The sequence below is a fragment of the Streptomyces halobius genome (assembly GCF_023277745.1).
GTDB lineage: Bacteria > Actinomycetota > Actinomycetes > Streptomycetales > Streptomycetaceae > Streptomyces > Streptomyces halobius.
Window position 1 is genome coordinate 5,513,061 of the sequence record NZ_CP086322.1, and the last position, 229,687, is coordinate 5,742,747.

At 70.3% G+C, this 229,687-nt stretch carries 195 protein-coding genes, 2 tRNA genes, 11 pseudogenes and 1 riboswitch (2 of these 209 only partly in view); of the genes and pseudogenes, 102 read left to right on the forward strand and 106 right to left on the reverse strand.

The features are described 5' to 3' along the window. Positions 1-81: the final stretch of a 50S ribosomal protein L17 gene (rplQ, locus tag K9S39_RS25110; RefSeq protein ID WP_248865573.1), read on the forward strand. It extends 393 nt beyond the left edge of the window; only the last 81 of its 474 coding nucleotides appear in the window; its start codon lies beyond the left edge, outside the window; it ends in the stop codon at positions 79-81. 82 nt (positions 82-163) lie between these two features. Beyond that, complete coding sequence (gene truA, locus K9S39_RS25115; protein ID WP_248865574.1) at positions 164-1,015, forward strand: tRNA pseudouridine(38-40) synthase TruA; 852 nt, start codon at positions 164-166, stop codon at positions 1,013-1,015. Positions 1,016-1,087: 72 nt separating this feature from the next. Here the strand turns inward: truA and K9S39_RS25120 are convergent, their stop codons facing one another. Further along, a complete protein-coding gene (locus K9S39_RS25120) occupies positions 1,088-1,924 on the reverse strand; it encodes a hypothetical protein (RefSeq protein WP_248865575.1) in 837 nt (278 codons plus the stop codon). Positions 1,925-2,027: 103 nt separating this feature from the next. Between K9S39_RS25120 and K9S39_RS25125 the strand changes: the two genes are divergently transcribed. The 4 genes from K9S39_RS25125 (at position 2,028) to glmM (ending at position 6,536) form a co-directional block, all read left to right on the forward strand. Next, complete coding sequence (locus tag K9S39_RS25125; protein WP_248865576.1) at positions 2,028-3,647, forward strand: ABC-F family ATP-binding cassette domain-containing protein; 1,620 nt, start codon at positions 2,028-2,030, stop codon at positions 3,645-3,647. 315 nt (positions 3,648-3,962) lie between these two features. Continuing rightward, on the forward strand, positions 3,963-4,406 hold the full coding sequence (gene rplM, locus K9S39_RS25130) for a 50S ribosomal protein L13 (RefSeq protein WP_248865577.1): 444 nt from the start codon (positions 3,963-3,965) through the stop codon (positions 4,404-4,406). A gap of 42 nt (positions 4,407-4,448) precedes the next feature. Beyond that, the gene (rpsI, locus tag K9S39_RS25135; protein WP_248865578.1) at positions 4,449-4,961 is read left to right on the forward strand and encodes a 30S ribosomal protein S9; all 513 of its coding nucleotides are present in this window, start codon (positions 4,449-4,451) and stop codon (positions 4,959-4,961) included. Positions 4,962-5,126: 165 nt separating this feature from the next. Then, complete coding sequence (gene glmM, locus K9S39_RS25140) at positions 5,127-6,536, forward strand: phosphoglucosamine mutase (protein ID WP_248865579.1); 1,410 nt, start codon at positions 5,127-5,129, stop codon at positions 6,534-6,536. Positions 6,537-6,656: 120 nt separating this feature from the next. Here the strand turns inward: glmM and coaA are convergent, their stop codons facing one another. Further along, positions 6,657-7,646, reverse strand: coding sequence for a type I pantothenate kinase (gene coaA, locus K9S39_RS25145; protein ID WP_248865580.1), 990 nt, complete (start codon positions 7,644-7,646; stop codon positions 6,657-6,659). Positions 7,647-7,882: 236 nt separating this feature from the next. On the opposite strand from coaA, the gene K9S39_RS25150 reads away from it, so the two are divergent. The 3 genes from K9S39_RS25150 to K9S39_RS25160 all read left to right on the forward strand — a co-directional run bounded on the left by K9S39_RS25150 (position 7,883) and on the right by K9S39_RS25160 (position 10,490). Further along, positions 7,883-8,155: a hypothetical protein gene (locus K9S39_RS25150; RefSeq protein ID WP_248865581.1), complete on the forward strand. Its 273-nt coding sequence runs from the start codon at positions 7,883-7,885 to the stop codon at positions 8,153-8,155. Positions 8,156-8,269: 114 nt separating this feature from the next. After that, positions 8,270-10,117 (forward strand): glutamine--fructose-6-phosphate transaminase (isomerizing), encoded by a 1,848-nt coding sequence (glmS, locus tag K9S39_RS25155; RefSeq protein ID WP_248865582.1) that lies wholly within the window; start codon positions 8,270-8,272, stop codon positions 10,115-10,117. 4 nt (positions 10,118-10,121) lie between these two features. After that, complete coding sequence (locus tag K9S39_RS25160) at positions 10,122-10,490, forward strand: holo-ACP synthase (protein WP_248865583.1); 369 nt, start codon at positions 10,122-10,124, stop codon at positions 10,488-10,490. Between the two features lie 99 nt (positions 10,491-10,589). Here the strand turns inward: K9S39_RS25160 and K9S39_RS25165 are convergent, their stop codons facing one another. Beyond that, a complete protein-coding gene (locus tag K9S39_RS25165) occupies positions 10,590-11,867 on the reverse strand; it encodes an IS701 family transposase (RefSeq protein WP_248862323.1) in 1,278 nt (425 codons plus the stop codon). A 166-nt stretch (positions 11,868-12,033) separates the two neighbouring features. Here K9S39_RS25165 and K9S39_RS25170 point away from each other — a divergent pair, with 166 nt between their 5' ends. The 5 genes from K9S39_RS25170 (at position 12,034) to K9S39_RS25190 (ending at position 17,377) form a co-directional block, all read left to right on the forward strand. Continuing rightward, positions 12,034-13,470 (forward strand): NAD(P)H-hydrate dehydratase, encoded by a 1,437-nt coding sequence (locus tag K9S39_RS25170; RefSeq protein ID WP_248865584.1) that lies wholly within the window; start codon positions 12,034-12,036, stop codon positions 13,468-13,470. A gap of 178 nt (positions 13,471-13,648) precedes the next feature. Further along, positions 13,649-14,845, forward strand: coding sequence for an alanine racemase (gene alr, locus K9S39_RS25175; protein ID WP_248865585.1), 1,197 nt, complete (start codon positions 13,649-13,651; stop codon positions 14,843-14,845). Then, positions 14,842-16,173: an alpha/beta fold hydrolase gene (locus K9S39_RS25180; RefSeq protein ID WP_248865586.1), complete on the forward strand. Its 1,332-nt coding sequence runs from the start codon at positions 14,842-14,844 to the stop codon at positions 16,171-16,173. Before alr ends, K9S39_RS25180 begins: the two co-directional genes overlap by 4 nt. Positions 16,174-16,329: 156 nt before the next feature. After that, complete coding sequence (tsaE, locus tag K9S39_RS25185) at positions 16,330-16,881, forward strand: tRNA (adenosine(37)-N6)-threonylcarbamoyltransferase complex ATPase subunit type 1 TsaE (protein WP_248865587.1); 552 nt, start codon at positions 16,330-16,332, stop codon at positions 16,879-16,881. 268 nt (positions 16,882-17,149) lie between these two features. Beyond that, a complete protein-coding gene (locus tag K9S39_RS25190) occupies positions 17,150-17,377 on the forward strand; it encodes a hypothetical protein (protein WP_248865588.1) in 228 nt (75 codons plus the stop codon). A 69-nt stretch (positions 17,378-17,446) separates the two neighbouring features. Here the strand turns inward: K9S39_RS25190 and K9S39_RS25195 are convergent, their stop codons facing one another. Next, positions 17,447-18,010, reverse strand: a complete 564-nt coding sequence (locus K9S39_RS25195; RefSeq protein WP_248865589.1) for a hypothetical protein — start codon at positions 18,008-18,010, stop codon at positions 17,447-17,449. Positions 18,011-18,147: 137 nt separating this feature from the next. Here K9S39_RS25195 and tsaB point away from each other — a divergent pair, with 137 nt between their 5' ends. From tsaB to K9S39_RS25215, 4 genes are all read left to right on the forward strand, one after another. Next, the gene (gene tsaB, locus K9S39_RS25200; protein WP_248865590.1) at positions 18,148-18,858 is read left to right on the forward strand and encodes a tRNA (adenosine(37)-N6)-threonylcarbamoyltransferase complex dimerization subunit type 1 TsaB; all 711 of its coding nucleotides are present in this window, start codon (positions 18,148-18,150) and stop codon (positions 18,856-18,858) included. Next, entirely contained in the window at positions 18,855-19,412 is a 558-nt protein-coding gene (gene rimI, locus K9S39_RS25205) for a ribosomal protein S18-alanine N-acetyltransferase (protein ID WP_406708012.1), read from the forward strand. Before tsaB ends, rimI begins: the two co-directional genes overlap by 4 nt. A 5-nt stretch (positions 19,413-19,417) precedes the next feature. After that, positions 19,418-20,548: a tRNA (adenosine(37)-N6)-threonylcarbamoyltransferase complex transferase subunit TsaD gene (tsaD, locus tag K9S39_RS25210; RefSeq protein WP_248865591.1), complete on the forward strand. Its 1,131-nt coding sequence runs from the start codon at positions 19,418-19,420 to the stop codon at positions 20,546-20,548. Positions 20,549-20,758: 210 nt separating this feature from the next. Further along, complete coding sequence (locus K9S39_RS25215) at positions 20,759-21,124, forward strand: hypothetical protein (RefSeq protein WP_248865592.1); 366 nt, start codon at positions 20,759-20,761, stop codon at positions 21,122-21,124. Positions 21,125-21,133: 9 nt separating this feature from the next. Here K9S39_RS25215 and K9S39_RS25220 read toward each other — a convergent pair whose 3' ends face one another. Both K9S39_RS25220 and K9S39_RS25225 read right to left on the reverse strand, forming a co-directional pair. Beyond that, a complete protein-coding gene (locus K9S39_RS25220) occupies positions 21,134-22,402 on the reverse strand; it encodes a class I SAM-dependent methyltransferase (protein WP_248865593.1) in 1,269 nt (422 codons plus the stop codon). A 133-nt stretch (positions 22,403-22,535) separates the two neighbouring features. Continuing rightward, positions 22,536-23,891, reverse strand: coding sequence for an FtsW/RodA/SpoVE family cell cycle protein (locus tag K9S39_RS25225; protein WP_248868953.1), 1,356 nt, complete (start codon positions 23,889-23,891; stop codon positions 22,536-22,538). Between the two features lie 439 nt (positions 23,892-24,330). On the opposite strand from K9S39_RS25225, the gene groES reads away from it, so the two are divergent. Further along, the gene (gene groES, locus K9S39_RS25230) at positions 24,331-24,639 is read left to right on the forward strand and encodes a co-chaperone GroES (protein WP_248865594.1); all 309 of its coding nucleotides are present in this window, start codon (positions 24,331-24,333) and stop codon (positions 24,637-24,639) included. A gap of 133 nt (positions 24,640-24,772) precedes the next feature. Further along, the gene (groL, locus tag K9S39_RS25235) at positions 24,773-26,398 is read left to right on the forward strand and encodes a chaperonin GroEL (protein WP_248868954.1); all 1,626 of its coding nucleotides are present in this window, start codon (positions 24,773-24,775) and stop codon (positions 26,396-26,398) included. A 69-nt stretch (positions 26,399-26,467) separates the two neighbouring features. Here the strand turns inward: groL and K9S39_RS25240 are convergent, their stop codons facing one another. The 4 genes from K9S39_RS25240 to K9S39_RS25255 form a co-directional block, all read right to left on the reverse strand. Beyond that, positions 26,468-26,617, reverse strand: a complete 150-nt coding sequence (locus K9S39_RS25240; protein ID WP_248865595.1) for an ester cyclase — start codon at positions 26,615-26,617, stop codon at positions 26,468-26,470. 82 nt (positions 26,618-26,699) lie between these two features. Next, positions 26,700-27,758 (reverse strand): hydroxyacid dehydrogenase, encoded by a 1,059-nt coding sequence (locus tag K9S39_RS25245; RefSeq protein WP_248868955.1) that lies wholly within the window; start codon positions 27,756-27,758, stop codon positions 26,700-26,702. A gap of 284 nt (positions 27,759-28,042) precedes the next feature. Further along, positions 28,043-28,816, reverse strand: coding sequence for an SDR family NAD(P)-dependent oxidoreductase (locus K9S39_RS25250; RefSeq protein ID WP_248865596.1), 774 nt, complete (start codon positions 28,814-28,816; stop codon positions 28,043-28,045). Positions 28,817-28,906: 90 nt separating this feature from the next. Beyond that, a complete protein-coding gene (locus K9S39_RS25255; RefSeq protein ID WP_248865597.1) occupies positions 28,907-29,572 on the reverse strand; it encodes an MOSC domain-containing protein in 666 nt (221 codons plus the stop codon). Between the two features lie 106 nt (positions 29,573-29,678). Between K9S39_RS25255 and K9S39_RS25260 the strand changes: the two genes are divergently transcribed. Beyond that, a complete protein-coding gene (locus K9S39_RS25260; protein ID WP_248865598.1) occupies positions 29,679-30,614 on the forward strand; it encodes a LysR family transcriptional regulator in 936 nt (311 codons plus the stop codon). A gap of 199 nt (positions 30,615-30,813) precedes the next feature. Here K9S39_RS25260 and K9S39_RS25265 read toward each other — a convergent pair whose 3' ends face one another. Continuing rightward, a complete protein-coding gene (locus K9S39_RS25265; RefSeq protein ID WP_248865599.1) occupies positions 30,814-31,146 on the reverse strand; it encodes a WhiB family transcriptional regulator in 333 nt (110 codons plus the stop codon). Between the two features lie 381 nt (positions 31,147-31,527). Between K9S39_RS25265 and K9S39_RS25270 the strand changes: the two genes are divergently transcribed. The 4 genes from K9S39_RS25270 (at position 31,528) to K9S39_RS25285 (ending at position 35,958) form a co-directional block, all read left to right on the forward strand. Next, a complete protein-coding gene (locus K9S39_RS25270; protein ID WP_003948568.1) occupies positions 31,528-32,139 on the forward strand; it encodes a response regulator transcription factor in 612 nt (203 codons plus the stop codon). Between the two features lie 361 nt (positions 32,140-32,500). Continuing rightward, a complete protein-coding gene (locus K9S39_RS25275; RefSeq protein ID WP_283112787.1) occupies positions 32,501-33,076 on the forward strand; it encodes a sigma-70 family RNA polymerase sigma factor in 576 nt (191 codons plus the stop codon). Between the two features lie 146 nt (positions 33,077-33,222). Further along, positions 33,223-34,725 carry an IMP dehydrogenase gene (gene guaB, locus K9S39_RS25280; RefSeq protein ID WP_248865601.1) on the forward strand — a complete coding sequence of 501 codons (1,503 nt, stop codon included), beginning with the start codon at positions 33,223-33,225 and terminating at the stop codon, positions 34,723-34,725. Between the two features lie 117 nt (positions 34,726-34,842). Beyond that, complete coding sequence (locus K9S39_RS25285) at positions 34,843-35,958, forward strand: GuaB3 family IMP dehydrogenase-related protein (protein WP_248865602.1); 1,116 nt, start codon at positions 34,843-34,845, stop codon at positions 35,956-35,958. Between the two features lie 236 nt (positions 35,959-36,194). Here K9S39_RS25285 and K9S39_RS25290 read toward each other — a convergent pair whose 3' ends face one another. Next, positions 36,195-37,442: a nucleotide sugar dehydrogenase gene (locus tag K9S39_RS25290; protein WP_248865603.1), complete on the reverse strand. Its 1,248-nt coding sequence runs from the start codon at positions 37,440-37,442 to the stop codon at positions 36,195-36,197. A gap of 193 nt (positions 37,443-37,635) precedes the next feature. Between K9S39_RS25290 and K9S39_RS25295 the strand changes: the two genes are divergently transcribed. Beyond that, a complete protein-coding gene (locus K9S39_RS25295) occupies positions 37,636-39,342 on the forward strand; it encodes a glycerol-3-phosphate dehydrogenase/oxidase (protein ID WP_248865604.1) in 1,707 nt (568 codons plus the stop codon). A 45-nt stretch (positions 39,343-39,387) separates the two neighbouring features. Here K9S39_RS25295 and K9S39_RS25300 read toward each other — a convergent pair whose 3' ends face one another. After that, the gene (locus K9S39_RS25300) at positions 39,388-40,704 is read right to left on the reverse strand and encodes a serine hydrolase domain-containing protein (protein ID WP_248865605.1); all 1,317 of its coding nucleotides are present in this window, start codon (positions 40,702-40,704) and stop codon (positions 39,388-39,390) included. A 190-nt stretch (positions 40,705-40,894) separates the two neighbouring features. On the opposite strand from K9S39_RS25300, the gene K9S39_RS25305 reads away from it, so the two are divergent. The 5 genes from K9S39_RS25305 (at position 40,895) to K9S39_RS25325 (ending at position 49,117) form a co-directional block, all read left to right on the forward strand. Further along, entirely contained in the window at positions 40,895-43,015 is a 2,121-nt protein-coding gene (locus K9S39_RS25305) for a serine/threonine protein kinase (RefSeq protein WP_248865606.1), read from the forward strand. A 300-nt stretch (positions 43,016-43,315) separates the two neighbouring features. After that, positions 43,316-45,736, forward strand: a complete 2,421-nt coding sequence (locus K9S39_RS25310) for a protein kinase family protein (protein ID WP_248868956.1) — start codon at positions 43,316-43,318, stop codon at positions 45,734-45,736. Positions 45,737-45,974: 238 nt separating this feature from the next. Next, entirely contained in the window at positions 45,975-47,129 is a 1,155-nt protein-coding gene (locus tag K9S39_RS25315) for an acyl-CoA dehydrogenase family protein (protein ID WP_248865607.1), read from the forward strand. Between the two features lie 7 nt (positions 47,130-47,136). Then, positions 47,137-48,189, forward strand: a complete 1,053-nt coding sequence (locus K9S39_RS25320; RefSeq protein WP_248868957.1) for an acyl-CoA dehydrogenase family protein — start codon at positions 47,137-47,139, stop codon at positions 48,187-48,189. A gap of 454 nt (positions 48,190-48,643) precedes the next feature. Beyond that, positions 48,644-49,117 carry an ATP-binding protein gene (locus tag K9S39_RS25325; RefSeq protein ID WP_248865608.1) on the forward strand — a complete coding sequence of 158 codons (474 nt, stop codon included), beginning with the start codon at positions 48,644-48,646 and terminating at the stop codon, positions 49,115-49,117. 265 nt (positions 49,118-49,382) lie between these two features. Here K9S39_RS25325 and K9S39_RS25330 read toward each other — a convergent pair whose 3' ends face one another. Continuing rightward, positions 49,383-50,309 carry a cyclase family protein gene (locus K9S39_RS25330; RefSeq protein WP_248865609.1) on the reverse strand — a complete coding sequence of 309 codons (927 nt, stop codon included), beginning with the start codon at positions 50,307-50,309 and terminating at the stop codon, positions 49,383-49,385. A 96-nt stretch (positions 50,310-50,405) separates the two neighbouring features. Here K9S39_RS25330 and K9S39_RS25335 point away from each other — a divergent pair, with 96 nt between their 5' ends. The 3 genes from K9S39_RS25335 to K9S39_RS25345 all read left to right on the forward strand — a co-directional run bounded on the left by K9S39_RS25335 (position 50,406) and on the right by K9S39_RS25345 (position 53,917). Beyond that, a complete protein-coding gene (locus K9S39_RS25335) occupies positions 50,406-51,278 on the forward strand; it encodes an SDR family oxidoreductase (protein ID WP_248865610.1) in 873 nt (290 codons plus the stop codon). 387 nt (positions 51,279-51,665) lie between these two features. Beyond that, on the forward strand, positions 51,666-52,829 hold the full coding sequence (locus K9S39_RS25340; protein ID WP_248865611.1) for an acyl-CoA dehydrogenase family protein: 1,164 nt from the start codon (positions 51,666-51,668) through the stop codon (positions 52,827-52,829). Continuing rightward, positions 52,829-53,917, forward strand: coding sequence for a Zn-dependent alcohol dehydrogenase (locus K9S39_RS25345; RefSeq protein WP_248865612.1), 1,089 nt, complete (start codon positions 52,829-52,831; stop codon positions 53,915-53,917). Before K9S39_RS25340 ends, K9S39_RS25345 begins: the two co-directional genes overlap by 1 nt. Before the next feature lie 283 nt (positions 53,918-54,200). On the opposite strand, the gene K9S39_RS25350 is transcribed toward K9S39_RS25345, so the two are convergent. Then, a complete protein-coding gene (locus tag K9S39_RS25350) occupies positions 54,201-54,836 on the reverse strand; it encodes a hypothetical protein (protein WP_248865613.1) in 636 nt (211 codons plus the stop codon). A 427-nt stretch (positions 54,837-55,263) separates the two neighbouring features. Here K9S39_RS25350 and K9S39_RS25355 point away from each other — a divergent pair, with 427 nt between their 5' ends. After that, positions 55,264-56,778 carry an FAD-dependent monooxygenase gene (locus K9S39_RS25355; RefSeq protein WP_248865614.1) on the forward strand — a complete coding sequence of 505 codons (1,515 nt, stop codon included), beginning with the start codon at positions 55,264-55,266 and terminating at the stop codon, positions 56,776-56,778. A 356-nt stretch (positions 56,779-57,134) separates the two neighbouring features. Here K9S39_RS25355 and K9S39_RS25360 read toward each other — a convergent pair whose 3' ends face one another. Further along, on the reverse strand, positions 57,135-57,758 hold the full coding sequence (locus tag K9S39_RS25360; protein WP_248868958.1) for a flavin reductase family protein: 624 nt from the start codon (positions 57,756-57,758) through the stop codon (positions 57,135-57,137). 317 nt (positions 57,759-58,075) lie between these two features. Between K9S39_RS25360 and K9S39_RS25365 the strand changes: the two genes are divergently transcribed. After that, positions 58,076-58,777 (forward strand): RNA polymerase sigma factor, encoded by a 702-nt coding sequence (locus K9S39_RS25365; RefSeq protein WP_248865615.1) that lies wholly within the window; start codon positions 58,076-58,078, stop codon positions 58,775-58,777. A gap of 524 nt (positions 58,778-59,301) precedes the next feature. On the opposite strand, the gene K9S39_RS25370 is transcribed toward K9S39_RS25365, so the two are convergent. Beyond that, entirely contained in the window at positions 59,302-60,312 is a 1,011-nt protein-coding gene (locus tag K9S39_RS25370) for an enoyl-CoA hydratase/isomerase family protein (RefSeq protein ID WP_248865616.1), read from the reverse strand. Between the two features lie 229 nt (positions 60,313-60,541). Continuing rightward, entirely contained in the window at positions 60,542-62,776 is a 2,235-nt protein-coding gene (locus K9S39_RS25375; protein ID WP_248865617.1) for an acetate--CoA ligase family protein, read from the reverse strand. Between the two features lie 241 nt (positions 62,777-63,017). Here K9S39_RS25375 and K9S39_RS25380 point away from each other — a divergent pair, with 241 nt between their 5' ends. Beyond that, positions 63,018-63,494 carry a Zn-ribbon domain-containing OB-fold protein gene (locus K9S39_RS25380; RefSeq protein ID WP_248865618.1) on the forward strand — a complete coding sequence of 159 codons (477 nt, stop codon included), beginning with the start codon at positions 63,018-63,020 and terminating at the stop codon, positions 63,492-63,494. Between the two features lie 41 nt (positions 63,495-63,535). Beyond that, positions 63,536-64,024: a GNAT family N-acetyltransferase gene (locus K9S39_RS25385; protein WP_248865619.1), complete on the forward strand. Its 489-nt coding sequence runs from the start codon at positions 63,536-63,538 to the stop codon at positions 64,022-64,024. Between the two features lie 41 nt (positions 64,025-64,065). Here K9S39_RS25385 and K9S39_RS25390 read toward each other — a convergent pair whose 3' ends face one another. From K9S39_RS25390 to K9S39_RS25400, 3 genes are all read right to left on the reverse strand, one after another. After that, entirely contained in the window at positions 64,066-64,860 is a 795-nt protein-coding gene (locus K9S39_RS25390; protein ID WP_248865620.1) for a pyridoxine/pyridoxamine 5'-phosphate oxidase, read from the reverse strand. A gap of 156 nt (positions 64,861-65,016) precedes the next feature. Beyond that, positions 65,017-66,378 (reverse strand): FAD-dependent monooxygenase, encoded by a 1,362-nt coding sequence (locus K9S39_RS25395; RefSeq protein ID WP_248865621.1) that lies wholly within the window; start codon positions 66,376-66,378, stop codon positions 65,017-65,019. 134 nt (positions 66,379-66,512) lie between these two features. Beyond that, positions 66,513-66,752 (reverse strand): DUF4267 domain-containing protein, encoded by a 240-nt coding sequence (locus tag K9S39_RS25400; RefSeq protein ID WP_248865622.1) that lies wholly within the window; start codon positions 66,750-66,752, stop codon positions 66,513-66,515. Positions 66,753-66,977: 225 nt separating this feature from the next. Here K9S39_RS25400 and K9S39_RS25405 point away from each other — a divergent pair, with 225 nt between their 5' ends. Then, entirely contained in the window at positions 66,978-67,577 is a 600-nt protein-coding gene (locus tag K9S39_RS25405) for a TetR/AcrR family transcriptional regulator (protein WP_248865623.1), read from the forward strand. Between the two features lie 68 nt (positions 67,578-67,645). Next, the gene (locus K9S39_RS25410) at positions 67,646-67,825 is read left to right on the forward strand and encodes a VOC family protein (protein ID WP_248865624.1); all 180 of its coding nucleotides are present in this window, start codon (positions 67,646-67,648) and stop codon (positions 67,823-67,825) included. A gap of 260 nt (positions 67,826-68,085) precedes the next feature. On the opposite strand, the gene K9S39_RS25415 is transcribed toward K9S39_RS25410, so the two are convergent. After that, positions 68,086-69,324 carry a thiolase C-terminal domain-containing protein gene (locus tag K9S39_RS25415; RefSeq protein WP_248868959.1) on the reverse strand — a complete coding sequence of 413 codons (1,239 nt, stop codon included), beginning with the start codon at positions 69,322-69,324 and terminating at the stop codon, positions 68,086-68,088. Positions 69,325-69,502: 178 nt separating this feature from the next. Between K9S39_RS25415 and K9S39_RS25420 the strand changes: the two genes are divergently transcribed. Next, on the forward strand, positions 69,503-71,011 hold the full coding sequence (locus K9S39_RS25420) for an acyl-CoA dehydrogenase family protein (RefSeq protein WP_248865625.1): 1,509 nt from the start codon (positions 69,503-69,505) through the stop codon (positions 71,009-71,011). Next, the gene (locus K9S39_RS25425) at positions 71,011-71,487 is read left to right on the forward strand and encodes a nitroreductase family deazaflavin-dependent oxidoreductase (protein WP_248865626.1); all 477 of its coding nucleotides are present in this window, start codon (positions 71,011-71,013) and stop codon (positions 71,485-71,487) included. Before K9S39_RS25420 ends, K9S39_RS25425 begins: the two co-directional genes overlap by 1 nt. Before the next feature lie 306 nt (positions 71,488-71,793). Here K9S39_RS25425 and K9S39_RS25430 read toward each other — a convergent pair whose 3' ends face one another. After that, positions 71,794-72,441, reverse strand: a complete 648-nt coding sequence (locus K9S39_RS25430; RefSeq protein ID WP_248865627.1) for a TetR family transcriptional regulator — start codon at positions 72,439-72,441, stop codon at positions 71,794-71,796. 1,231 nt (positions 72,442-73,672) lie between these two features. On the opposite strand from K9S39_RS25430, the gene K9S39_RS25435 reads away from it, so the two are divergent. Then, positions 73,673-76,318, forward strand: a complete 2,646-nt coding sequence (locus tag K9S39_RS25435) for an outer membrane protein assembly factor BamB family protein (RefSeq protein ID WP_248868960.1) — start codon at positions 73,673-73,675, stop codon at positions 76,316-76,318. A 51-nt stretch (positions 76,319-76,369) separates the two neighbouring features. Here the strand turns inward: K9S39_RS25435 and K9S39_RS25440 are convergent, their stop codons facing one another. Further along, positions 76,370-76,954 (reverse strand): hypothetical protein, encoded by a 585-nt coding sequence (locus K9S39_RS25440; RefSeq protein WP_406708013.1) that lies wholly within the window; start codon positions 76,952-76,954, stop codon positions 76,370-76,372. A gap of 235 nt (positions 76,955-77,189) precedes the next feature. On the opposite strand from K9S39_RS25440, the gene K9S39_RS25445 reads away from it, so the two are divergent. Next, complete coding sequence (locus K9S39_RS25445) at positions 77,190-77,735, forward strand: hypothetical protein (RefSeq protein WP_248865629.1); 546 nt, start codon at positions 77,190-77,192, stop codon at positions 77,733-77,735. A gap of 160 nt (positions 77,736-77,895) precedes the next feature. On the opposite strand, the gene K9S39_RS25450 is transcribed toward K9S39_RS25445, so the two are convergent. Genes K9S39_RS25450 through K9S39_RS25460 form a run of 3 tightly spaced genes read right to left on the reverse strand, consistent with a single transcriptional unit; the run spans position 77,896 to position 80,354 of the window. Next, entirely contained in the window at positions 77,896-78,669 is a 774-nt protein-coding gene (locus tag K9S39_RS25450; protein WP_248865630.1) for an enoyl-CoA hydratase/isomerase family protein, read from the reverse strand. After that, a complete protein-coding gene (locus tag K9S39_RS25455) occupies positions 78,666-79,148 on the reverse strand; it encodes a Zn-ribbon domain-containing OB-fold protein (protein ID WP_248865631.1) in 483 nt (160 codons plus the stop codon). The genes K9S39_RS25450 and K9S39_RS25455 overlap by 4 nt, the downstream gene beginning before the upstream one ends. Positions 79,149-79,202: 54 nt before the next feature. Then, on the reverse strand, positions 79,203-80,354 hold the full coding sequence (locus K9S39_RS25460) for a lipid-transfer protein (RefSeq protein WP_248865632.1): 1,152 nt from the start codon (positions 80,352-80,354) through the stop codon (positions 79,203-79,205). Between the two features lie 106 nt (positions 80,355-80,460). Between K9S39_RS25460 and K9S39_RS25465 the strand changes: the two genes are divergently transcribed. Then, positions 80,461-82,077, forward strand: a complete 1,617-nt coding sequence (locus tag K9S39_RS25465) for a FadD3 family acyl-CoA ligase (protein WP_248865633.1) — start codon at positions 80,461-80,463, stop codon at positions 82,075-82,077. A gap of 520 nt (positions 82,078-82,597) precedes the next feature. Here the strand turns inward: K9S39_RS25465 and K9S39_RS25470 are convergent. The 4 genes from K9S39_RS25470 to K9S39_RS25485 all read right to left on the reverse strand — a co-directional run bounded on the left by K9S39_RS25470 (position 82,598) and on the right by K9S39_RS25485 (position 88,224). Next, complete coding sequence (locus K9S39_RS25470) at positions 82,598-84,145, reverse strand: class I adenylate-forming enzyme family protein (protein WP_248865634.1); 1,548 nt, start codon at positions 84,143-84,145, stop codon at positions 82,598-82,600. Positions 84,146-84,311: 166 nt separating this feature from the next. Further along, complete coding sequence (locus K9S39_RS25475; protein WP_248865635.1) at positions 84,312-84,500, reverse strand: hypothetical protein; 189 nt, start codon at positions 84,498-84,500, stop codon at positions 84,312-84,314. A 269-nt stretch (positions 84,501-84,769) separates the two neighbouring features. Beyond that, on the reverse strand, positions 84,770-85,051 hold the full coding sequence (locus K9S39_RS25480; RefSeq protein ID WP_248865636.1) for a hypothetical protein: 282 nt from the start codon (positions 85,049-85,051) through the stop codon (positions 84,770-84,772). A 230-nt stretch (positions 85,052-85,281) separates the two neighbouring features. Then, positions 85,282-88,224 (reverse strand): AfsR/SARP family transcriptional regulator, encoded by a 2,943-nt coding sequence (locus K9S39_RS25485; protein WP_248865637.1) that lies wholly within the window; start codon positions 88,222-88,224, stop codon positions 85,282-85,284. Between the two features lie 330 nt (positions 88,225-88,554). On the opposite strand from K9S39_RS25485, the gene K9S39_RS25490 reads away from it, so the two are divergent. From K9S39_RS25490 to K9S39_RS25535, 10 genes are all read left to right on the forward strand, one after another. Continuing rightward, the gene (locus K9S39_RS25490; protein ID WP_248865638.1) at positions 88,555-89,820 is read left to right on the forward strand and encodes an amidohydrolase family protein; all 1,266 of its coding nucleotides are present in this window, start codon (positions 88,555-88,557) and stop codon (positions 89,818-89,820) included. Positions 89,821-89,887: 67 nt separating this feature from the next. Further along, entirely contained in the window at positions 89,888-91,138 is a 1,251-nt protein-coding gene (locus K9S39_RS25495; RefSeq protein WP_248865639.1) for a helix-turn-helix domain-containing protein, read from the forward strand. A 135-nt stretch (positions 91,139-91,273) separates the two neighbouring features. Next, the gene (locus K9S39_RS25500) at positions 91,274-91,516 is read left to right on the forward strand and encodes a hypothetical protein (protein WP_248865640.1); all 243 of its coding nucleotides are present in this window, start codon (positions 91,274-91,276) and stop codon (positions 91,514-91,516) included. Further along, positions 91,516-91,833, forward strand: coding sequence for a hypothetical protein (locus tag K9S39_RS25505; RefSeq protein ID WP_406708158.1), 318 nt, complete (start codon positions 91,516-91,518; stop codon positions 91,831-91,833). The genes K9S39_RS25500 and K9S39_RS25505 overlap by 1 nt, the downstream gene beginning before the upstream one ends. After that, complete coding sequence (locus K9S39_RS25510) at positions 91,830-92,093, forward strand: DUF7848 domain-containing protein (RefSeq protein WP_454895640.1); 264 nt, start codon at positions 91,830-91,832, stop codon at positions 92,091-92,093. Before K9S39_RS25505 ends, K9S39_RS25510 begins: the two co-directional genes overlap by 4 nt. A 125-nt stretch (positions 92,094-92,218) precedes the next feature. Beyond that, complete coding sequence (locus tag K9S39_RS25515; RefSeq protein WP_248865643.1) at positions 92,219-93,166, forward strand: LLM class F420-dependent oxidoreductase; 948 nt, start codon at positions 92,219-92,221, stop codon at positions 93,164-93,166. Positions 93,167-93,301: 135 nt separating this feature from the next. Next, on the forward strand, positions 93,302-94,099 hold the full coding sequence (locus tag K9S39_RS25520; RefSeq protein ID WP_248865644.1) for an SDR family NAD(P)-dependent oxidoreductase: 798 nt from the start codon (positions 93,302-93,304) through the stop codon (positions 94,097-94,099). 241 nt (positions 94,100-94,340) lie between these two features. Beyond that, positions 94,341-95,462, forward strand: a complete 1,122-nt coding sequence (locus K9S39_RS25525) for an LLM class flavin-dependent oxidoreductase (protein ID WP_248865645.1) — start codon at positions 94,341-94,343, stop codon at positions 95,460-95,462. Between the two features lie 95 nt (positions 95,463-95,557). Then, positions 95,558-97,297 (forward strand): N-acyl-D-amino-acid deacylase family protein, encoded by a 1,740-nt coding sequence (locus K9S39_RS25530; RefSeq protein WP_248865646.1) that lies wholly within the window; start codon positions 95,558-95,560, stop codon positions 97,295-97,297. Positions 97,298-97,381: 84 nt separating this feature from the next. Beyond that, positions 97,382-98,869, forward strand: a complete 1,488-nt coding sequence (locus K9S39_RS25535) for an aldehyde dehydrogenase family protein (RefSeq protein ID WP_406708159.1) — start codon at positions 97,382-97,384, stop codon at positions 98,867-98,869. Positions 98,870-99,069: 200 nt separating this feature from the next. Here K9S39_RS25535 and K9S39_RS25540 read toward each other — a convergent pair whose 3' ends face one another. Further along, complete coding sequence (locus tag K9S39_RS25540) at positions 99,070-100,638, reverse strand: CehA/McbA family metallohydrolase (RefSeq protein ID WP_248865647.1); 1,569 nt, start codon at positions 100,636-100,638, stop codon at positions 99,070-99,072. A 336-nt stretch (positions 100,639-100,974) separates the two neighbouring features. On the opposite strand from K9S39_RS25540, the gene K9S39_RS25545 reads away from it, so the two are divergent. From K9S39_RS25545 to K9S39_RS25555, 3 genes are all read left to right on the forward strand, one after another. Beyond that, on the forward strand, positions 100,975-101,799 hold the full coding sequence (locus K9S39_RS25545) for a TIGR03619 family F420-dependent LLM class oxidoreductase (protein ID WP_248865648.1): 825 nt from the start codon (positions 100,975-100,977) through the stop codon (positions 101,797-101,799). Positions 101,800-102,158: 359 nt separating this feature from the next. Beyond that, positions 102,159-102,566 (forward strand): VOC family protein, encoded by a 408-nt coding sequence (locus K9S39_RS25550; RefSeq protein WP_248865649.1) that lies wholly within the window; start codon positions 102,159-102,161, stop codon positions 102,564-102,566. 236 nt (positions 102,567-102,802) lie between these two features. Next, positions 102,803-105,478 (forward strand): bifunctional FO biosynthesis protein CofGH, encoded by a 2,676-nt coding sequence (locus tag K9S39_RS25555; protein WP_283112802.1) that lies wholly within the window; start codon positions 102,803-102,805, stop codon positions 105,476-105,478. A 263-nt stretch (positions 105,479-105,741) separates the two neighbouring features. Here the strand turns inward: K9S39_RS25555 and K9S39_RS25560 are convergent, their stop codons facing one another. Next, the gene (locus K9S39_RS25560; protein WP_248865650.1) at positions 105,742-105,996 is read right to left on the reverse strand and encodes a hypothetical protein; all 255 of its coding nucleotides are present in this window, start codon (positions 105,994-105,996) and stop codon (positions 105,742-105,744) included. A gap of 444 nt (positions 105,997-106,440) precedes the next feature. Between K9S39_RS25560 and K9S39_RS25565 the strand changes: the two genes are divergently transcribed. Further along, positions 106,441-107,562, forward strand: a complete 1,122-nt coding sequence (locus tag K9S39_RS25565) for an ADP-ribosylglycohydrolase family protein (protein WP_248865651.1) — start codon at positions 106,441-106,443, stop codon at positions 107,560-107,562. A 154-nt stretch (positions 107,563-107,716) separates the two neighbouring features. On the opposite strand, the gene K9S39_RS25570 is transcribed toward K9S39_RS25565, so the two are convergent. From K9S39_RS25570 to K9S39_RS25590, 5 genes and pseudogenes are all read right to left on the reverse strand, one after another. Then, positions 107,717-108,442 carry a DUF2690 domain-containing protein gene (locus tag K9S39_RS25570; protein WP_248865652.1) on the reverse strand — a complete coding sequence of 242 codons (726 nt, stop codon included), beginning with the start codon at positions 108,440-108,442 and terminating at the stop codon, positions 107,717-107,719. A 236-nt stretch (positions 108,443-108,678) separates the two neighbouring features. Then, positions 108,679-108,855 (reverse strand): annotated as a pseudogene (locus K9S39_RS25575) (PLP-dependent aminotransferase family protein); the annotation flags it as partial. A 184-nt stretch (positions 108,856-109,039) separates the two neighbouring features. Next, positions 109,040-109,249 carry a DUF397 domain-containing protein gene (locus tag K9S39_RS25580; protein WP_248865653.1) on the reverse strand — a complete coding sequence of 70 codons (210 nt, stop codon included), beginning with the start codon at positions 109,247-109,249 and terminating at the stop codon, positions 109,040-109,042. Between the two features lie 478 nt (positions 109,250-109,727). Then, complete coding sequence (locus K9S39_RS25585) at positions 109,728-110,594, reverse strand: helix-turn-helix domain-containing protein (RefSeq protein ID WP_248865654.1); 867 nt, start codon at positions 110,592-110,594, stop codon at positions 109,728-109,730. A gap of 372 nt (positions 110,595-110,966) precedes the next feature. Continuing rightward, positions 110,967-111,737 carry a GOLPH3/VPS74 family protein gene (locus K9S39_RS25590; protein WP_248865655.1) on the reverse strand — a complete coding sequence of 257 codons (771 nt, stop codon included), beginning with the start codon at positions 111,735-111,737 and terminating at the stop codon, positions 110,967-110,969. Positions 111,738-111,975: 238 nt separating this feature from the next. Between K9S39_RS25590 and K9S39_RS25595 the strand changes: the two genes are divergently transcribed. Further along, positions 111,976-114,645 carry a serine hydrolase gene (locus K9S39_RS25595; protein WP_248865656.1) on the forward strand — a complete coding sequence of 890 codons (2,670 nt, stop codon included), beginning with the start codon at positions 111,976-111,978 and terminating at the stop codon, positions 114,643-114,645. Between the two features lie 258 nt (positions 114,646-114,903). Beyond that, positions 114,904-116,340 (forward strand): glycosyltransferase family 39 protein, encoded by a 1,437-nt coding sequence (locus K9S39_RS25600; RefSeq protein ID WP_248865657.1) that lies wholly within the window; start codon positions 114,904-114,906, stop codon positions 116,338-116,340. A 488-nt stretch (positions 116,341-116,828) separates the two neighbouring features. Here the strand turns inward: K9S39_RS25600 and K9S39_RS25605 are convergent. Further along, positions 116,829-117,035, reverse strand: a pseudogene (locus K9S39_RS25605) (transcriptional regulator); the annotation flags it as partial. A gap of 82 nt (positions 117,036-117,117) precedes the next feature. Here K9S39_RS25605 and K9S39_RS25610 point away from each other — a divergent pair. Continuing rightward, entirely contained in the window at positions 117,118-117,324 is a 207-nt protein-coding gene (locus K9S39_RS25610) for an isocitrate lyase/phosphoenolpyruvate mutase family protein (RefSeq protein ID WP_248865658.1), read from the forward strand. Between the two features lie 151 nt (positions 117,325-117,475). Here K9S39_RS25610 and K9S39_RS25615 read toward each other — a convergent pair whose 3' ends face one another. Next, positions 117,476-117,802: a hypothetical protein gene (locus K9S39_RS25615; protein WP_248865659.1), complete on the reverse strand. Its 327-nt coding sequence runs from the start codon at positions 117,800-117,802 to the stop codon at positions 117,476-117,478. A gap of 382 nt (positions 117,803-118,184) precedes the next feature. On the opposite strand from K9S39_RS25615, the gene K9S39_RS25620 reads away from it, so the two are divergent. Together K9S39_RS25620 and K9S39_RS25625 are read left to right on the forward strand one after the other, a co-directional pair. Further along, complete coding sequence (locus tag K9S39_RS25620) at positions 118,185-118,937, forward strand: hypothetical protein (RefSeq protein ID WP_248865660.1); 753 nt, start codon at positions 118,185-118,187, stop codon at positions 118,935-118,937. Between the two features lie 25 nt (positions 118,938-118,962). Next, a complete protein-coding gene (locus tag K9S39_RS25625; RefSeq protein WP_248865661.1) occupies positions 118,963-120,306 on the forward strand; it encodes a sensor histidine kinase in 1,344 nt (447 codons plus the stop codon). Positions 120,307-120,362: 56 nt separating this feature from the next. Here K9S39_RS25625 and recQ read toward each other — a convergent pair whose 3' ends face one another. The 4 genes from recQ to K9S39_RS25640 form a co-directional block, all read right to left on the reverse strand. Further along, positions 120,363-122,384: a DNA helicase RecQ gene (recQ, locus tag K9S39_RS25630; RefSeq protein ID WP_248868963.1), complete on the reverse strand. Its 2,022-nt coding sequence runs from the start codon at positions 122,382-122,384 to the stop codon at positions 120,363-120,365. Positions 122,385-122,905: 521 nt separating this feature from the next. After that, complete coding sequence (locus tag K9S39_RS43070) at positions 122,906-123,181, reverse strand: IS3 family transposase (protein ID WP_406708160.1); 276 nt, start codon at positions 123,179-123,181, stop codon at positions 122,906-122,908. Between the two features lie 199 nt (positions 123,182-123,380). Continuing rightward, on the reverse strand, positions 123,381-124,100 hold the full coding sequence (locus tag K9S39_RS25635; protein WP_248865662.1) for a DUF4097 family beta strand repeat-containing protein: 720 nt from the start codon (positions 124,098-124,100) through the stop codon (positions 123,381-123,383). 67 nt (positions 124,101-124,167) lie between these two features. After that, a complete protein-coding gene (locus K9S39_RS25640; RefSeq protein ID WP_248865663.1) occupies positions 124,168-124,386 on the reverse strand; it encodes a hypothetical protein in 219 nt (72 codons plus the stop codon). Between the two features lie 1,366 nt (positions 124,387-125,752). Continuing rightward, positions 125,753-125,966: riboswitch (cyclic di-AMP (ydaO/yuaA leader) on the forward strand. 3 nt (positions 125,967-125,969) lie between these two features. Here K9S39_RS25640 and K9S39_RS25645 point away from each other — a divergent pair. Together K9S39_RS25645 and K9S39_RS25650 are read left to right on the forward strand one after the other, a co-directional pair. Next, complete coding sequence (locus K9S39_RS25645) at positions 125,970-127,151, forward strand: transglycosylase family protein (RefSeq protein WP_248865664.1); 1,182 nt, start codon at positions 125,970-125,972, stop codon at positions 127,149-127,151. A 310-nt stretch (positions 127,152-127,461) separates the two neighbouring features. Beyond that, positions 127,462-127,974, forward strand: coding sequence for a DinB family protein (locus tag K9S39_RS25650; RefSeq protein ID WP_248865665.1), 513 nt, complete (start codon positions 127,462-127,464; stop codon positions 127,972-127,974). A gap of 7 nt (positions 127,975-127,981) precedes the next feature. On the opposite strand, the pseudogene K9S39_RS43075 reads toward K9S39_RS25650, so the two are convergent. The 4 genes and pseudogenes from K9S39_RS43075 to K9S39_RS25665 form a co-directional block, all read right to left on the reverse strand. Continuing rightward, positions 127,982-128,149: pseudogene (locus K9S39_RS43075) on the reverse strand (IS630 family transposase); the annotation flags it as partial. A gap of 89 nt (positions 128,150-128,238) precedes the next feature. Then, positions 128,239-128,361: pseudogene (locus tag K9S39_RS43080) on the reverse strand (hypothetical protein); the annotation flags it as partial. Between the two features lie 53 nt (positions 128,362-128,414). Next, positions 128,415-128,784, reverse strand: a pseudogene (locus K9S39_RS43085) (VOC family protein). Positions 128,785-128,955: 171 nt separating this feature from the next. Further along, positions 128,956-129,393 carry a hypothetical protein gene (locus K9S39_RS25665; RefSeq protein ID WP_248865667.1) on the reverse strand — a complete coding sequence of 146 codons (438 nt, stop codon included), beginning with the start codon at positions 129,391-129,393 and terminating at the stop codon, positions 128,956-128,958. Positions 129,394-130,276: 883 nt separating this feature from the next. On the opposite strand from K9S39_RS25665, the gene K9S39_RS25670 reads away from it, so the two are divergent. Both K9S39_RS25670 and K9S39_RS25675 read left to right on the forward strand, forming a co-directional pair. Beyond that, positions 130,277-130,480: a hypothetical protein gene (locus K9S39_RS25670; protein WP_248865668.1), complete on the forward strand. Its 204-nt coding sequence runs from the start codon at positions 130,277-130,279 to the stop codon at positions 130,478-130,480. Continuing rightward, entirely contained in the window at positions 130,471-130,686 is a 216-nt protein-coding gene (locus K9S39_RS25675) for a hypothetical protein (RefSeq protein WP_248865669.1), read from the forward strand. Before K9S39_RS25670 ends, K9S39_RS25675 begins: the two co-directional genes overlap by 10 nt. 218 nt (positions 130,687-130,904) lie before the next feature. Here the strand turns inward: K9S39_RS25675 and K9S39_RS43090 are convergent, their stop codons facing one another. The 6 genes from K9S39_RS43090 to K9S39_RS25700 all read right to left on the reverse strand — a co-directional run bounded on the left by K9S39_RS43090 (position 130,905) and on the right by K9S39_RS25700 (position 137,311). After that, entirely contained in the window at positions 130,905-131,375 is a 471-nt protein-coding gene (locus K9S39_RS43090; RefSeq protein WP_406708161.1) for a chaplin family protein, read from the reverse strand. Between the two features lie 395 nt (positions 131,376-131,770). After that, positions 131,771-132,991, reverse strand: coding sequence for an FtsX-like permease family protein (locus K9S39_RS25680; RefSeq protein WP_248865670.1), 1,221 nt, complete (start codon positions 132,989-132,991; stop codon positions 131,771-131,773). Further along, positions 132,988-133,746, reverse strand: coding sequence for an ABC transporter ATP-binding protein (locus K9S39_RS25685; protein WP_248865671.1), 759 nt, complete (start codon positions 133,744-133,746; stop codon positions 132,988-132,990). Before K9S39_RS25685 ends, K9S39_RS25680 begins: the two co-directional genes overlap by 4 nt. 8 nt (positions 133,747-133,754) lie before the next feature. Further along, positions 133,755-135,479 (reverse strand): hypothetical protein, encoded by a 1,725-nt coding sequence (locus tag K9S39_RS25690; protein ID WP_248865672.1) that lies wholly within the window; start codon positions 135,477-135,479, stop codon positions 133,755-133,757. Between the two features lie 80 nt (positions 135,480-135,559). Next, positions 135,560-136,039, reverse strand: coding sequence for a hypothetical protein (locus K9S39_RS25695; protein WP_248865673.1), 480 nt, complete (start codon positions 136,037-136,039; stop codon positions 135,560-135,562). Between the two features lie 753 nt (positions 136,040-136,792). Next, complete coding sequence (locus K9S39_RS25700) at positions 136,793-137,311, reverse strand: hypothetical protein (RefSeq protein ID WP_248865674.1); 519 nt, start codon at positions 137,309-137,311, stop codon at positions 136,793-136,795. 138 nt (positions 137,312-137,449) lie between these two features. Here K9S39_RS25700 and K9S39_RS25705 point away from each other — a divergent pair, with 138 nt between their 5' ends. Next, entirely contained in the window at positions 137,450-137,836 is a 387-nt protein-coding gene (locus tag K9S39_RS25705) for a hypothetical protein (protein WP_248865675.1), read from the forward strand. A 96-nt stretch (positions 137,837-137,932) separates the two neighbouring features. On the opposite strand, the gene K9S39_RS25710 is transcribed toward K9S39_RS25705, so the two are convergent. After that, entirely contained in the window at positions 137,933-138,946 is a 1,014-nt protein-coding gene (locus tag K9S39_RS25710) for an alpha/beta hydrolase (RefSeq protein ID WP_248865676.1), read from the reverse strand. Positions 138,947-140,093: 1,147 nt separating this feature from the next. On the opposite strand from K9S39_RS25710, the gene K9S39_RS25720 reads away from it, so the two are divergent. The 5 genes and pseudogenes from K9S39_RS25720 (at position 140,094) to K9S39_RS25740 (ending at position 144,073) form a co-directional block, all read left to right on the forward strand. Beyond that, positions 140,094-140,552: a hypothetical protein gene (locus tag K9S39_RS25720; protein WP_248865677.1), complete on the forward strand. Its 459-nt coding sequence runs from the start codon at positions 140,094-140,096 to the stop codon at positions 140,550-140,552. Positions 140,553-141,193: 641 nt separating this feature from the next. Further along, positions 141,194-141,766: pseudogene (locus tag K9S39_RS25725) on the forward strand (TetR/AcrR family transcriptional regulator); the annotation flags it as partial. A gap of 240 nt (positions 141,767-142,006) precedes the next feature. After that, a complete protein-coding gene (locus K9S39_RS25730) occupies positions 142,007-142,405 on the forward strand; it encodes a (R)-mandelonitrile lyase (protein ID WP_248865679.1) in 399 nt (132 codons plus the stop codon). Between the two features lie 40 nt (positions 142,406-142,445). Continuing rightward, the gene (locus tag K9S39_RS25735; RefSeq protein WP_248865680.1) at positions 142,446-143,033 is read left to right on the forward strand and encodes a DUF4865 family protein; all 588 of its coding nucleotides are present in this window, start codon (positions 142,446-142,448) and stop codon (positions 143,031-143,033) included. A gap of 77 nt (positions 143,034-143,110) precedes the next feature. Beyond that, positions 143,111-144,073 (forward strand): phosphotriesterase family protein, encoded by a 963-nt coding sequence (locus tag K9S39_RS25740; protein WP_248868964.1) that lies wholly within the window; start codon positions 143,111-143,113, stop codon positions 144,071-144,073. Between the two features lie 220 nt (positions 144,074-144,293). On the opposite strand, the gene K9S39_RS43375 is transcribed toward K9S39_RS25740, so the two are convergent. The 6 genes and pseudogenes from K9S39_RS43375 to K9S39_RS25765 form a co-directional block, all read right to left on the reverse strand. Continuing rightward, positions 144,294-144,587 (reverse strand): PNPOx family protein, encoded by a 294-nt coding sequence (locus K9S39_RS43375; protein ID WP_248865681.1) that lies wholly within the window; start codon positions 144,585-144,587, stop codon positions 144,294-144,296. A 407-nt stretch (positions 144,588-144,994) separates the two neighbouring features. Further along, positions 144,995-145,123, reverse strand: a complete 129-nt coding sequence (locus K9S39_RS42160; RefSeq protein WP_283112810.1) for a hypothetical protein — start codon at positions 145,121-145,123, stop codon at positions 144,995-144,997. A 251-nt stretch (positions 145,124-145,374) separates the two neighbouring features. Continuing rightward, positions 145,375-145,803 carry a hypothetical protein gene (locus K9S39_RS25750; RefSeq protein WP_248865682.1) on the reverse strand — a complete coding sequence of 143 codons (429 nt, stop codon included), beginning with the start codon at positions 145,801-145,803 and terminating at the stop codon, positions 145,375-145,377. A gap of 477 nt (positions 145,804-146,280) precedes the next feature. Next, a tRNA-Arg gene (locus K9S39_RS25755) sits at positions 146,281-146,356 on the reverse strand. A gap of 430 nt (positions 146,357-146,786) precedes the next feature. Continuing rightward, positions 146,787-146,998: pseudogene (locus K9S39_RS25760) on the reverse strand (phosphotyrosine protein phosphatase); the annotation flags it as partial. 95 nt (positions 146,999-147,093) lie between these two features. Then, positions 147,094-150,657 (reverse strand): NACHT domain-containing protein, encoded by a 3,564-nt coding sequence (locus tag K9S39_RS25765; RefSeq protein ID WP_248865683.1) that lies wholly within the window; start codon positions 150,655-150,657, stop codon positions 147,094-147,096. A 617-nt stretch (positions 150,658-151,274) separates the two neighbouring features. Here K9S39_RS25765 and K9S39_RS25770 point away from each other — a divergent pair. From K9S39_RS25770 to K9S39_RS25780, 3 genes are all read left to right on the forward strand, one after another. Further along, complete coding sequence (locus tag K9S39_RS25770) at positions 151,275-152,093, forward strand: nuclease-related domain-containing protein (RefSeq protein ID WP_248865684.1); 819 nt, start codon at positions 151,275-151,277, stop codon at positions 152,091-152,093. 205 nt (positions 152,094-152,298) lie between these two features. Next, positions 152,299-156,798, forward strand: coding sequence for an AAA domain-containing protein (locus K9S39_RS25775; RefSeq protein ID WP_248865685.1), 4,500 nt, complete (start codon positions 152,299-152,301; stop codon positions 156,796-156,798). Between the two features lies 1 nt (position 156,799). Beyond that, complete coding sequence (locus K9S39_RS25780; protein ID WP_248865686.1) at positions 156,800-157,759, forward strand: hypothetical protein; 960 nt, start codon at positions 156,800-156,802, stop codon at positions 157,757-157,759. Positions 157,760-157,861: 102 nt separating this feature from the next. Here K9S39_RS25780 and K9S39_RS25785 read toward each other — a convergent pair whose 3' ends face one another. The 4 genes from K9S39_RS25785 to K9S39_RS25800 all read right to left on the reverse strand — a co-directional run bounded on the left by K9S39_RS25785 (position 157,862) and on the right by K9S39_RS25800 (position 163,155). Then, positions 157,862-159,244, reverse strand: a complete 1,383-nt coding sequence (locus tag K9S39_RS25785; protein ID WP_248865687.1) for a hypothetical protein — start codon at positions 159,242-159,244, stop codon at positions 157,862-157,864. 337 nt (positions 159,245-159,581) lie between these two features. Continuing rightward, entirely contained in the window at positions 159,582-161,222 is a 1,641-nt protein-coding gene (locus tag K9S39_RS25790) for a Shedu anti-phage system protein SduA domain-containing protein (protein WP_248865688.1), read from the reverse strand. Between the two features lie 383 nt (positions 161,223-161,605). Continuing rightward, positions 161,606-162,175, reverse strand: coding sequence for a peptide deformylase (locus K9S39_RS25795; RefSeq protein WP_248865689.1), 570 nt, complete (start codon positions 162,173-162,175; stop codon positions 161,606-161,608). Further along, positions 162,172-163,155: a helix-turn-helix domain-containing protein gene (locus tag K9S39_RS25800; RefSeq protein ID WP_248865690.1), complete on the reverse strand. Its 984-nt coding sequence runs from the start codon at positions 163,153-163,155 to the stop codon at positions 162,172-162,174. Before K9S39_RS25800 ends, K9S39_RS25795 begins: the two co-directional genes overlap by 4 nt. Before the next feature lie 145 nt (positions 163,156-163,300). Here K9S39_RS25800 and K9S39_RS25805 point away from each other — a divergent pair, with 145 nt between their 5' ends. From K9S39_RS25805 to K9S39_RS25825, 5 genes are read left to right on the forward strand one after another with little or no spacing between them, the layout of a single operon-like run. After that, positions 163,301-164,458, forward strand: coding sequence for a glycosyltransferase (locus K9S39_RS25805; RefSeq protein WP_248865691.1), 1,158 nt, complete (start codon positions 163,301-163,303; stop codon positions 164,456-164,458). Continuing rightward, positions 164,455-165,159, forward strand: a complete 705-nt coding sequence (locus tag K9S39_RS25810; protein ID WP_248865692.1) for a hypothetical protein — start codon at positions 164,455-164,457, stop codon at positions 165,157-165,159. The genes K9S39_RS25805 and K9S39_RS25810 overlap by 4 nt, the downstream gene beginning before the upstream one ends. Beyond that, positions 165,156-166,397 carry a glycosyltransferase gene (locus K9S39_RS25815; RefSeq protein ID WP_248865693.1) on the forward strand — a complete coding sequence of 414 codons (1,242 nt, stop codon included), beginning with the start codon at positions 165,156-165,158 and terminating at the stop codon, positions 166,395-166,397. Before K9S39_RS25810 ends, K9S39_RS25815 begins: the two co-directional genes overlap by 4 nt. Beyond that, the gene (locus tag K9S39_RS25820; protein ID WP_248865694.1) at positions 166,391-167,257 is read left to right on the forward strand and encodes a glycosyltransferase family 2 protein; all 867 of its coding nucleotides are present in this window, start codon (positions 166,391-166,393) and stop codon (positions 167,255-167,257) included. The genes K9S39_RS25815 and K9S39_RS25820 overlap by 7 nt, the downstream gene beginning before the upstream one ends. 48 nt (positions 167,258-167,305) lie before the next feature. Continuing rightward, the gene (locus K9S39_RS25825) at positions 167,306-167,830 is read left to right on the forward strand and encodes an AAA family ATPase (RefSeq protein ID WP_248865695.1); all 525 of its coding nucleotides are present in this window, start codon (positions 167,306-167,308) and stop codon (positions 167,828-167,830) included. 16 nt (positions 167,831-167,846) lie between these two features. On the opposite strand, the gene K9S39_RS25830 is transcribed toward K9S39_RS25825, so the two are convergent. The 4 genes from K9S39_RS25830 to K9S39_RS25845 form a co-directional block, all read right to left on the reverse strand. Further along, positions 167,847-169,520, reverse strand: coding sequence for a relaxase/mobilization nuclease domain-containing protein (locus tag K9S39_RS25830; protein ID WP_248865696.1), 1,674 nt, complete (start codon positions 169,518-169,520; stop codon positions 167,847-167,849). After that, positions 169,510-170,235 carry a MobC family plasmid mobilization relaxosome protein gene (locus K9S39_RS25835; RefSeq protein ID WP_248865697.1) on the reverse strand — a complete coding sequence of 242 codons (726 nt, stop codon included), beginning with the start codon at positions 170,233-170,235 and terminating at the stop codon, positions 169,510-169,512. The genes K9S39_RS25830 and K9S39_RS25835 overlap by 11 nt, the downstream gene beginning before the upstream one ends. 189 nt (positions 170,236-170,424) lie before the next feature. After that, positions 170,425-171,597, reverse strand: coding sequence for a DUF3631 domain-containing protein (locus K9S39_RS25840; protein WP_406708162.1), 1,173 nt, complete (start codon positions 171,595-171,597; stop codon positions 170,425-170,427). 628 nt (positions 171,598-172,225) lie between these two features. Continuing rightward, on the reverse strand, positions 172,226-172,456 hold the full coding sequence (locus K9S39_RS25845) for a helix-turn-helix transcriptional regulator (RefSeq protein WP_248865699.1): 231 nt from the start codon (positions 172,454-172,456) through the stop codon (positions 172,226-172,228). A 422-nt stretch (positions 172,457-172,878) separates the two neighbouring features. Between K9S39_RS25845 and K9S39_RS25850 the strand changes: the two genes are divergently transcribed. Both K9S39_RS25850 and K9S39_RS25855 read left to right on the forward strand, forming a co-directional pair. Further along, positions 172,879-173,181 (forward strand): helix-turn-helix domain-containing protein, encoded by a 303-nt coding sequence (locus K9S39_RS25850; RefSeq protein WP_248865700.1) that lies wholly within the window; start codon positions 172,879-172,881, stop codon positions 173,179-173,181. Then, positions 173,181-174,419 carry a tyrosine-type recombinase/integrase gene (locus tag K9S39_RS25855; RefSeq protein ID WP_248865701.1) on the forward strand — a complete coding sequence of 413 codons (1,239 nt, stop codon included), beginning with the start codon at positions 173,181-173,183 and terminating at the stop codon, positions 174,417-174,419. Before K9S39_RS25850 ends, K9S39_RS25855 begins: the two co-directional genes overlap by 1 nt. A gap of 75 nt (positions 174,420-174,494) precedes the next feature. Here K9S39_RS25855 and K9S39_RS25860 read toward each other — a convergent pair whose 3' ends face one another. The 3 genes from K9S39_RS25860 to K9S39_RS25870 all read right to left on the reverse strand — a co-directional run bounded on the left by K9S39_RS25860 (position 174,495) and on the right by K9S39_RS25870 (position 175,738). Beyond that, a complete protein-coding gene (locus K9S39_RS25860; RefSeq protein WP_248865702.1) occupies positions 174,495-174,848 on the reverse strand; it encodes a hypothetical protein in 354 nt (117 codons plus the stop codon). Positions 174,849-174,962: 114 nt separating this feature from the next. Next, positions 174,963-175,035 (reverse strand) — tRNA-Arg (locus K9S39_RS25865). A gap of 454 nt (positions 175,036-175,489) precedes the next feature. Further along, positions 175,490-175,738, reverse strand: a complete 249-nt coding sequence (locus K9S39_RS25870) for a hypothetical protein (RefSeq protein ID WP_248865703.1) — start codon at positions 175,736-175,738, stop codon at positions 175,490-175,492. A gap of 130 nt (positions 175,739-175,868) precedes the next feature. On the opposite strand from K9S39_RS25870, the pseudogene K9S39_RS43100 reads away from it, so the two are divergent. Further along, a pseudogene (locus tag K9S39_RS43100) lies at positions 175,869-176,136 on the forward strand (transposase); the annotation flags it as partial. Positions 176,137-176,239: 103 nt separating this feature from the next. Here the strand turns inward: K9S39_RS43100 and K9S39_RS25880 are convergent. Both K9S39_RS25880 and K9S39_RS25885 read right to left on the reverse strand, forming a co-directional pair. Then, on the reverse strand, positions 176,240-176,524 hold the full coding sequence (locus tag K9S39_RS25880; protein WP_248865704.1) for a putative quinol monooxygenase: 285 nt from the start codon (positions 176,522-176,524) through the stop codon (positions 176,240-176,242). A gap of 470 nt (positions 176,525-176,994) precedes the next feature. Next, positions 176,995-177,348 carry a diiron oxygenase gene (locus K9S39_RS25885; protein ID WP_248865705.1) on the reverse strand — a complete coding sequence of 118 codons (354 nt, stop codon included), beginning with the start codon at positions 177,346-177,348 and terminating at the stop codon, positions 176,995-176,997. A 428-nt stretch (positions 177,349-177,776) separates the two neighbouring features. On the opposite strand from K9S39_RS25885, the gene K9S39_RS25890 reads away from it, so the two are divergent. Then, complete coding sequence (locus K9S39_RS25890) at positions 177,777-178,619, forward strand: MOSC domain-containing protein (RefSeq protein ID WP_248865706.1); 843 nt, start codon at positions 177,777-177,779, stop codon at positions 178,617-178,619. Between the two features lie 189 nt (positions 178,620-178,808). On the opposite strand, the gene K9S39_RS25895 is transcribed toward K9S39_RS25890, so the two are convergent. Together K9S39_RS25895 and K9S39_RS25900 are read right to left on the reverse strand one after the other, a co-directional pair. Beyond that, entirely contained in the window at positions 178,809-179,078 is a 270-nt protein-coding gene (locus K9S39_RS25895) for a DUF4190 domain-containing protein (RefSeq protein WP_248868965.1), read from the reverse strand. Between the two features lie 80 nt (positions 179,079-179,158). Further along, complete coding sequence (locus K9S39_RS25900; RefSeq protein WP_248865707.1) at positions 179,159-179,323, reverse strand: hypothetical protein; 165 nt, start codon at positions 179,321-179,323, stop codon at positions 179,159-179,161. A 261-nt stretch (positions 179,324-179,584) separates the two neighbouring features. Between K9S39_RS25900 and K9S39_RS25905 the strand changes: the two genes are divergently transcribed. Next, entirely contained in the window at positions 179,585-180,223 is a 639-nt protein-coding gene (locus tag K9S39_RS25905; protein ID WP_248865708.1) for a TetR family transcriptional regulator, read from the forward strand. A gap of 212 nt (positions 180,224-180,435) precedes the next feature. Here the strand turns inward: K9S39_RS25905 and K9S39_RS25910 are convergent, their stop codons facing one another. Further along, positions 180,436-181,698: a M6 family metalloprotease domain-containing protein gene (locus tag K9S39_RS25910; protein ID WP_248865709.1), complete on the reverse strand. Its 1,263-nt coding sequence runs from the start codon at positions 181,696-181,698 to the stop codon at positions 180,436-180,438. A gap of 493 nt (positions 181,699-182,191) precedes the next feature. Between K9S39_RS25910 and K9S39_RS25915 the strand changes: the two genes are divergently transcribed. Continuing rightward, entirely contained in the window at positions 182,192-182,857 is a 666-nt protein-coding gene (locus K9S39_RS25915; RefSeq protein ID WP_248868966.1) for a TetR/AcrR family transcriptional regulator, read from the forward strand. Positions 182,858-183,107: 250 nt separating this feature from the next. Continuing rightward, a complete protein-coding gene (locus K9S39_RS25920; RefSeq protein ID WP_248865710.1) occupies positions 183,108-184,640 on the forward strand; it encodes an MFS transporter in 1,533 nt (510 codons plus the stop codon). Positions 184,641-184,763: 123 nt separating this feature from the next. Here the strand turns inward: K9S39_RS25920 and K9S39_RS25925 are convergent, their stop codons facing one another. Both K9S39_RS25925 and K9S39_RS25930 read right to left on the reverse strand, forming a co-directional pair. Further along, positions 184,764-185,261, reverse strand: a complete 498-nt coding sequence (locus K9S39_RS25925; RefSeq protein ID WP_248865711.1) for a MarR family winged helix-turn-helix transcriptional regulator — start codon at positions 185,259-185,261, stop codon at positions 184,764-184,766. Between the two features lie 308 nt (positions 185,262-185,569). After that, positions 185,570-186,619 (reverse strand): questin oxidase family protein, encoded by a 1,050-nt coding sequence (locus K9S39_RS25930; RefSeq protein ID WP_248865712.1) that lies wholly within the window; start codon positions 186,617-186,619, stop codon positions 185,570-185,572. Positions 186,620-187,182: 563 nt separating this feature from the next. Between K9S39_RS25930 and K9S39_RS25940 the strand changes: the two genes are divergently transcribed. After that, entirely contained in the window at positions 187,183-187,608 is a 426-nt protein-coding gene (locus K9S39_RS25940; RefSeq protein ID WP_248865713.1) for a pyridoxamine 5'-phosphate oxidase family protein, read from the forward strand. Between the two features lie 188 nt (positions 187,609-187,796). After that, a complete protein-coding gene (locus tag K9S39_RS25945; RefSeq protein WP_248865714.1) occupies positions 187,797-188,297 on the forward strand; it encodes a pyridoxamine 5'-phosphate oxidase family protein in 501 nt (166 codons plus the stop codon). A gap of 88 nt (positions 188,298-188,385) precedes the next feature. Here the strand turns inward: K9S39_RS25945 and K9S39_RS25950 are convergent, their stop codons facing one another. Further along, the gene (locus K9S39_RS25950; protein ID WP_248865715.1) at positions 188,386-188,952 is read right to left on the reverse strand and encodes a hypothetical protein; all 567 of its coding nucleotides are present in this window, start codon (positions 188,950-188,952) and stop codon (positions 188,386-188,388) included. Positions 188,953-189,566: 614 nt separating this feature from the next. Here K9S39_RS25950 and K9S39_RS25955 point away from each other — a divergent pair. From K9S39_RS25955 to K9S39_RS25965, 3 genes and pseudogenes are all read left to right on the forward strand, one after another. Further along, a complete protein-coding gene (locus K9S39_RS25955; RefSeq protein WP_248865716.1) occupies positions 189,567-190,568 on the forward strand; it encodes a sigma-70 family RNA polymerase sigma factor in 1,002 nt (333 codons plus the stop codon). Between the two features lie 313 nt (positions 190,569-190,881). Continuing rightward, positions 190,882-191,231 (forward strand): annotated as a pseudogene (locus tag K9S39_RS25960) (D-beta-D-heptose 1-phosphate adenosyltransferase); the annotation flags it as partial. Next, positions 191,228-191,611 (forward strand): annotated as a pseudogene (locus K9S39_RS25965) (PfkB family carbohydrate kinase); the annotation flags it as partial. The pseudogenes K9S39_RS25960 and K9S39_RS25965, both read left to right, overlap by 4 nt. A gap of 317 nt (positions 191,612-191,928) precedes the next feature. Here the strand turns inward: K9S39_RS25965 and K9S39_RS25970 are convergent. Beyond that, positions 191,929-193,275: a L,D-transpeptidase gene (locus K9S39_RS25970; protein ID WP_248865717.1), complete on the reverse strand. Its 1,347-nt coding sequence runs from the start codon at positions 193,273-193,275 to the stop codon at positions 191,929-191,931. Between the two features lie 977 nt (positions 193,276-194,252). Here K9S39_RS25970 and K9S39_RS25975 point away from each other — a divergent pair. Beyond that, the gene (locus K9S39_RS25975) at positions 194,253-194,513 is read left to right on the forward strand and encodes a hypothetical protein (RefSeq protein ID WP_248865718.1); all 261 of its coding nucleotides are present in this window, start codon (positions 194,253-194,255) and stop codon (positions 194,511-194,513) included. A gap of 168 nt (positions 194,514-194,681) precedes the next feature. On the opposite strand, the gene K9S39_RS25980 is transcribed toward K9S39_RS25975, so the two are convergent. Beyond that, positions 194,682-195,308 (reverse strand): Yip1 family protein, encoded by a 627-nt coding sequence (locus K9S39_RS25980; protein WP_248865719.1) that lies wholly within the window; start codon positions 195,306-195,308, stop codon positions 194,682-194,684. An 84-nt stretch (positions 195,309-195,392) separates the two neighbouring features. Here K9S39_RS25980 and K9S39_RS25985 point away from each other — a divergent pair, with 84 nt between their 5' ends. Further along, positions 195,393-196,109, forward strand: a complete 717-nt coding sequence (locus tag K9S39_RS25985) for a VIT1/CCC1 transporter family protein (protein ID WP_248865720.1) — start codon at positions 195,393-195,395, stop codon at positions 196,107-196,109. A 244-nt stretch (positions 196,110-196,353) separates the two neighbouring features. Here the strand turns inward: K9S39_RS25985 and K9S39_RS25990 are convergent, their stop codons facing one another. The 4 genes from K9S39_RS25990 to K9S39_RS26005 all read right to left on the reverse strand — a co-directional run bounded on the left by K9S39_RS25990 (position 196,354) and on the right by K9S39_RS26005 (position 201,286). Next, entirely contained in the window at positions 196,354-197,484 is a 1,131-nt protein-coding gene (locus K9S39_RS25990; protein ID WP_248865721.1) for a P1 family peptidase, read from the reverse strand. A 1-nt stretch (position 197,485) separates the two neighbouring features. Continuing rightward, positions 197,486-198,307: a L,D-transpeptidase family protein gene (locus K9S39_RS25995; protein WP_248865722.1), complete on the reverse strand. Its 822-nt coding sequence runs from the start codon at positions 198,305-198,307 to the stop codon at positions 197,486-197,488. A 463-nt stretch (positions 198,308-198,770) separates the two neighbouring features. Continuing rightward, the gene (locus K9S39_RS26000) at positions 198,771-199,934 is read right to left on the reverse strand and encodes a low temperature requirement protein A (RefSeq protein ID WP_248868967.1); all 1,164 of its coding nucleotides are present in this window, start codon (positions 199,932-199,934) and stop codon (positions 198,771-198,773) included. Between the two features lie 320 nt (positions 199,935-200,254). Further along, on the reverse strand, positions 200,255-201,286 hold the full coding sequence (locus K9S39_RS26005) for a methyltransferase (RefSeq protein WP_248865723.1): 1,032 nt from the start codon (positions 201,284-201,286) through the stop codon (positions 200,255-200,257). Between the two features lie 230 nt (positions 201,287-201,516). Here K9S39_RS26005 and K9S39_RS26010 point away from each other — a divergent pair. Further along, positions 201,517-202,485 (forward strand): annotated as a pseudogene (locus tag K9S39_RS26010) (PP2C family protein-serine/threonine phosphatase); the annotation flags it as partial. A 233-nt stretch (positions 202,486-202,718) separates the two neighbouring features. Here K9S39_RS26010 and K9S39_RS26015 read toward each other — a convergent pair. The 3 genes from K9S39_RS26015 to K9S39_RS26025 all read right to left on the reverse strand — a co-directional run bounded on the left by K9S39_RS26015 (position 202,719) and on the right by K9S39_RS26025 (position 205,806). Next, the gene (locus K9S39_RS26015) at positions 202,719-203,933 is read right to left on the reverse strand and encodes an NAD(P)/FAD-dependent oxidoreductase (RefSeq protein WP_248865724.1); all 1,215 of its coding nucleotides are present in this window, start codon (positions 203,931-203,933) and stop codon (positions 202,719-202,721) included. A 164-nt stretch (positions 203,934-204,097) separates the two neighbouring features. Continuing rightward, positions 204,098-205,021, reverse strand: a complete 924-nt coding sequence (locus K9S39_RS26020; RefSeq protein WP_248865725.1) for a sulfite exporter TauE/SafE family protein — start codon at positions 205,019-205,021, stop codon at positions 204,098-204,100. Beyond that, the gene (locus K9S39_RS26025; RefSeq protein ID WP_248865726.1) at positions 205,006-205,806 is read right to left on the reverse strand and encodes a GntR family transcriptional regulator; all 801 of its coding nucleotides are present in this window, start codon (positions 205,804-205,806) and stop codon (positions 205,006-205,008) included. The genes K9S39_RS26020 and K9S39_RS26025 overlap by 16 nt, the downstream gene beginning before the upstream one ends. Before the next feature lie 396 nt (positions 205,807-206,202). Here K9S39_RS26025 and K9S39_RS26030 point away from each other — a divergent pair, with 396 nt between their 5' ends. Next, complete coding sequence (locus K9S39_RS26030) at positions 206,203-207,678, forward strand: MBL fold metallo-hydrolase (RefSeq protein WP_248865727.1); 1,476 nt, start codon at positions 206,203-206,205, stop codon at positions 207,676-207,678. Between the two features lie 197 nt (positions 207,679-207,875). Continuing rightward, positions 207,876-208,400 carry an AMP-binding protein gene (locus K9S39_RS26035; protein ID WP_248865728.1) on the forward strand — a complete coding sequence of 175 codons (525 nt, stop codon included), beginning with the start codon at positions 207,876-207,878 and terminating at the stop codon, positions 208,398-208,400. Here K9S39_RS26035 and K9S39_RS26040 read toward each other — a convergent pair. From K9S39_RS26040 to K9S39_RS26085, 10 genes are all read right to left on the reverse strand, one after another. Then, positions 208,351-209,979 (reverse strand): ABC transporter ATP-binding protein, encoded by a 1,629-nt coding sequence (locus K9S39_RS26040; RefSeq protein ID WP_248868968.1) that lies wholly within the window; start codon positions 209,977-209,979, stop codon positions 208,351-208,353. The two genes, K9S39_RS26035 and K9S39_RS26040, sit on opposite strands and share 50 nt — an antisense overlap. Before the next feature lie 170 nt (positions 209,980-210,149). After that, on the reverse strand, positions 210,150-211,064 hold the full coding sequence (locus K9S39_RS26045) for an ABC transporter permease (protein ID WP_248868969.1): 915 nt from the start codon (positions 211,062-211,064) through the stop codon (positions 210,150-210,152). Between the two features lie 23 nt (positions 211,065-211,087). Next, positions 211,088-212,041, reverse strand: coding sequence for an ABC transporter permease (locus K9S39_RS26050; protein ID WP_248868970.1), 954 nt, complete (start codon positions 212,039-212,041; stop codon positions 211,088-211,090). A 56-nt stretch (positions 212,042-212,097) separates the two neighbouring features. Next, the gene (locus K9S39_RS26055) at positions 212,098-213,714 is read right to left on the reverse strand and encodes an ABC transporter substrate-binding protein (RefSeq protein WP_248865729.1); all 1,617 of its coding nucleotides are present in this window, start codon (positions 213,712-213,714) and stop codon (positions 212,098-212,100) included. A 30-nt stretch (positions 213,715-213,744) separates the two neighbouring features. Continuing rightward, positions 213,745-214,704, reverse strand: coding sequence for a class I SAM-dependent DNA methyltransferase (locus tag K9S39_RS26060; protein ID WP_248865730.1), 960 nt, complete (start codon positions 214,702-214,704; stop codon positions 213,745-213,747). 10 nt (positions 214,705-214,714) lie between these two features. Further along, positions 214,715-215,995: an MFS transporter gene (locus tag K9S39_RS26065; protein ID WP_248865731.1), complete on the reverse strand. Its 1,281-nt coding sequence runs from the start codon at positions 215,993-215,995 to the stop codon at positions 214,715-214,717. Next, positions 215,979-217,094: a mandelate racemase/muconate lactonizing enzyme family protein gene (locus tag K9S39_RS26070; protein ID WP_248865732.1), complete on the reverse strand. Its 1,116-nt coding sequence runs from the start codon at positions 217,092-217,094 to the stop codon at positions 215,979-215,981. Before K9S39_RS26070 ends, K9S39_RS26065 begins: the two co-directional genes overlap by 17 nt. After that, on the reverse strand, positions 217,091-218,218 hold the full coding sequence (locus K9S39_RS26075; RefSeq protein WP_248865733.1) for a PLP-dependent cysteine synthase family protein: 1,128 nt from the start codon (positions 218,216-218,218) through the stop codon (positions 217,091-217,093). Before K9S39_RS26075 ends, K9S39_RS26070 begins: the two co-directional genes overlap by 4 nt. Next, positions 218,215-219,102 (reverse strand): Rossmann-like domain-containing protein, encoded by an 888-nt coding sequence (locus K9S39_RS26080; protein ID WP_248865734.1) that lies wholly within the window; start codon positions 219,100-219,102, stop codon positions 218,215-218,217. Before K9S39_RS26080 ends, K9S39_RS26075 begins: the two co-directional genes overlap by 4 nt. After that, entirely contained in the window at positions 219,099-220,382 is a 1,284-nt protein-coding gene (locus tag K9S39_RS26085; protein ID WP_248865735.1) for an ATP-grasp domain-containing protein, read from the reverse strand. Before K9S39_RS26085 ends, K9S39_RS26080 begins: the two co-directional genes overlap by 4 nt. Positions 220,383-220,522: 140 nt before the next feature. Between K9S39_RS26085 and K9S39_RS26090 the strand changes: the two genes are divergently transcribed. Then, on the forward strand, positions 220,523-222,085 hold the full coding sequence (locus K9S39_RS26090) for an alpha/beta hydrolase (protein ID WP_248865736.1): 1,563 nt from the start codon (positions 220,523-220,525) through the stop codon (positions 222,083-222,085). Positions 222,086-222,097: 12 nt separating this feature from the next. Here the strand turns inward: K9S39_RS26090 and K9S39_RS26095 are convergent, their stop codons facing one another. Beyond that, a complete protein-coding gene (locus K9S39_RS26095) occupies positions 222,098-222,328 on the reverse strand; it encodes a hypothetical protein (RefSeq protein ID WP_248865737.1) in 231 nt (76 codons plus the stop codon). A 173-nt stretch (positions 222,329-222,501) separates the two neighbouring features. Here K9S39_RS26095 and K9S39_RS26100 point away from each other — a divergent pair, with 173 nt between their 5' ends. Continuing rightward, on the forward strand, positions 222,502-222,729 hold the full coding sequence (locus K9S39_RS26100; RefSeq protein ID WP_248865738.1) for a hypothetical protein: 228 nt from the start codon (positions 222,502-222,504) through the stop codon (positions 222,727-222,729). A gap of 39 nt (positions 222,730-222,768) precedes the next feature. Here K9S39_RS26100 and mscL read toward each other — a convergent pair whose 3' ends face one another. The 6 genes from mscL to K9S39_RS26130 form a co-directional block, all read right to left on the reverse strand. Next, the gene (gene mscL, locus K9S39_RS26105) at positions 222,769-223,272 is read right to left on the reverse strand and encodes a large conductance mechanosensitive channel protein MscL (protein WP_248865739.1); all 504 of its coding nucleotides are present in this window, start codon (positions 223,270-223,272) and stop codon (positions 222,769-222,771) included. A gap of 249 nt (positions 223,273-223,521) precedes the next feature. After that, complete coding sequence (locus tag K9S39_RS26110) at positions 223,522-223,908, reverse strand: hypothetical protein (RefSeq protein ID WP_248865740.1); 387 nt, start codon at positions 223,906-223,908, stop codon at positions 223,522-223,524. A gap of 213 nt (positions 223,909-224,121) precedes the next feature. Continuing rightward, complete coding sequence (locus K9S39_RS26115; protein WP_248865741.1) at positions 224,122-224,955, reverse strand: S-methyl-5'-thioadenosine phosphorylase; 834 nt, start codon at positions 224,953-224,955, stop codon at positions 224,122-224,124. A gap of 166 nt (positions 224,956-225,121) precedes the next feature. Beyond that, the gene (locus K9S39_RS26120; protein WP_248865742.1) at positions 225,122-225,457 is read right to left on the reverse strand and encodes an FmdB family zinc ribbon protein; all 336 of its coding nucleotides are present in this window, start codon (positions 225,455-225,457) and stop codon (positions 225,122-225,124) included. 85 nt (positions 225,458-225,542) lie between these two features. Further along, a complete protein-coding gene (locus K9S39_RS26125) occupies positions 225,543-226,898 on the reverse strand; it encodes an MFS transporter (protein ID WP_248865743.1) in 1,356 nt (451 codons plus the stop codon). 446 nt (positions 226,899-227,344) lie between these two features. Then, complete coding sequence (locus K9S39_RS26130; protein ID WP_248868971.1) at positions 227,345-228,967, reverse strand: potassium/proton antiporter; 1,623 nt, start codon at positions 228,965-228,967, stop codon at positions 227,345-227,347. A 210-nt stretch (positions 228,968-229,177) separates the two neighbouring features. Between K9S39_RS26130 and K9S39_RS26135 the strand changes: the two genes are divergently transcribed. Then, positions 229,178-229,687, forward strand: the 5' end (the start) of a protein-coding gene (locus tag K9S39_RS26135; RefSeq protein ID WP_248865744.1) for a penicillin acylase family protein. 2,226 nt of this gene lie beyond the right edge of the window; 510 of the gene's 2,736 nt are visible here — the first part of the coding sequence; the start codon lies at positions 229,178-229,180; its stop codon lies off the right edge, out of view.

The window sequence follows — 229,687 nt, forward strand, 5'->3', positions numbered from 1 at the left end:
GCGACCAAGCGTGCGGTGAAGGAGGCCGATGAGGCCGCCGGTGCCGAGGCCGCGGCTGACGAGGCCGAGAAGGACGCCTGAGGCACTGCCTGGCTGTGAGCGGGTCCGTCCCTTCGGGGGGCGGGCCCGCTTCGCGTTGTCGTGGGGCTGAGAGGATGGGGACGTGAGTGACGAGGTGGAGCCCGGGTACGTCCGGGTGCGGCTGAATCTTTCCTATGACGGGAAGGACTTCTCGGGCTGGGCGAAGCAGTCCGAACGACGCACCGTCCAGGGTGAGTTGGAAGACGCGCTGCGGACGGTGACCCGGTCGGGCGAGACGTATGAGCTCACCGTCGCGGGGCGGACGGACGCCGGGGTGCATGCCCGGGGGCAGGTCGCCCATGTGGATCTGCCTCGGGAGGTCTGGGGTGAGCACCGCGGGAAGCTGCTCAAGCGGCTTGCCGGGCGGCTGCCCAAGGACGTGCGGGTGTGGGCCCTCCTGGAGGCGCCGAGCGGCTTCAACGCCCGTTTCTCCGCGGTCTGGCGGCGCTACGCGTACCGGGTCACCGACAACCCGGGCGGTGTCGATCCGTTGCTGCGCGGCCATGTGCTGTGGCACGACTGGCCGCTCGACGTCGACGCCATGAACGCGGCGGCCCGGCCGCTGCTCGGGGAGCACGACTTCGCGGCGTACTGCAAGCGGCGGGAGGGCGCGACCACCATCCGTACGCTCCAGGAGCTGAGCCTGGCCCGGGGGGCGGACGGGATCATCACGGCGACCGTGCGGGCGGACGCGTTCTGCCACAACATGGTGCGGTCGCTGATCGGCGCCCTGCTGTTCGTCGGCGACGGGCACCGGCCGCCGGAGTGGCCCGGCAAGGTGCTGGCGGCCGGTGTGCGGGACTCGGCGGTGCATGTGGTGCGGCCGCACGGGCTGACGCTGGAGGAGGTCGGCTACCCGGCGGACGAGCTGTTGGGGGCGCGGAACAAGGAAGCGCGGAACAAGCGGACTCTGCCGGGTGGCGGCTGCTGCTGAGGCGGCGGGCGCGGCCCGGTGGCGCCGCCGGAGAGGCGGCGCCCGATCAGTGGCAGGCGCCCGGGACCGCGGCTATTGGCTCTGTGCCGCGGCGGCCTTCGCGGCCTGGTCCTTGCCGCGCTGCTGGATGCGGTGGAAGGCGTAGAAGCCGCCGTCCCGGCCGATCTGGCCCGCCTTGGACTTGGTGCTCTCGACTCGCTTGCCGTCGTCGTTGCCGGCGATGGTGAAGTAGGCGTAGCGGCCGACCGCGTTGGCGGTCGTCACGCAGCCCGTGCCCACGCAGAAGCTCGCGGGGACACCGCCGCCGGACAGCGGGGCGAGATTGCCTTTGTACTGGTCACGGACCTTGGCGGCCTGGGCCGGGGAGTCGAAGACGGCGACACCGACGGTGACCGACACACCGCCCTTCGAGTACGTGGCGCGCAGCAGCTGTGAGCAGCCGTTGTGCGACAGCAGGGAGCCGAGGGCGCCCTGGGCGGCGGCGGTGCAGTCCTTGGTGGTGGCGGTGTTGGTGCGCGAGTAGGTGCGCGCGCCGTTGGCCATGGTCTTGTCGGGGAAGAGTGTGGCGGGGGTGAGCGGCGCCCTGTCCTTCTCGGGGTCCGAGATGTAGTCCTGCGGGTTCGGCGGGGGCGGCACCGAGACGTCGGAGAAGGACGGCCTGGGCTCCGGCGCCTGGGTCGCGCCGGACCCGGTGGGCGAGGCGGTGGGGTTGCCGCCGCCGGAGTCGTTGCTGGTGACCACGGCTGCGGTGACGATGCCCGCCACCGCGACCGCCGCGAGCGCGCTGCCGCCGATCAGCATCCAGCGTTTGCGGCGGGCGGCCGCCTCGCTTTCTTGCGCGAGCGCGTCCCAGTCCGGCGTCCCAGATCCCCCAGGGCCGTCGAACGGCCCACCGTGCCCAAAGCTCATGCCGCGCATCCTAACGACCCCTGGGGGAGGGGGATGCGGCCGTCCGGTGGCGGCTTCGTAAACCGGTTGGAGTAATACGCGGCGGTCCGTGACAATCCACCCCATGGGACATCTTGAGGCCGGACACCTGGAGTACCACCTGCCGGACGGGAGGGTCCTGCTGGGGGATGTGTCCTTCCGGGTGGGGGAGGGCGCCTCGGCCGCGCTGGTGGGGGCCAACGGCGCGGGGAAGACGACCTTGCTGCGGCTGCTCGCGGGGGAGCTCCAGCCGCACGGCGGGGCGGTGACGGTCAGCGGGGGGCTGGGGGTGATGCCACAGTTCGTCGGATCGGTACGGGATGAGCGGACGGTGCGTGACCTGCTGGTCTCCGTCGCCCAGCCGCGGATCCGGGAGGCGGCCGCGGCGGTGGACGACGCCGAAGAGGCGATCATGACCGTGGACGACGAGGGCGCGCAGATGGCGTACGCGCAGGCGCTCAGCGACTGGGCCGAGGCGCGCGGGTACGAGGCCGAGACGGTCTGGGACATGTGCACCGTGGCGGCGCTGGGAGTGCCGTACGAGAAGGCTCAGTGGCGCAAGGTGCGCACGCTCTCCGGCGGCGAGCAGAAGCGTCTGGTGCTGGAGTCGCTGCTGCGCGGCACGGACGAGGTGCTGTTGCTGGACGAGCCGGACAACTATCTCGACGTCCCCGGCAAGCGCTGGCTGGAGGAGCAGCTGCGGGAGACGAAGAAGACGGTGCTGTTCGTCTCGCACGACCGGGAGCTGCTGGCGCGCGCCGCCGAGAAGATCGTCAGCGTCGAGCCGGGCCCGGCGGGCTCCGACGTCTGGGTGCACGGCGGGGGCTTCGGCACGTACCACGAGGCGCGCAAGGAGCGCTTCGCGCGCTTCGAGGAGCTGCGGCGGCGCTGGGACGAGAAGCACGCCCAGCTCAAGAAGCTGGTGGTGTCGCTGCGGCAGGCGGCGTCGGTCAGCCATGAGATGGCCTCGCGCTATGCGGCGGCGCAGACCCGGCTGCGGAAGTTCGAGGAGGCCGGGCCGCCGCCGGAGCCGCCGCGTGAGCAGGACATCACCATGCGGCTGCACGGCGGTCGTACCGGGGTCCGGGCGATCACCTGCGAGAACCTTGAGCTCACCGGCCTGATGCAGCCCTTCTCCCTGGAGATCTTCTACGGTGAGCGGGTCGCGGTCCTGGGCTCCAACGGCTCCGGCAAGTCCCATTTCCTGCGGCTGCTGGCGGGCGAGGAGGTCTCGCATACCGGCGGCTGGAAGCTGGGCGCCCGCGTCGTCCCCGGCCACTTCGCCCAGACACACGCGCATCCGGAGCTGATGGGCCGCACCCTGCTGGACATCCTGTGGACCGAGCACGCCAGGAACAAGGGCCAGGCGATGTCCGCGCTGCGCCGGTACGAGCTGGAGAAACAGGCCGAGCAGCGTTTCGAGCGGCTCTCCGGCGGCCAGCAGGCGCGCTTCCAGGTCCTGCTGCTGGAGCTGTCGGGTTCCACTTCCCTGCTGCTGGACGAGCCGACCGACAACCTCGACCTGGAGTCGGCGGAGGCGCTGCAGGAGGGGCTGGAGGCGTACGAGGGGACGGTGGTGGCGGTGACGCACGACCGGTGGTTCGCCAGGTCGTTCGACCGGTTCCTGGTGTTCGGGTCCGACGGGCGGGTGCGGGAGACCGCGGAGCCGGTGTGGGACGAGCGCCGCGTGGAGCGGGCGCGCTAGGCCCCTGTCGTCAATCTCCCGCCCGCCCCCCGGCGCCTGCGGCCGCCGGGGTCGTACGCCGGTTCGGGACGCGTTTTGACCAGGCCAGGGCCGGGCCGGTATTCTGCCAGTTCGTTATGCGTATTGGCTTGCTCTATCTCACGTGAGGGGGCCTTACGCCGGCCACCGGGCCGATAACCAGCGGCGGACGATCGGGTTGCGTCACCCGTAGTGCCGCCCTGCTGTGTGATCAGCCGTGGTGACCAGTACAGGACCCGTCCCCGAGGTCATGATGACCGAGGGGAGACCCCACTCTTAAGAAGCGAAGGCTAAGACGTGCGTACGTTCAGCCCCAAGCCCGGCGACGTCCAGCGCCAGTGGCACATCATTGACGCGCAGGACGTTGTCCTGGGCCGTCTGGCCAGCCAGGCCGCGTCCCTCCTGCGGGGCAAGCACAAGCCGGTGTACGCGCCGCACGTTGACACGGGTGACTTCGTCATCATCGTCAACGCCGACAAGGTGCACCTCTCCGGCAACAAGCGCAGCCAGAAGATGGCCTACCGCCACTCCGGCTTCCCGGGCGGTCTCCGTTCCGTCCGTTACGACGAGCTGCTCGCCAAGAACCCCGAGAAGGCCGTCGAGAAGGCCGTCAAGGGCATGCTCCCCAAGAACACTCTGGGCCGTCAGATGCTCTCGAAGCTGAAGGTCTACGCGGGCGCCGAGCACCCGCACGCTGCGCAGCAGCCGGTCCCGTTCGAGATCACCCAGGTCGCGCAGTAAGTCCGGCCACCCCCTAAGACGACAGAGAATCTGAGGAGCATCGTGGCTGAGACCACCCCCGAGACCCCGCTCGAAGAGGTTGAGGTCGAGCAGTACACCACCGAGACCGAGGTTCCGCTGGAGGGCGAGTACACCTCCGAGTCCCTCGCGTCCCGCTTCGGTGAGCCGCAGCCGGCCGCCGGCCTGGGCCGTCGCAAGAACGCCATCGCCCGCGTCCGGATCGTTCCGGGCTCCGGCAAGTGGAAGATCAACGGTCGCACCCTTGAGGAGTACTTCCCCAACAAGGTGCACCAGCAGGAAGTCAACGAGCCCTTCAAGGTGCTGGAGCTCGACAACCGCTACGACGTCATCGCCCGTATCGCCGGCGGCGGCATCTCCGGCCAGGCCGGTGCGCTGCGACTGGGCGTGGCCCGTGCGCTGAACGAGGCGGACGTGGAGAACAACCGCGGCGCCCTGAAGAAGGCCGGGTTCCTCAAGCGTGACGACCGTGCGGTCGAGCGCAAGAAGTCCGGACTCAAGAAGGCCCGCAAGGCGCCGCAGTACAGCAAGCGCTGATTCCGCGCGCTGCGCGCCGTGCAGCACTCGGCGAACGCCCCGGTGGCACTTTCCGTGCTGCCGGGGCGTTCGGCTATCCGGGACCCGGCGCGTATAACCGCGGGACATGCCGCGTATACCTGGACTTGAGGGCCCGTACCAAGCTCATCTACTCGGAGGACACCAGTGGGACGACTCTTCGGCACGGACGGTGTGCGCGGTGTCGCCAATGCCGATCTGACGGCGGAGCTCGCGCTCGGTCTGTCGGTCGCGGCGGCGCATGTGCTGATGGACACGCCGGGACGAAGCCCCGTTCTGCCGGGCTGGCGGTCGGGTGACGGGCGGGGCGGCACTTTCGAGGGGCACCGGCCGGTTGCCGTGGTCGGACGAGATCCGCGTGCGTCGGGGGAGTTCCTGGAGGCGGCGGTCGTCGCGGGGCTGGCCAGCGCCGGTGTGGACGTCCTGCGGGTGGGCGTGCTGCCGACGCCCGCGGTCGCGTACCTGACCGGTGCTCTCGGCGCCGACCTCGGGGTGATGCTCTCCGCCAGCCACAACCCGATGCCCGACAACGGCATCAAGTTCTTCGCCCGCGGCGGCCACAAGCTCCCCGACGAGCTGGAGGACCGCATCGAGCGGACCTATCACGCCCACAGCTCCGGTGAGCCGTGGGAGCGGCCGACCGGTGCCGGCGTGGGCCGGGTGACCGTCTACGACGAGGGCTTCGACAACTACGTCGCGCATCTGGTCGGTGTGCTGCCCAACCGCCTCGACGGGCTGAAGATCGTCATCGACGGTGCGCACGGCGCGGCGGCGCGGGTCTCGCCCGAGGCGTTCGCACGGGCCGGCGCCGAGATCATCACCATCGGCACCGAACCCGACGGCCTCAACATCAACGACGGCTGCGGCTCCACGCATCTGCGACAGCTGCGCGAGGCCGTCGTCGAGCACGGCGCCGACCTGGGCGTGGCGCACGACGGTGACGCGGACCGCTGTCTGGCCGTGGACCACGACGGCAACGAGATCGACGGCGACCAGATCCTGGCCGTCCTCGCCCTCGGCATGCGCGAGGCCGGTGCGCTGCGCAAGAACACCGTCGTCGCCACCGTCATGTCCAACCTGGGCTTCAAACTGGCCATGGAGCGCGAAGGCATCGAGCTGGCGCAGACCGCGGTCGGCGACCGCTACGTCCTGGAGGAGATGAAGGCCCACGGCTTCGCGCTGGGCGGCGAGCAGTCCGGGCACGTCATCGCGCTGGACCACGCCACGACCGGCGACGGCACGCTGACCGGCCTGATGCTGGCGGCCCGGGTCGCCGCGACCGGCCGGTCGCTGGCGGATCTGGCGGGCGTCATGGAGCGGCTGCCGCAGATCCTGATCAACGTCCGCGACGTCGACAAGTCTCGGGTCGCCAGCTCGCCCAGGCTGACCGCCGCGGTCACCGAGGCGGAGCAGGAGCTGGGCGCCACCGGCCGGGTGCTGCTGCGGCCGTCCGGCACCGAGCCGCTGGTACGGGTGATGGTGGAGGCCGCGGACGCCGAGCAGGCACGGGCGGTCGCCGAGCGGCTGGCCGATGCGGTGAAGTCGGCGCTCGGGTAGGGAGTTCGTGGCGGGTACGGGCGGGTGCGTGAGATGGTCACGCGCCCGCCCGTACGTGTGCCGGGCTACCGCGTCCGAAGCCGGGCCGGATGTCCCGACGTCCCGGAACCCGGCGGTCGTTCAGAGCTTGCGCAGTGACAGCCGCTGGACCTTGTGGTTCGGGCCCTTGCGCAGCACCAGGTTCGCCCGGCCGCGGGTCGGGGCGACATTCTGCTGGAGATTGGGCTTGTTGACGGTGCGCCACATCATCCGGGCGTAGTCCAGCGCATCCTCCTCGGAGACCTGGGTGTACTTGCGGAAGTACGAGAACGGGTTCTGGAAGGCCGTCGCGCGCAGCTTGCGGAACCGGCCCAGATACCACTGCTCGATGTCCTCGGCGCGTGCGTCGACGTAGACGGAGAAGTCGAAGAAGTCCGCGAGACCGAGGCGGGTACGGCCGTCCTTGCCGGGCAGCGCGGGCTGCAGCACGTTCAGGCCCTCGACGATGAGGATGTCCGGGCGGTGCACGGTCAGCCGCTCGCCGGGCACGATGTCGTAGATGAGGTGGGAGTAGACCGGGGCGGTGACCTCGGCCTTGCCGGACTTCACATCCGCGACGAAGCGGGTCAGCGCCCGGCGGTCGTAGGACTCGGGGAAGCCCTTGCGGGACATCAGGCCGCGCCGGTGCAGCTCGGCGTTGGGGAAGAGGAACCCGTCGGTGGTGACCAGCTCGACGCGCGGATGCTCCGGCCAGCGCGCCAGCAGCGCCTGCAGCAGCCGGGCGGTGGTGGACTTGCCGACGGCCACGCTGCCGGCGACGCCTATCACGAAGGGGGTGCCGGGCTGGGAGCCCTGGCCGCCGCCCGCGTCGCCCAGGAAGGTGTTCAGCGCCCCGCGCAGATTGCTGGTGGCGCCTACGTAGAGGTTGAGCAGCCGGGACAGCGGGAGATAGACGTCCCGTACCTCGTCGAGGTCGATGACATCGCCCAGGCCGCGCAGCCGTTCCACCTCTTCGGCGGTCAGCGGCAGCGGGGTCTTCTCGCGCAGCGCGCTCCACTGCTGCCGTGTCAGGTCGACGTACGGGGAGCTGTCGGCGCGGCGTCGCTGCTGCGGCTCTGTCGTCAGGGGCACTGGCCCATTGTGCGCGGGCCGGGCGGGCGGATCATGTCGGGGACGGTGTGGGGTCCGGCACACGCCGGGCGGGTTTCGCGGCGGGTTTACCGGCGCCGGTGGGCGGAAACGGGGGTGGCCGGGGCTCCGCCTCCAGGTCTGTCCGCACATATCTGTACCTGGCGGGTTGCGCCCGGTACGGTCGTCGGCGGGGGCGGCGCGCCGAGGGCGGGCCACAGAAGACATAGGGGGTGGGCGTGCGAGCGCGCCTGTTGGCAATGCTGCGACGGCGGGACAAGGGCCGGGGGACGGCGGCGCCGGACGGATTCGAGGCGTGGGTGCACGCCGAGCTGGCCGAGGAGCTGCCCGACGACGACCTCGGGGAGGACCTCGCCGACTTCCTGGAGCACTACGAGCGGGGCAGCCGGCCCGGTGTGGACGCGGACGAGGACGAGGAATTCGTGGAGACGGTGCGGGCGGCACTGGACCGGATAGAGCGGCGGCAACGGTCGACGGCGGAGCGGTGGTAGTGGCCGACTGCGGAGTGCCGTAACGGTCGATGGTGGAACGGTGACAGTGGCCGACGGAAGAGCGCGGCAACGGCCCACCGCGGCAATCGAAGGCCCCCGTCGTAGGCTGCCCTCATGTGCGGAATCGTGGGATATGTGGGCGGGCGGTCGGCCCTTGACGTCGTTCTGGCCGGGCTGAAGCGGCTGGAGTACCGCGGCTATGACTCGGCGGGGGTCGCCGTCTTGGCCGACGGTGGGCTGGCCGCCGCCAAGAAGGCGGGCAAACTCGCCAACCTGGAGAAGGAGCTGGCGGACCGTCCGCTGCCGACCGGCTCGACCGGGATCGGGCACACCCGGTGGGCCACCCATGGCGCGCCCAACGATGCCAACGCCCACCCGCACCTGGACAACGCCGGCCGGGTGTCCGTCGTCCACAACGGGATCATCGAGAACTTCGCCGCGCTGCGGACCGAACTCGCCGACCGCGGCCATACGTTGGCGTCCGAGACGGACACCGAGGTGGTCGCGCACCTGCTGGCCGAGTCGTACTCGTCGTGCGGTGAACTGCCGGAGGCGATGCGCCAGGTCTGCCGCCGGCTGGAGGGCGCGTTCACGCTGGTCGCGGTGCACTCCGACGCGCCGGACGTGGTCGTCGGCGCCCGCCGCAACTCGCCGCTGGTGGTGGGCATCGGCGAGGACGAGGCGTTCCTGGCCTCGGATGTGGCGGCGTTCATCGCGCACACCCGGGAGGCCGTCGAGCTGGGCCAGGACCAGGTCGTGGAGCTGCGCCGGGACGGGGCGACGGTCACCGACTTCGACGGCGCGCCCGCGCAGGTGCGGACGTACCACGTCGACTGGGACGCGTCGGCGGCCGAGAAGGGCGGCTACGACTACTTCATGCTCAAGGAGATCGCCGAGCAGCCGAAGGCCGTCGCGGATACGCTGCTGGGGCGGATCGACGCTTCCGGGGTGCTCTCCCTCGACGAGGTGCGGATCCCGCCCGAGGTGCTGCGGGAGGTCGACAAGGTCGTCATCGTGGCGTGCGGGACGGCCTACCACGCGGGCCTGATCGCCAAGTACGCGATCGAGCACTGGACGCGGATCCCCTGCGAGACCGAGCTGGCCAGCGAGTTCCGCTACCGCGACCCGATCATGGACCGGCGGACGCTGGTGATCGCCGTCAGCCAGTCCGGGGAGACCATGGACACCCTTATGGCGCTGCGGCACGCCCGTGAACAGGGCGCGAAGGTGCTCGCCATCTGCAACACGAACGGGTCGACCATTCCGCGGGAGTCGGACGCCGTGCTCTACACGCACGCCGGGCCCGAGGTCGCGGTGGCGTCGACCAAGGCGTTCCTCACCCAGCTGGTCGCCTGCTATCTGGTCGCGCTCTACCTCGGGCAGGTGCGGGGCACCAAGTGGGGCGACGAGATCCGCGCCGTGGTGAAGGAACTGGCGGCGATCGGAACCCAGGTCGAGCAGGTGCTGAGCACCATGGAGCCGGTACGGGAGCTGGCGCGCGGCCTCGCCGACCAGAACACCGTGCTGTTCCTGGGGCGGCATGTCGGCTACCCGGTGGCGCTCGAAGGCGCGCTGAAACTGAAGGAACTCGCGTATATGCACGCGGAGGGCTTCGCGGCCGGTGAGCTCAAGCACGGGCCGATCGCGCTGATCGAGGACGGGCTGCCGGTGGTGGTGGTCGTCCCGTCGCCGCGCGGGCGGTCCGTACTCCACGACAAGATCGTGTCGAACATCCAGGAGATCCGGGCCCGGGGCGCGCGCACGATCGTGATCGCGGAGGAGGGCGATGAGGCGGTGGTGCCCTACGCCGACCACCTCGTACGGATCCCGCGGACGCCGGTGCTGCTGCAGCCGCTGGTGTCCACGGTGCCGCTGCAGGTCTTCGCCTGCGAACTGGCCACCGCGCGCGGCAACGAGGTCGACCAGCCGCGCAACCTCGCCAAGTCCGTGACGGTGGAGTGAGCGAGTGATCATCGGGGTGGGCATCGACGTCGCCGAGATCGACCGGTTCGAGGCGGCACTGGAGCGGACGCCGGAGATGGCGCAGCGGCTGTTCATCGAGACGGAACTGGTGCTGCCGAGCGGCGAGCGCCGCGGCATCGCCTCGCTGGCGGCCCGGTTCGCCGCCAAGGAGGCCATCGCCAAGGCGCTCGGCGCGCCGGGCGGGCTGCACTGGACCGACGCCGAGGTGTACGTCGAGGACAGCGGCCAGCCGCGCCTGCGGGTCCGCGGCACGGTCGCGGCCCGTGCGGCGGAGCTGGGGGTGCGGTCGTGGCATGTGTCGCTCAGTCATGACGCGGGGGTGGCCTCGGCGGTGGTGATTGCGGAGGGCTAGTAGGGCTCCGTTAGGTCGGTGTGGGTCTTGGCGGGCGGCGTCTGCCTGATCGTCTGGGCAGGGGGCGGTGGCAGGTGGTGCAGGTGCCGGTCCAGCAGTTCAGCAGGGTCTGGAGGGCGTCCAGGACCTGGTAGAGCGTGAGGCCGGTGTGCGGGCTTTTGGGGAGAGCCGCTGTTCGGTGAGGAAGGCGTGGGCGGCGGTGACCAGGGTGACGTGGTGGTGCCAGCCGTTCCAGGAACGTCCCTCGAAGTGGTCCAGGCCCAGGCCGTGCTTGAGTTCCCGGTAGTCGTGCTCGATGCGCCAGCGGATCTTAGCCAGGCGGACCAGTTCGGCGAGCGGGGTGTCCTCGGGCAGGTTGGACAGCCAGTAGTCGGTCGGCGCTGCGGCGCCTTCGGGCCACTCGACCAGCAAGGTGACCTCGGGCAGGACACCGTCCCAAGAGCCGTGCCCGGCGACGGCGGCGGACTGGGTCAGACGACGGACCCGCACTCCGGCCGGCCGGACCCGCAGGGCCAGGAAGCGTGAACGCATTGGTCCGCGTGAGCCTTCACGCCAGGTAACGTCGGTGAAAGCCTGCCGTCCATGGCTGGTGGCGAGTGCGGCTACTGGGGGCGGCTTGTCGCGGTAGCGGGGCTGCGGTTTGCGGCCGTTGCCGGACCACGGCGGTGCGGTGGGCACCGCATCGTGCGGGTGGACGGTCACATCCGAGCGGATGGCGACGACGTACTTGATGCCGCGGCCCTCCAGGCCGTCGCGGAAGTCGGCGTTTTGGCCGTAGCCGGCGTCGGCCACCACCACCGGCGGCGCCAGGCCCCACCCGGCCAGCTCGTCCAGGATGTTCAGGGCCAGGCGCCACTTCTCCTGGTGCCCGATGTCCTCGGGGATCCCCGTCTTGTGCCGCCGGTCGGCGTCTGCGGCCCACTCTTCGGGCACGAACAGGCGCCACTGCAGCGGGCACGACGCGGTGTCGGTGACTGCGTGCATGCTCACCGCGACCTGGCAGTTGGCCTGCTTGCCCAGTGCACCGCAGTACTGGTGGGCGACCGCCACCGACATCCGGCCGTCCTTGGGGAACGACACGTCATCGACTGCCCAGGCATCCGGGCCGATCAGCGGCACCATCCGCTGCGCGATCCGTCGCCGCACCGGCACCGGATCCCAGGTGGACTGGTTCACGAACTGCTGCAGGTTCTGCTCGTTGCCGTCCGGCAGCCGCTCAGCCATCGGCTGGATCGACTTGCGCCGCCCGTCCAGCATCAATCCCCGCAGATAGCAGTCCCCCTTCGCCCGCTGATCCTTCCGCGGCACCGATGCGAACACATCCGCCACAAACGCTGATAACCCCGCCCGCAAACCCTGAACCTGCCGCACGTCCATCCGACCAACATGCTCCCCCCGAACTTGATCGGGAAGACCTAACGGAGCCCTACTAGGGCCTGTCGTCAAACTCCCGTCGTGCGCCCGAAGGGCGGGCCCCGCGGCGCGGTGGCGGGTCGGGGTACGGAACAGGTTTTGTCGGTTCTGGAGTGTGAGACTGGCTCGCATGAGGACTGCCTACAGCGTGGAGACCGTACGTGCCGCCGAGCGGGAGCTCATGGCCCGGTTGCCCGAGGGGACGCTGATGCGGCGGGCGGCGGCCGGACTGGCCGTCGCCTGCGGGGAGTTGCTGGGCCGGGTGTCCGGCACCCGGGTGACGCTGCTGGTGGGCAGCGGCGACAACGGCGGGGACGCGCTCTACGCGGGCGCCCGGCTGGCCCGCCGCGGCGCCGGTGTCGTCGCCGTACTGCTCTCGCCCGAGCGGGCGCACCAGGGCGGTCTCGCCGCGCTGCGGGCGGCCGGCGGACGGGTGTCGGCCGATCCGGGGCGGGACATCGCCGGGGCCGACCTGGTCGTGGACGGGATCGTGGGCATCGGCGGCCGCGGCGGGCTGCGCCCCGAGGCGGCCCGACTCCTGGGCCATGTACGGAAGTCGGCGCTGGTGGTGGCCGTCGATCTGCCGAGCGGTGTGGACGCGGACTCCGGCGAGGTCCACGGGGATGCCGTACGGGCCGCTGCGACGGTGACGTTCGGGACGTACAAACCGGGGCTGCTGATCGATCCGGCCCGGGAACGGGCGGGCGCCCTGCGGCTCGTGGACATTGGTCTCACGCTGCCCGAGGACGCCGATGTGGAGGCGCTGCAGCACGCGGATGTGGCGGACCTGCTGCCCCGGCCGGTGGCCGAGAGCGACAAGTACCGGCGCGGCGTGGTGGGTGTGGTGGCCGGTTCCGCGCGCTATCCGGGTGCGGCGGTGCTGGCGGTGGCGGGCGCGCTGCGCGGCGGCGCGGGGGCCGTACGATATGTCGGTCCCGCCGCCGACGCGGTGCTCACGCGGTTCCCGGAGACGCTGGTGCACGCGGGGCCCCCGGACAAGGCGGGCCGCGTCCAGGCATGGGTGATCGGGCCCGGCCTCGGCGACGACGAGGACGCGCTGAAGGGGCTGCTGGACGACGTACTGGCCGCGGAGGTGCCGGTGCTCGTGGACGCCGACGGGCTGCGCTTTCTGACTCCCCGGCAGGTCCGGGCGCGGGCCGCCGCCACCGTGCTGACCCCGCACGCGGGGGAGGCTGCCGCGCTGCTCGGCCACGCCCGTGCGGAGATCGAGGCGGCCCGGCTGCGCTCCGTACGCGAGCTGGCCGCGCGCTACGGCGCCACGGTGCTGCTCAAGGGCTCGACGACGCTGGTCGCGGATGCCGCCGGGCCCGTACGGGTCAACCCCACCGGGACCGGCTGGCTGGCGACCGCCGGCAGTGGCGATGTGCTCTCGGGGCTGACGGGTTCGCTGCTCGCCGCCGGGCTGGTGGCCCGTGACGCGGCGTCCGTCGGCGCGTATCTGCACGGCCTGGCGGCCCGGCGCGCGGCCGGACGGCCCGGGGCGCCGGTCCTGGCGTCGGAGGTGGCGGAGCATATGGGGGCGGCGTGGCGGGATGTGAGGGATTGAGGGGGTGTGCCGACGAGGCGTGGTCGGACGCCCAGAAGCATCGTGGCGCGCCGTGGGCTGTGGAATGTGCTGAGGAAGGCGACATCGTCCATGTCCGGGGCGCGGGACTGGTGTGTGAGTCCGGTTTCACGGGCCGTCCCCCCGGGGTGTCGCGGCCTCGCCTGAGACACTGAGGGGGATGAACGAGACAGCGAAGCGCGCCCAGGCCGTCATTGACCTCGCCGCCGTGCGGGTCAATGTGCGTGCGCTGAGGGCCCGCGCACCCCGGGCAGAGCTGATGGCCGTGGTCAAGTCCGACGGCTACGGGCACGGTGCGGTGCGCTGCGCGCGGGCCGCCCGTGAGGCCGGCGCGAGCTGGCTGGGCACGGCGCTTCCCGAGGAGGCCTTCGCGCTGCGCGCGGCCGGTGACACCGGCCGGCTGATGTGCTGGCTGTGGACCCCCGGCGGTCCCTGGCACCGGGCGATCTCGCAGGACATCGACATCTCGGTGAGCGGGCTGTGGTCGCTGCACGAGGTGACCGCCGTGGCGCGGGGCTTCGGCCGCCCCGCCCGCGTCCAGCTCAAGGCCGACACCGGCCTCGGCCGCAACGGCTGCCAGCCCGCCCACTGGCCGGAACTGATCGCCGCCGCCGCGGCCGCCGAGGCCGAGGGCACGATCAAGGTCACCGGTATCTGGTCGCACTTCGCCTGCGCCGACGAGCCCGGACATCCCTCCGTCCCGGCCCAGCTGGCCGCCTTCGAGAACGCGCTGGCCCTCTCCGCGGCGGCCGGGCTCCGCCCCGAGGTGCGGCACATCGCCAACACCCCGGCGCTGCTCACCCTCCCCGAGGCCCATTACGACCTGGTACGCGCGGGTATCGGCGTCTACGGCCTCTCGCCCAGCCCCGAGGTCGGCACGCCCCAGGAATTCGGGCTGCGGCCCGCGATGACGCTGGAAGCCTCGCTGGCCTCCGTCAAGCGCGCCCCGGGCGGCCATGGCGTCTCCTACGGGCACCAGTACACGACGCCCGGCGACACCTCTCTCGCGCTGGTCCCGCTCGGCTACGCCGACGGCATCCCCCGGCACGCCTCCGACAGCGGCCCGGTGCTGGTCGCCGGCAAGTGGCGGACGATCGCGGGACGGGTCGCCATGGACCAGTTCGTGGTCGATCTCGGCGGCGACACCGCGCACGCGGGAGATCGGGTGGTGCTCTTCGGCCCCGGCGACCGCGGCGAGCCGACCGCCGAGGACTGGGCCCGGGCGGCCGGAACCATCGGGTACGAAATCGTCACCCGGATCGGATCCCGGGTTCCGCGCGTCTATGTGGACAGTGAAAGGGAGAACCGCCGGGACGACGGGGACGGGGACACAGCACTCACGGGGGGCACGGCATGACTGAGGGCAACGAGGCCGCCGCGCGGGCGGTGGAGGCGGCCGCCGACGCGGCCGGCAACTGGGCCAAAGCCGGGCGGCACGCGGGCATCGCGGGCGCCGCGATCGGCGTGGTCGCGGCGGGCGCGGCGGCCGGTGTCGCCATAGAGCGGATGACCGTCGGCCGCGGGATGCGCCGCAAGGCCCGGCTGGCGCTGGACGCGGCGGGGCCTTACGGCACGCTGCGCGGCACGCCGGGCTCGGCGATCGCCGAGGACGGCACCGAGCTCTACTACGAGGTGGACGAGCCCGGCGCGGCGCCGGGCAGACCGGAGAAGGGCGAGCGGGCGGGCCAGGACGCCCCGGCCGACGGGAGCCGGGCCGACGCCCGGGGGAACAACGCCACCAAGGCCGCCCGCGCCGTCCAGGAAGCTCAGGGCGCCTTCCGTAAGCGGTTGCTGGCGGTGCTGGGGCGGCGGGCCGCCGCACCCACGGTCGTCTTCAGCCATGGTTACTGCCTCAGCCAGGACTCCTGGCACTTCCAGCGCGCGGCGCTGCGCGGCACGGTCCGCACCGTCCACTGGGACCAGCGCAGCCACGGCCGCTCCGCGCGCGGCCACGGCCAGATCGAGGGCACCGAACCGGTCACCATCGATCTGCTCGGCCGGGATCTGAAGGCGGTGCTGGACGCCGCCGTCCCGGAGGGCCCGATCGTGCTGGTCGGGCACTCCATGGGCGGGATGACGGTGATGGCGCTGGCCGACCAGTTCCCCGAGTTCGTGGCGGAGCGGGTGGTCGGGGTGGCCCTGATCGGCACCTCGGCGGGCCATCTGAGCGAGGTCGCGTTCGGGCTGCCGTCGCTCGGCGTCAAGGCGTTCCACCGGCTCGCGCCCGGCGTGCTCAAGGCGCTGGGGGCGCAGAGCGAGATCGTCGAGCGTGGGCGGCGGGCCACCGCCGATCTGTTCGCGGGGGTCATCAAGCGGTACTCGTTCGGGACGCCCAAGGACGTGGACCCGGGCGTCGCGCGGTTCGCCGAGCGGCTGATCGAGGCGACCCCGATCGATGTGGTCGCCGAGTTCTATCCGGCCTTCGCGGTGCATGACAAAACCGAGGCGCTGGTGGCGTACGACAAGGTGCCGTCGCTGGTGCTGGCGGGGGAGAAGGACCTGATCACCCCGGCCGACCACAGCCGGACGATCGCCGAGGTGCTGACCGGCGCCGAGCTGGTGTGTGTCCCGGACGCCGGCCATCTGGTGATGCTGGAGCGGCGGGAACTGGTCAATGAGCAGCTGGTGTCGCTGGTGGAGCGGGCCGGTGCTGCGGCGCGCGGGTCCCGGTCGGCACGGGCCTGAACGGGCGATCGCCGTCTCCTCGGGTGTCTCCTTGGGCCGTACCATTTGCGGCATGAGCGAGCGCAGCATGGGGGTCTCCCCGGTCGGAGACCGGGGGAGAGTCGTTGAGAGGTGGGCGCCGTGCGAATGCGAGGCCGAGCGAAGCGAGGTTTCGGCATGAGCACCACTGGCGCGACCGCACAGGTAACCGTCAAGACTCCGGAGCAGATGCAGGAGTTGGGCCGCAGACTGGCCGCCCTGCTGCGGCCCGGCGACCTGGTCCTGCTCACCGGTGAGCTGGGCGCGGGCAAGACGACGCTGGCCCGGGGCCTGGGCGAGGGGCTGGGCGTGCGCGGTGCCGTCACCTCCCCGACCTTCGTCATCGCCCGGGTGCACCCCTCCCTGACCGGCGGCCCGGCGCTGGTGCACGTCGACGCGTACCGCCTCGGCGGCGGCCTCGACGAGATGGAGGACCTGGACCTCGACGTCTCGCTGCCGGAGTCGGTGGTGGTCGTGGAGTGGGGCGACGGCAAGGTCGAGGAACTGTCCGAGGACCGGCTGCATGTGGTCATCGGCCGCGCCGTGGGCGTTGAGGCCCCGGGCGGCGTCCTGGAGAGCGGCCCGGAGGGCGGGCTGGACCAGTGCCCGGACGATGTGCGCGAGGTGACGGTCATCGGGCGCGGGCCGCGCTGGGCGGACGCCGGGCTGGCCGCTCTCGCCGGTTGCTGACGCCCGCGCGGGCTCCGCGCGGGCCCGAAGCCGGCGTCCGCAGGAGCCCCGCACTCCGATCCTGACGCCCGCAGGAGCCCTGCACTCCCGATCCTGACGCCCGTACGCGCTCCCGCACCTGCCGATCCGGCTGCCCGGCCCGTAGTTTCCGACAAGGCGTCGGTATGATGTTGCGCGTGTGGTGCCGGGCGTGGTCACATGGGTGGCAGAGACCACGGTTAGGCCAGCCTAACTTCTGTCGCTTGCCCCAGGAGCCCGGGAGGCGTCCATGTCGGCCCACCAGCCTTCCCCCACCCCGGCGGCCCGGCGCGCCGAGGACGACGCGCGCGAGCAGCCGCCGACCATGAATGAACTGCTGGCGGCGTGCGCCGCGGCCACCGCCGTCTCCACCCCGCCCGACGCCCCCGAGGAAACCCGCGCCGGCAAGCGCGCAGAGCCCGCGGACGAGCCCGAGGCAGGAGCCGCCCCGTCCACCCAGGGGCGCGACGCCGCGTAACCCGTGTGGGCGAAGGTGTCGTAGGGGTAGGGGCGGGCCCGAAAGCGGCGCCGCCCGGTACGACCACCCTCAGGAAACGACCACGACCTTCACACCGCGCACCGCGAACTCCCACATCGCCTTGCCGTCGTCCCGTGTCTCACGGATACCGCCGGTCCGCTTCGACGGATCCGGCTTCGGCGTGGAGCCGTCGACCGCCGCACTGAAACCGACCACCACTCCGTCGACACTCGCGAACCGCACCACATGCTCGATCGCCTTGCCGTCCGAGCCGGTGACACTCACCGAACGCGAGGTGACCGCGTACGTCCCCACCGGCGGGCTGACGGTGCTCGGCGCGACCCGGTACGAACGGACCGCCTTGCCATCCCCGCCGACCAGCCAGACCCGCTTGGCGCCCAGGGCGTATACCACCCGCTTGCCCTCGCCCGATCCCTCGGGGACCGCGGCCGGCCGCGGGGTCTTGTCCTTGCTGCCCTCCGCGGGGCCCTTGGGCGCGGAGTGGTGGCCGTCCTTACGGGCCGGTGCGAGCGTGTCCGGGGCGGATGCCGCGGCCTGGTAGCCGAGCACACCGACCGCGGCCAGGGCGGCCGCGGTGAGAGCGGTGACGATTGTGCTGCTCCTAGCGGGCACCGCTGTGCCACCTTTCCGTACGCTCCCCGGCCGCCGGCGGTCCTGTGCCCGGCCGCCCGGCTGCCTGACTGCTCTTGGTATTACCGGGACGGTAGCACCGGAACGGGGACCACCCGCGGCGCCGTAGGCTTAAGGGCGTGCTGCTGCTAGCTCTTGACACCGCCACCCCCGCCGTCACCGTCGCGCTCCATGACGGTTCCCGCGTCCTCGCCGAGTCCCGCGAGGTGGACGCCCGCCGGCACGGCGAGCTGCTGCTGCCCGCCGTCGACCGGGTGCTGGCCGAGGCCGGTCTGAAGCTCGACGCGGTCAGCGACATCGTGGTCGGCGTCGGCCCCGGCCCGTACACCGGCCTGCGGGTCGGGCTGGTCACCGCCGCGACCTTCGGCGCCGCGCTGGACGTCCCCGTCCACGGCCTCTGCTCCCTGGACGGCATCGCGTACGCCGCCGGTCTGGACGAGCCCTTCGTGGTGGCCACGGACGCCCGCCGCAAAGAGGTCTACTGGGCGCGCTATGCCCCCCGCCCGTCGCCCGACCACCACCCCGGCACGACGCGCTCCGCGCGGCCCCTTTCGATTACCCGGCTGACCGACCCCGCCGTCGACCGTCCCGCGGACATCGCCGATCAGGTGGCCGGTGTCCCCGCGGTGGGCGCGGGCGCGCTGCTGTACGACACGGTCTTCACCGGCGTACGGCGCGAGGGGCCCGAGCACCAGTCCGCGGCCGCGCTCGCCGCGCTGGCCGCCGAGAAGCTCGCGGCCGGCGAGGAGCTGCTGCCCGACCGGCCGCTGTATCTGCGCCGCCCGGACGCCCAGGTGCCGGCCAACTACAAGGTGGTCACTCCCAAGTGACCTCCCACCCGTCGCCCGACCGCCGCCCCTCAACGGCGCCGCTGCGCGGCGGCACCCCCCAACCCCCGGTGCTCCGCGAAATGCGCTGGTGGGACATCGCACCGGTGCTGGAGCTGGAGCGCGAGCTCTTTCCCGAGGACGCCTGGTCGGCCGGCATGTTCTGGTCGGAGCTGGCGCACGCGCGCGGACCGTTCGCCACCCGCCGCTATCTCGTCGCCGAGCTGGCCGGCCGGATCGTGGGCTACGGCGGGCTGGCCGCCATCGAGGGCACCGGCGACATCCAGACCATCGCGACCGCCCGCGACCAGCGGGGCACCGGCCTCGGCGCCCGGCTGCTGTCCGAACTCCTCGGCGCCGCCACCGACTTCGAGTGCCACGAGGTGCTGCTGGAGGTACGGGTCGACAACACCCGAGCGCAACGCCTCTACGAGCGCTTCGGCTTCGAGCCCATCGGTTTCCGCCGCGGCTACTACCAGCCCGGCAACGTCGACGCCCTGGTGATGCGGCGCACCACCGAGACCTCCTCCGAAGCACCCTCCGTACAAGGAACGTGAAAACCATGGCTGACGCACGCGGCGGACCGCTCGTCCTCGGCATCGAGACCTCCTGCGACGAGACCGGTGTCGGCATCGTCCACGGCCACACCCTGCTCGCCGACGCGGTCGCGTCCAGCGTCGACGAGCACGCCCGGTACGGCGGAGTGGTGCCCGAAGTGGCCTCGCGGGCACACCTGGAGGCGATGATCCCCACCATCCGGCGCGCGCTGAAGGAAGCCGGGGTCAGCGCGAGCGACCTGGACGGCATCGCGGTCACCGCCGGACCGGGCCTGGCGGGCGCGCTGCTGGTCGGTGTCTCGGCCGCCAAGGCGTACGCGTACGCGCTCGGCAAGCCCCTCTACGGCGTCAACCACCTCGCCTCGCACATCTGCGTCGACCAGCTGGAACACGGCGCGCTGCCGGAGCCGACGATGGCCCTGCTGGTGTCCGGCGGCCACTCCTCCCTCCTCCTGGCCCCGGACATCACCTCCGACGTCCGGCCGCTGGGCTCGACCATCGACGACGCGGCGGGCGAGGCGTTCGACAAGATCGCCCGGGTGCTGCAGCTCGGCTTCCCCGGCGGCCCGGTCATCGACCGCTACGCCCGCGAGGGCGACCCGGACGCGATCAGCTTCCCGCGCGGACTGACCGGCCCGCGCGACCCCGTCTACGACTTCTCCTTCTCCGGCCTGAAGACCGCGGTCGCGCGCTGGATCGAGGCCAAGCGGGCGGCCGGCGAGGATGTGCCGGTGGCGGACGTCTCGGCCTCCTTCCAGGAGGCGGTGGTCGACGTGCTGACCCGTAAGGCGGTCCGGGCCTGCAAGGACAGCGGCGTGGAGCATCTGATGATCGGCGGCGGGGTGGCAGCCAACTCCCGGCTGCGGGCGATGGCCGAGCGCCGCTGCGAGGACGCGGGTATCACCCTGCGCGTCCCCCGCCCCAAGCTGTGCACCGACAACGGGGCAATGGTCGCGGCACTGGGCGCGGAGATGGTGGCCCGCAACCGCCCGGCCTCCGACTGGGACCTGCCCGCGGACTCGTCCCTGCCGGTCACCGAACCCCATGTCCCCGGAGAGGGGCCGGCGGCCGGTTCCGGCCACCATCACGGCCATGACCACGTCCACGAGGTGAGCAAGGCGAACCTGTACTCCTGAACGGGGGCTTGTGCTCCAGACCGCGGACCTGCGCTCCTGAAGGCGGAACCTGCGCCCCTGACCGCGAACCCGTACTACTCCTGGACACGAACCCGTACGCCGGAAAGCTCCTCAGAGCCTTTGTCGCAGGGGCTCAACCGCTTCCCCGGGGCCCGTCCGAAGGTCTTACCCTGGTCGGAGCAGTGCGTAGGCATGGGGAGGCGGCAGACCGTGGACTGGTTCTGGTGGGTCTTCATCTTCTTCATGGCGGGCGGCTTCGCCAAGGTCGTCGACACCGCCCGCGACGCCCTCCGCACCCGCCACGAGCGCAGGATGGAGCGCCTGGAGACCGCCCGCCAGGAGCGCCAGGAACTGGCCGCCGCACACAAGCCGCCGAAGCCGGTGTGCGGCTGCACCCACCACCTCGCCAAGCACGACAAACGCGGCAAGTGCCATGAGCGGGTCGAGGTGGCGGTCGCCTGGGACGCGGACCACAAGCCGGTGCAGTACGAGGCCGGTCAGTGCACCTGCCAGCAGTACATCGGCCCGCAGCCGCTCTCCCAGGTCTACGCCGAGGATCTCACCGACCTGGCGTGAGCCCCCGGTTCACGCGCCGTCGGCCGGATGCCCCAGCAGCATCGTGGGGGCGCCGGCGACCCGGGTGAGGAAGATCGTGCACGAGTACGGGCCGCCGCCGAGCTTCAGCTTCCTGCGCAGCTCCTCCGGCTCGACCGGCGAACCGCGCTTCTTGATCACCGCGATGCCGACCTCGCGCTCGCGCAACAGCGCCCTCAGCTTCTTGACGTTGAACGGCAGCACGTCCGTGATCGCGTAGGCGGTGGCGTACGGCGTCTCCGTCAGCCGGTCCGCGGTGATGTACGCGATCGTCGGATCGATCAGCCGCCCGCCGACCTGCTGGGCGACATCCGCGACGAGATGGGCCCGGATCACGGCACCGTCCGGCTCGTAGAGCCACGCACCGACCGGCCCCGGCTCCGGGTCGGGCAGGCCCGCGCCGAGCAGCGAGTCCCCGGCGGGGAGCAGGGTGGCGCGGCGCGCGCCGGGTGCTGGACGTGGCGCGTCGCCGCCGTCGCGCGAGGCCCCCGCGAACCACACCACCGCCTCCTTCACCTCTCCGCCGTCGGAGATCCACTCCGTCTCGGCGTCGTCGGGCAGCGCGTCATGCGGCACACCGGGGGCGATCTTCAACGCCGCGTACGGAGCGGTACGGGCCGTCTCGACCGCCCACGACAGCGGCGGCGAATAAGCCTCCGGATCAAAAATCCGCCCACCCGTCGCCCGGACACCGCCCCTGGCCGAAGCGCTGCGCGCCACCCCTCTTGTCGGCACCTTGCTCCGCCGTGCCGGATCGACGAACACCGCATCGGACCCAGCGGTGTCCACCTCCATGACATCCGCGCAGCGCACCTCGATCAGCTCCGCCAGCCCCAGCGCCTCGGCGTTCGCCCGCGCGGCGGCGCAGGCCAGCGGGTCGCGGTCGACGGCGACTACGGAGATCCCGGCGCGCGCCAGCGCGATCGCATCACCGCCGATCCCGGAACAGAGATCCACCAGCGTCCGGACGCCCAGCGCGGCCATCCGGGCGGCGCGGTGCGCGGCGACCGTCGCCCGGGTGGACTGCTCGACGCCGTTGGGCGTGAAGTACATCCGCCGCGCGTCCGTCCCGAACTTCGCCACGGCCCGCTGCCGGAGGTGCGCTTGCGCGAGGGCCGCCGATACGAGGGGCGCGTCGTGGGCGGCTCGCAACCGGGTCGCGGTTGCGAGCTCGTCGGCCGGGTCGTAGTCGCGCAGCTCGGCCAGAAGGGTTTGCCCCTCCGGGGTGAGCAGGGCCTGAAAGGTGGCGAGGTCGGTCACGTGACCATTGTCCCCTCCACCTTCGGCTGTCCCGCCGTGGTGGCTTCTCGCCGTTGCTCCCCCACGCCGTTCAGGCACTCGGGGAGCAACGGCGACAAACCCCTGCGGGGGGTCGGCCGAAAACGTGCGGAGGTTACCGCGTCGGCTCGCGCCGCCGCTGGGCCGCATCGCTGATGCGCAGCAAAAGCGCCACCATCACCCAATTCGCCACCAACGACGACCCTCCTTTCGCAAGGAACGGCAACGCCTTGCCGGTGAGCGGGATCAGACCGGTCACCCCGCCGGTGACAACAAAGACCTGCAGCAGCAACGCCCCGACGAGCCCCACTGCCAGCAGCTTCCCGAACGGGTCGCGGGCAGTCAGCCCGACCCGGAGGCCGCGCTGGGCGAGCAGGGCGTACAGCAGCAGGATGGCCATCGTCCCGGCCAGGCCCAGCTCTTCGCCGACGGTGGTGAGGATGAAGTCGCTGTTGCCGGCGAAGCCGATCAGCTCCGGGTGGCCCTGTCCCAGGCCGCTGCCGCCGATGCCGCCGCTGCCGAAGCTGAACAGGGCCTGCCCCAGCTGATCGGACAGGCCCGCATCCCGGCCGTCGGGTGTGAACGCCGTCATCGGGTTCTGCCACGCCTCGATCCGCCCCTTGACATGCGGTTCGATGGAGCCGACGGTGATCGCGCCGACGGTGGCCATGGCCAGGCCGCAGAGCACCCAGCCGGTGCGTTCGGTGGCCATGTAGAGCATGATCACGAACACCCCGAAGAAGATCAGCGAGGTGCCCAGGTCGCGCTCGAAGACCAGCACCAGCAGGCTGATCACCCAGATCGTGAAGATCGGCGCGAGCTGGCGGCCGGGCGGCAGCTGGACGCCCAGGAAGCGGCGGCCGGTCAGCGCCAGCGCGTCGCGGTTGACCGTCAGATAGCCCGCGAAGAAGACCGCGATCGCGATCTTGACGAATTCGCCGGGCTGCAGCGACAGCGGGCCGATGAAGATCCAGCGTTTGGCGCCGAAGGTGTCGCCGGGGAAGAACGCCGGCGCCATCAGCATCACCAGCGCGACGGCCATCGTCAGATAGATGTAACGCTGTATCAGACGGTGGTCCCTGAGCACGAGCAGGACGACGATGCAGACCGCCACCCCGATGACCGTCCACACCAGCTGCCCGGAGGCGGCCGGCGCCATCTTCAGTCGTGGGGTGGCCACATAGGTGATGTCCAGGCGATGCAGCAGCACCAGGCCGATGCCGGTCAGCAGGGTGGCCAGCGGCAGGATCAGCGGGTCGGCGCGCGGCGCGGAGCGGCGGACGACCAGATGCGGGACCAGTGCCACGAAGAAGATGCTCGCCGCGAAGCGGGGCATGCCGTCGGGCAGCCGTCCGGTCATCGACAGGCCCGTGTAGACGTAGCCGAAGACGGTGATCAGGACGACCAGGGCGAGCAGCCATGCCTCGGTCCGGCGGCGGTTCGGCGCCTGGGCGAGCGCGGCGAACGTCATGGTGCGTTCGGCGTCGCTCTCCCGCTCCCCGGCCGCCGCCCGGGAAGCGTTCGTCAGTCCACGCACGGGATTCCTCCGCCTCGATCGTCGGAGCCGGGGCCCGTGTACGGGACGGTCCGGACATCGGCTCGGCAGTCGGGGAGGTAGACGTGGCAGCAGGGAGGAGGGTTGCCACGGAACCAGAAGGTGTGTCCGATTTGACATGGGAGCGAGGGCGTCCCGCGCGGGGGTCACACGCGGACCTCGGACGTCCCCCTCGCCACGTTGGCACTCCGCTTGACCGAGTGCTAACCACGTCATAGTCTCAGCGTTGGCACTCTCCACTGGGGAGTGCCAGACACACAGCGACGGGCAGGTCCGGCACCCGCGACGACGGATCCACCTGGTCGCCACCTCAGACAGTTAACCCCGTGAGATCTCCGAAGGGGGAGGTCGGATCGTGACGACCACCAGCTCCAAGGTTGCCATCAAGCCGCTTGAGGACCGCATCGTGGTCCAGCCGCTCGACGCCGAGCAGACCACGGCCTCGGGCCTGGTCATCCCGGACACCGCGAAGGAGAAGCCCCAGGAGGGCGCCGTCCTCGCCGTGGGCCCGGGCCGCTTCGAGAACGGCGAGCGCCTTCCGCTCGACGTCAAGGTCGGCGACGTGGTGCTCTACAGCAAGTACGGCGGCACCGAGGTGAAGTACAGCGGCGACGAGTACCTCGTTCTCTCGGCTCGTGACGTGCTCGCGATCATTGAGAAGTAAGGCACCCTGATTTGCCGTGATCTGCGCCCCTGGTTCCCGAGTCTGAACAACCCGGGGCAGGGGCGCAGTTCCGTTTGAGACAGCGGTCCCCACTGCGTGCCGAGGATCGCAATGAGAGGACTTGAAGCAACCCATGGCGAAGATCCTGAAGTTCGACGAGGACGCCCGGCGTGCCCTTGAGCGCGGCGTCAACAAGCTTGCCGACACGGTCAAGGTGACCATCGGCCCCAAGGGCCGCAATGTCGTCATCGACAAGAAGTTCGGCGCCCCGACCATCACCAACGACGGTGTCACCATCGCCCGTGAGGTCGAGATCGAGGACGCGTACGAGAACCTGGGCGCCCAGCTCGTGAAGGAGGTGGCGACCAAGACCAACGACATCGCGGGTGACGGCACCACCACCGCCACCGTGCTGGCCCAGGCGCTGGTCCGCGAGGGCCTGCGCAACGTCGCCGCGGGTGCCTCCCCGGCCGCCCTGAAGAAGGGCATCGACGCCGCGGTCAAGGCGATCTCCGACGAGCTGCTGGCGACCGCCCGCCCGATCGACGAGAAGTCCGACATCGCCGCCGTCGCCGGTCTGTCCGCTCAGGACAAGCAGGTCGGCGAGCTCATCGCCGAGGCGATGGACAAGGTCGGCAAGGACGGTGTCATCACCGTCGAGGAGTCCAACACCTTCGGTCTGGAGCTGGACTTCACCGAGGGCATGGCCTTCGACAAGGGCTACCTCTCGCCGTACATGGTCACCGACCAGGAGCGGATGGAGGCCGTCCTGGAGGACCCGTACATCCTCATCCACCAGGGCAAGATCTCCTCCATCCAGGACCTGCTGCCGCTGCTGGAGAAGGTCATCCAGGCGGGTGGCTCCAAGCCGCTGCTGATCATCGCCGAGGACGTCGAGGGCGAGGCCCTGTCGACCCTGGTCGTCAACAAGATCCGTGGCACGTTCAACGCCGTGGCCGTCAAGGCCCCCGGCTTCGGTGACCGCCGCAAGGCGATGCTCGGCGACATGGCCACCCTCACCGGTGCCACCGTCATCGCCGAGGAGGTCGGCCTCAAGCTCGACCAGGCCGGTATGGACGTGCTGGGCACCGCCCGCCGCGTGACCGTCACCAAGGACGACACCACCATCGTCGACGGCGGCGGCAAGGCCGAGGACACCGAGGCCCGCGTCGCGCAGATCAAGGCCGAGATCGAGACCACGGACTCCGACTGGGACCGCGAGAAGCTCCAGGAGCGCCTCGCCAAGCTCGCCGGCGGCGTCTGCGTGATCCGCGTGGGCGCGGCCACCGAGGTCGAGCTCAAGGAGAAGAAGCACCGTCTGGAGGACGCCATCTCCGCGACCCGCGCCGCGGTCGAGGAGGGCATCGTCTCCGGTGGTGGCTCCGCTCTGGTGCACGCCGTGAAGGTGCTGGACGGCAACCTCGGCAAGGAGGGCGACGAGGCCACCGGTGTCGCCGTCGTCCGCCGCGCCGCCGTCGAGCCGCTGCGCTGGATCGCGGAGAACGCCGGCCTTGAGGGCTACGTCGTGACCGCCAAGGTCGCCGAGCAGGACAAGGGCAACGGCTTCAACGCCGCCACCGGCGAGTACGTCGACCTGGTCAAGGCCGGCGTCATCGACCCGGTCAAGGTCACCCGCTCCGCCCTGGAGAACGCCGCCTCCATCGCCTCCCTGCTCCTCACGACCGAGACCCTGGTCGTCGAGAAGAAGGAAGAGGAAGCGGCCGCCGAGGCCGGTCACGGCCACGGCCACGCGCACTGACCTCACACGGCGTGTGAAGGCCCCTGTTCCCGCTGCTCAGCGGGGGGAACAGGGGCCTTTCGCGTACGGTCAGCCGGGCGCGCCGAGCTGTTGCGTGAGCCGGCTGGTGTCGTAGTGCCGCCGGGCTTCCTGGATCTTCCCGTCCCGGAAGCGGAAGACCGTGGTGCCGGTCGTGACGCACTTCTTGCCGGTCGGGGCGAGTCGACTGTCTGTGCGCATTTCATGACACCTCCCGAGAATGAGTGGCGCATGTCCGGCTTGGTGGCGATATATCGTCATTGTGAGGCCCGCCGTTGACGGGTCACGCCGAGTGACCCTGGGACCCCGGGTGCACCGGGTCCGCGAAGGGCAGGCCGGCCGCGAACCGGGCCACCTCGTCCAGCGCCCGGTCTGCCAGACGGTGGAGTTCGCCGCCCAGGGAGCCGGCGATGTGCGGGGTGAGCAGGACGTTCGGCAGGTCGTACAACGGGGAGCCGGGGGGCGGGAGTTCGGGCTCCGTCACATCCAGGACCGCGTGCAGTCGGCCCGTCAGCAGCTCGGGGAGCAGGGCCGTTTCGTCGACGAGGGAGCTGCGGGCGGTGTTGACGAGGGTCGCGCCGTCCGGCATCAGGGCCAGTTCGCGGGCGCCCAGCAGATGGCGGGTGGCGGGCAGCTCGGGGGCGTGCACGGTGACGATGTCGCTGTCCGCGCAGAGCGTGTCGAGGGGAACCGGTGTGGTGCCCAGCCGGGCCGCCTCGGCGGCGTCGACGTACGGGTCGTGCAGCAGAACGCGCAGATCGAAAGGGTGCAGCAGCTCGATGACGCGGCGGCCGATGCGGGAGGCGCCGACGACGCCGACGGTGCGGCCGTAGTTGCCGGCGCCGGACAGTTCACCATGCCAGTCGTGCCGGGCGCGCAGGGTGCGGTAGCGGTGGGCGGCGTGCAGCACGCGCTTGTTGGCGAAGAGGATCGCGGCGAGGGTGTATTCGGCGACGGGCAGCGCGTTCACGGAGGCGGCCGAGGCGACGGCGATGCCGCGTTGCCAGCAGGCTTCGGTGATGTGGTGTTTGACCGATCCGGCCGCGTGCACGACGGCACGCAGCCGGGGGGCCGCCGCCAGGACCGGTGCGGTGAGCGGCGGGGCACCCCAGCAGGTGAGCAGCACCTCGGCATCGGCGAGCGCGGCGGCCACCTCGGGCGTGGGCTCGGCCAACTCGTGTGCCACCAGCCGGGAGTCGGTACGGGTGAGGGCGGCGAGCCGGCTGTGGTGACGGGCGTCGAGGAGCCGGTCGGCGACGCCGGCCCCCATGGACAGCAGCAGCGAGGGCCGATCGGAGGGGACATCCGCAGGTCCGGGGGTGTTGTCAGTGGTCGGGTGCATGGTGGTGTCCATGCTCCTCTTCGTCACCCTCACACGAAAGCAGCGTCACTCGGCAGGACGGCACGACCACCCACTTATCTCTTCACCCACCCCAACGGGAGGATGCGGGTACCTCCCAGGCCCTCAAGACTGTGGGGGAGGGCCGCAGGACGGAGTCCGGAGGCCCGTCACCGCACCCGACAAACCCACGCCCGCCGCGTGGGGGGTACCTCCCACGCCTTCAGGCAGTGGGGAAGCAATGGCGAAACACCGCCCACGGCGGGAAAGCCAAACGTCGGCGCCCGTTATCGGGGCCCATACTTCCGCCCGGTCCGCGAGGTGAGGCCGCCCAACAGCCCGCGAGGAGCCAACTTCACCGCCCCCATCAGCGCCTTGTACCGCGGGTCCGGAATGGACAGCGACCTCCCCCGCGCCAGGTCCTTCATCGCCGCGTCCACCAACTTGTCCGCGTCCAGCCACATCCACCCGGGGATGTTGTCCGTCCCCATCCCGGCCCGCTGGTGGAACTCGGTCCGTACGAAGCCGGGGCACAGGGCCATCAGCCGCACCCCGCTGCCGGCCAGATCGCGCGCCGCCCCCTGCGTGAACTGCACCACCCACGCCTTGCTCGCGCCATACGTGCCGCGCGGCACGAACGCCGCCACCGACGCCACATTGATCACCGCCCCGCGTCGCCGGTCCCGCATCCCGCGTACCCCGGCGCTGGTCAGCCGCAGCACCGCCTCGCAGTGCACCTTCAGCATGGTCAGCTCGTCGGCCATCGGCACATCGAGGTATTCGCCCTTGTTGCCGAAGCCCGCGTTGTTCACCAGCAGATCCACCGGCCGCTTGGCGTCGGAGAGCCGCGCCTCGACGGCGGCGATACCGTCGTCGGCCGCCAGATCGGTGCTCAGCACCTCCGCCTCGATGCCGTGCCGGTCATGCAGTTCGGTGGCCTGCTCCCGCAGCCGCGTCTCGTCGCGCGCCACCAGCACCACGCTGTGGCCGTCGCTCGCGAGCCGCCGGGCGAACGCCGCCCCGATGCCCGCCGTCGCTCCCGTGATCAATGCAGTCGTCATACCGGGCAACGCTATCGGCCCCGGCAAGGCCGACGGCGCCCGCTGGCCGTCCAAACGCCGCCCCACCGGATTCCCGTGTCCCCCGCCCTCTCAACTGTCATGCTGCGCCACGTACTTGGCGGCTCTCGCCCGTTCTTCAGGGTGCAGCGCGTCCCCGGCCTCCAGCAGCCGCGGCAGCAGCTCCCGCTCCACGGTCAGGGCCCGGAACGCCAGCGCGACGCTCACCTCGTGGTCCGGGCGGTGCGCCAGCTCGATCGCGTCGCCGGCGCGGATCTCGCCCGGTTCCAGCACCCGCAGATACGCCCCGGGCATCCCCGCCGCCGTGAACCGCTTGATCCAGTCGTCCTCATCGAGCCAGCTCTGGAACAGCCGGCACGGGATCCGCGGCGAGGTCACCTCCAGCAGCAGCCGCGGGCCGATCTGCCAGCGCTCCCCGATCCGGGCGTTGTTGACATCGACGCCGCAGGTGGTGAGGTTCTCGCCGAAGACGCCGTTGGGCAGCGCGCGGCCCAGCTCCCGCTGCCAGAAGTCCAGGTCCTCCCGCGCGTAGGCGTACACCGCCTGGTCGTCCCCGCCGTGATGGCGGACGTCCTGCACCGCGTCACCCGCCAGCCCGCTCGCTCCGATGCCCCTGGGGCCGGGTGCGGCGACCGCCACCGAGCCGTCCACGGGCCGTTTGTCGATGCCCGTGCCGCCCTCGGCGGGAGTGAGCGCGGACGGCATGGGCCGCCCCAGATTCACGGTCAGCAGCCTCATGCGATGCCCCATAAGCACTCCAGGTACCCGTACAACAGCAAAGAGTAACCAAAGGCGACCGGCTCGACTTTCCCGAACTCTCCAAGCTCCGCTTATGCTCGGAAGCGTGATCGAGGCCCGTCATCTCCGTGTGCTGCGCGCCGTCTCCAGGACCGGCTCCTTCTCCGCCGCCGCGCGGGAGCTGGGCTGCACCCAGCCCGCCATCAGCCAGCAGATGAAGTCCCTGGAGCAGTCCGCGGGCACCCCGCTCCTGGTCCGTACGGGTCGTGAGATGCGGCTGACGCAGGCGGGCGAGGCGCTGGTCAGGCACGCCGTCGGCATCTTGGCCGGGCTCACCGCCGCCGAGGAGGAGGTCGCCGCGATCGCGGGCCTGCGGGCGGGCCGGGTGCGCCTGGTCTCGTTCCCCTCCGGCAGCTCGACGCTGGTGCCGACCACCCTGGCGAGGATGCGCGCGAAGCACCCGGGCACCCGGGTCTCGCTGGTCGAGGCGGAGCCGCCGCGCTCGGTCGAGATGCTGCGCAACGGCGACTGCGAGGTCGCGCTGGCCTTCCGCTACCCCGAGGTGCCCGGCGCGGACCCGGCGGCCGCCGCCGAGTGGGACGACCTGGTGGTCCGGCCGATCCTGTCGGACTGGCTGATCGGGCTGGTCCCGGACGGCCACCGGCTGGCGAAGGCCGGCACGGCGCGCTTCGCCGAACTCGCCGACGAGCCGTGGATCGCGGGTTGCCCGCGCTGTCGTACGCATCTTGTCGAGGTCTGCGAGAGCGCGGGCTTCACCCCGCGGATCGACTTCGCCACCGATGACTATCCGGCGGTGATCGGCCTGGTCGGCGCGGGGCTGGGCGTCGCCGCGCTGCCCGAGCTCGCGCTGGAGTCGGTACGTCCCAAGGGGGCGACGGCCGTACGGATGGAACCGCCGGTGCACCGGGAGATCGTCGCGCTCACACTGCCGGATCTGGCGCGGGTGCCCGCCGTCGAGGCGATGCTCGATCAGCTGGCGGAGGCGGCCCGTCGCTCGCGGGCGGGGGCACGCACGCACTGACGTGCGCAGGCGTGGGCGGTGGGAGCGCTCAAGCGCTCAAGAGGAGTTGGGTCGAAGGTGTTGCGCCGAAGGAGTGGCGGCGACGCTCAACGGGAGTGGTGCCGGGCGGGGCAGCGGGCCGGGCCCGGGCGTGCCCGGCGCGGCCCGGCCGGTTGCCGGCTCGACGCGGGGATTCCCGGAGGTCAGACGTTTCGGACGGTCAGCCGCGGGTGGCGCCGGCGTGGCTGGCGAGGGAGGTCGCGGGGATCAGCCGGTGGCGGGCCCGGCCCATCAGTTCCTCACGTTCGTCCTCGGTCAGGCCGCCCCAGACCCCGTAGGGCTCGCGGACAGCCAGGGCATGCGCCGCGCATTCGGCCCGGACGGGGCAGCGCATGCACACCTCCTTCGCCGATGTCTCACGCGCGCTGCGGGCCGCACCCCGCTCGCCCTCAGGATGAAAGAAGAGGGAGCTGTCCACGCCGCGGCAGGCGGCCAGCAGCTGCCAGTCCCAGAGGTCTGCGTTCGGGCCCGGGAGGCGGGAGAAATCTGCCATTGCTTGTCCCCTCGAAGCGATGCTGTGTCGGGCTCGGTGCTCAAGACCGTACATCTACTGTCTAAGTAGATGTAAATATGACTCATTGCGAATCTAGCGGCAGACGCCGGGAAAATGGAAGAAAGAGGGCCAAATAGGGCATAAGGTGCACGGGCGGAGGCCGTTCGTACCCGTGCGACGCCTGCGTATCCGGCTCCTTACGGAGCGTGCTGAAGTCGGTCGCCGAAGCCGTAACTCTTTCGAGTGACCGTCGTTGAGTGTGCGGAGGCGGTTGACAGAGGTAGCCGTCGGGCAGGTGTCCGAGGGCCGTCAATCGCACAGGTGACGATACGTACCAGCCTGGAGGCTCAAGGTGACGCGCATCAGCTGCGGAGGGCGGTCATGACATCCGTCCTCGTCTGCGACGACTCCCCGCTTGCCCGAGAGGCGCTCCGACGGGCGGTTGCGACCGTGCCCGGCGTCGAGCGTGTGACGACCGCGGCCAACGGCGAGGAAGTCCTCCGCCGCTGGGGGGCCGATCGCTCGGACCTGATTCTGATGGACGTGCGGATGCCCGGACTCGGCGGTGTCGAGACCGTGCGCCGGCTGCTGTCCGCCGACCCCGGCGCCCGGATCATCATGCTCACGGTGGCCGAGGACCTGGACGGCGTCGCGCTCGCGGTCGCCGCCGGCGCCCGCGGCTATCTGCACAAGGACGCCTCACGCGCCGAGCTGCGCGCGACGGTGACCCAGGCGCTCGCCGACCCGACGTGGCGGCTCGCCCCGCGCCGGCTGCGGTCCGCCGAGATGGGTGCCGCGCCGACGCTCACCGCGCGCGAGATCCAGGTGCTGGAGGGCATGAGTCACGGCCGCTCCAACGCCGAGATCGGACGTGAGCTGTTCCTCTCCGAGGACACCGTCAAGACGCACGCCCGGCGGCTCTTCAAGAAGCTCGGCGCCTCCGACCGCGCACACGCGGTGGCACTGGGTTTCCGCTGGGGGCTGGTCCGCTGAACCCGCTGTGCAACCGGGGTTACGGCGACGGCCCATCCGCTCGGGTGGCGAACGTCGTAACCCCGCCGCGTCGACGCTCGGCGCCGAAACCTCACGCGATACCGCATCCTTGAGGTGTGACTCCTCCCCGGCGGAGGCCGGGGCTTCTCACTCGGCCAGAAGAGACCTCATGACGGACAAGCCCTGCCCGGTGCCCTACGGCACGGATACAAGCTACCGGCGAGGGCTCGGGGCCGGTATGGGTACAACCCGAACGGGGGAGGCGTGGGACGTGAGTGCTAGCGCGACGGCGCGTAACGGTTCGGTGCACAACAACGGGGGTGGTGCCGTGGGCAGCTCCGCGCCAAGGCACCATGGACCGATGCGCGAGGACGGGAACCAGGAGATCGGTGATCTCGTCGCACGCGCCGTCGAGGGTGACCGCCAGGCCACGCACGATCTGCTGGCCCATGTGCACCCCCTCGCCCTGCGCTACTGCCGCACCCGGCTGTCCCGGCTGCCGGGTGACGCCAGACACTTCGTCGAGGACCTGGCGCAGGAGGTCTGTGTCGCGGTGCTCTGCGCGCTGCCGCGCTACCGCGACACCGGAAAGCCCTTCGAGGCGTTCGTCTTCGCCATCGCCGCCCACAAGGTCGCCGATCTGCAGCGGGCCGCGATGCGCGGTCCGGGCAGTACCGCCGTGCCGTCCGACGAGATGCCCGAGCAGCCGGACGACTCCCTCGGGCCCGAGGAGCGGGCGCTGCTCAGCAGCGACGCGGAGTGGGCCAAGAAGCTGCTGGCGAATCTGCCGGAGAACCAGCGTGAGCTGGTGCTGCTGCGGGTCGCGGTGGGGCTGACAGCGGAGGAGACCGGGCAGATGCTGGGAATGTCACCAGGCGCGGTGCGGGTCGCGCAGCACCGCGCGCTGAGCCGGCTCCGGGCACTCGCGGAGCAGTAGCCCCGCGGTGGCCGCCTCCGTGCACGGCGGGATGTCGCCGTAGAAAAGCACGAGTGATGAGGCCCTCATCGGTCGTGGAATGGGACACCCCTCCAGGCCGTTAGCATGGGAGTCCGCGCTGAGGCAAGAGCATTGGGGAAGGTGTCATGAGTGACAACGTCGACGGTATGCCCGCCAAATTCGCCATGCTCGGGCTGACATACGACGACGTCCTGCTGTTGCCCGGTGCGTCGGAGGTGCTGCCCAACGCCGTCAGCACCGCCTCCCGGGTCTCGCGGAACGTCACCGTCAACATCCCGCTGCTGTCCGCCGCGATGGACAAGGTCACCGAGGCGCGGATGGCCATCGCCATGGCGCGTCAGGGCGGCGCCGGTGTGCTGCACCGCAATCTCTCCATCGAGGACCAGGCCAACCAGGTCGATCTGGTCAAGCGCTCCGAGTCCGGCATGGTCACCGACCCGATCACGGTCCGCCCCGATGCCACGCTCGCCGAGGCCGACGCGCTGTGCGCCAAGTTCCGCATCAGCGGCGTCCCGGTCACCGACGACGCGGGCCGGCTGCTGGGCATCGTCACCAACCGCGATATGGCCTTCGAGATGGACCGGAGCCGGCAGGTCCGCGAGGTCATGACGCCGATGCCGCTGGTCACCGGCAAGGTCGGCATCTCCGGCGAGGACGCCATCGAGCTGCTGCGCCGCCACAAGATCGAGAAGCTGCCGCTGGTCGATGACGCGGGTGTGCTCAAGGGCCTGATCACGGTCAAGGACTTCGTCAAGGCGGAGAAGTACCCGAACGCCGCCAAGGACGCCGAGGGCCGGCTGGTCGTCGGCGCCGCGGTGGGCGTCGGCGACGCCGCGTACGAGCGGGCGCAGGCGCTGGTCGAGGCCGGTGCCGACTTCCTCGTCGTGGACAGCGCGCACGGCCACAGCCGCGGCATCCTCGACATGATCGCCAAGATCAAGTCCAACATCAGTGTGGATGTCGTCGGCGGCAACGTCGCCACCCGGGACGGTGCGCAGGCGCTGATCGACGCGGGCGCGGACGGCATCAAGGTCGGTGTCGGCCCCGGCTCCATCTGCACCACCCGCGTCGTCGCGGGCGTCGGTGTTCCGCAGGTCACCGCGATCCACGAGGCCGCGCAGGCCGCGAACGCGGCGGGGGTGCCGCTGATCGGTGACGGCGGGCTGCAGTTCTCCGGCGACATCGCCAAGGCCATCGCGGCCGGCGCGGACACCGTCATGCTGGGCTCGCTGCTGGCCGGCTGCGAGGAGTCGCCGGGCGAGATGGTCTTCATCAACGGCAAGCAGTTCAAGTCCTACCGCGGGATGGGCTCGCTGGGTGCGATGCAGTCCCGGGACCGGGGCAGGTCCTTCTCGAAGGACCGTTACTTCCAGGACAACGTCCTCTCCGAGGACAAGCTGGTCCCCGAGGGCATCGAGGGCCAGGTGCCCTACCGCGGCCCGCTGGCCTCGGTCGCCCACCAGCTCGTCGGCGGTCTGCGCGCCTCCATGGGCTACGTCGGCTCCGCCGACATCCCCGAGCTCAAGGAGAAGGGCCGGTTCGTCCGGATCACGGCGGCGGGGCTGAAGGAGTCGCACCCGCACGACGTCCAGATGGTTACCGAGGCGCCGAACTACGCGCGGCGCTAGCCGATGCTGGACACGCCCTAGCACGGCCCTACCGTGGAGCCCGCGACCGCACCCCGGCCGCGGGCTCCGGTGTGTCGGGGATACTGGAACCGCAGACGTAGAGGAAAGGCCACACACGTGACTGAGATCGAGATCGGACGCGGCAAGCGCGGCCGCCGGGCATACGCCTTCGACGACATCGCCGTCGTACCGAGTCGCCGCACCCGCGACCCGAAGGAGGTCTCGATCGCCTGGCAGATCGACGCCTACCGTTTCGAGCTGCCGTTCCTGGCCGCTCCGATGGACTCGGTGGTTTCGCCGCAGACCGCCATCCGCATCGGTGAGCTGGGCGGCCTGGGCGTCCTCAACCTGGAGGGTCTGTGGACCCGGTACGAGGACCCGGAGCCGCTGCTCGCGGAGATCGCGGAGCTGGACGACGCCTCCGCCACCAAGCGGCTGCAGGAGATCTACGCCGCGCCGATCAGGGAAGAGCTGATCGGGCAGCGGATCAAGGAGGTGCGCGACTCCGGTGTCGTCACCGCCGCCGCGCTGTCGCCGCAGCGGACCGCCCAGTTCTCCAAGGCGGTCGTGGACGCGGGCGTGGACATCTTCGTGATCCGCGGTACGACGGTGTCGGCCGAGCATGTGTCGGGCGCCGCCGAGCCGCTGAATCTGAAGCAGTTCATCTACGAGCTGGACGTTCCGGTGATCGTCGGCGGCTGCGCCACGTACACCGCGGCGCTGCACCTGATGCGGACCGGCGCGGCCGGTGTGCTGGTCGGCTTCGGCGGCGGCGCCGCGCACACCACGCGTAATGTGCTCGGAATCCAGGTGCCCATGGCGACGGCGGTCGCCGATGTCGCCGCGGCCCGCCGGGATTACATGGACGAGTCCGGCGGCCGCTACGTCCACGTCATCGCCGATGGCGGCGTCGGCTGGTCCGGCGACCTGCCGAAGGCGATCGCCTGTGGCGCGGACGCGGTCATGATGGGCTCGCCGCTCGCGCGCGCGACGGACGCGCCGGGCCGCGGCCACCACTGGGGCATGGAGGCGGTGCACGAGGACGTGCCGCGCGGCAAGCGGATGGACCTGGGTGCGGTCGGCACGACCGAGGAGATCCTGTGCGGTCCCTCGACCACGCCGGACGGGTCGATGAACTTCTTCGGGGCGCTGCGGCGGGCGATGGCGACCACCGGGTACTCGGAGCTGAAGGAGTTTCAGCGGGTTGAGGTGACTGTCGCGCCGCGACGTTGAGCCGAACGTTGCCGGGTGTTCCGCCGTGCCTCGTCTGTTGTCCTGTCCCCGCCTTCGGCGGGAGCGGGGGTGGTTGTGGGGTGGCCGCGTCGCGTGAGTGGGGGTGCGGTGCCGGGCCTCCGGACTTCGTCCTGCGGCCCACCACCTCCCGCCGGGTACGCGCCACCCCTGGATGGGGGAACGGAAAGAGCAGTAGGTGGCCCGGGGGGAGAGTGCGGCGGCCTGACGGCGTACGCCTACAGCCGGTGCGCCGCTCCCGTCGGCGTCGCCCCGCGAGTGTCGAGCAGCAGCTGCGCCTTCACCGCCAGTCCCTGCATGTCGTACGTCCGGTGGGACTGGAGCAGGACCGTCAGGTCCGCGTCGGCGGCCGCCTCGTAGAGGGAATCCGCGCGGGGGACCGGGCGGTCCAGGACGTGCCACTGGGGGACGAAGGGGTCGTGGTACGTGAGGTGGGCGCCGAGTTCCATGAGGCGGGAGGCGATTTCGCGGGCCGGTGAGCCCTCTTGGTCACCGATGTCCGGTTTGTAGGTGACGCCCAGGAGGAGCACGCGGGCGCCGCGGGCGGACTTGCCGTGTTCGTTGAGGAGCGTGGCGCAGCGCTGGATGACATAGCGCGGCATCCGGTCGTTGACCTCTTGCGCGAGCTCGACCATGCGGAGCGGGTAGCTCGGTGAACGGCCTTTGCGGGAAAGGTGTTTGGGGTCGATGGGGGCCGCGTGGCCGCCCATGCCGGGCCCGGGGCGGAATGCCTGGAAGCCGAAGGGCTTGGTCTCGGCGCAGCGGATGACGTCCCAGAGGTCGACGCCGATGTCATGGCAGAAGACCGCCATCTCGTTCATCAGGGCGATGTTGATGTGGCGGTAGTTGGTCTCCAGGAGCTTGGTGGTTTCGGCTTCGCGGGGGCCTTTGGCGCGTACGACCTTGTCGGTGAGGCGGCCGTAGAAGGTGGCGGCCGCTTCGGTGCAGGCGGGGGTGAGGCCGCCGATGACCTTGGGTGTGTTGCCGTAGCGGTGGGTGCGGTTGCCGGGGTCGTGGCGGCTGGGGGAGCAGGCGAGATGGAAGTCGCGTCCGGCGACGAGTCCCGAGCCTTCTTCGAGGAGGGGACGCAGGAACTCCTCGGTGGTGCCCGGATGGACGGTGGATTCGAGGATGACCGTGGTGTGCGGGCGCAGCTGGGCGGCCAGCGCGCGCGCCGCGTCGGCGAGGGTGGTCAGGTCCAGGGCGTGGTCCTCGCCGAGCGGTGTGTCGGCGCTGATGACGGCCGTACGGACCTTGCTGAGGGCGGCGGGGTTGGTGGTGGTGCGGAAGCCGGCGGCGCGCAGGCGGCGGATCTCGGTGGCGGACAGCGGCCCGTCGTTGCCCGAGGGGGCGGCGGCGCGTGGGTCGGGGTCGTAGCCGATGGTGCTGATGCCGGCGGTGGTGGCGGCCTGGGCGAGGGGGAGGCCCAGGTGTCCGAGTCCGATGACGGCGAGGTCTGCGGGCATGGCTTACTGCCGTCCTTCCCGAGCGATTCCGGATGGCGCATAAGTAGACTAAGCGGACATTTGACCCAGAATGGGGATTGGTCGATCAAGGTGGCGGGGTGTTGCCGTCCCGGGCGGAGGGTGGATACCGGCACGTAGCGCGGACAGAATCGACAGACGGCAGGTGTGGCCCCGATCACAGCGGGAGGCAGCGGTGAAGACAGCGACACTGGGACCGGCGCAGCGAACCGAGGCGCTCACCCGAATGGCGGAGTCGGAGCTGGACATTCTGGTGATCGGCGGCGGAGTCGTCGGCGCCGGTACGGCACTGGACGCGGCGACCCGTGGGCTGGCCACCGGACTGGTCGAGGCGCGCGACTGGGCCTCGGGCACGTCGAGCCGGTCCAGCAAGCTCATCCACGGCGGGCTGCGGTACCTGGAAATGCTGGACTTCGCGCTGGTACGGGAGGCGTTGAAGGAGCGCGGGCTGCTGCTGGGACGGCTGGCGCCGCATCTGGTGAAGCCGGTGCCGTTCCTCTACCCGTTGCAGCACAAGGGATGGGAGCGCTGGTACGCCGGCTCGGGCGTCGCGCTCTACGACGGGATGTCGGTGACGTCGGGGTACGGCCGGGGGCTGCCCGTACACCGGCATCTGTCGCACAAGCGCGCGCTGAGCGTGGCGCCCTGCCTCAAGAAAAACGCGCTGGTCGGCGGATTGCAGTACTACGACGCACAGATGGACGACGCGCGCTATGTGGCGACGATCGTGCGTACCGCCGCCGCCTACGGAGCGCAGGTCGCCAACCGGGCGCGGGTGGTGGGCTTTCTGCGCGAGGGCGAGCGGGTGGTCGGCGCGCGCGTGCAGGACGTCGAGACGGGCCATGAGTACGAGATCCGGGCCCGGCAGGTCGTCAATGCCACCGGCGTGTGGACCGATGACACCCAGGCGCTGATCGGCGAGCGCGGGCAGTTCCACGTCCGCGCGTCGAAGGGGATTCACCTGGTTGTCCCCAAGGACCGGATTCATTCGACGACCGGTCTGATCCTGCGCACGGAGAAGAGCGTCCTGTTCGTCATCCCCTGGGGGCGGCACTGGATCGTGGGGACGACGGACACCGACTGGGATCTGGACAAAGCCCATCCGGCGGCCTCCAGCGCCGATATCGACTATCTGCTGGAGCATGTGAACGCGGTACTCGCGGTGCCGCTGACCAGGGACGACGTGGAAGGCGTCTACGCCGGCCTGCGGCCGTTGCTGGCCGGTGAATCGGACGCGACCAGCAAGCTGTCGCGCGAGCACACCGTCGCGCATCCGGTGCCCGGCCTCGTCGTCGTCGCGGGCGGCAAGTACACCACGTACCGGGTGATGGCCAAGGATGCGGTGGACGAGGCGGTGCACGCGCTGGACCAGCGGGTCGCGGAATGCGTGACCGAGGACGTACCGCTGGTCGGGGCCGAGGGCTACAAAGCGCTGTGGAACGCGCGGGCCCGTATCGCGGCGCGCACCGGACTCCATGTGGCCCGTATCGAGCACCTCTTGAACCGCTATGGCGCGCTGACCGAGGAGCTGCTGGAGCTGGTGGTGACCGATCCTTCCCTGGGCGAACCACTCGCGGCCGCCGAGGACTATCTGCGGGCCGAGGTCGTCTACGCCTGCACACACGAGGGCGCCCGGCACCTCGACGATGTCCTGACCCGCCGGACCCGGATCTCGATCGAGACCTTCGACCGGGGCACCCGCAGCGCCCGGGAGGTGGCCGAGCTGATGGCGCCCGCGCTGGGCTGGGACAAGGACCAGATCGAGAAAGAGATCGCGCACTATCAGAAGCGGGTCGAGGCGGAGCGTGAATCGCAGCGGCAGCCGGACGATCTGACGGCGGACGCGGCCCGGCTGGGGGCGCCGGACATCGTGCCGTTGTGAGCCGTGCCGTTGTGAGCGGCGCTGTGGCAAGTCCGCCGGGTGCGCCTAGCGGCGGCGCCGTGCGGCGCAGAACTCCGCGGTCAGTACCGCCGTGCCGTGGCCCGGGTCGGTGAGGGCGTCGGTGTTCACCCGATAGCTGACGAGGTGCCGGCCGTCGGCGGTGCCCGCGCTCTGCACGTACGAGCCGTTGATGTCGCCGTTGTGGCCCCAGACCGTGACGCCGCAGGGCAGCTCTGTGGAGTACAGGCCGAGGCCGTACGTGCCGTCGGCGCGTTTCTCGCCGCGCAGCTGGGCCATCTGGCGCGGCGGCAGCAGCCTCCCGCCGAGCAGCGCGGAGAAGAACCGGTTGAGGTCGCCGAGAGTGGTGATCATCTCGCCCGCGGCACCGGCCCGGCTGGGGTCCAGGGAGGTGGCGTCCACCCGGCGGTCGCCGATCTGCGCATAGGCGCGGCCGTGCGGCTTGGGCAGCGTCGGATCGGTCCCGGGGAAGGAAGTGCTGTCGAGCCCGACGGGGATGCGGCGGCGTATCTCCGTGGCGTACGGGTGCCCGGTGACCGCCTCGATGACCAGGCCGAGCACGAGGTAGTTGGTGTTGGAGTAGGCAAAGGGGGCACTCCCCCGGCTACCGCTGGGGGCTCTTCCCCTGCCTTTGCGGCTCCTGCCTTCGGGGCTACGCGGGACCGCGCCCGGTGCGCCCCGTGCAGCCGACGGCGGATGGCTGAGGGCGATGCGCAGCAGCTCGGCCGGGGGGTGGCTGTCGTAGCGGTGGGCGTCGAAACCCGTGCCGGCCAGCTGGCGGGAGAGCCGGGGATCCTCGGTGTAGTTGAACAAACCACTCGTATGGTCCAGGAGCTGGCGGATCGTTACCTTCCGCAGATCGCCGCCGCCCTTCCCGGTTGTCGGCACGCCCGGCGGCAGATGCGCGGCCACGGTGTCGCTCAGCGACAGTTCTCCCTCCGCGACAAGCTGCAGGACGACGGTCGCGACCAGCGGTTTGGTGAGACTGCCGGCCCGGAAGTGGTCCGCCACGCCCATCCGGCGGCCGCTGCGCACATCCGCCACGCCCGCCGTCGAGAAGCGTGAGGCGCCGGAGCGGCCCTCGCGGGTGATCAGCGAGGCGGCGCCCGGCGCCCCGTCGTCGACCAGTTGGTGCAGCGCACGCGCCGTCGTGGCGGGCGTCCGCTCCGCCGTCCCCGCCGGGACCACCCGGATGACGTGGACCTGAGCCGTACAGGCCGTCAGGGCCAATGCGGTCAGAGCGGCCTGGACGGCGCGCACCGCACTCCGGCCGCGGGCGGCGGCCGACGACGGAGCCGGCCGGGCGGCACCGGCCGAGGCGGCACACGGCACGCACATCGTCATCGGGACTCCCGTTCGTCGGGGCCATCATGGCGGGTGTGCGGTCAGCCGTCCGGCCCGCCCCGGGCCTTCCCCATGGCTGTGGATGAGGGAGAATGAAGGCTCTGCCAGGGTGGGTTGTCCGAGTTGGGCCAGTTTGGTGATCGATACGATGTCACCGCTGCCAACTCGGCTGGATTGCCGAGGGGATTCAGTGGGCGACGAGGTCGAGATGGACGGCAAGGAGGGCAGGCTGCTCGCCGGCCGGTACCGGCTCGCCGATGTTCTCGGCCGGGGCGGCATGGGCACGGTCTGGCGGGCCGGCGACGAGGTCCTCGGCCGTACGGTCGCGGTCAAGGAACTGCGCTTCCCCGGCGGGGTCGAGGAGGACGAGAAGCGCCGTCTGATCACCCGCACCCTGCGCGAGGCGAAGGCCATCGCGCGGATCCGCAACAACGGCGCGGTGACCGTCTTCGACGTGGTCGACGAGGACGACCGGCCGTGGATCGTGATGGAACTCGTCGAGGGCCGCTCGCTCGCCGAGGTCGTCCGCGACGACGGCCCGCTCACCCCGCGCCGCGCCGCCGAGGTCGGCCTCGCCGTGCTGGACGTGCTGCGCGCCGCCCACACCGCCGGCATCCTGCACCGCGATGTGAAGCCGTCCAACGTCCTGATGTCGGAGGACGGCCGGGTCGTGCTGACCGACTTCGGCATCGCCCAGGTGGAGGGCGACCCCTCCGTGACCTCCACCGGCATGCTCGTCGGCGCGCCCTCCTACATCTCCCCGGAGCGGGCCCGCGGCCAGAAGCCCGGCCCGCCGGCCGACCTGTGGTCGCTGGGCGGCCTGCTGTACGCCTGCGTCGAGGGCGTACCGCCGTACGACAAGGGCTCGGCGATCGCGACGCTCACGGCGGTGATGACCGAGCCGGTCGAGCCGCCGAAGAGCGCCGGAGCGCTGGAGGAGGTCATCTACGGCCTGCTGGTGAAGGACCCGGCGGGCCGGCTGGACGACGCGGGCGCGCGGGCGCTGCTGCTGGACGTCATCCACGCGCCGGAGGACACCGGGCCGCAGGCCCCGGAGCCCGCCATGGACGAGACGCGGGCGATGGTGCTGCCGACGGCGCCGGAGAAGAAGCCCCTGCCCAAGGCCGCGAAGCCGAAGCCGGCGACGCCGAAGCGCAAGGCGAAGGCCAGGCCGGCGGCCGCCGTCGCCGCCGCACCCGCCGCGGCACCGACCGCCCCGGAGCGGGCCGAACGTCCGCAGACGACCGGACCGGGCCGTACGGGCTCCGGGGGCGCGAACGGCGCGGGCTCGGCCGGCCGGGACGCGGTCCCCCATAGCCCCAAGCGCGGTGGGGGTGCCCCCAGCGGTAGCCGGGGGAGTGCGCCCACTGCCGACGCTGCCGGCCGCCCGGCCCGCCCCGACCGTCCGGCGGCGCGCCCGTCAGGCCGTCCCGCATTCGACTCCGAAGCCGCCAAGGCGCGGATGCGCGCCGCCCTGCAGTCGGTACGCAACGCGGCCGCGGCCGCCGCGGCCCGCGGCGAGTCCAGACCCGGCGACGGGAACCGGCCGGTCCCGAGGGCCTCGGTGACCGATGTCGTCCCGCGCCGCACGCTCATCATCGCGGCCGTGGTCGTGGTACTGGCGATCCTGGGCACGATCCTGGCCCTCTCGCTCAGCGGCGACGAGGAAAAGGGCGGCAATCGGTCCGGCGCGGGCAGCAAGGCGTCCGCGAGCCACGACAAGCCCTCGGAGAACGCGGCCGACGCAAGCGAGAAGGCCGCGACGGGCGAGGACCGGCCGAAGGAGGACCCGAAGAATCCGGAGCCGTCCGCTCCGCCCACGCCCAGGCCCGGCCCGGCGGACGGCACGAAGCTGCCGGACGGATTCGCCGAGGTCTCCAACGGCCGGTTCCACTTCACCGTGGCGATGCCCAAAGGCTTCAAGCAGACCGGCACGTCGGGCCGGGGCTCCGGCGCCATATACAGCGCCTCGGGCCGCTTCCCGCGCGTACAGATCGACTACAGCGCCAAGCCCGGCACCGACGCGGCGGCGTCGTGGCGCAGCCTGGAGCCGCAGGTGCGCAGCACCAGCGACGACTACCACCGGATCGATATCAAGACCGTGGAGTGGCGGGGCTATCCGACCGTCGCGGACTGGTCGTTCACACGCAAGCAGAGCGGCGAGAAGGTGCGGATACTCAACCGTGGGTTCAAGGCCGACAACGAGCACGGCTACGCCATCATGATCACGTGCCTGGCGGACAAGTGGTCGGAGAAGGAATGCCGGCAGTTGCGCGAGACGGCGTTCAAGACGTTCACGGTGAAGGACTGAAGGAAGGATCGCACCGTTCGCGGTGGGGGCGGAAACGTTCGTGCTGGTCGGCTTGACCGGTTCGCGCTGGTGGGCCGAGGCGCGGGGAGGTGAGGCGGGCCGCGCGGGCACAACCGCCCCTCGCGGCACGTATCGTGAGCCTTCGATGCCATCGACGATATCGATGACGACATTGACGGTGACATCGAAGACCGTACGCATCCGCAATCGGCGGAAATGCGACCGGAAGTGACCGGAGAGGCCGGCTCGGCCGACCCGCTCCGGAGGAACGGCAGCCGGCGGGCGCTGCGGGGAGGCGTCGTGGACGAGTACGCGGGGAGAGTGCTCGCCGAGCGCTATCGCCTGCCGCTGCGGCCCTTGGGCGACGGGGATTTCGGTGCCGAGGACTTCGCCGAGACCCGCGCGTTCGACACCTACAGCGGGCAGGAGGTCGTACTCCGTCAGGTGCCGCTGCCGGAGGTCGTGGAGGCGGAGTTCGTCGACGGGGGTTTCGCCGGGCCGGGGCACCGGGGCGGTGGCGGTAACGGGTCGACGGGCGGGGCGGACCGTAGCCCCCGAGAACCCGCCGTACGGCACGCGTTGGAGGCCGCCACGGCGGCCGCCGGACTGCCCGACCACCCGCTGCTGGAGCAGGTCTTCGACGTCTTCGCGCAGGACGGCAGCCTGTGGATCGTCGGCGAACGTGTCGCCGCCCGCCCGCTGGCCGCGCTGGTCGCGGCGCGGTCCCTCTCCCCGCACCGTGCCGCGGAGATCGCCGCGGATGTGCTCACGGCGCTGCGCGCGCTGCATGCGCACGGCTGGATCCACCGCAATATCACCGACCGTACGGTCCTGATCTGCGACGACGGCCGGGCGATCCTGTCCGGTCTGGCGGTGGGCGCGGCCCAGGAGGCGCTGTGCGGGTACGGGTGGGTGCCGGGGGAGGCAACGGCCGTCGACGCGCCGGCCGTAGTCGCTCCGGCCGTTGACGGTCCGACCGTCGATGCTCCGGTTGTTGACGCGTCGGCTCCCGAGGCCGCTGCCGTTGAGGCGTCGGGCTCCGAAGTCGTGGCCCCCGAGGCTGTGGTTCTCACGAAGGGCGGGACGGGAGCGATCCCCGCGCCACGTCGCGAGCCCGAGCAGGACGACGGACCCACCCCCACGCTCGGCTCCACCCCCACGCCCGGACCCACCCCCACGCTCGGCTCCACCCCCCCGCCCGGACCCACCCCCATGCCCAGCCCCACCACCACGCACGCCACCGCGTACGGCCGTCCCACCCCCGGCCTCGCCGCAGAGCGCGCGCGGCAAGCGCGGCTGAACGTCATCGGCCCGGTAACCGAGCGCTGGGCGCCGGAGCAGGCCGGACGGGCGGACGAGAGTGGGCAGTTGGCTGCGCAGGCCGGTCCGGCCACCGACCTCTGGGCGCTCGGTGCGCTGCTGTACCGGAGCGTGCGGGGCCGCCCTCCCTACCCCGAGGAGAGCGCCGTCGAACTCGCGCGGCTGGTATGCGCGCAGCCGCCCGACTCCGCCGAGGAGTGCGGGACGCTCCGGCCCGTCGTCGAGTCGCTGCTCCGCCGGGACCCCGCCGACCGGCCGGCCTTCGAGGAGCTGAGTGACCGGCTGCGTACGCTGATCCGTACGGCGCCGGAGCCGGAACTCGGCAGCCGGCTGGTGACGATGCCGGCGTTGGGCGGGGGCACGGATCCGCGACGGTTGCCGATCCTGCGGCGGCGCGGCGAACTCGTCCGCAGGGGACGGCTCACGAATGGCCGGGGGCGGCCGCGAAGAGCCCACCGTGAGCGGCCTGCCGAAGCACAGCCCATGCCACAGCCGCCGGGCCTGTCGGCGTCACCGCCGGTCGCCCCCGCACCCCCACGGCAGCGGCCCCCCAAGCAGCCCAAGCCGCTGCGGCAGCCGGCGCCCCGGCCCCCGAAGCCGCTCCGCGAGCCCGTGGTCCGGCGGTCGCGGCCGGCAGGTGCGCCGCGCCAACAGGCGCGCGGGCCACGCCACCTCGGTCGGCTGCTGCTCGGCCTGATTTTGCTGCTCCTGGTGGGGGCGATGGCCTTCGCCATGCTGTTCCTGCCGAAGGCCGACGAGGGGGCCGAGGCCGGGCGGCACGGCGGCGCCCATACGGGTACCTCGGATTCAGCGGGACCATCGGGCTCGGCGGGCGTGGAACCCGGCGGCAGCCCCGCACCCTCCCCCGGCCAGGACGGCGGTCAGGACGGCGGCGGCGACGGCCAGGACAGCGGCTCGGCCGGCACCGGGGCGCCGCGGTCCTCCGCGCCCGCCAAGGGCTTCCAGGTGCGCAAGGACCCCGAGGGCTTTCGGATCGCCGTCCGCGACGGCTGGCAGCGGCGGGGCACGAACCAGCGGGGCCAGGTCCGCTACCTCGGCGGGGACTACGAGCTGGTGATCGTGCCCGGCCGCGACACCACCGCCCGCTTCGGCGCGGACCCGATGGCCTACCAGCAGAAGAAAGAGGCCGAGCTGGCGCCGTACCGCGCTTCCGACTGGTCGTCCGCCTCCGGCCTGCGCCGGATAGACGTCGGACAGACGGCGATGGCCGAGGGCACCTTCACCTGGCGCGACAGCAGCGGCCGCGAGGTCTACGTACGCAACCTCGCAATGATCCACAACGGGCGCTACCACCTCGTCCTCGTCATCGGCCCGGACGACGGCCGGCGCGAGGTGGACCACCTCTACGAGCAGGCGACCAGCTCCTACCGTCCCAACTAGCCGACTGCGGGTGCGTGTTGGTGACGATCTTCTGTGCCATGTGCATGACGCAGCCGGCTTTCCTCAACCGACTGAGCCCTTGCGTCTTGTCGGCCCAGGAGCTCCGGGCTAGCCTCAAACCCGAGTCGAACTGACGCGCCGTCAGGTACCTGTACGTGTATCTGGCTTGGTGATCAGTTGAGGCGGCGGACAGGCCACGGCCCGGCCACGGTACGGCTGAGGGGACAGGGAATGCGCCATGGACCTCACCTATACACCGGAAGAGGAGGACTTCCGGGCGCGGCTGCGCCAGTGGCTCGGCGAGGTGCTGCCCCTGTTGCCCGCGAAGCCCGCGGCGACCGACTGGCCGGGCCGCCGGGCGTACGACGCGGCCTGGCAGCGGATGCTGTACGACGCTGGATATGCGGGCCTGCACTGGCCGCGGGACGCCGGCGGGCAGGGTGTCACCCCGGCCCAGCACCTGATCTTCCTGGAGGAGACGGAACTGGCCGGCGCGCCCTACGTAGGGGCCAACTTCGTCGGGCTGCTGCACGCCGGGCCGACCATCGTCGCCGAGGGCACCCCGGAGCAGCGCGCCCGCTGGCTGCCGCCGATCCTGCGGGGCGACGAGATCTGGTGCCAGGGCTTCAGTGAACCGGACGCCGGGTCCGATCTCGCGGCGCTGCGCACGAGGGCGGTGCGCGACGGTGATACGTATGTGATCAGCGGCAGCAAGATCTGGACCTCGCACGCGGAGATCGCCGACTGGTGCGAGCTGCTGGTCCGCACCGATCCGGAAGCGCCCAAGCACCGCGGGATCAGCTGGCTCGCGATGCCGATGGACGCGCCGGGGGTGACGGTCCGGCCGCTGCGTACGCTCGCCGGCTCGGCGGAGTTCGCCGAGGTGTTCCTCGACGAGGTGCGGGTGCCGGCCGCCGACCGCGTCGGGGCGGAGAACGACGGCTGGCGGGTGACGAATGTGACGCTGGCCTTCGAGCGCGGCACCGCTTTCGTGGGGGAGGTGGTGGCCTGCCGCCGGGTGCTCGGCGCGCTCGCCCGTACCGCCCGCGACAACGGCCGCTGGGACGATGCCGTACTGCGCCGCAGACTCGGGCGGCTGAGCGCGGAGTTCACCGCACTGTGGCGGCTCACGCAGTGGAACGTCAGCGCGTCCCGGTCCGCAGGGGGTGCCCCGGGCGCCGGCGGCTCGGTCTTCAAGCTGCGGTATTCGCATGCCCGGCAGGAACTGTACGACGCGGCGGCCGAGGTGCTGGGCGCCGGCGCGCTGGACGCGGACCACACATGGGTCGCGGACCGGCTCTCCGCCCTCTCGTACACGATCGCGGCCGGTACGTCCCAGATCCAGCGGAACATCGTCGCCGAGCGGATCCTCGGCCTGCCGAAGGGGCGGTGACCGGGTGGTGGACTTCCAACCCGCCGATGAGCAAAGGGCGTTGCGGGACGGGGCGCGGGAGCTGCTGGCGGCGCGGTTCGGCCGGGACCGGCTGCGCGCGGCGGTCGACGATCCCACGCTGGACCGCGCGCTGTGGCGCGAGCTGGGCGATGCCGGATTCTTCGCGCTGCGGCTGCCGGAAGCGGTCGGCGGGGTCGGGCTGGGCCTGCCGGAAGCGGTGCTGGTCTTCGAGGAGACCGGCCGGGCGCTGCTGCCCGGACCGCTGGTCGCCTGTCAGCTGCTGGCCGGGCTGGTGGACGGCGTCGCGACCGGCGAGAAGATCGTCGGGCTGTGCGACGCGGTGACCGGGCCGGGGGGCGGGGCGGCCGGGCCGGTGCTGTGGGAACACCCCGCCGACTGCGATGAGTTGATCTCGGTGCAGGGGGCGGAGGCGTCGGTGGAGTCGGTGGGTGGGGCATTGGCGGGTGAGGCGTCGGTGGCAGAGACGGGCAGGGGGCGCGTCGCCATGGCGTACCGGAGCGTGGCCGCCCGGGTCTCCCGCGCCCCCTTCGCCTCCGTCGACCCGCTCACCCCGCTCGCCCGGGTCACCGACGTCCCGTGCACGGCGCCCCTGGCCCTGGACGTGCCCCGGCTGCGTCGCGAGGCCGCGCTGCTCACCGCCGCCCAGCAGCTGGGCAGCGCCGCCCGCACGGTCGACATGGCGGTCGCGTACGCCCGCGAGCGCGCACAGTTCGGCGCGCCCATCGGCTCCTTCCAGGCGATCAAGCATCTGTGCGCACAGATGCTCGTACGGGCCGAGACGGCCCGATGCGCTGTGTATGCGGCGTCGATTACTGGCTGTGCGCGCGAAGTGACCGGAGCGAAAATGCTCGCGGACCATGCCGCGGTGTGGAACGCCCGTGACTGTCTGCAGGTGCATGGTGGAATGGGGTTCACGTGGGAGGCCGATGTCCATCTGCATCTGAAGCGGGCCTGGTTGCGGGCCGAGCGCTGGGGCACGGCGTGCGATGCGGAAGAAGTGCTGGCCGCGGACCTGGTGGCGTGCGGTGGCGGGCTGTAGTCGCCGGGCAGGCCCGGAAACCAGCGATGTCAGACTCTGGCAACTCGTGTGCGAAATGCCAGGCGGCCCACACATAACCGGTCACAGCCTGTCGATATCGGGTTGTGTCCTAGGCGTGACTCGTCACAGGGGGGAGTCGGCGTTCCGCTCGGGTACGCTCCGTTGGGTGCGAGTGGTTCTGTGGCGCAGCGGTCGCGGTGCCGTCGGTATGACGGCTCCGGGCTACGGACTGCGCGTCGCTCGCCGCGGGCGTGGGCCCGGAATCCCCCCTTGTTCGACTCCCCGCAAAGTGCGTCGCACAGTATGCAGCACGCATACTCCCTTGCGCTGGAATATGCCCGAAGCGCTTGTTGGGGTGACTGAACGTCAACCATGCTGGGCTTCACCGGGGTCACGCATCGTGACTCCGTGGAGGCGCGAGGCGATGTTTCCGCCGGTTCGGATGGTGTGAGCGGTGCAGGTGCTTCAAGTGCAGTTGGAGGTACGGCCCGACCCCGCGGAGGTGGGGCGGGCCCGACGGTGGGCCCGGTCCCGGCTCGTGGGGTCCGGCATAGGGGTCGATGAGCCGCTGGCGGAGACATTGATCCTGCTGATTTCCGAACTCGTCACCAATGCCGTGGTGCACACCGGCTCGGAGGCCGAGCTGCGGATGTGCTTCTCCGGGGCGGGAGCCGTGGTGGGCACCGTGCGCGTCGAGGTGGTGGACGCCAGCGCCCGCCCGCCGCGCCAGCGGCACGCCGCCGGCGAGGACACCAACGGCCGTGGCCTGGAACTGGTCGACGGTCTCGCGGACCGCTGGGGCTGGCAGCAGGAAGGCGCCGGCAAGCGGATCTGGTGCGAGGTGGACCGCGGTCAGCCGGTGCTGATGGCGGCGGGGGCGGAACTTACGGCATATGAACCCCAATGCACTATGGCAAATCGGGCGTAATAGGACTTAGTCCAGACCAGGTGTTGACGTGGCGTGGGTCGTTGATCACCCTTGTGTGGAGCGATTCGCCGTGAGGGGACGTCGAGGTTCGTAGCGGGACCGGAATCCGGTCCGAGTCTCGACGAGTGCGGGTCGCGGCCGGGTGGCGGTCCGCGGTGCCGTGCTCGGGGCGCGCATGCGCGTGCACCGCCACCTGGTCGGCCGGAGGACGGCGACTGGCTCCCGTCAGGCGTGAGTGGCACCCGTGGGGCGTGACCGGCGCCCATCAGAGGATCGCCACCGGCGCCACTGGGGTGCCGGATCCGCCGACGAACGGCTCCGCCATCGCGGAGAGGAAGAACGTCCAGCGCCGCTCCGCCGCGCACACCTCCGACAGTTCCTCCAGATTCCAGTTCTGGCCCTGCAGCATGCCCATCTCGACCAGGTCCAGGGCGTGTACGGGCAGCCACAGGTTCCTGATCTCCGGCGGGAAGATCTCAAAGGTGAGGGTGTCGTTGGCGACCGCCGCGACATCGCGTGCGTGGAACCATTCCGGGGTGCGCAGGGAGAGGCCGGGGGAGGGGAACGCGTAGGACTGCCGGTCGCCCGCCAGGTAATGCCGCATCTGTCCGGTGCGCACGAGGACGACGTCCCCGGCTCGGACCCTGGCCCCCGCCAACTCCTCAGCCGTGTCGAGGTCTTCGGGTGTGACGACGTGCCCGCCCGGTAGCCGGTCGGTGCCGTGTGCGCGGGCCACGTCGAGCAGCAGGCCACGGGAGGCGATCGGGGTGGCCTTCTCGATGCCGAGGCGGGTGGCGCCGCCGTGTGCGGTGATGGAGTCGGCGGGGCGGTTGTTGTAGAGCCGCCCGGAGTGTGACACGTGGGTGAGGCCGTCCCAGTGGGTGGCCGCCTGGAGGCCCATGGTCACCACGTCGTCCGAGATGGCGACCGTACCGGGACCGAAGATCTCCTGGTTGACGGCGGTCATGGTGTGCAGCGGGTTGACCCGGCCGGGGATCGCGCCGGTCTGTACGCCGTCCTGTCGGAGCGGTAGCGCGAGCGGGACGCGGCGGCCGCTGCGGACGCATGCGGCGGCGTCCCGTACCACCCGGCGGGTGATGAGGTTGAGGGTCCCGATCTCGTCGTCGGCACCCCAACGCCCCCAGTTGTTGACGCGTTTGGCGATGTCGTGGAACTCCTGCGGCAGGGGCACGGTGCCTCCTCGGCCGGTTTCGGTTGCGGGTCTTGTGTTTGACCCGTGCCTGCCCAAAAATCTAACGGCTCGTCAGAAAACGGAAAGGGGTGCGGCATGGGGAACTTCTTGGCCGACAAGGTGGTCGCCGTCACGGGCGCGGGCCGCGGCATCGGGCGGGCCATCGCCCTGGCGGCCGCCGCCGAGGGCGCGAAGGTGGTCGTCAACGACTACGGCGTCTCGATCGACGGCGCCGAGCCCAGCAGCGAGGTCGCCGAGAGTGTGGTGAAGGAGATCGAGGCAGCGGGCGGGGCGGCGACGGCCGTGGCCGATGATGTGTCGACGATGGCCGGCGGGCAGCGGATCGTGGACACCGCGCTGGCGCAGTACGGGCGGATCGACGGTGTGGTGTGTGTGGCCGGGATTCTGCGCGAGCGGATGCTCTTCAACATGTCCGAGGAGGAGTGGGACCCCGTCATCGCCACCCACCTGAAGGGGACGTTCACGGTGTTCCGGGCGGCGGCCGCGGTAATGCGGCGGCAAGGCGCCGGGACGCTGATCGGTTTCACCAGCGGGAATCATCAGGGGTCGGTTTCCCAGGCCAACTACGCCGCCGCCAAGGGCGGGATCATCTCACTGGTGCGGAGCGCGGCGCTGGGCCTGCACAAGTACGGGGTGACCGCGAACGCGGTGGCACCCGTCGCGCGTACACGGATGTCGGCGAAGGTGCCGATGGAGCTGAAGGAGATCGGGGAGCCGGAGGACGTGGCGGCGTTCGTTCTCTACTTGCTGAGCGAGCGGGCGCGGGATGTGACGGGCCAGGTCTACACGGTGGCGGGGCCGAAGATCGCGGTGTGGGCCCAGCCGGGGGAGCTTCGCTCGGTTTACGCCGATGGGGGGTGGACGCCGGAGAAGATTGCCGATCTGCTGCCGGGGGCAGTGGGGTGCGATCCGATGCCCCTTCTGGGGCGTCCGCTGCGCTCGGCGTGAGCCGGCTTGTTGCTCGCCTGCGGTGGGCCGCGCCGTGTTTTCGGCCGTCCCGCCGTGGGGGGCGCCTGCGGCGAGCCTGTGCCGTTTTCGGCTGTCCCGCCGTGAGGGTTTCGCCTGCGGCGGGCTGGTTGCCGCTGCGCGGGGCTGTTCGGCAGCGGCGCCGGCCCTCCGGACTCCGTCCTGCGGTCCAGCACCTCCCGAAGGGGGTGGGGAAAAGGGTGGTGGGGGGTACACGTCGTCAGTCGTGTGCACCTTGTGGACGCGGACACAGGCACCCGACAGACGACATGTGCCGGCGAAACACCCCCATGGCGGGAGGCCGACAACGGCGCAGGCCCGCCGCAGGCGAGCCCAAGTCGGCCCGAGCCAAGCGCAGCGGAGGACCGTATGCACTTTGAGTTCGAGCGCGAAGACGCCGTCTTCCGCACCGAGGCCCGCACCTGGCTTGCGTCCCATCTCGTCGGACCCCACGCCGCGTCGGCGGGCCGACGCGGCGGCTCCCGCGCGTGGGAGCGGGAGCTCGGGGCCGGTGGGTGGATCGGGATCGGGTGGGACCGTACGCGCGGATCGTACGGAAACCGGGCGGCGAGCCTGACGCAACAGGTCGTATGGGCCGAGGAGTACGCGCGGGCGCGTGCACCTGGTCGGGTGGGGCATATCGGCGAGAACCTGCTGGCGCCGACGTTGATCGCGTACGGGGACGAGGCGCAGCAGCGGCGGTTTCTGCCGGGGGTCGCCCGGGGGGAGGAGCTGTGGTGTCAGGGCTACAGCGAGCCGGGCGCCGGGTCCGACCTCGCGGGGGTGCGTACTGCCGCGGTGCGGGACGGGAACACGTACCGGATCAGCGGGCAGAAGATGTGGACCTCGCTGGCCCGGGAGGCCGACTGGTGCCTTGTGCTCGCCCGGACCGATCCGGGCGAGCGACGGCACCGCGGGCTTTCGTTTCTGCTGGTGCCGATGGCGCAGCCGGGGCGGATCGAGGTGCGGCCGATCCGGCAGATGTCGGGGACGGCGGAGTTCAATGAGGTGTTCTTCGACGGGGCGGTGGCCCGGGATGTGGTGGGCGGGGAGGGCGCGGGCTGGCGGGTGGCGATGGGGCTGCTCGGATTGGAGCGGGGGGTGTCGACGCTCGTCCAGCAGATCGGGTTCGCGGCGGAGTTGGCGGACGTCGTCGAGACCGCGGTGCGGGGCGGTGCGGTACGGGATCCGGTGTTGCGCGAGCAACTCGTCCGGCAATGGGCCGAGTTGAAGGTGATGCGGTGGAATGCGCTGCGGACCCTGGGGGCGTCCGGTGACGCGGGGGCGCCGAGTGTCGCGAAGCTGCTGTGGGGCGGCTGGCATCAGCGGCTCGGGGAACTGGCGATGCGGGTGCGCGGGGCGGCGGCCGTACTGGGGCCCGATGACTGGACCGGCGACGCGCCGTACGAACTGGCCGCGCCGCAGCGGTCGTTCCTGTTCGGCCGGGCCGACACCATCTACGGCGGTTCGGACGAGATCCAGCGCAACATCATCGCCGAGCGTGTGCTCGGCCTGCCCAGAGTGGAGCGGTGATGAAAGGCGTCATGTTCGACGGCGAGCAGCCCCGGGTCGTGGACGATCTGGAGGTACGGGACCCGGGGCCGGGGGAAGTGCTGGTCGGGATCCGGGCCGCCGGGCTCTGCCACAGCGATCTGTCAGTGGTGGATGGGACGATTCCTTTCCCGGTGCCGGTGGTGCTGGGGCATGAGGGAGCGGGGGTGGTAGAGGCCGTAGGGGCCGGTGTTGCCCATGTGGCGCCCGGTGATCACGTCGCGTTGTCGACGCTGGCGAACTGCGGGACGTGCGCGGAGTGCGACCGTGGTCGGCCGACGATGTGCCGTAAGGCGATCGGAATGCCGGGGAAGCCGTTCCGGCGGGGCGGGGCTGAGCTGTTCAGTTTCGCATCGAACTCGGCCTTCGCGGAGCGCACGGTCGTCAAGGCGGTGCAGGCGGTGAAGATCGCCGAGGATATTCCGCTCACGTCGGCGGCGCTGATCGGATGCGGGGTGCTGACGGGCGTAGGGGCGGTGCTGAATCGGGCGACGGTGGACCGCGGGGACTCGGTGGTGGTGATCGGGGCCGGGGGTATCGGGCTCAATGTGCTCCAAGGGGCCCGGATCACCGGTGCGTTGACGATTGTCGCGGTGGATGCCAACCCGGCCAAAGAGGCGGTGGCGCGGCGGTTCGGGGCGACGCACTTCGTCGATGCGTCGGCGGTGGCGGACACCGTCAAGGCGGTGAAGGAGATCCTGCCGACCGGTGCGGACCATGCCTTCGAGTGTGTGGGCAGCACCCGGCTCATCCGGCAGGCGGTCGATCTGCTGGACCGGCACGGTCAGGCGGTGCTGCTGGGGGTGCCGCCGGTCGGCGCGGAGGCGTCCTTCCTGGTGTCGTCGATGTATCTGGACAAGTCGATCCTGGGCTGCCGTTACGGGTCGTCGCGGCCGCAGCGGGACATCGCGTTGTACGCCCGGCTGTATCAGGAAGGGAGGCTGCTGCTGGACGAGTTGGTGACCAGGACGTATCCGGTGGAGGACTTCGCCAAGGCGGCTGACGATGCGCTTCATGGGCGGGTGGCGCGGGGGGTGTTGACGTTCGGGCCTTCCGCTGCGATTGGCTGACTTCCCAGAGGTGGCCAATGGCCGGTTCTCCGCCGGCTATGCGATGACGCGCATGTGAATGCGGGCCCATCTGATGGCCGAGGTGGCAGCGAACGACTCGCACGAAGCGATCCGTTCATCGAGCGATATGCGGTGAGGATCGCGTCGGCCGCCTTTGACCGGATCAGCTCCATGGCGGTGGCGAGCCCGTCGTGATCTCCCAGGCGGACATGCGGGCGTAGTCCAGGCAGTTGGCAAGCAGCTGCTCGGGATTCACGTTGCCGGCCGTGCACACGTAGATGCGTTACGCCCCGTACGGCACCTTCGGTTCGCGTTCGAGCAGCTTGGCGATGCCTGCCTGCTGCGCCCGCACGATCCGTACGGAATCGGCCTGCGCGCGCTCCTGATCGGACTTCTTCCAGTTCGCGGGTTGCATGAACAGCATGTCGTGGCTGCCAGGGACAATCATGACGCCGCCGAAGAGCGGGTCACCGGCGACCCAGGCACCACCGTTCTCGGCACCCTTGGGCCAGCGGCGCACCGCCGAGGCATTGACGGCCCGCATGCGGGGCGTGCCCTGCCGGCCGCGACTGGAGACCTTGACCGTGTACACCGTGCCGAGGAGCAGCCACTGTGCCTCCTTCCTGTCCACTCGCGTGCGGTATTCGACCGGGTAGGAACTCAGAACCTTCTTGCACACGCCCAGGCGCAGCCCATTGGCGAGCCGGATCGCCAGGAAGAGGAGTACCCACAACCCGAAGGGAAGGGGCAGCACCAGGAAGAAGGAATTCGGCGCACCCAGCGCGTGCAACACGAACGGCAGCGCGAGCAGCGGGACGCCGATGGCGAGGCGTCCGGCGACATGTCGCTTCAGCAGTGTGGAGTTGTGCTTCAGGACCTGCTCGATATGAGGTGCCACCGGCTCATTCATCGGGTTCATGAAACCTTCATCCGAAAACGTCTCTTACCGCCGCAACCACGGAATCAGTCTCCGGCTCCATGTCCCCTGCACCGTCCTTGTCCGTGGAGGCGGACGGATCGGTGAAGAGGGTGGAGAACTTCTCGTTCCGCGGCTGCATCCGTAGACCCGTGTACCCGTGGGAGATCCTCCTGGGGCGACCGTATCGCCGTACGCGGCGCGCCACCGTTTCGCGAGGAGATTGCCCGGCCACAGCGGGCGACAAAAGGAAAAGGCAAGGAGAGCGTCCGCTCCTTGCCACTCTCAACGTATAGCGCACCGGGGGGCTTGCGGCAAGGCCCGGGTCGTGCCGCAGAATCGCCGACCGAAGCCAGGACCTGCGGAAATGGCCGACTGAAGCCAGAACCTGCGGGAATTCTGGGGTGCGAAGTGCGAAATGGGGGATTTCATGATCGACGTGATCGTTGCCGGCGGTGGACCGACCGGGTTGATGCTGGCCGGCGAGCTGCGGCTGCACGGTGTACGAACGGTCGTGCTGGAGAAGTCGGCCGAGCCGACCGGGCAGTCCCGAGGGCTCGGCCTGCATGTGCGCAGCGTCGAGGTGATGGATCAGCGCGGCCTGCTGGACCGGTTCCTCGCGGTCAGCGAGCGGTTCAAGGTTGGTGGTCCCTTCGCCGGCATCGCCACGCCGTGGCCGGACCGGCTGGACACGGCGCACCCGTACGGCCTGGCCACCCCGCAGCCGGTCACCGAGCGGCTGCTCAACGAGCGTGCCCTCGAACTCGGTGCCGAGATCCGGCGTGGCTGCGAGGTGGTCGGGCTGAGCCAGGACGAGGACGGGGTGACCGTCGAGCTGGCGAATGGGGGTACCCCTGCCCGTGGGGGCCTAGCCAGTGGGGGGACCCCCGGCAAGGGGGGCGTAGCCGCCGGGGACGGGGGAGGCACGCACCTGCGCTCGCGCTATCTCGTCGGGTGCGACGGCGGCCGCAGTGTGGTGCGCAAGCGGCTCGGCGTCGCTTTCCCCGGCGAGCCCGCCAAGGTCGAGACGCTGCTGGGCGAGATGGAGCTCACCGAGGATCCGGCGACGGTTGCCGCCATCGTCGCGGAAGTCCGCAAGACCCAACTGCGGTTCGGCGCCATTCCCGACGTGGACGGGAACGAGGGGGTGTACCGCCTCGTCGTGCCCGCCGACGGCGTGGCAGAGGACCGTGCGACCGCGCCGACCCTCGATGAGTTCAAGCAGCAGCTGCGGGCCTTCGCGGGCACCGACTTCGGCGCGCACTCGCCGCGCTGGCTCTCCCGGTTCGGCGACGCCACCCGGCAGGCCGAGCGCTACCGGGTCGGACGGGTGCTGCTGGCCGGCGACGCGGCGCACATCCACCCGCCGACCGGCGGGCAGGGGCTCAACCTCGGCGTGCAGGACGCGTTCAACCTCGGCTGGAAGATGGCCGCCGCGGTCAACGGCTGGGCGCCGGAGGGGCTGCTGGACAGCTACCACGCCGAACGGCACCCGGTGGGCGCCCGCGTGCTGGACAACACCCGTGCGCAGATCACGCTGCTGGGGACCGATCCGGGTGCGACCGCGCTGCGGGAGCTGTTCTCGAAGCTGATGGACTTCGAGGAGGCGAACCGGTACGTGACCGAGATGATCACTGCGGTGGGGGTCCGCTACGACTTCGGCGAGGGCCACGAACTGCTCGGCCGACGGCTGCGGGACGTGGGGCTGAAGCGGGGGCGCCTTTACGAGCTGATGCACGGCGGCCGCGGACTGCTGCTCGACCAGACCGGCCGGCTCTCGGTGGCGGGCTGGGCGGATCGAATCGACCACGTCGTCGACGTCAGTGAGGAACTGGACGTGCCCGCGGTGCTGCTGCGGCCGGACGGCCACGTGGCGTGGGTCGGTGAGGATCAGCAGGATCTGCTCAGTCGGCTGCCACAGTGGTTCGGCGCTGCCGTCAGCTGAGCGCGGGTCGGCTTGCTGGGTGCGGTGAAGTTCGGACGAGGCGATCGGACGAGGCAATCGGAGAAGTCGATCGGAGAAGTCGATCGGAGAAGGCAACGGCGATCATTGCTGGAAGGCTGGTCGGCGGCCGAGTGCAGCACCATGCCGTTTCGGTGTGTCGTCGGCTACTGCTACTGCTACTGCTACGGCGAGGTGCCCGGGCGCGGCAGGCCGCCAGTGACCGCGTGAACCACGCGGGGTCGTCGAGCCAGCGAAGGGCCCGGCACCGGGCTGCACCGCCGGCTCGGCATGCGCGAAGAGACCGGCGGGGCGGTGGGACGGAGGGACGACGGCCTCGTTGGTGGCGGAGCAGGCCTTTACACGGTGAAGTGTCCGAAGGCGCCCCGGTGGAAGAGGAGCGGGCCGCTCTCCGACGCGGCCGGGTCCGTCCCGAGGGCCTTCACCCGGCCGACCACGATGAGGTGGTCGCCTCCCGTATGCACCGCCTGGATCGTGCAGTCGACCCAGGCGGGGACGTCCGCCAGCCGTGGCGAACCGGTCGCCGGGGCCGCCGCGTACGAGACGCCGGCGAACTTGTCGCCGCCGCTGACCGCGAAGCCGCGGCACAGCTCGCCCTGCCCGGCGCCGAGGATGTTGACGCAGAAGGCCCCGGCGCGGGCGATCCGTGGCCAGGTGGTCGACGTACGCGCCACCATGAAGGTGACCAGGGGCGGATCGAGGGAGAGCGAGGCGAAGGACTGGCACGCGAAGCCGGCCGGGACGCTCGCGTTGTCCGATGCGGTGATGACGGTGACGCCGCTCGCGAAGTGCCCCAGGACGGCGCGGAATTCGTCCGGGTCCAACGGGGCGCGCTCGTTCTCGCGTACGGCCCACAGGGCGGGGCGTGGCAACGGGGCGGAGGGGGACGGGAGGTTGGGCGAGGCGGCGGCCGTGGTCGGCGCGCCGGCCGAGCGCAGATACCGCACCGCTGTGGCCGCCATTTCCGCGTGTCCCATCATGCGTGCATTAAAACTGATGGAACGTCAGGTAGGAAGCTCCGGGGGAAGGCCGAGTGGGGCGGGCGCCACTCGCAAGGGTGGTTTGGTCGGTATTGCCGGGCAAACCGGTGGCCGGATACGGGTGATTCAAGGGAGATTGGCGGGTCGATTCCTGATTGGCTGCCGAGTCCCCGGGTACCTTCCACCTCGGCCGCGCCGTAGCCAAGCACGTGGGGGAGTTCCGGTACATGGCCGATGCGACACCGTCAGCACGTGCGACACCCTCGACTTCCTCGGCATCCTCAACGCCCTCGACGTCCTTGTCCGGCGCGTCGCCCGGCTTCGATGAGGTCTTCTGCGGGCTGCTGCCCCGGCTCTACCGGCGCGCGGTGATGCTGGCCGGGTCGAGACAGTCCGCGGAGGATGTGGTGCATGAGGCGTACCTCAAACTCGCGGCCCGTCCGAAGCGCTTTCTCGCGCACCCGGAGCCGTACGCCTACGCCTTCACCACGGTGCTGAACGTCGCCCGCGATGCCTACCGGAAGGACCGGCGGCAGGTGCTGGTCGATGCGGTGGAGGGTGTCGAGGAGGCCGGCCCCGGTGGGGTGAGCGGTGGCGTCGCGGCGGCGGTGGCCGCGGTGGCGCTTGGGGTGTGGTGGCTGGTGCGGCCCGGACCGGTGGAGGTGAGGCCGACCGGGCCGCCGCCGACGGTGCCGGTGAAGGTCTACAACAGCGAGTCTGCCTGCCGTACGGGCCGCACCTTGGAGTGCGCGCTGCGGCTGGCCAAGGATCCGCATACCAAGTACGCAGCCCGCGACAACTCCGCAGGCCGGGTCTGGCACGGCGAGGTGCTGGCCGCCCGGTGTGTGGTCACTGACGGGCAGTTGGTCCGTGACGAGCAGGGCGTCACCTCCACCCGCTGGTATCTGGTCAGCCGCGCGGACGGTGTGGCGGGCTGGCTGCCGGGGGTGCGGACCCGTAATACGCGGGAGGTGCCGGTTTGCCCCGACGGGGTAAATTGATGCGGATCGCAGTCCCTTGTGTCATGTGGGGTGCGCGTGTTGCCCGTTGGGGCGAGCGTGTTGCCCATGTGGGGAGTGCGTATCCGCGCGACGCCGTGTGAATCCGTGTGAATCCGCTTGAAACCGTGTAATCCGCTTGACGCATCCGCTGAAGCGGCCGTACGAGACGGGAAGTCGGCGATGAAGGTACCTGCCAGGGTCAGGGGTGCCGTCTGGGCGGGAGCCCTCGCGGCCGGACTGCTGGGGGCCGCGGGCGCGGTCACGGGCGGGCCCGACGGGACGAGACCGGTGGGGACGGGCGGCGCCGGGACGCCCCCGGCGGGGAGAAACCCGGTGGCGACGCCGCCCATGGGGAGGAGCGCGGTCGGTACGGGCGCTTTCCGGACCGGCGGCTTCCGGACCGGCTCCTTCGGGGGCGGCGTGTTCGGGCCGGGCGCTTTCGGGTCGGGGGCTGCCGGTACGGGCGCTGCCGGTACGAGGAGTGCCGGGACGGGATGTCCCGACCGTCCCATGCCGACCGGGAGTTACCGTCCCCGGTAGGACGGGCTGCGTCGCTGCACGAAGGAGGCGATGCCTTCCTGTGCGTCCACGGTCGTCATATTGATCTCCTGGGCGGCGGCCTCGGCGGCGAAGCACGCCGTCCGGTCGGTATCAAGCGAGGCGTTGACCAGCTGTTTCGTGAGGGCCAGCGTACGAGTGGGACCGGCCGCCAGCCGTTCGGCCCACTCCCGGGCCGTCTTCGTCAACTCGCCGTCCGGGACGACCCGGTTGACCAGCCCGAGCCGCTCGGCCTCGGCGGCCGGTACGGCGTCACCGAAGAACATCAGCTCCTTGGCGCGCTGTGGGCCGATCAGCCGTGGCAGGAGGTAGGCGCCGCCGCCGTCCGGGACCAGTCCCCGGTGTACGAACACCTCGATGAACCGGGCCGATTCGGCGGCCAGCACCAGATCGCAGGCGAACGCGAGATGCGCTCCGAGTCCGGCGGCGGCGCCGTTGACGGCGGCGATCACCGGTTTCTCGCAGTCCAGCACTGCGGTGATCAGGCGCTGGGCGCCGCGCCGGATCAGCCGGGCCACATCACCGGCGAGCCGGTCGCTCGTCGGGCCCGACGCGTCCGATACGTCCGACGGGTTCGCCGAGTCCGTCGAGTTCGTCGCGCCGTTCGAGTTCGACGAGTCCGTCGAGTTGGTCGGGCCTGCGGACGGTGATCCGCGCAGATCGGCGCCGGCGCAGAAGCCCTTGCCGGTCGCGGTGATCACCACGGCTCGTACGTCCGGGGCGGCGGAAGCGTCCGCGAGCTGCTCAATCATGCGTTCGCGCAGGTCAGGGGTGATCGCGTGGAGCGCTTCCGGCCGGTTGAGGGTGAGCCACGAGACGCCGTTGTCAGTGGCATGGAGTACCAATGAATCGACGGGATCGACGGGGTCGGTGGCCACTGCGGTTCCGGTGGCTCCGGCAGTGTTGGCGGCTTCGGCGGCCTTGGCCGAAGGTGCCGGGTTGCCCGGGACGTTGGGGGAAACGGGGGAGGACGTCATGGGGGAGCGGCTCCAGAAGGTGTGGTCGGGGCGCGTGCGAGGAGCGGCGGGCTGGTTACGGCAGTTGCTGGCGGGCCGATTGCGGCGCGTACGGTCGGCATCGTGTGTACGGTCGGCACCGTGTGTACGGTCGGCGTCGTGGGGACGGTCGGCACCGTCCGTACGACCTGTACCGTCTGCGCGGCCCGCACCGTCCGTAGGACCCGCACCTCCGGCACCGCCCGCATGGTCAATGGCAGACGGCGAGCGCGTCCAGGGCCACGGCGCCCTGCCCGCGCGGCAGGATCACGAGTGGGTTGATGTCCAACTCGGCCAGGTCACTGCCCAGTTCGAGAGCCATCCGCTGTACCCGCAGGACGACTTCGATGAGCGCGTCGGTATCCGCGGGCGGCGCGCCGCGTACGCCCTCCAGGAGGGCACGACCGCGCAGTTCGCCGAGCATCGCGCGCGCCTGGTCCTCTCCGAAGGGTGGCACACCCACCGCGACGTCCCGCAGGACCTCCACGAGCACCCCGCCGAGCCCGACCGTCATTGTCGGCCCGAAGAGACTGTCGTGGGTGACGCCGACGACCATCTCCACACCCCGCTCGATCATCTGGCAGACCAGTACGCCGTCCAGCGGAACGTCCTCGTAGCGGGCGATGTCGATGAGTTCGCGGTAGGTGTCCCGGACCTGACTGGCGGAGGTCAGACCGACCTTGACCAGGCCGAGTTCGGTCTTGTGGGCCAGCTGCGGCCCGGATGCCTTCATGACCACCGGGTACCCCACCAGGCTCGCCGCCCGTACGGCCGCCGCGGCGCTGGTCACCAGCTGTTCGCGCGGTACGCGGATGCCGTAGGCGCGCAGCAGCTGCTTCGCCGCGTGCTCGCTGAGCTCTTGTCCCGGGCGCATCAGGCCCTGTGCCTTGCGTGCGGAGGGGGACAGCACGCGCGGGGCGTCGTCGAAGGGGGAGCGGTAGCCGGCGGCGAAGCGATGGTGATCGAGGTAGGCGCGGACGGCGGTGATGCAGTTGGCGAAGGTGCGGAAGGTGGCCACGCGCGAGGAGCCGAGGAGGGTGGTGCGGTAGGCGTCCTCGGTGCCGAGCGGCGACCCCCACACCACACACACCAGCTTGTCCGTCTGCTCCGCCGCGTCCACCAGATCCTGTGCGAGCTTGTCGCTCATGGGCGGAAACGGCCCGGTGATCGGGCAGACCAGCACCCCTACGGACGGGTCGGCCAGGATCGCATCGATGATCTTCCGGCCGCGCCAGTCGCCGACGGGATGCCCGCCGTTGTCGATCGGGTTGGCGACATTGAGGTAGTCCGGTATCCACTGGTGCAGTTCGGACTGCTTGGCCTGAGTGAGGGTGGGCAGCCGCAGGCCCGCCGCGGTCGCGAGGTCGGCGAAGTGGGCGCCGGTGCCACCGGAGATCGAGTAGACGGCGACGCCCTCGGCGGTGGGCTGCCCGGCGCGGGCCAGCAGCGCCGCGGTGTCCTGGAGCTCGTCGAGCCCGTTCACCCGGATCACGCCGAACTGTCGCATCGCCGCGTCCACGACTTCGTCCGCGCCGGTGAGCTTGCCGGTGTGCGAGCGGGCCGTCCGGGCGCCGGTCTCGGTGCGGCCGACCTTGACGGCGACGACGGGCACCTTGTGACGGGCGGCGCGATCGGCGGCGAGCAGAAAGCTGCGGCCGTCCTTGAGCCCCTCCACATACGCGGCGATGGCGCCGACCTCGGGGCGGGAGGCGAAGTAGGAGAGGAAGTCGGCGGTCTCCAAGTCGGCCTCGTTGCCGGTGGGTGCCCAGTGGGAGAGGCGGATGCCGAGTTCCTGGAGGGCGAAGAGGGGACGGCCCTGATGGCCGGACTGGGTGATCAGCGCGATGGCCGGGCCGTTCAGGTCGTCGCGGAACGTCTCGAAGGCGTTGAGGTTGGTGTTCGGGCCGAGCAGCCGGAGACCGGAGCGTTCGACGGCGTCGGCCAGCCGGGCCTGGGCGGTCGCCCCCTCCTCGCCGGTCTCGGCGAAGCCGGAGGCGAAGGCGACCGCGAACTTCGCCTTCGTCTCGGCGAGTTGCTCGATGACGGGGACGGGGTCGCCGACCAGCAGAACGGCGAGGTCGACGGGCTCCGGCAGATCGGCGACGGCGGTGTGGCAGGGCAGGCCGAAGACCCGCTCGCGCCCCGGGTTGACGGGATGGAGCCGGGCGCCGACGCGTTCCGCCCAGGTGATCAGCTGGCGGGTGATGCCGGTGTTGGGGCGGCCTTCGCTGTCCGAGGCGCCGATCACGGCCACGGATTCGGGCCGGAAGAAGCGGTCCAGATCAGGCACCGGAGCGTGCAGCGGACGGCCGCTGACGTCCCGGTCCCCGATACCGCCGCGTGGCTCGCTCAGGCCGTGGACGGCGTGTGGTGGCTGCTCCCCACAGGCCACGACGCGGGCCGGACGGGAGTGAGTGGTGAGGGTGCCATGAGTCGATCCAAGCATCGCAGACGCCCGCTCCTGTGTGACGGCTCTCGCTACATGACGTCTAGTCAGGTTACTGAACTGACGCCCCGTCAGGAATGGGGTGGCACGGTAAAGCTTCGGAGGGGTGGCGGTGCCGGGACCCGCCTCCTTGGGCCCCTTGTGTGCCCGCGCCTCGCCCGCTGGACTGGAGCGGTCTCGGAGGCTGACGCACCGTCAGTTAACGGCCTCCGTCGTGGCGGGCAGCGGGAGGGTGTGCGGAATGCGTGGAATGCAGATGATCGGGCTCGGTCGGGCCGGAAGTGCGGCGCGCTTCGATCTGCCGGAGGTGGATGCGTTCACCCGGCCGTACTGGGACGCGGCGGCCGAGGGGCGGTTGCTGCTGCGTCGTTGTCGGGCCGAGGGGTGTGGCGCGGCCCATCACTATCCGCGGGAGTTCTGCCCGTACTGCTGGAGCGAGGATGTCGAGTGGGAGCGGGCCTGCGGCCGCGCCGCCCTTTACACCTGGTCCGTCGTGCACCGTAATGACCTCCCGCCCTTCGGCGGCCGGGTGCCGTACATCGCGGCCGTGGTGGACCTCACCGAGGGCCCGCGGATGATGACCGAGATCACCGACTGCCCGGAGGTCGACCTGCGGATCGATATGCCGCTCAGGGTGCACTTCCGCACTCAAGGCGGGGCGGCGGACGGAGGGTTTGCGGACGGAGGTGTCGCAGTCCCCGTCTTCCGACCCGCGTAATTCGGGTGGCAGGCGGTATCCGCGCGCGGCATGCTGTGGTGGTGCTGATCCGAGAAGCGACCGCGGCCGACTGGCCCGCCATCTGGCCGTTCTTCCACGCCATCGTCGCGGCCGGCGAGACCTACACCTACCCGCGTGATATGGACGAGCCCGCGGCCCGTGAGTCGTGGCTGCTCCAGCCGCCCGGCCGTACGGTCGTCGCGGTGGACGACTCCGGGACAATGCTCGGCTCGGCCAAGATGAACCCCAACCACATGGGCGGCGCCTCGCATATCGCCAGCGCCAGTTTCATGGTCGACCCGCAGCACGGCGGACGCGGTGCCGGGCGGGCGCTGGGCGAGCATGTGCTGGCCTGGGCCCGCGCGGAGGGCTACCGGGCGATGCAGTTCAACGCCGTGGTCGAGACCAACACCGTTGCCGTCGAGCTCTGGAAGTCCCTCGGCTTCCAGATCATGACGACCCTCCCCGAGGGATTCCAGCACCCCACCAAGGGCTATGTCGGGCTGCACATCATGTATCAACAGCTCTGACATCCTCTGCCTCTTGGGAGGGGCGGCATCCATGTCCCGCCTTACGGCCAGAGCAGTTCCTGTTCCCAACCACCATCCACACAACGGTAGTTGAGGCGTACATGACGCCGCTGCGCATCGCCCTGGAAGAACTCGACCTCCTCGGCGCGCAGCACGTACAGCGTCCAGCTCGGAACGGAAGCGTCCGGCTCGCGCCGGGCTCGCTCCCACGCGGCCTCCGACGCCCGCGCCAGCTCCTCGGTGGAGCCCAGGACCTCGCTCTGCCGCCCGACCAGCGCCGCCGCCAGCGCGCCCGTGGAGCGGCGGTGCAGGTCGGCGGCGCTCTCTTCGGGTCCGGCCGCGGTGACCGTCCCACGGACACGGACCTGGCGGCCGACCGCCGGCCAGTAGAAGCCGAGCGCAGCCCGCGGCCGGGCTGCCAGCTCCCGGCCCTTGCGGCTGCCGCGGTGCGAGGCGAAGTGCCAGCCGCACTCGTCCGCGTCGTGCAGTATCACGGTCCGTACGGACGGGTCGCCGGCCGCGTCCGCCGTGGCCAGCATCATCGTGTGCGGCTCGGGGACACCGGCCTCGGCGGCCTCCCGCAACCACTGCCGGAACAGCGGCAGCGGCTCGTCCGGGGCCTTCGCCGGATCGAACGACGGCAGCTCGCTCTCCCAGACCCGCAGCCCGCGCAGCAGCTCCCGGAACGCGCGGGCGTCGTCGCCGGAGGGCTGGCTGCTGGAGGGCTGGCCGCCGGGGTGGTGTGGGGTGGGGGGCGCGGTGTGGTCGGCGGGAGCGGTGGGGGGCTCGTCCGGGGCGTCGTCGTGGCGGGCCTGGTGCGCGGGAAGATCGGTCATGTCAGGCAGCGTACGGCGGGGCCGAGGGGGCCGACGGGGCAGACAGGGCCGACGGAGGGCGGGGGCGGCAGGCTCGGTAGGTCGGCGCGGCGACAGCCGGGTTGGTGCGGCGGCTGAGGGTGGCATGGGGACCGGTGCTGCGGCGATGGCTGGGGCTCATGTGGTGCTCCGGGTAGCGGTGATGGAGGGGGCCGCGGCGAGGGGCGGGGCCGGCGCGACGGTCGGGGGTGCCGTCGGCACCGGATAGACCTTGAGCGCGATCGCGTTCGCGGCGCGCTGCACACCCTCGGCGATCTTCTTCGCGACCAGGTTCTTCCACGGCATATACGGCAGGATCCGCATCATCAGATGCCGGAACCGGATCGCCGGCCACGAACCCGCGGTCATCTCCTTGGCGAACTTCTCCGTCAGCCGGTGATTCACGGTGACATAGCCGCGCATCTCCTCCTCGTAACGGCCGAAGGCCCTCGCCGTATCACCGCCGGCCGCCGCGAGTTCCCCGGCCAGCACGTACGCGCCGACCAGCGCCATCCCCGTACCCTGCCCCGAAGCCGGCGAGGGGCAGTGCGCGGCATCGCCGAGCAGCACCACCCGCCCGCTCGACCAGCGGTCCATCTCGATCAGGTTCAGTCCGTCGAAGTAGAAATCGGGCGCTTCGCGGGCTGCTTCGAGCATCCGTGGGATCTCGCTCCAGCATCCGGTCGGGGGCGTCCCCGTGTCGTGGCCCATGAACGCGGCTCCTAGCAGGGAGAGTTGCTGCATGGCGTCCCGGTGGTCGTACGTCAGGCGCGGTGCACGAAAAGTCATCAAGCCCTTGGCCGCCGGGGCTCCGGCAGAGTGGTAGACGCAGACCAGTTTGCCCGGCAGTGCGTGATACAACTCCTCGCGGTCCAGGTCGAGATCGTTCGGCAGGGAGAACGCCGAGATATACCCGCCGAGGTGGCGTACGAACCGCTCCTCGGGGCCGAAGGCCAGTCGCCGGACGGTCGAATGCACGCCGTCCGCGCCGACGACTATGTCGAAGCGACGTGGGGAACTCCGTTCGAAGGTGACCTCGACGCTGTCGAGCTTGGAAGACGCGGTCGGGCTGCTGGTCGTGGTAGGGCCGGCGGTCGTGGCAGAGCTGGCGGTCGGGGTCGGGCTGATGGACGTGACCGAGTCGCCGAAGACGTACTCGACGTCGCCCCGGGTGCGCTCGGAGTGGATGCGGGCCAGTTCGCCGCGCATGATCTCGTCGTCGCGGCCGGTCCGGGCGCCGAGGATTTCGGCGGGGAGCGTGGCGATCCGCGTGCCGTCGCCGTTCACGTACGCGCCGGTCCGCATGTCCGTACTGGCGCGGTGAATGTCCTGCAGTATCCCCATCCGCTCGGCGACCTCGATCGCCGCGCCGCGGATGTCGACCTTGTAGCCGCCGGTCCGCAGCTCGGGCGCGCGCTCGACGACGGTTACCGCGAAGCCGTAGCGGTGCAGCCAGTGGGCGAGCGCGGGGCCGGCGATCCCGGCGCCGGAAATCAGCACGGTGCGGGGTGTGGGGGGGGTGCAGAGGGTGCGCGAATGCGAGCCGGTTGCGGGCATGGGGATTCCCTTCGGGCCGTGGAGCTCCTGGATTGATGTGCGCCGCCGACGACTATGCAAGCGTCATAAACGCATGTCTATGACGCTTGTATAGGAGGAAGGGCCGGGGGATGGGCGTTGGTGCGCAGTACGGCGAAGCCGGTCGCCGCGACGAGTGCGGCCGTCGCGACGTGGATGCCGTAGGCCGCTGTCGCCGAGCCGCTATGGCTGAGGATCACGATCGCGTCGCCGAGCGGGGTGAGGGGGAACGCGAGCATCACGTGCCCAGTGCCCGGCGCTGTCCGGTGGCCAGGGGGCAGGCCGATGAAGCCGGGCATGGCAGGCTCCTCGGCTCGACTGGCTCGACTGGCTCGACTGGCTCGACTGGCTCGGAAGGCTCGGAGGGCTCGGAGGACTCGCGTACTCGGGCAATAACTCCGGCGACAACTCGGGCGACTTGGCCCAGGAGTGGCGGAAGATTACTAAAAGTTCTAGCAAAGCTAGATGACAAAGCGACGCTAGCGTTGCCTCCGCTCGATTGCCTAGCAGAGCTAGAATTGGGTATGGCCGTCCAACAGCGTCGGGAGCGCCAGCGGGCGCAGCGGCATCAGTTGATCGTCAAGGCGGCGCGTGAGCTCGCCGAGACGGAGGGGTGGGGTGCGGTCACCACCCGCCGCCTCGCCGAGCGGATCGAGTACAGTCAGCCGGTCCTCTACAGTCACTTCGCGAGCAAGGGCGCGATCGTCAACGCCGTGGCGCTGGAGGGCTTCGCCGAACTGGCCGTCGCGGCCCGCGCCGCGCGCAAGGCAGCCGCGGCCGGCGGCCACACCGAGGCGCTGCTCGCCGTGGCCCGTGCGTACGCCGAGTTCGCCAGTGCCAACCCGGCTCTCTACGACGCGATGTTCACGCTCGCCACCGACCTGGACTTCGGGAGCGTTGAATCCCCCGAGCCGCTCAAGGCCGCCTTCGACGAACTCCTCGCGGTCTTCGGCCCGTTGGCCGGACCGGACGGCGACCCCGAGGCATTCACCGAGGTCGGCTGGAGTGCGCTGCACGGCCTGGTCACACTCGACCGCGCCGGCCGGCTCAGGGAGGGCCGCCAGGAGCAGCGGATCACCCTGCTCGTCAGCCGCCTCGCCGCCGCGACCCCGCCGGGCACTTAGTGCTCTGACCGGCAGGGTCTACCGGGTCGGGGTGGTCCGGCCAGGCGGCTGACCGGCAAGATCGACGGATGCCTTATCTCGGAATGGTGACTGTGGTCGTGCGTGACTACGACGAGGCCATCGCTTTCTATGTGGACGTCCCGGGTTTCGATCTACTGGAGGACACCCGTGTCGATGAGGACAAACGCTGGGTTGTCGTCGCTCCCCCGGGGCGAGGGAAACGGCGGTGCTCCTGGCCCGGGCCGTGACCGGTGGGCAGGAGGCTCGTATCGGCGACCAGACGGGCGGCCCTGTCGGCTGGTTCTTGAACACCGAGGCGTTCGAGCGTGACTACGAGCTCTTGCGGGCAGCCGGGGTCGTATCGGATCGATCTGAGTGCTCCCCAGGTGCGGTCGATGCCCTTGCGCCTGCGGACAACGCCCCCGGAGAATTCCCCGCCCCAGGGACTCGCCACCCAGGGGGAACCCCCATCCAGAATCCCCACCCAGGAGACCCCCAGGGGAATCCCCTACCCCCTCCCCAGCACCACCGTCCCCGACGAACAAAACCAGCCACCCGTGCCGGAGGCGACGGCCAGTTGCGGGAGGCGGCCGTCGGGCCGGTGGACCTGGCGGCCGGGACCAGCCTCGCCGCGAAGCTGGCGTACGGCCTCGACCAGCAGAAACAGGCCCCGCATGCCCGGGTGGCAGGCGGCCAGGCCACCGCCGTCGGTGTTCACCGGCAGCTCGCCGTCCCGCAGCAGTCGCCCCTTCTCGACGAACGCGCCGCCCTCGCCCTTCGCGCAGAATCCCAGGTCCTCCAGCGTCACCAGCGTCATATAGGTGAAGGCGTCATAGAGCTCGGCGAGGTCGATCTCCGACGGGCGGATCCCGGCGCGTTCGAAGGCGAGACGGCCGGAGACCGCGGCCGGTGAGACGGTGAAGTCGTCCCACTCCGACATGGTGGTGTGCGAGGCAGCGGTGCCCGTGCCGAGCATCCAGACGGGCGGTTTGACGAGGTCAGGTACGTAGTCCTGGGCGACGAGCAGGGCCGCGCAGCCGCCGTCGGAACGGATGCAGCAGTGCAGCTTGGTGAAGGGGTCGGCGATCATCGGGCCGGAGAGGACATCGTCGACGGTGATCGGATCGCGGTACATGGCGTCCGGGTTGGTCGCTGCGTTCGCCCGCGCCTGGACGGCTATCTGGGCCAACTGCTCCAGTGTGGTGCCGTATTGGTGCATATGCCGACGCGCGGCCATGGCGTATTTGGCTATCAGGGTATGCCCGTAGGGGGCTTCGAACTGCAGCGGTCCACGGGCGCCGAAGGAGAGGTTCGAGGTGCGGCGCTGCGCCTTGATGTCGGCACGGGCAGTGGATCCGTAGACGAGAAGGACGGCATTGGCATGGCCCGCCGCGATCGCGTCGGCGGCGTGCGCGGCCATCACCTCCCAGGTGGCGCCACCGACCGAGGTGGAATCGGTCCAGGTCGGACGCAGGCCCAGGTATTCGGCGACCTCGACGGGGGCGAGCGTGCCGAGGCCGGCTGAGGCGAAGCCGTCGATCACCGAACGGTCCAGCCCGGAGTCGGCGAGCGCCCGGCGGGCAGCCTGGGCGTGCAGGTCATAGGGGGTGGCCTCGTCCACCCGGCCGCAGTCGGACAGGGCGACTCCGGCGATGGCGACCTGGCGATTCCGGGGATGCCGCGGGGTTCGGAGAGTCCGGGTGGTTCGCGGATTCTGCGGATTCCGGGGGAGGCTCCCTGACGACATGGACATAAACCTGACGGTACATCAGTTCACCTTGGGCGGGCAGGGGGTGATCCATCCCTGCCCCTGGGAAAGTCACCCCTCCGTATCTACTATGACGGCCCGTCAGTTCTCCGCTTCGATCTGCTGGTGCCCATCGGGACGAGATGGGTGTTGACGTACGGCCGGGAGGAGCCCGCCGATGGATGCCGCGTTCACCGAGGAGCAGCACGAGATCCGCCGCACGCTGCGCGAACTGCTCCACAAACGCTGCGGACCGGACGACGTCAAGGCGGCGGTGCGCACCCCGCCGGGTCATGACGAGGCGCTGTGGCGGCAGCTCGCCCAGCAGCTCGGGTTGCCGGGCCTGGCGCTGCCCGCCGCGTACGGAGGGGTCGGCTGCGGGCCCACCGAGCTCGCCCTGGCCTGCGAGGAGGCCGGCCGCGCGCTGCTGCCCTCGCCGCTGATCGCCTCCGCCGCGCTCGCCGCGCCGCTCATCCTGGCGCTCGGCAGCGAGCGGCAGCGCGCCGAGCTGCTGCCGGCCATCGCCGCGGGAAAACTCACCGGAACGCTCGCCGTACCGGGCGGGCAGCTGGCCACCGCTCTGGCGCTGACCGGGCCGAATGACGGCGACTGGGCGGGCGGCGGCCGGTCGGGCGGGATCCAGGCGCGTCCGCACGACGGAAGGTGGCGGCTTTACGGGGAGGCCGGGCAGGTCCTGGACGGGCACACCGCCGGGGTACTGCTGGTGGCTGCGCATACCGGCGGGTTCGCCCGCAGTCGCACGTTGCTCTTCGTCGTACGGGGGGAGGAGGGGCGCGATGGGCGCCTGTGTACGCACGTCGGCGTAGGGGGTGGCCCACGGGACGGAGGAGGCGGAGTGCGGGGCAGGTCAGGGGGCAGCACGATGCCTGACGCGAGGCCCAACGCTAAGCCCGACACGAGGCCGAGCATGAAGCCCGACACGAGGCCGAGCATGAAGCCCGACACGAGACCGGACACGGAGCCCGACACGGGGCCGGACACGGAGCCCGACACGGGGCCGGACATGGAGCCCGACACCCCCGGTCTCCTCCGTACCCGGCAGACCGTGATGGACGAGACCCGGCCGCAGGCGCGCATCGAACTGCGCAATGTGCCAGCCGAGTTGCTCGGCTACGCGGACGGCGCAGGCACCGGCAGCGGTGACGTGGACCGTGGCGAGGGGGCCGTGGCGGCCGCGCTCGCCGCGATCGGGGTCACGGCGGCCGCGGCACTGGCCGCGGAGGCGGTCGGCGCGGCTGATGCGGCGCTGGCCCGGACCGTCGAATACGTCCGGGTGCGTGAGCAGTTCGGCCGCCCGATCGGCTCCTTTCAGGCGGTGCAGCACCGGCTCGCCGACCTGTATGTGGCGGTGCAGGCGGCCCGCTCGGCGGCGTACTACGCGGCCTGGTCGGCGGGCGGTGGTGGGGCCGGGCCGCGGCGCGGGGCCGAGCCGGGCGTCGCCGCGCTTGCGCTCGCGCAGGCGCTGGAGACGCAGCGCGCGGTAGCGGCCGAGGCGGTGCAGCTGCATGGTGGTATCGGCTTCACCTGGGAGCACGAAGCGCATCTCTATTTCAAGCGCGCGGCCTGCGACGAACTGCTGCTGGGCCCCGTGCACCGGCTGCGGGCGCGAGCCGCGGAGGAAGCCGGACTGTTCGATGTCGGGACGAGAGAGGCGGCCGGTGCCTGATGCCAACTGGTGAGCGGTGGGTGCAGAAGATCTCCTCGACCCGTACGTTCGCACGGATCGCACCGCATTTCATCCCTTCCTTGGACCGCGCCGTACATCGGCTGACCCGGGGAAGGGTGCTGCTCAGCGCTCGGATGCTGCCCGGTCTGATCCTTACGGCGACCGGTGCGAAGAGCGGCCGGCCGCGGCGTACGCCCCTGGCGTGCATACCGGAGGGTGACGGCAGCTGGTTGCTGGTCGGCAGCAATTTCGGCCGGCCGGGGCATCCGTCCTGGACCGGCAACCTGCTCAAGCACCCAGAGGCGGAGGTCAGTTGGCGGGGCCAGGACATTCCCGTACGGGCCCGGCTGCTCACCGGCGCGGAACGGGAGCGGGCATGGCGGGCGGCCCTGGAGTTCTGGCCGCCGTATGCCGCGTATCAGGCGCGGGTGGAGCGGGAGATCCGGCTGTTCCGTCTGGTGCGGCGGATGCCGTAGCGGCACGGCGCACGGTTGGCGCCGGCGTCTGTGCCCGCCGCGGACATTCGGCCCGTGTGCGTGGGCCGAGCATGCACATCGGGTGCGCGGGCTGAGGTGTGGGTGGGCCGAGCATGCACATCGGGTGCCGTTCGACCTCCTAGGGGCCGGACGGCACCCGCTGTGTGTGCAGCTGTGCAGTTATGGCAGGACGGATACAGGACGGATCGCGAACTGTCCCGGAAGCACCGGTGGTTCGGGGCGCGGCGCGCACGAACGCGGCGTCCCTGACGGCGGTTCGGCGGCACTGGTTCACCGCTCGCGCCGCTACTTCGTCGGCTTTTTGCCGGTGACGCCGAGGTGCACCAGCAGCGCCAGATTCGGCTTGAGCTCGGCCTGTTTGACGCCCCAGCTCTGGAAGCCCTTCTGGTGCCCGGCGACGGCCGCCAGCATCGCGACGATCGAGCCGGCCATGGCGGCCGCGTTCACGTCCTTGTCGACCTTGTTCCTGCTCTGGAGGTCCTGGATGCTTTCTGTAAGGGAGTTGGTGACCGCGTTGAGGATCTTCATGCGGATCTTGTAGAACCGCTTGTCGCCCTCGGCGGCGCCCAGATCGACGACGCGCAGAATCGCGTCGTTCTTGCGCCAGAAGGAGAGAAAGCCGTCGACGAGCTCCTCTGCCGCCTGCCAGCCGGACTTGCCCACCCAGGAGCGTCCGGCCACGAGATCGGTCAGATTTGCGCCTTCTTTGGCCATCTCCTCGGCGATTTCGAGGACGGCGCCCTCCACGTCCGGGAAGTACTGATAGAACGTGGCGGGTGAAGTCCCCGCTTTTCGGGCCACATCGATGACTTTTACGTCCCGGTAAGGGGACGAACTGAGCATTTCGCTGAGGCAGTCGAGCAGCTTCTGCCGCGTCGCCTGTCCGCGGCGGCCGGCAACTCTGCCGTCGACGGTTCGCACTTGTCCTGTCATGCCGTCAGCTTACCGAGGGGTGATCGGAGCGCGATTTGGCTGCCTGCAAATGGGGATGCGGGAGTTAGGGGGGCGCGGTCCCGGATATCGCCCGGGTAGCGGCCTCGCGTCCGGCTCCGGATTCGTGAGGCGCCGTTTGCTCCGATCCAGTGAATGGTCTTATCAACAGGCTGTGGACAACTTTGGTGGATAAGCGCGCGGCGGACAGTGTCCCCCTGCCGGTACCCGTCCGGCCCTTGCCCGGCCCATGCCCGGCCCCTGTCGGTGCGCCCAGCCGGGCCGCGGGCGGCGCCCGCCTGGCACCGGTCCGGGATGTGCGCACGCCGCCGTCGGTGTCGTCGGCCCACCGCCCGGTGTCATCGGCGAAGCGAAACGGAACCCCGGCGGTCCGTTCGTGGTCTTCACCGACAAGGAGATCGACATTGCCGGCGCCACGCGTGGTGTACGTACACCGAAATCGCCCTCTGCACCGCAGAATTGGGGCGAGCGTACGAGTGCGGACGCCGGTGCGCGCAGGCGCGGGGCGAGGGCCGACAACGGGGGATGGGATGACCGGTAGGGGCAGGGGATGGACGCATGACGGCCTGGCGGTGGTTGCGCCGTGCGGCGGCGTGCGGTTAGCGATGCGGGGCGGTAGGAGGGGGCCCCGGGAGATGACGCGCCCTGTACCGGTATCGTCCGCGGCCGGCTCCGCCATACGGAGCGTCCGGTGCGTCCGTCACGAGAGGCGCGTGCTGTCGTCCGATCACGTCCGGTGCGTCCGCTACCTGCGACGCGTGCTGTCGACGGGCCGCATCCGGTGCCGCGGCCACGTAACACGCGTGCTGTCGTCGGGCCACCGCATCCGGTGCGTCCGCCATCCGGGACGCGTCCCGCTGATCCACCGCGTCCGATACCGGCGATACCGTGTGCCCGCCAACGATCCGCAACTGGTCGGTAACCCCGCGTCGACGGTCCGTCAGACGGCGCATCGGAGCACGTCAGACGGGGGTGCATTACGCCAGGTAACGGCATCTGTGCGTACCGCGCGGCGTGATCCGTGACACGACGGGCAGGCCCCGGGTTCGCAACCGTCGGCCCGGCCAGGAACAATCAGCACGCGTACGGCCGTTTCGACAGTCCTCGCCGCAGGCGGGGGGACGCTGCACGGGGCAGTGGCTCTCGGCGGCTCGTGGCTATTGAGAGTCTCTTTTTCGCCCCACGGGGAGGTGGCAGGCAAGTGGTGGAGCAGCTGACGCAGCTGACGCAGCACGATCCCCGGCGGATCGGCCCGTTCGAGGTGCTCGGCCGTCTCGGGGCCGGCGGCATGGGACTGGTCTATCTGGCGCGCTCGGCGTCCGGTCGGCGGGTGGCCATCAAGACGGTGCGTACGGAGCTCGCCGAGGACCAGCTGTTCCGGGTCCGTTTCACCCGCGAGGTCGAGGCGGCGCGCGCGGTCAGCGGTTTCTACACCGCCGCGGTGGTGGACGCCGATCCGCGGGCGGCGGTGCCGTGGCTCGCGACGGCCTATGTGCCCGCGCCCTCCCTTGAGGAAATAGTCAATGAGTGCGGGCCGCTGCCGGCCCAGGCCGTGCGGTGGCTGGCGGCCGGGATCGCCGAGGCGCTGCAGTCCATCCACGGCGCGGGCCTGGTCCACCGCGACCTCAAGCCGTCGAACGTCCTGGTCGTCGAGGACGGCCCCCGGGTCATCGACTTCGGTATCGCCTCCGGGGTGTCCAACACCCGGCTGACCATGACCAATGTGGCGGTGGGCACGCCGGCCTATATGTCGCCCGAGCAGGCCCGCGACTCACGCAGTGTGACCGGCGCCAGCGATGTCTTCTCGCTCGGCTCGACGCTGGTCTTCGCCGCCACCGGGCATGCGCCCTTCCACGGTGCCAACCCCGTCGAGACGGTCTTCATGCTGCTGCGCGAGGGCCCGGATCTGTCGGGGCTGCCGGACGAACTGCGCCCCCTGATGGAGTCCTGTATGCAGATGGAGGCGGCCCACCGGCCGTCCCCCGCCGATCTGCAGTCCCAGCTCGCCCCGCATCTCTTCGGCTCCGGCAGCGATGACAGCGGTACGGCGTCGGCCTGGCTGCCGCCCGGTGCGGTGGCGCTGATCGAGGGCCGGCGCGGCGGCCGGGCCTCCGTCCCGAAGAGCGCCCAGCGCGGCGGCTCCGGCCGCAGCGCCGGCCGTGCGGCGCGGGCCGAGCCGGCGGCCCCGCCCGCGCCCCCGCAGCCGGCACAGCAGCCCCTCCAGTCGGCGCAGCAGCCTCCGCAGCCGGAGAGCGCACCCGTGGGTGCCGCCGAGCCCGCCCGGGCCGGTTGGCCGGGCCAGGTCGGTGCAGGCCCCGGTGCGCACCGCGGCGGCGATCCCCGGGGCGCGAACCCGGGACCGATGCCGCAGGCGGTGTCGCTCGGCCCGGACGCGAGCACCGCTCGGGTGGCCCCGGTCTCCGCTTCCCCGCCCGCCGCTTCGCCGTCCCCGGCCGCCGCGCTGGCCTCCGCGCCGCCGTCGGCGCCCGTGGAGGGCCCCGGCGGCCCCGTGCGGCTGGCCGGTTCGCCCGCCCCGATAGGGCCCGGCCCGCGCGCCGCGGACGCTCCGCCGCGCGGACAGGCGGGTGCCGCGACGAACTGGGTACGGCCGCCCGGAGGCGGCGCCGCGGCCGGTGTGCCGCACCAGGGCGGCCCCGCCAACGGCGCCCCGGGGGGCGACGGCCCCTCGCGGCCCGACGCGCCGCCCGAGGCGCCCGCCGCCGAGCCGGGCCGCTGGCGCCCCTGGCGGTTCCGGATGTCGAACGATGTGTGGGGCACCCCCGCCGTCGCCGGCGATCTGCTCTACGTCACCTCCTTCGAGGTGCACGCCCTCGACGTGGCCAGCGGGCGGCGCAGGTTCAAGACCCGCGACGTCGCCTGGGCGATGGCCGTCGCGGACGGGCGGATCCATGCCTCGGACGGCCCGAGCCTGTACGCCCTGGACGCGGTGGACGGCACCGAGCGCTGGCGGCTGAACACCGAGGGCTGGGTCTACGCCCTGACGGTCGATCGCGGCACCGTCGTCACCAGCACGCGCGGCGGTGGCGTCCAGGCGTGGGAGGCCGCCAACGGCGAGCTGCTGTGGCACATCGATCATGTCCAGACCGACTTCGAGACGGCCGAGGCCGGTCCCGTGGTGCACGACGGCACGGTGTTCGTCTGGGACGACGCACGGCTGAAGGCGCTGGAGGCGCGGACCGGCGCCGAGCGCTGGTCGTACCCGGTGGGCGACACGGCGTCCTGCGGCGGAGTGCCGATGCGGCTGCTCCCGGCGCCGGACGGCGTGGTCTATGTCGTGGCCGGCACCCGGGTGATGGCGATCGACATGGCGCGCGGCGATGTGCGCTGGCACTTCGAGGCGCCCGCGCTGTTCCTCAGCCCGCCGGCGTTCGCCCCCGGCCCGGCCGTCACCGGCGGCGGGGTCTATCTGGCGGACCACCTCGGCACGGTCTACGCGCTGGACGCGGCGGACGGCCGCGACCGCTGGCGGATCGCCACCGAGGCGCGGCAGTCCACCGAGCCGGTGCTGGTCACGCATGGCGCGGTCCATCTGGGCAGCGGCAAGGCGCTCTACACGCTGGACGCGGTGACCGGCACACCGCGCTGGCGGTTCCAGGCCGGTGCCGAGGTCGTGGGGGCACCCGTCGTCGCGGAGGGCCGGGTGCACTTCGGCTCCGCCGACCACTGCCTCTACACACTGGACGCGACGGGCGGGCAACTGCGCTGGAAGCTGGCGACCGGTGGCGAGATCACCGGGTCGCCGGTGGTGGTCGGCGGTGTGGTCTACGCGTGCAGCAAGGACCGCTGTGTGTACGCGCTGGACGCGGCGAAGGGCACGGGGCAGGTGCGGCGGTCGTAGGGGCGCCGGCCGTAGAACAGGTGAGGCTCTTGGCTGCCGTGAGGACCGGGGCTACTCCTGGTCGTCCCGGGGGCGCTGGGGCGGTGGCGGCTGCTCCCACTCCGGGGGCACCGGGTGGTCCGGGTCGAACGGTTCGGGCCGGGCCGGCCGGGGATGCTCGGGTGCCGCGTGGTCGTCGTCCTCCCTGTAGTGCCTGTACCCGTCGTCGTACACCCGGCTGTCGCGGCGATGGCGCGCGAGGTGGCCCCGTCCCGACATGATCAAGGCGCCGAACACCAGCAGCGCCCCGCCGCCCAGCGCGCTCGCGGCGCCCACCCCCAGACCTCGGTCGCCGGCGGTGAGCTCGCCCGCCTCCTGCCCCTGGCGGACCATCCACAAGACGGTGAAGCCGAGCACCACCAGGCCCGCGAGGGAGACCAGCAGCCGCGAGCGCAGCGCGACACCGATCAGGGCCACCAGGGCGGCGAAGGCCATGGGGAGGAAGAGGGAGCCGAAGAGCATGGCCTTGTTGTCGGTGATGGTGCCGAAGAGGTCCTCGATCCGGACATCACGCCCGTGGCGGCCGTCGTACCAGGGACGGAAGGGGCTCCAGACGGCGGCCGCCGCGCCCACGAGGGCGATCAGGGATCCGATCACGTTGCGCACCACAGGAGTCGCCTCGCTTCGAGTCGTCTGCCGTCCTCCTGTTCGACGCTACGCCTGACCGCCGACCCTCGCCAGACAAGAGCTCTGTGCCGGACAACAGCCCCGTAAACGGGGCTTCTCGCCCTGTGTATCCGGGGGCTGCACGGGTTGTCACCCCCGCTTGCTAGGGTGCCGTGCACGCGTCAATGGCGTGGCAGAGGCACTTCCACGGGGGATGGGCAGACGAATGAAGCAGCGCACGCGCACCGGCAGCGACACCCGCATCAAGACCCGTAAGGGCACCCGGGCGATCCTTGCAGCCGGGGCGGTGGTGGTCCTGGCCACCACGCTCAGCGGATGTCTGCTGCCCAGCACCAAGCCCCCGGTGGCGCCGCCGAGCCCCAGGAACACCTACGGCCTGGACGATCCGACGGGCTACCCGTCGGACACGTACTCGCCGTCGCCGTCGCCGACCCGGGAGACCTTCAACCCGGACGGCCGGGCGGACGTCCGCGGCAGCAGCTGCGACTTCTCCAACTCGCTGCGTCAGTTCACGTACACGGTCCGGGTCACCAACCCGTCCTTGTCCGAGAGCTACTCCTACGACATCGCCGTCAACTGGATGAAGGCCAAGCCGGCCGACGGCAAGGCGTACGGGCTGCATGAGCGCTCCATCGTGGTCCGCCCCGGCGACACCGAGACCTACACCGCCAAGTACACCGTGAACCAGTCCTCCATCGGGCGGTTCTGGTACACCTGCCGGATCACTCGGGCGCACAAGACCCGTTACTGACACACAAGACCGGCTACTGACAACTCCAGACCAGTCAATGGCGCACAAGACCCGTTGTTGACGCTCACGATCCGTTACTGGGCGGGCGACCGCCCGGCGTCCCGGCGCTGGTCCTGGCTTCGGTCCTGGCTTCGGTCCTGGCACGGGTCCGGGGGTCCCGTCACTGGTCCTGGCTCCCGTCCCGCTGCCGCTTCCGGGCGGCGAACAGCTCCGCCTGGCGCTCCGGTGGCAGATTGCCCAGCGCGATCAGCTGCGGGGCGTGCGCCAGCGCCTGCGTCCTGGCCGCCTCTTTGGTAGCCCAGAGAGCCCGTACGGTGCCCTGGACCGCCTCCGTGGGCTGCGCGGCGAGCACGGCCGCGCAGCGCAGCGCCGCCTCGGCCGCGGCACCGGGAGCGGTCAGCTCGGAGACCAGACCGATCTCGTGCGCGCGCCGTGCCCCCAGCCGCTCCGCCGTCCCCATGAGGGACATCCTGGCGACCTCCCCCAAGGGCATCCGCTGCGCCATGTAGATGGCCTCATATGCGCTGACCATCCCGTAGGTGGTGTGCGGGTCGAAGAACGTGGAGTTCTCGGAGGCGACGATGAACTCGGCCTCGCCCAGGAGGTAGAAGGCGCCGCCGCAGGCCATGCCGTCCACGGCGGCCACGACCGGTTTCCAGAGGTCGTTGGCCTTCGGGCCGATGCGGATCATCGGGTCGTCGAGGGAGTAGGGGGAGGCGGGCTGCGGGACGTCCACGGAGCGGTCGATGCCGGTGCAGAAGGCCCGGCCGCCGGCGCCGGTGACCACCGCGGCCCGTACGGCGTCGTCGAAGCGGAAATCGCGCCAGACGGCGGCGAGTTCGGCGGCGGTGCCGAGGTCGACGGCGTTGTGCCGCTCGGGCCGGTCGAGGGTGACCAGCGCGACCCCGTCCTGGATATCCGTACGGATCGTCACGGCCGCTCCAGGAGCCAGCGGGGAACGGTGACGCCCCCGGGCATGGTGTGGAACGTGACCTTCACCGGGGCGCCGATCCGCAGCCGTGCCGGGTCGACGGAGCGGAGAGGCGCGTCGGCGGAGGCGACGAGGTTGCCGACAAGGCGTATCCGCGGGGCCTCCGCCAGCTCCACGACGACCGCGTTGTACGGCGCCTGGGCGGCGTACGCGGGCAGCAGCGGCGGGTGCGGCACGACGTAGGACCAGATGCGGCCGCGGCCGCTCATCCGCTGCCAGCGGCTGTCGAAGGACTGGCAGTGCGGGCAGCAGGGCCGCGGCGGGAAGCGGGGCTCGTCGCAGCGGGAGCAGGTCTGGACGCGGAGTTCGCCCTGCGCCGCATAGGCCCAGAACGGCGCGCCGTCCTCGTCGGGGACGGGAACCAGCAGCTCGGCGCCGGTCTCGGGCCGATTGTCAGTGGCGGGTGCCACGATCGTAGCCATGGACTCACGAGAGCTTTCCCGCACGGACTCAGAATCACGATCGCTCATCCCGCATCAACTCCTCAGCAGCAGGGCCGAGGTGGGGACGCCCTCGCCCGCGGTGACCAGGCAGGTGGCGGCGTCCGGGACCTGCGCGGTGCTGGTGCCGCGCAGCTGCTTGACGCCTTCGGTGATGAGATTGAAACCGTGGACGTACGCCTCCGAGAGGCCGCCGCCACCGGTGTTGAGGGGCAGCCGACCGCCGGTCTCCAAGGCTCCGCCCTCGGTGAAGGCCGCGCCTTCGCCGCGCGCGCAGAAGCCATAGCCCTCCAGGGAGAGGAGGATGAGGGGGGTGAACGCGTCATAGATCTGTGCCACGTCGATGTCCTGCGGTCCGAGGTCGGCGCCCTTCCACAGGTGCCGGGCGGCGGTCCAGGCAGGGCCGGTGAGCGGGTCGTCGTTCCAGTAGTTGACCATTCCGTGGTGCTGGGCGGGCAGGCCCTGGGCGGCGGAGTGGATAAGGACGGGCCGGTGGCGGCAGTCGCGGGCGCGCTCGGCCGAGACCACCACACAGGCCAACGCACCGTCCGTCTCCAGGCAGTTGTCGAAGAGGCAGAGCGGTTCGCTGATCCAGCGGGCAGTCATATACATCTCGCGGGTCAGCGGGCGGTCGTACATGATCGCGGCCGGGTTCTGGTTGGCGCGGTTGCGGCAGGCGAGCGCGACGTTGAAGAGATGGTCGCGGGTGGCGCCGTACTCGTGCATATAGCGACGGGCCAGCATGCCGATCTCGTCGGCGGGGCGCAGCAGTCCGAAGGGCCGGGTCCACTGTCCTGGGGTGGGCAGCTGCATGTGGGTGTTCTTCCAGGGCCGGGGCCCCGAGCCGCGTTTGCGGGACCGCCAGGCGACCCCGACATTCGCCTGGCCGGTGGCGATGGCGGCCGCCAGATGGGCCACCGTCGCACAGGAACCGCCGCCGCCATAGCCGACCTTGGAGAAGTGGGTGACGTCCCCGGCGCCGATCGCCTTCGCTATCTCGACCTCGTCCGTCTCCTCCATGGTGTAGGAGGCGAAGGCGTCCACTTCCGAGGGGGCGATGCCCGCGTCGTCGAGCGCAGCGAGGATCGCCTGGCAGGCCAAGGTCTTTTCCGGTTCCGGGAGTTGTCTGGCAAAGGGAGTCTGTCCGATGCCGGCTATCGCCGTAGCGTCCTTGAGGGTCGCCCCCATCGCCACCTCCGTGGTGGGCCGTCGGTGCTGACAGCCGAGGAGGCTACCGCTAATCTGACGCCCAGTCAGCTATCAGTGGGTCGGCTCTTCGGCGGGAGGCAGTGCGATGCGCGGTGACCTGGATGCGCGGGCGGACCTGGAGTACGGCTCGATCCCCCGGCTGATGCGTACGGCCGCGCAGCGGTACGGCCCCAGGGAAGCCGTGGTCGACGGGCGTACCCGGCTGTCCTACGCCGAACTGGGCGAACGGGTGGAGCGAGCGGCGGCGGCCTGTGTGGCGTCCGGCGTCGCCCCCGGCGACCGCGTCGCCGTCTGGGCGCCCAACACCCTCGACTGGATCGTCTCCGCCCTCGGCGCCGTAACGGCCGGCGCGGTCCTCGTCCCCGTCAACACCCGCTTCAAGGGCGCCGAGGCCGCCGATGTCCTTCGCCGCACCCGCGCCAAGCTCCTCTTCATCACCGGCACCTTCCTCGGCACCTCCTATGTCGCCTCACTGCGCCGCGCCACCCAGGAAGGCGCCGGCCACGGCCCGCTGCCCGGCCTGCCGCACCTCGAACAGGTCGTGGTGCTTGCCGACGACGCCCCCGCCGACTTCGTCACCTGGAAGGACTTCCTGGCCACCGGAGAGGCGGTACCCGTTGAGACGGTCCACACCCGGGCCGGTGCCCTGCGCCCCGACGCCCCTTCGGACATCATCTTCACCTCCGGCACCACCGGCCACCCCAAGGGCGCCGTGATCACGCATGCCCAGACCCTGCGCGCCTACGACGTCTGGAGCGAACTGGCCGGCCTCCAGGAGGGCGACCGCTACCTCATCGTCAACCCGTTCTTCCACACCTTCGGCTACAAGGCCGGCATCATCGCCTGCCTCCTCCGCGGCGCCACGATGATTCCCCAGCCCGTCTTCAGCGTGGAGACCGCGCTCGCCCATATCGCCGCCGAGCGGATCTCGGTACTCCCCGGCCCGCCCACCCTCCACCGCCGGATTCTCGACCATCCCGCGCGCGCCCAGCATGACCTCTCCGCACTGCGCCTGGTGGTCACCGGCGCCGCCGTCGTCCCCCTGGAACTGGTCGAGCGGCTGCGCAGCGAGCTGGGTATAGCCACCGTCCTTACGGCATACGGCCTTTCGGAGAGCTCCGGAATCGTCACGATGTGCCGCCGCGACGACCCGCCCGAGGCCATCGCGTCGACCTCGGGCCGCGCCCTCCCCGGCACCGAGGTCCGCGTCGTGGACGCAGCGGGCCGTGCCATGCCCCCCGGCGACTCCGGCGAGGTCCTGGTCCGCGGCTACCACGTCATGTCCGGATACTTCGAGGACCCGGCCGGCACGGCCCGTGCGATCACCCCCGACGGCTGGCTGCGCACCGGCGACGTCGGCGTCCTCGACGAGGCGGGCAACCTCCGGATCACCGACCGCATCAAGGACATGTTCATCGTCGGCGGCTTCAACGCCTATCCGGCAGAAATTGAGCAACTCCTCAGCCGCCACCCGGACATCACCGATGTCGCCGTCATCGGCATACCCGACCCCCGCCTCGGCGAGGTCGGCAGAGCCTACGCGGTCCGGCGGCCGGGCTCCGCCCTTACCGCCGACGACCTCATAGCGTGGTCCCGCCGCGAAATGGCCAACTACAAGGTGCCGCGGGAGGTGACGTTCGTCAGTGAGCTGCCGCGCAATGCGAGCGGCAAGGTGGTGAAGATGCGCTTGCGCGCGTCTTGAGGCGGCTTGTTGCTCGTCGTGTTCGGCTGTCCCGCCGTGGGGGTTCGCCTGCGGCGGGCGTGTGCCCCACGTGGGCGGCTGTCCCGCCGTGGGGGGTTCGCCTGCGGCGGGCCTGCGCCCGACGTTTTCGGTTTCCCGCCGTGAGGGGTTCGCCTGCGGCGGGCGTGGGTTTTCGGGTGCGGTGACGGACCTCCGGACTCCGTCCTGCGGCCCGTCCCCTCCCGACGGTGGGTGGTAGGGGCAGGTGGGGGCCCATGTGGTCTGTCATGTGCCTGTGATCGCGTCCACAAGAGGCAGACGACCGACTACGTGTACCCCCACCGTCTTCTTCCCACCCCCTCGGGAGGTGCTGGACCGCAGGACGGAGTCCGGAGGTCCGGCGCCGCTGCCGAACAGCCCCGCGCAGCGGCAACAGCTCACCGCAGGTGCAACGGCGGGACAGCCAAGGATGTCGGCTCAGGCAAAGCGCAGCGGACGCCCACGGCGGGACAGCCGAAAACGGCGAGCAACCAAGCTCCGGCTACGCCCGGTACCGCGCCCGCAGGGCCTCTTTCAGCACCTTGTGCAGCGGGCCCCCGCGCGGCAGCTCGTCGGCGATCTCCAGTTGTTCCGGCAGCTTCTGCGTCATCAGCCCGGCCGCCCGAAGATGGCTGTTCAGGGCCGCCAGCGAGAGTTGCGCGGCCGCCGGATCGGCGAGCGTGACCACCGCGCAGAGCCGCTCCCCGCGCTCGCGGTCCGGCAGCCCGATCACCGCCGCCTCCGCCACCGCCGGATGCGTGCGCACCAGGTCCTCGATCTCCTGCGCCGAGATGTTCTCGCCCTTGCGGATGATGATGTCCTTCAGGCGTCCGGTGAGCACAAGATGCCCGTCCGGCCGCAGATATCCCAGGTCACCGGTGTGGAAGTACCCCTCGGCGTCGAACGCGTCCGTGGTCAGCGCCGGGTCGGTGTACCGGCGGAAGAGCATCGCGCCCTTGAGCGTCACCTCACCGGCCTCGCCCACCCCGGCCTCGCTGCCGTCCGGCCGGGCGATCCGCACCTCCGCTCCCACCACCGGCCTCCCCACCGTCCGCGACAGCTGCTCATCGCTGTCGTACGGCGTCCCCATCGCGATCATCGGGCACTCCGTCATCCCGTACCCGTGCACGATGGCGCACTCCAGCTCCCGCCCGGCCGCCGCGTACAGCTCCGGCGGCAGCGGCGCCCCGCCGCCGGACAGCAGCCGCAGCGACGGAATCAGCTTGCCGTGGCCCGCCCGACGTCGCGACTCGTCGAGAAACGCTTGGTAGAAGGCGGTGCTGCCACCGGCCATCGTCACCCCGCGACGTGCGTACGCATCAGCCGCCTCGGCAGCCGTGAAGGTCTCCAGAATCACCGCAGGAAATCCGCTCACCAGCATGGCGATGACATAGTCGGGCCCCGCGATATGCGCGTACGGAAACGCGATCGACCCGATGTCCTGCGCTGACATGCCCAGCGCGGTCGCCAGCCCCACCCCACCGGCGATCAGGGTCGCGTCCGTATGCTCGACGCCCTTGGGCGCGGCCGTCGTCCCGGACGTGTAGTAGATCCAACGGGTCCGCGCCGCCCCCCGCTCCCGCTCCGGCGTGAACTCCGGCAGCCCGGCCGGTTCGCCCACCGGCAGCCCGCCCCCCACGGAGATCACCCGCACCCCGTCCCCGGCCAGTTTCCGCACCATCGCGGTGTGGTCGAACCCCCGCCAGATGCCCGGCACGAGAACGTACTCGGTCGCCGACTCGCCGAGAATGAAACCGACTTCACGTTCCCGGTGGAGAGGAATCACCGGCGTCTGTACGGCACCGAGCCGGGCCAGTGCGATCGATGCGATGACCGTGTCGATCCGCGTCGGCAGCTGCCATGCCACCCGCGTCCCGCACCCGATCCCCAACTCCCGGAAGCCGGCGGCGACTCGCAGCGCCTCGTCCCGTACGCCGTCGAAAGTGACGGTCCGCCCGTCGCCGTCGAAGAACATCGGCGCGCCACGCGAGGCCGCCGCCCGGTACTCGACCAGTTCCCAGAGCGTGTGTATACGAGCGGACTCAAACACGGCGCACCCTCCTGGCTACGAGATGGCGTGACTGTAGCAGCTGTAGGTGACGCGCCGTCAGGAAGTGCGGGCCGACTCGCGCAGTGATGCACGAGGCGGCCCGGTCGTCGCCTGTACGCCTGCCTGCCCGTACGCCTCTAGGAGAGGGCGCGGCGTGTGCCTCCGTCTACCGTCGCTGGTCCCGGATGCCGGGGTCTTCGGAGAGGGCTCCGCTGATGGGGATGTGACGGTCCAGGACCGTGACGTCACTCCCGGAGTGTGGGGTGTGGCTCTCGGCCAGTGCCGGTGCTGCCGCGGTGCATGTCACCGCGATCGTCATGGCGGCGAGGGCAAGAGCCTGTTTTGCGCGGGTCATTCTGGGTCCTCCGTTAATGGGTGAGATTGCTGGTCTTGAGGAGACGCTAGTGACCGCAACGGCATAGGCTCGACGCCTGGCTGGAAAGCGCCGGAGCGCGGCCGAATGCTCGACTCGGCGTCGGCACACAACTCGGAGCGGTCACGCACCTCTCCAAGACTCCCGGACATGTTGCAGGGACCGGCCTCGATGGCTCCCCTCCATGCCATCGGGACCGGCCCCTGCGATCCCCCGAATCCCCCTGTGCAGCTTGTCTCTTGCGGCTGCTCCTACTTCGGCTCCGCGATCGGGGCAGGCTTCGGCTCCGCGATCAGGTCAGGCTTCGGCTCCATGATCGGGGCAGGCTCCGACTCCGCGATCGGGGCAGGCTTCGGCTCCGTGATCGGGTCAGGGTTATCCGTGGTGCTGGCGGCGCCGGACCCGCTCCCGTCCGCGGGCCCGCGCTTGGCGGTCCCCTTCTTGGGGAGGAGGGGTGCACCGATGGGCATGTGCTTGTCCATCGGCTTGATGATCTCGCGGTCACCCGCCGTCGGTGCCTGGTCGTTGCTCACGGTGATCAACTCCTGTGTGTGGGCGCTTTAGGAAGGCCCGGCCGGCGACTCCCCCGGGGCCGCCGGACGGGCGCTCCAGAGCCGCTCACCCTAATGGTGGGGCCTGGCTACCGAGCCGCTTGCCCCCCGAGGCGGCGGTTCGGCACTAGAGAGAGTGGCCCGCCGCGATGAACGATCGATAAACGTCGACAGTTAGCGTGTCCGCCTGCGGTTCCGGGCTGCCCGCACGCTCATACCACGCGCGCCGGGGCGAGCAGGGACTGCACTTCGCGCCCTTCCGGTGAACCCAGTCGTTCATAGATGGGCAGGGCCTCCTGCCAGCACACCCGCGCGCGGCCGGTGTGCCCGATGGTGTCGAGTGCGCGTCCCAGCAGTGTCAGGGCATTGGCGTGCCACCGTTCGCCGCCCACCGCCCGTAGAGCCTTGAGTGCCTGTTCGGCATGTTCGGCAGCCAGGGCCGGACGGTCGTCACCGAGCTCGATTTCGCCCAGCCTGAGGAATGTCATCCCTTCCCAGAATCGTTGTCGGTTGTCCTGGAAGATGACCAGTGCTTCGGTGAGTTGCTGGATGGCGTCTTGGTGACGTCCGGCGCGAGTGAGAGCCAGGCCGAGTGAGTACATGCCGTTGGCCAACCGTCGTGTGGCGCCGAGCCTCCGGTAGATGCCGATGCCCTCTTCGGCGAGCGCAATGGCGCTGTCCACCCGGCCGGTGCCCAGGTGCACGCGGGCCAGGTTGCACATTGCGCTTGCCTCGGACTGCTCATTGTGATCGTCACGGAAGGCTTTACGTGCCTGGCTCAGGTACAGCTCGGCGACGTCGTAGCGCTGCTGGATGCCGGCGATGATGCCCCGGTCGTTCGGAGCGTTGGACGACGAGAACGCATCCCCGGTCGCCAGCCCCAACAACATGGCCGACTGGGCGTGTGCGTCCGCCTCGTCGAGCCGCCCTGCCAGGGTGTGCACGTTGGTGAGAGAGGTGTGCAGCCGTGCCTCGGCCCGCTGGTCGTCGAATTCCCTGGCGGCGGCCAGCAGCGTCATATTGGCCTGCTCGTACTGATGTGAATCGGCGCTCGACTCGGCAAGGTCCAGCGTGAGCAGGAGCAGGTCGACGGCGCGGCGCAGCGTCGGCTTCGCAGCCGATTGCTGAGCACAGGCGAGAAGGCAGCGGGCCTCCCCGAACAGCCACTGCAGCGCCTCGGGACGGTCGGCGAACGACAGGCCCGGATAGCCGGTGGGTTCCATATGGTCGACGAGACGGTCACCCGGGCGTTCCAGCGCGTACATGTGCGCCGCCGTCGCCAGATAGAAGTCCAGCAGCCGTGACAGGGCGGCTTCCCGCTCGGACGGCGGGTGCTCGTCCCGTTCGGCACAGGCGCGTGCGTAGAGGCGTACGAGGTCGTGGAAGCGGTACCGGCCAGGAGCGGCCGACTCCAGCAGGGAGGCATCCACAAGCGACTCGATGAGTTCCTCGGCCGACATGATGTCCATATCGAGCAGCGCCGCAGCCGCCGCCAGCGAAATATCCGGCCCATCCGCCAGTCCCAGCAACCGGAAGGCCCGTGCCTGGTGCGGCTCCAGTTGGCCGTACCCCAGCTCGAAGGTCGCCTTGACGGCCAGGTCGCCGGCCCGCAGCTCGTCCAGACGACGACGTTCGTCGGCGAGTTTGCGGGCCAGGGTGGCGACGGTCCAGGTGCGGCGGGAGGCCAGGCGGGAGGCGGCGATGCGGATGGCCAACGGGAGGAAGCCGCAGGCGCCGACGACGGCCATGGCGGCCTGGCGTTCTGAGTTGACGCGTTCCTCGCCGACGATACGGGTGAAGAGGGCCAGCGCCTCTTCGGGGCTCATCACATCGAGGTCGATGAGGTGGGCACCCGCCAGGTCGATCATGCGGGCCCGGCTGGTGATGAGGGCGGCGCACCCCTCCGTGCCGGGCAGCAGCGACCGGACTTGGGCAGCGTCGCGGGCGTTGTCCAGGAGGGCCAGGACGCGTCGCCCGGCCAGGGCGGAACGGTAGAGGGCGGACCGCTCCTCCAGGCCGTCGGGGATGGCGGAGTCGGGTGTGCCCAGCGCTCGCAAGAAGGCGCCGAGGACGGCGACCGGTTCGGACGGGTTGTGGCCCGCGCCCTGCAGGTCGACGTAGAGCTGCCCGTCGGGGAAGTGCTCGCGTGCGGCATGTGCGACATGGACGGCGAGCGTGGTCTTTCCGACGCCACCTATGCCACTGAGTGCGGAGACGGCCATCACGCTGCCCTCGGCGGTGGCGAGTTGATCGCCGAGTTCGGAGACGAAGGCGGCGCGGCCGGTGAAGTCGGCGACGGTGGCCGGGAGCTGCTGTGGGCGTACCGCGACGGCGTCGGCCGCGTCCGCGTCGTCCCTGATGACGACCGGCGCGTCCAGGTCCGCGTCCGCCCGCAGAATCCGCTGCTGAAGATCGGAGAGCGAGGCGCACGGGTCCACGCCCAGTTCCTCGTCGAGCAGCCGGCGGGTGTCGGCGTAGACCGCGAGCGCCTCGGCCTGCCGGCCGCTGCGGTACAGGGCCAGCATCAGCAGTTCGCGCAGCCGCTCGCGCAGCGGGTGGGCGGCGGTGAGGGCGGTCAGTTCGGACACCGCCTCGGCATGACAGCCGAGCTCCAGGTCGAGTTCGAGGCGGGTCTCCATGAGGGAGAGCCGCCACTCTTCGAGCCGGGTGCGCTGGGTGTCCGCGTACGGACCGGCGAGGCCGGCCAGCGGTTCGCCGTCCCACAGTGCCAGCGTGGCGTCCAGGAGTTCCCGGGCGCGGCAGCGGTCGCCGGCGGCCTTGGCCTTCTCGGCCTCGGCCGCGAACTGCTCGGCGTGGTCGTGGTCGAGGTCCAGGGGCCGGCTGTCCGCCGAGCGGATCGCATAGCCGCCGGACTCGCTGACCAGGACGGCGGCGTCGTCGCCCAGCGCCTTGCGGAGCCGGGAGGCGTACGTCCGCAGGGCGGCGAGCGCGGCGTTCGGCGGTTCCTCGCCCCAGAGGGCGTCGACGAGTTCGGCGGCGGTGGCGGTGCGTCCGCCGCGCAGCAGCAGTGCGGCGAGCAGTGCCCGCTGCTGCGGGGATCCCGCAGCCAGCGGCGTATCGCCGCGCCAGGCCCGTACGGGGCCGAGCACGGAGAAGCGGAGGCGCTCCCGTCCCTGCCCCGGACCGTCGTCCATGTCTCCCCCTGCCCTGTGCCGTCGTGGTGCTTACGCATCGGTTCACGTTGGCTCACCGTGTGCAACGGTCAGTCTGCCTTGTCACCACCCCTTACGTCAGTAGGGGTCGGGAGCATGCACAAAGCCTCCCCGGCGGATCGGGGGGTGGGCAGGCCGGCGCACAAGGGGGCGCGGAAGGTTTGCTTCCATGCGCCCCTTGGCCGGGTATGTGCTTCCGTACGCCCCTTGGTGCGGTCCTTTGTGCGCCCCTTGGTGCGGCCCATGGGGCGGCCCGTCTCCCCGCCCCCAAGCTCCTGACGCAGCGTCAGTTCCGCGCTACCGTGCCATGCCATGGAGACCATGAAGACGGTGACGACCATGGAGACCTTCCCCGAGATCATCTCGGTGGACGACCACACGGTGGAACCCCCCAACGTCTGGCGGGACCGCCTCCCGTCGAAGTATCACGACACGGGCCCGCGCATCGTCCGGGCGCCGATAAAGGAAATGACCTTCGTGGGCGGTAAGTTCGCCCCGAAGATGGGTGCCGCGGGCGACGACGGGCCGATCGCCGACTGGTGGGTCTACGAAGACCTGCACCGTCCGCTGACCCGCCTCGACACGGCCGTCGGCTACTCCCGCGACGACATCAAGCTCGAAGGCATCACCTACGAGCAGATGCGCCCCGGCTCGTACTCCGTCCCCGAGCGGCTGGCCGACATGGACCTCAACCACGTCCAGTCCGCCCTGTGCTTCCCCACCTTCCCCCGCTTCTGCGGCCAGACCTTCACCGAGGCCAAGGACCGTGAGCTGGGACTGCTGGGCGTACGCGCGTACAACGACTGGATGGTGGAGGAGTGGTGCGGCCCGCAGGCGCAGGGCCGGCTGATCCCCCTCACCCTCGTCCCCCTCTGGGACGCGGAACTGGCCGCCACGGAGGTACGACGCAACGCGGCCCGGGGCGTACGGGCGGTCTGCTTCAGCGAAATTCCGCCACACCTGGGACTGCCGAGCATTCACACCGACTACTGGGACCCGTTCCTGCGCGCCTGCGACGAGACGGGCACGGTCGTGGCCATGCACATCGGCTCGTCGTCCAAGATGCCGTCGACATCCCCCGACGCCCCGCCCGCAGTCGGCTCCACCGTCACGTTCGCCAACTGCTGCTTTTCGATGGTCGACTGGCTGATGAGCGGCGCGTTCGACCGCTTCCAGAACCTGAAGATCATGTACGCGGAGGGCCAGATCGGCTGGATCCCGTACATCCTGGAACGCGCGAACGTCGTCTGGGAGGAGAACCGGGGCTGGGGCGGCGTGGCCGACAAGGTCCTCCGCCCACCGTCCGAACTCTTCGCCGAGCATGTGTACGGCTGCTTCTTCGACGACGCCTTCGGGCTGCGCAACCTCGACGCGATCGGCGTCGGCAATGTCCTGTACGAGACGGACTACCCGCACTCGGACTCCACCTGGCCCAAATCGAAAGAGGTCGGCCAGTCCCAGATGGGTCACCTGGATCCGGACGTGGTGGAGCGCATCGTGCGGGGGAACGCGATCGAGGTGTTGGGGCTTACGGGGGAGGGGGTCTGGGGGCCGGCGGTGGGAGGAGGGGCACCGTAACGGATCACGGGTCAGGGTCTGGCCCCGTACCCTGACAGTGACGAGCTGTCCAGAGAGGGGCAAGGCCGTGTCTTCAGATGCAACGCCGGACCCGTTCGCCGAGCCGGTGGCCTTCGGCCAGCGCATGCAGATCCTGCGGACGCGACGAGGCATGAGCCGCAGTGTCCTGGCCGGTCTACTCGGAAAGTCGCCAAGCTGGGTCAAGCAGGTCGAGGGCGGACGCCTGCAGATGCCCAAGCTGCCGGTTGTCCTGCGCATTGCGGAGGCACTCAGGGTTCGGGACCTCTCCGAGCTGACGGGCAATCAGTCGACGGCGATCGCACTCTTCACGGGGCCCGGACATGCCCGTCTCCCCCAAGTGCGCACTGCCATCAACGCATTCCCTTTGACCACGCAGCGAGAGGCTCCGCCCCTGGCGCACCTTCGGATTCGGCTCGCGCGCGCGTGGGCTGCCCGGCATTCCGCGCCGAATCACCGGGACGTCATCGGGGCGCTCCTGCCGGAGCTCATCCGGGACGCCCAGCTTGCCGTGCTGCAAGCCGACTCGGCTGCTGATCGGCGCGCGGCGCAAGGGCTGTTGTCCGAGGCGTACAGCCTGAGCCAGTTCTTCATCGCGTACCAGCCGGATGCGTCGCTGCTGTGGCGGGTCGTAGAGCGCGGCATGATTTCCGCACAGGAATCGGAGGACCCCCACACCATCGGCGTCGCTGCGTGGCTGGCGGCACAGGCGCACCGCGACAGCGGCCACGCACACTTCGACGCCGCCGACGCGGTGAATCTGGAGACGATCCGCTACCTGGAACCCTTCTTGCCGGATGCGAGCAACGACGTGCTCGCCATCGCCGGAGCGCTGCGATTCGAGGCGGGGTATACGGCGGCGCGTCGGGGGGACAAAGGAACCGCCTGGCGCTACTGGGACACGGCACGTGCTATGGCGGACCGGTTGCCCGCCGACTACTACCACCCCGTCACCTCATTCTCCCGGCCCGTTATGGGAGCGCACGCGGTCACTGTCGCGGTCGAGCTGCACGCGGGCGGGGAGAGCGTCCGGCAGGCGGCCGCGGCGGACACTACGACGATCCCTTCGCGACCCCGGCGGGCGCGCCACCGGATCGAGGAAGCGCGGGGATATCAACTCGACGGCCAGGGGGAGGTCGCGTTGGCCGCCCTCGACAAGGCTTACGAGGCTGCACCGGAAACCGTCCGCTACAACGGTTACGCCCGGCGCATCGTTCTGGAGGAGGCGGAGTCGAAGAACCCGTCCCAGCGTCGCCGTGCGAGCGAACTCGCCGTAAAGATCGGCATGTTGGCGGCATGAGGCAAGGGGCAGAAAGTGTGCCCCTTCCCCCTTCTCAGGGGCCCTACGGTCGGTCGTCAGATGACCCCCGGAGGCCCTGCGACCGTATGCACTGCGGGCCCCGGGGCATGGCCAACCTGAAGGAAGCAGGTCGACATGCCGCACTGGATCGCCCGCCTCTTCGAGTCGCTATTGCGCCTGTTACTGCCTGCGCCGGGCCGACACCGGGCAGTCGCAGCCACCGCACTCCCGATCGCCGAGCCCCGCGCCGCAGCGTCGGCCGGGAGGCTGATCCGTGTGCCGATGGTGCGGGGTGAGGACACGGTCATGGTGCGCCCGTATCTCGTCGCGTATGAGCGGGAGCAGGCTGCGCGACGGCGGGCGGAGGTGGCTGCATGATGCGCGAGCCAGAGGGCGCCACCCGGCTGCTCCCGTGGTCGACCGTGCGGGGTCGGCCGTGCTTCCTCGTCAGCGATGGCACCGGTTACGTATCCCGTCTCGCGGACAGCGTCGAGGCCGTCCGGCTCGGCATGGCGAACGAGCTGCTCGGCCACGCCGCCGACCTGCTCAAGGACCATAGGGCGACGGCCATCGAGCTGCACTTCCTCGCCCTCCGGTTGACCGAGTCCCTGCGGGACGTACTCCGCATCGCGGAGAGCCAGGGCGCACGTCTCGGTGGAGGTGCCCCGAAGCCACCGTCGGGGGAGGCCCGATGAGGGGCAGCAGCGGCCGCGTCGTTCGAGCCCGGTACCGCTTCGTCGATTGGACGCTGAAAGCGATGCCCGACATGCCCGTTCGCTACGTCGGCACATGCCTCTGCTGCGGAGAACGGTCCGCAGGCACCGACAATCCCGACGACGCACAGCTGTGGTGCCTCAAGCACGCGGGCGCCACCGGGGACACCGGATACGAGCTGTCGACTCACAGCTGCTTCGACGCGGCGCCGAGCGCGGCGAGTGGGGCCCCCGCCCGATGAACTCTACGAACGGTCGGTGCGGCGGTCTCGGTGCCCGTGCCGCGCAACCCTTGCCTGATGGTTCGTCAGGTACGACGATGACGGCATTCGTGCAGGGAGTGACGTAGCGTCGTTGGGGGCCGGGCATGGTGCGGATCTTGCCGCAGGGGCGGATGGCTTACGGGGTGCAGTTGCCCGTTCAGTCGCAGAGCAGCCTCTTCGCGGAAGCGTGGGAGGCGGAGGCGGGGCCGGTCGATCTCGTCGAGATCGCGCGGAGCGCGGACCACGCCGGGTTCGCGTACATCGCGTGCTGCGATCACGTGGCGATACCCCGGAGGCTCGCGGCGGCGATGGGCACGACCTGGTACGACCCCGTGGCCACGCTCTCGTACCTGGCGGGGGTCACCGAGCGGGTGAAGCTGCTCAGCCATGTCGCCATCGTCGGACTGCGGCATCCGCTCATCTCGGCCAAGCAGTACGCCACCCTCGACCATCTCTCCGGCGGACGGCTGATCCTCGGGGTCGGGGCGGGGCATGTGGCGGAGGAGTTCGAGGCGCTGGGGGCCGACTTCCGGGGGCGTGGGGCTGCGCTCGACGAGACCGTCGACGCGCTGAGGGCTGCTCTCGGGCCCGACGAGTACCCCGAGCATCACGGCGAGCGGTACCGGTTCAGAGGGCTCGGGCAGCGGCCCCGGCCCGCCCAGGACCGTGTCCCCCTATGGGTGGGCGGCTCCTCGCCCGCGGCCGTCCGCAGGGCTGCGACCAGGGGTGACGGCTGGCTGCCGCAGGGCGACCCGCGCGACCGATTGCCTGCGCAGATCGCGAAGCTGAAGCGGCTGAGGGAGGCGGCCGGCGTCGCGGAACCGATCGAGATCGGGGCCATTGCCGAGCCGTTGTATGTGGGTGAGCCCGGTTGGCCGGTCGGGCGGCGGACGCTCGTGGGGAAGGCGGACGTCATCGCCGAGTCCTTGCGGGAGTACGCGGCGATGGGCGTGGGGCAGATTCAGGTGCGGTTCCGGAGCCGGAGCCGGGACGAACTCGTCGATCAGATGGCGGCGTTCGGGGACGATGTCGCGCCGCTTCTGGATGGTTAGGCCGAGGGGTCGGTAGTCAGTGGCTCCAGTGGCTCCAGTGGCTCGGTAGCTCAGGGGGCCAGTGGCCGAGTGGCTCGGTGTGGTGAGGCGGTTTGCCGTCCGTTGGGCCGCACCTCACAACAGCAGGAGGCAGGCATGGGAAAGCTGGACGGGCGGGTCGTCATCGTCACGGGTGCGGCGCGTGGGCAGGGCGAGCAGGAGGCGCGGCTCTTTGTGGCGGAAGGGGCGCGGGTGGTGGTGGGGGATGTGCTGGACGGGCCGGGGGAGGCGCTGGCCAAGGATCTGGGGGAGGAGTGGGCCCGTTTCGTCCACCTGGATGTGAGTCGGGAGGACGAGTGGTCGGGGGCGGTCGCTGCCGCGAAGTCGACGTTCGGGAAGGTCGACGGGCTGGTCAACAACGCCGGGATCCTGCGGTTCAACGAACTGGTCAGCACGCCTCTGGAGGAGTTCCAGCAGGTGGTGCAGGTCAACCAGGTGGGCGCGTTCCTGGGGATGAAGGCCGTGACGCCCGAGCTGGAGGCGGCCGGCGGCGGGACGATCGTGAACACCGCTTCGTACACGGCGCTGACCGGGATGGCGTTCCTGACGTCGTACGCGGCGACCAAGGCGGCGATCGTCGGGATGACCCGGGTCGCGTCGATGGAGCTGGCGGGCAAGGGGATACGCGTCAACGCGATGTGCCCGGGGGCGGTCGATACGCCGATGACCAACCCTGACCGGGTGGCGGCGGACGGCGGGCCGAAAGCGGCTGACGAGACGGGCAGCGCGGCGCTGGACGAGTTCTACGGGAAGGTCATCCCGATGGGGCGGATCGGGCGGCCCGAGGAGGTTGCCAGGTTGGCGCTCTTTCTGTCGTGCGAGGACTCGTCGTACATCACGGGGCAGCCGTTCGTGATCGATGGGGGGTGGATGGCCGGGGTTTCGGTGTTCTGAGGGACTGTCGGTGTTTTGAGGGCCGGGGAGCCGGTTGGGGTCGGGGAGTCGTCTGACCGAAGGCTGACTACCTGACTAGCCGTCAGGTATTGACGATGCGGGTGGGCGGTGTCAGAGTCGGCCGTGTTCTGCGAGCTGACGTAGCGTCAGAAAGCTATTTTTTTGAGCACTGCGGAACAGGAGATGGGGCCGGAAGGCCTTCCCGGGGGGCGACCCCCGCACCCCGAAGGAGTGGACTCCCTTGGAATTCGGGCTCTTTGTGCAGGGATACGTACCGGCCGCGCGGGCGGTGACCGACCCCGAGGCCGAGCATCACGCGCTGATGGAGGAGACCGAGTACGTCATCCAGGCGGACAAATCCGGTTTCAAGTACGCCTGGGCCTCCGAGCACCACTTCCTGGAGGAGTACTCGCATCTGTCGGCGAACGACGTGTTCCTCGGTTACCTCGCGCATGCGACCGAGCGCATCCACCTGGGCTCGGGCATCTTCAACCCGCTGGCGCCCGTCAACCATCCGGTGAAGGTCGCCGAGAAGGTCGCCATGCTCGACCACCTCTCGGGCGGACGCTTCGAGTTCGGCTCCGGACGGGGTGCCGGCAGCCACGAGATCCTCGGCTTCATGCCGGGCGTGACCGATATGAACCACACCAAGGAGCTGTGGGAGGAGACCATCGCCGAGTTCCCCAAGATGTGGCTCCAGGACGAGTACCCCGGCTTCAAGGGCAAGCACTGGGAGCTGCCGCCGCGCAAGGTCCTGCCCAAGCCCTACGGCAAGTCGCATCCGGCGATGTGGTACGCCGCCGGGTCGCCGTCCTCGTACGCGATGGCCGGCAAGAAGGGGCTCGGCGTACTGGGCTTCAGCGTGCAGAAGGTCGCCGACATGGAGTGGGTCGTCGAGTCGTACAAGACGGCGGTGAAGGAGGCGGCGGCGGTCGGGGACTTCGTCAATGACAACGTGATGGTGACATCGACGGCGATCTGTGCGGAGACGCACAAGAAGGCGGTGGAGATCGCGGTCGGCGGCGGGCTCAACTACCTCCAGTCGCTGCTGTTCCGCTACCACGACACGTTCCCCCGGCCCGAGGGCATACCGGAGTGGCCGGAGCTGCTGCCCGAGTACACCGAGGAGATCATCGAGCTGCTGATCGCCGAGGAGCTGATGATCTGCGGCGACCCGGACGAGGTGCTTCGGCAGTGCAAGCGCTGGGAGCAGGCCGGTGCCGATCAGCTGTCGTTCGGGCTGCCGATCGGTGTGCCGTACGAGGACACGATGAACACGATCAAGCTGATCGGCGAGCACGTCATCCCGAAGATCGACACGGATCCGGTGCATCGGACGACCCGGTTCCGGGAGGGGGCGTGAGGGCGGCGCCTGCCCCCCCCCGGGGGGCAGACCCGGTTCGGTTGGCGTTGACGCCGTCTCCGTGACCAGCCCCAGGGAAGAAGGGACCCACGCACATGCTCGACCACCTGATCAAGGGCGCGACCGTCGTGGACGGTACGGGCGGGCCCTCGTACGTCGCCGACGTCGGCATACGGGACGGGCGGATCGCGGTGATCGCCGAGCCGGGGACGGGCGTCGAGCAGGCCCGTAGCAGCGAGGATGCCCAGGGGCTCGTCCTCGCGCCCGGCTTCGTCGATCCGCATACGCACTATGACGCCCAGCTGTTCTGGGACCCGTACGCCACCCCGTCGCTCAACCATGGCGTCACCACCGTCGCGGGCGGCAACTGCGGATTCACGCTCGCCCCGCTGCACCCCGACCGTCCCGAGGACGCCGACTACACCCGGCGGATGATGAGCAAGGTCGAGGGGATGTCGCTGGTCGCGCTGGAGGAGGGCGCCCCCTGGAACTGGCACTCGTTCGGTGACTATCTGGACGCGCTGGAGGGGCGTATCGCCGTCAACGCGGGCTTCATGGTGGGGCATTGCGCGCTGCGGCGGTATGTGATGGGCGCGGAGGCGATCGGGGGGCAACCTTCGCCGGGGCAGTTGGCGGAGATGCTGCGGCTGTTCCATGACGCGATGGACGCCGGCGCGTGGGGGCTGTCCACGACCCAGTCCGCCACCCACGGGGACGGTGACGGTCGGCCGGTCGCCTCGCGGCATGCGCGTCCCGACGAACTGCTCGCGCTCTCCCGCGCGGTCGCCGAACACGAGGGCACTCAGCTGGAGGCCATTGTCGCGGGCTGCCTCGACCGGTTCGACGACGATGAGATCGACCTGCTCGTGGACATGTCGGCGGCCGCCGGACGTCCGCTCAACTGGAACGTACTGACCATTGACGCGGCCGTGCCGGAACGGGTGCCGCGCCAGCTGCTGCCCAGCGAGCGGGCGCGTAAGGCCGGCGGCCGGATCGTCGCGCTGACCATGCCGATCCTGACCCCCATGAACATGTCGCTGGGCACCTTCTGCGCGTTGAACCTGATCCCCGGCTGGGGCGAGATCCTCGGTCTGCCGGTGCCCGAGCGGATTGCCGGGCTGCGTGACGCGGGGGTACGCGCCGAGATACTGCGGCGTGCGAACAGCGAGGAGGCTGGGGTCTTCCGGAGGCTGACGGACTTCGCGCGGTATGTGATCGGGGATACGTACTCGGCGGTCAATGAGGGGCTTTCGGGGCGGGTGGTCCGGGACATCGCGGCCGAGCGGGGGCAGGACGCCTTCCACTGCCTGGTCGAGATCTGCGCCAACGACGAGCTGCGGACGGTGCTGTGGCCGATGCCCACCGACAACGACCCGGCCAGCTGGGCACTGCGCCGGGAGACCTGGCAGCACGAGGACGTCATGCTGGGCGGCTCGGACGCGGGCGCGCATCTGGACCGGATGTGCGGCGCGCCGTACACCACCCGTTTCCTCGGGGACTGTCTGCGAGGGCGGAAGCTCGTCGGGCTGGAGAGGGCCGTACAGATGCTGACGGATGACCCGGCCCGGCTGTTCGGGCTGCGGGAGCGCGGCCGGGTCGCCGAGGGCCACCACGCCGACCTGGTGCTCTTCGACCCGGAGCGGATCGACGCCGGCGCCGCGACGCTGGTGCGCGACCTGCCTGGGGACAGTCCGCGGCTGGACTCGAAGGCGGTCGGGGTGGTGAGCGTACGGGTCAATGGGGTGGAGGCGATCCGGGGGGATGTGGTGACGGGCGCGGTGCCGGGGAGGGTGCTGCGGTCGGGGCGGGATACGGAGACGGTGAGGACGGGGTGAGTGGGGGGACGGGAGCGGGATGGTGAGTGGGGCGGTGGGCGGTTCGGCAGGTGGGGCGGTGAGGTCAAGGTGAGTGGGGGAGGGGTGGCCCCGGGGGCGCCGGGAGGCGGTCGAGTTCCCGGCGCTGAACGGCTGTTCATCGGTGGGGAATGGGTGGAGCCGGACGCCGGCCACTACGACGTCGTCAACCCTGCGACCGAGGAGGTCGTCGGACGGGCCCCGGAGGCGAGCCGGACGCAGGTGGAGGCGGCGGTGGGCGCTGCCCGCGACGCGTTCGAGGGCTGGTCGCGGACCACGCCCGAGGAGCGTTCGGTCATCCTGGACCGCGCGGCCGAGGTCATGCGCCGGGAGTCCGTCCGGTACGCGGAGCTGGCGCAGGCGGAGACCGGCGCGACGACCGGCACCGCGCGCGGGATGCAGGTCGGGGTGTCCGTCGCCCGCTTCAAGCGGTATGCGCGCGGTGCTCTGGAGCCGGTGGAGACCGGGCTGCCGCCGCAGGTCAATGAGGGTGGGCCGATGGGGAGGGCGGCCGTCATCGGGGCGCTGGCGGTGCGCCGCCCGGTGGGCGTCGTCACCTGCATCACCTCGTACAACAACCCCTGGGCGAACGCGGCGGGCAAGGTCGCGCCGGCGCTGGCGACGGGCAACACGGTCGTCGTCAAGCCCGCACCGCAGGATCCGCTGTCGGTGTACCGGATGGCCGAGGCGCTGGCCGAGGCCGGGGTGCCGCCGGGGGTGGTCAACGTCGTCACCGGTGCGCGGCCTGAGGTCGGTGAGGCGGCGGTGGCGGCGGATGGTGTGGACATGGTCAGCTTCACCGGTTCCACGGCCGTCGGGCAGAAGATCGCCGAGGAGTGCGGCCGGGGAATGAGGCGGCAGTTGATGGAGCTGGGCGGCAAGGGCGCGGCGCTGGTCTTCGACGACGCCGATCTGGCGGAGGCGGTGGCCGGTATCGGCACCACCTTCTCCTTCTACAGCGGGCAGATCTGCACCGCGCCGACTCGGGTACTGGCCCAGCGCGGCATCTATGACCGGCTGGTGGAGGGGCTCGCCGGGTACGCGGGCCGGCTGACGGTCGGGGATCCGCGCGAGCCCGGCACGGTCGTCGGCCCGGTGATCTCCGCGGCGCACCGGGACCGTGTCGAGGCGTACGTCGAACTGGCGACGAAGGAGGGCGCGCGGCTGGTCGCCGGGGGTGGGCGGCCGGAGCGGGAGCGCGGCTTCTATGTGGCGCCGACGCTGTTCGCGGACTGTGGGAACGAGATGCGGGTGGTGCGCGAGGAGATCTTCGGGCCGGTGGTGGTGGTCGTCCCCTTCGACGACGAGGAGGAGGGAATCGCGCTGGCCAACGACAGTGATTACGGGCTGCTGGACTACGTCTGGTCCGGCGATGTGGCCCGCGCGTTCCGGGTCGCGGGACGGCTGCGGGCGGGCGGGGTCGGTATCAATACGGTCGGCCGGAATATGGAGGCTCCGTTCGGCGGCTTCAAGCGCAGCGGGGTCGGGCGGGATGTGGGCTCCTATGCGCTGCATGCGTATAGCGAGTTGCAGGCGGTTGTCTGGGCGGGGTGAGGGGGCGGGCCGGTAGGGCCGGTAGTTCTGGTAGGACCGGTAGTTCTGGTAGGTCCGGTCGTTTTGGTAGTTCCCGGTGGTCCCAGTGGTCCCAGTGGTTCTGGTGGTTCCGGCACGGGCTCGTGACGGGTCTGGTGGTTCCGGCATGGGCTCGTGACGGTTCCGCGGATGCCCGTCCCCGTCCCCGCCCCGTAAGCGGCTCAATTCCGGCCGCCGCCCAGGAACACGGGGTTCGTCAGCGCCGCCATCGGCCCCGGGAGGCCCGGCGTGTCTGCTGGGTGGCGTACCTCGGCGCGTATGTAGGCGGCGTGGTCGGGCGTCGTCCGCCAGCTGACGGTGCCCGCGCCGGACGGCGGCAGCGGTGTCGTATACAGGGTGCCCTGATCGGTGACGAAGAAGACCGTGCAGCCCGGGGCACCGGAGATTTTCAGCCGGGCGGTGACCTTCGACGTACGGGGGACCTCCAGGCGCTCCCCGATACCGGCGTGTTCGCCGCGTACGCCGGTGACGGAGAAGGCGAGGTCGATCTTCGACGACTCGGCGATCCAGACCCGACCGGCCCGGATGCCGTCCTGGACGGCGCGCCGGGAGAGGTCGTCGGCCAGCACGACGGTCTGTGGGAGGCCGACCACGTCCGGGTCGCGATGGGCGTCGCTGTGGCCGACGGCCGGCAGCCAGGCCGCGCCGCCGCGGGTGTGCGCGACCAGGGTGTTGTCCCACTCCGCGAGGGTGACCTCGTCATCGGGTGTGTACGGGCCGTTCCACACCTCCACCGCATCGGCGTCGTCCAGCCCGAACTTCCAGTTGCAGCCGATGCAGGTGGCGTGCGGATGCGCCGGGATGACCAGGCCACCGGCCCGCCGGATGGCGCGTGCGTACTTGCCGAAGACGTTGTCGCGGGCCCGATAGCGCCAGTCGATGAAGACGCCGGGGTCGGTGCCCATCGCCACCACATGGCCGTTGCGTGTGGTGACCTCCTCGCCGGTGAGGACGAGCAGGTCATCGCCCCACAGGCCGTCCCAGGCGCGATGCGCGGACGTGGTGTTGTGCTCGGAGGTGGTGATGAAGTCCAGCCCGGCGGCGCGGGCCAGCGCCGCGATCTCGGCGGGGGTGCGCTTGCCGTCGGAGTACACGGAGTGCAGGTGGTTGTCGCCGCGGTACCAGGCGCGGCCGCGGCCCCGGGCGCGCTCGGGAGGGTAGACGGGCGCGGGGGTGTGTCCCGGAGGGCCGTAGCGGAGGGTGATGGTGACCTCGTACGTCAGCCCCTGGGGTGCGACGGTGTACGGGCCGAGGGCGATGTGCCAGGTGCCGGCGTTGACGGGGCCGGGGAGGTAGCCGGGGGTGGCGTCGTCGGCGCGCAGGAAGAACTCCGTACGCGCACCGCCCGACCAGCCACGGAAGCCGGCGCCGCCGAGCTCCGTGCCGCGCTCGTCGAAGATGCCGATGTCACAGGCGTTGCCGGGCGTGCCCTGAGGGACGGCGGGTTTGTCGTAGCGGTACGCGACGGCGATCTCCCGGACGCCGTGCGGGATTTTGACCGGAAGATAGACGAAGTCCGGTGCCCCTGCGGGAAGATGGCCGGTGACCGTGCGGGTCTGCTCGCTCCCGTCGGGGCGCCCGTCAGAGCGGACGCCGGAACCCTCGTCGGAGTCCCGTCGCCCGGAGCCTCCGGCTGCCGGTGCCGCGTCGGCGAAGCTCACAGCTCCGAGCGTAAGCGCGCCTGACGCGCCCGCGACCGCCGAAAGTCTCAGAATCTCGCGTCGGTCCATTCCTGCCCCTCAAAGCATCGGATGGATGAGCCGTCAGCTTCCCTGTCATTTCCCTGTCATCAAGCGCCGTCGTCATGGGCATCGCCGTGGGTATCGCCATGGGCGTCGTTCTGTGCGGTGGACACCGCAGCCATCATCGGCTGCGAATGCCGCCGCGCGATCGACCGACCGCTCGCGTACCGCCGATCGTCTTCTGGTGTCGCCGCATGTCGTCGGCATGCCGTCATGTGAAGACTGTTGTACGCGGGTGTGACACTCGGCGAAAGCCCTGTGGATAACCGTCCGGCGGTAAGGCAACATGCGGTCACCACACCCCTGACGCGGAGGTGCTCCAGCATGCGGATCGCGACCACGATCTTCCTGACAGACGAGACGATCCGGCCGGACCGGCTCGCCCGTGAGCTGGAACGACGCGGGTTCGACGGGCTCTATCTCCCCGAGCACACACACATCCCGACGAGCCGTGACACCCCGGCCCCGATGGGTGAGCCGCTGCCCCGCGAATACGGCCGCACCCTCGATCCGTTCGTCGCGCTCGGCCAGGCCGCCGCCGTCACCGAGCGACTCGGCCTGGGCACCGGTATCACGCTCGTCACCGAGCACGACCCGGTCGCCCTCGCCAAACGGATCGCGACGCTCGACCACCTCTCCGACGGACGCTTCACCTTCGGCGTCGGCTTCGGCTGGAACATCGAGGAGGCCGCCGACCACGGAGTGGACTGGTCGACGCGGCGCGAGCTGACCCGGGACCGGGTGGCGCTGATGCGGGCGCTGTGGGCCAAGGAACCGACGGCGTACAAGGGTGAGTTCGGGTCGGTACGGGCGTCCCTCGCCCATCCCAAGCCGGCGCACGGTGCGCCGCGCACCCTGATCGGCGGTGCCGCCGGGCCCAAGCTCTTCGGGCAGATCGCCGAGTACGCGGACGGCTGGCTGCCGATCGGTGGGCGCGGGCTGACCGAAACCGTTCCGGTGCTGCGGCAGGCATGGGCGGACGCCGGGCGTGCGGGTGAGCCGGAGGTGGTGCCGTACGCGGTCCGCCCGTCGCCCGGGAAACTGGCGCACTACCGGGAGCTGGGGCTCCAGGAGGTGGTGCTGCAATTGCCGCCGGCCGAGGAGGCGGAGGTACTGCGGACGCTGGATGATTACGCGCAGTATTTGTGACGGGGTGGGGTTTACGGGGTGTGGGGCGTGGGGCGGCGTGTAGTGGGCCCGGTGCGTGACGGGGTGGGGGACGTGGCCCCTTTGGGGCACAGCCGGTGGTCGTTTTGGTCACGGGCGGTGGCGTTTCGGGGCAGTACGGCGCAGCCACGGGGCGACGAGGCGTAGCCACAGGACGGCGGGGTGTAGGCACGGGCGGCGAGGCGTATCCATAGGCGGGGGCGTAGGGGAGCGCCTAGGTCCATCGGCGTACGGCCATCCGGCGTGGTTCGGTACCGCAGACCGATCCGCGCCGCTCGGGCCGGTCGTAGCGTCGGAAGGGACGGAAGAGCCGCAGATCAACGGTCCAAGGAGAACCCCCATTGCCTCGACTCGACCACACGATCGTGCACAGCACCGACCGTTTCGCCTCCGCGCGCTTCCTGGCCGAGCTGCTGGACGCTCCCGAACCCAAGGCGTACGGTCCGTTCGCCGCGCTCAAGCTGGACAACGGCGTGACACTCGACTTCGCGGAGGTTGTCGCAGACGGGAGGGAATTCGTCCCCACGCACTACGCGTTCCTGGTGACGGAGGACGAGTTCGACGCGATCCTGGCCCGTATCCAGGCGCGTGAGCTGCCCTATTGGGCCGACCCCCGGCACACCCAGCCGCAGGTGATCAACACTCAGGACGGCGGCCGAGGCTTGTACCTCGACGACCCCGACGGCCACAACCTGGAGTTCCTGACCCGGACGTACTCCGACGAACTCCTGGCCAGCCTGAACCGCTGACCCGTCAACGCTGACGCGACAGCGGTCGCGATGGCCGTCTCGACGGCCGTGGCGGTGGCGATGTCCGTGTCGCCGCGGCGGCGGTCAGGTCCGCCGAGCCTGACCGCTTCGGGAAACGCCCCGCCTTCGGGGGAACCCCGACTCCGGAGGGAACCTCCGTCTGGCGTGATCAGGCGCACACCGATCGCCGGTTCACCGGCGGCGGCGCTGTCGGTGGGCGCTCGTATCCTCGGAGGATGACTTCCAGCGCGCAGGGACCTGACCAGGGAACCGACCGAGGACCGGACCGAGGACCCGACGGGACGACGGCCGCGGCCGCGGACCGTCCGGCGCGGCCGACGGCGAACGCGATGCGACGATCGCTGCGCCGCGCGCGTGACGGTGTGGCGCTGGATGTCACCGAAGCCACGGTGCTGCTCCAGGCCCGTGGCGAGGACCTCGCGGACCTGTGCGCTTCGGCGTCCCGGGTGCGGGACGCGGGCCTGGAAGCCGCCGGGCGCCCCGGTGTCATCACGTACTCCAGGAGCGTCTTCATCCCGCTCACGCGCCTCTGCCGCGACAAGTGCCACTACTGCACCTTCGCCACCGTCCCCGGCAAGCTGCGCCGCGCCGGCCACGGGATGTTCATGTCGCCGGACGAGGTTCTGGCCATCGCCCGCCGCGGCGCCGAACTGGGCTGCAAGGAAGCGCTGATCACCCTGGGGGACCGCCCCGAGGACCGCTGGCCGGAAGCGCGGGAGTGGCTGGAGGCTGAGGGGTACGACGACACCATCGCGTACGTACGGGCGATGGCCATCCGCATCCTGGAGGAGACCGGGCTGCTGCCGCACCTCAACCCCGGCGCCATGACGTGGACGGACTTCCAGCGGCTCAAGCCGGTGGCCCCCTCGATGGGCATGATGCTGGAGACCACGGCGGAGCGGCTGTGGAGCGAGCCCGGTGGCCCGCACTATGGCTCCCCGGACAAGGAGCCCGCCGTGCGGCTGCGCGTCCTGGAGGACGCCGGCCGCAGTTCCGTTCCGTTCACCAGCGGGCTGCTGATCGGCATCGGGGAGAGCTACGAGGAGCGCGCGGAATCCCTCTTCGCCCTGCGCCGCATCTCCCGTGCCTACCACGGCGTCCAGGAACTCATCATGCAGAACTTCCGCGCCAAGCCGGACACGGCGATGCGCGGTATGCCGGACGCGGAGATGGACGAACTGGTCGCCACCGTCGCCGTCGCCCGGCACATCATGGGCCCCTCCGCCTGCCTCCAGGCGCCGCCCAACCTGGTGGACGAGGAATACGGGCGGCTCATCGGGGCCGGTATCGACGACTGGGGCGGCGTCTCTCCGGTCACGCCCGATCACGTCAACCCCGAGCGCCCGTGGCCGCAGATCGACGAGCTCGCCGAACGTTCCGCCGCCGCCGGCTTCCGGCTCAAGGAACGGCTCGCCGTCTACCCGGAGTTCGTCCAGCGCGGCGAGCCCTGGCTGGACCCCCGTCTGCTGCCGCACGTCCGGGCCCTGGCCGACCCGGAGACCGGCCTGGCCCGTGAGGACGCGGTGGTCGAGGGCCACCCGTGGCAGGAGCCCGACGAGGAATTCTCGGTGACCTCCTCCGGCCGTACGGACCTCCACCGCACCATCGACACCCAGGGACGTACGAGCGACCGCCGCGACGACTTCGACGAGGTCTACGGCGACTGGGGAGCGCTGCGCGAGGCCGCCGCCCCCGGGATGGTGCCGTCCCGCATCGACGCCGATGTACGCCAGGCACTCTCGCAGGCCGCCGACGACCCCACCGAACTCACCGACGACGAGGCGCTGGCCCTGCTGCACGCCGATGGGCCGGCCCTGGACGCGCTCTGCCGGATCGCCGACGATCTGCGCCGCGCCACCGTGGGCGACGACGTCACGTACATCGTCACCAGGAACATCAACTTCACCAACGTCTGCTACACGGGCTGCCGTTTCTGCGCCTTTGCACAGCGACGCACCGATGCCGACGCCTACACCCTCTCCCTCTCCCAGGTCGCCGACCGCGCCCAACAGGCTTGGGACGTGGGCGCGGTGGAGGTGTGCATGCAGGGCGGCATCCATCCGGACCTGCCCGGGACGGCCTATTTCGACATCGCCCGCGCCGTCAAGCAACGCGTTCCGGAGATGCACGTCCACGCCTTCTCTCCCATGGAGGTCGTCAACGGCGCGACGCGTACGGGACTGTCCATCCGTGAGTGGCTCACCGAGGCCAAGGCCGCCGGTCTGGAGACCATCCCCGGTACCGCCGCGGAGATCCTCGACGACGAGGTCCGCTGGATTCTCACCAAGGGCAAGCTGCCGACCGCCACCTGGGTGGAGGTCATCAAGACCGCCCATGAGCTGGGCATCCGCTCGTCCTCGACGATGATGTACGGCCATGTCGACCAGCCGCGGCACTGGCTCGGCCACCTGCGCCTGCTGGCGGAGATCCAGCGGTCCGCGCGGTCCAAGAACGTCGCCGGCTTCACGGAGTTCGTCACCCTCCCCTTCGTCCACACCAACGCCCCCGTCTACCTCGCCGGCATCGCCCGCCCCGGCCCCACCACCCGCGACAACCGTGCGGTGACGGCCATGGCCCGGTTGCTGCTCCACCCGCACATCACCAACATCCAGACCAGTTGGGTCAAGCTCGGCACGGAAGGCGCCGCCGAGATGCTGCGCTCAGGCGCCAACGACCTGGGCGGCACCCTGATGGAGGAGACCATCTCCCGTATGGCGGGCTCCAGTTACGGCTCATACCGCTCCATCCAGGGCCTGACCGCCATCGCCGAGACCGCCGGCCGCCCGGCCCGGCCCCGCACGACGACATACGGCCCGGTCACGGAGGAACGCCGGTCGGCGGCGCTGGCGTCGGACGGTCATCTGCCGGAGCTGCTGCCGGTGGTGGAGTAGGGGAGGGCGGCGGCGACGGCGGCCGCCGGCACGATTGCCCGAGGCCTGCACGCCTGGCCGGCCGCCGCTGTGCCGTTGGCCGGCCGCAGCCATGACCCTGGTCGACCGCCGACGGGTATACGCGCCTGACCATGAGCACACCGGCCGACGTCCTGGCCGACGCGACCGGGAACGGCGTCTGCCCGCGTCCCTGCCTGCGGCTCCTGCAGGGGCGCCTGGGGCCCCTGCCTGCGGCTCCCCGCCTGCGCCGCCCGGGTCGTGTCTCACTCCCCGCCGTACTCCGTCTCGTGTTGCAGGATGCATTGCTGCCACTGGGACAGGGCCTCCTCGCGGTCGCCCCCGGTGTCCTGGGCGGCGACGATCAGTGCGTCGGCGGCCATGGCGGCCAGCCGTACGGCGATATGGCAGACGTCGCGCTGGGAGAGCGGCCGGAGGAGCTCCACCGCGCCGTCGCTGTCGCCGGAGAGCGCGGAGGCGACGACCGCCATGGTGGTGCGATCCCACTCGTACTCGGACATGAGGGAAGCATGCCCAGCGGCAGGCACCGCCATTGTCGAACGGGTGAGTGTACGGGCGGCGAGGTGCGGAGGCAGCGCCGGCAGACCGGCGCCGGACGCCCGTCGGACCCGTACCCGATCAGAAGCCGTTCCAAGCCGACTCAAGCCGACCTAAGCTGTCTCAAGCCATCTCAAGCTGTCCCAAGTCGACTTAAGCCGCCGCAAGGCGTCTCAGCCTCATCGCAAAGTCTCGCCAAAGCTGCCTAGGAGTCGCCCCGAGACCACTTCGAAGTCGTCCCGAAGCCGCCGTGAAGTCGCCTCAAAGTCGCACGAAAGCCGTCTCGTGTCTGACTGTTCACAATATGATCCTGGCCCCAAGTCGATCGTTCCTGGTCGATTACAGTGCCGCCAGGGAGGCCGAGCGGAGCGAGGTTTCGGTGTGAGCGAGCGGAGCGGGGTATCGGCATGAGTGCAGTGGCAGGCACCACCGCCATCTGGGGCCGCGCCGAACAGCAGGACTTCCGCAGCCGGGTGCGTGGCTGTCTGCTCGGCGGCGCCATCGGCGACGCGCTCGGTGCGGGCATCGAGTTCGACTCGCTCGACGCGATCCGTGAGGCGCACGGCCAGGAAGGTGTGACGGACTTCGTCCCGGCCTACGGGCGGCGCGGCGCGGTCACCGACGACACCCAGATGACCCTGTTCACGGTGGACGGGCTGATACGTGCCCAGGTGCGCCGCGACACCGGTGCCTGGCATCCGCCCACCGACGTCCACCGCGCCTATCTGCGCTGGGCCGCCACCCAACGTGACTGGGGGCCGGACGAGCGCAAGAAGGACGACGGCTGGCTCGCCCGTGAGGAGTGGCTCTACTCCCGGCGGGCCCCCGGCCGGGCCTGCCTGAGCGGCCTCGGGGACGACAAGATGGGCACGCTGGAGAAGCCCAAGAACCCCGGCTCCAAGGGCTGTGGCGCCGTGATGCGCTCCGCGCCGTTCGGACTCCTCGTCGGCTGGGAGCCGCAGCTGGTCTTCCAACTGGCCGTCGAGTGTGCCGCGCAGACACACGGCCACCCCACCGGCTATCTCGCGGCCGGTGCGTTCGCGGTCATCAGCCATTCGCTGGCCCGCGGCGAGGGTCTCGACGGCGGCGTCCAGAAGGCCCTGGCGCACTTGGCCACCCGCCCCGGCCACGAGGAGACCATGGACTCCCTCAAGCGCGCGCTCGGCGCCGTACGCCAGGGCATGCCGACGCCCGCGCGGGTGGAGTCACTGGGCGAGGGCTGGACGGCCGAGGAGGCGCTGTCGATCGGTGTGTACTGCGCGCTGGTCGCCGAGGACGTCCGGCACGGCCTGCTCCTCGCCGTCAACCACGGCGGCGACAGCGACTCGACCGGCGCCGTCTGCGGCAATCTGCTGGGCACCCTGCACGGCGAGACGGCGCTGCCGCCGGAGTGGCTGGTCGAGCTGGAGGGCCGGGACACGATTCTGCAGCTCGCCGACGACTTCGCGCTGGAGATGACGCAGGGGCCCGCGCTGCACGGCCCGGCGGGCTCGGCGCCGGGCTGGCTCGTGCGCTATCCGCGGGCTTAGTGCGATCAAACCGCATCATTCGCGGCGCGTGCCGAAGTGCGGGGGCGAGGAACGCCACCGTCGACAGCCGCCGCCATCAGCCCGGCCCGGTGGGACCCACTGCACGCTCGTTCACCCAGCTTCGACAGTCAGTTACCGGCCTGCCGTCATGTCCTCAGTTCCACGCGGAACGCTCTGTGGCGACGAAGCAGTACTTCACCCAGGTGCCGGTGTGCCCGCGGACGCCGCCCGGCTCCGCGCACAACCGGACGCGGAAGGTCTCGCCGACGGTCGCCATGTCGGTGTACTTGTCATGGTTGATGTCGATGGACGCGCTGCGGGACGAGCCGCCCACCACGCTGATCGACACCACGTCGCCGGGCTCGCCGTTCAGGATCCGGCCCCACACGGCATCGCATTTCCTGCTGTAACGCAGCTGAATGCGGGCGATATTGCCCTCGCCCTCCGTGGGCTCCCAGGTGGCGACGTCCGCGGCGCACCCGTGGTTCTTCGGGCTCTGGCCGTCGCAGCCGGGTCCGGGGCAGGCGGGCGGCGGGGCCTCGAAGAGCTCGGGGATCTGGTCGGCCGCGACGGGGATGAGTGCACCGACGACGGCCACCACCAGGGCGTGCTTGGCGTGTACGCGCAGCCACCGGCCGATGCGGCGCAGTCGGTCCCCACCGCGGTGCAGGAGTGAGGCGTTGGAGGGCGGATCGGGCTCGTCGGGTGCATCGGCGGGATCCGACGGGTTGGGCAGAGGCGATGCGTCATGCGGCGGGTTGTGCGGAGTCGACGCGTCATTGGGCGGGTTGTGCGGGGGCGCTTCGTCATCGGGCGTGGTCTGCGGGTGAGGAGCCTCGTCCGGCGGGCTGGGCGCCGGGTCGTGCGTGCCACTGGTCATCCGGCCTCCTGGGCGGTCCATGCCGTAGACATGTGCCGTAGACCTCCCAGTTTCCGGGATGGCGTGGATCACCCGGAAGCGCATTTTCCGCCCTTGGGAGGCTTATGGGGCGCACGGTCATCCGCGCGCCCCTCTCATGCGCCTGCGCCCCGCCCCAGCGCCGTCGCCAGCCGGTGCAGACCCTCGCGGATCTCCGCGGGTGCGTCACGAAGGACAGACGGGCGGCCGCGGCATCCGGCGGCCCGGCGCTCGGCGGGCAGCGTGCGGCCCGTCGGGTTCTGGAACGTCGGCACGATGTAGAGCAGTTCGGGCCGCTCGCGCGCGGCGATCTCGTCGAGCGCGGCCGGGTCCAGGCCGTCGTCCTCGTCGGTCGGCACCGGTACCACCCGGGCGCCGGCGAACGAGATGACCTCGGGGCGTGCGGTGAGCGCCAGGATGTCGCGTACGGGCGAACTGCCGGTGTGCGCCGCTCGGGGCCCCCGTTCCGCGCGCGGACAGGGCCGAGCCCCCTCGGCCGGGACGGCGATCCAGTCGAGAGGGCTCGTATCTGTGGTGCGGCCACACGGGCCGCCGTTGGTTGTTCGGTTGCGGGTCAGGTCATGCCAGGTCGTATGCGCCGCGGGCGACATCCGACACAAAGCTGCTCCAGGAGGAGTCGTCGAACGTCAGGCGCGGACCGTCGGGGTCTTTGGAGTCGCGCACCGCGATGGCTGCGGTGGTGGGTACGGCGATCTCCACACAGGCGCCGTTGCCACCGGAGTAGGAGGACTTCGTCCAGGAGAATGCGGAATTGGGCTGAGTGGCCATGTTCACTCCGAATCACTCTGAGAGTTGCTGCGGATTTCGGTAATGCTGACGCTAGTCGCCAACATCACTGGCCACAGTGGTCGTTCACCCTTCCGAATGGCATATTCCTTGATCTCTTTTCAGGAGAGCGGGGCTTGGTGTACCGTGCCGCCCCGTCCTGTGGAGTCTTCAGTTCCGCGGCCTGGGGGCCTATTTTCGGCGCGTTCCTGAGTGAGCGCGCCTCGGCTCATTCTCGCCCCATTCCCGCGCCATTCCTCAATTCCGGGCAACTCGGGACGCCCATTCGCCTTTCATGACTCATTGATCCGTCAACTTCACCCGTGCCCTCATTTGTTGTGCCGTCGTGGATCTTCGTTGAGCCCTCATTGATCCGTCATTGAGTGCTCGCCGCGTCCACGGCTCCTCGGCCTTCAGCTCGGCTCATTGCGTCCTCGGCTCGGCCCCTTGCGACCTCGGTCCAGCTCATTGCGTCCGCAGCTCAGCCCATTGCGTCCGCATGCCGCTTCGACGCCGCGGCGATGAACTCCCGGCTCTGGTCCGCATTCAGTGCCTGGGCGCGCAAATGCTCGTACATGATCGTGTACTTGTGCACATCGTTGGTCTTCTCCAGATACAGATCGCTGGTGACGCCCTCGATGTAGACCACACTCGAATCCGAGGCATCGTCGAATTCCAGGATGGAAAACGTCCCCGACATCCCCGCATGCGCACCGGTGTCGTACGGCAGCACCTGAACCGTCACATGCGGCAGATGACTCATCTCGACGAGATGGTCCAGCTGCTCGCGCATGATCAGATGGCTGCCGACCACCCGCCGCAGCGCGGCCTCGTCCAGCACCACCCACAGCCGTAGCGGACGCTTGGGGTCATTGACCCGCTCCTGGCGGCGCATCCGCACCTGGATGCGCTTCTCCAGCGGCTCGGGCGCCAGCTCCGGAACGGTGCCGGGGATGACCGCCTCGGCATAGCCGGGCGTCTGCAGCAGTCCGGGCACGAGCAGGGACTCGTACACGCGCAGTGAGGCCGCCTCGGTCTCCAGGCCGATGTAGACGCTGTACGGGATGTCGCCGAACGCGTGCCACCAACCCTGCTGCCGGGAATCCTTGGCCATCTGCATCAGCGAATCGACTATGCGGTGATCTTCCACCTCGTAGACGCCGCACAGATCGCGGACATCGCGCTGGCTGATGCTGCGGCGGCCGTTCTCCAGCCGGCTGATCTTCGACTGGGAGACGAGCAGACGCTCGGCCACCTCTTCCGCCGTCATGCCTTTGAGCTCGCGGAGCCTGCGCAGCTCCTGGCCCAGCCGACGTCGCCTGACGGTGGGATTGACATTGGATGCCACGGGACGTGCACCTCCGGCTCCGTACTGCTGTCGATTCCTGTCCAGCAGGGTGCCACCCCAGGTCGACGCCGCGCAGTCAAACGCACACAGAAGGCGAGCGAGCATACGCGCGGGGTGGTGGGCCGGCCGTCGTCCACTACGGCCGGCCCACCACCCCGCGCTTTCCTGCTGCGGCTCCCGAAACGGGAATGTGGGGCCGGTGGCGCGGTCAGGCGGTGCGCCCGAGCGGTCCGGTCAGGCGGCGCGTCCCCGCCGCGGTCCGGTGAAGCCTGTGAAGCGGGATAAACGTGAGGTCCATGCGCACTCGCACACGCGCACGGACGAGGATGCGTGTGCGAGTGCGACTGCTGACCCGTGGTGCGCTGTCATACGTCAGCGGGCTCCTGCGCGGGCCATACTGCTCCGCCCGTGCCGCGTCTGGACCGGCACCCCGGCCGTGTCCGCCGTGCCCCGAGCCGCCGACTGCCGGACTCCCGGACCGGTGCCCGGTCCGCCCGCGGCCGCCCGTCGAGGCTGTGCCGCGACGCCGTTCTGCACATCCATGACGGCATGCGCGACCAGCCCGCCCATCGGGTCGTGCCGGATCAGATCCCGGAGACGGGAGCGCGATGACCGCCCCTCGTTCCCCGGGTAGAGGTGCTTGCCGAGTCCGACCGCGTGGGCCAGCGCGGCGAGCGCCGCGGTCCGTGGGTCCGGCGGTACGCCGGTGCGGATCGCGTTGTCGAGCCGGACCCTGATTTCCCGGCTGATCGCCGTCTCCGTCGCTTGGTAGCGCGTCGTCGGCAGCACCCCGCACATCTGGCCCGCGACGGCATGCACCATGCCGCACCGTTCCAGATGCGTGAGATACGTCTGGCGCAGCCCCAGCCGGGGCCCGCCGATCCAGTGGACCGCGCGCACCGGACTGCCGCGTCGTCGCAGCAGTTCGAGCGCGGAGTCCAGAGTCGGATCTCCTGTCGGCCGTGCCATCACCACGGCGATACGATCCCCGTCTGGGGCTATCCGTCCTGCCAGAGCCAGCTCTACTAGCTGTGCCCCGGCCAGGCCGAGGTCGAGCGACTGCGGCTGCGCTGTGGTGCCCGTGGCCGGGTCCAAAGCGAGCAGCAGAAGCTCCTCCGGAATTGTTCTGCGGCTCCTGCCCATCCATGCCTCCCCGCGTGGATGAATGACAGGGTGACCCCTCTCACATTCATCTGTCGAGAGTGCGTGGTGGTTTCGGTATGGAACCGGTAGGTATGTCGTTCTCGTCTTGCACGTCGGCGATACCTTCCGTGGGGCGTGGGGCGTGGTGGTTCGCGTGGCGGCGAGATGGCGTCACGCGTACACAGGACACTTGGGAACACTGGGTCATGCAGCAGTGCGACGTATGAAGGAGACATCGGTGGCGGGCGAGTCCCCCGACAAGTCGGACAAGAAGCAGTCGTCGGGGGAGACGGCGGGGGGCGAACGTGATCCGCGCCTGACCGTCTTCCGTGAAAATCCGGAGGAAACGGCCGAGGCGGAGAAGTCGGCGGGGACCGGGAAGTCGGCGGGGACCGGGAAGTCGGCGAAGGCTGGTAGGCCGGTGAAGCCGGAGAAGTCGGCCGAGGTGGAGAAGCCTGCCCGGGCGGAGAAGTCGGCCGAGGCGGATACGCCCGGGAAGTCGGAGAAAACGGAGAAATCGGCGGAGTCGAAGAAGGCCGGTGCTCCGGAGGGCGACGTTTCGGCGGACGCCACCTCGAAGGACGCCGTTGCGGAGGGTGCCTTTTCGAAGGGTGACGGTTCTGCTGCCGGGGTCGATGGGCGGTCCGGGGAGGAGTCCGAGGCACCCCAGGAGGACGCTCCGGACGGTGAGAGTGCCGATGGCGACTCCGGGGACGGTGACGACCGTCTGCGGACCGCTGTGGCCGCTTGGGTCGGTCGTGTGGACGGTGAGGGCGGCGAGGGGGACGCTCAGGGCGGCGGCCGGCGTGCGGAGGCGGACGCGGACGCGGACGCCGGCGAGAGTGCGCGTTCGGGTACGGACGGTGATGGTGGGGCGGAGGTGAAGGCCGAGGCTGAGCCGAAGACGGAGCCGGGGGCCGAGTCGAAGGCTGCGCCTGCCACTGACGGTGAGGCCGACGCCGACGAGCCACCGGTCGATAACGCGACGCGTGTGTTTGCCATCGGGAAGCTGAAGGGGGACATCGCGGCGGATCCGCCCGTCGACCAGCCCACCACGGCCTTCAAGATCACCCCGCCTGGCGAGGGCACGCCCAAGGGGGAGAGAGAGGGCGACGCTAAGAGCGAGAGCGACGCCAAGGGCAAGGACGAGGCCAAGGGCGACACCGGCAAGACCGGCGCCAAGGGCGACAGCAAGGGCGACGCCGAAAAGGACGCCGAGCAGGACGCCGGGAAGGACGCCAAGAAGGCCCCGGCCTCCGGCTCCTCCGCCGCCGCCGAGCGTGACACCGAGCGGACCAGCCAGTTCGTGGCGCTGAAGTCCGCCGACGACGGTGCTGCGGAGAGGTCGCTGGGCAAGACGGCGAGCCAGGTGCCCACACCCGGCGTGGCGCCGGCCCGTAGACCCGACAAGGCGCCCCGTACGCCGCTCCCCGCCGAGTCCGCGAAGCCGTCCGCGCCTGCAAAGTCCGGCACCCCGTCCGGCCCTCCGCCCACCGCCGCGTCCGCCACCGGGGAGACCGCCGCTGCTGGGGCCACCGCGCCCGACCGGACCGAGGAGCAGCCGCCGGCCGAGTCCGGCGCACTGCCCGAGTCCGAACGGACCCGGCAGGAGCCGCTGCCTCCGCTCGACCTGCTGGCGCAGCTCACCAACACCCCGCCGCCGCCCGAGACCCCGCTGCGGACGATCATCCGCCGGTTCAAGATCTGGACCCCGCTGGTGGTGCTGCTGGCGATCATCTTTGTGATCGTCCAGGCGGTGCGGCCGCTGCCCGCCCCGGAGCTCGCCGTCGGTTCGTCGACCGCGTTCACCTTCGAGGGCGGCAAGCTCGCCATGCCGTGGCCCGACCGGGGCCAGGCCGCTGCCGGGGTCGTCGGCGTCGGCAGCATGGGCACGTCCGGTGCGCAGAAGCCGGTGCCGACCGCGAGCGTCGCCAAGGTGATGACCGCGTATGTGATCCTCCGCGACCACCCGCTCAAGAAGGGCGCGAAGGGCGAGACGATCACCGTCGACGCGCAGGCCGAGGCGGATTCGAAGAAGAAGGACGAGTCGCGCGTCCCGCTCAAGAAGGATCAGCAGTTCACGCAGTACCAGATGCTGCAGATGCTGATGATCCCGTCGGGCAACAACGCGGCGCGCTTGCTCGCCCGTTGGGACGCCGGCTCCGAGGAGGCGTTCGTGAAGAAGATGAACGCCGCCGCCAAGAAGCTCGGGATGACCAAGACGACGTACACCGACCCCAGCGGCCTGGACAAGTCGACCGTGAGCACCGCCGTCGATCAGCTCAAGCTCGCCGAGGAGGTCATGAAGAACGACGCGTTCCGCGAGGTCGTACGCACCGAGAACGTGCAGATCGAGGGTCTGCCGGAGAAGATTTACAACAACAACAGCCTGCTCACGACGATGGCGGGCAAGGTCGCCGGCATCAAGACCGGTTCGAGCACGCCGGCCGGCGGCGCGTTCATGTGGGCCGGCTACCGCACCGTCGGCGGCAAGGACCAGCTGCTGCTCGGTGTGACGATGGATCAGCGTGCCAACAGCACGGACCCCAACGCGCATCTCTCGGTCGCCCTGGAGAACAGCGCGAAGGTGATCAATGCGGCCCGGGACGCGCTGGTCTCGGCCACCGTCGTGAAGAAGGGCCAGGTCGTCGGCTATGTCGACGACAGGCTCGGCGGCCGGACGCCGGTCGTGGCGACCAAGAACCTCACGGCGGTCGGCTGGGCCGGCATGAAGGCGGCCTTCTCCATCAGTGACGGCGGCAAGGCCGTTCCGCACGAGGCGAAGGCCGGCACCAAGGTCGGCGTGCTGACGGTCGGCAAGGGTGAGAGCGCGCGGAAGGTGCCGGTCGCGCTCCAGAAGGACCTGACCGATCCGACGTTCGGAGCCAGGCTGACGCGCCTCGGATGAGCGACGGCTCCGGGACGGCCACCCGCTCACCGTCCCGGAGCCCCCTCACCCGCGTTCCCTACGCGACCAGCGCGTCCCACGACCAGCAGTGCATCTGCACACGACCAGTGCATCCGCACCGGACCAGTGCATCCGCACCCGGCCAGTGCATCCCCTACGTGACCGTGACCGGAGTCCGTCATCGACGTTGCGCAAGCGCAGAAGACGACGACCGCGTCCTCCGTAACCGCCCGCGATGCGTGGGCGGTCCGGAGCGCCGTGGTGCTGGTGCCCTCGACGCTGATGCTGTTCCTGGGGGCATGGGGCATCCGCCGGCAGGACGCCATATGGCGGGACGAGGTCGTTACGTACGACATGGCGCACCGCGCTCTGGCCGACCTGTGGCCGACGCTGCTGCATGTCGATGTCGTCCACGGCCTGTACTACGCGCTGATGCACTGCTGGTTCGCCGTCTACGACGCCACGTTCGGCGGCGTCCTCGGTGACACGATCGGGCTGCGGCTGCCGTCGGTGGCCGCCATGACGGCCGCCGCGGCGGGTGTCGCTCTCCTGGGGCAGCGCCTGGTCGGTCGGCGGGCGGGGCTGTTCGCGGGCGTCGCGTTCGCGCTGATCCCCGTCGTGCAGCAGTACGCGCAGGAGGGGCGCTCCTACGCGATGGTCTGCGCGCTGGTCGTCTGGTCCACCTATCTGCTGGTGGTGGCCGCCGCACGTCCGCGCCGGAAACTGTGGGTCGGCTACGCGGCCCTGATGCTGTTCGCCTGTCTGCTGCACGAGTTCGCCGTGCTGGCGCTGCCCGCACACGGCGCCGCGGTGGTCGTGGCGCGCCTGCCGCGTCGCGTCCGGCGCTCCTGGGCCCTCGCCTCCGTCGGCGTCCTCGCCGGTCTCGCCCCGCTCGCGGTGTTCAGCACCCGGCAGTCGGCGCAGATCGGGTGGCTCATGTGGCCGGACCCCGTCCAGCTGCTGACGTTCACCGTGCTGGCGGTGCTGGGTGTCGCTGCCGCCCGGGTCCCGGTGCGCTCCCGGGGCCCGGTCGGCCTGCGCGCCATCGGTATCCCGCTGCTGCTCCTGCCCACCCTCCTCCTCTTCCTCCTCTCGTACGCCGAACCGGCCTATGTCGACCGTTACGTCCTGTACTACGTCACCGGATTCGCGCTGCTCGCGGGTGCCGCGCTGGCCCGTCTGCTGCGGCCGGCCGGTGAACGCGGCCAGACCCGTGGCCGACGGCTGCGGCGGACGGCGGCGGTGGCGCTGGTCGTGGCGGCGCTGCTGCCCGTCAACGTCCATCTGCGCAGCCCGGACAGCCGCGTTGACGACGCCTCGGCGGTCGCCCGGGCGGTACGCGAGGTGGCCGAGCCCGGCGACGGACTGCTGTTCATGCCGTCCCGGCGCCGGATCTGGAGGGCGGCGCATCCGCGGGACTTCCGCGGACTGACCGATCTCGCCCTGGCCAGGAGCCCGGTGGAATCGCACTCCCTCTACGGGACGGAGCGGTCCGGTGATGCGATCCGGGACCGGATGCTCACCGCCCGCAGGATCATCGTCGCCGGCGACCCGGACGGCCAGCCGGCCGATGACAACGACCAGGAAATCGCCAAACGGGCCACCCTGTGGGACTCGTTCGAGTCCTGCACCAGCCGCGAGGTCCGGGGCGCCCGGATCACGGTGTACGCGCGGCCGGGGGAGTGCGGGGGGTAGGGGGCTGCGGCGCGGCACACCACGTCCAGGGCGGCGTCCGGATCCGCCGCGTAACTGTGCGCGAACCACGGCATAGTGGCCTCCACCACGGCCCAGCGGCCGTCGTCCAGCCGCCCACATCGACCGCCGCCGCGCTGGGCAACGGCGCGAGGGCGAGCAGCCGGGCGGCGAAGGCGGGGACGTCGGGCGCGTACGGGTCGTCCGCGAGCGGCGCGGGGTCCAGGCGGTCGGGGACGGCGTAGCGGGTAACCCGATCCGGCGGAAGGCGACTTGGCGGGGGAGTCCGGGCAGCCGGTTGTCCGGCGGCTCCAGGAGGCCCAGGGGCAGCGGGCCGGCGATCCGGTCGGCGGTGTGCGGCCCGCCGTACCAGTGGACCGCCCGGCCGGCCAGTGCCCGCACGGTGTCCGGGCCGGTGAGCACCGCCGTCTCCAGCCCGCGCCGAGCGGCGGCTCGGCCAGCAGCACGGCGGTTCCCCGCTTCGCGCCCTCTCAGAGCAGCCCCGCCGCAGCGCCGTCGAGGCCGAGCAGATGGTGGAGCGCGGTGGCGCCGTCCGGGGTGAGGCGTACGGCCCGGCCGCTGCCGAGGCGCCGGACCCAGTGGCGGTTCAGCAGCCGGGCGCAGAGGCGGGCGCCGGCCGTGCCCGCGAGATGCGGCCGCCGTTCGGTCCAGTCGAGGCAGCCACGGGCCTGCGGACGGCATCTTCGTGCCGGGCGTCGTCGCGGACGAGGACATATCGGCGCTGTCAGCGCGGTACCCGCCCCGCTGAACATCCTCTTCGTGCCGGATCGGCACACCGTCGGCCGTCTCGCGGAGCTCGGCGTGCGCCGTATCAGCACCGGTTCGCTGCTGTTCCGTACGGCTCTGCGCGCCACTCTCGCGGTGGCGGAGTCCGTCCGTACGGGCCGGCAGCCGAGCGCCGGACCCGGCACGGAAGCCGGCGTTCCGGGGTACGCGGAGGTGCAGCGGATGGCGGTGGAGGGGTAGGCGGGACGGAGGAGTGCAGAAGGGGGAGGTGTAGAAGGAGCGGGGCGCGGCAAGGTGGCCTGTGCCGTCCCGACTCGGGGATACGGGTCCCGGGGGCACTCAGAGGCTCCCGGCTCCAGGAATTGCGGCTTCGCGGCCCGGTCTTCGCGTTTCAGGCGCGCTGCGTCCGTCCGCCCTGTCGCGAAGCGGTCGACGGGCCCGCCATCGCCTGCATGCCCTGACGTCGGCGATGCACGGCGAGGCCCGCGCCCGCGGCGCCCAGCGCGCCGCCACCGCCGATGAGCCCGGCCGCGGGCAGATGACCGGCCTTTTCGGCCAGTCCGGCGAGCCCGTTCTCCGGCAGCATGATCGACGTCCGGCCACCCGCGGGGGCGGTCGAGTCGGCGGCGAAGGCGGCGCCGGCGGGAAGCAGCAGGACGGCCAGCGCGCCGGTTGCGACGGCGGCGGTACGGATCACGGAGCGGCGCTGGGCGCTCATGGGTTCTCCTCTGACGAACTGTCCGACGGCTGTCTGACGAAGAAGACGCTACGGAGCGTCCTTAACGGCGACCCATAGGTTGTGTAACAGTCGGCAAGATCTCTGCGGTCAGTCGTGTGACGAAACGGGGGCGTGCGGCGCGTAGTCTCTCTGCCACCCTGGCTGGCTCGATCAAGCTACGCCCCTATATGTGCGCAATGTGTACCGCGCCGTGTGCGATACGTACCGCACTGTGAGCGATGCGTACCGGGGCGTGTGCATGTGATGCGGACAGGGTGTGCGCCTACATGCGCTGTGTATCGGAATGTGCGCAATGTGTATATCGGGTGTGTATCGGGTGTATCGGTGCCTGTCGGGCGACGCGCGGGAAGGTGGTGGCGGCATGCGGCGCTGGTGGCGGGCGCGCCGGGGCCTGGCCTCCCTTGCCGCGCCGGCCGTGCTCGTGTCGCTGTTGGCCGGTTGCGCGAGCATGGAGGGGCTGCAGAGCGACGGGCGGGCCAGGAGGGTGAAGGCACCGGTCCCGCTGTGGCCGGATTACTCGCCCGCCCCGCCCGGCCGCGACGAGAACCCGGCCGCCCTCAAGGCCGTCCCGGGCGTGCCGCGGATCCCGAGCGGCGATATGACGGCGGCGGACGCGCTCACCGTCCTCGACGCGGACTTCGAGGCCGAGGGCCGCACCCCGCCCGCCCCCGAGTCCGTACGCCGTCCCGTCCTGCACGACCTCACCGACGACGGCAAGCCCGACCTGATCACCGTCGTCGATCTCGATCCCCGCAACAGCGAACTGCGCGTCTACAGCGTCCGTAAGCAGCGGGTGACCCGGGTGCTGGCGCTGCGTGCCGTGCTCGCCGGCGTGGAGCTGGCGGCCGGGCATCTCGCCATCCGTGAGCCCACCGAGGACCGGCGCTATGTCGCCGTCACCGACTATGTCTGGGACGGCGACTCGATGGACCTGTGGGACCTCACCCTCGACGAGGCCGACAAGTCACACTCGTCGGGCACGGGCTCGCCGTCGCCAGGGGGCTCGCCCGACAGCCCGCCGCCACCCGGCGGCACAGCGTCGCCTGGTGGCTTTCCGTCACCCGGCAGCGCACCGTCACCCAGTGGCTCGCCACCCCTCGGAGGCGGCTCATGAGGCGCCTGGCCCTTGGAGGTGGCTCATGAGACGCCCGGCCCCCTGGAGGTGGCTCACGCGACGTCTGACGCTCTCGCTCCGCTGGAAGTTCGCGCTGACCGTGATGGCGGTGTGCTGCGCGGTTGCCGCCGTCCTCGGCGTGCTCGTTCACAACGTGGTGGCGCGGCAGACCGTCGGTCACGTCCGCGAACATGTCCGCACGGACCTCGACACCGCGCTGGACCTCTTCGAGTACGGCACCTCGCGCGCGGACATCAACTCCGTCCTCGATCCGCCCGAACTCCCCGAGCCACTGAGCGAGTTGGTGCGCTCCGGCGAACGCGGCACGATGGTCGGGACGTATCGGGGACAGCTCGTCATGTGGGCGGCGGCACCCGCGGACAACCGGGTGCTGGCCGTCTGGACTCCGTACAGCGGCACCCGGCGCTCCCTGGAGATGCTCGATACGGCCATCCTCGGCTCGGCGGTGCTCGCCGCCACCGCCGTCGCGCTCGCCGGGCTGTTCCTCGCCCAGCGCATCAGCCGCCGCCTGGGCACCACCGCGGCCGTCGCCCGCCGGATCACCGCCGGCGATCTGGACGCCCGGGTCGGCGTCGGGACGGGGCGGAAGCCGGGCGCGGGGCCCGCGGGCCAGGACGAGGTGACGGCGGTGGCCGCGGCCCTGGACTCGATGGCCGGTTCCCTGCAGAGCCGCCTCCAGGCCGAGCAGCGCTTCACCGCCGACGTCGCCCATGAACTGCGCACCCCGCTCACCGGCATCCTCGCCTCGGCCGATCTGCTCCCGGAGGGCCGCCCCAAGGAGATGATCAACGACCGGCTGCGGGCGCTGCACCGGCTCACCGAGGATCTGCTGGAGATCTCCCGGCTGGACTCCGGCACCGAGCACGCCGACGTCGACTCGTACGAACTGGGCGCGCTGGTGGAACGCACCGTACGCGCCACCGGGCTCGACACCGAGGTGCATATCGCCACCGACCCGGCCACCGGCGCGCCCGCCGACACGGTGGTCGAGACGGACCGGCGCCGCCTTGACCGCATCATCGCCAACCTGGTGATCAACGCGCACCGGCACGGAGCGCCCCCGGTCGTGGTCACGGTGGACGCGCCGCCCGGCGGCACCCCGACCATCGAGGTACGCGACCACGGGCCGGGCTACCCCGACGAACTACTGCACCACGGCCCGCAGCGCTTCCGCACCGATGCCCCCGGCCGCGGCAGGGGCCACGGCCTCGGCCTGACCATCGCGGTCGGCCAGGCCGCCGTCCTCGGCATCGATCTGACCTTCGGCAACGCCCCCGACGGCGGCGCCCGGGCGACCCTTCACCTGCCGGCCCAGCCCCCGCGGCGCCCCACCGCCGCCCACCGCTGACCGACGACGGGCGTCCCACTGCTCCCCCTTCCCGTCTCACCAGCCATTGCCGTCTCTCACCAGTCGATATCGTCCGGCTCAATGTCATCCGGCGGCTCCGGAGCACGCTGATCGTCCTCAACCGCCCCCATCACCATCGCCGCCGGCGCTCCTGCTCCCACACCGGCTTCCGCTCCTGCGCCTGCTCCCGCTTCCGCGTCCCCCTCCCGACCCGCCAGCACATCCAGGATCTGCTGCCCGTACTTCGCGAGCTTGTTCTCGCCGACCCCGTTGACCGTCCCCAGCGCGGCCGTGGTCGCCGGCCGGGCCGTGGCGATCTCGCGCAGCGTCGCGTCATGGAAGATCACATACGCGGGGACGCCCTGCTCCTTGGCCGTACGGCCCCGCCAGGCCCGCAGCGCCTCGAACACCGGCAGCGCTTCCTCGGACAGATCCACCGGCGCCTGCTTGCCCTTCGCCGTCCGCGCGCCCTTCGCCGCCTTCGCGGCCTTCTCCGGCTCCCGCCGCATCGGCACCTCGCGCCGGCCGCGCAGTACATCGCCGCTCGCCGCCGTGAGTACCAGCGTGCCGTAATCACCCTCGACGGCCAGCAGCCCCTGCGCGAGCAACTGCCGTACCACACCCCGCCATTCGGCCTCCCGCAGATCATCGCCGATCCCGAAGACACTCAGCCCGTCATGATCGAACTGAATCACCTTGGCGGTCTTCCGGCCCATCAAAATGTCGATGATCTGGCCCGCCCCGAACTTCTGCCCCCGCTCGCGCTGCAACCGCACCACCGTCGACAGCAGCTTCTGTGCGGCGACCGTGCCATCCCACGTCCGCGGCGGCGTCAGGCACGTATCGCAGTTGCCGCACGCCTCGCTCTCGCTCTTCTGCCCGAAGTACGCCAGCAGCCGCACCCGACGGCACTGCACCGTCTCGCACAGCGCGAGCATGGCGTCCAGATGGGCGGACAACCGCCGCCGATGCGCGTCGTCCCCCTCCGACCCGTCGATCATCTTCCGCTGCTGCACCACATCCTGCAGCCCATAGGCCAGCCAGGCCGTCGACGGCAGCCCGTCCCGCCCGGCACGCCCCGTCTCCTGGTAGTAACCCTCCACCGACTTCGGCAGGTCCAGATGCGCTACGAACCGCACATCCGGCTTGTCGATCCCCATCCCGAACGCGATCGTGGCGACCATGACCAGGCCGTCCTCCCGCAGGAACCGGGCCTGGTGCGCGGCGCGCGTACGGGCGTCGAGGCCGGCGTGATACGGCAGCGCGTCGATCCCGTTCTGCACCAGGAACTGGGCGGTCTTCTCCACCGACGCACGCGAGAGGCAGTACACGATCCCCGCGTCCCCGGCGTGCTCGCCGCGCAGCAGTTCCAGCAACTGCTTCTTCGGCTCGCTCTTGGCCGCGATCCGGTACTGGATGTTGGGGCGGTCGAAGCTCGCCACGAAATGCCGGGCGTCCGCCATCCGCAGCCGTGAGGTGATCTCATCATGCGTGGCCTCGGTCGCGGTGGCGGTCAGCGCGATCCGCGGCACATCGGGCCAGCGCTCGTGCAGCATCGACAGCGCCAGATAGTCCGGCCGGAAGTCATGGCCCCACTGGGCGACACAGTGCGCCTCATCGATCGCGAAGAGTGCGACCTTCCCCCGGTCCAGCAGGCTCAGCGTCTGCTCCACCCGCAGCCGCTCGGGCGCCAGATACAGCAGATCCAGCTCCCCGGCGAGAAACTCGGCCTCCACCAGCCGCCGCTCCTCGAAATCCTGCGTGGAGTTGAGGAACCCGGCTCGCACACCCAGCGCCCGCAACGCGTCGACCTGGTCCTGCATCAGCGCGATGAGCGGCGAGATCACCACACCCACGCCACTGCGCACCAAGGCCGGGATCTGATAGCAGAGCGACTTACCACCACCGGTCGGCATCAGGACGACCGCGTCCCCGCCCCCTATGACGTGCTCGATGATCTCCTGCTGACTGCCGCGGAACGCGTCGTACCCGAACACCCGGCGCAGCACCTGCACCGCCTCGCCCACACCGCCCGACGCGCTCTCCGTCCCGGTACCGCGCCCCGGCCCCAGACCCATGTCCGCGCTCACGTACGTGCCCACGTCTGTGCCCACGTCCGCGCCCACAGCCACTTCCATGTCTTCCATGTCTTCCACGTCCGCCTCAGCCATCCCTGAAGCGTACGAGCTACCGCCCGGTCGCCGTGCGGCCTGTGGATAACTCGCTGCTGGACCTCATCACCGGGCCTCATCGTTGGTCTCGTCACCGGACTCGTCACTGAGGAAGGCCCAAGCCGTCGAGGGCGAGGCGGGCGGTCTTGAAGTCGGAGGGTTTGGTACCGGTGTGGCCTCGACTCGGGAGTGGCCGGATAGATCAACGGTTCCTTGGGGGAATTTCACAGCGAGGTCATGCTCCTCGCGCGGCCCCGCTCCGCCACACCACGTCGACCGCCGGCGTCGCTTCCGTGTACGCGCTGGGACACCGCCGACCGTCTGCCGGTCCTATCCGGTTCCGTTCGCCGACCAGCCGCATGCCGCATCAGCTCGCGCCGCCATGCTTCCCGACCGGGCGATCGAGCGGATTCGCACCGTGTCCACCATCAGCTTTGGACAACTGCCTGCATCCGGGGTGGCCTTCGGGTCGCACCGGGCGAGGCCTTTGCGGCGGGGCTGACTCCGGCGAGTTCGGCCTCGCGCATCAGCCGCTCGACCCGCTTCCGGTCCACGGCCACATCCTCGTGATGAAGGACGGCGTGCACGCGCGGCGAGCCGTAGATCCCGCTGGGGTCGGCGTGGATCCGTCGGATCTTCTCGGTCAGCTCCCCCTCGCGGCCGCGCCGCTCGACGGTTCCGGCTTTGCACGACGCCGGCGGCAGTAGGTAGAGGGACGATCTGCGGTTCCCCGAGTGCGGGCTCGTTCCCCAGCTGCGGGTGCTCGTCCAGGAGCGTCATCACCTGGTCGGGTCGTGCGAGCTGAGCGGCGAACGAGCCAAGGCCGTCCGCGGTACCTCGTGAACGATGCCGTGTCGGGAGTGCGGGGGTGGCGGCCGGCCTCCCCGCCGGGGTGCGGGGACGTCAGTCGGCGGGCAGCACGCTGACGTTGCCGCCGCCGCTGCTGGCCTTGATCTTGTGGGGGGACGCGGAGTCGTTCTGCACGCTCACCTTGCGGTTGCCGCCGCCGGTCTCGGCATTCACGTCGTACGAGCCCTTGGGCAGCCGGACTGTGGTGTTACCGCCGCCCGTGTCCGCCTCCACCTTGTCGGGCGCCGCCGTGAGGGCGACGGTGACGTCGCCGCCGCCGACGCGGGCGGTCACCGTCCTGGCGGTGGAGTCCGTTATCCGCACCGATCCGCCGTCGGACTTGGCGTAGGTGGCGCCGGAGAGGCCGCGGACGGTGATCTCGCCGCCCCCGAGCGTCAGGTGGGTGGCAGTGGCCGCGGGCACCTCGACGCGGTACTTCACCACGCACTTGTCGGCGCCGGCGCCGCACCCCGGGTTCTTCAGCAGCAGCTCACCGCCCTTGACCGAGTGCTCGGTCGGCGGCTGGTCGTCGCTGTACTCGTACTTCTCGGTCACCTTGATGACGTCCCCCGTGCCGGGAATGACTTCGATGGCTCCCGCGTGGTCGTCCACGCGCAGCGAGGTGGCCTTCTCCTTGACCTCGTACGACTGCTCGCCTCTCTTGATGGGCGTCGCCGAGCAGGCGCTGGTCAGCAGTGCCGTGGCGGCGACCGCGCACAGCGCGGCCTGCTGCGCTCCGCCTGCGGTACGAAGGGAGTGCTGCTTGGTCTTCATGGGGTTGCTGTTCCTCTGCTGTACTGGGAAGGGCGGTGTGGGGTGGAAGCGGTCCGGCGCGGTGGGCTCAGATCCCGCGCGCCCTCAGGTGTCGGGGAGAGCCGCCCGCGAACGCGGAGACGTGCTTGTAGCGGCCTTTCACCTCGGCGACCCAGAAGTGGTCGGCGATGATGACCGGCGGCACCGGCTGGACCCGGCGGGGGAGCCGGAAGGCCAGGTGCACGTCCTCCGCGTCGCTCGGCACCTTGCCCCAGGTCGCCGGTATGGAACCCCCGTCGGAGTCCAAGCGTATACGGGAGGTCTTTGTCAACCAGCGTGGGATTACCGGACTTGTCTGTACCGCGCTCCACTGCGTTGGGGTCGTTCTTCATGGCTACCGCGTCTGGGCTGTCCAGCTTCTCGAAGTCCTCCAAGAGGAGTTCATCACCTGGTTGAACCTCGCGGTTTCCAACGTGGGTTCCGATGCCTCCTGCACAGTGGTGGCGGTGAACCCGACCCCGGTGAGTCCGAGGGCCGCAGTGGCCACGCCCATGCCCACCCCGCACGCCGGTTCGCGAATCTGACGGCTTGCGATGTCTTCCCATTGCCGCTTTCCCTTCGGTCGGTTGTGGGGGCAGGAGCACGAAAGCCGCTCTCGGTCGGAAGATGCCGAATTCCGCCTCCGGATGCCCTAGCCCACTGAATGACACCAGCCGCCCCCGTCTACAACCGATATTGATGAGTTCAAGCAGCAGGCCGCCGCCCGACGCGACGCGCGACGAAACCCCTCCAAGGGCTTCGGCGTGCCACGGCCGGTCCTGCGACTAAGCGTGGGGACTTCCTCATTCAGGTGTACGCGGATGCCGGTGCGCTGCCACTCGGGCTTCAGCAGCGTGCCCGGCTCTCCGGGACACCGCCGTACCGTGTCCGGCTTCCCGGTGTTCTGGTATTCCTCGTGTTCTGGTATTCCTCGAAGCCTGGCCGCAGCACTCCAAGGTTCATGCACAGGATCATCGTGCGCGTCACGCCTCCTGTGAAACGACCTTCCAGGAGCCTGGCGTCCTCCCGGGCCCTGGGTGCCCCGGGCGCTACGGGGGCCATGTCTATGTGCGCCTCCCGGCGGGCCTCGCGAGAAGGCGCCAGGGCGAGGCGGTCGACGCCACGTCGAGCCCGGGCGAGAGTGCGGGCTCCGCACCGACGGGGGCGGGCACCACCTTCCGTACCGCGACCGTGACATTCGGCAGCGGACTTCGCGGCCGGGCTGCGGAGTGGTGGCGCCGAACCGCTGATGTTCCCGACTGGCTGGTGTTCCCGACTGATGGCCAGTCATGTCAGATTAAAGAGCCCTTATCGCGCCCGCAGTGGCAAATGGGACTCAATTACTGAATCGGGCATATCGGCCTCAGTGATGCACTTCACAATGAGGATCGGGGCCCTGTCGGCGTCGCGCGTCCGGGATGTCCGCTTCCCGTCAACTCCGTTGTTCTTTTCCCTTCTTGGGTATCGATCTGCAAGATCTCGTATCGCTCTGTGGCAAAGATCCGCAGCGCAGTGTGACGCCATGTCCGAATGAATGCATCCAATCGATCTTCGTTGTATTGCAGGCATCTTGTCCCGGTGAAATCGATGTGTTTACTTTTGGCCCTCCGCAGAATCCAATGACGCGGGAATCCAACACCGGAGCGCCGAATCCTGCCGCCGGTGGGGGAAAACAACGACATCACGGCAGGAGCGGGGGAACCAGGTAAGGCGCCGGGCTGTGCCCACCCGTACGGTCCGGCTTGGGGTGAAGACGCGCCGCAGCGCTCCACGCTGCTTCCCACGCGCGGCCGGGCAACTCCTGTCCGAACCCGACAGCTCACCTCGCAGGCGTAGGAGAGGAAGATTTCTATGTCTGCACGTGGGCGTCATCGCCGATACAAGCCCAACCGCATTTCGCGCGCCTACCTCACCATCACCGCCGGCGGTGCCGGCATAGCCCTCCCCCTGATCGGGGCCGGCGCGGCGCACGCCGCTTCCGTCGATACCTGGGACAAGGTCGCCGAGTGCGAGAGCAGCGGTGACTGGACAATCAACACCGGCAATGGCTTCTACGGTGGTCTGCAGTTCACCCAGAGCACGTGGCAGGAGTTCGGCGGCGGGGAGCACGCCCCTCGGGCCGACCTCGCCTCCAAGGACCAGCAGATCACCACCGCGGAGAAGGTGCTCAAGGTCCAGGGCCCCGGCGCCTGGCCGGTGTGCGGGCCCAAGGCCGGTCTGACCCGTGGCGGCGGCGCGCCCGACATCTCTCCGGACGACCAGAAGGAGTCTGCTCCGGCCAAGGCCGCTCCCAAGGCCGAGCGCAAGGCCGCTCCCAAGGCCGAGCGCAAGGCCGAGCGCAAGCCTGCTGCGGGCAGCGGCAAGCACCGCAAGCCCGACTCGTACACGGTCGCCTCCGGCGACACCCTGTACAAGATCGCCCATGACCATGACGTCGAGGGTGGCTGGGAGACGGTCTACGACGACAACCGTGAGGCCGTCGGCCAGAACCCGAACCTGATCCACCCGGGTCTGGAACTCTCCCTCCACGGGGATGCGGCTCCCGCGCCGGAGCGGAAGGCCCCGAAGCATGCCACGGCCGCCCCGAAGCCCGCGCCGGCCCCGGAGAAGAAGGCTCAGCAGTCGTCCTCCGGGTACACCGCCCCGGTTCACTCGGCCATCGGCACCCCCTACCACAAGCCCGGCAGCGCCTGGTCCAGCGGTTACCACACGGGCGTCGACTTCCCCGTTTCCTCCGGCACCGCCGTGAAGGCCATCGGTGCGGGCGAGGTCGTTTCCGCCGGTTGGGGTGGCGCCTACGGCAACCAGGTCGTCATCCGCCACCACGACGGCAAGTACAGCCAGTACGCGCACCTGTCGAACATGAGCGTCCGGGCCGGCCAGTCGGTCTCCGGTGGCCAGCAGATCGGCTACTCCGGCTCGACGGGCAACGCCTTCGGCCCGCACCTGCACTTCGAGATCCGCACCGGCCCCGGCTACGGCTCGGACGTTGACCCCCTCGCCTACCTCCGGGCGCACGGCGTCACCATCTGAATTCCGCCTGGCATCACCTGAGGTGCCCGTCCCCTCGTAGAACCGTTATGTCCTGCTCTCGGACACAGGGGTGCCGTCACCGCCCCCTGACCAAGAGTTCACCAAGGGGAGCATCCAGACCCCGCCCTCGCCGGTCGACGGAGGCTACGAGCGCGTTCGCATCGAACGATCCCGCCGACGCCGGGCGCTGTAACCGGGGGACAGTTCGCCCCTGGTTGCAGCGTCCCAACCTAATGCCGCATCAGGCAACGTTCGCCCTGCGGTGCGTCCCTGCCTGTCGACGGGTTTGGTCGCCGGCGATAATCGACCGGTGAGCACCGTCGAACGCCCTATGCCGCCCCTGAACGCCGACGAGCGCACCACGCTCGAAAGCTGGCTTGACTTTCACCGCGCCACCCTCGCCATGAAGTGCGAAGGCCTGGACGACGAGCAGGCCGCCGACGCGTCCGTGCCACCATCCGGCTGCACGCTGACCGGCCTCGTCCAGCACATGGCGGAGGTGGAGCGGAACTGGTTCCGCCGAGTGTTCGCCGGAGAACAGGCCCCGCCCATCTACGACCCGCAGGCCGACCCCCGTGGCCCCGACGGCGGCTTCGAACTGGCCGAGGGCGCCACCTTGCGCGACGCCCTCGCCACCTGGCGCGCGGAGGTCACCCGCGCCCGCGAGCGCTGCGCCGACCGTGCTCTGGCCGACACCGGTCGCTTCATGGAGCAAGCCGTCAGCCTCCGCTGGATCTACGTCCACATGATCGAGGAGTACGCCCGCCACAACGGCCACGCCGACCTGCTCCGGGAACGCATCGACGGGACCACCGGCGTATAGCGCCGGATCAGGCGGCGTTGGCCCTGTCGACCACGGCTCGTAGGCGTTGGTCGTCGGCGTGGTGGTTTCGCCAGATGATGTAGCGGCGGATCATGCTGCCCTGTTCCTTGTGGCTGGCGTGGTCGGTTCCGTCGAGGGTGACGTAGCGCAGGGCGGTGAACTGGGCCTCGATGCGGGACGACGTGAGGCTCGCTGTCCTCGGGTGTCCTCGCCGTCGGCACTGAAGTGGTGGATCACATCCCGGACCCGGTCCGCGCTGGTGAACGTCACCTCGGCGATCTTCGCCACTGCCATCCCCTGCGCGGACAGCAGCACCATCCGGGCCCGCCGGCAGGTCACCACCGACCCCGGTGCCGCGGCGGATGATCCGCAGCCGCCGCCCCTCATCCTCGTCGATCTCCCGCACCTGCACGCGTTCCGCCATCCGGGCCCCGTGTCCGTCAGCCGTGACTGGTGTCGATGACGCAGAAGCGGTTGCCCTCGGGATCGGCGAGCACGACGACGTCGGCGTCCTCCGGATAAAAGTCCCGGTCGATGTGTTCAGCGCCCAGGGAAAACAGTCGCGCCACTTCGGCTTCCTGATCGGCGGCATCGCAGGCATAGAGTCGAGGTGGATTCTCGGGTGTTCCTGCACCGGTGTCGTACTCAGGTCGAGGGCCAGTGCGGCACCGGCGCCGTCGGTCGGCACCGGTACCGCCCCGTCGTCCCTCACCTCACCATCGCGAGGGACGTAGCCCGGGGCCCGACTACAGAACTCCGCCGCACGCCGTACATCAGCGGCCCCATCACGATCGTTCCGATGCTCAGCATCCGCCGCTTCCGACAGACGCCGACAGACCCACGGCGTGAACCACATTTTTCCCCAACTACGAGGCGAACGTGGCCTGATACGGCACCAGGTACTGCACCAGGTACTGCACTTCGTCAAGTGCCCGCCGCGCCCGGGACTACGGCCCAGAAAGCGGTGATGGTCCTTGGGGGTTATCCGCAGCGTCCGCTGGTCCACTTGTGGGAGTCCACTTTGTACGTGCCCTGTAGATAGCCGCTCTTCCCCTGGCGGGTGCAGCCGACCCGGTTGCGGTAGTTCGTCTTCAGGTAGTACACGACCCCGGTGTAGCGAGACGACGTGCCCCGGTTCCATACGTAGTGGACGTTCCTGGTCTTGGCCCAGGAACAGCGGATGTTACCTCCGGACCAGTTGGGATCGGCCACGTTCCAGTTGCAGCGCTGCCAGCTCTTGTTCCAGAAGCACACGTCCCCGCTCGGACACGAGACCTGGATCCGGGCGCCGGACTCGGTGGTCACTGCGACGGTGTTGGAGGCAGCTGGTGTGGCGGCAGCCGTGGCGGGGACGGCGGCGGCTGAGCCGAGCAGGATGGTTGCGGAGGCGAGAACTGCGGTGCGTCTGCCAATGGCCATGGAAGGAAACTCCCGTGTGGTGTGTTGTCCGCCCGACGCCCGTGGGGACGGTCTCAGCAGATGAGCACAGAGAGATGCTCAGCGAGGGGCAGTGTGGCCAGATGACCGTAGGAACCATGTGGCTTGGCGTGAACCGGGTGATTGCGCCAAAAACGGAAGCAGGTCGGGAGAGCGCCTTCCCATCTGTCCTGCGCTTGCTCTCCTACACCGACCTACCGGACCACACCAGTGCATAACGCGACAGCCACTACCAACAACGCGGACACCACCCGTAACTCACATTGCGTTCCAGCTTTGCTGGTGACAGCGTCGCTGGTTTTGGGCCGGGCCTCCAGGAGGGTTGGAGGTTCCCCGGCATGCCATGCCCGCTGATCGCAAACGCCCGGTCACGGTGCGGCCGTGCGGCCGTGTCTGCCTGGACGCCTACCCGCTGACGGTGCGGGGCGGTGGGGCGGTATCGGCCCCTGGATTCCGTACATCGGCATCGACGGCCAGTGGCGCAATGCCTCGGTCTGCGGCTCCCGGGCGGACTGTTCGTGCGGTGAGCTGTGCGAGGTGTACCTGCCCGGACCGGTCTGCGACATCGTGCGGGTCGATGTGGACGGCGAGACCCTGACCCGCCCGGAGTCAGTCGCCGACGTGATCGGCGACTACCGGGTGGACGCCCCCGGCCGGCTGGTGCGCACCGACGGCGGATGCTGGTTGGAATGCCAGGACATGGCCGCCCCGCCCGGCACCCCGGGCACGTTCACGGTCACGTACCGGACCGGGCTGCCCCCTCGACGAGACGGCCGTCGCCGCCGTATCGGAGCTGACCTGTCACCACATCAAGGGCTGCGGCGGCGCCTCCTGTGGCTGCAAGGTCAACCGCAACGTGTCGCGGGTGACGCGGCAGGGCTTCGAGGTGGAGATGGCCGACCCCACGGTCGTCTACAGCGAGGGCCGGACCGGGCTCCCGATCTGCGACGCCCGGCTGGCGACGGTCAACCCGCACCGCCTCGCCTCCGCGAGCACGGCGTACACCCCGGACTTCCGCCGCCCCCCGCGTCACGACCTCGCCGTGAAGGAGCCCCGACGATGCCGCTGAACCGGCTTGCCCTCCACGACCTCACCGAGGCCGTGCTCGGCTGCGTGTGTGCCGCTCTCCAGGCCACGGCCGAGGAGTTCGACGGTCGGCCCGGCTGCCGTGCGGAGAAGCCGACCGTGCTGGCCGCCGGCCGTTTCTTCGATCAGCGGCTCGACTCCTCCGGCCGGGCGGTGGTCGGGCTGGTTGTTGCCGGTGGAGCACAGTGACCGAGTCGGATGGCACGCAGGGCCTGTCGTTCGCGGTGGCCCGCTACCGCCTGTCCTCACCCGCTCGCTTGTGAAGGTCCTGGAGCGCGGCGGCCGAGCGACCGGTCGCCGTCAGCCACTCACCCACCGCCGGGTCGGCCACCGACAGGCCCGCAAGCACCGGTGCCCTCACCACTCATCACTCCTGCCGGTGGACGCAGCGCGCCATAGCACGGACATCACGCGCCGTTGACAACGGGAACGATTAGGGGAGTCAAGACTGACGGCCCCTCGTGTTCGGCTTCATCGAGAGCGGTGTTGATGGCTTCCGTGGTATCGCAGGTGAGGCCGCTGTTGCCGCAGTGGTTGCGGGGCAGGTCCAGCGGTAGTTGGCCTGTGTTCCCGGCCAGGGCTCCGCTGCCGGCAACCGTGGCACCCGACGCCTGCGGGCTGCCCTGGTTGGCGCAGCTGTTGCCGAACGTGGCGTTGCCACGCCGATAAGGGCGTGCGCCGGCGCCACCGGAGCCAGCACCGCCCCCGTCGCCGCAGCCACGAAGACCATCCGCTGACGCACACGCCGCGTACGCAGCGCCGACACCCAACCCCGAACCCTGCCCGCATCCGCCGACTGGCGGGCCATGAACGCTGTACCCACGGCCTTCTCCCGAACTTGCCTGCCGCTGCCCTGACGCGGCTACCACGGCCGCCACCTGAACACACCGGACAGAGCCGAAGAACCACGCACTCTGCAGCAACTACCCACCTGCCCTGACGAAACGGACATCAGGCCTCTTGAGGGCTACTGATCTTGTAGGAGCGATGCCGTGTGGGTGAGTCCACTGGCGGCGCGGCATCCGTCTCTGACCGCGGCCGCGAAGATTGACGGCCCGACAACCGCTGAGCGGGCATTCGAGGGATCGGAAACTGCGGCCGATACCCAGATCCTGGCCAGGAGACCACCCAGGCCTTCGCCTCGCTGCCCGGACGGATCGGCTCCGCGCTCTCCTCCATCGGATCCCGGATCGCCAACGCGTTGTCGAACGCGGTCGGCGCCGCCAGGCGCGCAGTGCCCCCTCCGCACACCGAATTGGCGTGCGGGCGGGGGTCACCAGTCGCGGAGTGCGTGGGTGGGGGCGATGGTGGTGGCCGTGAGGAGGGGTTTGAGGGAGCCGAGGAGGACGGCGGTGGTGGGGAGGAGGAAGGTGAGCAGGGCTACCCAGGGGCTGGGAAGGGTGAGGGTGGTGGGGAGTTGGTCTGCGAAGGTGTCCTGGTGGGCGAGGGCCCAGGTGCCCAGGCTGCCGGCGATGGTGCCGAGGACGGTGGCCGCGGCGCCGGCGGCCAGGCCGGTGGCGGTGATCTCTGAGGCGAAGGCGGTGAAGACCTCGCGGCGGGTGCGGCCCGTGGCGCGGAGCAGGCCGATCTCGTGGACGCGTTCACGCAGCAGGGTGCTGCCCATGCCGATGCCCGCGACAGCGGCGGCGGCGGTCAGGAGGACGAGCATGCCCAGGGAGCCCCAGCGGAAAAACTTCAGCAGGGCGGGTAGTTCGCGGACCCGATCTGCCACCGAGTAGGCGAAGAAGTGCTGATCGTGGAGTTTCTCCAGGATGCCGGGGACGGCGTCGGGGTGGTCGGTCACGACGGTGGCCTTGGCGTAGCCACGGGTGCTCAGGTAGCGGTCGGCGTCGATGCCTTCGCGGGCGGCGGCCCATTTCGCGATCAGAGCGTTGTCCGCGTATGCGGCGTTCGGGCCGTCGATCTGCCAGGACGGGTCGTACAGGCCGACCACGGTGACGGTGTCCGCGGCGCCGGTGCCCTCGTTCTCCCCGGTGCGCTTGGTGTAGCCGATCGAGACGGTCTTTCCCAGGAGGCCGGTCAGGTCTTGGCCGTCACCGGTGGAGGGCAGGACCACCTCGTGCCCGCGCAGCGGGAAGACCCGCTCTCGCGCCTTACCGGTCAGGGGCGGTAGCAGGGAGGATCGTGCCGAGGTGGCATAGAGCAGGAACGGTGGCAGATCGTTGTCCTCGCCGCTGTCGAAGGACGTCTGCAGGACCGGCTCCACCTGGCGCACGTGGGGCAGGCCGGAGACCGCCGACAAGTTGCGCGGAGTGAGCTTCTTGATCTGCGAGTCGTCGTTGCGCGCCTCCAGGTCGATCTGTTGGAGGCTCGTACCGGTCTGCAGACTCTCTTCGGCCGCCAGTTCGGCGCCGTGCGCGACGGTGGCGGCGCTCAGCGCGATCATGCCGCACAGGACCAGGGTCAGGACGGAGGCGCCGGAACGGCGCGCGAACCGCCTGGCGTTCAGGAAGCCGTAGTAGAGCTGGTTCACGGGTGGGTCTCCTGAGAGGCGGGTGCCGGATCGTCCTGAGAGGGGTCGTGCGGGTCGTCCTGGGGTTCCTGGGGCGCCTCATGGTTTCCGGGGCGCAGCACGCCGTCGGCCATGCGAAGGGTGCGATCGGCGCGCGCCGCGACGTCCGAGCTGTGCGTGACCAGCAGGACGGCGCAACCCTGTTCGGTGGCCTGTCGGGCCAGAACGTCGAGGACCTCGCTCTCGGTGCCGGCGTCGAGGTTGCCGGTGGGCTCGTCGGCCAGGAGCAGGCCCGGGCCGTTGACCAGAGCCCGGGCGATGGCCACGCGTTGCTGCTCACCTGCGGAGAGCTCATGCGGGCGGTGGCGCAGCCGGTGGCCCAGGCCCACGCCCTCCAGCAGTCTCCGGGCGTCTTCGGCACCGGCTCGCATTCCGCCGCGGTGTGCCACGGTGACGTTTTCCAGGGCTGTGAATTGCGGCAGCAGGTTGAACGACTGGAAGACGAATCCGATGCGGTCCCGGCGCAGCGCCGAGGCAGCGGTGTCGTTGAGGGCCGAGGTGTCCTGGCCGGCGATGTGGATGGTGCCCGAGTCCGGGGTGGTCAGGAGGCCGAGCGCCATCAGCAGGCTGGTCTTGCCGCTGCCGGAGCGGCCGGCCAGTGCCACGGTCTCGCCCGGGGCGATCTCCAGGGAGGCGTCGCGTACGGCGCTGACGGTGCCGCGGGGGCCGCGGTGGCTCAGGCACACGGCGCGGGCTTGTACGGCGGGTGTCGTCATCGGGGACCTCACGAGGTGCCGTCGGTGGGGGTGTCGTTGGGCTCCGCGGCTTCCAGCAGGGCGGAGATGCGGTATCCGGCGCGAGTGCCGGGGACGCCGCACTCGCTGTCCTGCGCGCTGTCGCGGTAGAAGGTGTCGGCGCCGGGGCAGGTGCGTCGCTGCTCGAGCAGGGGGATGAGACGGTCGGCCGTTTTCGGATCGGGCACCCAGCCGAGCGTCGCGGCGGCGTCGAGCGCCTCTGCGCTCTCCCGGACGGTGCCGGTGCGCAGCGACTTTTCGGCCTCGTGTATCAGCTCGTCCGGGGACGGGCGGTTACCGGGGTACCGGTCGAGCTGGTGGGCGCGTTCCAGGCCGTTGATGAGCAGGGCGCGGGCGTAGCGGCGCTCACGGCTGTCGGCCTTCCATGTGTGGACCGTGACGGCGGGCACCTTCTCGTCCAGGAGCCCCAGGGCCTCGGTGAAGCGGCTCCACTGCAAGACGTTGGTCTCGTCGACGGTGCGGGGCGTGGCGGCCTTGACCGCGGCCACCACGGTGCGGCGGTCCCGTTCCGTCACCTTGCCGCCCGCGTTTTGCGTCAGCAGCAGCCAGGCGCCGCGCAGCAGCGGGTCGTACTTGGCGAGGACGGTCGACCGCATGTCGGCCAGCGCGGTGCTCAGTGTCCGGTCCTTCTGCGGCAGGCCGGCTACCGACCGCAGTCGCATCACCTCGTAGGAGGAGGACAGCGAACCGTGCCGCTCCTGTACGGATGACAGCAGCCCGCCGGGAAGCTGGTGGGAGCGGGTCCGCCGGGCCATCTCCGCCAGTTCGTCGTCTCCGTCCAGGATCTGCCACGCGCGGGCGATCAACGAGGTGACCTGAGGGTCGCTCGTCGTGTTCGTGCGTGGAGACAACACGTGGCGCAGCGCGTCGGCGCGGTCGGACAGGTCGAGGTGCGTCTCGTCGGCGAGCAGTGCGACGTAGGCAGCCTCGATCAGGCGCTCGTCGTCCGCCTGGCCCTTGCCGGACCGGTTGTCCCACCACTCGGTGGCCTGACGCTCGATGTCGACGGGCGGAGTCATGCCGACGGCCTTGGCGATATGCGCGATGTGGTAGAGCTGCACGGGGCGGGCGGGGACGTCACGGGCGACGCCGCGCAGCCACCGGGAGATCTTTTCCCTTTCGGCGGGGGAGATTTCGGAGCCGAACTGGTCGAGGGTGTCGAGCGCCGCCGAGGTGTCGGTGAGCCGTGTGGAGATGTCGTCGGGTTCGTCGCCGGAGTCCTGGAAATAGCCACCGTCGCGCAGTGCTTTCCGTACCGTATGGGCGTCGTCCGCGGTGTGGATTTTCGCTCCGGTGGCGCGCTCGACCTCAGAGAGTCGCACGCGAGAGGTGAGCGGTTTCCTCTTCAGCTCGTCGGCGAAAGCGGCGCGCACAGCTTCCGGCTTCATGTCCAGCTTCGGGGCCTTGCCGGATATGGCGCGTAGGGTGCTCAGACCGTACGCGGATTCGTACAGCCCTGGCTTTCCAGAGGTGCCGCGGGACGCCGCGAACAGCCCGTCGTCACCCCGCAGATCCTCGATCTGCTCAGATAGTCGGCGTTGTTGTGCCGTGAGATCACCTTTGGTGTCGTGGCCTCCGGGGAAGGGAATGACGTTCCCCAGCAGACGCCATCCGACGAAAAAAGCGATCAGTACCACGACAACAACGACGGTAACGACAGTCCGGCGTCGGTTGCCCAGCTTCTTGCTGCCCATTCACATCTCCCGCGTAGGCTCTTGCGCGTGGCCGATCACGGGGCCGGGACTGCTCGGTCCCGGCCCCGTGACCTGTCGGTTCAGCCCGCGCAGGCCGAAGCGGTGCCCTTGATACCCAGCGACTTGTGGTAGGTCGAGGCGTACGAGCAGGTCTCGATACCCCAGACCAGCGAGAGGTAACCGGACCGGGCCTGGCCGGACAGGTCCGAGATCCACTTGTTGGTGTTCTTCCACGTGAAGGAGTGCGTGGAAGCACTGCCGGAGCCGGAGACCCCGGCGGAGCCGGCGGATATGGAGACCGAGCCGCCCTTGCCGGTCACCTTGGCCTCATTCTTGATCCACGTCATGGACTTCTTGGCCGACCCCTTGTACGCCTTGGCGGAGGTCTTCCAGTCGCATGCCTTCATCCAGAGGTTGCACTCCCAGCTGTTCGCCTCAAGGCTCACGCCGCCCCCGATCTTCCGCTTCCCCGAGGTGTCGCTAATGGCGTGCGAGGGGACTGCGCCCGCGGCCACCGCGACGAGTGCGGCAGCGCTGACGGCAACCATCTTGGTCTTCATTAAATTCTCCCCGATTGGATATTCAGTTGAAGCTTGAAATGGTCATTGCCCTGGGGCGTGAAGTGGTCGTTAGCCCCCGGGTGGTGCATGACGATACGTGACCCTTATGGCAATGGCTGGCGGGTGTCGCGTCGGGGGAGAGAGTCGCTGACCGGATGTGCGGCGCATGAGGCCGCAGGTTTCAAGGTGTCAGAAAACAGCTTTCCGGCTTTTGTGGCAGGCGAGTTGGGGGCGCTGCGGAGTGCGCGTGGCGTGCCGGGGAAGTCACGCGAAGTGCCGTTATTGGATTGTTGCCGGGGCTGTAATTTCGCGCCCGAGAGGGAGAGAAGCCCGAGGGGGAAACCGGGTGGAACGCGCGAAACGGTCATTCTTCGAGAGTGAAGGCCGCGATCGGGATGCCGGGTTGCCCAGGCCGCAATCGAGGGCTGCAGGGGCAGCTCTTGCCGAGTTCGGGTCCCGGCGATGTGGTGGCGGGCGCCCTGGGCGGCGAGGAAGGTGCGGGCAAGCATCGTGCAGGCGACGCCGCGGTGCCAGGGGCCACTTGCGGCCCTGGTACTGGTCCAAGCCGACGAGCGGCTTGTGGTGCGTGGAGCGGCGGCAGCCCTTCCATCAGAACCGCGGACACCTCTCGCGGCTTCGGGCGCGCAAACGGATGCCCGAGCCCGTCCAGAAGGGCTGCTGACTCCTCTGACCAAGAAGCGACTTGTTCCCCCGTCACATCAGCCGGCATGACCGCTCGGCGACACAAAAAGATCAACAGTCACTGATCTGCCGATGTAGTACGAGCACCCTGGGCTGCACGAACAGCCGAGAGCCGTAGGCAACTTCGGGGTCGGTAGTCTCGACCAGGACGCCGCTGGTTTTGGGGCGGGCCGACGCCGACAGGAGCTGGCTCGACCGGCGCCCCCCCCGCACGAGGACATCCGTCTCCAGGCAACCGACCTCGCACAGATCGCGGCATGGCTGATAGCCGACGGCTTCGAGCCCGACGACCCGGGCCACACGGTCGAAGTCGTCGCCCCCACCCGGATCCGCGGCGACCGCGAGTACCAACAGGACGTCGGGCAGACCGGTGACCACCTGCGCGACCTGGCGGAGACCGGCCTGGACTACACCGCCGTCGGCTCCACAATCCTGCTCATGCCGGAGGAGCACTGTGCCCGGGTCGGTGCGCTGACCGACCCCGACTTCCCGGCCGGGCTCCACGTCGTCGGCGACGGCACCAACCTCGCTACCCGGTGGCGTCACCGCGACCACGACATGCCGCACCATCGTTCACTCCCTCAAGACCCAGGGGCTCAAAGTCGCGGAGGACGGCGACGGCGAGAGCGTGGCCGTGCAGTTGTTCCCGTCAGGGGTGTGACCCATGGCCCGTCGAGGATCCGCCGCACGGCGCAGCGTCGACAATCCATGGTCGACGTGCTCAAGGAGTTGGACCGCCATACGCGCACCATGCCGAACCGGCGCCGTCGGCGTCCCGCGCCCGAGGCGGAGCCCGTCGTCGAGGTAGGCCAGGCTGAGCCGCCGGGCGGGGTGCGGGCCGCCGTGGTCGTCACCGGGGAGGACAGCCGCGCCACGTGGACGCTTCCGGCCCCGCTGGACGCACCGCCCGTCGTCACCGCGCTCGTTGAGGGGGACGGGCTGCTCCTGGCGGTACTTGAGGACGCGACCCCGGAGGCGGTGACGGTGCGGGCGTGGACGCTCGTGCCGAGCCGGGCCCCGGCCGGGCCGGGCATCGCTGTCCACCTGACCGCCTCGCCGGGTGGTGGAGCCCGCCGCGCTGTCCTGTCCTGGTGACAACACGCGAGGCGGCCGATTCTCCCCACGGGAGGCTGGATTACACGACGCGCCGCCCTCTGCACCACAGTGGGTAGAGGGCGGCTTGCGTTTGCTTCAGTGAGGCATTCTCGCCCCATTTGGTGGTGAGGGGCGTGGAAGCTGGGCATCGATCTCGGCACGCTCGCCGCCTGTCCCGGCCGGTGCTTGGTGCTCGTCCAGTCGGCTCGCGAGCCACATCTCAACCCTGTCCAGAGCGGCCGTGGCCATGGAGGTGGGGTGTGAGGTGAAGCCGTGCATCGACTCCGGGAAAACTCGGAGATCAACGTCGTTGCCAGCTGCAGACAACCGGGCTGCGAAAGCGAGGTTGTCCTCTAGCAAGATGTCCAGCGTGCCGACAACCAGCAGGGTCGGCGGCAGGCCACGAAGGTTTCCATAGAGGGGAGATACGTCAGCATCAGTTCGATCTGGCACGTGCCCGGCGTACGCCTGGATGAACCATTCGTCGGCATACAGCCGACCACCAGGAGACTGCCCGCTGAGGTCGTATGCGCCGAACTGCAACACGGCGCCGACGACCGGGTGGACGAGGTCCCGGTCCCGCAGCCGAAGCAGCGTCGTCGTGGCCAGCGTGGCTCCGGCTGACGCGCCACCGATCAACATCCGCTCCGTGCCGAACACGTTGCGGCCTTCCTCTATCAGCCAGAGGGCAGCCGTCTCGCAGTCGTCGGGCGCGGCCGGCCAGGGGTGCTCGGGCGCCAGCCGATACTCGACGCTCACCACAGTGACCCCCAGCGCATCGGCCAGACGAGCATTACGGGCGTCGCTTCGGATTGCCGAGTCCATGTAGAAGCCCCCGCCGTGAATGTCGAGGTAGGTGGCCCGAGATCCGCCAGAGCTGGGTCGTGTGACTCTCACCGGGACCTGCCCCTTGCCAGCACGGGCAATGCGCTCGACGGCGCGCGAGTCAGCGGGTCTGGCAGGCAGGCTGCTACGGGCCTCTTTCAGCTCTTCATAGTTGGTCGGCCCCTGCTGACCACCTGCCGTCTGTTTAGCAGCAGCGAACGCTCGGCTCTCCTCAACATGAACAACCGATCCCTCGTCGATGAGATTCTCAAGCCCGAACTTCAAAATGCTCCCTCTGAGCGCGAGATGCCACCGGTGTCGGTGGGTAGGCGGGTTGGCGGACTTGGTGCCGGCGGCGACGAATCAGCGGCCTGACCTGCGGGTTCGCGGTGTGTCGCTGCTGGGTGCGGGTCCTGGCAGGGAAGGGGCGGAGTCGACCAAGACCGCCTGTTCCCGCCCAAGGACCCCGCGTTGATCACCCATCATGCCAGCCTCGACGTGCCCGCAGAAACCCTGATGACCCTGTGTCGATGGCTGGCCAGGCATCGTGCCGGACCGGTTCCCGACCGCGGCAGCGGGCCGCCACGGCGCGCGTGCAAGCCATCTTGGTCGCCGCGGTGGTTCAAGGGAGGCACCAGGTTGCGCGTGCTGGCCGCCGACGCCGGCATCTCGATCGCTGACGGCCTACTGTTACCTGCGCGAGGCGATCGACGTGATCGCCGCCCACGCACCCACGCTGCCCGAGGTGCTGGAGCGAGCCAAAACCGAGGACTGGCCGTTCGTGTGCCTCGACGGCACGCTGATCCAGACCACGAAGATCGCACACCCGTGAGGAGCGACGGCTCCCAGGCCCAGTTGGACGCGATCGAGCGCGTGAGCGCGGCGGTCTGCCGCGTCCACCACTGGGGCGCCCGCTCCGTCATCGGACACCTGGAGTGGAAGCCCGGGAAGATCGACCCCAAGGGCTTCACGATGCCGGACATGAGGGACCGGATCGCCTCCCGCCTCGGCCAGCGCAAGCCCCGCGCGCTCCCGAACCCCTTCCGGCCGAAGTCTCCCTGTCCCGGCTCATCGCCGCGGCGCGCAGCAATCCGCCGGCGAAGGGCCAGCCCGTCACCTACAGGGGCAACAAGACGTATGAAGCCGCCCTCGTCGACGAGGGCCTGCTGGCCAAGACGTACCTCGACGGCCACTTCGGCACGACGACCCTCACGGCAACGAGCCACTGGCAGGAGCGTTGCGGCCTCCACGGCCGGAAACCGGGCCAGCCCGCGGACGGCATCCCGGCTGGGACTCCCTCACCTCCCTCGGCAACAAGCACGGTTTCGACGCAATCGACTGACCGAAAGGACACTCACGAGCCACACCCAGCGTCCCAGGCCCTCCCGATCCTACGAGTGTCCGGAATCAACCCACCTACAACGACCCTGACATGGCGAACAAGCCCGTTGAGCAGAAGGTGACCGCCTCGTCCGCCACCGCCTACCTCGGATCGACCAATCTCCTCGGCCTCCTCGCCGCGGTACAGGACAACGCCCGGCTGCTGGAGATGGATGCCGGACGCCCTGAGCCCGTTCGTCCTCGCGATCGTCCCGACGCTCGTCACCTTCGCGGCCGGTTGGAAGGCGAAGCACATCCCCACGCACCTCGGACGGCTCGAACGGCACCCGACCGGAGGCTGGGCGTGGGGGCGACCGGCATCCCGGCTCTCGACACGGCGCCGGTCTGGGGCGGTGCGATCACCCTCCTGGCCGGCGTCACCGCCGTCGTCTGGCGGGGCCTGCGAGGGACGCTACGCCTCGCCCGCCGGGCCGAGGAGTTCACGGACGACTGGGCCGGTGAGGAGGAGCGCCCGAGGGCGTCCGGGCCCCCGGAGCCATGGCATGCGTGAGCGCCATCGAAGATCGTCTCGGGCGCGTCGAGGACGAGCTCTCCCCGAACAGCGGCGGCTCCCCTGCGGGACGCCGTCGACCTTGCGAACCGGCGCCCCGTCCGACTCTGCCCGGAGCCGGACGAGCACGGCACACCCGACCTGCCCGAGCCACCCGACCCGGCGACGGCGCCGCCGCCGACCTCATGGCAGGAAGCCTGCCCCACGACGCCGGGGGCGGGCTTCCCACCGGGCCCCGTCGACCTCCTCCCCTGGTCGGCGGGGCCTCCCCATGCGCTGTGTCCGGCCCCAGCGCTAGGCGACGGCGTCCCCTCAACCAGGCTGTTCGCTGAGCTCGGTGTGGACAACGGCGCCCCGAGACGCCTGGACCCCCTGGGTGTCCGGGGCCGGCGCTGTGCGGTGGAGCAGATCCTTGTGCCACTCGATGGCGGGGGATCGCCCCGGTGGCGATCCGGCGGGGGATCGCCCCGGTGGCGGTCAGGCCGCCCCCTTGAGGCCGGGGCCGAAGTGCTCCTCCAGGACGGACGGCCGGCGGGGCCGGGGCTTGCCGCCGGGTCGCGCTTGCCGGGTCGTGGCCGCCTAGCCCGTGGATCGCCCTGACCTTCCGTGGCGCACCGCGCTTGATCTCTGTAACTACTAGTATGTACGGTGCCCTTATGAGCACTCAGGAACGACTCGTCGAGAGCACCCAGGAGCTCCTGTGGGAGCGGGGATACGTCGGCACCAGCCCCAAGGCGATCCTGGAGCGCGCGGGCGTCGGCCAGGGCAGCATGTACCACCACTTCGCGGGCAAGTCGGATCTCGCGCTGGCGGCGATCCGGCGCACCGCGGAGAGCATGAAGGAGACCGCGGAGACCTGTCTGTCCGGCCCGGGGACGGCGTACGACCGGGTCGCGGCCTATCTCCTGCGTGAGCGGCGGGTGTTGCGCGGCTGCCCCATCGGCCGGATGACGCAGGATCGCGATGTCGTACAGAGCCCGGAGCTGCGGCGGCCGCTGGACGAGATGTTCGGGTGGCTCCAGGGCCGGATCACCGAGGTGCTCGCCGAGGGGCAGCGGCGCGGCGAACTGGCTCCGGCGCTGGATCCGGAGGCCACCGCCGCGACCGTCGCCGCGGTCGTCCAGGGCGGCTATGTGCTCGCCCGCGCGGCCGATGACACCGCGCCGTTCGACGCGGCGGTACGCGGGGCGCTGTCGCTGCTGGCGGCGCAGGCCGCGTCCGGTACGTCCACCGCGCCCGGTGCGACGTGGCACGCGCCCGGTGCGTCAACCTCGCACGGTACGTCGACCGCGCCCACCCCGGATGCCGCGCCCGGTAGGTCGACCCCGCCCGCCCCGGATGCCGCGCCTGCCCCAGATGGCACCGACTGACCATCACCCGGCCGATCGCCAGCCATTCACCCGACCACTCGGGGCTCCCGAAGACACCGCGCAATTAGAGGAGTTCACGCCCGCATGCACATCACCCGGGAACGCCCCGCGAGCCAGGCGGGCCCCGCGGCCCACTTCACCGGCACCGTATGGCTCGACGAGATCGCCGCGCCGCCCTCGCCCTCCCGCCTCCGGATGTTCAGCGTCCATTTCGCCCCCGGCGCGCACACTGCCCGGCATACGCATCCACACGGCCAGATCCTGCATGTCACCGAGGGTGCCGGACTGGTGCAGCGCGCGGGCGGCGCCGTCGAGCCGATACACGCCGGAGACACGGTCTGGATCGCGCCAGGTGAGCGGCACTGGCACGGCGCGGCGCCGGACACCTTCATGACCCACCTGGCCACGGTCGAGGCCGCCGCCGACGGCACCACGACCGAGTGGGAGGAGTTGGTCGGCGCGGAGGAGTACCCCGGCACGTAACGAGCACCGCACCAGCCCTTCCCCTCCCACGGAGCCCACCATGCACGCCATGCAATACGCGATCCCCCTGCCCGCCGACTACGACATGGAGATCATCCGGAACCGTGTGAAGTCCAAGGGGCATCTCCTGGACGATTTCGAAGGGCTCGGCCTCAAGGCGTACGGCATCCGCGAGCGCGGGGTCGACGGCTCGCCGGTCAATCAGTACGCGCCCTTCTACCTCTGGGCCGATCCGGAAGCCATGAACCGCTTCCTCACCGGCGATGGATTCCGAGGCGTGATCCGCGATTTCGGGCGGCCGGCCATCCAGCACTGGCAGGGCCTGTTCCACCGGCCGGGCCCGGCCTCCAGTGGCGTCCCCCGGGCCTTCTCCCGGCGGACGGAAACGCTCCCCGACAGCGCCGACCCGGCCGCCGTCATCGCTCACGCGCTCACCGCGCACGAGGAGTTGGCCACGACAGACGGGGTGCACTCCACCACGCTGGCCCTCGACCCGCGGCACTGGGAACTCGTCCACTTCACTCTCTGGGCCGATGCCGTTCCCGAGTCCGAGGCGGGCGACCGCTATCAGGTGCTGCATCTGTCCGCCCCGGGAGCCCACCGGCTGGGCGCAGGACGGCAGTGGTGACAGCCGCCCCCGCCGTCGGCACCCCCGGCCCCGCCATCAGTACGTCCGGCCCTGCCATCGGCGCCCCCGGATCCGCCATCGGAGCATCCGGCCCCGCCACCCATCCCACCGGCCCCGCCATCCGTACCGTCCTCGGCGATATCGCCCCCGCCGACCTCGGCATCTGCGACGCACACGACCATCTGTTCCTCCGCAGCCCCCAACTCCCGGGCCAGGAGCTCGACGAGGCCGGGCCCGCGGCCGCCGAGCTGGCCGCGTTCCGCGCGGCCGGCGGCGCGGCGGTGGTCCAGTGGACGCCCTACGGCATGGGCCGCGGCATCGCCGAACTGCCCCGGCTGGCACGGGAGTCCGGGATAGGGATCGTCACCGCTACCGGCCTGCACCAGGCCGCGCACTACGCTCCCGAGGCGCTGGAGCGGGTCCACGCGGATCTTGCCGGGCTGTTCGTGGCCGAGCTGACCGAGGGGATCGGCGGCAGCGGCGGGCCCCGGGCTGGGATGATCAAGGTCGCCGGGGGTTTCCACAGCCTGGACGGGCATGCCCGGCACACCATGGCCGCGGCCGCCGAGGCGCACCATGCCACCGGCGCCGTCATCGGCGTCCACCTGGAGCTGGGCACCGGGGCCCTGGACGTCCTCGACCTGCTCTGCGGGGAGTTGGGCATCCCACCAGGCCGGGTGATCCTCGGGCACCTCAACCGTTCGCCGGACCTGACCGTGCACCGGCTGGCCGCCGAGGCGGGCGCGTATCTGGCCTTCGACGGGCCGTCCCGCGCCCATCACGCGACGGACTGGCGGCTGCCCGACGCGCTGGCCGCGCTCGCCGATGCGGGACACGGCGACCGGATCCTGCTCGGCGGCGACACCACCGCGGCCGGTGCGCGGTCGGTGAACGGCGGCCCCGGTATGCCGCACCTTCTGCGCCGCCTGGGCCCACGGCTCGCACACGCCCTGGGCAAGGATCTGGTGACACGGATTCTGACCGCCAACCCGGCGCGCGCCTTCGCGGCGGACTGGCGGTGGGCGGCAACGGGGAGCTGAAGTCCGACGCCGCCCCGGTGCCGTTGAGAAGGTGGCGGCGTGCACGAGGTGACGTGCGCAGGGTGACAGCGTGCGCGCGGAGTGGCGGGGTGCCCCGGATGACGGCCGGTCACAGCACGCCCGGTTACAAGGCGATCCGGCCACAAGGCGCCACGACCGCAAGGCAATCCGGTCACAAGGCGCCACGACCGCAAGGCGCTCCGGTCGCAAAACGCCCCGGTCACAAAGTCACGGAGATCCCCACATGCGGCCGCCGCCCCCGGCGCAGCAGCGCGCCTCCCGTGTCCATCAGCCGGAACCGCAGCCCGTATTTGCCGGCCATCGCCATACGGACGCGGCCGAGCCCGGCGGCGCCCTCCAGGAACCGGGCGGTGCCCTCGACGGTCCGCGCGCCCTCTGCGATCCGGCCGCGCACATCGCACGGGGTGACTGTCACCCGCGTGTCGCTGCGCAGCCGCTTCACCTTCCAGCTGTCGTCCCGCGTCCACACCAACAGCTCGTCCTCTTCGGCCACCGCCCATACAGCCCGTGCTCCGCCTGGGCGGCGGACATCGTTTGATCGGCACCCCGAAAGGAGCTTCCCGTGGCAGTCGAACTGATCAGTGATGAAGACGGCCCCAAGTACACCAAGCGGGTTCCGGACTACCCGAAGCCGGACCCCGAGCCGCTGTGCTGGAGGCACCACAGCAACGTGTGCGGCTGCGCGCTGGAGGAGCAGGACACCACCCCGGACGCGGGCGAGCAGTACCGGTTCTCGACCGAGCGATCGTTCCCACTCGACCGACCTGGCCCGGTGGGCGGGCTTCTCTGCTCGCCGGCTTCACGGTCCGGCTCATTTCGCCGAAACACGTCCCGAAGGAAGATCACTGCCACACCAGGGGACCCCCGCCGATCTCCCCCAGTCGGCGGGGTCTCAATGCGTCAGGCTGCCTTCGTCCACGCGGCCGAGGAGCGGGCTGCCTCCGTCCACAGCGTGAGGAGACGGATGTACTCCTCGGTCCGCCGGGCGCCGACGGGCTCCTTCATGAGGCGGCGGATCTCCGCGTTCACCTCGTCCGGCGCAGGTAAGGGCGCGCCGGGCCGCACGGTCGGGAGGGGGTAGTCATGACGCCAACGGTACGGGCGTGCACTGACATTGGCCCCAGCCTGGGCCTCCTCCCATGTCTGGCCCGTGACGCATTCGAGGAGAAGGTCAGTGCCTGTGCCCGCGAACGCGACGGGCTGCGCCTCACCCCCGCCGAGGCCGGGCCGCCCTGTCAGTCCCTACCCTCACTGCTGTCGGACCGGCAGTGGGAGCAGGTTCAACGCCATTGACCGCGGCTCGCGTTGGTCCGATCGTCAAGCGTCGCGGGGGACAGCCCGGTTCGGCCGGGGGCGATAACGAACTCACTCCCGGTCGACCGCCAGTCCACCGGCAGCCCTGCGGCCTTCCGCGCGCGCCGATACGTCAACGCCCACCCCATGTCACGTTCGGCCTGCCCGTCTGCGCCGATCCATGCGCGCCACCACAACCAGCCGTACGGATACCGCCGGCCCTCCGCGAGCGGCGGCGCGAAGCCGTGCGTCGCGGTGCTGCTGAGCGTCGCTATCATCTCGGCAGTCGGTTGGATGTCACCGAGCGCGATCAGGTCCCTCCGGATACCCTCCTTCACGCTCTGCACGAACGCCCTGCCGATGAACGCGACAACCACGGCGAGGATGACGCCGAGGATCGTCCAGCCCTCGCTCACGACGCATCCCGTATGCCCGAGTCCGGCCGCAGGCGGGGGCGCCGCGGCCCGTCCGGAGGCTCAGCGCTCGCGCTGCGGGAGGCGAGGTCGCAGAACCGGGCCAGCATCAACTGGAACTCCCTCACCGCCGCCGTCGCCTCGTCGTACGCGGCATCCGAGGCGACTTCCGGTCGGGCGTGCTCTCCCCCTCGTGCACAGTGCGTCGAACGCCTGTCTACTTGACCGCCGCTCCCGCCACAACGATCACACGAGCATCCGACGTCGCGTTCCTCCGGGGGGACGGCTTCCCGTGCCGACTGCGGCCCTTCGCCAGTGCCGGCCGGTCCCACTCGGCGGGCTTCTGCTCGACCGGCTGCGGCTCGCTGACCATCGGCCCCAGTCGCGACCACCAACCCGCTGGCCGCCCTGGTCCATAACGACGATGGCCCCGAATCCAGTCGTGGGTTCGGGGCCATTCCGATGCCCTGAGGCATCGCATGGTGCCCCAGGCAGGATTCGAACCTGCGACTTACGCTTTAGGAGAGCGTCGCTCTATCCCCTGAGCTACTGAGGCGGGCGGCTGCGCCGGCATCAGTGTAGCGGCCCGGACGCGGGTCGTGGCGAGGGGGGCGAGGGGCGCGGAGGGGGGATTGTGGACTCCATGTGGACTGTGATCATGAAAGCGCCCCTCCGTTCGAACGTCGGAGGGGCGCCTGATCAGGCACTTTGATGATTCGTTCGAATCTGCGACACCCGCCTGAGCACTTTCTTAGGAGTTTTCCCTGGGTGGGGCTGTGACCTGCGCAAACTACCGAAGAAGAGCGGTTGAGCTGCGGAAACACGCTTTGTCGGTTCTCGCGTGTTCGCAGCGCTTCTCGGCCTCATGTGTGCTGTATGTGTTCCGGAAGGCATCGTGGGTCCGCACCCCGAACCACACTGGTAAGAGCCGCCGTTGTCGGCTTGCACTTGCGCAACCGATCCGGTCGTTGCCGCGCGTAAGGCGCTTACGCTGTGGCCTCTGGTTTCGCTGGCGCGATCCCGGTGATCAGGTCCACGACCATCGTCTTGATCTGGTCGCGGATGGGACATATGGCCTCGAAGCCCTGGTCGGCGGGGTCATCCAGCTTCCAGTCAGGTAACGCTTGCTGGTGAAGGTGTCGCCGCAACCCATCGTGACGCACACGTCGGATTCCCTCACCGCGTCAACGGTGAGGATCATGATTGGTGGACTCCGTGTGACCGCCGCTCCATTTCCAGCGGTGGTCGCCTTCGCCCGACACGTCGCGCGTGGTTTTGTTCCTGACTCAACCCTCAGGACCGAGGGCGCACACCGTCGTCACACCCCGGACAGTCCTCGGTGTCGAGGGCCTGGACCGTCCGGCAGTGGTTGCAACTCCAGTGCGTCGGGGCAGGCGTGGCTTGATGCGCGTCCTTCGGACGGACCGACAGGTCGGCGTCCTGGCGCAGCGCCTCCACGATCGAACCGTTGGGGTCGAGACGCGGTACGGCAGAGATCAGCATTCTCGCCGCCACTCGGTGGTCTGCCGACTCCGAGGAAGCAGCCCGTGCCAGGAGCGAAGGGCGCCGATCGCCTGAGGTCATGAGGGCGACGGCGTGGAATAGGGCCGCCCGGTGGCGAGGCCAATGGGTCATGTCCCTGTCGAACAGCTCCTGACCGTCCCACGGAACGCGACCTCCCTCCAGGTTGATCAGCACGTTCGCCGCCGACCACGCCATCCACGATGAGTCCGCTTCCAGGCACGCCAGCAACGCCATCTGCTGGGCGTCCGTGAGGACCTGCCCGACGTCGGGGATGGGCGAGGGCTTGACCAGAGGCGGTGTGCCCACGACGAGCCATTCGTCCAGCAGGGCATCGGGCGCGGTGATCTGCTGGAGGTGATGAGCCTGGGTGGCCACGGCCGCCTTGTCGATGCCGTACGCGTCAGCCATCGCGTCGAGCCACGCCCGGCGTTCCGCCGCGCTGTCGTGGGCGAAGGCGTGGTCGATCTCGTTCGCCGGGGAATCGGAGTATCCGGTCGCCGCGAGAAGGTCGCCGAGGGCGGTGAGCGACCAGAAGTCCCCGCCTGTGGACTCCGGGCACGGGCCGTGGAGTGACACGAGGTCCGAGAGGAGAGCCGCTCTGTCGTCCCGGGCGCCGGATGCCCAGTCTCGCAGCTGGGCGGCGATGTTCCCCCAACGCCGACTCGTGTCGAATCCCGCGCGTGCGAGTACGGCGTAGATCCTCTCGGCGACGTACCCAGGCGCGTGCATCGCGAGGGCGAACACGTACTCACCCGCGTCGTCGGGAAGCTCTCCCAGGTGCTCGGCCGCGCCTAGGGCGACCTGCTCGAGCCCTGGTGTGAGGCGGCCGCCACCGACCATCTCCCAACTGCGTCGCCCTTTCTGCACCATCTCGGAGTCCTGCGGCAGGGGAAGCGCCAGCACCGCGCGGAGCGCGTCGATCTCCGCTCCACCCAAGGGGGCCGCGTCCGTGCGGGCGTCCGTCAGCGCGCAGAGGGCCCGGGCGATCGACTCGGCGGTGTCATCGAGCTCGGACAGTTCTACAAGGTCCACTCGCCGACGCCGCGATGTCGAGGGCAGGGCCAGCAGACACGCGGCCTCCACGAAGGGCCAGGGCCCCGCGTCACGCGTCTTGTCCCACAGCGCCGGGAAGAACTCCGGGGGTTTGCCAGGGCCGCGCGGGAGTACCGGCTCGCCCGCGAGCGCGCCAAGAGCACCGTCCGTGAGCTGGTCCAGGGCCCGTTCCAGTTCGCCGTCGGAAAGAGTCACGACACCGCGCGCCGCGAGGTCAGCCACCATGAGGGTGGCCGCCCGCTGTGTCTCGCCGACGTCGAGCAGAGCCTCAGCCGTACGGGAATCGAGTCCGGCGGCGAGTGCGATAGCCCCGTCGGAGTCCGTGTGTACGAGGGCGTGGCGCAGCCAGTCCCGCAGTTCCTCGGCCCCGCACGACCGTGCCCACATGGCCGTTGCGATCTCAGCGAAGACCTTGCTGCGGGTGGTGAGTTCGCCCGCGCCGTTCACCACGAACACGGCGACGTGCTCGTCCCAGAACCGGAGCACGTGCTCCGCCACCTCGCCGGCTGCGGCGGGCGGCATGGCCCATCGCAGTGGGTCCCTCAGCATGCCGGTCAGTGACTCGAGGGCGCGTCCCGCTGGAGGCGTCGCCTCGCCGTCGAGGAGCCGTCCGAGCGTGGCGAATCCGTCGAGGAGCATGCCCGTCGTCAGGGCGGGTGCCCAAGGCCGGGCTGGGGCGAGCGTCCCCCGTAGCCCCTCCCACCGGTGCACGGACTGTTCCACCGCGCGGTGCAACAACGCCGCACGCCCTTTGGGAAGGTCGGCGTCCGGCGCGTTCGCGCAGACGAGGGCGAGCAGAGCGGCGAGCAGCGGCACCGCGAGCAGATGCGCGTGCTCCTTCTTCGCATCCTTGATCCAGGCGCGTCGCGTTGCAAGGAAGGCCGCTTGGTCCGGCCCGGGAATCCGTGCTTTGGCACAGGCGACGAGGATGCTGTCGACCGTTGCGTCGAGATCCTGTGGAGGCGCGAGCTCGACCCGGGGCAGGCCGAGCCGCGCCGCGGCCCCTTGCCCGTTCGTTCGTGTCGTGACCACGAACCCGCAGGAGGGGTGCAGAGACGCGAGAATCCCTTCGAGTTGTTGCGCGACCCACGGCGCGCGCGCCCCGCATTCGTCCAGCCCGTCGCAGAGGAGGAGCACGCGCCCTTGACCGATTTCCTCATGGAGGTACGCGGCGAGCGGTCCCCGGTCCGCGTCCTGCACGGTGTCCGCTACGGCGTCATTGACCAGGCCGTCGAGGGTCAGACATCGCGGCTGTCCCTTCAGCAGACGCGGCAGCGACACGGGGATCGGGGCGGGGGCGTCGGCGTGGCTGGCGCAGTGGGCCGCGATCTCGCGTACCGCCACCGACTTGCCTGAGCCCGGTTGCCCCACGATGAGCATGCGGCGCCAGCGCCTCAGGTATTGGAGGAGGAAGGAGGAGGTGCGCTCGCCCTCCACGTCGATCTGGAGGCCGCCGATGAGATCGTCGACGACGAGGGGCGGGAGGTCATCGGCGAGCAGGCTGAGGTCGATCCGTCCGGTCTCCGCTGTAAGCCGGGTGCGGTACGAGTCGACGGCGTTCCGACGGGAGGCCAGACGCATCGCCACCGGACCCCCCTGGTCGGGGAGCACGGTCACCCCCGAGGCGGTCAGGGCGGCAACCCAGTCCTCGGCGGAACTCCCGAGCGCCTCGCCCGCCTGCCGATGGAAGAAGTCGGCCAGGGCGCTCACGGCACGGTGTCCCTGCGCGTTCGCCACGACGAGGTCCATCAGGGCAGCCAGGAAGTCACGGTGCGGTGCCGGTCCGGTCGAGCCGGGTAGGTGGAGAACACGCGCCCGGTCGAGGACGAGCCCGCGGACCCGTGACGGAAGCCGGTCGGTGAGGAGAGCGAGGGCCCTGGACTCGTCACCAGTCTCCATGCGCAGGCCCGCACGGTGGCGTCGCAGAGCCCGGTCGAGGTTCTTTACCGGCCCGACGAGTTCCTCGCCGGCGATGACCAGAAGATCGTCGGGGCCGAGCGTCGGAACCTGTCCCACCCAGCCCGTCAGCGTCTCTTCCAGCGGACGCCCTCGGCCGATCTTCCGCTTCGCGGACACGTAGGCGCGGCGCCCGTCGGAGAAGGTGACACGGATGTCGTCGGTCGGGTCGCTGGTCTCGAAGTCCAGCCGGACGGGCCACACCCCTGCTGCAACGTCAAGCCCCGACACCGGGCGGCCACGGAGCCCGTATACGGCCAAGTGCGCGGCCAGCTCGCACCGGAAGACACTGCCGACTTCCCCAGCCTGCCCCGCCCTGCTCACACCGACCGCACTCCGCCCGACCGATCCACACCGCTTGCTCCTGACCTCCGGCGGAGCACCGCCCCATGGTAAGACGTCACACCGAGAGTCGGGGCGAGACAAGGGCGGTTCGGGTTCGCGCGCCTGAGCCCTCGTGGTCTCCGTCCTGTGAAAGTCCGGGCGCGATCAGCGTCCGCCCGGACCGGTACCGCGACGCACAGGCCATGGCCAGCGTCCCGCAGCCGGGGCTTCCGCCCGCCGTCCTACCGGCCTGGCCGGCATCAGCACGAAGCACATCAGAGCCTCCATCAGAACCGGGGCGGTTCACCCTGCGGGTGGCGGAGGGCTGTGTCTTGCCACTTGTGCAGCGATTGGGGGCAGGAGGGTGCTGACCTGGGGATTCGCAGGGAAATGTGCGTTGACCTGGGAAAACTCCTCTCGGTAGTTCTCACGGGTCAACGCCGTTTCCCGGGCTCATGCGCCCTGGATGTGCCCTCGCCCTGTCTGCAGAACCGGCTGGGAAGCGCCCGATCTCGGCCACCAGCCTGCTCGGCGCAGACGTGAGGCTGTCTTGCTCGCTGTTTCTGATCCTGGTCACATGGTCATTGGCCTTTGACGGGACGCGAAACGGGGGGCGCGTGAGCGACTTACAGGTCTCCGCATGGAAGCGTTACGGACATGACCGTCTCTACGTGAACCAGTCGGACGGCAAGAAGGTCGCATGGCTCGACCGTCGCACGGGGCATCTGAAGCTTCTGGTTGAGGAACAGCGGGGCGCGGTACTTGACGTCCTTGCTCCCTATCTCACTGCTCCTTCTTTGCCTGTGGCGCACAAGGTACTGCGTTCTGAGGATGACCTTGCGGGGAACCGCCCGGGAGACGCGCTGCAGGTGAAGGTGGACGAGCTGACGCCCGGCCTCTGGCGGTGGGCGTTGGCCAGGCTGTCCGGTCGGAGCCTGGAGGTGGACAACTGGCGCACAGGACTGGCCGGCGAGCGCCGGGTGGGAGCGGAGCTGGAGAGGCTGGTGCGGCGTGGCTGGCGAGTACTGCATTCCATACCCCTGGCGGGTGATGTTGACATCGACCACGTCCTGATCGGTCCGGGCGGAGCCTTTTGCATCAACACGAAGTGCCACCGCGGGGCGCGCATTTGGGTGGGCGACGACTCTGTTCGCATAGGCGGCCAGTCGTACCCCTACGTGCGGAAGAGCCGAGCTGAGGCGCGGCGGGCCTCAGCTGCGCTGACGCGTGCGTGTGGCTTTCCCGTCGAGGTTCAGCCGGCGCTTGCCTTCGTCGCAGTGGCAGACCTGAAGGTCGTGCCGTCACTCCGGGACGTGCGCGTCCTCCAAGAGCGCGACATCGCGGCGTTCAAGCACCTCAAGGCTGGCTGGCGATCGGACAAGGTCGAGTTGGTGTACACGGCGGCTCGTGATCGCCACACGTGGGTTCGCTCCTGACGGTTGGCTGGGTTACGGCCAACTTTCGCGGAATGTGGCTTGTTCACGTCATTACTTGCCGGTCCCTGTTGAAGGTGCCGCTTCTCTCTCACATCCTGGAAGGCTTTCCGTCGAGCCATGATCTGGGGGATTAGTGTCTCTTTACCCTGCACTCCGTGCGAACAATCCGGAGGCGGTTCACCACACGCGCCAACTTATCGAATACATGCGCGAAATCGTCCGGGGTTCGTACAAGCCGGTGCGGGACTGGCAGAAGTATCCGGAGGTTCTCTGGCTCTCTGGCTTGCCCGACGACAGGCTCCGGCGGCACCCGGACGGCGACCGGACGCTGCTCAAGGTGGCACACCGTCCGCCACGCCCAGCTCCTGTCCTGCCCGAGGTGCTGGCGGGGTGGGTCGATCCCGAGGCTGCAGCCACCGCGACGCCCGAAGCGCCACCGCTGGCCGAGTCGGGACCGGGTCAGGGCTGGCAGGAAGACGGGAACGGAGACCTATTCGAGGTCTCCGAGATCAACCGAGAGGAAGCGCACGACGTGCTGCGCGCCTACACGCGATGGCTCGATGCGTGGCGCAAGTGGTCGGAAAAAGAGCGCGTCGACCGGCCGTACCGTGAACTCCATCAGCAGCTTTACCGAATGGCGACCAGGATTCAGCAGGACGGCGAGGAATACGAGGCGGTACTCGGCGCCGGATTCCTGACCATCGGAGCCACACGTCCGTCGGCGCGTATCGCCCGGCATATTCTGACGGCGCCGCTGATACTCACCGTGAATTCCACGAATATGTCCATCACCGTCGCTCTCGCACCCGGCGACCCCGCGCGGCTGGAGGACAGCGAGTTCCTTGACGCTGACGAGGGCTACAGCACCCGCCTGCTGAGCCTGCTGCGGGACCGTGTCGACGCGGAAGGATTCCATCCGCTGTCCCGTGACTCCCAGGACGTGCTCGGTGACTGGTCGGAGAGGGCGTTCGGCACCGATCGCGCGGTGGCGTTCCACCGTGGCTGGGGCCGCCCGCCCGCCGACGCGACACTGCCGGTGCCCACGCTTGGGTTCGCGCCGGCGATCATTCTCCGTCAGCGGGGACAGGGCGCCCTCGTGAACTTCTACGACGGCATCGCGAACCGCCTCGCCCAGCCCGGTGCTATCGCCCCACTGGGCCTGGCTCAGTTGCTGTACCAGTTGGAAGCCGAGGACCGCAGGTCGTGGGGTACGGCGGGGGGCCGCGACGTGCCGCCCGCCCTCGGCCCAGACCCGCTGTTCCCGCTGCTGTCGAACGAAGCGCAGCGGGAGGTACTGAGGCGCCTTCAGACCGATACCGGCGTCGTCGTTCAGGGACCGCCCGGCACGGGAAAGACGCACACCATCGCCAACCTCGTGTGTGCCTTGCTGGCGGACGGCAAGCGGGTGCTCGTGACGAGTGAGAAGGGCCAGGCGCTGAAGGTCCTGCGGCAGCAACTGCCCTCCGAGCTGCGCAGCCTGTGCGTCCTCCAGGGCGACCGACGCCAGGACGGCAGCGACGACCTTGAACAGTCCGTGCGCGCGCTCTCCCAACTCAGTGCCACTCAGTCGACGGAGCGTCTCGACGTAAGGATCAAGAGCCATGAGGCGCTGCGCTCGGAACTGTCGGACACCCACGCGCGGCTCCGTGACGAACTCCGCGCCCTTCGTGAGGCGGAGTGGTACGAACACCTCGATGTGGCCACCGGTTACGAGGGGCGGCTCGCGGAGATCGTGGAGACCGTCGCTGCCGGTGCACCGAATTACGACTGGATGCCCGTCCTGCCCGCCTCGGCGCCGAGAGAACCTTCGCTGAGCCAGGACGAGGCCCAGCGCCTGCTGGGTCTGGTGTCCCGGCACGGGGCCGGAGTGTTGGACGAGCATGCCGCCCGCTGCCCGGACCCCGCGGACTTCGTCGCACCCGTGCTGTTCGAAGAGGCGGTCAATGCCCTGGACACCGCTGTGCGCTCCTGCGCCGAAGCGTCGTCCGACACGCTTGCCCTCGAACTCGCGAATCAGGGCCGCGATCTGATCGCGACATTGGTAGAACTGCTGGACGCGGCGGAACACGCACTTCAGAGCGAGGGGCTGCCAGGCGAGCCGGCCGCTTGGCAGCCCGACCAATGGACCACTCGTGCCCTGCGGGACGGGATGGCCGGCCAACGACAGCAGTTGTGGGACGCAGTGCGCCGGTCAGCCGCCCGCGCCGAGGAAGTGCAGAGCGTGCTTCAGCACATCCCCTTCGCCGTGCTCGACGTACCTGACGTGGCGCTCGCCGAGGAATCACGTCTCATCGCTGCTGGGAGGGACCTCGAGCAGTTCCTGCGAGCCGGCGGAAAGCTGCGCAAGCTGGCTCCGAAGGCGGTGCAGAAGGAAGCTCAAGTCCTTCTCCGGGACTGCCGAGTGGACGGGCGAGTGCCCAGTACGCCGGATGAGATCTCCGCACTGGTGGCTCACCTCGCGGCGCGCCAGTGTGTCCGGCAGCTGAACGAGCGCTGGCAGAGCGTCGGCGTGCCCGCGGCCGAGGGTTCCACGGAGGTGGCTCTGTCGGAGCTGCTGGACCGGGTGCCGACGCTCCGCGCGGTGGACGGGTTCACCCACTCCGTGCGTATGTTGCACGACGTTCTGCTCAAGGCCCGGATCAAGGCCACGGTGCGGACGGCACAGCAGTGGGACGACGTCCGTACGTCGGCGAACGGTGCCGAACGGCTGCTCCGTGCCCGTGAGGCGGAGGAGGAGCTGCGGTCCTTCGCCGAGCAACTACCGCGGCCCGATGCCCAAGGAGTGGCCGAACTGGCGGAGGTGCACCGGGCCGTCACCGCCCGTGATCCGCGGGCGTACTCGTGCGCGATCGACTCACTGACCGAGGCGTTCCATCGTGAGGCCGATCGCCGGGAGGCCCGCAAACTCCTGGACCGACTGTCCGAGGATCACCCCGAACTGGCCCGGCGTTTCGCCGAGTCCCCGACCGAGGCGGCTTGGGAGACCCGCCTGGTGAACCTGGACGGAGCCTGGGCCTGGCGGCGAGCGCGCACCTTTCAAGACACGATGCTGAAACCCGGCAGGGAAGCAAAACTGGAAGGGGAACTGGAAGCGGTCGAGGCACAGTTGAGGAACTCGGTCACCCAACTGGCGGCCGACAGAGCGCTGTACCACTGCCTGGACCGGATGACGGCCGGACAGAAACAGGCACTGAGTGCCTACGCGTCGGCCACGGCGAACGCAGGCAAGGGAATGACGGCACTCGGCAAGCGGCACCTGAAGGCCGCCCGTTCCGCGATGCGTGACGCGCGTGCCGCGGTCCCGGCATGGGTCATGCCGATTAAACAGGTGGCCGAAATGATCGACCCCGAGCCGGACGCCTTCGACGTCGTCATTGTGGACGAGGCGAGCCAGGTCGGTCTGGACGGACTGATGCTGTTGTGGCTCGCTCCGAGAATCATCGTCGTGGGTGACGACAAGCAGTGTGCCCCGTTCTACACAGGTGGCAAGCACGAGCGGTTCAACGAACTCCTCGACTCGCTCCTGCCCCATCTCACCGACTGGCAGCGCGACGGGCTCAGCCCCAAGTCCAACCTCTACGACCTGCTGTCCGCGCGCTTCAGTGAGACGATCCGGCTCACCGAGCACTTCCGGTGCATGCCGGAGATCATCAAGTGGTCCTCGGCCCAGTTCTATCCCGACAACGAACTCGTGCCGCTGCGGCAGTACGGAGCGGACCGGCTGCGGCCCCTCGAAGTCGTCCATGTCCATGAAGGCCACTGCGAGGGACGGCGAGAGACCCTGGTCAACAGGCCCGAAGCCGAACGCATCGTCGCCAAGTTGCAGGAACTCGCGGAGGACGAGGCATACGCGCAACGGAGTTTCGGAGTCATCGTGCTCCGTTCTGGTCACCAGACAAGGCTGTTGGAGAATCTCATCGACACGCGGATCGACTCCACGATCCAGGAGCGGCACAACATACGTGTCGGCACGGCCGAACAATTCCAGGGAGACGAACGGGACGTCATCCTGCTCTCGCTGGTCGTTGACGCCGACAACACCCGGGCTCTGACCGGCCAGGGTGACGGAAGGCGGTTCAACGTGGCCGCCAGCCGGGCCCGCGACCAGATGTGGCTGTTCACCTCCGTCACACCGGACCAGCTGCGCAGCAGGGACCTGCGTCACTCCCTGCTCACCTATATGCAGGCGCCGCCGGAACTCCAGGGCGCCTCTCCCGGCCTTTCCGCCGTTTCACCCGACGAGCGGTGCGAGCCGTTCGACTCTCTGTTTGAGCAGCGAGTCTTCCGTAGGATCAAGGAAAGCGGCTACCACGTCGTCCCCCAGTGGAAGGTCAGCGGCAAACGCATCGACCTCGTCGTCGTCGGAGAGACGGGCCGCCTCGCCGTGGAGTGCGACGGCAGCCCGTATCACTCCACTCCTGACCAGATCCGTGACGATTACGAGCGAGAGCGGGAACTGCGCCGGGCCGGCTGGCAGTTCTGGCGCGTACGCAGCAGCGAGTTCGCCCTGTCTCCGGAGAATTCGCTGGCTCCGTTGTGGAAGCGCCTCGACGCTTTGGGCATCCGGCCCGGAGCCATCGATGAGGTCCAGGGCGACTCGGGGAGCACATGGGCCCCGGTCGACGTGGACGATACAGACCTCACCACCGATGAACTCGACGCCATGCTCGATGAGGATGCGTCCGTCTCTCTCGAAGGAGCCTGATGTGAACGAGATCTTCGACGACAGCACGCTGACGGAGATCGCCCACCTGATCTGCGGGGACGAGACGCAGCTGCTCTACCGAAGGGGGCACGAGATAGCCGCGTTCTTCCAGCGGGCGGGCTGGGACGACGTTCCGGAGTACGACGGCACGCCGAGGCACAAGTGGGCCCGGGAACTCCTCAAAGAGCGGCAGGAGGACGGCGTGGATGACGCCGAGCGCGCAATCCTGCGCCTGGCGAACCGCCTTGAGTACTACAACCAGCAGCAGGAGTACCACGTCACACTGAAGCGGCTCAACGAGATACTCGTGCTCGACGGACGCCGGATCGGCGACGACGGAGGTCAGCCGGTCCTCGTCCGCTGTGAAGCCGGTTTCGAGGACGAAGCACGGCAGCTGCCGCGTGTCGAGCTGAAGGTCTCCGTGACGGAGGTGGTGAGCGACCCGGAACTCGCCGTCACCGTTCAACTCCGGCTGGACGAGGCACGCACCTGCTACGAGCACGGCGCCTACACGTCGGCGGTCATCATGCTGGGCAGCCTCCTGGAGGGGGTGCTCGCGCATGCCGCGCAGGTCCGCGCCGCAGGCGTACGCATGCCAAAGCCGTTGCGGAACATGGGGCTGAATGATTTCGTGGACTTCGCCTACGAGAACAAATGGATCGAGCACGATGCCAAACTGGCCTCGGAGCTTGTCCGGCACTACAGGAATCTCGTCCATCCCCTTGCGGAGAAACGGACCGGACACAGTCCGAACCGCGACACGCTCGACATGTGCTGGCCGGTGGTGAACGCTACGCTGAACGATCTCGCGGCTACGGCTACAGCGCCCCCTGTTCCGTCTTCTCCTCGTGCACCCGCAGATCGAGGTCGTGGCCGCAACCCCATTGCGTCCGCACAACGCCCCACGCCGGCCTCTGTCGCTCGCCGCCGTCCGGGCGGGGGAACATCAACGGGTACTTGAGCTGTGGGTACGCTTGATCCAGCGTGGGCGGAGAAAGCGCGGAGTCTCTGACGATGGCTCCTCCGCCCGTGCAGAACACAGAACAGTGAGCCTGCAGGCAGGTTAGGTTGAGGCGACCTCAACGCTCGTGCTCTTTCTCAACCGCAGTAGACGCATGGCCAGGACAGTTCCGTCCTCTCGGACCGAGACAGGTCCTCCCCAGTTTGGATCCCAGGTCTGTTCTGGCCAGGTGCCGCGCCTTGCGTAGATTTCGCTGCGGTACTCCTCGGCCTTCCCAGCGGATAGGAGCGCGAAGAGATCGGCTGCGACTCCGGAGAACGCCTCTACGCGCTTGTTGTTCAGCCGGAAGACGTGGTCCGTTCCGACGAAGGGGATGCCGAGCAACCTGTAAGCAGCGTCCTGGACACTTCCTGATGCAGCGTGTGCGATACCGGTGTCGTAGCGCCGACTCCCCTGGTCGGTGGTGAGGTAGCGAGCGGTTGTGGCGCCATCGCCTGCGAAGGCAGCTGATCCGGCGGTCACTGTCCGAGCCACGACGTGCTGGAACCACGCCGAGTCCTGGGACTGGACATGGAAACCGGGCTCGGACTGGGGAATGCCATCACCGTGGCTGGGAAGGTGGATGCCCGGCACGATGTTCCCATTTTCGGCGGGGCTGTCCAGACTCCGCAGAGGATGCTCGGGCGAGCCATATAGCCAGCCGCTCTCTCCACGTGCATGCAGGACATGGACTGTGACCGGTCCTTGCGAAGGCAACTCTGTACTGAAGACAAGGCACGGCGTTTCGTTCCACGCACCGATATGCATGGCCTCAACATGCGCTGAGCGCGCCGCGAGTTGGGTGTGTGAAGGCTTGGGGCCGCCATGGTTCCCTGTGGCCGCAATCGGGAAGACACGTGATGGCTCACCCGGCTTCCAGACTTCGGCGAAGAAGTCGGGCCGGTACCGGTAACCGGCCGACCCCTTGGACCACCCGGCGCGTATGACTACCTCAGCGCTAACGAAAGACACGAAACGATCTGGATAGCGGCGCCCGAGGGCGTGCCGTGCCAGGGCAAGGGCGAAGCCCTGTCCCAACTCCCGCGACTGCAGACGTTTGTAGTCCCGGGCTATCCCCTTGGCTTCGGCGGACAACTGTATGTAGTTGTTCGCCACGGCATCGAGCGCCTGGCTGTACTTGAGGCTTCCCCAATGCTCGGCGAGACCGCGCCCAGCGCCTTGTCGAGAGAGGGACAGAGCCTGGGCGAGGTCGTGCAGTACGTGCCACGGAGCCAGCTCTACCGACTGACCGAGTTCCGCCCTCGGCAGGGCTTCCAGGCCGGCCTTCCGCCGGAGCGGAGTACCTTTCTCTGCACGCTTCTTGTCGTCCCTTGCCACGGCCGTCTCAACGCTGCCTACCAGCGCCACATCCGACTGAATGGCGACGTTTGACAGCTGTGCGAGATCCTGTAACACGCCGCTCGTGGCCCTCGAGTTCGGCTTCAATCTGCACGCCCCCAAATGTTCATACGTCTTGTGCACGTCAACTCGTAAGCTATGTGCCGAGTACGGGGCGCACGCAAGTGTGCACGTCTGCATAACGAGGCACACGGGCCTGGAACATTGCTTCTTGTCGGTCCAAAGGCTGAGTTTGCGGGCGCTGCAGATGCCACTTGGGGATCCAATGGCGGGAGGTGATGGCTGACCTGCGGCTTTGCCGCGAAAATCCCTGCGGACCAGAGAAAACTGCGATCGGCAGTTCTCACTGGTCCGCAGGGTTTTTTCGGTGTGTTGTGCCTTGGGTGTGCCCCGCCAAGCCGAGACTTCGGATGCAGCGACGCGTCTAACGCTCCGGACCTGTCAGGTCGAGGGTCCTCTGCGCATTCTCGATCAGACGGTCATAGGTGGTAAGACTGACTCGGTTCCAGTGGGAGTTATAGGTGCGAATCGTCTCATCGACCTCCGACGAAGCGACGCCGGTGACAAATCTGCTGTGACCGATCACTACGGTCATCGAAGCGCGTCGGCAGTCGATGTCAAAGTCGACCAGGATCTGGGAACGCCGTTCGTCAAGCTCACGCAGATAGTTCATGGCCTGGCCCACGGCCTCGTTGACCTTAGGCCCGACGATGAGATGGTTGCGCTGGGCCTTGACCAGATCTTTGATGTGCGCCCTCTTCAGCTCCACGCCATGCAAGGTGCCGTCGGGACGCAACAACGACAGATCGAGCTGGTCACGCGGGGTGAGGTTACGCCGGGACGTTCCTGGGAGGAATTCTCCGCCGAAGATCCAGGTCATTTGCTGGATGATCTTCTGCAAGTCAGCCTCGCTAGTCGTGAGGTCATCAACCGCAGCCCGAAGCTCATCCAGGTCCGCCTGACGTCGCGCACGCTGCACCAGGCCAGCGAGTAACTGAGCCTCACTGAGTCCACCGAGTGATTCGGCGATTGCAGGATCCGCCTCCAGCGTGACCAGAAGTTCGCGGATCGCAGCAGCAGGACGATCACTAACGGGGTGAACTCTGATGCTGATTCGGGGAGCATCCTTGAAAAGGCCCGTGCTGTCCGTTGGCACAGGCGCACCGCTCAACTGACGGAGTCGGAGGATCGGCGTACGCACGTCCCACACGATCTTATGGTCACCGAAGCTCCCCCCTTCCCGCTTGCCAGTGACCACCCAGCGTTCTACAGGCCGATCTGGTTCGATGGCGAACTCACCGAGATAGAGGCACTCAGCACGTCGCGCCAGGAAGACCCTCACTGGTACGCCGCGTTGTCGATGGGCAAGTACAGACCGGTTCTCCAAGGAGACCGAGTCTCCCCATTGGCCTTGTCCAGGCGTCAGAAGCACCGACCCCTCCCAGCGCGGCGCGAGTTCGCCATCACTGTTGCAGTCGACGAACAGGAACGCATTCGGCGTCCTACTGCTGGCGCCGGCCCTGAGCCTTGGGTTCCCGCCATATACGTCATGCACCTCAGAACGCTTCACAACCGCTCCGGGTGGAATGTTCCATGCAGCAGGTAAGTCCCCTGGTGGCTGCACCTGATCGGCCAGCTGGAGCAGATTGCGCCACTGCCCATCCGTCAGATCGAGCGCGACCATCTTGTTTTTCCTGCCAGCCGAACGCGCCGTTTTCACCACCCAGTCAAGGCCCGCCGCCCGCAACACCTCAGCCGACACTGGAGTGGACAGCATGAGCCTTTCGAACTCAAAAGCAACCTTTAGCTCCGTAGGGACCGGGGCATCACCGTCCTCTTGCAATTCCAGCCTCAAACGGAGAAACGGACTGGCATGCACCGCAGTCGTGTTGATGACCGCTCCCATGGCGACAACGCCGCCACCCCGCCCGCCGCGCCATAGAAGGACAGCGTCGCCCACCTCGGCATCAAAATCAGTGATTGCAGAGAGGGACGAGTCCCACTCCTCCAGCTTTCGCTCGTACGTCCATGACCTGCTCTCGGCCAACATCAGCCAGTACTTCACGCCCTCATCCCCTTACGCGCTCCTCGCGCCATCACCGTGTCGAAGGCAGAGCCTGGTTCACACCGCTTGGCCAGGGTGATTCTCGTCAGTTCCGGCCTAGTCGGACTGAGGATGGGGAGGTGGTTGGACATCACGGCGGGAGCCGGTGGTTGCCCGACCGCTTGAACGGGATCACGCTCTTCCTTGTTGACGACCATGGCCCTGAGGCTACGACCGCCCTCTGACAGAGAGGCTCTCAACGAGGGGCGCGAGTAGGCGCATTCGGGTCAGGTCAGACATATCTACTACACCACCGTGCTTCCTGGAGAGCAGCGGAGGTCCCCGATTCGGCTCAGCGATCGCCATGACCGGCCAGACCTGCCCTCAGCTGTCGAGGTGGCTGGTCATGTGCGGTCGTATACCCACGCCCGGCCGGTCTGCCGGTACTCCTCCACCGGGATCGGCTCGATTCCGGGCAGCATCCGGGCGGTGTACAGCAGTCCGTCGAGGTGATCGATCTCGTGGTGGATGAGGCGGGCGAGGCCGCGTTCGTACACGGTGGTCGCGGTCTCGCCGGCCAGAGCCGTGGTCTCCACCGTGATCTTCAGGGGCCGCCGGACGAAGCCACGTACATCGAAGAAGCTCAGGCAGCCCTCGTACTGTTCGTCTCTCTCGTCGGAGCTGGTGGTGATCCGTGGATTGAGCAGGATGATGGCGGGTGCGTCGCCGGGCGGCTGGACGACGGCGGCGGCCCGTCCGATGCCGATCTGAGGGGCGGCGAGGCCCATGCCCTTGGCGAAGGGGTGGACCTGGCCGATCCGCTCCATGGCGGCGAACAGTTCGTCCACGATGCGTTCGGCCTCGTCGCGCTCGGTGGGCATGTCGAAAGCGCGGGCCGGTTCGGCGAGGATGCCGGCGCCACGCTGGACGACGCCGAGGTCTCGCATGCGCTGGCTGGGACGCACGTCAATCACCTGAACTCCTCTTGATCCATGTCACGTTCGGTCCGTGCTCGAAACCGCCATTCCAGACGGTACCGAGCATGCAGGGCGGGTGCGGTCGTGATCCAAGTGAATTGCCGTAGGTCGCCGTCGTCGCTGCGGACGGGAGGGGTGCGGAGAGGGGAGGCTTCGGCGGTCATTGATGTCTCGGTGCCCCAGACCACCGGGTCGAGGGTGGCGGGAAAGACCAGCTGGACTTCCAACTGCTCGGTGGGCAGACGGACGGCCCGTTGGAACCAGTTGCCCCACTTGTTGTCGCCGACGGTGTAGGCGTACTCAATCCACACGGACTCGCCTGGGTAGAGCGGGAAGCGACCGTGCTCGTTGTCGAACAGCAGCCAGACTTCCTTGAAGGCATCGCGGTCGTGCTTGGCCTGCCAACGCATAGTCTCGCCCCGGCAGGTGGGCGTGAGGTCGAGTTCATCCCACGTCAGCGGGTGTGCCCGGTAGTGCGCATTGGACCGCTCGGGGTCGCCGGGGTAGCGGTCGACGGAGATGCGGATCAGGTAGCGGGTCACCGGATCGTCTCCGGTGTTCCGCAGCAGCCGTCGCATGGTGAGCCGGTAGGAGCGGCCGTCATAGTGGAGTTGCGCAGCGTCGTGTTCAACGACGAGGGCGGAGCCGGTGGCGTACGGCTGCTCGGGCCGGCGCGGGGCCAGCGGGGCTGAGGGAGGGCGCCGGGCCTTGGCCTCTCTGGCTTTGGCCTGCTCGTAGTCGCGCCAGCGTCGCCAGATTGCCTTCCCGGCGTTCAGGGCTTCGTCGGCGAGCCGGGCAAATTCCTCGCTGGGCTTATGACGGCCGGATTCCAAGTGGCTGACGTACGACGGGTCGAACCCCATGGCCCGCGCTAATGCCCGTTTCGACATGCCGCGTACTTCCCGCCAGCGTGCCAGCTCGGCGGCGAAGTTCTCGGCTGCCTGCTCGACGGTGATCTCCTCGTCCTGCGTGTCCATCGAAGCCCCGCCCCGCGTCCTCGTTGGTGAGCATGAATGAACCGTGAGTGATGCCAGTTCATCATCCCGTCACGGCCAGCGTCGCCGTTTTCCTTCCCTCAGCGGCCCGGATCGACCCCCGGGCAGATAAGGGAGGCGACGCATCATGCGCGTGCTGTACCTGCTCAACATCTCCAACCCTGACCGGCTGTCTGCGGATTCGGGCTGGATCTTCGCGGACCTGCTCGCCCCGGCCCTGGCGGACGCCGGGGCCGAGGTGACCGTCGCGGCCCCGGCTGCGGCCGGGGATACCCGCTGCGGCTTCCACCAGACGAAGGTGCCCGGGACGAAGTACCGGGCTCGGTTCTCCGCGGACATCGACGAACTGGTGGCGCTCATCCGCACCGAGAAGCCGGACGCCGTGGTGGCCAACCAGATAGAGGAGGCCCCAGCGATCCGCACGGCCCTGCTGGAGGCCGGGTCGGATGCCGTGCTGGCCGGCTACTGCCACTACCTGCCGTTCTCCTTTACCGGCGGCGGTCAGCTCCTGCTCGATCCGTCGTTGAACGACGCAGGGCTGGGCCGACCGGTGCTGCTGGCGTTCGCCGCCGGGCTGGCGGCCTGCGACCGGGTGATGGTCCATTCCTCCACGGCCGCCTCGTGGACCTCGGCCGCCGCAGCCCGCATGACCGTTGATCTCGGCGACCGGCTGCGGGTGGTGCCCGCTCCGCGTGACGAGCGTCTGGTCCGCGACCCATCGAGCCTGCGTAACCGGCCCGAGGCCGGGGCAATCGGCATCTACAACCACCGGCTGTACGCGCACTACGGGACCGAGCAGTTCGTGAACCTGGCCCGGGAACTCAGCGCCTCGGGCACGGTCCGGCTTCGGGTCATGGACCTGTTCGGCAACCGTCGGGCCGCCCGTACGGGCCTGGATGACAGCCCCGAGCGGATGCGCGACCAACTCGCCGCCCTGCCGCACGTCCAGGTCGTCTCCGACCGGGGTGACCGCGTCCGCTACAAGAACCTGCTGGCCGAAGCCCGCTTCGGCATCGCCCCCTTCCGCCCCGGCTGCCCCTGGTCCATGAGCGTGATCGACTGCCAGGGCATGGGCCTGCCGGTCATCGCCCCGCGCCTGGGCTGGCTCGCCGAACACATCGACCCCGAGCTCTGCTTTACCACCCCGGCCGAGGTCGTCGCCCTGGCCAAGCGCCTGGCCACGGATGACGAGTTCCACGCCGTACACGCCAAGCGGGCCCACGCCTCCACCGCCGACTTCGCCCCCGCCCTGGTCGCCGCCCGCTACCTGGAGGCCCTCTCGTGACCGACTTCGACGCGGTGTTCCTCTCCTACGACGAGCCGATGGCCAACGCCCTCCACGCACGCCTGCAGCGCACACTCGGCGGCTCGGTCAAGCGTCTGCACGGTGTGCAGGGGATGCGTCGGGCCTACCGGCTGTGCGCCGAGGTCGTGGATCGCGAGGAGTTCTTCCTCGCCGATGGGGACTTCGCCATTGATGCCGACTTTGATCCGGCAGCCGTCGTCCCCTTGGACGACATGACCTCAATGCGGGTGTGGCGAGCGGTCAATCCGGTCAACGGCCTCAGCTACGGATACGGCGGGTTGAAGCTGGTCCGCCGTACTGCATTGCGTGCGATGGGCCAGGCCGTCGACGTGCTCGCCGCCATGCCCGGACGCATCGAGTTCGCCGAGCAGAGCGCGGGGGTCACACGCTTCAACCAGAGCCCCTTCCATGCCTGGAAGGCCGGTTTCCGTGAGTGCGCGATGCTTGCCCGCGGCAGCGAGTACGGGATGACCGACGGCGACGCCCGCCAGCGGGTGGAAGCATGGACGACGAGCCGAGACGGGGAGTTCGCCACGTACGCCGCAGCTGGTGCCCGCGACGGCGTCGCTTTCGCCCGCGAGGCTGCCCACGACCTGCAGCGGTTCGACGGACTCAACGATCCATCCTGGCTGCGGCAGCGGTTCGCCGTCGCCCATGGTGAGCAGGCGGTCTCCGGATGACCGACCGTCCCCTGGTGCTCATCGAGCCGTACGCGGACCGCCCGGGCGGCCACCACCAGCGCACGCTGGTGGCCCTCGCCCAGGCCCGGCCCGGCAGCCTCGTCATCGCCCCACACGGAATCACCCGCGAGGCGGTCACGGCTTTGCGCGAGGCCGACGCCCGGCTGGTGACGGCCCCGGCCGGGCTCCGGGCGGCCTGGCTGCTGGCTGCTTCCCGCCTCGTGGCCCGGCTCTCCACAGCCGGGCAGCGGGCCTTCCGCTCGCGCCTCTGGCTCCGCTTGCTGCGGCGGCTGCCGCACCAGATCACTCTGGTTGCCAGGTGTCTGACCGAGGCGTCCGCGCTGCGGACCGCCCGCCGTCTGGAGCCCGGCGCCGACGCGGTGATAATTCTGACCGCGAGCGAGGCCCTACACGGGGCGGCCGCCCTCCTGGGCGGTCAGCCGCATCTGCGGTTCGTGCACGAAGCGGTCACCAGCGAGGACGCTGTCGTTCGGCTGCTTGGTCGCCTTGCCCGCCGAGGTGAGGACCGGGTGATCGCGGTGTACCCGACACAGGCTGTCGGCGATCAGTTCGCCGCGGCCTTCCCCAGGCTGCCCGGGGTGGTGCGGGCCTTCGCGGTCGACGACAGCTGCCGCCTCACCGACGCCGAACGCGAAGGCGGCCGCATCGCCTTCGACATCATCCCCACCGTCGAAGCCGTGGTGTGCCTGGTGGGCGGCTGGTGGTCGTACAAGGACATCGCCACCGTCGACGCCGCCCTCGGCCGCCTGAAAGAACCGCTGCACCTCGTTGTCGCAGGTGCCCCACTCGACGAGGCCGTACTGGAGCGTTGGCGGGCCTTGCCCAACCTCCGGCTGCACACCGTGCCCGGCCCCATCACGGAAAGCATGCTGCGTCTGGTGTACGCCGCCGCCGACGCTGCCCTGGTCGCCCGGCATCCCGGAGTCGGCAAGGAATCCGGGCTCGTGATGGATGCCGCCCGCCTCGGCGTCCCTCTGATCGTCTCCGACCACGACCCGGCCCTCACCGCCTGCCTTCGCGGCCAGCCCTGGGCTCTGGCCTTCCCCGCCGGCGACCCGGACGGCCTCGCCGACGCCCTGCACACCGTGATCCGTCAGCCGCCCGAGCGCCCCGGTGCCGAAGTGCCCCGGCTGCTGGGGATGTGGACGGCTGCCGAACAGGCCGACTTCCTCACCCGCACCTTCGCCTCCCTGTGTACGAAGGAGTCCCGATGCTGAGCACACCTCCCGCCCTGATCTCCGTCATCGGACCTGTCGAGGTGCCTCTGCTGGCCGCCTGGGTCCGCCACTACCGGTGGCTGGGCATCGAGCGGTTCCTGATCGCCTTCCACTTCCCGGAGCACGTGCCCGACCGGCATGGGCACGAGCTCCAAGCCGCCTGCCGCGAGCTGGGCGTCATCCCGACCGGCAGCAGCACTGGGCCGTGGCACGAGCACACGAACACCGAGCTTCGCGACACTCTCCGCCAGGCGGCCGGTCCGGGCTGGCACCTGCTCGCCGACGCCGACGAGTTTCAGCAGTACCCCGCTCCTCTCCCGGAGGTCATCGCCCAGGCTGAGAAGTCCGGGCGACGCGTGATCGGCGGCCTGATGCTCGACCGCGTCGCCGCCAGCGGACACCTGACCGGCTGGAGGCCCGAAGGCGGTCTCGATCTCGCCTATCCCCTCGGCGGCCACCTCACTCACCGGCTGCTGCGCGGCGACCCCAGAAAGATCGTCCTCGCCCGGCACGACGTCACCGTCTCCTCCGGAAACCACCGTGCGCCGGGCCACCGCCCAGACGCCGACCGCATCTGCGCGGTGCACCACTTCAAGTGGCGCTCAGGCGTCCTGGACGATCTCCGTCGCCGGGTCCAGCACTTCTCATCCGGCACCTGGAAAGAACAGAGCCCGGCCGTGCGCGACGAGGCCAGCCGACTGCTGGCCCACGTCGGGCAACGTGGCGGCGTGATCAACATCAGCGACCCGCGGCTCGCCTTCCGCCGGGTGAACCTGGACCGGATGCCCTTCGGTTGGCCCGCCGAGGCCCGCAGCATCTTCACCAGCTGGCGGCCTCACGTGCCCACCGGCCAGGATTAGAGACAACGCCCGCGTTCGCGCGCTCGTCGCGGAAAGGATGATCGCCCCGTGCCCCTCGCCGTTCTCCTGGCCGGCATCACCGGCTCCGGGAAGACCACCGTCGCCCAGGCCCTGGTCGACCACGGCTACATCCGGTTGTCCGTGGACGAGGAGGTGCACCGCCTCCACGGCCGGTACGGCGTGGACTACCCCGAGCACACCTACTTCGAGCGCGAACGCCCCGTCGTGGAGGCGATCCGGGAGCGCTTCGCCAAAGAGCTGGCGGCCGGGCGCGACGTCGTCTTGGACCATGGTCTGTGGCGCCGCGGCGAGCGCGCCACCTGGGAGCAGGCCGCCCGCGAAGCGGGCGGCCACCCCATCGTGATCTACCTCCCCGCCGATCGTGAGGAACTGTTGCGACGCCTCGCCGAACGCAACCAACGCGAGGATGCCAACGCTCTCACCGTCACGCCCGAAGCTCTCGACGACTTCTTCGCCCGCTTCGACCCTCCGGCCGACGGCGAAGAAGTGATCGTTTACACCGGAGATCTGGGCAAGCTCGTGGCCACGCTGTCCGCGGCCAGGCAGAACTGAAGCAGGCCCGTGACCGCTATCGGCGTCGACCGCGCTCCGCAAGCCGTTCGCTCACCGTCGTAGGCGCGGGCTGTGGTGCCTGCACGCTGGGCGTGGTGCTGCGGGTGCTTCGCGTGCGTGCTGCCTGTGCGCGCCTGTTCGGCTGGGCGGTGATGCGCCAGTTCAGGACCTCGGCGGGACGCTCGGCGGTGTCGAGTTCCCGGCGACCGGCCACTTCGGTCAGGAGCTGGCGGGGGTTGTGGCCGGCGGTTTCGGTGCGGGCGAGGGTGGTGGTCAGGGCAGGCCAGGCAGGGTCGGCGAGGATGCGGTCTGCGTGGTCGGGGATGGCTTGTCGCACGGTGGCCTTGAATCGTTCGGCGGTCTGGGGGCGTGGGGCGCGGCGGGTGAGATCCTCCAGGACAGGCTGGGCGGCCTGCTGGTAGCTGGCCTGCAGGTGGAGAAAGGCTTGCTCGGCTGCTGCTGCCTGCTGCTCGTGGCCGCGCTGGGCGTGCCATGTGGCGGCGGCGCGGACCAAGTGGACGGCGGCGAAGACGAGGGCGATGGCGAGTCCGCCGGGAATGTTGGGGGAGTAGGCCAGATCCTTGGCGGCTTGGCGCAGCTCGGTGGCGGCCTGGTGGTCGGCCCGGATGACCGAGCGACGGGCGCGGTTGAACGCCTTTGCTGCCGCTTGCAGTTCGGCCTGGTGCGGCTCGGGTGTGGCGCGGGCCAAGTTGTGGAGGGTGTCGCCGAAGGCGTCCAAGTGGCCCTGGGCCACAGCTTCGTCGTCCGAGTCGAGAAGCGTGCGGGCCGTGCGTACGGCGGATTCGGTGCGGCGCCACGCGTCGGCCGGGTCGGCCGCCGGTTGCGGGCGGTCGGCCACGTCCTGGGTGGGGAGGCGTTCGGTCAGGCGGTTGTAGGACAGGTCGGGGGCGAGTTTGGAGCCGCCGTACCAGATGGCGTCGCCGGGGGCGGCCAAGCTGTAGCCGTCCACTTCGCCGGTCTTGGCGCTGACGCGCGGCTTGACCTGGATGCCGAGCGAGGTCAGGACGGTGAAGTAGTCGTCGATGCTGCGTACGGCGGCGGCAACCGCGTACGCCTGCTCGCGCAGCCACTCCCGCGCGGTCACCTCCTGGCCCTGGCGCTCGGCCTTGGCTCGCTCCGCGCCAGTGGGCGTCCTGGGAGCGGTCAGGTCGCCGGACTTGAGGCGGCGCAGCCCAAACTCGGCCTCGATCTTGCGGCACTCCTTCTGCGCCCGCCAGCCATCGCGGTTCGTACGGGGACGACGGCCGTCGGCGCGGACGGTGGTGGCCAGGATGTGGATGTGGTCATCGGCGTGTCGCACGGCGATCCACCGGCAGGCTTGCTCGTCGCCTTCGGGTGCGATGCCGGTGGCGGCGACGACGCGGCGGGCGACCTCAGCCCACTCGGCGTCGGTCAGGTAGCGGTCACCGGGCGCGGTGCGTACCGGGCAGTGCCACACGTGTTGCGGTGGCTTCTTGCCGAGTTCGCGGGTGCGCAGGTCGACGTGGTGGTCGAGGCGCTTGGCGAGCTGGGTGTAGGTGGCGGTGGGGTCGCGGCCGGGGTCGGGGGCGCCGGCCATATCCCAGGCCGCGACGATGTGGGGGTCGGTGTGCTCGTCGCGGCGTCCCTTGCCGAAGAGGTAGTTGATCAGGCCGCGGGTGTCGGAGCCGGTGGAGACGTCAGGCACCATGAGCGGCCCCTTCCTCTACGAGTTCGTCCATCAGCTGGTAGCTGCGCTGGACGGCCTGGGCGACGCGGTCGAGGACGGTCTCGGCCTGATTGGGGATGGTGCCGCTGTTGATGGCCATGGTGATCTGGTTGAGGTTGGTGCCGATCCGGTTCAGCGCGACGACGTGCGCCTCGACGGCCTCCACCAGTGGGCGGACGGGATCGTCCTCCGGGCTGCCGGTCAGGACCGTGTGGCCGAGGGCGGCGGCGAGGGCGGCGTCGCCGACGAACCCGGCGAACTTCTGACGGCGCCGCTTGGCCTCCTCGGAGATGATGCGGACTGCGGTCGGGGTGAAGCGGATGGTCTTGTCTTGGTCGCGCTTCTCGGTGGTGCGCTTGCGGTTCATGAGCGCGGGCAGCGTGGGGGCGTCCGGCTCACGCCACGAGGGCTTCTCGACGGGCGTTCGGTCATCGGCGGGCGGGGTGACGGAGTCGGTGGCGGGCTGCTCGGCGCTCTCGGCGCAGGGCGCGGTGCTGGGCTCGTCCTTCCCCTCCCCAGGCTCGGGTGCCCGCTGGCGCCCGGCCCTCTCTGCCTCCGCCGCCCCTGGGGCGGGGGCAAGCGCGGACGAAGCCTCGTTAGAGGCTCGTTCGCTCCAGCTTGCTGCTGTTCGGAAGGCCCGGCTGAGCAGTCCCCTCCGCTGGCGGGGTGTCTTGGTGTTGGTGTCGTCAGTGTGCATGGTGGTGCTCCAGTGGCAAGGGGAGTGGGGCGGTGTCACGTCCGTTGCATCCGTCCCATGCCTGGTCAGCACAGGTACGGACACAAGCCCAGGTACGGAGAAGAGCGTCCCGGCGAGAGAGTCCGTCCCCGCGCTGACCTGCGCGGGGACGGTTGCGACGCATTGCTACGGACTACGCCCCTCGTGGGATCAGAGAGTTCGCTTCGGCCCCGCGGGACCGCCGGGCGGGCCGACGGGCAGCGAACCCGCCGGGGCGGCAGGCGGCTTGCCCTGCGCCGGACGGGCAGGCGCGCCGCCGTGTGTGGGCTCGGGTGTCGCCTCGGTGAGGTCGGGGCAGTGGCGGGCCCAGGCGTCCAGGAACCGGTTGCGCATGTACGCCTTGGCCTGCCTGCCGCCCGCGAAGCGGTAGTTGGCCGGGCCGATGCCGAAGTCCCGCAACAGGAAGCCAAGGTGGTGGGCGTTCAATCCCTTGTTGCCGTGCTCCGCCCACGGGGCATCAGCGTCCTGGATCAGCGCGGCGACCAGGTCCTGGCTGGACAGGGCCTCGGGATTGTGCGCCCGCTCGAAGATGCGGTGGATGTCGCGCAGCAGCCGTACCTTCACGTTGGTCTGCTCGTCCTGGACCGCCTCGAAGCGGGTCATGGCCACGCACGCGGCACGGGCCCGGGCGGGCCAGTGACCGCCGGCCAGGTCGGCGTTGATGACCAGCGGCTCCCAGGTATCCGCCGCCCGGTCCTCCACCGGCATCTGCGGCACCATACGGGCCGCCGTGTTCCGCAGCGGCCCCAGCCAGGCGGCCAGCCGGTCACGCAGCGCGTTGAGTTCAGGTGCCGCGTACCGCGAGCGGAACGGGGCGACCTTCTCGCCGGGCTTGCGTTTTTGCATCCGCAGCACGACCGCCCGGTCCGTGATGGTGTCGGGCAGGTCACCGATCCCCGCGATCGCGGCCATCGCGAAGGTGGGGAACGGGGTGGGCTTGTGTTCCGGACCGGAGATCCGCCAGGCGGGCCGGTTGCGCTGGTGGCCCGCGTTCAGCAGGCCGCGCAGGATCTCGCTGTCGCCACTTGCCTTGGGGCCGAAGATGGTGTCCGCCTCGTCCACCAGCAAGGTGGGCGGGATCTTGCCGATGGTGCGGAAGATGACCGCCGGAGAGGTGTTCACCGTCATCATCGGGTCGTGGACGGTCTCGTAGAGCACGTCCAGCACGCGGGATTTGCCGCACCCCTTGGTCGCACTGATCACCGCCAGGCGTGGCGCGTGCTGCAGAGCGGTCTGGATGTGTGTGGCCGCCACCCACAGCGTGACCGCGGTGAGCGCCTCCTCGCTGGGCAGCACCACGTACTTGCCGATCGCGGCTCGCAACTCATCCAGCAGCACTGCCCCGTCACCGGCCGCCACGGCTTCGGCACCCTCACGGTCCCCAGTGCCCGATCCGTCATCGGGGACCGTAACGCCGGGATGCACGGGACCGTCGGTCCCCAACGGCGTGTGGGCGGCACGGTTCCCATTACGGTCCCCTGGTGCAACGTGCGCATCCTGGGGACCGGTCCCCATTTCCACGCCGCTGACCTGCGCGTTTCCAGCAGGCGGGGAGATCGGGACCGTAGCTTGCGGGGACCTGGAATCGGGCACTTCGCGGGGACGGTCCCCAGCCGCCGCATCAGCGGCACGCCGGTCCCCGCGTGCGGCCTCGTTGGCCGAAGTCTCAGCAGCCTTCGCTACAGGCGACGGTGAGTCCGCCTGGTTCTCGCGGCGCCAGGGGATGCCCTGGCCGGGGACGGCGGCGGTGGGCCAGATAGTGGGGGATGTGTTCGTAGTGGTGGTGGACGTAGAGTCCTCCATAGACGTTCCTCTCCGGTGAGGGGCAGGACGGGCAAGGTCCCGCCCCTCACCAGCTCGTTCGTTCAGGGATGGGCGATCAGTTGGGGAATCTGAGGCCCTTGGCGGTGGCTCGCCGGGGGCCTCTCTGCTGCCCGCGTCAGATGCCGGATCAAGCCGTGAGGTCGTACGAGGTCTGGGCGTTCAGCCACGCATCCACCTCCTGCCAGCGGTAGCGCAGGTGCCGGCCGACCTTCAGGACGTTCGGCCCGGTGCGGCGGTAGTGCCACTGGTAGAGGGTCTTCACCGGTACGCCGAGGTAGATGGCGACATCCTCCGGCGTGGCCAGTGGCGCACGGCCCGCACCTCCGGCATCAGCTGCGGGGCGGGGGTTTCGGGGCATGGGACTCCTTCACGGGAATGGCGGGATGGACAAGACAGCCACAGGTTGTCTGCGGCGTCCAGCGGCATTGTGCGGAAATTCCACGGCCGCACCAAACGGCACTTCGCCGAGTGGGACCAAAACCATAGGGCCGAATCCCCGGTTGCCGAAATCACGCAGAAAAGCGAGGGGTCTCCGTCCGGTTTCTTCCGGATCATCTCCGCCGTACGGGGTATTCCATCCTGAGCCGAAGTGCCAGGTCGAAATCATCACGAGCCCCCAGGTCAGAGGCCATCGGACGCACCCTCGCTTTCGAGGCGCGGGACCATACCATGGAAATCCGGCTTCGCCGAGCCGCCCGAATGACCGGCGTCAGCAAGTTTTCCAGGATGCTTGAGTAACCCCTTGCCGTGGCCGGTCTTTTTGAGTTACAGCTATCCGTCATGGCTACCCGACCCATAGAAATAGGCCCCGCCGGAATTCGGACCGCGCGCAATATCGAGCGCCTGCGTCTGCTGCACGGACTCACCCAGCACCGCCTCGCTGAGCGCTGCGCCGCCCTCGGCCGCCCGATGACCAACACCACCCTCAGCCGCACCGAACGTGCCCGCCGCCGCTGCGACGTCGATGACCTCGTTGCCATCGCGGCCGCCCTCGGTGTCTCACCTGTCGCCCTGCTCCAGCCACTACCTGCCCAAGAGGACTCTGCGGCGAGCAAGCCCAACTCCGTTCGGAAGGAGGGCTGATGGCGCGCGTCTGGATCGAGGACCGCGTCGGGCACGCGGCGTACAAGCGGGCCGTGGCGCAGGCCAAGCAGGTAGGCCGCACTCCTCCCGGCCGCTACCGCGTGCGCTGGTACGGCCCCGACGGCAAGCCGAAGATGAAGACCCTGGCCCGCAAGGTCGACGCCGAGGCTGAGCGGACGAGGGTGGAGTCCCGCCTCTCCGATGGCACATATCGCGACCCGGCAGCCGCGCGCGTGAAGTTCGCCGAGGTCGCGGAGTCCTGGCTCACTGCGCAGGTTCACCTCAAGCGTTCAACCCGCAACCGCTATCGAGGCGTTCTCGACGTCCACGTGATTCCTCGCTGGGGCACCACGTCACTGGATCGCATCCACTTCGAGGACGTGGCCGAATGGCTGGCGGAGATGCTGTCGGGCCAGGCAGCAGGGGGCAGGAAGCTCAGCCCGCGCTCGGTGCGCAAGGCGTACGTCGTCCTCAGCCGTGTACTCGGCTTCGCGATCAAGTCCCGTCGCCTGGCAGCCAACCCGGCTGTCGGTGTGCCGCTGCCCAAGGCAGTGCCGGCGGATCACGTCTACCTCGACGACATGCAGGCCGAGGCGCTGGCCAACGCCGCCGGGGCGTACCGGGTGTTCATCCTGCTGCTTGCCTACACCGGGCTGCGCTGGGGCGAGGCATCCGCACTGAAGGTGGGCCGCGTCGACCTCGACGCCTGCCGTGCGCACATCGTCGAGGCGTACGTCGAGGACAACGGCAAGCTCTACCTCGACAGCCCCAAGAACCACGAGCGCCGGTCCGTGCCGATCCCACGGTTCCTCGCTGAGGAGCTGAAGGCCCACGTCGAGAGGCGGGATGACGGTGAGCTACTGTTCACCGCTCCTCAGGGCGGGCCACTGCGGGCGCGCAACTTCCGCCAGCGGTTCTTCGTCCCGGCGGTCGCGAAGGCGGGCCTCGACCACCTCAAGCTCACCCCGCACAAGCTGCGGCACACGGCCGCCTCGCTCGCCATCGCCAGCGGCGCGGACGTCAACGTCGTGCAGACCATGCTCGGCCACAAGTCCGCGACCCTGACGCTGGACACCTACGGTCATCTCTTCCCGGACCGGCTCGACGAGGTCTCGAAGAAGATGCACAAGCGCCGCGCCAAGCAACTGGCTAAGGCGAAGGCCAAGCTGGAGAAGGCGGAGAAGAAGGCGCGTGAGGCCGCAGACACGGTGGCTGCCCTGGAGGGCGTTGCAGTGTGATGTGTGCCTGGTCCGTGCTGAGGTTCGTCAGGTGCTGCCCGCCAGACCGGCGGGGCGCACCTCGCGTCGGGGGGCTCAGTCGTTCCCCGGTGCCCGGTTCATGTGCGGCCGCATGAAGGCATCCACTGCCTCGGCGGCATCACGCATCGCCAGCCGGCTGATCTCTTCGGGGACCTCGCGGTCGTCGTAGACGAAGAGACGCCCGTCCACGAGCTGGGTCTTCGGTTGCCAGCCGAGGCGGCGACCCGCCTCGCGGGCGGCACGCCGTACGTCCTTGAGGTCGCCCATGTCTTCGAGGTCACTGCTGCCCAGGATCAGCTGTCCGTGGTAGCCCTGGTAGCCGGGCTTGAGCGAAGCCTTCATCAGGTTCTCCAGGCGGTCGACCAGGTTGTTGTGGCGGCGCTTGGCCAGTTCGTCCTTCGCGGGCATCGCGGTACAGCTCCCCACCCTCGGCGCACACCTCATGTGTGCTGAATCCGTGCCGGAAGCCAAAGGCCCTGTCGCCCTAGTGGGCGACAGGGCCTTTGACCTGCTGCTTTAGCGTGCCCCCGGCAGGATTCGAACCTGCGACACCCGCTTTAGGAGAGCGGTGCTCTATCCCCTGAGCTACGGAGGCGGGGATCTGTCGGAAATGGTGTCTGAAATCTTCTGGGCAACGCCAGGAGGCATCAGAGCTGATTCCCGTGGATCCAGGGTGCGCGACCGGGGCCTCGCACCCGGCACAGTGTAGCGGGTGGCCTTCCCTGGAGGGGGATGATCCCTGCAGGGGAGGCTTTCACGGCTCAGAGAGGCGCTGTCGTCGCTCTGACTGGTCAGGAGGCGGGGGGCTGGGGGTTCGCGAGGTTGAGTCGGTGATCCAGGCGAAGCCGAGGTAGATCGGCAGCGTTGCCTCCGCGCCGTACGGCGGGACGCGCCCCAGGTGGTGTCTCTTCGATCAGGTAGCTCGTTGTTCTGGTCATGATGAGTCGGGGGAACTGACTGACGATGAGTGGGCTGTGCTGGAGCCGTTGTTGCCGGTGAGCAACACCGGTGCGGTCGGTGGCGAGATCACCGGCAGGTGATCAACGGGATCATTCACCGGTCAGCACCGGGGTGCAGTGGCGTGAGCTGGCCGACCGCTTTGCCCGTGGCAGACAGTCCACAAGCGGCACATGCTGTGGTCGGCCGACGGCACCTGGGATTTGCTCCTCCGGCATGTCCAGGCTGTCGCCGATGCCGATGCCGATGCCGATGCCGATGCCGATGCCGATGCCGAGGGCGAGGGCGACATCGACTGGGACAGCAACGTCGACTCCACCGGCGCCCGGGCTCACCAGCACGCCGCAGGTGTCCCAGGGACCCGCCGCCCGCGTCGCCGGGCTCCTCAAAAGAGGCCCCGCGAAGATCGGTTCAGCAGCCGTCGGCGGCGGTGAGCCTGTGCGACCTGCTGGAGGAGGCGGTGCAGCAGGCGAAGGGCTCGGCCGGTCCCGCGGCGGGCTGACCTGCAAGATCCACGTCGCCGCGGAGGGCCACTGCCGCCACTGTCTTTGCTGATCACGCCGGGGCAGCGGGCGGACTGCACCCAGTTCGAGCCAGTCATGGACAAGATCCGGTGCCCCGCACAGGACTCGGGCGTCCACGCCGCACGCCGGACAGCGTGAGCGCCGACAAGGCGTACAGCAACCGCAAGATCCGCGCCTACCTCCGCAAACGTGGCATCCGGCACGTGATGCCGCAGGGCTGTCACCACTCGCTATGACAAGCGCGGATCTGTCTATCCCGGCACCGTCACCGCCGCCGCTCTCCTCATCTGGCTCCGATCACGAGTGAAGGGGCATGGCCTACGGGGCCTCGACACCGGCTATCCGGTATTTGCTCACCTCGGCGTCGCGGATCTGAGCTGTCTGCTCGGGGTCCGGGCCCACACCACGGAAGCGTTCGAGATCTTCGTCCGTCTCCCAGCGTTCGTGCACATTGATCCGGTTCGGCTCGATCGGGTCGGCCGACAGGGCGAAATCAAGGCACCCGCGGGCGGCCCGGGCATGCTCGATGACCTTCGAGCATCCGGCCAGGTACGCGTCACGGGCAGCAGCATCCACGTACAACTTCCCGGCAATGATGATCACGGCACTCCTCTCGTTGCAGCTACTCGCCTGATAGTGATGTGCAGCGTGACCGCCTTTCAGCATGGCCACTGCGGAGATAGACCGCAGCGGCACACCAGACTCATCGGTCACGCCCAGCACCACGAGCAGGCATCACAGCGGCGCGAGCCACCTGATCGAAGAGGTACGCCCCAGGTGGTGGGCAGGCTGAGCCGGGAGAACCGACGATGACGCCTTCGTGGATGAGCCGCGCGCGGTGCCGGCAGTGCGGCGTCGCAGATGTCCTCCACGGCACGGAGCAGGCCCTCCGGCCACAGCAGTAGACGACCGTCCCCGTGGGAAGGCCGCTCAACTCCCGGGGCAAGTCGGGCAGTCCCATGAAGTCCTGCGGTACGAAGGTGACCATGCCGCCGCAGAGTGACCGGATCTCGTCCTGGAAGGTGGATACGGTGAATCCGGTTTCGTGCAGGCCATAGCTCATGGACCGGTAGTCAGGTGCCAACGTATTCGAGGAGGCTGCTGAAATAGGCGTGGTGCTTGCCCTCGTCCTCGGCATGGTCGGCGACCAGCTCACGCACGGAAACGGGAAGGCGCTCATCACGCGGGATCTCGGCGAGCATGTTGGAGATCAGGGTCTCGCTCACCACCGCGAACACCAGCTCGTCGATGCCGCGGAGATCCGGGTCGATACGGCGGTGGATGCGGTCCAGACTCTCCACGAACTGCGGCGTCTCCGGCATATGGGTCGGCACGCCGGTACGCCGCTCCACCTGCTTGAGCGTGTCGTAGGTGAACTGGGCATGCCATGTCTCATCAGTGGTGATCTTGAAGGCGTCCTCCTTCATCTTCTCGGGAAGATGAAGCCCCGCACGGCCTCTGCTGATCTGCGAACTGATCGGAATGCCGCTCCGAACCGAGCCAGGTCTTGTCGGGCGGCGTCGAACAGAGGCACAGAATTCCTCGAATTATCGGTGAGTTGATTTGCCGTCGGCACGGGCGGAAACCGGCCGAATGCGGGCCGCCGGCGACTTGCCTCGAAGATCTTTGGCCAGCCTTCCGGCCATGTCGACCGGCATTTATTTGCCGGTCGATTCACGAGTGCCAGGTGTCGCTCGGAAGCTTTTGGCGAGGACCGGCAATTATTTGCCGGTGGTCTGAATTGGGTGCCCTCGGAAGCGTGGCCTCGGAAGGGTGCGGTAGATTCATGGCTCGTGACGAGAGGAACCGCCGCTGCCCGGACGGCTCCTGCGCGGAGGGGAAGAGTGGAAGACGTGTGGACAGCGCAAGCGCGGAGCCGCGCATGATCGGCTCGATCACGCAGATCTGGCGCTATCCCGTGAAGTCCATGGGCGGCGAGCTCCTGTCCGCCGCCGACGTGTCCGAGCGGGGCATCGCGGGGGACCGCCTGCTCGCGGTACTCGATGTGACCGCGGGCAAAATCCTGTCCGCGAAGAAGGAGAGCCGGCTCCTGTCGGCCTCGGCGCGCATCCGCGATCGGGACGACGTCCGGGTGACCCTGCCGGAACACGGCGAGTTCGAGGCGGACGACCCCCGTCTGCACAGCGCGCTGTCCGCATGGCTGGGGCGGGAGTGCCGCCTGGTGAGGCCCGTCCCCGGTGTGAGCGCCGTCTTCGAGAAGCGGGACGCCGACGACGAGAACCTCGTCAAGGACCTGACGACCCGGCCGGGCCTGTTCTTCGACACCAAGTCCACACTGCACGTGCTGACCACGTCCAGCCTTGAATCCGCCCGTCGGCTCTACCCGGAGGGCGACTGGGACGTCCGCAGGTTCCGCCCCAACATCCTCGTGGAAACAGAGGACGAGGGGTTCCCCGAGGAGTCATGGCCCGGCACGACCATCGCCCTCGGCGCGGCCTCGGCCTGGGTGCGCAAGGCGACGCCACGCTGCGCCATGACGGGCAGGGCGCAGGCGAGTCTGCCGCAGGACCGGGAGATCCACCGCACGCTGGCGCGCCGACACGGCAACGTCCTCGGTGTCCTGGCACACCCGGCGGGCGACGCCTGCCTGCGCATCGGCGACCTCGTGAGCCGACAGCCCGCTGCCGCGGATGCTCGGGTCGGTGCCTTACTGCCAACGGACCCGTTCCGGGATTGAGCCGTTCCGGGATCGACCGGTTCCCAGATTCCGCATCCACTTCTCACCTCTCCGCCGGCTGCCCCTGGGGTGGCATCGAGCTCCGGACGCGCGCTCGTCTGGCCTGGTGAGGGTGAGGGGAGTGACAGGAAAGCGGGGGTGTGGGGGGATTGTTGGGTGTGCGTGTGGGGTGCGCCTGGGGCGGTCGCGTCAGCCGCCGACGTGCCAGCTGACCGTGCCGTCCGTGATGACGAGCATGGCGAGGATGATCAGGTCCGTTGCGCCGAGGGCGATGCCCAGGAGGGCGCGGCCGCGGCGGTTGGTGCGGCGGGCCAGGGCCACGGCGCCGAGGACCAGTGCGCAGGGGCCCAGAACGATGTTGAGGACCAGGGTGCCCAGCAGTCCGAGGACGAAGGAGGCCACGGCCATTCCATCGGCGTGGGCGCGGGCCACGCGCGACGTCTGCGTCATCTGAGCCATGCCGCTCGCCTCGTTCGTTTCAGCCGTGTTCGCTGGCTTTGTCTGCTTCCGCGGCATCGGCATGGCTTCGCTCAGGCCGGTCATCGGGAGACCTCCTCGGCGTTGTGGCGGCGTTCACGGATGGCGAAGACGAGCAGCCAGCCGGCGATGGCGGCTGCGGCGACGAGAGTGACGGGGAGGGGAAGGTGTGCCGCGGTGCCCAGCATGATCCCCATGAGGAGGAGGGCGGCGACGAGGAAGAGCATGATCTGCCTTTCCGGTTCGACGGACGGACGGTGTCTCGGGGTTGGCGGTGTCTTGGGGTTGGCGGTGTCTTAGGGGTGGTGACTCGGGGTTGGCGGTGACTGGGCCGGACGGTGGCTGGGCCGGCGAACGGTCCGGAACGGTTCGGCGAACAGTCCCGGACGGTCCGGAGAACATTTCAGAGGACAGTTGTTCACTGACATCCTCAGTCTACGGCCGCCCGCGGGTGGAAGTGTTCAGAGAACGGTTGTTTACTGGATGATATGAGTCACACCCTTGGAGTCCGGCAGGCCCAGAAGCAGAAAACCCGCCAGGCGCTGCTCGACGCGGCGCTCGGCCTGTTGGCGGAGCAGAGCCTGAGCAGCCTCGGACTGCGGGAGGTGACGCGGGTGGTCGGCATCGCCCCGACCGCGTTCTACCGGCACTTCCGGGACATGGGTGAGCTGGGCGTCGCCCTCGTCGAGGAGGCGCTGGGAAGTCTGCATGCGATGGTGCGCGCGATCCTCGCCGAACAGGCCGCGGCCGAGGAGCGGATCGACCGTACCGTCGCGGTTGTTGAGCGGCATGTGCGCGAACATCCCGCGCACATACGGTTCGTGGCGCGCGAACGGCACGGCGGGGTACGGGCCGTACGTCAGGCCATCGCGGATGAGCTGGACCGGTTCGCCGAGGAGGCGGCGGCGTCGCTCAGGACCGAGCCGGCGTCGGAGGGTTGGAGTGATGACGATGTGCGAATGCTGGCGGAGCTGTATGTGGACCGCCTGGTGACGACGGCCGCGGCGGTGCTCGACGCCGAGGACGGCCCTCCGGGCGAGGCCGAGCGGGTGGTACGGGTGGCCCGGCGCCAGCTGCGGCTGATCAGCATCGGGCAGCGGTATTGGCGGGAGGCCGGGGGCGAGTAGCTGGGCGCGAAGCCTGGCGCGTGAGTGACGGAGCCCGGGGCGAGTAACGCGGTGGGATGCCGGGGCGAGTGGCGGAGTGCAGGCCTGGGGCGAGTGGCCGAGCGGAGCCCCGGGGCAGAGTGGTGGAGCGGACGCCGGGGGTGAGTCGACGGGGCCGAGCCAGCGGGAACGAGTAACCGGGTGGGCGAGGTCGACGTGGACGACCGCGCTGATCACGACCGCGCCGGGGATATGCGCACCCGGTACGTGCCGTCCGGCCGCTCCTCCAGGACGGTGACGGAAGCCCCGCTCTCCCGGTCGGTGTAGGTGGCCCCGGGGCGGAAGGTGGCGTCGGTCAGTCCCGCGTCGACGTACTTGTCCCGGGTGAAGCAGCCGCGGCTGCGCGGAGTGGCGTCCACGACGCGTAGCGGGCCGTGGCCCGTGGGGATGTCGGTGGCGACCTGGTAGACCAGCACGCCTGGGCGGCAGACCGCCGGGTCGAGCGGGCCCCGGGTGCGGGCCTCGACGACGAAGGCGGTGTGGGTGCCGGTCGGAATGACGACGATCTTGGTGCCGTCGGGTGCGGCGGCCGGGCTGAGGGTGTGTTCGGCGGCCCGCCCGCCCCGTAGTGCGCAGCGCACCTGATGGGCGGCGAGCCAGCCGAGCTTCCACTTGTGCCAGCCGAGGAAGTCGTTGCTCGGCCCCCAGTCCTCGTCCATCGGATCCCAGTGGCCGACCAGCGTCGGGGCGTCGCGCCTGTGGGCGTAATAGAGGTCGGGGAGGCCGAAGGAATGGGCGTTCTCGTGGTTGAGAACGCGAAAGGCGCTCTTCCCGGCCTGCCGGCTCCAGATGAAGGACACGTTCCGGAACGGCACCCCGTCCGCGGTCCGCAGTCCCATGTCGCCACCGCTGAAGGTGACCGACAGCACCGTACGGGTGGCCGCCGGGCCCGCGTTGGGCGTGGCCAGGACGTTGATGACGTCGAACCCGCGGAAGTCGACCGAGGGGTCGGCGGCGCGGACGATCTCCTCGGCGAGGGCGTAATAGCCGGTGGGGGAGGCCGGGTCGAAGGTGGCGCCGCGGGCGATGCCGTACTCGGAGACGGGCCGCGGCATGCGTATCCACTTCAGAAGGGGCGTGGGGCGGTAGTCGAGCCGGCCGTACGAGCTGGCGCGGAAGTAGTCCGTCACGGCCGGGAAGAACTCGGCGAAGCGGGCGCGCGGGGTGATGGGGGCGCGGGCGTCCGGGAAGTCGATGAAGAGCGTGAGTGCCTTCACGGTGCCGTATGAGCGGGCGTAGCCGGCGGGGGTGGTCGCGGATTCGGAGACGTTGTCCCGGATGCCGCCGAGGGCGCACGGCCCGCTCGGGGGCGTGCCGACCGCCGGGCGGGTGGCCGAGGGGGGAGACGGCGAGTCCATCGCCATGGTGGCGGCAGCGGCTGCCGTGGCCACAGCGCTTGCGGCAAGGGCCGCGGATATCTTCTGGCTCCGCCTCATGTCGATCACCCTGTGTCGCCGGGTGCTCGACCGCGCGCGGGGTTACGTCATCTGGAGCACCACGGAGTTACGTCATCTGGAGCGCGAGCACGGTCGTCCGGAACGGTGGAGGGGCTGGTGGTGTGGCGACGGGCGGGTGAGGTGTGGCGCGGGTCACGTCGAGGGATGAAATATCCGGGGACGGGGTCCCCGTTTAACCAGACGTCCGAAGAAGCGGGGAGGGCTTCCCCGGTTCGTTCGCCGGACCGTGACGCCGGCGACCAGTGATCGCCGATCAGGGATGAACGGGGTGAACGATGGCCGGTGACGATCGGCGATCGATGACCGGCAACGGTCGGCGAGGAGAGGAGTGAACGCCGCCATGACCGCGACCGACTGTGCGACCGGCGGCCGAGCGATGGGACGTCATGCGACTGACCGTCATGCGACTGCCCCTCCTGTGACTGCCCCTCCTGTGACTGCCCCTCATGCGGCTGACCGTCGTACGAAGCCGCTGCAGTCCCAGCAATGCCAGCAGCCCCAGCATTCCCATCAGTCCCCGCAGCCCCGACTGCGGGCCGATGCCCTGCGCAACCGGGAACGGATCATCGCGGCCGCCCGCCAGGCGATGGTCGAGTTCGGGGCCGAGGTCCCGCTCGACGAAATCGCTCGACGCGCGGGTGTCGGAAATGCGACGCTCTATCGTCACTTCGCGGATCGCCTGGAGCTGATCCACCACGTCACACTCTCCGTCATGTCCCGTACCGCGGACCGCGCGGAGAGCGCCCTTGCCGAGGAGGCCGATGCCTTCCACGCGCTGAGGCGCTTTGCCCACGATGCGGTGGAGGAGAGAATCGGGGCGCTGTGCCCGCTGCTCTCCGACGATATCGATCCGGCGCATCCCGAAGTGCTCGCGGCGCGTGAACGTCTGGAGGCGGCCGTCGAGGCCCTCATGGGGGCCGCGCGCGACAGCGGCCGGCTGCGCACCGACATCGCCGTCGGTGACCTGATGGTCGCGCTCACCCAGCTCACGCGCCCGCTGCCGAGCAGTGGCTGCGTGGACTTCGACAGGTTTGTGCACAGGCATCTGCAGCTGTTCCTGGACGGCCTGCTGGCGCCTGCGCGCTCCGAACTGCCTGGCGCCGCCGCCACGTTGGACGACCTGAGGCGCCGTCCGTGACCCAGGCTCACCGGCCCGCGACGTCTACAAGACGCACAACGTCCACAGCACGTACAACATACGCAACAACCGCGACGTAACGCATGTAACACCCGCAACGCAAAAATCAGTTGCAACACCTGAAACATCTGCAATACCTAGATCTCATGCCCAGACCTCTCGGCTCATAGATCTGTCGACGATCTTCCACGCACACGTCACACCTCACACTCCCGTTATTCGCTCACCGCACCGCTAGGTGGACCCCTCCATGCCTGAAACAGTCACGACCGCCGATCCCCGGCGCTGGAAAGCGCTGATATTCATCGCCCTCGCGCAGCTGATGGTCGTTCTTGACGCGACGATCGTGAACATCGCGCTGCCGTCCGCCCAGGCGGATCTCGGCATCTCCGATGCCAACAGACAGTGGGTCATCACTGCTTACGCCCTGGCCTTCGGTGGTCTGCTGCTCTTCGGCGGACGCGTCGCCGACCTGTGGGGGCGCAAGCGGACCTTCGTCACCGGGCTCGTCGGTTTCGCGGTCGCCTCCGCGCTCGGCGGGGCCGCGGCGAACGAGGGGATGCTGCTGGGCGCGCGTGCGCTGCAGGGTGTCTTCGGTGCGCTGCTGGCGCCGGCCGCGCTGTCGCTGCTCGCGGTGACATTCACCGAGGCCAAGGAGCGCGCCAAGGCGTTCGGCATCTTCGGTGCGATCGCCGGTGGTGGTGGCGCCGTGGGGCTGATCCTCGGCGGTGTGCTGACCGAGTACATGGACTGGCGCTGGACCTTCTTCGTCAACATCCCGTTCGCCGCGGTCGCCGCGACCGGCGCCGTCCTGGTCATCCGTGAGCCCGCGGAGAGCCGTAACCCCTCCCGCCTGGACATTCCCGGCGTCGTCCTGGCCACGCTCGGCCTGGTCTCGCTGGTGTACGGGTTCACCCGCGCCGAGTCCGACGGCTGGCTGGCCGGCCCGACCCTTGCGCTGTTCGCCGTGTCGGTCGTCCTGCTGCTGGCGTTCGTACTGGTCGAGTCCAAGGTGAAGGCCCCGCTGCTGCCGCTGCGCGTGGTCGCCGAGCGGAACCGCGCCGGTGTCTACTCGTCGCTCGGCCTGGCGATCATCGGCATGTTCGGTCTCTTTCTGTTTCTGACCTACTACCTGCAGATCGTGAAGGGCTACACCCCGGTCGTGACCGGTCTGGCCTTCCTCCCGATGATCGTGGGCATGATCACCGGCTCGACGCAGATCGGTGCCCGGCTGATGACGCGTGTCCGGCCGCGGCTGCTGATGGCGCCCGGTTTCGTGGTCGCCGCGCTCGGCATGCTGGCGCTGACCCGGATCGACCTGGACACGTCCTACCCAGCGCTGATCCTGCCCGCGTTCCTGCTGCTGGGCCTCGGTATGGGTACGGCGTTCATGCCGGCCATGTCGCTGGCCACGCACGGCGTCCAGCCGCGCGATGCCGGGGTCGCCTCCGCGATGGTCAACACCTCGCAGCAGGTGGGCGGGGCCATCGGTACGGCCCTGCTGAACACCATCGCGGCCAGCGCCACCAGCGCGTACGCCGCCTCGCACGCGGCCGGCGCCCCCTCGCGGGATCTGCTGAAGCTCCAGTCGATGGTGCACGGCTACAGCACCGCCATCTGGTGGGCGGTCGGCATCCTGCTGCTGGCGGCCCTGATCGCCTTCACCTTCGTCAACACCGGGCGTGAGGGCGGCGGTTCGACGCCTGCCGCGTCGTCCGGTGACGGCGAGGCCAAGGGCACGGCCGAGGGGGAGGGTGTTTCGGTTCCGGTGATGGCGCACTGAGCGGGGGCGGGGGCGGGCGGTATTCCCGTGGTTCGTCACGTGACCGCTCCTGGCTCGTTATGTGACCGCCGTTGGCTGTGAAACGACTCGAAGGCGTCGGCCTCGTCCGGCTCCGTTGACCCGTCAGCGGAGCCAGGGGAGGTCGGCGCCGTTCGGCTGCAGCCCATCGGCCACCACCCTGCAGATCTCGGCGAGTTGGCCGACCTGCTCGGGGGAGAGGCGATCGAAGATCGCGCCGCGAACGGCGGCGACGTGCCCAGGGGCCGCCTTCTCCAGGACGCGCATTCCCTCGTCCGTGAGGAAGGCGTTCTGACCGCGCCTGTCGGACGGGCAGTCCTCGCGGCGTACCCAGCCGTTCTTCTCCAGTCGGGCGACCGCGTGCGACAGGCGGGAGCGGGTGATCTTGGCGTTCTGGGCCAGCTCGGTCATCCGCATCCGACGCCGCGGTGCACGGGAGAGCTGGACAAGCAGCCCGTAGTAGATATGCGGCATCCCGGCGTCACGCTGCAGCTGGCGGTCCAGGTGGTCTTCCAGAAGCGTGGTGGCGTGGAGGTAGCACTGCCAGGCGTATTGCTCCTCGTCGCTGAGCCAGCGCGGCTCGGCTGCGGGTTCGTTCCTCATGCCATCCACTCTCTCACCGCCCGGCGCGTTCTTGAAGGTTTAACAATGGCGAGGTGGTGAGAGCCGGGTGGTGGCGACAGACGTAGCGGGCTGTGGTGACGGGTGGCAGGAGCGGCGGGGCGACAGGCGTAGCGGGAGGCGGGCGTAGCGGAGGGAAGGGCGGAGGCGTAGTGGGAGTCCCCCGCAACGGCGGACAGACGCGACAGAGGGCAGGCACAGCGGGGAGGCGGAGGCAACGGGAAGACCGACGCCACGGGGAGACGGGTGGGTTGGGCGTCGGCCGCGCGCCGGCCACTTCGGGACGGACCTCATCCCACCCGGGGAATCAGGTCCTGGGAGCGGAGGGCGGCGGTCAGGGCGCGGTCATCGCCGTCCGGGGCCCAGGAGGCCACGTCCAGCGCCGTGTCGGTGAACTTGATCGCATGTTCGTCGCCGTGTGCCGTGGCCTCTTCGAAGACCTCCTCCGGGGTGCGCTTCCCGGCGCGCAGCGGCGGCAGCGGCTCGTCCGGCGTATAGACGGAGGTGAGCGCGGCGCTCGCCGCCCAGGCCACGCCGAGAGACGGCGCCCACAGCTCGGTCGGGAGCGCCGGGAGGGTGCGCAGTACGGCGTTCGGGGCGGTGGCGGAGTGGACGAGCATCACCGCGTCACCATGGCCGTAGTCGAGATAGCGGTGGGTCGCCGCCCGTACGAGCGCGGCCAGCTGGACGCGGGCGGCCTCCGGGGCCTCGGGGGCGTTCACGGCCTCGGCGGCCGCCAGCCAGCCCTCCGTTCGGGGGAGCTGGGCCAGCCCGTCCAGGACGCCTACGTGCTGGTCGGCGACGTGCGGGAGGGCAGCCAGCGCATCCGCGGGAGAGGCGGTGCCGGTCGGCCGGACGGTCACCGGCATGGTGGTGTGACGGGCCGCCCAGTAGCCGAGGGCGTGCGCCAACTCGGCGATGCGCGGGCCCTCTTCGCCTTCTTCCAGGAGGGTGCGGACGGCGTGGCCGACGCGGATGGCGGGGTGGGTCGCGGCGCCCGCGATGCCGGGCAGCAGCCGTGGCCACCACTCGGCCAGCACCTCGCGCCAGGGCCGTTCCGCGACCTGGTGCGCCATATAGGTGGTCCAGTCCGTGACGCGGCGGGGATCGCCCAGCGCCTGCTGCCAGTTGGCGTCGGTGACGGGGGACTGCGGGCTCGGTACGTCCTCCAGCTTGGTGACGTAGTGATCGACCCAGCCGTGCACGGTACGGGCCTGGCCGCGCCGGACCAGGGCCTCGACGGCCATCGGGCCGTGATTGCTCAGGTAGCCGTGGAATTCGGGGCCGGTGGTGTGCAGGCGCTCCAGGGCTTCGTCGAGTGTGCCGCTCGTCGTATCCATGGTCGAAGGCTAGGACGGCGGGCGGCCCGGCGTAACGGCCTGCGGCCCTACTCCGGCGGTCGTAAGACCGCAGGTGGGAGCGGTGCGGGCGGCATTGTCAGTGGCGGGTGAGACGCTGAAGTCGTCGGTCGGAACAGGGGAGTTGGCGTGGTGGCGGCGATGAGGGCGGGGCGGTTGGCGGCGTCGGGCGGGCGGCCGGGGCGGTGGCTCCGGATGGGGAGCCGGAGTCGGCCGGAAAGGTGATGGGGGAGGGGGCGAGATGGAGGCAGGTGGGGGGAGGGGGCGAGATGGAGGGGGCTGAGAGGGACGTGGTCGAGTGGAGAGGGTGACGGGGGTGACGGGGGGACTGGAGTGACGGGGGTGACGGGGACGCGGAGCACGGCGGTCGGGCTGATGCCCGGGCCGGTGCCCGGTCCGGTGGCTGGTCGAGCGGCCGGTGGGGTGGCCGGGCCGGTGGCTGGAGCGGCGGCCGGGGCGGGGACCCGAATACGGGTCTTCGCGGGCGGTGCGGTGCACCCTGTGTGAGCGTGGGGATGACCTCACGTCGTCATGAGGAGTGTGCGATGGCGCTGTCCGTGGAAGAGCGCGAGCGGTTTCTCGCGGAGCCGCTGGTAGCCGTGTTGTCCGTCGCGGCGGGGGGCGAGCGGGGGCCGGTGACCGCGCCCGTCTGGTACGCCTACCGTCCGGGTGGTGACGTGGTGCTTTTCACGGGCCGTACATCGCGCAAGGCCCGGCTGATCGAGCGGATGGGCCGCTTCACCCTGACGGTGCAGCGCACCTCACCGACCTACCGTTATGCCGCTGTTGAAGGCCCGGCCGCGTTCGCCGAGGTCACATCGGAGCTGGTGAGGAAGGTGGCGAGTCGCTATCTGCCCGCCGAGAAGGTGTCCCGGTACGCGAGGGACGCGCTCGCCCGGGGCGAGGAGCTGATCGCCGTACGACTGAGCCCCGAGCGGTGGAACGTGGCGGATCTCGGGCCGTCGGGGTGAGCATCCGGGATCCGGGGCGGTGGGGAGGGCCGGAACCCGGCGGGCGGAACTTGAAGGGAGACCTTCGGACGGAGCCCGTCGGAGAATCTGAACGGAACCCGTCGGATGGAACCTGTCGGACGGAATCCGTCGGAAGCCCGATGGGAAACCGGACAGTGGATGTCGGGTATTGAGGGGAGGGTGAGCGCATGACGAGCGAGAACACAGGCAGCGGCAGCGGTGTCCCCTGGTCCGAGGTCGAGGCGGCGGAGCCGGAGCTGGCCGGGCGGGTGATGAAGCGCTTCGGGGCGTTCAAGCACCACGTCCTGGCCACCCTCCGCAAGGACGGTGCACCCCGACTGTCCGGGGTGGAGGCGGACTTCCGATACGGGGAACTGTGGCTGGGCATGATGACCGGCTCACGCAAGGCACTGGACCTGCGGCGCGACCCGCGCTTCGGGCTGTACGCCAACCCCGGGCCAGGCACCGACATGGCAGGCGGCGATGTACGGGTCTCCGGGCGGGCGGTAGAGGTGACCGATCCCGAGGTGCTCGCGCGCTATGCAGCGGATGTGAAACCCCCGGAGCCGTTCCTTCTGTTCCGGGCAGCAGAGCTGACGGAGGTGGTGCGGACGTCGATCGAGGCCCCGTACCTCGTGGTGGAGAGCTGGCGGCCAGGCGGACCGCTGCGTACTGTCCGGCGGACGTAGGGGAGGGGACCTGGCCGGCGCCCGGGGCTCAGCTGACGTCTTGGGACTGGGGGCACCGGCCGTCGGCCGGTGCCCGAGGTCCTGGTGGTCAGTGCGCGCCGTGCGGTCGGCGGGGTATGCGCAGCCGGTGGGCCCTGCGGGGGCGGTGCAGGCCGTGCGGTTCCTTGGTGCGCTTGGCTCGGAACATATACAGCGAGACGGCGAACATGATGCTGCCCATGACCAAGCCCCAGGTCGACGACTTGAGGACGGACGGTCCGCTGAGGTTGTAGAGCCAGCCCATCGAGGTGCCGAAGAGCGCGCCGTACAGCAGCGCCCGTATCTCGGTGATCATGGTGGACTGGTAATGCACCAGCAACAGGCCCAGCGTCCCGGAGACCACCGCCGTGACGAGCCCGACCAATGCGGCCTGGCCGCCCTTGGCGCCGCTGGTGTGGTCGATCCACAGTGCGTAGCAGCCGAGACCGAGTGCTGCGATAACGGGCCACAGCACCTTCGCCGGGACGCGGCGCCCCACTCCGGGCCGGGACTCCGCCTGCGGTTCGCCGGGCTGGGAGGTCGTCTGCGGTTCGCCGCTCGTCGCACCGTGCTCCGGTTCGATGGCGCCGTGTGAACGGGCGGCCCGCGCATCGGGCTCCTGAGGGTGGTTGTCCATGACCGGCTCCTCTCGCGTGCCCTCACTACAGGCGACACCCGGCCACCGTCGCCGTCAACTCGGGTCGGCCGCGAACCCCTCCGGGGCGGCCGCGCGCCCCTCAGGGTCGGGTGCACCTCTCCGGGGCGGCCGCGCGCCCCTCAGGGTCGGGTACGCCCCTCCGGCCCGGCCGCGAGCCCCGTCAGCGTCACCGTCTGCGCAACCAAAAAACCATGCGAGCCGTCTTTCAAGTGGGAGAGGAACCACGGGCGACGCTGCTCGGGGGTGAAGAGCTCCGTGTCGAACGTGATGGGTCTCTCGCGGGTCCTGCAATTACCCGGTGATCGCAGAACTCCGTGGGGGCCTGGAGATCGGCCTCGATGCCCGCTCTGACCAGTACTTCTCCGTGATCAGAAGGCATGCCGCGTCCTCGGATCGGGCGCAGGGTACTGCATGATCGCAAAAATAGGTGCGCGGCATGGGAATTCTGTCCGGATTCCAGCCGTTGTTTCCTTCGAACGGGCCGCTGGGCCAATCATCGGCATCGGTGACTCATCGGTGGCAATCAACCGGTGGTCAACCACTCGGTCCGCTCCAACGTCCCGCGACCGACTCATCGCAAAGGGAGCACACGCATGGCAACCCGTGCCGTCGCCCAACGTCAGGCCAGCAGCAGCGGTTCTGATGGGGCCAGCAGTGTTCGCGCTGTAGGCGGGGAGATCGCCGACCGCGACCTGGTCGGCATGTACCTCGACGAGATCGCGCGCACACCCCTGCTCGACGCCGCCAAGGAGGTCGAGCTGTCCCAGACCATCGAGGCGGGCGTCTACGCCCAGCAGATCCTGGACGGCGAGGTCGCCGACGGCAATGCCGCAGGCGCCAGCCGCGAGGAGCTTGAGGCACTGGCCGCCGAGAGCGCCAAGGCGAAGGACATCTTCATCCGCTCCAACCTGCGGCTGGTCGTCGCGGTCGCCCGCCGCTACCCACGGGCCGGTCTGCCCCTGCTGGATCTGATCCAGGAGGGCAACGCCGGGCTGGTGCGCGCCGTGGAGAAGTTCGACTACGCCAAGGGGTTCAAGTTCTCGACGTATGCGACGTGGTGGATCCGCCAGGCCATCACGCGTTCCATCGCCGACCAGTCGCGCACGATCCGGCTGCCCGTGCACCTCGTCGAGGAGCTGGGCCGCATCCGCCGGGTGCAGCGCGAGTTCAACCGCGAGAACGGCCGCGACCCGGAGCCGGAGGAGGTCGCCGGCGAGCTGGGCTCCACGCCCGCACGGATCACCGACGTCCTGGACTGGGCGCGCGACCCGGTCAGCCTGAACATGTCGGTGGACGACGACGGCGACACCCAGTTCGGCGATCTGCTGGAGGACACCTCCGCGGCCTCGCCCGAGCAGTCCGTGCTGTCGCTGCTGCGCAGTGAGGAGCTGGAGGATCTGATCGACCGGCTCGATCACCGCACCGCATCGATCATCAAGGCGCGCTACGGCATCGAGGACGGCCGCGAGCGCACGCTCACCGAGGTCGGCAAGCAGCACGGTCTCACCCGTGAGCGGATCCGCCAGATCGAGAAGCACGCACTGCTGGAGCTGAAGCGGATGGCGCGTGACACGGGGTTCGACGCGGCGGCGTAGTGCGTCGCGTGTGATCGGTTGTCGTGCGTGATGGGGCGGCTTGGCGGTTGCCGGTAACGCTTGGCGACTGCTGGTAACGGGGTAGCGGGCGCGGGCCCGCCGGCATCCGCGTACCCCGTACGCCCCGCCCCGCCCCGTACCGCATTGCCACGTCCCGCCTGCCCTCTGCTAGCGCATCGCGCGGGCCGCGCTCGCCGAGCTCCCCGGCAGCCGCGACCTGACCGGCCCCCGCCCCGGTAACGCCAACGGTCCCGGATCCGGCAGCGCCGGGAGCGTCATCCTGGACGCCGGTACGACCGTCGCCCGGTTCACCCTCCACTCGTAGGCGGCCGCATCCGGCACCGTACGCGGGCCGCGGTCGACGACTGGGCGCTGCGCGCCTACCGCGAAATCAACGCCGACGTGGTGTTCCTCGCCACCAACGGCTTCTCCCTCGACGGCGGCCTGACCATCCCCGACCTCGCGGAGGCCGCCGTCAAGCGTGCCCTGATCCGTGCCGCCCGCCGGGCCGTCCTGCTCGCCGACTCCGCCAAGTTCGGGCAGCAGCACTTCGCCCGGTTCGGAGAGCTGTCGGACGTGGACCTGCTCATCACCGACACCGGGCTGAGCCCCGACGACGCCCTCGCCATCGAGCGCGCGGGCACGGAAGTGGTACGCGCTTGATCCTCACCGTCACGCCCAACCCCAGCCTGGACCGTACGTACGAGATACCGGCGCTGGACCGTGGCGCAGTGCTCCGGGCCACCGCGGACCGGATCGACCCGGGCGGCAAGGGCGTCGCCTCGCGGGCGGTCGCCGCGGCCGGGCACCGCACCCTGGCGGTGCTGCCGCTGGGGCGACCCGCGGGTGCCGCGCTGGCCGGGCTGCTGGGCGCCGAGGGCATCGAGGTGGCGGGCGTACCGGTGGCGGGTCGGACGCGTTCCAACATCGCGGTCGCCGAACCCGACGGCACCCTCACCAAGATCAACGCGACCGGCCCCGAGCTGACCACCGAGGAATCGGAGGCACTGCTGGCGACGGTCGGCGAGCGCTCGGCGGGCGCCGGCTGATCGCCTCGGCCGTTGTGGCCACGGACGATGTGCCGCTCGATCATCCGTTGACGGAGCCGGTTCCATGGCGACGCGTCAGTTCGGTGGCTTCTCCAATATGACGCGGCATCAACTAAGCCTCGAAGGAGAGTATTGAGGTGTTTGAGTCGTGCCGTCACGTCAAGTCAGCAGTCCCGGCTCGGGATCGACGCAGCGCCGGTGAGCGGGCCACCTCCCCGTACTGACCGCCCTGGCGGACCGGCTCCCCTCAAGCCGGTGGCCGGCCCCCTTCCCGGGACCGGCCACCGTTCGCGTATGTCAGCTGCTGCGCGTCAGACCGCGCTGCCCGCCTGCCACTCGGACCAGGGCATGTTCCAGCCGTTGAGGCCGTTGTCCGGTTTGATGGTTTCGTCCTTCGAGTTCTTCACCACGACGACATCGCCGACCAGCGAGTTCTCGAAGAACCACTTGCCCGGGGTGTTACCGCCGCCGCCCTTGTTGTCCTTCAGGCCGACGCAGCCGTGGCTGGTGCCGGCGCGGCCGAAGATGGACGGGTCGCCCCAGTAGTTGCCGTGGATGAAGGTGCCGGAGGTCGACAGGCGCATGGCGTGCGGGACGTCCTTGATGTCGTACTCGCCCTTGCCTTCCTCGTCCGTGAAGCCGACGGTGGAGCCGTCCATGCGGGTCTGCTTGAACTTCTCCGAGATCACCATCTGGCCGTTGTAGGTCGGGTTCTCGGCGCTGCCGCCGGAGATCGGGATCGACTTGATGGTCTTGCCGTCCCGCTTGACCGTCATGGTCTGGGTGTTCATGTCGACCGTGGAGACCTGCGAGCGGCCGACGGTGAAGGACACCGTCTTGGACTGCACACCGGTGATGCCCTCGCCGCCCTCCACGCCGTCCAGGTCGAGGTTCATGGTGACCTTGGAGCCGGCCTTCCAGTAGTTCTCCGGCCGGAAGTCCAGGCGCTGGGACCCGAACCAGTGGCCGACGACCTGCTGGCCGCTGCTGGACGTCACCTTGATGTGGGACTGGACGTCCTTCCGGTTCGTGATCGGCTTGTCGAACTTGAAGGACACCGGCATGCCGACGCCGACGGTCTTGCCGTTGTCGGGGGTGTAGATGCCGATGAAGCTGTTGGCCGACGAGACGGTGGTGAACGTCGCGTTCTCGGTGGCCGCACGGCCCTTGGCGTCCTTGGCATTCGCGACGATCTTGTACTTGGTGCCGCGCTCCAGCTGGACGGCGGGCTTCCAGGAGGTCCCGTCCTGGGATATGACGCCGTCGACGACCGCGCCGGAGTCGGCAACGGTGAGCTTCACATCGGTCAACTTGCCACCGGTGACCTTCACACCGGTGTCATTGATGCTGGCGTCGGTGGCGCCGTTCTTGGCCGAGACCTTGATCTTCGCCTGTGAGGCGTCCTTGGCGGCCGCGGCATCGGCGCTGGCCTGGCCGTCCTTGTCGTCTCCGTGGCCACCGGCCTCCGCATCGCCGCCACAGGCGGACAACGCCAGCGCGCCAGCCGCGAACAGCGCGGTCGCGGCCAGCGTACGGCGCATGCGGCGGGAACGGCGCGGGGCGCCCGGCTCCTGCTGCCCGGTGAGCTGGAGCTGCTGGTGAGAGGTGCGGATGCGAGCGGCCGCGGGGTTGTCCGGCGAAGTCACGAGCTGCTCCATACAGAGGTGTTGTCATTCCGTGCTGATAAACAGCACCTGCGGGCGGATTTGGTTGCGGGCGCGACCGGAGTGTGACGAAGATCACATCATGGGTGGGGCCCGGTCCGGCGGTCCCGACAGCCAGGTTCGCAGCGGCCCGCCGTGTCCGTCCAGGCGTGGTGGCGCCCCGGGTTGGGTGACCGGCGTTCCCGAGAGCCGGACCGGGCGGGCGACTTGGGCGGTTCGCTGCGCTTTGCCTGGGCTTCCGCTGCGCTGTGCCTGAGCCCCACGTTCTTGGCTGTCCCGCCGTAACGCTTGATGCGGGCTGTGTTCCGCTGCGCGGGGCTGTTCGGCAGCGGCGCCGGACCTCCGGACTCCGTCCTGCGGTTCAGCACCTCCCGAAGAGGTGGGGGAGAAGACCGGTGGGGGTGCACGTAGTCGGTCGTGTGCCCCTCGTGGTCGCGATCACAGGCACCCGACGAACGACATGTGCCCCCACCGGCGCCTCTCCACCCACCGCCGGGAGGGGACGGGCCGCAGGACGGAGTCCGGAGGCCCGTCACCGCACCCGAAAAACCCACGCCCGCCGCAGGCGCAACGGCGGGACAGCCAAGGCGTCGGCTCGGGTACAGCGCAGCGGACACCCACGCCCGCCGCGTGGGGGCACCTCCCGCGCCGTTCAGGCAGTGGGGGAGCGACGGCGAAACACCCACACGGCGGGAAAGCCGACAACGTGGGGCGCACGCCCGCCGCAGGCGCCCCCCACGGTCGGACGGCCGAAAACGGCGAGCACCAAGTCGGCCCAGGTGAAGCGCAGCGGACTGCCGTGCCGGAGAGGTGTGAGGGGCACGTTGAGCTCTGCATGATGACGGGAAAAGAGTGAAATGTCATAGGAGATGCGTCACTGCGGCACTTAAGTACCAAGATTCCCTGTCGTAAGTCCCAAGGTGTGGTGTCTACTGGTTTCCACCAGCGCCCCACCCGTCCGGGAGGACCGCATGCTCCCCGCCGTTTCGATTCTGCAGCTGATCGGGTTCGCCGTACTTCTCGTAGCGATCGTCACCTGGGTCACCGGGCTGGTCAGACTGGCGCGATGGGAAAGGGCCGAGGCATCGGGCCAACGCCGGCGGCAGCAGCTGCTCAGCTCGGTGCCGCGGCAGACCGGGCCCGGCGGGCCGCCGTCGGAGAGCGTGGAGCTGAGCGCCGCCGAGCGCGAGGCGTTCGCCGGTCTCGTACGGCAGTTGACGAGCCGCAGGTGAGGTCCCCCGGCCAAGGCCGGGAAGTGCCCACGACGGTGGTTCCGGCCCGTGAGCCGGGAAGTACCCAAGACCGTGGCCCGGGCCGTACGCCGGGAAGTTCCCATCACGGTGACCCCGGCCCGTATGCCGGGACGAGGATGCCCCATGCCTTTGCGGCATCGGAGAGGCTCAGCGCACCGGCCCCACCTTGATCAGGGCCAGCGCCGTCAGCATCTGCACCGACACCGCCGCCACGGACTTACGCGTCGACAGATGGTGCTGCCCCCGTATGAGCAGCACCGCGAGGACGTACCCGAAGCCCCACGTCGTCCAGGTGGCGGCCTGGACGATGGTGGCGCCGGTCGGCAGCCAGGCCGCGATCGCCAGCCGCGGCAGGCCGGCCACCCAGAACAGCACGATGAACAGGCTCGCCGTCGGCGCGAAGCGGCCGGTGCCGCCGAGGGTGCGGGCTATGGCATGGGTGACCGCGCCCAGCACGAAGCTGGCGGCCAGCACCCCCGCCTCGGCGAGCCCGGCGAGCTGGAGGGCCATCGTGCGGTCGGCCGACCACTGCTGCCGGATCGCGTCCACCGACAACGCCCCGATGCCGCCGCTGACCAGACACAGCATCAGCGCGGCGCTCCACGCGCCGCGGTCCCGCGCCTCGTCCAGGACGTCCACCGGCCGGTACCAGAGCCCGAGGATCAGCCGGTGCCACCACAGCCGACGGCGCGGCGCGGATGCCCGGGGCGTCGGCTGGACGAGCGTCGGCGGAGGAGGGGACGGAGGTGGCGTGGGGGGTGGCTCTGCGGACATATGGCCGTTCTATCACCGGCGATTTCGGGACGATGCGGGGGTGTCGGGCGGGAGTTCGGCGGGCGCGGGTGAGACTCTCGGCGGGTGAGCGTGCAGAAACCGGAGCGCGAAGAGGCGCACGGCGGCGGGCTCGGCAGCCGCCTCAACTGGCTGCGGGCCGCGGTTCTCGGCGCCAACGACGGCATCGTCTCCACCGCCGGACTCGTCGTCGGCGTCGCGGGCGCCACCGACGAACACCGTGTCCTGCTGACCGCTGGTCTCGCCGGACTGCTGGCCGGATCGATGTCGATGGCCGCCGGTGAGTATGTCTCCGTCTCCACCCAGCGCGACTCCGAAAAGGCCGCCCTGGCCGTGGAGAAGCGCGAGCTGATGACCGATCCGAAGGCCGAACTCACCGGGCTGACGGACCTGTTGGAGGCGAAGGGGCTGAGCGCCGAGCTGGCCGGGGAGGTCGCCGAGCGGCTCACCGAGCACGATGCGCTGCGCGCCCACGCCGAGGTCGAGCTGGGCATCAACCCGGATGAACTCACCAACCCCTGGCATGCGGCCGGTGCCAGCCTCCTCGCCTTCACCGTCGGCGCGCTGCTGCCGCTGCTGGCGATCGTGCTGCCGCCCGCTCATCTCCGGCTGCCGATCACCGTGGTCGCGGTGCTCGCCGCGCTGGTGCTGTGCGGCTGGACCAGCGCCCGCCTGGGTGCCGCACCGGTCGGCCGCGCGATGCTGCGCAATGCGGCGGGCGGTGCGCTGGCGATGGCGGTGACGTACGCGGCGGGGTCGCTGCTGGGGGCGTCGGGGGTGTGACGCCGGCGGAGGGCTGAGGCCAGGGGCGGTCGGCCCGGGATCCCAGGGCGTCGGCGCGGGAGCCCGGCCGGGGACGATTCACCCGTACGGGCGCACCTCTACGGGCCCTGCCCAGCTCCCACGGGCCTCATCCGCTCCCCTGAGGGCCTCGCCCGTCTCCTACGGCCTTATTCGCCCCTACCGGCCTCGCCCGCTCCCCGCGGTCGCACCCGTCTCCCGCGGGCCTCATCCGCCCTTACGAGCCTCACCCGCCCCCGTAAAGCTCCCGATAGGACGGGAACAGACCCCCCGGCCCATCCACCGTCTCCGCCGCCAGGACGGCCTTCACCACCGCGCGGGCCAGCGCATCGGCCCCCGCGGCCAGAATGTCGTTCAGCGCGCCCGCCGCCGTATGCCCGCCGAACACCGGGTCGGCGAGTGCCTCTTCCGGAGCGAGCGGGCGGGCACCGGTGGACAGTGCGAAGACCGTGTCGCCGTCGGACAGGAGATGGACCGGGCGGACGGCGCGGGCCAGACCGTCGTGCGCGGTGCCCGCCAGCTTCCGCGCCTGCGCGCGGCTCAGGGCGGCGTCGGTGGCGACCACGGCGAGAACGGTGTTGAGCGGCGGCAGGACGGAGGACGCCAGACGGGCCAATGAGGTCTCCCTGGCCTCGGCCAGCCGCCGTTCCGCGGCCGCGTGCACAGCGGCGGACGGGAACGCGTCCGGGCCCTCGTGCAGCCGCCCGTAGAGGGCGCCGGTACGCGGATCGACGACCGAGCCGGAGGCATTGACCGCGGCCAGCGCGGCGACCGTGGCGCCCGACGGCAGCACCAGACTCGCCGTGCCGGTGCCGCCCTTGAGGCCGCCGGCCACCGCGCCCGTCCCGGCACCGGTATTGCCCTGCGCCACCGCCGCCCCCGGCTCGCTGCCCGCCGCGGCCTCGGTCGCCTCCCGGCCCAGCGCGGCGTCCGGACGGGCCCGCCACGCACCACCGCGCCCCAGGTCGAACAGGGCCGCGGCCGGCACGACCGGCACCACCTGCGCGGGATCCGGACCGACACGGAAGCCGCGCCCCCGCTCCTCCAGCCACCGCGCCACACCCGACGCGGCATCCAGCCCGAAAGCGCTGCCGCCGGTCAGCACGACCGCCTCGACGCGCGGGACGAGATTGCGCGGATCCAGCGCGTCCGTCTCCCGGGTGCCGGGCCCGCCGCCCCGTACGTCGACGGCCGCGACGGCGCCGCCCTCCGGGGCGAGGACGACGGTGGTGCCGGTGAGATAGCCGTCGCCGACGCGCGTGGCGTGCCCGACCCGCAGCCCGTGGACATCGGTCAACGCGTCGCGCGGGCCCGGAGCGTGCGGTGGGGCCGTCCCGCCCTGGGCAGCGTCGGCCATATCAGCGACCGGCCGGGCCCATCACGATGACCGGGTGCTGCGCCGGGTCGAGGGTGCGCAGCAGTTCCTTCATCACCTCGGGCTTGAGGCTCACACAGCCCTGGGTCGGCCCGTCGTGGTCGACATGCAGCCAGACCCCGCCGCCCCGCTCCGCCCCCAGCGGACGCTGCTGGTCCAGGGGGGAAGTGCCCGGCACCCGGTTGTAGTTGATGGCCATGACGTAATCGAAGGCGCCCTCCAGCGGCTCTCCCTCCACACCGGTGCCGTTGGCGACAAAGCTGCCGCTGTGGGTGTAGGGGAGCTTGGTGCCGGGCGGGGCGGGCAGCCGGCCGCCCGCGTCGGTGAGGGTGAAGACGCCCTCCGGGGAGCGGAGGTCGCCGTAGTGGTGCCGCTCGGTCCAGCCGTGGGCCGCGTTGTGCGCGGGCCAGGTGGGGCCCGGATGCCAGCTGCGGGAGCCCTTGGCGCGGGTGTAGAGCACGACCTGGGACTCGGAGGAGTCGCGGCTCTTGCCCGTGACGACCAATACCTGGCGGGAGTCGGCCGGTATCTGCTTCCGGACGGCGTCGCTGAGGTGCGGAATCGGTCGGTCCGCCCGAGGGGTGTCCGGTGCGCTGCGGCCGGAGCGGGCGGCGGACCGCTCCGAGGCGGCGGCCGCCCTGGGCGCGCCGTTCTTGGCGTCCGCCCGCCCGTCGTGGTCGTTGCCGGAGGCCGGCCAGGCCCACAGGGCGGTGCCGACCAGCGTGGTGACGGCGAGACCGCTCACGGCCTTGCTGCGCGCGGACAGTCTCTTGCGCGCACGGGGCTGTGCGTGGCGGGCGGCCATGCTGGCGTCTCCTCAGGTGCGGACGGTGGACGGCCCTTGGAGTCCCGTACGGAGTACCGCCGGTATAAAAAGGGCAATATGCACCCTACCGCGTTCCCACGGAAGCGCGTCCGCCGCATCCGGTGAAGAGTGGGGAACAAGAGAACGAAAAATCCGGGAAGCCGGGCCTCTGAGCGGAGAATTGGCGCCGAATTGACGGTGAATTGCTCGGGATTGGGGGAGGGGTTGTCCCGGTGAACAGGGCCCCGGGTGGCCCCATGGCAGCGGCCGAAGATGGCTGAAACTGATGCCGGTTCAGGGTGGTCGGGGGCGGCGTACGGCCATGCGGATGCTTAGGGGCCGCTCAGGGGACGCCGACCGCGTCCGGATAGGGTAACCGGCCGGAGGAGGGAGCTCGACCGGCGGGGGTGCTCGACGACACCCCCTGGCCCCGCCGCTACCCCTGGGGCTCCTGCTACGCCTGCTACTCCTGGTAATCCGGGTACTCCTGGAGAGCCATCCCCTGCCGGGCCGTCAGGGTGACACCGACCGTGACCGTCACGGCCGCCACCAGGCCGGCCGCCGGCACCGCCCAATCTCCGGCGAAGGTGCAGGCCAGCACCAGGACTGACGACACCGGCAGGACCAGCTGCTGGGCCAGTCCGCGCTTCTGGTGCCGGGAGTGGATCAGCCACACCGTGACCATGAACAGGGCGGCGGGCACCGTCACACACGCGGACGCCGCGAACGTCGACAGATGCGCCTTGCCGGACGCCTGCTCCACCGCGACCTCGATGCCCGCGCCGATCGCCGCCGCCGACCCGTACACCAGGTAGTGGCCGTAGCCCCACGCGAACGCCTGGCGGGTGGAGCGCAGATGCAGATGCACGGGGACCGCGAAGTAGATCCAGTACGCGGCGAAGACCAGCAGCAGGCCGCCGCCCGCGATCGGCAGCAGCGTGCTCAGCTCGTCGTTCTCGTCCAGCGCGGACTGCACGGCCACCGTGGCCGCCGCGACCGTCTCGCCCAGCACGATGATCGTGAACAGGCCGTACCGCTCGGCGATGTGATGCGGATGCCACGTCGTCTGCCGCGCCCGCTCCGCGATGGCCGGTACGGACAGCTCCAGCAGGACCATCACCACGAACACCCACGGGATGACTCCTTTGGGCACGAGCAACAGGGCCAGCCAGCCGACCTGGCAGACGCTCACGCCCGCCGCGTAGAGCAGAGCGGTACGCCGTTCGGCCCCCTCGCTCCCGTGTGCGGCCCGCAGCCACTGGGCGACCAGGGCCAGCCGCATCACCAGATACCCGAACCAGACGACGGAGAAGTCACTGGTGTCGAACGCACGCGGCACGCCCGCCGCCAGGATCAGCACGCCCGCGATCTGGATCAGGGTCACCACGCGGAACAGCGCATCGTCGGTGTCGTACGCCGAAGCGAACCAGGAGAAATTCATCCAGGCCCACCAGATGGCGAAGAAGAGCATGAGGTAGCCGGTGATGCCGTGCCCCGGATGCCCTTCGGTCAGCGCGTGTACCAGCTGGCGGCCGGCCTGGGCGACCGCCACGACGAAGCACAGATCGAAGAAGAGCTCCAGCGGGGTGGCGCTGCGGTGCGCCTCGTCGGGGCTGCGCGCCCGCATCCGGACCACTGCGCCAGCTCCTCTCCGGCCTCGGGCGGAGCGCGCGTACCGCGCGGTCGACGCCGTCCGTCAGGTGGCATCAGTACAGCGCGGGGCGGGCACGGCCGCCAGCGGTGGGGCGAAGGGCGGCGCGTCGGGGTGGGGTGGGGGAGGGCGGCGTGTGGTGTCGAGTGGGAGGCCGGGGGGCCAAGGGGCCCGGTCGAGGGGACCGTTCCCCGTGCCTGGTCGAGCCGACCGTCCCCCCGTGCCCGGTCGAGGGACAGTCCCCTCCACAAGGTGTGATCGCCCCCACTCGGCTACTCAGCTGCCCAGCTATTCGGCTACTCGGCAACCGCCTCCACGATCGACGGAGAGGCCGCCGTCGGCAGCACCCGGGTCAGCCGGAAGCCGCCGGCCGACAGCAGCGTCGCGAACTCCTCCGCGCTGCGCTCCTGCCCGTCCAGGACGGACATCATGGCGACATCCATCGTCTTCCCGAAGTGCGGCGCGTTTCCCGGCGGCAGTACGCAGTCGATGACCAGCAGCCGGCTGCCCTTCACCATCGCTCGGTGGCAGCTGCGCAGAATGTCCCGGCAGGCGTCGTCCCGCCAGTCGTGCAGCACATGCTTGAGGACGTAGACATCGCCGCCCTCCGGGACCGACGTGAAGAAGTCGCCCTCCTGAGTGCGCCAGCGCCCCTTCAGCTCGTCATCGCCCAGCACATGGTGGGCCAGCGCCGGCGCCTGCTCGAAGAGCACCCCGGTCAGCTCCGGATGGCGGCGGAGTGCGGCGCGCAGCAGCCCGCCGCGGCCGCCGCCGACGTCCACGACCGTGCCCCGCTCGGGGAAGCGGTACGCGGCGACCACGGCATCGTCCACCGCGACGGACAGCGACGCCATTCCGCTGTCGAAGAGATCGCGCTTGGCCGGATGTGACATCAGATGCTCGAAGAGCGGCGCCCCGAAGAGCCGCTCGAAGGGCGCGCCGCCCTCCCGTACGGTCTCGGCCATGACCGCCGAGGTCCGCACGAACAGCTCGTCGGTGATCATCATGATGGCCGGGTGCAGCGAGTCGGGGGCGTCGGTCCGCAGCGCCCTGGCGGCCGGCGTCAGGGTGAAGGCGCCCGCCGCGTCCTCGTGGAAGACGCCGCGCGCGGCGAGATAGCGCAGCACCCGGCGCAGATGCGGTGCGTGGGTGTCGGTCGCGACGGCCAGCTGCTCGGGCGTCCGCGGGCCCTCGGAGAGGAGGTCGGCTATGCGGTACTGGGCCGCGGTGCGCAGTGCGGCGGAGAACAGGTGGCCCATGGCCTGGTCCATCAGATGGGCCGCGAGGTCGCCGGGCTCGCCGGTGGGTTGGAAGGGTGAAGTCGCCAACGTCGGCCTCCGGTCGTGTACTTGGGCGGGTTGATCCACGGTCGCAGCAGTGCGCTCCGGTGTCACGGGAATAACGGTGACCAACCGCGAAGTCCGGCCAGGGGGAGGGGCGGGGCAGGGGGGTGGCCCTCTGGGGACGCGGTGTGCCTTCCTGATGGGGCCGGCTCCGGCCCGGCCCCGGGGAGGGGCAGGGCATGGGGCGGCCCAGTCGTCGCAGTCGGCGGACGGGGCCGGTCGTGCGGCTACGGAGCCGCTGCTACGGAGCTGCGGGTGAGGTGTGCGAGCTGACGCCGGGCCTGGCGGCCGAGGCGGTCACCGCGTACTGGGCGCAGGTCGAGGCCGACATCGCCGCCCGCCGGGATCTGGCCGCCTTCCTCGTCGACCAGCTGTCCAGAAGGGACAAGGCCATGCCCGGACACCACACTTCAGCCACTCCTTTGACGATGCGTTGTGCGGCGCCGACCGATCGGGGGCTGGTCCGCCCGGCCAACCAGGACGTGGTGTACGCCGGACCACGGCTGCTCGCCGTGGCCGACGGCTACGGTCCGAGCGGTGCCCAGGCCGCAGCCGCCGCGATAGCGGAGCTGACGTCCTCGGACGACATGGACCTGTCCTCCCGGGACCTCCTCACCACCTTGGAGGACGCGGCCGAACGCGCCAACCGCGCAGCCCCGTCCCAGGCGGACGGAGCCGAGACGGGGAACACCCCCAGCGCGGGCAGTGCACCCGGCACGGGCAGCGCGCCCACTACGGGCAGCACACTCACCGCGCTGCTTCGCTCCGGCTCGCAGCTGGCCCTGCTGCACATCGGTGACTCGCGCGCCTACGTCCTGCGTGACTCCGGCCTCTTCCGGATCACCCACGACCACAGCGTCGTCCAATCACTGATCGACGAGGGCCGGCTCACGCCCGAGGAGGCACCGTCCCACCCGCAGCGCGCGCTGCTGCTGCGTGCGCTCGACGGCGGTGACGAGTTCTCCCCCGATCTCCAGCTGCTGGAGGCGCACCCGGGCGAGCGCTATCTGCTGTGCACCGACGGGCTGTACGGGGTGGTGCCGACCGACACGATCAAGGAGGCCCTGACAACGGCCCCGGATCCCGGGCACGCCGTACGCGACCTGGCCGCCCTCGCACATGAGGCGGGGGCGCCGGACAACGTGGGGTGTGTGGTGGGGGATGTGGTGGGGGTGGAGGCTTAGGGGCTTGGACCCTTAGGGGGTGACCCTTGAGGGTGGTGGGAACCCTCTTGCAGAGCCCTGCCCGTGGTGGCGGGCGGTCAAGCCACCGGGCCCGGGCGTTCGGCTCGGCTAGCGCGCCCAGCCTGGTGTTCGGTGGCGAGCGCCGGGCCCGGTGTTCGGTGGCGCGCCGGGCCCGGTGGGTCGGTTCGGGCCAGGCACGGTGGATCGGCCGGGCCCAGGCTCCGTGGACCCCGTTATGCCAGCCCCTTCAGCATCCCCTTGAAGTAGAGCTGCGGCAGTCCGTAGCGCTTGAGGAGCCACATGTCGGTGCGTTCCCGCGTGGTGTCGATGAAGGGGATCGACGGGGTGGGCCGCAGGTCGTAGTCGAACTCGGCGAGCAGCATCTTGTGCCGGGCGGTGACCAGGGGGCAGGACGTGTAGCCGTCGTAGCGGGCGGCCGCGGGGCGCCCGCGCAGCCCGGAGAGGAGGTTGGTGACGACTACGGGGGCTTGTTTGCGGATCGCGGCACCCGTCTTGGACGTGGGGAGGTTGGCGACATCGCCGAGGGCGAACACGTCCGGGAAATACGGGTGTTGGAGGATGACGCGGTCCACCTTGACGTACCCGTAAGGCGAGTCGGGGTCGGCGAGCGGGCCGTCGGCGAGCCACTCGGGGGCGCGCTGCGGCGGCACCGCGTGCAGCAGGTCGTAGCGGACGGTCTCGGTCTTGCCGGTGGCGTGATCGGCGATCACCGCCTCGCGTGCCGCGCCGTCGAGACCGGTCATCTCGGAGCGCAGCCGCACCTCGATGCCGTACCTCCGGGCCGTATCCTCCAGCGTCCGGTTGAAGACCGGCACCTTGAAGAGGGCGGGTTCGGGGATGACCAGGATGATGCGGATGGCGTCCAGGACGCCGCGCTTGCGCCAGTGGTCGGCTGCCAGGTACGCGATCTTCTGCGGGGCGCCGCCGCATTTCACCGGACCGGACGGCATGGTGAAGACGGCGGTGCCGCGTCGCATGCGACGGATCAAGTCCCAGGTGAGCGGGGCAAGATCGGGGCGGTAGTTGCTGGTGACGCCGTCGTGGCCGAGCGCCGTGGCCAGGCCGGGCAGGCCGTCCCAGTCGAGCCGTAGCCCGGGCGCGAGAACCAGCCGCCTGTAGGACAGCACCCGCCCGGACGCGGTGGTGACCCTGCGCGCGTCGGGATCGACGGCGGTGGCGCGTTCACGCAGCCAGCGCACGCCGGGCGGGATGACGTCCGCCTCCGTGCGCAGCGAGGCGCGCAGCGGGGCCTGGCCGCCGCCCACCAGTGTCCATAACGGCTGGTACCAGTGCGTTTCGGACGGCTCCAGCAGCGCGATGTCCCGGACACCGGCCCGGCGTAACCGGGCGGCGACCGTGATGCCCGCGGTGCCGCCGCCGATGATCAGGATCTGGTGGTGGGAGGGGGGTGTGGGTGTGGTGGCCATGGGGTCCTCCTGGGGGTGGGGTGGGTGGGGTGACGGGTGACGGGTGACGGGTGACGGGTGACGGGGTGGTCGGGTGGACAGGTGGTCGGGTGGATGGGGTGTCGGGTGGGGGGCTGGTGCCAGGGGGCTTGCGGGTCTCAGGGATGGGTGCTCAGGGATGCGGGTCAGAGCCGTGGAATGGCGGCGGCGGCCATCGTGACGGCGAGGATGGTGATCAGGGAGGCGAAGGCGGTGGTCAGGGTCTGCGAGGGCAGGCGGGTGGTGAGGCGGTTGCCGAGGTAGCTGCCGATTGCCGCGCAGGTGGCGAGGCCGGTCAGCAGTGGCCAGTCCAGGGTTCCCGTTCCTGCCCGGGTGGCCAGTGACGTAAGGCAGTTGATGAGGATGACGAGCAGTGAGGTGCCGACCGCGACCGGCATCTCCAAGCCCAGGACTAGGGTGAGCGCCGGCACGACGACGAAGCCGCCGCCGACGCCGAAGAAGCCGGTCAGCAGTCCGACGGCGGTGGCGGCCGCGGCGATGCGAAGGGGGTGGGGGTTACGGCGTGGGGCCCCGCCCCGCACGGCTTCCGTGGCCGGCTCGCCTGAGTCCCCTATGGGGTGGGCAGTCGCTCCGCCCGCATCCCCGTCCGCTGAGGCACCGACCGGCGATTCAGCGGTGTCCCGTACGTCGGTGCCCCGTAAGGCAGTGTCCCGTAAGGCGGCCGCCTTCGCCGTACGCCGTTCCCGCACGGTTCGCGACATCAGCGCCACCGCCACCACAAGCATCAGCCCCGCGAACGCCGTCATCAGCACCGTCGGGTCCAGGGCAGCGCTCCAGCGGGAGCCGACATACGTCCCCGTCGTGCCCAGGGCACCGAAGGCCGCGCCGGACGCCCAGCGGACCCGGCCCGCGCGGGCGTGGCAGGCCAGGCCCGTGACGGCGCCGACCGCGACCACCACCAGCGCGCCCGCGGTCGCTTCGTGCGGCGACTGGCCCAGCAGATAGACCAGGGCCGGCACGGCCAGGATCGAGCCGCCCCCGCCGAGCGCGCCCAGCAACAGCCCGATCAGCAGCCCGCACGGCAACGCCGCGGCTAGGACGACGGACACGCGGCACGGGGTGCGAGGGCGACCGCCCGGCTGTTGTCGGACCACTCGGCGACGAAGGTGAACCGGTCGCCGCGCACCACCGTCTCCCGCCACTCCACCGGCCGTCCGCCGGCCCGGCCGAGCCGTTCGATGGCGAACGCCGCCTCCCGGTCGGCCAGTCCCAGCAGCCATGCCTGCCGGATGTCCGGCAGGAACGGGTGGATGCGCTCCCGGCCGCCGGTGACCTTCACCCCGCAGCGGCGCGTCAGCTCCCCGTAGAGCGAGGTGTGCCCGAAGTCCGCCTCCAGCAGCGGTTCGGCGATCTCGGCGGGCAGATACGCGGTGTCGTGGGCGAGCGGTTCGCCGTTCGCGAGCCGCAGCCGCTCCAGCACGATCAGCGGGGCGTCCGGGACCAGCCCCAGCTGCCCGGCGATGGTGCCGTCCGCCGTCCGCTCCAGCCGCAGCACCTCGCTGCGCTGCTCCACACCCTGGCCCTCCAGCTCGCGGAACAGGCTGTAGAGCGAGCCGAGCGGCTGCTGTATGCGTCGGGTGTCGAGCCGGCTGGCGCGGCCGCGTTCGGCGATCACCAGGCCGTCGGCGCGCAGCTTGCGCAGCGCCTCGCGGACGGTGTGCCGACTGACCTCGTACTCGACGGTGAGCCGGTGCTCGGCCGGGAACTCCTCGGTGAACGCGTCGGCTTCCATCCGGCGGCGCAGATCGTCGAAGAGCTGGGCCCACAGGGGCATCGGCGAGCGTCGGTCCAGGGGGCGCGGTCCGTGCTCGCCGTCCGGCGGCTCGGTCGTCATGTCGGTTCCTCCGCGAACGTACGGGGTGGGGAGCGGGCGGGTGGGCGGCGTCAAGGGGTGGGCGGTCGGCGTCAAGGGGCGCGGAGCGGGAGGCGCGTGGAATGCGTTGTGAAATGCGTGCGGAATGTGCACGGACTTCGCGCCGCCACCTCACCGGACCTCGCCCGGACAGCGCCGGACCTTGCCAGGACATCGCGGACAACGCGCAGACGCCGCCGGACAACGCCCGGACATCACCCGGACTTGTCGCCTCCCAACTCGGCTCCTACTGTACCTATCTAATGTACGTACATCCGTGCATCTGCACAACGCACCCTTCCCGTAGGGGCCTTAGGGGCACGCGACCCGCCGCCCCACCCCGAACGGGTCCGCGTACCCCACCCCTGGAGGCCGACCGTGCACTTCGCGCAGCACTACCTCGACTGCCTGTCCCAGGCGTCGTATCTGATCGGCGACAAGACCACCGGGCGGGCCGTCCTCATCGACCCGCGCCGCGACATCGACGACTACCTGCGCGAGGCGGACGCGACCGGCCTGCGCATCGAGCTCGTCATCGAGACGCACATTCACGCCGACTTTCTCTCCGGCCATCTCGAAATGGCGCGGGCGACCGGCGCCACCATCGCCTTCGGCGAGGCCGCCGAAACCGGCTTCCCCATACGCCGGTTACGGGACGGCGAGCGCATCTCCCTCGGCGCCGAGGGGGGCGGGGCCACACTCACCGTCCTCGCCACCCCCGGCCACACCCTTGAGTCCATCTGTCTGGTCGTCCATGAACACCCGGATGACGTCGTTCCGTTCGGCGTGCTGACCGGCGACACCCTCTTCGTCGGCGATGTCGGACGCCCCGACCTGCTCTCCTCCGCCGGTCACACCCCGCACGACATGGCCGTACGCCTGCACCGCTCCCTGCACACCAAACTGCTGACCCTCCCGGACGCGACCCGGGTCTTTCCCGCACACGGTGCCGGCTCGGCCTGTGGCCGCAGCCTCTCCACCGAGACCAGCTCCACCATCGGCGACCAGCGTCGCCTCAACTACGCCCTGCAGCCCATGCCGGAGGCCGATTTCGTCCGCCTGGTCACCGCGGACCAGCCCGCCACGCCCGGCTACTTCGCACACGACGCGGCCCTCAACCGCGACGGCCACCCCCTACGGGAAACCGACCCGCTCCCGGCCCTCACCCTCGAAGAGGCGATCACCGCCCGCGACGAACAGGGCGCCGTCCTCCTCGACTGCCGCCCCCTGGCCGCCTACACGCAGGCCCATCTCACCGGGTCCTTGCATACGAGCCTGGATACCCGGTTCGCGGAGTACGCGGGGAGTGTGGTGGCCTCGGGCACCCCGATCGTGCTCATCGCCGACCCGGGGAAGGAGGACGAGGCGCGCCTCCGCCTCGCCCGTATCGGCTACGACCATGTCCTGGGCCATCTCGCCGACCCGGCCACGACGCTGGCCCACGAGGCCGCGCTGACGTCCAGCAGCCGGCGTATGGGGGTCGATGAGCTTCCTTGCGTCGATGAGCTTCCTTGCCGGGGCGGTGAGTCGGCGGCGGACCGGAAGGTGACGGAAGGCGGGCGGGCGGTGGACAGCGGCCAGTCGACGGACCTCGGCCAGTGGGCGGGCCTCGGCCAGCTGGTGGACGTACGCAATCCCGCCGAGTACGCGGCGGGCGCTCTTCCCGGTGCCCGCAATATCCCCCTGGCCACCCTCCCCGACCAGATCGCGCAGCTGGATCCACACCGACCCGTCGTCCTGTACTGCCGCAGCGGCAACCGGTCGGTGATCGCGGCGGCGCTGCTGGAGGCGCGGGGGTTCGGGGACGTGCGGGATGTGGTGGGTGGTTATGAGGCGGTGCGGGTGTCGGGGTGAAAGGGGGCCTCGGGGAGGGGCGCCGGTGTCGGGACAACGGAGAATGAGAGCGCGTAGGAGCGCGAAGGTTGGGAATACGCCCTGGAGGGCAGCGCGAACCCGTACAACGGACGTTCAACGATCGTTGATCGCTGATCTACACCCTGATCCGCATGTTGCGCAGTGTGACCTCAGAGCATGCAGACGATGACCGGCAAGTGCAAGAGCCGGAGGAGTCGCGGATCGCCCTCACCTGGTCCGGGGAGCCGGGCCGGATGGAGGAGCTGACCTACGGCATGCTCCTCGATCAGGCCGATCGGGCCGCCGTCGCGCTCACTCGCCTCGGGGTGCGGACCGGTGACAAGGTCGCGGTGCATCTGCCGCTAGTGCCCGAGTCGGTGATAGCCACCCTCGCGTGCGGCCGGCTGGGAGCGATACGCAGCACACTGCCGGTCTCGCTGACCGTGCCCGAACTGGTCGCGCGAACGGGGGAGTCGGAGGCGCGGGTGCTGATCACTGCGGACGCGGCGTTCTGGGACGGCGCGATACGGCCCGTGAAGGCGCGACTGGACCACGCCCTGGCACGGGCCAGATCGTCCGATGGCGCAGGGGACCGGACGGTCCTGGTGGTGAACCGGTGCGCGCGGCCCGTGTCCTGGACACCGGGCCGCGACCGGTGGTGGCACGAGGTGCTCAGCGCGGGGCAAATCCCCCTCGGGCCGCAGCCACCAGCGCGCTGGTGAAGGGGTGTGTGGGCGAGGTCAGTACGTGTCCCGCCGGGCCGGATTCCACGATCGTGCCGCCGTCGAGCACCGCGACCTTGTCCGCCAGTGCTTCCGCCGTGTCCAGATCGTGGGTGATCAGCAGCAGGCTGGGGGCGGAAGGCCGCCGTAGGAGGTTGGCGAGGAGTTCTACGATTCCGCGGCGGGTTACCGAGTCCAGTCCTGAGGTGATCTCGTCGCAGACGAGCAGACGGGGCTGGGGCAGCAACCCCCTTGCCAGCGCGGCCCGTTGGAGCTCGCCGCCGGAGAGACGGCTGGGGAGTTGGCCACCCAGCTCCGGGCCCAGGCCGACCTGGGCGAAGGCCGTGCGCGCCTCCTCCAGCGCTTGGTCTGTCGGCACGGCCCGTAGGCGTACTGCCGTGCGCGCGGCCTGCGCCAGCACCGTCCGGTGCTCGTCGAACGCGGCCCGCGCGTCCTGGAACACGTACTGCACCGCGGCGACCTGCGCCGTCGTACGCGCCCGGATGCTGCCCGGAAGGTCCGCCCCGTCCAGTGTCACCGAGCCGTCCCAGTCGCGATGGAGGCCGGCAACACACCGCCCGAGTGTGGTTTTCCCGCTTCCGGAGCGGCCGACGATGGCCAGGCACGCTCCGGCGGACACGTCCAACTCGACATCCCGCAGGGCAGTTGCCGCGCCGTGCGCGCTGGAGCGGGAGGGGTAGCGGGCGGCGGTGATGTGGATGCAGGTGTGGGGCTGCGGCTGGGTGTGGGTGGTGGTGTGGGTGGTGGTGTGGGTGGTGGTGCCGGGGGCTGCCTTGGGAGAGTTCGTTGCCTCGTCGGGGCTGGTCGGGCTGGTCGGGGGGCGCGGGCTACTCGGGTTGGTAGGGCCGGTGGGTGCTGGTTCCGTGAGGAGTTCTCGGGTCCAGGGGTGGGAGGGCGTCGCGAGCACCTGTCCGGCCGGGCCTGATTCCACCACTCGGCCGTCGTGCAACACCACTACTTCATCGGCCAGTTCGCGCACGACGTCCAGATCGTGGCTCAGCAGGACGAGGGCGATGCCCTGGCGCGCCACCCGGTCCAGTTCCGCCACGATGAGGCGCTTCGTCACGGCGTCCTGGCCAGTTGTGGGCTCGTCGGCGACGATTACTCGGGCGCCCAGGAGTAGGGCCTGGGCCAATACGACGCGCTGCTGCTGGCCACCCGAGAGCTGATGCGGGTAGCGACGCAACAGGGCCTCGCCCTCCGCACCTTCGGGGAGCTGGGCCTGGGCGAGGACTTCCAGGACGCGGGCGCGCGCTGTCCGACGGCGTTCTCGACGGCGGAGTCCGGGAAGCTGCGACCGTGCGATGTCATGGAGCAGCGCGCCGACTCGCCGGGCGGGGTTGAGGACGGCGGCCGGATGCTGCGGTATGTAGCCGACGGGGCCGTCGCCCGTCACCCGCACCTGGCCCTCGACGTGCGCGCCCGGGGGGTACTCGCCCATGAGGGCCAGCCCCGTGGTGGTCTTGCCGCTGCCGGACGCGCCGACCAGCGCGGTGACCGAGCCGGCGCGGGCGGTCAGGGAGATGTCGTGGAGGATGCGGCGGCCGGATATGTCCATGCGGAGGCCGGAGATGGCTGCTGCGGCGGGGGGTGGTGCGGTGGCAGTGGCAGAAGCAGTAGCGGCATCCGTTGCTTCGGCGGCGTCCGTGGCCGTGGTTGCTCCCACGTCCGCACTCAGGTCCGCGTCCGCGTCCGCACTCGCGTCCGCGGCCGTCTCCGTGTTCGCGTTCACCGGGAGGTCGGTCCCTTCGTCTTACGAGGACGGGTGAGGAGAGCGGTGGTGGTGGCAGTGGCGACGGCCCTGCGCGGTCGCCGTCCCGCCAGGCCCGCGTCGCTGAGCAGGTTGGTGCCCGTCGACAGGCCGACGATCAGCAGGGCGGGCACCACCACCGCCCACGGCTGCACGAACAGGCCGGTGCGGTTGCGGTCGACCATCACCGCCCAGTCCGCCGCGTCCGGGGCGACGCCGACGCCGAGGAACGCCGCGGTGGCGACGAGGTAGAGCACTCCGGTCATCCGTACGCCCGCGTCGGCGGCGAGGGTGCGCAGACAGCACCGGGCCACATAGCCGACGGCGATACGCCACCACCCCTCGCCCTGCATCCGCAGTGCCTCCACCGCAGGCCGGGCGGCCGCCTCGGCCGCGCTCGCCCGGACGATGCGGGCCGTGTCCGGCACATTGACCAGGGCCACCAGCACCGCCAGCCCGGCCGCGCCCGGCGCGAACACCGTCGCCACCAGCAGCACCATCAGCAGCGACGGCACCGCCAGGAGGACGTCCAATGGGCGCATCAGCAGCTCCTCCAGCCAGGCGCGGTGGGTGAGCGCGGCGGTGAACGCCGGGGGCAGCGCGAGCACATAGGCCAGAGCCGTCGCGGCGAGGGCGATGACCACCACCGAGCGGCCGCCGAGCAGTACGTGGCGCAAGACGTCCTGACCGGCGAAGTCGGTGCCGAGCGGATGCCCGTCGGCTGTGGTGAACGAGGCCGCTCGGGGGCCGGGCGGCCCGGTCAGCAGCGGTCCCAGAAAGGCGAGGAGGAGCGGGACGGCGAGCAGCAGCGCCCCGAGGACGAACCGGCCGGGGAGACGCGGGAGGCGACGGGGGAGGAGCCGACGGGGGAGCACGCGGCCGACGTGGTTCATGCGGTTGATGCGGTTGAGGATGCTCATGCGGCCACTCCCGTCCGTGGTGCGAGACGGTGTGCGACCAGGTCCGCCCCGAGGTTGAGGACGACCGTGACCAGGCCGAACACCACCGCCAGGCCCTGCACCACCGGCAGATCGCGGGCCCTGACCGCGTCCAGCAGAACCGTGCCGAGGCCGGGGACGACGAACAGCGCCTCGACGACGATGACGCCGCCGAGCAGCCAGTCGACGGTGCGGGCCAGCTGCTGGGTGGCGGGGGCGATGGCGTTGGGCAGCGCGTGCGCGTAGCGGATCCGGGCCGGGCCGATGCCGTAGCGGCGGGCCTGTGCGACGTACGGGGACGACAGCGCATCGATCATGCCGGCCCGTACGAGGCGGCTGATGGAGCACACCGGGCGGGCCAGCAGCACCGCCACCGGCAGGACCAGCGCTGCCGGATGGGCGAGCAGATCGGTGCCGTAGCCGACGGCGGTGGGCGGCAGCCAGCCGAGGCGGAGCGCGAAGACGAAGACCAGCAGTACACCGAAGGCGAATTCGGGGACGGCGTAGACGCCGAGCGTGACGGAGCTGATGAGGCGGTCGGTACGGCCGCCCTCGCGGCGCGCGGCCAGCATCCCGAGGCCGGTGCCGACCGGTACCAGCAGGGTCACGGTGAGCACGGCGAGGAGGAGTGTGGGGGCCAGCCCCTCGGCCAGATAGCCGGTCACCGGGCGGTCGGTGACCAGTGAGCGGCCCAGGTCGCCGTGCAGCAGCGCACCGGCCCAGTGCACCAGCCGCTCGTACGGGGGCCGGTCCAGCTGCATGCTCTCGCGGATCGCGGCGATCCGGGCCGGGTCGGGCTGGTCGCCGGCGAGGGCGACGGCGGCATCGCCCGGCAGCGCCTCGGTGAGGACGAAGACGAGGACGACGACGGCGGCGATCTGCCCGGCACCCAGGAGCAGCCGCCGCAGGACGAACGACCGCAGGCCCCCTATACGGGGCAGGACGAAGGAGCGCGGCCCGCCGATACGGGACAGGCCCCTGCGGCGCCTCACGCCAGCCAGACCTTGTCGAAACGGGCCCAGTCAAGGGAGTTGGCGGGGGCCTTGTGCGCCACGCCCCGCACATTCTTCGCCGTGCCGACGATCCAGTCCGCGAACCCCCACACCAAAAAGCCGCCCTCCGCGTAGAGCCGGCGCTGCATCCGCCCGTAGAGCGCGGTCCGCTCGGCGCGGTCGGCCGTGGACTGTGCCTGCTGGTAGAGCGCGTCGAAATCCTTGTGCTGCCACTTGGTGGCGTTGGTGGTGGAGTTGGTCAGCAGCCGCTGGGAAAGGTGCATTTCGATGGGCATGGCGCCGGAGCGGTACGAGCAGAGGGTGCCGGAGTCGAGGATGTCGCTCCAGTAGCTGTCCGGGTTGTGGTTCTGCACCGTGATCGTCACCCCGGCCTTGGCCGCCTGGTCGCGGAAGATTCCGGCCGCCTCGATGAAGCCGGAGGCGACATCGGAGGTGTCGAGCGTGACCTTCAGGTGCTCCGCACCGGCCTGTTTCAGCAGGGCGCGTGCGCGGTCCAGGTCCTGCTCGCGCTGCGGCAGCCCGTCCGCGTAGTACGCGTAGCCCTTGCCGAACAGATCGTTGCCGACCTCTCCGGCGCCGGACAGCGCGCCGCGCACCAGCTCCTCACGGTCCGCGATCAGGAAGAACGCCTCGCGGACCCGTTTGTCGTCGAACGGCGGCCGGTCGGTCTTCATCGCGAACGCCTGCATCGCGCTGTTCTTCAGCCGGACGATCCGCACCCGCCCGCTGCTCTCGTGGGCGCGCGCCGTGGTCGGGCTGAGCTCGTGTGCGTACTCGACCTGCCCGCCGAGCAGCGCGTTGATCCGGGCGGACTCCTCGTTGGCGGCCACGAACTCCAGCTGGTCGAGGTGCGGGGCGCCGTCCCAGTAGTCGTCGAAGCGCCGCAGCACGGTGGACTCGCCGGGGGAGAAGGAGACGAGACGGAAGGGGCCGGAGCCGACCGGTTCGGCGAACGATTCCATTCCCTCGGGGACGATATACGCGCCGAACGCCGCCAGGATGTCGGGGAATTCGGCGGTCGGCCGCTTCAGCCGGAATTCGATGGTGCGCTTGTCGACGGCTCGGCTCGCCTTGAGGTCGATGGGTTCCAGGTCGGCCTTGGAGCGGAACGCCTTCTTCGGGTTAGTGATACGGCGGTAGCTGAACAGGACGTCGGCGGCGGTGACCGGCTTGCCGTTGTGGAAGGCGGCCTCGCGCAGGGTCACCGTCCAGCGGTCCAGCTCCTTGTTGGGCTGCCACTTCGCGGCGAGGCGGGGGCGCGGTGTCAGATCGGCGTCGAAGTCCGCGAGCTTGTCGAACAGCGCCTTGGCGCGGGCCGCGTCGGAGAAGAGGCTGGCCAGGTGCGGGTCGAGGGTCTCGTTGGCCCCGCCGCCGGCGAACGCGGCCCGCAGCGTGCCGCCGCGCTGTGGCTTGCCTCCGTCGCCACTGGACGCGTCCTCGGACGTGCCGCCCGAGCCGCAGCCCGCGAGGGCCAGTGCGCCCAGCGCGGCAGCGCCCGAGGCGCCGGCCAGGAAGCCGCGGCGGCGCAGGCCGGGCGGGACGGCGGAATCCGGGGCGGGGGCGGGCAGGTCTTCTCGCATGTCAGCTGTCATGGCGGCAACTCCTGGGAAGGGGGCGGTGTTCTAAGGGGTGGAGGTCAGGCGTGCGACGACATGCAGACGGTCGCCGTCGGTCCGGTCGCCGGGCGTGTCGCCCTCCTGCCAGCGGGGCTCGGTACGCGGCCCCGGCCCGTCGTACAGCGAGAGGACGGTGAAGCCATGTGCGGTGAGGAAACGCCGCAGCTCCAGCGGGAGCAGAAGTCGCCATGCAGAGCGCTGCTCCACTGGCGCGGTCCGGTCGTCGGAGCTCCACACCCTGCTGCGGCGCAGCAGCTGAGCCGTCCGGTCGACCCACAGCGTGGTCCGGGAGCGACAGACCGTCCCCCGCCACTCGAACGCGTTCTCCGCCGGCGCGTCCAGCAGGTCGGTACGGCCCAGGAAATACGCGCCGTTGCGCATCTCGGCGATCAGCAGGCCGCCCGGTTCCAGGGCCCGGCGGCAGGAGTCCAGCAGCCCGTCGAGCTCGTCGTTGGTGTGGCAGTACAGCAGGGAGCTGTCCAGGCAGACGATCGCGTCGAAGGCGCGCGCACCGAGATCGAAGCGGCGCAGGTCGGCGCGGGTGTAGGCAGGGCCGGGGTGGTGCCGTCGGGCGTGTGTGAGCATCGCGCCGGAGAGGTCAGCGCCCACCACCTGGCGGCCCGCCGCCTGCAGCCGCGCCGCGTCCCGGCCGGTGCCGCAGCCCAGGTCGAGCACCCGCCGCCCGGCGCCGAGGCGCCGCAGTGTGTCCTCGGCCCAGCGGGCGGCCAGCCCCTCGGCGTCGGGGAACCGCGCCTCGTACAGCTCGGGGTGGTCGGTGAGCAGGTTTCCCTCAACGGCTATGCCAAGGGCGGGTGTTGAATTGGCGGGAGTTGAATTGGTGGGGGTCGGTTCTGTGGGGGTCGGTTCGGTGCAAGTGGGATTGATGGGTGTTGGGTCGGTACGAGCCGGGTCGGTGGGAGTCGGATTGGTACGAGCCGGGTCGGTGGGAGTTGGATTGGTCGTCATCTCTGGCCTCTTATGCGCTCTTCGCCTTCACGGTCGACGCGGGCGTGCCCGGGTCGGGCGTACGCTCCGGCAGCGCGCCCAGCCGCCGCAGCCGCCAAACCCCCGCCGCCGAAACCAGCCCGAAGGCGACGCAGCACGCCCAAGGCAGCCACTTGGCCCCGCGCGCCCCGCCGGCATCCATCGCCCAGCCCACCACCGTGTTCCCCGCGGCGGCCGCCAGCCCGGACACGACGTAGAAGACGCCGAAGTACGTACCGGTCAGCTCGGCGCGGCCGAAGGCCGGGATCAGCTCCATCACGAACGGCTGGGCGATCATCACGCCGAGGTAGAGCAGCAGTGCCCCCGCCAGCACCGGCAGCAGCGCGACGACCGCCGCGCCGGTTCCGTCCGGGTGGCCGCCGCCCGCCACCGCCATCGGCGGGATGAACGCCAGCCCCATCAAGGCCAGTCCGACAGCGACCCAACGACCGCGGCTGCCCCGTTCCTTGAGCCTCCGGGTCAGCCGCAGCTGAAGCGTCAGATTGGCGAGCGTCCCGGTCAGGAACACGATCCCGGCCGCGCCCGCCCAGCCGGTCGCCTCCCGCGCCCCGTCGGGCAGCAGCAGATACAGCTGGTTCTCCATGGTGAACATGCCGACCATGGCCAGCGCGAACGCCAGGAACGCCCGGTTGCGGAGCACTTCGCGCCAGTCGCCGAGCACACTGGATGTCGCCGGCGGCACCTCGCGTACGGGGAGGACGACCGCCTGGGCGACGGTCAGCAGCGCGAAGATCGCCGCCGCGGTGACCGCCGAGGCCCGGAAGTCGACGAGCAGCAGCGCACTGCCCAGCAGCGGGCCGATCAGCGCCCCGGTCGTCGCGAAGACGTTGAACAGCGCGAACGCCTCCGCCTTCCGGCCGCCCGCCTCCTGCGCCAGGTAGGCCCGTACGGCCGGGTTGAACAGGGCTCCGGCCAGCCCGCTGAGCACGGACGCGGCGAGCAGCACCGGCAGTCCGTCGCCGAGCGCGAACAGCGCGAAGCCCAGGGTCCGCAGCGCACATCCGGCGATGATCACGCGACGGGCGCCGAGCCGGTCGGCGGCCGAACCGCCGATGAGGAACAGCCCTTGCTGACTGAGGTTGCGTACGCCCAGCACGATCCCGACGACCGCCGCCGACATCCCCAGGTCGTCGCTCATGTGCGTGGCCAGATAGGGGATGAGCAGATAGAAGCCGGTGTTCACGCCGAGCTGGTTGACCAGCAGCAGGCGGATCGCGAGCGGGAACTCCCGCATCTCACGCCAGGTCTGCACGTCGGAGCCTTTCGGAGGGGACGGTCATGGTGGAGGCGGCGGTCGCTGCCGGGGAGCCGCCGGTGCTGGGCCGGATGCCGAGTCCCAGCCGGTCGTCGGCGCGTACGGTGCCGTCGGCGCCGCCGATGCCCGTCCACGGGTCGCGGGAGAGCAGCAGATGCCCGTCCAGGTCGACCCAGCGGGCCCGGTCGGCGAGATGGACGGCGGGTGCGATGCCGAGGGTGCTGGCGGTCAGACAGCCGAGCATCAGGTCCGTACCGCTGCCGGCCAGCAACTCCGCGATCCGCAGCGCCGCATGGACCCCGCCGCACTTGGCGAGCTTGACGTTGACGCCCTGCACCCGTCCGGCCAGCCGCCGCGCGTCCTCGTACGAGACGGCGTCCTCGTCGGCGATGAGCGGCAGCGGCGAGCCGGCGGCCAGCGCGGCCAGCGCCTCCGGGCTTCCGGGGGCGAGGGGCTGTTCGACGGCCTCGACGCCCAGCTCGGCATACCGGGGCAGCAGCTGTTCGGCCTGTGCGACGCTCCAGGCGCCGTTCGGGTCGAGCAACACCCGGGCGTGCGGGGCGTATTCACGGATCACCCGTATCCGTGCCAGGTCCTCCTCGGGATCGGCGGCGCCCGCCTTGGCCTTGATGAGGGTGAAACCGGCCTCGGCGAGACTGTGCGCGAGGACCGCGGCGCGCTCCGGGGTGGTGATCCCGATGGTGCGGGCGGTCGCGGCGGACGGCGGGGTGAGCGACCCCAGCAGCTGGTGGACGGCGGCCCCGGCGCGCTTGCCGACAAGGTCGAGCAGCGCCGACTCGACCGCGGCGGTCACCGCGGGCGGCGTACCGGGCCCGGCCAGCTCACCCGCGCGCAGGGCGCCCAGCGCGGTCTCCGGGTCGCCGCACCGTTCGACCGCGGCCGCGGCGTCGCGCAGCAGCCGCACCAGCGTCCGGGCGTCCAGCCCGAAGAAGGCGCTGGCCACCACCTCGCCGTGGCCGCGCAGCCCGCCTTTCTCGACACTGATCCAGACCGCGTCGCGGGCCGCCATCGTGCTGCGCGAGATCCGCAGCGGCTCGGCGAGTTCGAGGCGCGTGGTACGCACGGTGGTCTTCATGCGGGGGCCTCCTGTGGGGGGTGTGGTGAAGCGGGTTCGGCGGGTGTTCCGGTGTCGCACGGGTCCACGACGGTCGTGCAGCGGGTCCAGCCGGTCGCCTCCGCCGCGCCGGGGTGCGGGATCTCGACGGGGCGGGTGCGCGCCGCCGCGCAGTCCACCCCGTGCACCGTGGTGAAGTCGTCGTCGAAGACGGTGGACAGATAGCGGTGCGGCCCGTCGGGGAACACCGTCGCGACGACCGCGCCGGGCTGCGTCCGGGCCGCCCAGGCAGCGACCAGCGCGGCGGCCCCGGTGCTCCAGCCGCCGCTGACAAAGCTCGTACGGGCCAGCCGCCGGCAGGCGTCCGCGGACTCGGCCGGGCCGACCCAGTGCACCTCGTCGAACGCCGCATAGGCCACATTGCGCGGATGAATGCTGCTGCCCAGGCCGCGCATCAGCCGGGGCCTGGCCGGCTGCCCGAAGATCGTCGAGCCGGTGGCGTCCACCCCGATCAGCCGCAGCGCGGGCCAGCGGCGGCGCAGCGGCGCCACGATGCCCGCGCTGTGCCCACCGGTGCCGACGCTGCACACCAGGACGTCCAGCCGCGGCAGTTCGGCGGACAGCTCACCGGCGAGCGAGGCGTAACCGGCGGTGTTGTCGGGGTTGTTGTACTGGTCGGGCCAGTACGCACCGGGCAGCCCGTCGAGCAGTTCGCGCAGCCGGGCCAGCCGCGCCGCCTGCCAGCCGCCGTGCTCCGCCGGACGGTCGACGAGTTCGAGGCGCGCCCCGTAGGCCCGCAGCAGCCGCCGCATCGACGGCTCCAGCTCGATGTCACCGACCAGCACGACGGGGTGGCCCAGCGCCTGCCCGGCGAACGCGAGACCGATGCCGAGGGTGCCGGACGTGGACTCCACCACCGGCGCACCGGGCCGCAGTTCACCGCGCTCACGGGCGCCGAGCAGCATGGACACCGCCGCGCGGGCCTTCATCCCGCCGACGCCGTGCCCTTCGAGCTTGGCCCAGAACCCGGGGTGCGGGCCGGGCAGATCGCCGCTGATCCTGGCCAGCGGGGTACGCCCCAGCAGTGCCAGCAGGCCGGCATCGGCGTCGCGTGCACCCAGTTCCCCGGCTTCCGCGGTGATCATCGGGCGGCTCCGTGGCGGTCTGCGTAGTGGTGGATGGTGCCGGGCCCGCCGTCCAGCCAGAAGAACGGATACGGCTCGGCGCACACGGCGTGCACGCCCGCCCCCAGGAAGCGGGGCAGCACCGCGCTGCCGGTCTGCGCGAACAGCACCAGCGGCCGCCCGTCGGCCGCGGCCCGTGCGCGCAGCGGCTCGAAGGTCCCGTTGCCGAGCGTCATCCCGGAGGCGAGCACCGCGTCACAGCGCCCCAGTGCGGCCAGCGCATCGGTCTCCACCGGCTCGCCCCACTCCGTCTCACCGCCCTTGAGATCGCACGGCAGATACCGCAGACCCCGCGAACGCAGCTCCTCCAAAAGAGAGTTGACGACACCCACGACCAGCACCCGGCCGCCGGGCGGCAGCCCGCAGCCGTCCAGCAGCTCCACCACGGCGCGCGCCCGCGCCCGGGACTTCTCCAGCGACGACCCGGCGGGCAGCGCCACGGGCCGCGCGCCGTGCTCGGGCGTGTGCGGCGCGATATGCATCAGATACGCGTCGAGGGCGGCGATCCGCACCACCTGGAGCGGGTGCCCGAGCAGCGTGGCCACGTCCGCGCCGACCGCCTCCTCGACGGCGCCCGCCGGCAGCGCACCGGGCTCGGCGGCACATGACCCTACGGCCGCGCCGAGGCGCAGGCTGAGCACCTCATTGCGATAGCCGCTGCCCCGCCCGTCGTGGCGTACGGCCTGGCTGGTGGCGAAGGCGGTGGAGACGCGAAGACCTCGGGGATCCGGCCCCAACACGCCCTCTCGTACGCCCTGTTGGAGGGAATCGAGAGTCTTCCAGCCGGTGAGGCGGGCCGATACCTGCGGGGCCGGGGCTGCCTCGGCCCGTATGAGAGGGGTCATCGGGCCGCCACCACCCGCGGCCGCACCGCGCCGAGCAGCTCCGCGACGCGCTCCCGTGCCGAGCCGTTCTCGTTGCCGGCAGCCATGATGTGGCCCAGGTAGCCGTTGTTGTCGGCGACGGGCCGCACCCGTGCCCCCGGTGCGGCGAGCCGCGCCTCCAGTACGCCGGGCAGCGCCGCCAGCTCCTCCGCGGTATCCAGCCCCGCGGCGGTGTCGTACCCCTCCAGCACACCGTCGTCGGGACCGGGCGGCAGCAGAAAGCCGATCGCGGCGCTGCCCACGCCCGTCGGACGGGAGGCCAGGTCGGGTTCGCGCCCCAGGGCGAGGTCCACGCAGGCGCCGGCCAGGTCGATACCGGTGACATGCCGGACGAGTTCGGTGATGCGGTTGCCCGCCGGGCGCGGGTTGACCTCGACGACCCGTGGTCCGTCGGCGGTGAGCTTGATCTCGGTATGGGCGACGACACCGTCCAGGCCGAGGCCGGCGAGGGCCGCGAGCGCGGTCTCCACGGCGGCAGCCGTCTCATCGGCGCCCAGCGGAGCGGGGAACACATGGCCGGTCTCGACGAACCCGGGCGCACCGCCCACACTCTTGTCGGTGACACCGACCACCTGCGTACGCCCGTCGAACGACACCGTCTCGACGCTGACTTCGGGCCCGTCCAGCAGCTCCTCCAACAGGACGGTGGAGGAGCGCAGCTGGCCACGCGCATTGACCGGAAAGGCGCTCAGAGCGCGGTGGGCCTCCGCCAGCTGCTTCTCGTCGTCGACGCGCCGTACGAACATCCCCGCACATAGATCCACCGGCTTGAACACCAGCGGATAGCCGATCTCGTTCGCCGCGACCGCCGCCGCGGCGAAGCCGTCACAGACCGCGAAGCGCGGGCCCGGGGCCCCGGCCGCCCCCAGGATGCGGCGGGTCTCGTCCTTGCGACAGGCCGCGGTGACGGACCGCGCGGTGGGGCCCGGCAGGCCCAGGTGCCCGGCGATCTCGGCCACCGCCGGCAGGTAGTAGTCGCAGGAACTCAGCACCCCGTCGAAGCCCAACACCTCGTGCAACCCGGCTGCTTGGGGCAGCAGCGAGGGCAGGTCGTTGGTGTCGGCGGTGATGACGTTACGGGCGCCGAGCAGTGGATGCTCCGCCCCCTCGGGCGCGGACCGCAGGTAGTGGTGCAGATCGCGGGTCAGGAACGTGAACGTGTGCCCGGCCTCGGCGATTGCGCGTGGCAACAGCCGGCTCATCGACCCGACCCAGCTCTCGACCATCAACAGATGCCCCATGACTCCTCATCCCGCGCCGCGCTGACGGATCCGGGCAGGCCGGGATTGCCCCGGGAGCCGCGGACCCACGTTGACCGAAGCCATACGATATCGATAATCATTTTCATTGTCATGCCGGATCGTGCCCTGATGGAGCCCCCATGCCCTCCCCACGCCCCCGACCTCCCCTGACACCCCCGTCCGCACCACGCCGGCCCATACGCCGAACCACACTGCTCTGCCTGGCACTTGCCGCAGCACTCACCACGGCCATCCCACTCCCGGCGACCTCCTACGCGGCGGCCACCCCATCCCTGGACTTCGGCCCCTGTCCCGCCTCCGTGCCGGCCCCCGCCCCGCCCGCCCACGTCGAATGCGGCTCACTCGCCGTACCCCTCGACCACGACCGCCCCCACGGCGAACGGATACACCTCGCCGTCTCCCGCGTCCGGGCCGCCGGAACCCCGTCCGAGCACCGCGGCGTCCTCCTGGTCAACCCCGGCGGACCCGGCGGCTCCGGACTCGGCTACGCCGTCACCAAGCGCGCCAAACTCCCCGAACCCGTACGCCGCGCGTACGACATCATCGGCTTTGACCCCCGCGGCACCGGCCGCAGCGCCCCCGCCAACTGCGGCCCCATGGGCGGCCTCTTCAACACCCCCGGCCCCGACCCGGTCCCGCGCGACAGCCCCGCGGAACGCGCCTTTCTGGACGGGCTTCGCCAACTCGCCGCCGACTGTGCCGAAGGCGTCGGCACCGCACTGCCCCACCTCTCCACCGTGCAGACCGCACACGACATGGACACCCTGCGCGCCGCCCTCGGCGAACCCACCATCGGCTTCCTCGGCGTCAGTTACGGCAGCTACCTCGGCGCCGCCTACGCCGCCGCCCACCCCCATCGCGTCGGCAAGATGGTCCTGGACAGCGTCGTCGGCCCCTGGGACTGGCACGACTTCGACGTCCGGCAGGCCCGCGCACTCCTACGGCAGCGCGACGACCTCTTCCGTTGGCTGGCCCGCGACCCCGCCCGCTACGGCCTCGGAGCCACCCCGCAGGCCGTCCGCGCCTCGTACACACGCGTACGCAACGGACTCGCCGCCCACCCCGCTGGCCGGACCCCCACCCGGACGGACTCTGACGGAGGCTTCGGTCCCGCCGAATTCGACCGCGCCGTCTACCGCGCCCTCGGACGGACCGAACGGTGGGCGGGCCTCGGCGACGGGCTGCGCCGCTATCTCCGCGACGGCTCCGCCGACGGGCTGCGCCCGGACGAGGACTTCGCCGGTCCCGCGTCACGGACCTACGAAGCCGCCAACCGCACCGTCAAATGCGCCGACGGCCCCGGCCCCCGGCCCGCCCGGGTCCTCACCGACATCCGGGCACTGCGCCGGCTCGACCCGCTGCCCGTACTCACCGGCCTGGAAGCCGACGCCTGCGCCTACTGGAAGCGGCAGCCCGAACAACGCACCCCACTCGGCAGCCCCCAGGCACCCCCGGTCCTGCTCGTCGCCTCCGACCACGACCCCATCACCCCCATCGAGGGCGCCCACGCCCTGCGCCGCACGCTGCCGGGCTCACGACTGATCACGCTGCACAACGACTACTCACACGGCGTCTTCGCCAGCCGGGGGAACGCCTGCGTGGACGACACGGTGGCGAAGTACCTCCTCGACGGGGTCGTACCGACGGGGGATGTGGGGTGTGCGGGGGCGGGGGTGCCGTAGCGCGGGGCCGCCTCAGCTGCCACGGCTCATCCACAGCGGGGCTCGCCAGGCGCGTCTCACCATGTTCGGCGGGACGAGCCACTCGGCGCCCCCGCCTTCGGGCCACAGGAACGCCGTAGGGCGCTTGCGGCGCTCGTTCGGAGGGGCACCGGGGTCCTCATAGTCCTTGATCACATCGCGAGGGATGCCGACGTGTCCAGAGGCGTCTTCCACTCGCTTGCCGATGTCCGCCCGCCTGATCACCAGTGCCCCTCCGGACGGCGCCGCACGTAGACGTTGCAGTCGGACACCGTGGTCACCCGCCCTGCCGGGGGCTCCCCCCCCCGCCCCCGCCCCTCCCCACCACCCCCCCGTAGCTCGCCCCCCGTCGCCCCGCCCCCACCCGCACGCCACCCGGTCACCCGTACCCTGAAGTCGTGAGCACCACCCCCGATCCCGAAGCGGCCCCGGCTTCCCAGACGCCGCAGGTCAAGCCCGTCGCGCGCCCTGCCCCGTCGCCGGCCGCCCTGATCTTCGACGACCCGCTGAACCAGCAGTCCTCGGACGACACCGACCGCGGCTGGGGCGAGCGCCCCACGGCCGGCACGGACAGCGCCGCCGACCTGGCCCGTTTCCTCGACGAAAAACCGCCTCACCACCTCTGAGCGAGGCGATGAGGCGGCGTATGCCGGCCGTGGCGCCCGCTACTGAGACTTCTGGTTGATGATCGCGCCCGCGGTGGAGCCGTTCGGGCCGGGCGAGCCGTCGCGCTGAGCGATCAGGGCGTCGCGGATCTCGGTGAGGAGCTCGATCTCGGTCGGTCCCGCCGGGGTGTCGTCGACCGGCTTCTTGGCGTCCAGGCGGGCCTTCCACTTGTTCATCGGAAGGATCATGAGGAAGTAGACGACGGCCGCGGTGATCAGGAACGTCAGCGCCGCGCTGAGCACCGAGCCCCACAGGATGTAGATGCCGTCGGTGAACTCGCCCGTTTTCTTGTCCTGCTTGCAGGAGGCGCTGAGGCAGGACTTGTAATGGTCGAGGTTCTGCGAGCCGAGCGCGCCGATGACCGGGTTGATCACGCCCTTGACCACGGCCTGGACGATGTTGGTGAACGCCGCACCGACGACGACCGCGACCGCGAGTTCTATGACGTTGCCGCGCATCAGGAATTCCTTGAATCCCTGCAGGACGCCCTTGTTCTCGCTCACCTGACAGCCTCTTTCCACGCTCACGACGGACGGTGCCACAACACTTGGCACCGCAACTTACGGCAGGGCGGGGCGGAGATGTCCAGTCGCGCAACACGGACCAGCGATCGACCAGTGCGTCAGTGCGGGTCGGCAAGGCGATATCGGCGATGGGGGTGCGCCGCCTCGGGCGGGCGCCAGATGCCCGGCCACTCGCAGCAGTTTTCACTGCGAGGGGTGTGGATGCCACTTGATCTTGGGGCATGGCTATCACGCTCCGGAGGCCGTAGCGGCCGGGCAGCCGAGGGTGGGCGCGGCGCGTACGGCGTCGGTCGGAATGCCTAAGGCCAGTGCTGCGGCGGTCATCGCCAGGCCGGCGGCCAGCATCCGCTGCCGGGCGGTCCGTCGCCAGCGGTGCCGGACACCTCCCGCCCGTACCGGCTCGAAGTGGGGCACCTCACGCCGCGGGGGAGTGGGGAGAGGAGGGGACGGAGGAGGCGGGGAGGCGCGGAACGGTGGGCCGGAGTCGACGAGGGCGTACGGGCCGGAGTCGAGGAGGGCGGAGGGAGCAGAGGGAGCGGAGGAGGCGGGGGAGCCGGTGATGTCGGTGGCGGATTCGGTTGTGGAGTCGGTGGGGTGAAGGGAGGGACGGGGCATGGTGATCACTGCCTGTGGTGAGGGGACTCGCCGTGATGAGGAGCCTCGGGGCCGATGGCCGGATCCGCGGTTCGGGCCCGGCGATCACCACCGTGCCGGATTTCGCCGACCCCCGCTCTGGGGTGTGGATGACCCCCGTGGTGTGGATAACTCCGTCACCCGCAACGAAGGCGGCCGAGCTTCACAACCCCTCAGCCCCGCCCCCACCCCACATCAAGGCAGCTCGATCCCCAACTCCCAGCCCTCGTGCGCATCCGCACACAAGCAGTCCCGTGCCGTGCTGTCCGGCAGCGCGGCCACCGCGTCGAACAGCACCTCGCGGAGCCGGCCGACGTTCCGTCCGAAGACCGTGAGGACTTCCCGGTGGGAGACCCCGTCGCCGGTCTCGGCGCCCGCGTCCAGGTCCGTGACCAGCGTCAACGACGTGTAGCACAGGCCCAGTTCACGGGCCAGGACGGCCTCGGGGTGGCCGGTCATGCCGACCACGGACCAGCCCTGCGCGGCGTGCCAGCGCGACTCCGCGCGGGTCGAGAAGCGCGGGCCCTCGATGACGACGAGGGTGCCGCCGTCGACCGGCTCCCAGTCGCGGTCCCGGGACGCCTGCAGCGCGGCCCGGCGGCCGGTGGGGCAGTACGGGTCGGCGAAGGTCAGATGGACGACGTTGGGGACGCTGCCGTCGGGCAGTGGCTCGCCGTCGAAGTAGGTCTGCGGGCGGGCCTTCGTACGGTCCACGAGCTGGTCCGGTACGAGGAGCGTTCCGGGGCCGTATTCGGGGCGCAGGCTGCCCACTGCGCAGGGGCCGAGCACCTGGCGGACGCCGACCGAGCGCAGTGCCCAGAGGTTGGCGCGGTAGTTGATCCGGTGCGGCGGGAGGTGGTGCCGGCGGCCGTGCCGCGGCAGGAAAGCGACCTGGCGGCCCGCGACCTCCCCGAGGAAGAGCGAGTCGCTGGGGCTCCCGTAGGGGGTGTCCACCGTGATCTCGGTCACGTCGTCGAGGAAGGAGTAGAAACCCGACCCGCCGATAACGCCAATCTCCGCGTCAGCCATGCCGGTCACACTATCGGGGCCGACGGGCGGGGCGATGGGCGGGCGATGCGGGACCCCGCTCCTCGCTCCTCAAGAGCTTGGGGTGAGGGACAGGAAGAGTTTGGGGAGGGCCGGGGAAATACGGCGGACCCCGCCGTCGCCGACGGCGGGGTCCGGTAAGTCCGGGTCAGGCGGCCGAGCTGCCGGCGGACGCCGAGGTGGACGAGGTCGACGACTTGGCGTCGGAGCTGCTCGACGAGGAGCTGGAGCTCGATGAGTCCGAGGACGAGGACGACGCACCGCTCGTGGCCGAGGAGGACTTCGCGGCGCTGCCGCTGGACGACGAGCCGCGGCTGTCGTTGCGGTAGAAACCGGAGCCCTTGAAGACGATGCCGACCGCGGAGTACACCTTCTTGAGACGTCCGGCGCAGCTGGGGCACTCGGTGAGCGCGTCGTCGGTGAACTTCTGGACCGCTTCAAGGCCCTCGCCGCACGCGGTGCACTGGTACTGGTAGGTCGGCACTTGACTTCCTCCTGGCACTCTCACTCGATGAGTGCTAACGACGCTCCATAGTGCAGTATTCCGGCCCGTCAGTCCACTGCGACCGTCATACGGTGACCGACCCCACGCTCTCCGCGGCCTCGTCCGGCGCCTCGTTCGGCTCCTGCTCGCGGCCGCCCGACGAGGAACCGGCCACGGAATCAGTGGCGGAACCGGCGCCCGCGCGGTCGGCGGCACCGACGATCTTCGTCGACGAGCGCGGTACCAGGTGCGCGCGCAGCGTCAGCAGCACCGCCAGGGCCAGCACCGTGCCGGCCAGCGGCACCAGGAAGCCGGAGTTCGGGCCGAAGCGGTCCGCCAGCTGGCCGGACGCGGTGGCCGCGGCCGCCTGGCCCAGCGCGACCGCGCCGGTCAGCCAGGTGAACGCCTCGGTGCGGGCACCGGCCGGTACCAGCGACTCGACGAGCGTGTAGCCGGTGATCAGGGCCGGGGCGATGCACAGGCCGACGATCAGGCCGACGGCGCCCAGCAGCGGTACCGCGGTCACCGTCCACAGCGGGGTGGTGGCCAGCGCCAGCAGCCCGTAGGCGACCAGCAGCCGGCGCCGGGGGCCGACCTTCCAGGCGATCGTGCCGCAGGCGATACCGGCGAGCATGTTGCCGGACGCGAAGATCCCGTAGAGCACGCCGTTGATGCCGGGCTGCCCGATGTCCTGGGTGAAGGCGGTCAGCGAGACCTGCATGCCGCCGAAGACGGCGCCGATGCCGAGGAACGCCGCGATCAGGACCCGTACGCCGGGCACCGACAGCGCCGAGGCGCGCGGCCGGCCGTCGGCCTGCGCCCGGTGGACCGGGGGCTGGCTGCGTCGCTGCGAGGCGAAGAGCAGGCCGCCCGCCAGCGTCAGCGCGGCCTCGGCGATCAGGCCGGCCGCGGGGTGGATGCCGGTGCACAGCGCGGTGGCCAGCACCGGGCCGACGACGAAGGTGAACTCGTCGGTGACCGATTCGAAGGCGGCGGCGGTCGGCATCAGCGGGCTGCCGCCGAGCCGGGCCGCCCAGCGGGCGCGGACCATCGGGCCGACCTGCGGCGTGGAGGCGCCGGTGGGGACGGCCACCGCGAACAGCGCCCACAGGGGGGCGTGCGCGAGGGCCAGGGTGATCAGGGCGGCGACGCCCGCGACGTGCACCAGGACGCCGGGGATCAGCACCGCGCGCTGGCCGAAGCGGTCGGCGAGCTTGCCGCTCTGCGGGGCGAACAGGGCCATCGAGACGCCGGTGGCGGCGGAGACCGTACCGGCGGCGCCGTAGGAGCCCGTGGTGGATTCGACGAGCAGCACGATGCCGATCGTCAGCATCGCGAACGGCTGCCGGGCCAGAAAGCCGGGCAGCAGGAATGTCCATGCACCGGGGGTGCGCAGCAGTTGTCCGTAACCAGGACGCGTGTCCTTGACCGCGGATGCCACGGCCGGGCCTTTCTGCCGCCTGGTAGCGCGCCACCGCGAGGTCGTCACGGGTAACGCGCCGAGAGCTGTCCTCTCGCGCAGGACCGAGTGATACCGCGTGGTCCGACACCGGGGAAGGTGGCTGCGTGTGGCAGGGACCGCGGCCGCTGAGCGGTCGCGCCAGCTCTGCGTCAGGCAGAGGTGGTTCGTTGATGTTGCGGCTTGATACTACAGGTCGAAGCGCATAGAGCCCTGGGATTGGACAGAGCTTTACCTAAAATTCCTTGAGATCCGTGGAGATCTTCAGTGCATTTCCTCAGCGACCGCCGCGCCCGTTACGTGACTGCCACCGACCGCCGCGGGCCTTACGTGACCGCCACCGACCGCTGCGCCCCTGACGTGACCGTCACCGACCGCCGCGGGCCTTGCATGACCGTCACCGATCGCCACGGCCGTTGTTTGACCGTTCAGCGGCCGCCGCGTCCCCTCGCCCGCCGCTCGCGGAGTGCGCCGGGCCGGAACCGCGCCAGCGTGCCGCCGCCCCCGCCGGCCGGCGTCGTCGTAGGCGTCCCGCCGGCCTCGCCGCCCCCGGGGCCCGCGCCCGCCCCCAGCCAGCCGGCCAGCTTGCCGCCCTGGGAGATCGCCTGCAGCCGCCGCTCGGCCGCGTCGCGCACCGGGTTCGTGGCGACCACCAGCAGTTCGTCGCCGCGCCGCAGCACCGTCGTCGGCCCCGGTACGAAGCTGGTGCCGTTCCGTACGACCAGGGTGACCGCGGCGCCCTTGGGCAGCCGCAGCTCGCCGATCTCGACCCCGTGCATCCGGGACGCCGGCCCGATCGAGGTGGACAGCAGATGGCCGCGCAGCCGCTCCAGCGGCGCGGACTCGATGCCCAGGTCGGCGGCCGCGGCGCCGTCGGCAGCGCCCAGCCGCAGCCGCCGGGCGAGCCAGGGCAGCGTCGGCCCCTGGATGAGGGTGAAGACGACGACCAGGACGAAGACGATGTTGAAGGCCCGTTCGCTGCCGGGCACGTTGGCCACCATCGGGATGGTGGCCAGCACAATCGGCACCGCGCCGCGCAGCCCGGCCCAGGACAGCAGCGTCTTCTCCTGCCACGGCATCCGGAACGGCAGCACTCCCACGAGGACGGACAGCGGCCGGGCCGCGAGCGTCAGGATCAGGCCGATGAGCAGTCCGGCCACGATGTCGTCGAGCAGTTTGTGCGGTGTGACCAGCAGGCCCAGCAGCACGAACATACCGATCTGGCCGATCCAGCCGAGTCCTTCGGCGAAGCCACGGGTGGCCGGGGCGTGCGGCAGCCTGGCGTTGCCGAGGACCAGCGCCGCCAGGTAGACGGCGAGGAATCCGGAGCCGTGTGCCAGCGCGCCGGCCGCGTAGGCGGAGACGGCGATGGCCATGACGGCGATCGGATAGAGGCCGGAGGCCGGCAGTGCCACATGGCGCATGGCGTACGCGCCGAGCCAGCCGATGGCCAGTCCGATGGCGGCGCCGATCGCCAGCTGCAGGGCGATCTCGCCGATCAGGACGTACCAGTCGTCGATCGGGCCGGCCGTGGAGAAGGCCACGACGAGGATGACCACCGGGGCGTCGTTGAAGCCGGACTCGGCTTCCAGAACACCCGTCAGGCGCGCGGGCAGCGGCACACTGCGCAGCACGGAGAACACCGCGGCGGCGTCCGTGGACGACACCACCGCGCCGATCAGCAGTGCCTGGCGCCATTCGAGCCCGGCCAGATAGTGCGCCCCGGCCGCGGTGACCCCCACGCTCACCGCGACACCGACCGTCGAGAGCAGCGCCGCCTGGGGCAGCGCCGGTTTGATCTCTTTCCACTTGGTGCCGAGACCGCCCTCGGCCAGGATCACGACCAGGGCGGAATAGCCGAGCAACTGGGTCAGCTCGGCATTGTCGAAGACGACCCCGCCGATCCCGTCCTGCCCGATGGCGATGCCGATCCCCAGGTAGATGAGCAGGCTGGGGAGCCCGCTGCGCGAGGAGAGCCGTACCGCCGCCACCGCTACGAGCAGTACGAGCGAGCAGATCAGCAGGAGTTGATTGAGGTAGTCGACAGTCAGGGGAGCTGGTCCTTCCTCGCACGTGCCGGTGTGGGGTTCGGATGAGGGAAGCGGGTTCGTTCCTTCCTTACCGTATCTAGTTACTGAGGCTAACAATTTATCCGGTATTTGAACGTCTCATGTTGCTGGCCGTGACTCCGCGTAGGGGTGGTCGAACCCGTGCGCCTATGGTTGCTCCAGCACTCCCACCCTGCCCCTCGAAGGACAGAGATGCCCGCCAACAAGTCCGGCCCGGAAGCTCCCAAAAAGAAGAAGGGGCGGCGCGGCCGCCTCGTACTGATCACGGTCGTGCTTGTGCTGGTGGCGGGCATCGGCCTTGGCGCGTTCTGGGGTGTGAGCACCGTGCGCGCCTCCTTCCCGGAGACCACCGGCTCGCTCAAACTCCCCGGTCTGTCCGGGCCGGTCGATGTCTCGCGCGACGCCAACGGCATCCCGCAGATCTACGCCGACACCGACGAGGACCTCTTCCGCGCCCAGGGCTTCGTCCAGGCCCAGGACCGCTTCTGGGAGATGGACGTACGCCGCCACATGACGGCCGGCCGGCTGTCGGAGATGTTCGGCAAGAGCCAGATCAAGACCGACACCTTCCTGCGCACCCTCGGCTGGCACCGCGTCGCGCAGCAGGAGTACGACACCAAGCTGGCGCCCAGCACCAAAAAGTACCTCCAGGCCTACACCGACGGCGTCAACGCCTACCTCAAGGACCACGAGGGCGCGGCG

Bases quoted from the DNA above. Each gene is read 5' to 3' on its own strand.
- K9S39_RS25620 (WP_248865660.1), top strand. From the start codon at position 118,185: ATGCGGCGCTGGTGGCGGGCGCGCCGGGGCCTGGCCTCCCTTGCCGCG.
- K9S39_RS25290 (WP_248865603.1), bottom strand. From the start codon at position 37,442: ATGCCCGCAGACCTCGCCGTCATCGGACTCGGACACCTGGGCCTCCCC.
- K9S39_RS25505 (WP_406708158.1), top strand. From the start codon at position 91,516: ATGCGCGAGCCAGAGGGCGCCACCCGGCTGCTCCCGTGGTCGACCGTG.
- K9S39_RS25905 (WP_248865708.1), top strand. From the start codon at position 179,585: ATGAGTCACACCCTTGGAGTCCGGCAGGCCCAGAAGCAGAAAACCCGC.
- K9S39_RS25940 (WP_248865713.1), top strand. From the start codon at position 187,183: ATGGCGCTGTCCGTGGAAGAGCGCGAGCGGTTTCTCGCGGAGCCGCTG.
- K9S39_RS26055 (WP_248865729.1), bottom strand. From the start codon at position 213,714: ATGACAGCTGACATGCGAGAAGACCTGCCCGCCCCCGCCCCGGATTCC.
- K9S39_RS25705 (WP_248865675.1), top strand. From the start codon at position 137,450: ATGGTCGACGTGCTCAAGGAGTTGGACCGCCATACGCGCACCATGCCG.
- K9S39_RS25475 (WP_248865635.1), bottom strand. From the start codon at position 84,500: ATGACCCGCGCAAAACAGGCTCTTGCCCTCGCCGCCATGACGATCGCG.
- K9S39_RS25830 (WP_248865696.1), bottom strand. From the start codon at position 169,520: ATGGTGCCTGACGTCTCCACCGGCTCCGACACCCGCGGCCTGATCAAC.
- K9S39_RS25245 (WP_248868955.1), bottom strand. From the start codon at position 27,758: ATGCACCCGACCACTGACAACACCCCCGGACCTGCGGATGTCCCCTCC.
- K9S39_RS25340 (WP_248865611.1), top strand. From the start codon at position 51,666: ATGCACTTTGAGTTCGAGCGCGAAGACGCCGTCTTCCGCACCGAGGCC.
- K9S39_RS25590 (WP_248865655.1), bottom strand. From the start codon at position 111,737: ATGGGCAGGAGCCGCAGAACAATTCCGGAGGAGCTTCTGCTGCTCGCT.
- K9S39_RS25400 (WP_248865622.1), bottom strand. From the start codon at position 66,752: ATGCCCGGCTTCATCGGCCTGCCCCCTGGCCACCGGACAGCGCCGGGC.
- K9S39_RS25625 (WP_248865661.1), top strand. From the start codon at position 118,963: ATGAGACGCCCGGCCCCCTGGAGGTGGCTCACGCGACGTCTGACGCTC.
- K9S39_RS25360 (WP_248868958.1), bottom strand. From the start codon at position 57,758: ATGGCGGCCACAGCGGTGCGGTATCTGCGCTCGGCCGGCGCGCCGACC.
- K9S39_RS25125 (WP_248865576.1), top strand. From the start codon at position 2,028: ATGGGACATCTTGAGGCCGGACACCTGGAGTACCACCTGCCGGACGGG.
- K9S39_RS25540 (WP_248865647.1), bottom strand. From the start codon at position 100,638: ATGGACCGACGCGAGATTCTGAGACTTTCGGCGGTCGCGGGCGCGTCA.
- K9S39_RS25925 (WP_248865711.1), bottom strand. From the start codon at position 185,261: ATGAGGAACGAACCCGCAGCCGAGCCGCGCTGGCTCAGCGACGAGGAG.
- K9S39_RS25510 (WP_454895640.1), top strand. From the start codon at position 91,830: ATGAGGGGCAGCAGCGGCCGCGTCGTTCGAGCCCGGTACCGCTTCGTC.
- K9S39_RS25975 (WP_248865718.1), top strand. From the start codon at position 194,253: ATGCTCCCCGCCGTTTCGATTCTGCAGCTGATCGGGTTCGCCGTACTT.
- K9S39_RS25820 (WP_248865694.1), top strand. From the start codon at position 166,391: ATGCTGAGCACACCTCCCGCCCTGATCTCCGTCATCGGACCTGTCGAG.
- K9S39_RS25390 (WP_248865620.1), bottom strand. From the start codon at position 64,860: ATGACCGATCTTCCCGCGCACCAGGCCCGCCACGACGACGCCCCGGAC.
- K9S39_RS25775 (WP_248865685.1), top strand. From the start codon at position 152,299: ATGCGCGAAATCGTCCGGGGTTCGTACAAGCCGGTGCGGGACTGGCAG.
- K9S39_RS25955 (WP_248865716.1), top strand. From the start codon at position 189,567: ATGGCAACCCGTGCCGTCGCCCAACGTCAGGCCAGCAGCAGCGGTTCT.
- K9S39_RS25375 (WP_248865617.1), bottom strand. From the start codon at position 62,776: ATGCTTGGATCGACTCATGGCACCCTCACCACTCACTCCCGTCCGGCC.
- K9S39_RS25695 (WP_248865673.1), bottom strand. From the start codon at position 136,039: ATGAAGACCAAGATGGTTGCCGTCAGCGCTGCCGCACTCGTCGCGGTG.
- K9S39_RS25410 (WP_248865624.1), top strand. From the start codon at position 67,646: ATGCCTTATCTCGGAATGGTGACTGTGGTCGTGCGTGACTACGACGAG.
- K9S39_RS25345 (WP_248865612.1), top strand. From the start codon at position 52,829: ATGAAAGGCGTCATGTTCGACGGCGAGCAGCCCCGGGTCGTGGACGAT.
- K9S39_RS25800 (WP_248865690.1), bottom strand. From the start codon at position 163,155: ATGGACACGCAGGACGAGGAGATCACCGTCGAGCAGGCAGCCGAGAAC.
- K9S39_RS25845 (WP_248865699.1), bottom strand. From the start codon at position 172,456: ATGCCCCGAAACCCCCGCCCCGCAGCTGATGCCGGAGGTGCGGGCCGT.
- K9S39_RS25700 (WP_248865674.1), bottom strand. From the start codon at position 137,311: ATGGTGCGGCATGTCGTGGTCGCGGTGACGCCACCGGGTAGCGAGGTT.
- K9S39_RS25120 (WP_248865575.1), bottom strand. From the start codon at position 1,924: ATGAGCTTTGGGCACGGTGGGCCGTTCGACGGCCCTGGGGGATCTGGG.
- guaB (WP_248865601.1), top strand. From the start codon at position 33,223: ATGAGTGACAACGTCGACGGTATGCCCGCCAAATTCGCCATGCTCGGG.
- K9S39_RS25530 (WP_248865646.1), top strand. From the start codon at position 95,558: ATGCTCGACCACCTGATCAAGGGCGCGACCGTCGTGGACGGTACGGGC.
- K9S39_RS26090 (WP_248865736.1), top strand. From the start codon at position 220,523: ATGCCCTCCCCACGCCCCCGACCTCCCCTGACACCCCCGTCCGCACCA.
- K9S39_RS25685 (WP_248865671.1), bottom strand. From the start codon at position 133,746: ATGACGACACCCGCCGTACAAGCCCGCGCCGTGTGCCTGAGCCACCGC.
- tsaD (WP_248865591.1), top strand. From the start codon at position 19,418: ATGGCTGACGCACGCGGCGGACCGCTCGTCCTCGGCATCGAGACCTCC.
- K9S39_RS25240 (WP_248865595.1), bottom strand. From the start codon at position 26,617: ATGCGCACAGACAGTCGACTCGCCCCGACCGGCAAGAAGTGCGTCACG.
- K9S39_RS25900 (WP_248865707.1), bottom strand. From the start codon at position 179,323: ATGCTCTTCCTCGTCGCCGCCCTCCTCCTCATGGGGATCATGCTGGGC.
- recQ (WP_248868963.1), bottom strand. From the start codon at position 122,384: ATGGGTCTGGGGCCGGGGCGCGGTACCGGGACGGAGAGCGCGTCGGGC.
- K9S39_RS25485 (WP_248865637.1), bottom strand. From the start codon at position 88,224: ATGGACGACGGTCCGGGGCAGGGACGGGAGCGCCTCCGCTTCTCCGTG.
- K9S39_RS26000 (WP_248868967.1), bottom strand. From the start codon at position 199,934: ATGCGGGCGCGCAGCCCCGACGAGGCGCACCGCAGCGCCACCCCGCTG.
- K9S39_RS25860 (WP_248865702.1), bottom strand. From the start codon at position 174,848: ATGCCCGCGAAGGACGAACTGGCCAAGCGCCGCCACAACAACCTGGTC.
- K9S39_RS25170 (WP_248865584.1), top strand. From the start codon at position 12,034: ATGAGGACTGCCTACAGCGTGGAGACCGTACGTGCCGCCGAGCGGGAG.
- K9S39_RS26015 (WP_248865724.1), bottom strand. From the start codon at position 203,933: ATGGCCACCACACCCACACCCCCCTCCCACCACCAGATCCTGATCATC.
- K9S39_RS25465 (WP_248865633.1), top strand. From the start codon at position 80,461: ATGCGCGGTGACCTGGATGCGCGGGCGGACCTGGAGTACGGCTCGATC.
- K9S39_RS25180 (WP_248865586.1), top strand. From the start codon at position 14,842: ATGACTGAGGGCAACGAGGCCGCCGCGCGGGCGGTGGAGGCGGCCGCC.
- K9S39_RS25950 (WP_248865715.1), bottom strand. From the start codon at position 188,952: ATGGACAACCACCCTCAGGAGCCCGATGCGCGGGCCGCCCGTTCACAC.
- K9S39_RS25165 (WP_248862323.1), bottom strand. From the start codon at position 11,867: ATGGACGTGCGGCAGGTTCAGGGTTTGCGGGCGGGGTTATCAGCGTTT.
- K9S39_RS25665 (WP_248865667.1), bottom strand. From the start codon at position 129,393: ATGGCCATTGGCAGACGCACCGCAGTTCTCGCCTCCGCAACCATCCTG.
- K9S39_RS25315 (WP_248865607.1), top strand. From the start codon at position 45,975: ATGGACCTCACCTATACACCGGAAGAGGAGGACTTCCGGGCGCGGCTG.
- K9S39_RS25805 (WP_248865691.1), top strand. From the start codon at position 163,301: ATGCGCGTGCTGTACCTGCTCAACATCTCCAACCCTGACCGGCTGTCT.
- K9S39_RS25555 (WP_283112802.1), top strand. From the start codon at position 102,803: ATGACTTCCAGCGCGCAGGGACCTGACCAGGGAACCGACCGAGGACCG.
- K9S39_RS25300 (WP_248865605.1), bottom strand. From the start codon at position 40,704: ATGACGATGTGCGTGCCGTGTGCCGCCTCGGCCGGTGCCGCCCGGCCG.
- K9S39_RS25675 (WP_248865669.1), top strand. From the start codon at position 130,471: ATGCCGCTGAACCGGCTTGCCCTCCACGACCTCACCGAGGCCGTGCTC.
- K9S39_RS25500 (WP_248865640.1), top strand. From the start codon at position 91,274: ATGCCGCACTGGATCGCCCGCCTCTTCGAGTCGCTATTGCGCCTGTTA.
- K9S39_RS26045 (WP_248868969.1), bottom strand. From the start codon at position 211,064: ATGAACCACGTCGGCCGCGTGCTCCCCCGTCGGCTCCTCCCCCGTCGC.
- K9S39_RS26115 (WP_248865741.1), bottom strand. From the start codon at position 224,955: ATGGCTGACGCGGAGATTGGCGTTATCGGCGGGTCGGGTTTCTACTCC.
- K9S39_RS25515 (WP_248865643.1), top strand. From the start codon at position 92,219: ATGGTGCGGATCTTGCCGCAGGGGCGGATGGCTTACGGGGTGCAGTTG.
- K9S39_RS25615 (WP_248865659.1), bottom strand. From the start codon at position 117,802: ATGAGCGCCCAGCGCCGCTCCGTGATCCGTACCGCCGCCGTCGCAACC.
- K9S39_RS25570 (WP_248865652.1), bottom strand. From the start codon at position 108,442: ATGACCAGTGGCACGCACGACCCGGCGCCCAGCCCGCCGGACGAGGCT.
- K9S39_RS25635 (WP_248865662.1), bottom strand. From the start codon at position 124,100: ATGAAGACCAAGCAGCACTCCCTTCGTACCGCAGGCGGAGCGCAGCAG.
- groL (WP_248868954.1), top strand. From the start codon at position 24,773: ATGGCGAAGATCCTGAAGTTCGACGAGGACGCCCGGCGTGCCCTTGAG.
- K9S39_RS25190 (WP_248865588.1), top strand. From the start codon at position 17,150: ATGTCGGCCCACCAGCCTTCCCCCACCCCGGCGGCCCGGCGCGCCGAG.
- K9S39_RS25910 (WP_248865709.1), bottom strand. From the start codon at position 181,698: ATGAGGCGGAGCCAGAAGATATCCGCGGCCCTTGCCGCAAGCGCTGTG.
- K9S39_RS25380 (WP_248865618.1), top strand. From the start codon at position 63,018: ATGCGTGGAATGCAGATGATCGGGCTCGGTCGGGCCGGAAGTGCGGCG.
- K9S39_RS25920 (WP_248865710.1), top strand. From the start codon at position 183,108: ATGCCTGAAACAGTCACGACCGCCGATCCCCGGCGCTGGAAAGCGCTG.
- K9S39_RS25460 (WP_248865632.1), bottom strand. From the start codon at position 80,354: ATGGGGGCGACCCTCAAGGACGCTACGGCGATAGCCGGCATCGGACAG.
- K9S39_RS26110 (WP_248865740.1), bottom strand. From the start codon at position 223,908: ATGCCCCGTCCCTCCCTTCACCCCACCGACTCCACAACCGAATCCGCC.
- K9S39_RS25415 (WP_248868959.1), bottom strand. From the start codon at position 69,324: ATGTCGTCAGGGAGCCTCCCCCGGAATCCGCAGAATCCGCGAACCACC.
- K9S39_RS26085 (WP_248865735.1), bottom strand. From the start codon at position 220,382: ATGGGGCATCTGTTGATGGTCGAGAGCTGGGTCGGGTCGATGAGCCGG.
- K9S39_RS25350 (WP_248865613.1), bottom strand. From the start codon at position 54,836: ATGAACCCGATGAATGAGCCGGTGGCACCTCATATCGAGCAGGTCCTG.
- K9S39_RS25335 (WP_248865610.1), top strand. From the start codon at position 50,406: ATGGGGAACTTCTTGGCCGACAAGGTGGTCGCCGTCACGGGCGCGGGC.
- K9S39_RS25945 (WP_248865714.1), top strand. From the start codon at position 187,797: ATGACGAGCGAGAACACAGGCAGCGGCAGCGGTGTCCCCTGGTCCGAG.
- K9S39_RS26025 (WP_248865726.1), bottom strand. From the start codon at position 205,806: ATGACGACCGAGCCGCCGGACGGCGAGCACGGACCGCGCCCCCTGGAC.
- K9S39_RS25930 (WP_248865712.1), bottom strand. From the start codon at position 186,619: ATGGATACGACGAGCGGCACACTCGACGAAGCCCTGGAGCGCCTGCAC.
- K9S39_RS25455 (WP_248865631.1), bottom strand. From the start codon at position 79,148: ATGGCTACGATCGTGGCACCCGCCACTGACAATCGGCCCGAGACCGGC.
- K9S39_RS25405 (WP_248865623.1), top strand. From the start codon at position 66,978: ATGGCCGTCCAACAGCGTCGGGAGCGCCAGCGGGCGCAGCGGCATCAG.
- K9S39_RS26070 (WP_248865732.1), bottom strand. From the start codon at position 217,094: ATGAAGACCACCGTGCGTACCACGCGCCTCGAACTCGCCGAGCCGCTG.
- K9S39_RS25690 (WP_248865672.1), bottom strand. From the start codon at position 135,479: ATGGGCAGCAAGAAGCTGGGCAACCGACGCCGGACTGTCGTTACCGTC.
- K9S39_RS25850 (WP_248865700.1), top strand. From the start codon at position 172,879: ATGGCTACCCGACCCATAGAAATAGGCCCCGCCGGAATTCGGACCGCG.
- K9S39_RS25545 (WP_248865648.1), top strand. From the start codon at position 100,975: ATGCGGATCGCGACCACGATCTTCCTGACAGACGAGACGATCCGGCCG.
- K9S39_RS25730 (WP_248865679.1), top strand. From the start codon at position 142,007: ATGCACATCACCCGGGAACGCCCCGCGAGCCAGGCGGGCCCCGCGGCC.
- K9S39_RS26080 (WP_248865734.1), bottom strand. From the start codon at position 219,102: ATGACCCCTCTCATACGGGCCGAGGCAGCCCCGGCCCCGCAGGTATCG.
- K9S39_RS25995 (WP_248865722.1), bottom strand. From the start codon at position 198,307: ATGGCCGCCCGCCACGCACAGCCCCGTGCGCGCAAGAGACTGTCCGCG.
- K9S39_RS25980 (WP_248865719.1), bottom strand. From the start codon at position 195,308: ATGTCCGCAGAGCCACCCCCCACGCCACCTCCGTCCCCTCCTCCGCCG.
- K9S39_RS25370 (WP_248865616.1), bottom strand. From the start codon at position 60,312: ATGACGTCCTCCCCCGTTTCCCCCAACGTCCCGGGCAACCCGGCACCT.
- K9S39_RS26060 (WP_248865730.1), bottom strand. From the start codon at position 214,704: ATGACGACCAATCCAACTCCCACCGACCCGGCTCGTACCAATCCGACT.
- K9S39_RS25420 (WP_248865625.1), top strand. From the start codon at position 69,503: ATGGATGCCGCGTTCACCGAGGAGCAGCACGAGATCCGCCGCACGCTG.
- K9S39_RS25520 (WP_248865644.1), top strand. From the start codon at position 93,302: ATGGGAAAGCTGGACGGGCGGGTCGTCATCGTCACGGGTGCGGCGCGT.
- K9S39_RS25645 (WP_248865664.1), top strand. From the start codon at position 125,970: ATGTCTGCACGTGGGCGTCATCGCCGATACAAGCCCAACCGCATTTCG.
- alr (WP_248865585.1), top strand. From the start codon at position 13,649: ATGAACGAGACAGCGAAGCGCGCCCAGGCCGTCATTGACCTCGCCGCC.
- tsaE (WP_248865587.1), top strand. From the start codon at position 16,330: ATGAGCACCACTGGCGCGACCGCACAGGTAACCGTCAAGACTCCGGAG.
- K9S39_RS25565 (WP_248865651.1), top strand. From the start codon at position 106,441: ATGAGTGCAGTGGCAGGCACCACCGCCATCTGGGGCCGCGCCGAACAG.
- K9S39_RS26075 (WP_248865733.1), bottom strand. From the start codon at position 218,218: ATGATCACCGCGGAAGCCGGGGAACTGGGTGCACGCGACGCCGATGCC.
- K9S39_RS25265 (WP_248865599.1), bottom strand. From the start codon at position 31,146: ATGGCAGATTTCTCCCGCCTCCCGGGCCCGAACGCAGACCTCTGGGAC.
- K9S39_RS25275 (WP_283112787.1), top strand. From the start codon at position 32,501: ATGCGCGAGGACGGGAACCAGGAGATCGGTGATCTCGTCGCACGCGCC.
- K9S39_RS25580 (WP_248865653.1), bottom strand. From the start codon at position 109,249: ATGGCCACTCAGCCCAATTCCGCATTCTCCTGGACGAAGTCCTCCTAC.
- K9S39_RS25835 (WP_248865697.1), bottom strand. From the start codon at position 170,235: ATGCACACTGACGACACCAACACCAAGACACCCCGCCAGCGGAGGGGA.
- K9S39_RS25430 (WP_248865627.1), bottom strand. From the start codon at position 72,441: ATGACAGGACAAGTGCGAACCGTCGACGGCAGAGTTGCCGGCCGCCGC.
- K9S39_RS25445 (WP_248865629.1), top strand. From the start codon at position 77,190: ATGAAGCAGCGCACGCGCACCGGCAGCGACACCCGCATCAAGACCCGT.
- K9S39_RS25355 (WP_248865614.1), top strand. From the start codon at position 55,264: ATGATCGACGTGATCGTTGCCGGCGGTGGACCGACCGGGTTGATGCTG.
- K9S39_RS25255 (WP_248865597.1), bottom strand. From the start codon at position 29,572: ATGAGGCTGCTGACCGTGAATCTGGGGCGGCCCATGCCGTCCGCGCTC.
- glmS (WP_248865582.1), top strand. From the start codon at position 8,270: ATGTGCGGAATCGTGGGATATGTGGGCGGGCGGTCGGCCCTTGACGTC.
- K9S39_RS26040 (WP_248868968.1), bottom strand. From the start codon at position 209,979: ATGGACATATCCGGCCGCCGCATCCTCCACGACATCTCCCTGACCGCC.
- K9S39_RS25490 (WP_248865638.1), top strand. From the start codon at position 88,555: ATGGAGACCATGAAGACGGTGACGACCATGGAGACCTTCCCCGAGATC.
- K9S39_RS25560 (WP_248865650.1), bottom strand. From the start codon at position 105,996: ATGTCCGAGTACGAGTGGGATCGCACCACCATGGCGGTCGTCGCCTCC.
- K9S39_RS25970 (WP_248865717.1), bottom strand. From the start codon at position 193,275: ATGGAGCAGCTCGTGACTTCGCCGGACAACCCCGCGGCCGCTCGCATC.
- K9S39_RS25895 (WP_248868965.1), bottom strand. From the start codon at position 179,078: ATGGCTCAGATGACGCAGACGTCGCGCGTGGCCCGCGCCCACGCCGAT.
- K9S39_RS25855 (WP_248865701.1), top strand. From the start codon at position 173,181: ATGGCGCGCGTCTGGATCGAGGACCGCGTCGGGCACGCGGCGTACAAG.
- K9S39_RS25720 (WP_248865677.1), top strand. From the start codon at position 140,094: ATGGCGAACAAGCCCGTTGAGCAGAAGGTGACCGCCTCGTCCGCCACC.
- K9S39_RS25735 (WP_248865680.1), top strand. From the start codon at position 142,446: ATGCACGCCATGCAATACGCGATCCCCCTGCCCGCCGACTACGACATG.
- K9S39_RS25425 (WP_248865626.1), top strand. From the start codon at position 71,011: ATGCCAACTGGTGAGCGGTGGGTGCAGAAGATCTCCTCGACCCGTACG.
- K9S39_RS25250 (WP_248865596.1), bottom strand. From the start codon at position 28,816: ATGACGACTGCATTGATCACGGGAGCGACGGCGGGCATCGGGGCGGCG.
- K9S39_RS25270 (WP_003948568.1), top strand. From the start codon at position 31,528: ATGACATCCGTCCTCGTCTGCGACGACTCCCCGCTTGCCCGAGAGGCG.
- K9S39_RS25885 (WP_248865705.1), bottom strand. From the start codon at position 177,348: ATGAAGGAGGACGCCTTCAAGATCACCACTGATGAGACATGGCATGCC.
- K9S39_RS25225 (WP_248868953.1), bottom strand. From the start codon at position 23,891: ATGACGTTCGCCGCGCTCGCCCAGGCGCCGAACCGCCGCCGGACCGAG.
- K9S39_RS25815 (WP_248865693.1), top strand. From the start codon at position 165,156: ATGACCGACCGTCCCCTGGTGCTCATCGAGCCGTACGCGGACCGCCCG.
- K9S39_RS25990 (WP_248865721.1), bottom strand. From the start codon at position 197,484: ATGGCCGACGCTGCCCAGGGCGGGACGGCCCCACCGCACGCTCCGGGC.